General features: G+C 61.3%; 136 protein-coding genes, 2 tRNA genes, 1 pseudogene and 1 riboswitch (1 of these 140 only partly in view). Of the genes and pseudogenes, 83 read left to right on the plus strand and 56 right to left on the minus strand.

Annotated elements, in window-relative coordinates:
• A protein-coding gene (locus BFW87_RS13645; RefSeq protein ID WP_439848382.1) for an MFS transporter crosses the window boundary here: on the minus strand, window positions 1-746 show its 5' portion. 481 nt of this gene lie to the left of the window's left edge; 746 of the gene's 1,227 nt are visible here — the first part of the coding sequence; it begins with the start codon at window positions 744-746; its stop codon lies beyond the left edge, outside the window.
• A 171-nt stretch (window positions 747-917) separates the two neighbouring features.
• On the opposite strand from BFW87_RS13645, the gene BFW87_RS13650 reads away from it, so the two are divergent.
• Window positions 918-1,853, plus strand: coding sequence for a LysR family transcriptional regulator (locus BFW87_RS13650; RefSeq protein ID WP_078740313.1), 936 nt, complete (start codon window positions 918-920; stop codon window positions 1,851-1,853).
• 100 nt (window positions 1,854-1,953) lie between these two features.
• On the opposite strand, the gene BFW87_RS13655 is transcribed toward BFW87_RS13650, so the two are convergent.
• The 20 genes from BFW87_RS13655 to BFW87_RS13750 form a co-directional block, all read right to left on the minus strand.
• Window positions 1,954-2,358: a hypothetical protein gene (locus tag BFW87_RS13655; protein ID WP_078740314.1), complete on the minus strand. Its 405-nt coding sequence runs from the start codon at window positions 2,356-2,358 to the stop codon at window positions 1,954-1,956.
• Window positions 2,359-2,384: 26 nt separating this feature from the next.
• Window positions 2,385-3,611: a beta-ketoacyl-ACP synthase gene (locus tag BFW87_RS13660; protein WP_078740315.1), complete on the minus strand. Its 1,227-nt coding sequence runs from the start codon at window positions 3,609-3,611 to the stop codon at window positions 2,385-2,387.
• Complete coding sequence (fabG, locus tag BFW87_RS13665; RefSeq protein ID WP_078740316.1) at window positions 3,611-4,339, minus strand: 3-oxoacyl-ACP reductase FabG; 729 nt, start codon at window positions 4,337-4,339, stop codon at window positions 3,611-3,613. Before fabG ends, BFW87_RS13660 begins: the two co-directional genes overlap by 1 nt.
• Window positions 4,336-4,797, minus strand: coding sequence for an ApeP family dehydratase (locus BFW87_RS13670; RefSeq protein ID WP_078740317.1), 462 nt, complete (start codon window positions 4,795-4,797; stop codon window positions 4,336-4,338). The genes fabG and BFW87_RS13670 overlap by 4 nt, the downstream gene beginning before the upstream one ends.
• Window positions 4,794-5,960, minus strand: a complete 1,167-nt coding sequence (locus tag BFW87_RS13675; RefSeq protein ID WP_078740318.1) for a beta-ketoacyl-[acyl-carrier-protein] synthase family protein — start codon at window positions 5,958-5,960, stop codon at window positions 4,794-4,796. Before BFW87_RS13675 ends, BFW87_RS13670 begins: the two co-directional genes overlap by 4 nt.
• The gene (locus BFW87_RS13680) at window positions 5,957-6,439 is read right to left on the minus strand and encodes a hypothetical protein (protein ID WP_078740319.1); all 483 of its coding nucleotides are present in this window, start codon (window positions 6,437-6,439) and stop codon (window positions 5,957-5,959) included. The genes BFW87_RS13675 and BFW87_RS13680 overlap by 4 nt, the downstream gene beginning before the upstream one ends.
• Window positions 6,436-7,170 (minus strand): class I SAM-dependent methyltransferase, encoded by a 735-nt coding sequence (locus BFW87_RS13685; protein WP_078740320.1) that lies wholly within the window; start codon window positions 7,168-7,170, stop codon window positions 6,436-6,438. Before BFW87_RS13685 ends, BFW87_RS13680 begins: the two co-directional genes overlap by 4 nt.
• Window positions 7,167-8,414: an NAD(P)/FAD-dependent oxidoreductase gene (locus BFW87_RS13690; protein WP_078740321.1), complete on the minus strand. Its 1,248-nt coding sequence runs from the start codon at window positions 8,412-8,414 to the stop codon at window positions 7,167-7,169. Before BFW87_RS13690 ends, BFW87_RS13685 begins: the two co-directional genes overlap by 4 nt.
• Window positions 8,415-8,447: 33 nt before the next feature.
• Complete coding sequence (locus tag BFW87_RS13695) at window positions 8,448-10,760, minus strand: MMPL family transporter (protein ID WP_078740322.1); 2,313 nt, start codon at window positions 10,758-10,760, stop codon at window positions 8,448-8,450.
• The gene (locus BFW87_RS13700) at window positions 10,750-11,403 is read right to left on the minus strand and encodes an outer membrane lipoprotein carrier protein LolA (RefSeq protein WP_078740323.1); all 654 of its coding nucleotides are present in this window, start codon (window positions 11,401-11,403) and stop codon (window positions 10,750-10,752) included. The genes BFW87_RS13695 and BFW87_RS13700 overlap by 11 nt, the downstream gene beginning before the upstream one ends.
• 29 nt (window positions 11,404-11,432) lie before the next feature.
• Window positions 11,433-11,858, minus strand: coding sequence for an acyl-CoA thioesterase (locus BFW87_RS13705; protein WP_078740324.1), 426 nt, complete (start codon window positions 11,856-11,858; stop codon window positions 11,433-11,435).
• Window positions 11,851-13,392, minus strand: a complete 1,542-nt coding sequence (locus BFW87_RS13710) for an HAL/PAL/TAL family ammonia-lyase (protein WP_078740325.1) — start codon at window positions 13,390-13,392, stop codon at window positions 11,851-11,853. The genes BFW87_RS13705 and BFW87_RS13710 overlap by 8 nt, the downstream gene beginning before the upstream one ends.
• Window positions 13,376-14,311, minus strand: coding sequence for an LpxL/LpxP family acyltransferase (locus BFW87_RS13715; protein WP_078740326.1), 936 nt, complete (start codon window positions 14,309-14,311; stop codon window positions 13,376-13,378). Before BFW87_RS13715 ends, BFW87_RS13710 begins: the two co-directional genes overlap by 17 nt.
• Entirely contained in the window at window positions 14,308-15,042 is a 735-nt protein-coding gene (locus BFW87_RS13720) for a glycosyltransferase family 2 protein (RefSeq protein WP_078740327.1), read from the minus strand. The genes BFW87_RS13715 and BFW87_RS13720 overlap by 4 nt, the downstream gene beginning before the upstream one ends.
• Before the next feature lie 239 nt (window positions 15,043-15,281).
• Window positions 15,282-16,952, minus strand: a complete 1,671-nt coding sequence (locus tag BFW87_RS13725; RefSeq protein ID WP_078740328.1) for an acyl-CoA synthetase family protein — start codon at window positions 16,950-16,952, stop codon at window positions 15,282-15,284.
• On the minus strand, window positions 16,949-17,494 hold the full coding sequence (locus tag BFW87_RS13730; protein WP_078740329.1) for a hypothetical protein: 546 nt from the start codon (window positions 17,492-17,494) through the stop codon (window positions 16,949-16,951). Before BFW87_RS13730 ends, BFW87_RS13725 begins: the two co-directional genes overlap by 4 nt.
• Window positions 17,491-17,745: an acyl carrier protein gene (locus tag BFW87_RS13735; protein WP_003187949.1), complete on the minus strand. Its 255-nt coding sequence runs from the start codon at window positions 17,743-17,745 to the stop codon at window positions 17,491-17,493. The genes BFW87_RS13730 and BFW87_RS13735 overlap by 4 nt, the downstream gene beginning before the upstream one ends.
• 9 nt (window positions 17,746-17,754) lie before the next feature.
• Window positions 17,755-18,024 (minus strand): phosphopantetheine-binding protein, encoded by a 270-nt coding sequence (locus BFW87_RS13740; protein ID WP_016972688.1) that lies wholly within the window; start codon window positions 18,022-18,024, stop codon window positions 17,755-17,757.
• Complete coding sequence (locus BFW87_RS13745) at window positions 18,002-18,814, minus strand: lysophospholipid acyltransferase family protein (RefSeq protein WP_078740330.1); 813 nt, start codon at window positions 18,812-18,814, stop codon at window positions 18,002-18,004. Before BFW87_RS13745 ends, BFW87_RS13740 begins: the two co-directional genes overlap by 23 nt.
• Window positions 18,790-19,509 carry a beta-ketoacyl synthase chain length factor gene (locus BFW87_RS13750; protein WP_078740331.1) on the minus strand — a complete coding sequence of 240 codons (720 nt, stop codon included), beginning with the start codon at window positions 19,507-19,509 and terminating at the stop codon, window positions 18,790-18,792. The genes BFW87_RS13745 and BFW87_RS13750 overlap by 25 nt, the downstream gene beginning before the upstream one ends.
• A 350-nt stretch (window positions 19,510-19,859) precedes the next feature.
• Between BFW87_RS13750 and BFW87_RS13755 the strand changes: the two genes are divergently transcribed.
• Window positions 19,860-20,630, plus strand: a complete 771-nt coding sequence (locus tag BFW87_RS13755) for a ParA family protein (protein WP_078740332.1) — start codon at window positions 19,860-19,862, stop codon at window positions 20,628-20,630.
• Window positions 20,631-21,115: 485 nt separating this feature from the next.
• The gene (locus BFW87_RS13760; protein WP_078740333.1) at window positions 21,116-21,325 is read left to right on the plus strand and encodes a DUF6124 family protein; all 210 of its coding nucleotides are present in this window, start codon (window positions 21,116-21,118) and stop codon (window positions 21,323-21,325) included.
• A 114-nt stretch (window positions 21,326-21,439) separates the two neighbouring features.
• Here the strand turns inward: BFW87_RS13760 and trxC are convergent, their stop codons facing one another.
• Window positions 21,440-21,874 (minus strand): thioredoxin TrxC, encoded by a 435-nt coding sequence (gene trxC, locus BFW87_RS13765; protein WP_078740334.1) that lies wholly within the window; start codon window positions 21,872-21,874, stop codon window positions 21,440-21,442.
• Window positions 21,875-21,957: 83 nt separating this feature from the next.
• Here trxC and BFW87_RS13770 point away from each other — a divergent pair, with 83 nt between their 5' ends.
• Window positions 21,958-22,188, plus strand: coding sequence for a hypothetical protein (locus tag BFW87_RS13770; RefSeq protein ID WP_078740335.1), 231 nt, complete (start codon window positions 21,958-21,960; stop codon window positions 22,186-22,188).
• A gap of 74 nt (window positions 22,189-22,262) precedes the next feature.
• Here BFW87_RS13770 and selO read toward each other — a convergent pair whose 3' ends face one another.
• The 5 genes and pseudogenes from selO to BFW87_RS32600 all read right to left on the minus strand — a co-directional run.
• Complete coding sequence (gene selO, locus BFW87_RS13775; RefSeq protein ID WP_078740336.1) at window positions 22,263-23,726, minus strand: protein adenylyltransferase SelO; 1,464 nt, start codon at window positions 23,724-23,726, stop codon at window positions 22,263-22,265.
• A 48-nt stretch (window positions 23,727-23,774) separates the two neighbouring features.
• Window positions 23,775-27,158 (minus strand): mechanosensitive channel MscK, encoded by a 3,384-nt coding sequence (gene mscK, locus BFW87_RS13780; RefSeq protein WP_078740337.1) that lies wholly within the window; start codon window positions 27,156-27,158, stop codon window positions 23,775-23,777.
• Window positions 27,159-27,214: 56 nt separating this feature from the next.
• Complete coding sequence (locus BFW87_RS13785) at window positions 27,215-28,957, minus strand: potassium/proton antiporter (RefSeq protein ID WP_078740338.1); 1,743 nt, start codon at window positions 28,955-28,957, stop codon at window positions 27,215-27,217.
• A gap of 227 nt (window positions 28,958-29,184) precedes the next feature.
• Window positions 29,185-30,057: a methyl-accepting chemotaxis protein gene (locus tag BFW87_RS32595; RefSeq protein WP_370589143.1), complete on the minus strand. Its 873-nt coding sequence runs from the start codon at window positions 30,055-30,057 to the stop codon at window positions 29,185-29,187.
• 30 nt (window positions 30,058-30,087) lie between these two features.
• Window positions 30,088-30,810, minus strand: a pseudogene (locus BFW87_RS32600) (MCP four helix bundle domain-containing protein); the annotation flags it as partial.
• A 277-nt stretch (window positions 30,811-31,087) separates the two neighbouring features.
• Between BFW87_RS32600 and BFW87_RS13795 the strand changes: the two are divergent.
• Both BFW87_RS13795 and BFW87_RS13800 read left to right on the plus strand, forming a co-directional pair.
• Window positions 31,088-31,318 carry a hypothetical protein gene (locus tag BFW87_RS13795; RefSeq protein ID WP_078740340.1) on the plus strand — a complete coding sequence of 77 codons (231 nt, stop codon included), beginning with the start codon at window positions 31,088-31,090 and terminating at the stop codon, window positions 31,316-31,318.
• Window positions 31,315-31,608 (plus strand): cell division protein ZapA, encoded by a 294-nt coding sequence (locus tag BFW87_RS13800; RefSeq protein ID WP_078740341.1) that lies wholly within the window; start codon window positions 31,315-31,317, stop codon window positions 31,606-31,608. The genes BFW87_RS13795 and BFW87_RS13800 overlap by 4 nt, the downstream gene beginning before the upstream one ends.
• A gap of 3 nt (window positions 31,609-31,611) precedes the next feature.
• On the opposite strand, the gene BFW87_RS13805 is transcribed toward BFW87_RS13800, so the two are convergent.
• Window positions 31,612-33,414, minus strand: a complete 1,803-nt coding sequence (locus BFW87_RS13805) for an acyl-CoA dehydrogenase (RefSeq protein WP_078740342.1) — start codon at window positions 33,412-33,414, stop codon at window positions 31,612-31,614.
• A 233-nt stretch (window positions 33,415-33,647) separates the two neighbouring features.
• Window positions 33,648-37,601 carry a trifunctional transcriptional regulator/proline dehydrogenase/L-glutamate gamma-semialdehyde dehydrogenase gene (gene putA / locus BFW87_RS13810; protein WP_078740343.1) on the minus strand — a complete coding sequence of 1,318 codons (3,954 nt, stop codon included), beginning with the start codon at window positions 37,599-37,601 and terminating at the stop codon, window positions 33,648-33,650.
• 459 nt (window positions 37,602-38,060) lie between these two features.
• Between putA and putP the strand changes: the two genes are divergently transcribed.
• The 4 genes from putP to BFW87_RS13830 all read left to right on the plus strand — a co-directional run bounded on the left by putP (window position 38,061) and on the right by BFW87_RS13830 (window position 43,452).
• Window positions 38,061-39,545 (plus strand): sodium/proline symporter PutP, encoded by a 1,485-nt coding sequence (putP, locus tag BFW87_RS13815; RefSeq protein ID WP_078740344.1) that lies wholly within the window; start codon window positions 38,061-38,063, stop codon window positions 39,543-39,545.
• A 204-nt stretch (window positions 39,546-39,749) separates the two neighbouring features.
• Window positions 39,750-41,750 carry a type VI secretion system Vgr family protein gene (locus BFW87_RS13820; RefSeq protein ID WP_078740345.1) on the plus strand — a complete coding sequence of 667 codons (2,001 nt, stop codon included), beginning with the start codon at window positions 39,750-39,752 and terminating at the stop codon, window positions 41,748-41,750.
• A 40-nt stretch (window positions 41,751-41,790) separates the two neighbouring features.
• The gene (locus tag BFW87_RS13825) at window positions 41,791-42,516 is read left to right on the plus strand and encodes a DUF4123 domain-containing protein (RefSeq protein WP_078740346.1); all 726 of its coding nucleotides are present in this window, start codon (window positions 41,791-41,793) and stop codon (window positions 42,514-42,516) included.
• Window positions 42,517-42,615: 99 nt separating this feature from the next.
• A complete protein-coding gene (locus tag BFW87_RS13830) occupies window positions 42,616-43,452 on the plus strand; it encodes a 23S rRNA (adenine(2030)-N(6))-methyltransferase RlmJ (RefSeq protein WP_078740347.1) in 837 nt (278 codons plus the stop codon).
• Window positions 43,453-43,631: 179 nt separating this feature from the next.
• Here BFW87_RS13830 and msrA read toward each other — a convergent pair whose 3' ends face one another.
• The 4 genes from msrA to aceE form a co-directional block, all read right to left on the minus strand.
• The gene (msrA, locus tag BFW87_RS13835) at window positions 43,632-44,279 is read right to left on the minus strand and encodes a peptide-methionine (S)-S-oxide reductase MsrA (RefSeq protein WP_078740348.1); all 648 of its coding nucleotides are present in this window, start codon (window positions 44,277-44,279) and stop codon (window positions 43,632-43,634) included.
• 72 nt (window positions 44,280-44,351) lie between these two features.
• Window positions 44,352-47,045 (minus strand): putative bifunctional diguanylate cyclase/phosphodiesterase, encoded by a 2,694-nt coding sequence (locus BFW87_RS13840; RefSeq protein WP_078740349.1) that lies wholly within the window; start codon window positions 47,043-47,045, stop codon window positions 44,352-44,354.
• Between the two features lie 305 nt (window positions 47,046-47,350).
• Entirely contained in the window at window positions 47,351-48,997 is a 1,647-nt protein-coding gene (aceF, locus tag BFW87_RS13845) for a dihydrolipoyllysine-residue acetyltransferase (RefSeq protein WP_078740350.1), read from the minus strand.
• Between the two features lie 11 nt (window positions 48,998-49,008).
• The gene (aceE, locus tag BFW87_RS13850; RefSeq protein WP_078740351.1) at window positions 49,009-51,654 is read right to left on the minus strand and encodes a pyruvate dehydrogenase (acetyl-transferring), homodimeric type; all 2,646 of its coding nucleotides are present in this window, start codon (window positions 51,652-51,654) and stop codon (window positions 49,009-49,011) included.
• 383 nt (window positions 51,655-52,037) lie between these two features.
• On the opposite strand from aceE, the gene glnE reads away from it, so the two are divergent.
• The 12 genes from glnE (at window position 52,038) to BFW87_RS13910 (ending at window position 66,826) form a co-directional block, all read left to right on the plus strand.
• A complete protein-coding gene (gene glnE, locus BFW87_RS13855) occupies window positions 52,038-54,977 on the plus strand; it encodes a bifunctional [glutamate--ammonia ligase]-adenylyl-L-tyrosine phosphorylase/[glutamate--ammonia-ligase] adenylyltransferase (protein ID WP_078740352.1) in 2,940 nt (979 codons plus the stop codon).
• A gap of 217 nt (window positions 54,978-55,194) precedes the next feature.
• Window positions 55,195-56,229: a lipopolysaccharide heptosyltransferase II gene (gene waaF, locus BFW87_RS13860; protein WP_078740353.1), complete on the plus strand. Its 1,035-nt coding sequence runs from the start codon at window positions 55,195-55,197 to the stop codon at window positions 56,227-56,229.
• A gap of 1 nt (window position 56,230) precedes the next feature.
• Window positions 56,231-57,292, plus strand: coding sequence for a lipopolysaccharide heptosyltransferase I (gene waaC, locus BFW87_RS13865; RefSeq protein ID WP_078740354.1), 1,062 nt, complete (start codon window positions 56,231-56,233; stop codon window positions 57,290-57,292).
• The gene (locus BFW87_RS13870) at window positions 57,292-58,416 is read left to right on the plus strand and encodes a glycosyltransferase family 4 protein (protein WP_078740355.1); all 1,125 of its coding nucleotides are present in this window, start codon (window positions 57,292-57,294) and stop codon (window positions 58,414-58,416) included. The genes waaC and BFW87_RS13870 overlap by 1 nt, the downstream gene beginning before the upstream one ends.
• Entirely contained in the window at window positions 58,413-59,219 is an 807-nt protein-coding gene (gene rfaP, locus BFW87_RS13875; protein ID WP_078740356.1) for a lipopolysaccharide core heptose(I) kinase RfaP, read from the plus strand. Before BFW87_RS13870 ends, rfaP begins: the two co-directional genes overlap by 4 nt.
• The gene (locus BFW87_RS13880; protein WP_078740357.1) at window positions 59,219-59,953 is read left to right on the plus strand and encodes a lipopolysaccharide kinase InaA family protein; all 735 of its coding nucleotides are present in this window, start codon (window positions 59,219-59,221) and stop codon (window positions 59,951-59,953) included. Before rfaP ends, BFW87_RS13880 begins: the two co-directional genes overlap by 1 nt.
• Entirely contained in the window at window positions 59,950-60,702 is a 753-nt protein-coding gene (locus BFW87_RS13885; RefSeq protein ID WP_078740358.1) for a lipopolysaccharide kinase InaA family protein, read from the plus strand. Before BFW87_RS13880 ends, BFW87_RS13885 begins: the two co-directional genes overlap by 4 nt.
• Window positions 60,702-62,141, plus strand: coding sequence for a lipopolysaccharide kinase InaA family protein (locus BFW87_RS13890; RefSeq protein WP_078740359.1), 1,440 nt, complete (start codon window positions 60,702-60,704; stop codon window positions 62,139-62,141). Before BFW87_RS13885 ends, BFW87_RS13890 begins: the two co-directional genes overlap by 1 nt.
• Window positions 62,142-62,417: 276 nt before the next feature.
• Window positions 62,418-63,401, plus strand: a complete 984-nt coding sequence (locus BFW87_RS13895) for a sugar ABC transporter substrate-binding protein (protein WP_078740360.1) — start codon at window positions 62,418-62,420, stop codon at window positions 63,399-63,401.
• Window positions 63,401-64,924: a sugar ABC transporter ATP-binding protein gene (locus BFW87_RS13900; protein ID WP_078740361.1), complete on the plus strand. Its 1,524-nt coding sequence runs from the start codon at window positions 63,401-63,403 to the stop codon at window positions 64,922-64,924. The genes BFW87_RS13895 and BFW87_RS13900 overlap by 1 nt, the downstream gene beginning before the upstream one ends.
• The gene (locus BFW87_RS13905; RefSeq protein WP_176159743.1) at window positions 64,911-65,903 is read left to right on the plus strand and encodes an ABC transporter permease; all 993 of its coding nucleotides are present in this window, start codon (window positions 64,911-64,913) and stop codon (window positions 65,901-65,903) included. Before BFW87_RS13900 ends, BFW87_RS13905 begins: the two co-directional genes overlap by 14 nt.
• The gene (locus tag BFW87_RS13910) at window positions 65,900-66,826 is read left to right on the plus strand and encodes an ABC transporter permease (RefSeq protein WP_078740363.1); all 927 of its coding nucleotides are present in this window, start codon (window positions 65,900-65,902) and stop codon (window positions 66,824-66,826) included. Before BFW87_RS13905 ends, BFW87_RS13910 begins: the two co-directional genes overlap by 4 nt.
• A gap of 162 nt (window positions 66,827-66,988) precedes the next feature.
• On the opposite strand, the gene BFW87_RS13915 is transcribed toward BFW87_RS13910, so the two are convergent.
• On the minus strand, window positions 66,989-69,085 hold the full coding sequence (locus tag BFW87_RS13915; protein WP_078740364.1) for a TonB-dependent receptor family protein: 2,097 nt from the start codon (window positions 69,083-69,085) through the stop codon (window positions 66,989-66,991).
• A gap of 189 nt (window positions 69,086-69,274) precedes the next feature.
• On the opposite strand from BFW87_RS13915, the gene BFW87_RS13920 reads away from it, so the two are divergent.
• The 7 genes from BFW87_RS13920 to BFW87_RS13950 all read left to right on the plus strand — a co-directional run bounded on the left by BFW87_RS13920 (window position 69,275) and on the right by BFW87_RS13950 (window position 76,288).
• A complete protein-coding gene (locus BFW87_RS13920; RefSeq protein ID WP_078740365.1) occupies window positions 69,275-69,595 on the plus strand; it encodes a YceK/YidQ family lipoprotein in 321 nt (106 codons plus the stop codon).
• A 66-nt stretch (window positions 69,596-69,661) separates the two neighbouring features.
• The gene (locus BFW87_RS13925; protein ID WP_078740366.1) at window positions 69,662-70,018 is read left to right on the plus strand and encodes a YceK/YidQ family lipoprotein; all 357 of its coding nucleotides are present in this window, start codon (window positions 69,662-69,664) and stop codon (window positions 70,016-70,018) included.
• Window positions 70,019-70,152: 134 nt separating this feature from the next.
• Entirely contained in the window at window positions 70,153-71,910 is a 1,758-nt protein-coding gene (locus BFW87_RS13930) for a carbamoyltransferase family protein (RefSeq protein ID WP_078740367.1), read from the plus strand.
• Window positions 71,911-72,807 carry an antimicrobial resistance protein Mig-14 gene (locus BFW87_RS13935; protein ID WP_078740368.1) on the plus strand — a complete coding sequence of 299 codons (897 nt, stop codon included), beginning with the start codon at window positions 71,911-71,913 and terminating at the stop codon, window positions 72,805-72,807. It abuts the gene before it with no gap.
• Window positions 72,804-74,204, plus strand: coding sequence for a PIG-L deacetylase family protein (locus BFW87_RS13940; protein WP_078740369.1), 1,401 nt, complete (start codon window positions 72,804-72,806; stop codon window positions 74,202-74,204). The genes BFW87_RS13935 and BFW87_RS13940 overlap by 4 nt, the downstream gene beginning before the upstream one ends.
• 57 nt (window positions 74,205-74,261) lie before the next feature.
• A complete protein-coding gene (locus BFW87_RS13945; protein ID WP_078740370.1) occupies window positions 74,262-75,410 on the plus strand; it encodes a glycosyltransferase in 1,149 nt (382 codons plus the stop codon).
• On the plus strand, window positions 75,407-76,288 hold the full coding sequence (locus BFW87_RS13950; protein WP_078740371.1) for a glycosyltransferase: 882 nt from the start codon (window positions 75,407-75,409) through the stop codon (window positions 76,286-76,288). Before BFW87_RS13945 ends, BFW87_RS13950 begins: the two co-directional genes overlap by 4 nt.
• 54 nt (window positions 76,289-76,342) lie before the next feature.
• Here the strand turns inward: BFW87_RS13950 and BFW87_RS13955 are convergent, their stop codons facing one another.
• Entirely contained in the window at window positions 76,343-78,196 is a 1,854-nt protein-coding gene (locus tag BFW87_RS13955) for a bifunctional O-antigen ligase/aminoglycoside phosphotransferase family protein (protein ID WP_078740372.1), read from the minus strand.
• 159 nt (window positions 78,197-78,355) lie between these two features.
• On the opposite strand from BFW87_RS13955, the gene msbA reads away from it, so the two are divergent.
• From msbA to BFW87_RS13970, 3 genes are all read left to right on the plus strand, one after another.
• Entirely contained in the window at window positions 78,356-80,161 is a 1,806-nt protein-coding gene (msbA, locus tag BFW87_RS13960) for a lipid A export permease/ATP-binding protein MsbA (protein ID WP_078740373.1), read from the plus strand.
• A gap of 215 nt (window positions 80,162-80,376) precedes the next feature.
• A complete protein-coding gene (gene hldE, locus BFW87_RS13965; protein ID WP_078740374.1) occupies window positions 80,377-81,801 on the plus strand; it encodes a bifunctional D-glycero-beta-D-manno-heptose-7-phosphate kinase/D-glycero-beta-D-manno-heptose 1-phosphate adenylyltransferase HldE in 1,425 nt (474 codons plus the stop codon).
• Window positions 81,794-82,729, plus strand: a complete 936-nt coding sequence (locus tag BFW87_RS13970; protein ID WP_078740375.1) for an NAD-dependent epimerase/dehydratase family protein — start codon at window positions 81,794-81,796, stop codon at window positions 82,727-82,729. The genes hldE and BFW87_RS13970 overlap by 8 nt, the downstream gene beginning before the upstream one ends.
• A gap of 125 nt (window positions 82,730-82,854) precedes the next feature.
• Here BFW87_RS13970 and BFW87_RS13975 read toward each other — a convergent pair whose 3' ends face one another.
• From BFW87_RS13975 to BFW87_RS13990, 4 genes are read right to left on the minus strand one after another with little or no spacing between them, the layout of a single operon-like run.
• The gene (locus BFW87_RS13975; RefSeq protein ID WP_078740376.1) at window positions 82,855-83,823 is read right to left on the minus strand and encodes a metal ABC transporter ATPase; all 969 of its coding nucleotides are present in this window, start codon (window positions 83,821-83,823) and stop codon (window positions 82,855-82,857) included.
• Between the two features lie 41 nt (window positions 83,824-83,864).
• Complete coding sequence (locus BFW87_RS13980; protein ID WP_078740377.1) at window positions 83,865-84,677, minus strand: aldo/keto reductase; 813 nt, start codon at window positions 84,675-84,677, stop codon at window positions 83,865-83,867.
• Window positions 84,674-85,849: an NAD(P)/FAD-dependent oxidoreductase gene (locus BFW87_RS13985; RefSeq protein WP_078740378.1), complete on the minus strand. Its 1,176-nt coding sequence runs from the start codon at window positions 85,847-85,849 to the stop codon at window positions 84,674-84,676. Before BFW87_RS13985 ends, BFW87_RS13980 begins: the two co-directional genes overlap by 4 nt.
• Window positions 85,850-85,904: 55 nt before the next feature.
• Window positions 85,905-86,240, minus strand: a complete 336-nt coding sequence (locus tag BFW87_RS13990; protein WP_078740379.1) for a DMT family transporter — start codon at window positions 86,238-86,240, stop codon at window positions 85,905-85,907.
• A gap of 104 nt (window positions 86,241-86,344) precedes the next feature.
• On the opposite strand from BFW87_RS13990, the gene BFW87_RS13995 reads away from it, so the two are divergent.
• Together BFW87_RS13995 and waaA are read left to right on the plus strand one after the other, a co-directional pair.
• Window positions 86,345-87,235, plus strand: coding sequence for a LysR family transcriptional regulator (locus tag BFW87_RS13995; protein ID WP_078740380.1), 891 nt, complete (start codon window positions 86,345-86,347; stop codon window positions 87,233-87,235).
• A gap of 23 nt (window positions 87,236-87,258) precedes the next feature.
• Window positions 87,259-88,533, plus strand: a complete 1,275-nt coding sequence (gene waaA, locus BFW87_RS14000; protein WP_078740381.1) for a lipid IV(A) 3-deoxy-D-manno-octulosonic acid transferase — start codon at window positions 87,259-87,261, stop codon at window positions 88,531-88,533.
• Window positions 88,534-88,649: 116 nt separating this feature from the next.
• On the opposite strand, the gene BFW87_RS14005 is transcribed toward waaA, so the two are convergent.
• The gene (locus tag BFW87_RS14005; RefSeq protein ID WP_078740382.1) at window positions 88,650-90,089 is read right to left on the minus strand and encodes a TolC family outer membrane protein; all 1,440 of its coding nucleotides are present in this window, start codon (window positions 90,087-90,089) and stop codon (window positions 88,650-88,652) included.
• 195 nt (window positions 90,090-90,284) lie between these two features.
• A riboswitch (TPP riboswitch) is annotated at window positions 90,285-90,390 on the plus strand.
• A 146-nt stretch (window positions 90,391-90,536) separates the two neighbouring features.
• Here BFW87_RS14005 and thiC point away from each other — a divergent pair.
• Both thiC and cytX read left to right on the plus strand, forming a co-directional pair.
• On the plus strand, window positions 90,537-92,426 hold the full coding sequence (gene thiC, locus BFW87_RS14010; RefSeq protein WP_078740383.1) for a phosphomethylpyrimidine synthase ThiC: 1,890 nt from the start codon (window positions 90,537-90,539) through the stop codon (window positions 92,424-92,426).
• A gap of 138 nt (window positions 92,427-92,564) precedes the next feature.
• The gene (gene cytX / locus BFW87_RS14015; RefSeq protein ID WP_078740384.1) at window positions 92,565-93,854 is read left to right on the plus strand and encodes a putative hydroxymethylpyrimidine transporter CytX; all 1,290 of its coding nucleotides are present in this window, start codon (window positions 92,565-92,567) and stop codon (window positions 93,852-93,854) included.
• Here the strand turns inward: cytX and BFW87_RS14020 are convergent.
• The gene (locus BFW87_RS14020) at window positions 93,823-94,569 is read right to left on the minus strand and encodes an RsiV family protein (protein ID WP_078740385.1); all 747 of its coding nucleotides are present in this window, start codon (window positions 94,567-94,569) and stop codon (window positions 93,823-93,825) included. The genes cytX and BFW87_RS14020 overlap by 32 nt on opposite strands.
• A gap of 193 nt (window positions 94,570-94,762) precedes the next feature.
• Between BFW87_RS14020 and BFW87_RS14025 the strand changes: the two genes are divergently transcribed.
• The 9 genes from BFW87_RS14025 (at window position 94,763) to BFW87_RS14065 (ending at window position 104,168) form a co-directional block, all read left to right on the plus strand.
• Complete coding sequence (locus tag BFW87_RS14025) at window positions 94,763-95,380, plus strand: NUDIX domain-containing protein (protein ID WP_078740386.1); 618 nt, start codon at window positions 94,763-94,765, stop codon at window positions 95,378-95,380.
• Window positions 95,371-95,820: a DUF1249 domain-containing protein gene (locus BFW87_RS14030; RefSeq protein WP_003209507.1), complete on the plus strand. Its 450-nt coding sequence runs from the start codon at window positions 95,371-95,373 to the stop codon at window positions 95,818-95,820. The genes BFW87_RS14025 and BFW87_RS14030 overlap by 10 nt, the downstream gene beginning before the upstream one ends.
• Before the next feature lie 97 nt (window positions 95,821-95,917).
• The gene (gene cpdA / locus BFW87_RS14035) at window positions 95,918-96,733 is read left to right on the plus strand and encodes a 3',5'-cyclic-AMP phosphodiesterase (protein ID WP_078740387.1); all 816 of its coding nucleotides are present in this window, start codon (window positions 95,918-95,920) and stop codon (window positions 96,731-96,733) included.
• Between the two features lie 204 nt (window positions 96,734-96,937).
• A complete protein-coding gene (locus tag BFW87_RS14040) occupies window positions 96,938-97,546 on the plus strand; it encodes a YqiA/YcfP family alpha/beta fold hydrolase (protein WP_078740388.1) in 609 nt (202 codons plus the stop codon).
• 45 nt (window positions 97,547-97,591) lie between these two features.
• Window positions 97,592-99,496, plus strand: coding sequence for a DNA topoisomerase IV subunit B (gene parE / locus BFW87_RS14045; RefSeq protein ID WP_078740389.1), 1,905 nt, complete (start codon window positions 97,592-97,594; stop codon window positions 99,494-99,496).
• Window positions 99,496-100,491 carry an esterase-like activity of phytase family protein gene (locus tag BFW87_RS14050; protein WP_078740390.1) on the plus strand — a complete coding sequence of 332 codons (996 nt, stop codon included), beginning with the start codon at window positions 99,496-99,498 and terminating at the stop codon, window positions 100,489-100,491. The genes parE and BFW87_RS14050 overlap by 1 nt, the downstream gene beginning before the upstream one ends.
• Window positions 100,488-101,009, plus strand: a complete 522-nt coding sequence (locus BFW87_RS14055; RefSeq protein ID WP_078740391.1) for a retropepsin-like aspartic protease family protein — start codon at window positions 100,488-100,490, stop codon at window positions 101,007-101,009. Before BFW87_RS14050 ends, BFW87_RS14055 begins: the two co-directional genes overlap by 4 nt.
• Window positions 101,010-101,019: 10 nt before the next feature.
• Window positions 101,020-103,284 (plus strand): DNA topoisomerase IV subunit A, encoded by a 2,265-nt coding sequence (gene parC, locus BFW87_RS14060; protein ID WP_078740392.1) that lies wholly within the window; start codon window positions 101,020-101,022, stop codon window positions 103,282-103,284.
• A gap of 176 nt (window positions 103,285-103,460) precedes the next feature.
• Complete coding sequence (locus BFW87_RS14065; protein WP_176159744.1) at window positions 103,461-104,168, plus strand: PqiC family protein; 708 nt, start codon at window positions 103,461-103,463, stop codon at window positions 104,166-104,168.
• A gap of 206 nt (window positions 104,169-104,374) precedes the next feature.
• Here BFW87_RS14065 and BFW87_RS14070 read toward each other — a convergent pair whose 3' ends face one another.
• On the minus strand, window positions 104,375-105,913 hold the full coding sequence (locus tag BFW87_RS14070) for an AhpA/YtjB family protein (protein ID WP_078740394.1): 1,539 nt from the start codon (window positions 105,911-105,913) through the stop codon (window positions 104,375-104,377).
• 133 nt (window positions 105,914-106,046) lie between these two features.
• Here BFW87_RS14070 and serB point away from each other — a divergent pair, with 133 nt between their 5' ends.
• A complete protein-coding gene (serB, locus tag BFW87_RS14075; protein ID WP_078740395.1) occupies window positions 106,047-107,261 on the plus strand; it encodes a phosphoserine phosphatase SerB in 1,215 nt (404 codons plus the stop codon).
• A 128-nt stretch (window positions 107,262-107,389) separates the two neighbouring features.
• Here the strand turns inward: serB and asd are convergent, their stop codons facing one another.
• From asd to BFW87_RS14090, 3 genes are read right to left on the minus strand one after another with little or no spacing between them, the layout of a single operon-like run.
• Window positions 107,390-108,250, minus strand: coding sequence for an archaetidylserine decarboxylase (gene asd, locus BFW87_RS14080; protein ID WP_078740396.1), 861 nt, complete (start codon window positions 108,248-108,250; stop codon window positions 107,390-107,392).
• 16 nt (window positions 108,251-108,266) lie between these two features.
• On the minus strand, window positions 108,267-109,082 hold the full coding sequence (locus BFW87_RS14085; protein WP_078740397.1) for a rhodanese-like domain-containing protein: 816 nt from the start codon (window positions 109,080-109,082) through the stop codon (window positions 108,267-108,269).
• Between the two features lie 57 nt (window positions 109,083-109,139).
• Complete coding sequence (locus BFW87_RS14090; RefSeq protein ID WP_078740398.1) at window positions 109,140-110,675, minus strand: HDOD domain-containing protein; 1,536 nt, start codon at window positions 110,673-110,675, stop codon at window positions 109,140-109,142.
• Window positions 110,676-110,841: 166 nt separating this feature from the next.
• Here BFW87_RS14090 and motA point away from each other — a divergent pair, with 166 nt between their 5' ends.
• On the plus strand, window positions 110,842-111,693 hold the full coding sequence (gene motA / locus BFW87_RS14095; RefSeq protein ID WP_078740399.1) for a flagellar motor stator protein MotA: 852 nt from the start codon (window positions 110,842-110,844) through the stop codon (window positions 111,691-111,693).
• 3 nt (window positions 111,694-111,696) lie between these two features.
• Entirely contained in the window at window positions 111,697-112,722 is a 1,026-nt protein-coding gene (motB, locus tag BFW87_RS14100) for a flagellar motor protein MotB (RefSeq protein ID WP_078740400.1), read from the plus strand.
• A 63-nt stretch (window positions 112,723-112,785) separates the two neighbouring features.
• Here motB and BFW87_RS14105 read toward each other — a convergent pair whose 3' ends face one another.
• Window positions 112,786-113,181 carry a type II toxin-antitoxin system PemK/MazF family toxin gene (locus BFW87_RS14105; protein WP_078740401.1) on the minus strand — a complete coding sequence of 132 codons (396 nt, stop codon included), beginning with the start codon at window positions 113,179-113,181 and terminating at the stop codon, window positions 112,786-112,788.
• Between the two features lie 286 nt (window positions 113,182-113,467).
• On the minus strand, window positions 113,468-114,499 hold the full coding sequence (gene rsgA / locus BFW87_RS14110) for a small ribosomal subunit biogenesis GTPase RsgA (protein ID WP_017734951.1): 1,032 nt from the start codon (window positions 114,497-114,499) through the stop codon (window positions 113,468-113,470).
• Between the two features lie 108 nt (window positions 114,500-114,607).
• Here rsgA and orn point away from each other — a divergent pair, with 108 nt between their 5' ends.
• Entirely contained in the window at window positions 114,608-115,150 is a 543-nt protein-coding gene (orn, locus tag BFW87_RS14115; RefSeq protein ID WP_078740402.1) for an oligoribonuclease, read from the plus strand.
• A gap of 181 nt (window positions 115,151-115,331) precedes the next feature.
• Complete coding sequence (locus BFW87_RS14120) at window positions 115,332-115,949, plus strand: trimeric intracellular cation channel family protein (protein ID WP_176159752.1); 618 nt, start codon at window positions 115,332-115,334, stop codon at window positions 115,947-115,949.
• Here the strand turns inward: BFW87_RS14120 and queG are convergent.
• Window positions 115,946-117,010, minus strand: a complete 1,065-nt coding sequence (gene queG, locus BFW87_RS14125) for a tRNA epoxyqueuosine(34) reductase QueG (protein WP_078740403.1) — start codon at window positions 117,008-117,010, stop codon at window positions 115,946-115,948. The genes BFW87_RS14120 and queG overlap by 4 nt on opposite strands.
• 63 nt (window positions 117,011-117,073) lie before the next feature.
• Between queG and BFW87_RS14130 the strand changes: the two genes are divergently transcribed.
• The 12 genes from BFW87_RS14130 to BFW87_RS14185 all read left to right on the plus strand — a co-directional run bounded on the left by BFW87_RS14130 (window position 117,074) and on the right by BFW87_RS14185 (window position 131,432).
• Window positions 117,074-117,934 carry an NAD(P)H-hydrate dehydratase gene (locus tag BFW87_RS14130; protein ID WP_078740404.1) on the plus strand — a complete coding sequence of 287 codons (861 nt, stop codon included), beginning with the start codon at window positions 117,074-117,076 and terminating at the stop codon, window positions 117,932-117,934.
• Window positions 117,922-118,392, plus strand: a complete 471-nt coding sequence (gene tsaE / locus BFW87_RS14135) for a tRNA (adenosine(37)-N6)-threonylcarbamoyltransferase complex ATPase subunit type 1 TsaE (RefSeq protein WP_078740405.1) — start codon at window positions 117,922-117,924, stop codon at window positions 118,390-118,392. The genes BFW87_RS14130 and tsaE overlap by 13 nt, the downstream gene beginning before the upstream one ends.
• Before the next feature lie 15 nt (window positions 118,393-118,407).
• Entirely contained in the window at window positions 118,408-119,829 is a 1,422-nt protein-coding gene (locus BFW87_RS14140; RefSeq protein WP_078740406.1) for an N-acetylmuramoyl-L-alanine amidase, read from the plus strand.
• A complete protein-coding gene (gene mutL, locus BFW87_RS14145; protein WP_078740407.1) occupies window positions 119,829-121,745 on the plus strand; it encodes a DNA mismatch repair endonuclease MutL in 1,917 nt (638 codons plus the stop codon). Before BFW87_RS14140 ends, mutL begins: the two co-directional genes overlap by 1 nt.
• A complete protein-coding gene (gene miaA, locus BFW87_RS14150) occupies window positions 121,745-122,716 on the plus strand; it encodes a tRNA (adenosine(37)-N6)-dimethylallyltransferase MiaA (RefSeq protein ID WP_078740408.1) in 972 nt (323 codons plus the stop codon). Before mutL ends, miaA begins: the two co-directional genes overlap by 1 nt.
• 93 nt (window positions 122,717-122,809) lie before the next feature.
• The gene (gene hfq, locus BFW87_RS14155; RefSeq protein ID WP_071482778.1) at window positions 122,810-123,070 is read left to right on the plus strand and encodes an RNA chaperone Hfq; all 261 of its coding nucleotides are present in this window, start codon (window positions 122,810-122,812) and stop codon (window positions 123,068-123,070) included.
• Between the two features lie 12 nt (window positions 123,071-123,082).
• Entirely contained in the window at window positions 123,083-124,384 is a 1,302-nt protein-coding gene (gene hflX / locus BFW87_RS14160; RefSeq protein WP_078740409.1) for a ribosome rescue GTPase HflX, read from the plus strand.
• Between the two features lie 96 nt (window positions 124,385-124,480).
• The gene (hflK, locus tag BFW87_RS14165; protein WP_078740410.1) at window positions 124,481-125,659 is read left to right on the plus strand and encodes an FtsH protease activity modulator HflK; all 1,179 of its coding nucleotides are present in this window, start codon (window positions 124,481-124,483) and stop codon (window positions 125,657-125,659) included.
• A complete protein-coding gene (gene hflC / locus BFW87_RS14170) occupies window positions 125,659-126,525 on the plus strand; it encodes a protease modulator HflC (RefSeq protein ID WP_078740411.1) in 867 nt (288 codons plus the stop codon). The genes hflK and hflC overlap by 1 nt, the downstream gene beginning before the upstream one ends.
• A 301-nt stretch (window positions 126,526-126,826) precedes the next feature.
• Window positions 126,827-128,014 carry an ATP phosphoribosyltransferase regulatory subunit gene (locus BFW87_RS14175; RefSeq protein ID WP_078740412.1) on the plus strand — a complete coding sequence of 396 codons (1,188 nt, stop codon included), beginning with the start codon at window positions 126,827-126,829 and terminating at the stop codon, window positions 128,012-128,014.
• Window positions 128,015-128,068: 54 nt separating this feature from the next.
• Window positions 128,069-129,358, plus strand: a complete 1,290-nt coding sequence (locus tag BFW87_RS14180) for an adenylosuccinate synthase (protein ID WP_078740413.1) — start codon at window positions 128,069-128,071, stop codon at window positions 129,356-129,358.
• A gap of 139 nt (window positions 129,359-129,497) precedes the next feature.
• On the plus strand, window positions 129,498-131,432 hold the full coding sequence (locus tag BFW87_RS14185) for a methyl-accepting chemotaxis protein (RefSeq protein WP_078740414.1): 1,935 nt from the start codon (window positions 129,498-129,500) through the stop codon (window positions 131,430-131,432).
• Window positions 131,433-131,530: 98 nt separating this feature from the next.
• On the opposite strand, the gene BFW87_RS14190 is transcribed toward BFW87_RS14185, so the two are convergent.
• The 4 genes from BFW87_RS14190 to BFW87_RS14205 all read right to left on the minus strand — a co-directional run bounded on the left by BFW87_RS14190 (window position 131,531) and on the right by BFW87_RS14205 (window position 134,591).
• Window positions 131,531-133,096: an ABC transporter permease gene (locus BFW87_RS14190; protein ID WP_078740415.1), complete on the minus strand. Its 1,566-nt coding sequence runs from the start codon at window positions 133,094-133,096 to the stop codon at window positions 131,531-131,533.
• Window positions 133,096-134,121 carry an extracellular solute-binding protein gene (locus BFW87_RS14195; RefSeq protein ID WP_078740416.1) on the minus strand — a complete coding sequence of 342 codons (1,026 nt, stop codon included), beginning with the start codon at window positions 134,119-134,121 and terminating at the stop codon, window positions 133,096-133,098. The genes BFW87_RS14190 and BFW87_RS14195 overlap by 1 nt, the downstream gene beginning before the upstream one ends.
• Window positions 134,122-134,265: 144 nt before the next feature.
• Window positions 134,266-134,352, minus strand: a tRNA-Leu gene (locus BFW87_RS14200).
• A 152-nt stretch (window positions 134,353-134,504) separates the two neighbouring features.
• Window positions 134,505-134,591: transfer RNA gene (locus tag BFW87_RS14205), tRNA-Leu, on the minus strand.
• A 224-nt stretch (window positions 134,592-134,815) separates the two neighbouring features.
• Here BFW87_RS14205 and rnr point away from each other — a divergent pair.
• From rnr to BFW87_RS14270, 13 genes are all read left to right on the plus strand, one after another.
• Complete coding sequence (rnr, locus tag BFW87_RS14210) at window positions 134,816-137,452, plus strand: ribonuclease R (RefSeq protein ID WP_078740417.1); 2,637 nt, start codon at window positions 134,816-134,818, stop codon at window positions 137,450-137,452.
• On the plus strand, window positions 137,449-138,204 hold the full coding sequence (rlmB, locus tag BFW87_RS14215; RefSeq protein WP_078740418.1) for a 23S rRNA (guanosine(2251)-2'-O)-methyltransferase RlmB: 756 nt from the start codon (window positions 137,449-137,451) through the stop codon (window positions 138,202-138,204). Before rnr ends, rlmB begins: the two co-directional genes overlap by 4 nt.
• Before the next feature lie 303 nt (window positions 138,205-138,507).
• The gene (rpsF, locus tag BFW87_RS14220; protein ID WP_078740419.1) at window positions 138,508-138,927 is read left to right on the plus strand and encodes a 30S ribosomal protein S6; all 420 of its coding nucleotides are present in this window, start codon (window positions 138,508-138,510) and stop codon (window positions 138,925-138,927) included.
• A gap of 28 nt (window positions 138,928-138,955) precedes the next feature.
• Window positions 138,956-139,186 (plus strand): 30S ribosomal protein S18, encoded by a 231-nt coding sequence (rpsR, locus tag BFW87_RS14225; RefSeq protein WP_002551829.1) that lies wholly within the window; start codon window positions 138,956-138,958, stop codon window positions 139,184-139,186.
• A 36-nt stretch (window positions 139,187-139,222) separates the two neighbouring features.
• Window positions 139,223-140,116, plus strand: a complete 894-nt coding sequence (locus BFW87_RS14230) for a hypothetical protein (RefSeq protein ID WP_078740420.1) — start codon at window positions 139,223-139,225, stop codon at window positions 140,114-140,116.
• Between the two features lie 18 nt (window positions 140,117-140,134).
• A complete protein-coding gene (gene rplI, locus BFW87_RS14235) occupies window positions 140,135-140,581 on the plus strand; it encodes a 50S ribosomal protein L9 (RefSeq protein WP_010563337.1) in 447 nt (148 codons plus the stop codon).
• Between the two features lie 110 nt (window positions 140,582-140,691).
• Entirely contained in the window at window positions 140,692-142,086 is a 1,395-nt protein-coding gene (gene dnaB / locus BFW87_RS14240; RefSeq protein WP_078740421.1) for a replicative DNA helicase, read from the plus strand.
• 192 nt (window positions 142,087-142,278) lie between these two features.
• Entirely contained in the window at window positions 142,279-144,579 is a 2,301-nt protein-coding gene (locus tag BFW87_RS14245; protein ID WP_078740422.1) for a YgiQ family radical SAM protein, read from the plus strand.
• Window positions 144,580-144,783: 204 nt separating this feature from the next.
• The gene (locus BFW87_RS14250; protein ID WP_078740423.1) at window positions 144,784-145,701 is read left to right on the plus strand and encodes an NAD synthetase; all 918 of its coding nucleotides are present in this window, start codon (window positions 144,784-144,786) and stop codon (window positions 145,699-145,701) included.
• Window positions 145,701-146,138: a hypothetical protein gene (locus BFW87_RS14255; RefSeq protein WP_078740424.1), complete on the plus strand. Its 438-nt coding sequence runs from the start codon at window positions 145,701-145,703 to the stop codon at window positions 146,136-146,138. The genes BFW87_RS14250 and BFW87_RS14255 overlap by 1 nt, the downstream gene beginning before the upstream one ends.
• A gap of 188 nt (window positions 146,139-146,326) precedes the next feature.
• The gene (locus BFW87_RS14260) at window positions 146,327-149,617 is read left to right on the plus strand and encodes a DUF2126 domain-containing protein (protein ID WP_078740425.1); all 3,291 of its coding nucleotides are present in this window, start codon (window positions 146,327-146,329) and stop codon (window positions 149,615-149,617) included.
• A gap of 147 nt (window positions 149,618-149,764) precedes the next feature.
• Entirely contained in the window at window positions 149,765-152,251 is a 2,487-nt protein-coding gene (locus BFW87_RS14265; protein WP_078740426.1) for a circularly permuted type 2 ATP-grasp protein, read from the plus strand.
• Window positions 152,251-153,141 (plus strand): transglutaminase family protein, encoded by an 891-nt coding sequence (locus BFW87_RS14270; RefSeq protein ID WP_078740427.1) that lies wholly within the window; start codon window positions 152,251-152,253, stop codon window positions 153,139-153,141. Before BFW87_RS14265 ends, BFW87_RS14270 begins: the two co-directional genes overlap by 1 nt.
• Window positions 153,142-153,281: 140 nt before the next feature.
• Here the strand turns inward: BFW87_RS14270 and BFW87_RS31980 are convergent, their stop codons facing one another.
• Entirely contained in the window at window positions 153,282-153,458 is a 177-nt protein-coding gene (locus BFW87_RS31980) for a hypothetical protein (RefSeq protein WP_176159745.1), read from the minus strand.
• A 333-nt stretch (window positions 153,459-153,791) separates the two neighbouring features.
• On the opposite strand from BFW87_RS31980, the gene azu reads away from it, so the two are divergent.
• Complete coding sequence (gene azu / locus BFW87_RS14275; RefSeq protein ID WP_078740428.1) at window positions 153,792-154,238, plus strand: azurin; 447 nt, start codon at window positions 153,792-153,794, stop codon at window positions 154,236-154,238.
• Window positions 154,239-154,406: 168 nt separating this feature from the next.
• On the opposite strand, the gene nadE is transcribed toward azu, so the two are convergent.
• From nadE to BFW87_RS14290, 3 genes are all read right to left on the minus strand, one after another.
• Window positions 154,407-155,234: an ammonia-dependent NAD(+) synthetase gene (nadE, locus tag BFW87_RS14280; RefSeq protein ID WP_078740429.1), complete on the minus strand. Its 828-nt coding sequence runs from the start codon at window positions 155,232-155,234 to the stop codon at window positions 154,407-154,409.
• Window positions 155,235-155,237: 3 nt separating this feature from the next.
• Window positions 155,238-156,452 carry a nicotinate phosphoribosyltransferase gene (gene pncB / locus BFW87_RS14285; RefSeq protein ID WP_078740430.1) on the minus strand — a complete coding sequence of 405 codons (1,215 nt, stop codon included), beginning with the start codon at window positions 156,450-156,452 and terminating at the stop codon, window positions 155,238-155,240.
• Window positions 156,453-156,658: 206 nt separating this feature from the next.
• On the minus strand, window positions 156,659-157,549 hold the full coding sequence (locus tag BFW87_RS14290) for a LysR family transcriptional regulator (protein WP_078740431.1): 891 nt from the start codon (window positions 157,547-157,549) through the stop codon (window positions 156,659-156,661).
• Window positions 157,550-157,702: 153 nt separating this feature from the next.
• Here BFW87_RS14290 and amaB point away from each other — a divergent pair, with 153 nt between their 5' ends.
• The 7 genes from amaB (at window position 157,703) to BFW87_RS14325 (ending at window position 166,138) form a co-directional block, all read left to right on the plus strand.
• Window positions 157,703-159,193 carry an L-piperidine-6-carboxylate dehydrogenase gene (gene amaB / locus BFW87_RS14295; protein ID WP_078740432.1) on the plus strand — a complete coding sequence of 497 codons (1,491 nt, stop codon included), beginning with the start codon at window positions 157,703-157,705 and terminating at the stop codon, window positions 159,191-159,193.
• Between the two features lie 157 nt (window positions 159,194-159,350).
• On the plus strand, window positions 159,351-160,634 hold the full coding sequence (gene amaA, locus BFW87_RS14300; protein ID WP_078740433.1) for an L-pipecolate oxidase: 1,284 nt from the start codon (window positions 159,351-159,353) through the stop codon (window positions 160,632-160,634).
• A 386-nt stretch (window positions 160,635-161,020) separates the two neighbouring features.
• Window positions 161,021-162,157 (plus strand): branched-chain amino acid ABC transporter substrate-binding protein, encoded by a 1,137-nt coding sequence (locus BFW87_RS14305; protein WP_078740434.1) that lies wholly within the window; start codon window positions 161,021-161,023, stop codon window positions 162,155-162,157.
• 201 nt (window positions 162,158-162,358) lie between these two features.
• Entirely contained in the window at window positions 162,359-163,273 is a 915-nt protein-coding gene (locus BFW87_RS14310; RefSeq protein ID WP_003188099.1) for an ABC transporter permease subunit, read from the plus strand.
• Between the two features lie 2 nt (window positions 163,274-163,275).
• Window positions 163,276-164,553, plus strand: a complete 1,278-nt coding sequence (gene livM, locus BFW87_RS14315) for a high-affinity branched-chain amino acid ABC transporter permease LivM (RefSeq protein WP_078740435.1) — start codon at window positions 163,276-163,278, stop codon at window positions 164,551-164,553.
• The gene (locus BFW87_RS14320) at window positions 164,550-165,425 is read left to right on the plus strand and encodes an ABC transporter ATP-binding protein (protein WP_078740436.1); all 876 of its coding nucleotides are present in this window, start codon (window positions 164,550-164,552) and stop codon (window positions 165,423-165,425) included. Before livM ends, BFW87_RS14320 begins: the two co-directional genes overlap by 4 nt.
• Window positions 165,422-166,138 (plus strand): ABC transporter ATP-binding protein, encoded by a 717-nt coding sequence (locus tag BFW87_RS14325; RefSeq protein ID WP_078740437.1) that lies wholly within the window; start codon window positions 165,422-165,424, stop codon window positions 166,136-166,138. The genes BFW87_RS14320 and BFW87_RS14325 overlap by 4 nt, the downstream gene beginning before the upstream one ends.
• Window positions 166,139-166,172: the final 34 nt, after the last annotated feature.

Raw genomic sequence — 166,172 nt, forward strand, 5'->3', positions numbered from 1 at the left:
TAGCCGATGTAGTTGAACATCGTGACGAACGCGCCCATCAACAGGAAAGCTTCGAGGAATAACCACGGCAAGCCCGCGTCCTTGAAGTGCATGACAAAGCCGTTTAACAGGTTGCGCGGATTGAGGCTCGAGGTGCGGAAGTTGCGCGATTCGGGCAGGACTTTCCAGAACACCGTGGCCGCGATCAAGGCCAGGGCGCCGATGATCAGCATTGCGGTGTGCCAGCTCACAAAGTCGATCAACACGCCGATGATCAAGCGCCCGCTCATGCCGCCGATTGCGTTGCCGCCGATGTAGAGGCCCATGGCCAGGCCGATGTGTTGCGGGTGGATCTCTTCGCTCAGGTAAGTCATCGCTACAGCGGCCAGCCCGCTCAACGACAGGCCCACCAGCGCACGCATCAACAGGATGCCTTCCCACGTTGGCATCAAGCCGCTGGCGATGGTTGCGAGCGCCGCACAGAACAGCGCGGCGACCATCACCGGCTTGCGCCCCAGGCGGTCGGAGATCGGCCCGGTGACCAGCAAGCCCAGCGCCAGCATCGCCGTGGCGACCGACAAAATCAGGCTGCTCTGTGCCGCATTGATGGAAAACTCTTGGGACAGCGCGGGCATCATCGGCTGCACGCAATACAACAAGGCAAAGGTGGCAAAACCGCCGGAGAACAGCGCCAGCACCGTGCGCATGAACATTGGCGTGCCTTTTTCGATGTACTCGTCATTGAGCTGGGCCACTACCTCATCCAAAGCGGTGGGCGGGACGTCTTGAGCAAATGGCGCGACAGCAGATTTCACGGGGACCTCGGGGAGGAAAGCCGGCCAGGACTGGCACTGCAAAAAAGAATATAGCTGGCTAATGATTCTTTCCAATATATTGTTCGACCTGTTTGATAGGTTTTACGACCTAATGAGGTTTGCATGGAATTACGTCACTTGCGGTACTTCATCGCCGTTGCCGAAGAACTGCATTTTGGCCGTGCCGCGCAGGTGCTGGGCATCTCGCAACCGCCGCTGAGCCAGCAGATTCAGGCGCTGGAGCAGGAAGTGGGCGCGCGGTTATTTGAGCGGACCAATCGTCGGGTTGAGCTGAGTGAGGCGGGGCGGCTGTTCCTCAATGAGGCGCGATTGGTATTGGCTCAAGTCGACAAGGCGGCAGATGTCGCGCGGCGGGCGCAATTGGGAGAGTTGGGCGAATTGAAGATCGGCTTCACGTCCTCGGCGCCGTTCAATGCGAGCATTCCCAAAGCGATTTTTGCCTTTCGCCAGGCCTTTCCGGCAGTTCACCTGAATTTGCAGGAAATGAGCAGCACCGAAGTGGCGGAGTCGCTGGTAAATGAGTCGATCCAGGTGGGGTTGATTCGCCCCTTACCCTTGCCGGATTCGCTGAGTGTTATTGAGCTGATGCGCGAACCCTTGGTTGCCGTATTGAACGCAGGGCACCCTTTGGTCGAGGGCACCGAACGCGGTCTGCACCTGGCGCAACTGGCTGATGAGCCGTTTGTATTTTTCCCGCGCACCTACGGCAGTGGCCTCTATGCCCAATTGATCAACCTGGCCCGCGACGCCGGCTTCAGCCCGCGCTTCGCCCAGGAAGCCGGGGAGGCGATGACCATCATCGGTTTGGTGGCGGCGGGCTTGGGCGTGTCGGTGCTACCGGCGTCTTACCAGCGCATCCGCATCGATGGCGTGGCGTACCGCACCTTGCTCGATCAGGAGGCGGTGACGTCGGTGTGGCTGGTGCAGCGCAAGGGCGCGCAAACGCCGATGGCGCAGGCGTTTGTGGAGTTGTTGGTAGCGAGCGGGCTTGTTGTGGCGAGCGGGCTTGCCCCGCGTTGGGCTGCGCAGCAGCCCTAACAGGATCTCTGCGTTCTTCCAGACCGTTTACGATGTAAGGATTCTGGGGCTGTTTCGCAGCCCAACGCGGGGCAAGCCCGCTCGCCACAGAGGCCGCGCTTCAGTTCTGCGCCGCCGAGCCATTACTGCGCAGTGCCGCCAAAATATCCCGATCCAGCATACTCACCCAACGGTTGTAATTACGATGGATCTTGCCGTCCTTGTAGCCCAGGTCGCGGCTGTCGCGGTAGGTGATGGCGTAGCTGTTGCGGGTGTAGCGGATGTCGATGGCCGCATAGAACTGGCCGCGCACGGTGATTTCCGCCTGCACCAGTTGCGGGCTCAGGCGCTGCACGCTCCACTCGCGTTTTTGCAGGGCGGTGACGATCACCTGCTTCATTGTTTCTTCGCTGGCCTGAGTGTTTGCCGCCAGCTCGTGCTGGGTGTTGAGCACCGGTTTGTTGGTGCACCCGGCGGTGGTCAGCAGGGCCAGGGTGATCAGGGTGGCGCGTAGCAAGGAAGACATTCCGTTTTCTCCAATCGATTAAAAATTCAGGACCAGCGGCGGAAGATCAGCGACGTGTTGACGCCGCCAAACGCAAAATTGTTGTTCATCACGTAGTCGTGGTGCATCTCGCGAAAGCCGCCTTGCAGGTAATCCAGCTCGCCGCACTGCGGGTCGACTGAATCAAGGTTGAAGGTGTGCACGTAGCTGTCGCGGTTCATCATTTCGATGCTGAACCACGACTCCAGTGCGCCGCATGCACCCAGGGTGTGGCCGAGGAAGCTTTTCTGCGAGCTGATCGGCATGCGGCTGCCGAACAGGCTGCTGGTCGCCAGGGTTTCGGCGATATCGCCCTGGTCGGTGGCGGTGCCGTGACCATTCACGTAGCCGATGGCAGAAGGCTCAAGCCCGGCGTCTTCCAGGGCCAGTTCCATCGCGCGGCGCATGGTTTTCTGCTCCGGGCGAGTGGTGTGCTGGCCGTCGGCGTTGCTGCCAAAACCGACCAGCTCGGCGTGGATGTGCGCACCGCGTGCCAGCGCATGTTCGAGTTCTTCAAGCACCAGCATGCCGCCGCCTTCGCCGATCACCAGGCCGTCGCGGCCGCTATCGTAGGGGCGTGGGCTGGTTTGCGGCGCGTCGTTTTTCAGGCTGGTGGCGTAGAGCGCGTCAAACACCATGGCTTCGGTGGGGCACAGCTCTTCGGCGCCGCCGGCAAGCATCAACGGCAGGCGGCCGAACTTGATGGCCTCGTAGGCGTAGCCGATACCCTGGCTGCCGCTGGTGCAGGCGCTGGACGTCGGGATCAGCCGCCCGGTAAGGCCAAAAAAGATGCTGATATTCGCCGCCGTGGTGTGCGGCATCATGCGCACATAGGAGTTGGCATTCAGCCCCTCGGCCACCGAGTTCAGCAACATGTTGCCGAACGCCTTGATCTCGTCGGTGCTGCCGGTGGACGAGCCACAGGCCACGCCCATGCGCCCGTCCTTGATCGACTCATCGCCGAGCAAGCCGGCGTCCCGCAACGCCTGCTCCGCCGCCCACACCGCCAGGCGCGAGACGCGGCCCATGCTGCGCAATTGCTTGCGCGTCCAGTGTGCGGGCACCACGAAATCATCGATCGGCCCGGCCAGGCGCGTGTTCAATTCGGTAAAGCGGTCCCATTCGTCCATGCGCCGAATGCCGCTGCGGTTGGCGCGAAAGTTGGCGGCGATGGTTTCCCAGTCGCTGCCCAGGGAGGTCATGCCGGCCATGCCGGTGACGACGACACGTTTCATCAGCACAGGCCCCCGTTCACGGCCAATACCTGGCGGGTGATATAGCCCGCTTCGGCCGACATCAGGAAACTCACTGCCCCGGCGACTTCTTCCGGGGTGCCCATGCGTTGCGCGGGGATCATCTTCATCAGTTCTTCCACCGGCACGTTTTCATCGAGCATGGCGGTGTCGATCAAGCCCGGCGCGACGCAGTTGACGGTGATCTTGCGCTTGCCCAGCTCAATGGCCAGCGCCTTGGCGGCGCCGATCAAACCGGCTTTCGAGGCGCTGTAATTGACCTGCCCACGGTTGCCGATCAACCCGGAAACCGACGTGATACAGACGATGCGCCCGGCAGCGCGGCGGCGAATCATCGGCATCATCACCGGGTGCAGCACGTTGTAGAAACCGTCGAGGTTGGTGCGCATCACCACGTCCCAATCATCTTCCGACAAGGCCGGGAACGCGCCGTCACGGGTCAACCCCGCGTTGAGCACCACGCCGTAGTAGGCGCCATGCTGCTCCACATCGGCTTCCAGGATTTGCTTGCACACTGCGCGATCCGCCACGTCGAATTGCAGCACTCGCGCCTTGCGGCCCAAAGCCTCGATCTCGACCTGCACCGCGTCCGCTTCGGCACGCCCACTGCGGCAATGCAGCACGATGTCATGCCCGGCCTGGGCCAGGCGCAGGGCAATGGCGCGGCCGATGCCACGGCTGGAGCCGGTGACCAGTACGGATTCAGTCATGGCGTTTCGTCCTTCGATTCATCTAAATAGTTGGCCGCCTGCGGCGGTCGAAATACATTCAAGCGCGCGCTGGCCTGGATACCGTCGCCAGTCAGGTGGCATTCGAACACACCCATGCCGTTGTCGTCTTCCAGGGAGCGCAGGCCGTGGATAGTCAGTTCGGTACCGGCCGGGAAGTGGTCCACGTTGCACTCGAACTTGCGTGTGCCCAACAGGAAACCCAGCTCCACGGCTTCGCCTTTCTGGCGTGCGCGGCAACCGGCGTAGGCAGCGACGGTTTGCGCCATCAGCTCGATGCCGACCCACGCCGGCAGGCTGCCGTCGGCGCGGTTGAACAGGCCGCCGGGCTTGACGAGGGTGCGGGTATGAACCCGCTCTTCATCAAACGACAGCACCTGATCAATCAGGATCATGTCGCCCGCGTGGGGCAGGAGTTCGGCGAGTGGCCAAGGGATCATGGGGCCTCTCCAATAATCAGGCTGACGTTATTGCCGCCGAAGGCAAACGAGTTGCTCATCAGGCAGGTTTTTTTCAAGGTGTCCGCGGCCTGTGCCCATTGCAGAGTCGGCAGCGCTGGGTCGGCTTCACCGTCCCACACATGGGGCGGCACCAGGCCGTGGGTCAGGCTCAACCAGCAGAACGCCGCTTCCAGCGCACCGGCGGCGCCGAGGGTGTGGCCGCTCATGGGCTTGGTCGACGAGCAGGCCACGCCGTGGGGAAACAGGTCCGCGACGGCGAGGCTTTCCATGGCGTCGTTGTGTTGCGTGGCGGTGCCGTGCAGGTTCAGGTAGCCGATCTGCTCGGGCGCAAGTTTGGCGCTGGCCAATGCTTTGCGCATCGCCAGCAACGCCCCTTTGCCCGTGGGCTCCGGCGCGGAGATATGGTGTGCATCGCAGCTGGCGCCGCTGCCCAGCAAGGCAATCGGCGCAGGTGTTCGGGTCATCAGAAACAGCACCGCCGCTTCACCGATGTTGATGCCATTGCGGTTCACCGAAAACGGGTTGCAGCGCTCGTTCGACACCGCTTCCAGCGAGGTAAACCCGTTGAGGGTGAGCTTGCACAGGCTGTCCACACCGCCACAGATCACGGCATCGCACACGCCCAAGTCGAGCAGACGCTGGGCACTCATCAGCGCACGGGCGCTGGAGGTGCAGGCGGTGGAAATCACATAGGCCGGGCCGCTCAGTTGCAGCCAGTCGGCGAGGAAGTTCGCCGGGGCGCTGAGCTCCTGTTGCTGGTAGTTGTAGTCTGCCGGGAACTGCTGGTCGCGCAGGTAATGCGCAATGCCCCGGCTGGCTTCATCGATGCCTGACGTGCTGGTGCCCAGCACAACCCCCACCCGTGATGCGCCGTAGGTATGAATTGCCTGGCGCAGCTCATCTTCAATCTGCAACGCGGCTTCCAGCAGCAACTGGTTGTTGCGGCTGCTTTGCGAGCTCAACGCCAAGGGCATCGCCGCCAGCTCGCCGTGCACGCCGGCCACCGGCACTACGCGTTCCGGCACCCAGCCACTTTCTGCGCGCATGCCGGAGCAATCGCCGGCAAACAGGCTGCGGCTGACCTCGGCCTGGCCCCGGCCGAGGGCGCAAATCACGCCGAGCGCATTCAGGTAAGCCGTCATCGTGTGGCCCCAAGCGGTGTGATGCGGTAGCTCAACGGCTGCCCGGTCATGTTCACGCTGAACACTTCGGAGGACTGATACACGATCTGCCAATGCCCCGGCAGCGTGCGCGTCAGGTCCCTGGCCTGGGCACTCGGATACAACGTGGGTACGTCATCCGCCGAGGTCAGGGCAAACAGCAGTGCGGCAAACAGCTCCCTTGCCTGGGGGTTGGGCGGCAACAAGCCGTCGGCTTGCCACTGGCCGTTGACCAGCTTCTGCCTGGCTTGGGGAATGCCCAGCGGGTCCATCATCGACCAGCGAATGCCGCCGCCTTCGCGCTGGATCACCAGCAGCCAGTCCTGGCTCTGGCCGTCTGCGCGTCGCTGTATATGCAGCTGCAGCGGCAGGGCCAGGTTCGGGGTTTTTTCGGGCAGCGGTGGCCCGCTGGCGCAGGCGCTCAGCAGCAACAGGCAACCGATCAGCAGCAAGCGGATCATGGCGCGGCGCTCGTCAAAGGTTTACGGGCCACGCAGTTCACCAGGGTTTCTTCGCGCTGGCCCACTGGCGGCGGGTTGCGCAGGCCCCAGCGCTCCAGCAGGCCGAAATCGCTGGAACGGCTCCACCACAAATACGGGTACGAGACGTTCTGCGGGCCAAACTCAAAGCCCTGCTCGCGGAGCATCTCCAGATACTCCTCGGCACTTTTCTGCACGTGCATCGGGTGGCGGAACAGCCAGCGAATCACCCAGGTGTCGATATAGGCTTCGGTGGATTCGGCAAACAGCAAATAGCCGCCCGGTTTGAGCACGCGGTAGAACTCCTTGAGCGCGCGATGCTGTTCAACCAGATGGTGAAACGTCTGGTGGCAGAACAGGATATCGACGCTGGCGTCGGGCACGTCGAGGGTGGCGCAGTCGCTGCCGATCAGCTCGATGGCCAGGCCCTGGCGCGCGGCTTCGGCTTTGCTCAGTGTCAGGCTGTGAGGGTCGGCGTCGAGGCCGATCAGGCGCGCGGGGGCGAACACCTGCTGCAAATACTGGAACGATTTGCCCTGGCCGCAGCCAGCGTCCAGCAGTACCGGCGCCGTCGGCAGCGGATCAGTAAACAAGCTGCGCAGGTCGTTGATTGCCACGCGCAACACGTGGTGCTGCCAGGTGTGGCTGCGCAGGAACCAGAAACCGAAGCGGGTTTCTTCGACGTAGTTTTTGCTTAAATACTGAGTGCTCACGCTGCATCCCCTGCACAAATTTCCGACAACATCCTTAACCGTCGTTTGGGTTCACTCACAAACGGGTTGCGCTCATCCCACGCGTAACCAGCGAGGATCGAACTGATCATGCGGCGGATCTCCGGCGAGCTGCCCGGATGGAAAATCACATCCTGGAACGTGCCCGCGTACCAGCCCTCGACGTAGCAGCGGAAGGTATCGACGCCACGCTTCAGCGGTTCGGCAAACTCGGTTTGCCAGTCCACGGTTTCGCCCTTGAGCTGACGATGCAGCACGGCGGCCGCCATGCTTGCCGAACGCATGGCGATGGTCACGCCAGAAGAGAACACCGGGTCGAGAAATTCCGCGGCGTTGCCCAGCAACGCAAAGCCCGGACCGTGCAGGGTTTTGACGTTTGCCGCGTAGCCGCCGATGGTGCGCGCCGGCGTATCCCATACGGCGTTTTGCAGCACGCGAGACAGGCTTGGGGTTTGCGCGATAAACCCGCGCAGGCAGGCATCGAGGTCTGCGTCGCGGCCGTCGAAATGTTCTTTGGCCGCGACCACGCCCACCGAGCAGCGCCCGTTGCTGAACGGGATGGTCCAGAACCAGATATCGCGCTTCGTCGGGTGAGTGGTGACGAGGATTTTAGTGCGGTCGAACCCCGGGTCTTCGATGTGATCTTCAACATGAGTGAACACCGCCTGGCGCACCGGGAAGTTCGATGGTACGTCCAGGTCCAGCAAGCGTGGCAATACCCGGCCGTAACCGCTGGCGTCGAGTACGAATTTGGCTTTGAGGTGGTATTCGCTGCCGTTCTTGCGGCGCACGTGCAGGTAACGGCTTTCGCCGCCGAAGTCCACGCCGACGATGGTCTCGCCGTAGCGAATTTCCACGCCTTGCAACGTGGCCTGATCGGCCAGCAATTTGTCGAACTCGCCGCGCTGCACCTGGAAGGTGGTCGGCTTGCCATTGCTGAACGTGTCACCGAAATCAAACGCGCTGTAGCGCTCGCCCCAGGCGAATGCCGCGCCGGTTTTCACCTGGAAACCGGCGGCCTGCACGGCGTCGAGCATGCCGGCTTCTTCGATAAAATCGATGCAGTGCGACAGCAGGCTTTCGCCAATCGAGAAACGTGGGAAATGCTCGCGCTCGATAATCAATACATCATGCCCGTTGCGCTTTAACAGCGCGGCCGCGATGGCGCCGGATGGTCCGGCACCGATCACGACTACCTGGCGACGTTCCATTTCAACTATGGGCACGAGGGCTCCTTGCCACTTTGGCGATAATCACATTCATAAGGCGTGCTTCTGTTGCCCGGCCCAGGGCGCCAGCATAAAGCTGAAAGCCAGGCCCAGGCTGACCGACAGGCCGAAATTGCTCACGGCCGGTGTACTCGACACCGCCAGCAGGCCAAACGACAACCAGGTCGTCAGCGCTGCCAGCAGCGTCCCTAAAAGGCTGACGGCGGGGCCGCCGATTTGCTCGCGCATCAATATCGCGTAATCCACGCTGATCGCCGTGACCAGCAGCAGGCCGAACAGGCTGAACAGCGTGAGTGGCTGGCCCAGCCAACCGAGGCTTGCCAAACTGCACAGCGCGGCGAGCAGCGGCAGGGCGACGATGCGCAACGCGCCGCCGACACCGAACGGCAGGATCAGCAACAGCACGATCAATACGCACGACATCAACTTCAATTCCGCCGCGCTGATCTGCGTGTCGGCGAACACCCGGTTCAAATCGCCAAGGCGATCGACCAATTGCACGCCGGGCAAATCCAGTGCCTGCACCCGCAGCAGCGCCGGGTTGTTCAAGCCTTGCAGGCTGACCATCGCCGCCACGCCGCCGTCCACCGGGCCCAGCCACAGCGTGCGCCAGGGTTCGGCGAGCGGGCCGACCAGCGCCGCGTCGATGTCTTCGGTGGGCAGCGCTTGCAGTTGCGCCACTTCGGCCTGCAGAGCGCTGGCGGGTACGCCGAGGTCCAGCAGCGGTTGCCAGAACTGCGGCAGTTTGTTCAACGCATCACGCAGTTGCTGTTGCTCGGCGGGCAGGCTGACCAACTGATTCAGCGCCAGATAGCCTTGCAGCTTGTTCATGTTCACCAGTTGATCCAGACGCTGGCCCAGTGCGGCCTGACGCTCCAGCAGCTGTTGCTGGTTGTCGGCGCGGACCAGGAAGAACTGGCTGGTGGGCTGGAAGCCGGTGATGCGCGCCACGGCCTGGGCTTCTTGCAGCAACTGCGGCGGCGCGCCGATCCATTGGCGAATATCGTTTTTGCTGCTCAAGTGCCACAGGCCGCCGGCGCAAAACAGCAACAGCAATCCCAGCAGCACCGGGCTCGGCACGCGCTTGAGCAATGCAGCACGCGCTAACCACAGGCACTCGGCGATGCGCAGCGGCCATTGCGCCGGGCGCAGCTCAACGCCCTTGAGCAGCGCGGGCAACAGGCACACGGCGGACAGATAGGCGCCGACTAAACCCGCGGCGGAGAACACCGCGATTTGCGTCAGCGCCGGAAACGGCGTCCAGGCCAGCGCCAGGTAGCCGATGCAACTGGTCGCCAGGCTCAGGCTCAACCCCGGCAGGGTGATGCGCAAGGCCGGCCAACTGCGCCACGGCTGCAGGCTCCAGCTTTTCGACAGGTAGTGCAGCGGGTAATCCACGGCCACGCCGATCAGGCTGGAACCCAGCACCAGGGTCATCACATGCATATGGCCGAACAGCGCCACACAGGCCACCGCGCCAAACAACATACCCACCAGCACCGGCACAAAGGCCAGCAGCACGCGCCAGCGCCGGAAGGCGAGCAACAGCAATAACAGGATGCCCAGCGTGGCGCCGCCGCCGACCCAGGTCATTTCCCGCGTGGCTTGCTGCTGGCCATTGGCGGCGTAGAGCAAACCGCTGGCGGCGAGCAGTTGCGCGCCTTGCAGGCTTGCCTGTTCACGGCTGGCCTTGAGCAAATCCGCCACTTGCAGCGGCAGTTTCATGTCGAAGGCATTGCCGGTGGTGCGCGCGCGTAGCAGCACCCAGCTTTTGCCGTCGGCGTCGGCGATCAACGCGCCGCTGCCGATATCCAGCTGCACCGAGCCGTGCTGCGGCTGGCTGTTCTGAATGCGCCCGGTGAGGCCCAACCAGTCGTCCTGGCTCGGCACCAGGCTGAAGCCGGTGAAGGGGTCGAACAGTGATTGCACACGCTGCTGGATGAAGGCGTCAGGGTGATCGATGAGTTGCTCGCGGTCCTTGGCCGAGAGCATTGCCAAGCGCCCGCGCAGCAGTTGATCACGCAGTGCCGGCAAGTCGGCTTGCAGGTTCCACTGCACTTTTTCGAACAACCCGCTGGCCTGCCAGCGCTCGCCCAATTGCTGCGCCACGGCTACCGCTTGCTGGCGGTCGGTGTGCCCGACCAGCACCAGCATTTCGCGGTTCAGCGGTTCCTGCATGCGCTGTTCGGCTTGCTGCTCCAAGGCGTCTGGCGTGTTACCCGGCACCAGCTCCATCAGGTTCGCCGATAGCGGCGCACCATGGCGCCACTGCCAGCCCGCCAGGGCCAGCACGGCCACCAGCAGGATCAGGAACAGGCGCGGTAACAGGCGCTCACTGGGCAAAGTCGTGCTGCTCCGATTCGCTCAACGGTTGGCTGGCGGTGCTGTCCTGCATGCGCAATACCGTGCTGTCGCCCTGGGTTTCCAGCAGTTCGATTTTCTGTACCAGCTCGCCGCCGTCGATATTGATCTGGGTGAAGACTTGTTTGAGCAACAGCGAGCGCGGGACCAGCGTCAGCTTCCAGCCGTTGGCTTCGCCTTGCAGTTGCAGTTCGAAGTCACGCTGCAAACCGCTGCTGTCGCCCTGGAGCACGGCGAGGAACAGGCGATTCTGCTCGGCGCCGGCGCTCTTGTTGGGCAGCAATTGCCAGCCGTTGGCGTCGCGGCGGGCAATGCCTTGGACGCTGATGCGGTAGTCCTGTTGCAGCGGGGTTTTCAGCAGCCACAGCAGGCCGTGGTCTTTGGCGAGGACGAAGGTGCCTTTGCTGACCAAGGGTTGGGGCAGGGCGCGCAGGTGTTTTTCCTGGGTGAAGGTGCCGTGGATGACGGAGGGTTTGGCGAGCTGGTCGCTGAGTTGCTGCAAATCAAAGGCGTGGGCGCTAAAGCTCAGGAACAACCCGATCAAAAATGTGGGAGCGGGCTTGCCCGCGATGAACCTGAGGGCGCTGCGGAGTGCCAGGCGGATTGCGTTATCGTTGACGACCATCGCGGGCAAGCCCGCTCCCACAGGGGATCTCATTTCAGGGCTCTCTCTACGGCGTCGGTGAATATTTTTGGGGAGGCCAGTTGCATCTCGCGGCTGGCGATTTCCACGGCGACTTGCACGGTGCTGGCGCGGGTCAGGCGTTCGCCGCTGGCAAGATCCGTGATCAGGTAATTCACCTTCAAACGGTTCTCCCACTCCACCAAACTGGCGCGCACATTGATGGTTTGGCCGAACACCGCGCCGCGCACGTAGCGCAGTTGCATATCGATCACCGGCCAGCCGTAGCCGGATTCAAGCATCGCCGTGTAGTTGTGGCCGATCTTGTCGAGCAGCGCGCAGCGCGCCACTTCCAGGTACTTCACGTAATGCCCGTGCCAGACCACGTTCATGGTGTCGACGTCGAAAAACGGCACGAGGATTTCAGTGTCGCTGTGCAGTACGCCCTGGCTACGCATGCAGCCTCCAGTGTTGCTCGGCGATGCGTTTCAGGCACAGGCGCAGTTCGCCTTCCAGCGCGCGGTCTTCGATGACCGGCGGGAAATCTTTGGCCAGTTCAATGTGCATCTCAGCCAACGCCGGTGGCAATTCGCGTGAATCCGAGGCCTGCGCGCGCAGCCACACGCCCTGGTTGGCGGCGAGCAAGGTGGCGGCGGCGACCTGTTCGGTCAGCTCCAGCACACGGATCGCATCGCGGGCGGCGATGGTGCCCATGCTCACCTTGTCCTGGTTGTGGCACTCGGTGGAGCGCGAGAACACGCTGGCCGGCATGGTGTTTTTCAGCGCTTCGGCGGTCCAGGCGCTGGTGCCGATTTGCACCGCTTTGAAGCCGTGGTTGATCATCGCGCGATCTGCCGGCGCGCCGGACAGGTTGCTCGGCAGACCGTGGTTGTAACGCACGTCCACCAGCAGCGCGAGCTGGCGGTCGAGCAGGTCGGCGACGTTGGCCACCAGCGTTTTCAGGCTGTCCATGGCGAAGGCGATGTGGCCGCCGTAGAAGTGGCCGCCATGCAGTACGCGTTCTTCTTCGGCGTCGATGATCGGGTTGTCGTTGGCGCTGTTCAGCTCGATTTCGATAAACGAGCGCAGCCAGTTCAGGCTGTCGGCCAGCACGCCCAGCACGTGGGGCGCGCAGCGCAGCGAATAACGGTCCTGCAGGCGGTGCAGCGGCGCAGTCGGCGCATCAATCGCCAGATCCTTGCGCAACCAGGCGGCCACTTGCATCTGCCCCGGGTGCGGCTTGGCGGCGAACAGGCGCTCGTCGAAGTGCTCCGGGTTGCCCTGCAGCGCCACCACGTTCAGCGCGGTGATGCGCGTGGCCAGTTGCAGCAGGTAGTCGGCGCGGGCGAAGGCCAGGCACGCCAGGCCGGTCATCACGGCGGTGCCGTTCATCAGCGCCAGGGCTTCCTTGGGGCGCAATACCAGCGGCTCCCAGCCCAGTTCGCGATGGACGTCGGCTGCTTCGCGACGTTCGCCACGGAACATCACTTCGCGTTCGCCCGACAGGGTTGCGGCCACGTAAGACAGCGGGGTCAGATCACCGCTGGCGCCCACCGACCCTTCTTCCGGAATCAGCGGCAGCACGTCGTGCTCCAGAAATGCATGCAGACGCTCCAGCAGCTCCACGCGCACGCCAGACACGCCATGGCACAGCGACTGCAAACGCGCGGCCAGCACCGCGCGGGTAGCTTGTGCATCGAGCAACTTGCCCAGGCCGCAGCCGTGGAACGTGTAGAGGTGACGCGGCAACGCCTCGACGTGTTGCAACGGCACCGCCACCACGCAGGAGTCGCCGTAGCCGGTGGTCACACCGTAAATCACGCCTTCCTTGTCCAGCAGCGAGTCGAGGAACTGCGCGCCCTTGGCAATGCGCTGGCGGTACGCGGCGTCGTTTTGCAGCTGCGTGGGCGCCTGACGGTTGGCCAGGGCCAGCACGTCTTCAATGCGCAAAGGGCGTTCGCCAAAGGTTACCGGCTCAAGATGCGTCGTCATCGGTCTTCCAGAAAGGGTAAAAGTTGAACCATTGTCGGGGCGCTTCCAGGCAGAACTGGCCCAGGCGCGCGGCATAGCGCGCGGTCCACTGGGCAATCACCTGCTCGCGGGTGCTGCGCTTCCATTCGATCAAGTCGGCGAACGGCTCGATGGTCAGGCGGTAGCGGCCATTGTGTTTGAGGCACATCAGCAAATTGACCGGGCATTTCAGCAGGCCGGCCAGCAGCCATGGCCCCTGGGGGAACGCCGCGTCGACGCCGAGAAAATCCACGCGCACCTTGCGCCCGCCATGCAGCGGCACGCGGTCGCCGGCGATGGCCAGCCACTCGCCTTCGTCCAGGCGCTGGCTGAGCAGCAGCATGGTGGCCGGGTCCAGCTCGCTGACCTGAATCAGGCGTAAATGCGTGGCCCCGGCTTCGCCGAGCAGGCGGTTGAATTGCTCGGCGTGCTTGGTATGCACCAGCACGTTCATGGTGACTTGCTCACCGATCTCGGCGAGGGCGCGGCACACTTCGAGGTTGCCCAGGTGCGCGCCCACCAGCATCTGCCCGCGCTCGCCGCGCAGTTGGCCGCGCAATTGTGCCGGGTCGTTTATTTCGATCTGTTCGATGCGCAGCTTGCCGTTCCACACGTCGAGCTTGTCGAGCAAGGAATCGGCGAAGGCCATGAACTGGCTGAAGACTGATTTAAGGGTAGGGCGCAGTTCATCGCGGCCACTCCAGTCGGCCAGGCGCTGCTGGTATTCCCAGGCGCTCTGGCGTGCGGTACGGCCGAACAGGAAAAAGTACAAGACGATGCCGTACAGCACCGGGCTCAGCAGGCGACGGCCCAGCACCTTGGCGGCGAAGGCGGTGAGTTTCATCAGCCAGAAACTGCCGCGCTCCTCGCGGTCGGCCCAGTGCTTGGTGCTGTCGTTCATGCTTGCCACCGTCGCCACAGGATCATCGGCGCGCGCACCAGCATGCCGAAGAACAGCCGGGTGTGCATGGCCGAGATGCGCACGTTGTCGCGGAACAGGCGGAAGTGCGACAGGCCGTCCGCCGGGTAATGCACCTGGGTCGGCAGCCAGCGCATCGGCTGGTTGCGCCAGGCCAGGCGCACGAGGATGTCGGAGTCGAAATCCATGCGCGTGCCAATGTAGGCCGAGTTCATCAGGGCCAGGGTCGGCGCCAGCGGGTACACGCGAAAGCCGCACATCGAGTCGCGGATTTGCAGCGAAAGCGTGTTGATCCACACCCACACGTGGGTGAGGTAGCGCGCATAGAGGCGGCCTTTGGGCACGCTGTCGTCGTATTCGGGGTAGCCGCAGATCACCGCATCCGGGTGCCTGCGCGAGGTGTCGATAAAGGTCTCGACTTCGCGCAGGTCGTGCTGGCCGTCGGCGTCGACTTGCAGCGCGTGGGAGTAGCCCAGGCGCGCGGCTTCGCGAAAGCCCGCCATGACGGCGCCGCCTTTGCCTTGATTCGTTGGCAAGGTCAGCAGGGTGACGTGATCGAGTGTCGCCAACTGTGCCAATACCGCAGCGCAGGCCGGGCTACTGCCGTCGTCCACGAGCAAGCACGGCAGGCCGCTGTTCAACAGGCTGTGAACCACGGCGGGCACGGCGGCTTCATGGTTGTAGACCGGGATCAGGGCGCAGGGGTTATGCATGGCGCACGTCTCGGGCTGGAAAACCAACTGTGGCCAGCGGGCTTGTTGTGGCGAGCGGGCTTGCCCCGCGTTGGGCTGCGAAGCAGCCCCAGAAAGGTAGCCCAGGTGTGCCAGACGGAACTCCATTGCAGGTTATGGGGCCGCTTCGCAGCCCAACGCGGGGCAAGCCCGCTCGCCACAACAAGCCCGCTCGCCACAGGAAGCCCGCTTGCCACAACAAACCCGACAGTCTGAAAAACCTACTCACTGGGCTTCTCCAGTTGAATCCGGCCACTGGAGCAGGCCGCGACGCCGTTGCGGTATGCGAAGTACAGCTTTCTGCGTTCGGGGTCGAAGCGCAGGTGCAGTTCGATCGCGTCGCCCGGCCGCACCAGTTGCTGGAACTTGAGTACTTCCATCCCGGCAAAGGTCGCCGGCAGGTCGAGCAGTTGCTGGCCGAGGTTGAACGCCCATTCCACTTGCACTACCCCCGGCAGCACCGGCGTGACCGGGAAGTGGCCGCTGAAATAGGAGAGGTCCGGCGGAATGCTCAGTTGCAGGGTCCATTCGCCGTCGGCCTCGACTTGCTCCAGCACTTCGGGAGCTTTCGGCCGAGGGGCCACCAGTAATGCCTCGACGTGCGCCTGAGGCAGTTTGCCTTGGCTGTTCAGCGGAAGCTGGCGCAGCAAACGCCAGCGGCGCGGCAGGGCCAACGCTTCGCAGTGTTCGCTCAGGTGTTCGCGCAAGGTCTGCGTCACACTGCGGCGACCCTGGTTGCGCAGGGCGTGCAGGCCGTCGGCACTCAACACCACCAGCGCACCGAGCGACGCACGGTTTTCCTGCACCACGCCCAGGCGGGTTTCGGCGACCCACGGATGGGTCATCAGCGCCTGTTCAAGCATGGGCAGGGAGATGCGTTTTTCTTCCAGTTTGACGATGCGGTCCAGGCGCCCGAGCAGCTCAAAACGCCCATCAGAGTGGATACGCGCAGCGTCGGCAGTCTGTTCAATATGCCCTTCGGGCAAATATGGCGAGGCAATGCGCAGGGCGCCGTCGGCGTCCTGGCTCAGCTTCACGTCGGCAAACGGCTGCCAGGGTTGCGCGCCCTGGCGCCAGGCGATGCCGCCGGTTTCGGAGCTGCCGAGGATTTCCGTCGGCCATTGCTGCAAGCGGTCATACAGGTCGCCAGCGGCCTCAACCGGCAGCGTACCGCCGGACGAAAATACCCGCAATACCTGGCTCAGCGCCGGCCAGTCGAGGTTGTCGCCCATGCGCTTGAGCAGCGCCGGGCTGGCGACCCAGGCAAATTGCGGGTGTTCACGGCTGGCCCGTTGCAGGTCTTCGGGAAACGCCAATTGCTTGCGCACAAAGGTGCGACCGGCGCACAACGGCCACAACACGCGAAACAGCAAACCGTATATATGTTGCGTGGCGACGCTGCCGATGATGCAGGCGCCCTTGAGGTCCGCGCCCCACAGGGCTTCCAGGGCCTCCACTTCATTGGCCAGTTGGCGCAGGGATTTGTCGATGCGCTTGGGTTCGCCGCTGGAGCCGGAGGTGCACAGGCTCAATTGGCAGGCGTCCAGATCCAGCGCTGCTGGAGCCAAGGGCGCTTGATACAGCGCGTCGAGGTCAGCCGCTTCGACCAGCCAGGCGTCAACGGCGTTGTCCCAGCGTTGGCGGGTCTGGGGCTGCAAGTCGGCGGGCAGCAACACGCTGACCCCGGCCCGCCAGGCGCCCAGCAGCGCGATCGCCAAAGAGCCGGCGTCTTCCAGGTGCACCGCCAGCCGCTGGACGCCACGCGCGTGCAGCCCGGCTGCCAGGCTCAGGGATTGCTCCCACAACTGGGCATGGTTCATCGCAGGTTCGGTGGTTACCGGACGCTGTTGCAGCGGCTCAAGCAGCAGGTGCTCAAGTTTCAACCCTTTCATACGCGGCCTCGAACCCTTTGTCGTACCAGCCATTCCACGGCAAACAACAGCCCCATCAGCCCGTAGGCGATCAGGCCGTTGTACAACGTCCACCAGCTCAGCGGCGCCCACAACGTGAGGGCGGCGGCGAGCAGGCCATTACACAGAAAAAACACGCTCCACACCACGGTGACCTGGCGGGTATACACAACCGCCTTTGGCGGCAGGTCGGGGTCGGTCATGCGCGCCAGGCGCTCGACCATCGGAGGGCCGTATTTCAGGCTCAAGCCGAACAGTGCCAGCATGAATGCGCTGACCAGGCTCGGGTACCAGCGCAAGAGCTGCGGGCTGTCGAACCAGGCCAGGGCCAGACAAAACACGATCACCGCCACGGCCATCCAGCGGCTGCCGGGGCGCCGCGCGCCGGTAAGTGCGCGTAACAGCCACAGGCTGCCGAGCAGCAAACCGAATTGCCACGGCGCGAAGTGTTCGGTGCCGTAATACACCGCAAAGGGGTACAGCAGCCCCGCCAGCAACAGGCCAAGGCCGATCAACCGGCTCATGCGGCAGGCTGGACCAGACGGTACACCGCCTCAACCACGTCATTGACGGTGCGCACGGCCTTGAATTCTTCGGCGGCGATCTTTTTGCCGGTCTGGCGCTTGATATGGTCGATCAGGTCCACGGCATCGATGCTGTCGATTTCCAGGTCCTGGTACAGGTTGGCGTCAAGGGTGACGCGTTCCGGCGGCAATTCAAACAGTTCCACCAAGGCGTCGCGCAGGGTGTTGAAAATATCGTCACGAGTTTGCATGGTACGGTCTCAAGCTGCCTGTCGGGCCGTGACGAACGCCGCAAGGCTGGCCACGTTAGTGAAGTGATTGCGGGTGTCCTTGGCGTCGGCATCGATCTTGATGCCGTACTTTTTCTGGATCGCCAGGCCCAATTCCAGGGCGTCGACCGAATCCAGGCCCAGGCCTTCGCCGAACAGGGTCTGCTCGCTGCCGATGTCGTCGACGCTGATGTCTTCCAGGCCCAGGGCCTCGATGATCAGCGCCTTTATGTCGTGCTCAAGGCTGTGTCTGTCGCTCATCTTCGGCGAGCTCCTTAATGAAATAGTGGTGCAGGTAATCGTTGAGCTTGCGTGAAGCCTGGGGCGCGGGCCCGAGTGTGGCGAACGCCTGTGGCTCTATATCGGCACCCACGCGCAAACTAAAGTGAAATCGGCGTTTGGGAATGCGATACCAGGGTTCGGCCTTGGTCAGGGTGGTCGGGCTGACTTTGATCACCACGGGGGTGATGATTGTCGCACCGCGCAGCGCAATGGCGGCGCCGCCGCGATGAAAGGCGGGCGCAGCGCCGGGGGTGGTGCGGGTGCCCTCGGGAAAGATGATCAGGGTCTGGCCTTCGCGCAGGGCACTGGCGGCGGCATCAAGCATGTCGGCGCTGCCGTCATTGCTGATGTAGCCGGCGTCGCGCACCGGCCCACGAGTGAACGGGTTCTGGAACAGGCTCTGCTTGACCACGCAATTGGTCTGGCGCATCAGGCCGATCAGGAACACCACGTCGATCAGCGACGGGTGGTTGGCGATGATCATCTGGCCCGGGCGGCCGAGTTTTTCGGCGCCTTCGACGCTGTAAGTCAGCACGCCGCCGCGTTGCATCATGCGGATAAACAGCCAAAACAGTCGGCTGATAGTGTGGCGCGCGCGGCGGCGGTGTTTTTCAGCACTGCCCGGCAGCAGACTCAGCAACGGAAACACCAGCAAACGCAGGCACAGCCCGCCTACACCGAACATAAAGAAGCTCGCGGCGGTGGCGAACAGGCGCCAGTAATAGGCGTCCCGTGGTTTGTCGGTCAGGGCTTGCGTTGCCAGTTCCATACACGGTTCTTCCAGGCATGTTGGCAGGTGGTCTGCTCGGTGAGCAGGGCGCGCAGCAGGTTCAGGGCATGGGGCCACTGGCTGTGACTGAGTTGGACAGCGCCGCTGTTTAGTTCCAGCTGCCACTCGTCGCCGGGTGTCAGCAGCAGGCCGAGGGCGTAGGGGAACGGCACGTCATGGATCCAACCGGCATAGGCTTCAGGCGGCTGTTCTTCGGTAATCACCAGCAACACGGCCGGGGCGCCTTCGTTGAGCAGCGCGGCGGCTTCGAGCATGCCGTGTTCCAGGCCATCGCCGGCGGCGGCGAGGGCGGTCATTTCGCTGGTTTCATTGCGCAGGATCGACCACAGGCCAATCACCGCGTTGTGCACCGACAGGCTGAACTGGGTCGGCGACAAAGGCTCGTTGTTAGCCAGATCGGTCAGGATGTCGAGGGTGCGCGGGGTTTCGCCGTGCCGGGAAATAAACACCAGTGGCAAGTCTTGCAGGCCTTCGGCCAGCGGCCAGCCGACGCTGAAGGCCATCCGTGCCAGGCGGCTCAAGCGGCGGCGTTGCATGGCAGGCAGGAATGACACGTCAGGGGAGGCATCGCTGGCGGGCAGCAACGCGGGAGCCTGGCACCAGGCGTGCCAGTCGTGCGCACTCTCCAGGCCGGGGGCCCAGGCGCGCCATTGGGCGATGTTGAAAGTGATCACTGAGAGGTTATCCCGCCCCTGCGGGCTTCCATGTGCGGCGATTGGCCCCGAATACCGGGACAGGGAGCAATCACCGAGAGGCGCGCATTATCCCGGTGCTGCGGGGTTCTAGCAAACTTTGGTAAAGATTTGTTCACGGCTGATTACAATTTGGTTGGAAAGATTTACAGATTGTCCTTTACCAAGGGGCTGATTGGATCGTCGGCTTTGTCCTGTTCATGTGTGGGGAATGGATGACAGCGAGTGCGCAGAAGGCTTCTGATGCGTCAGTGCATGGATGAACGAGGTAGCTAACAGGCGCTTTTGCCCTCTACACTCGGAGCATCTTTGATACACGGAGGTTTTTCCCCATGCGGCGTGTGGTGTTCAATCAGAAAGGCGGTGTTGGCAAGTCCAGCATTGCCTGCAACCTGGCGGCGGTCAGCGCCAGTGAAGGCTATCGAACCCTGTTGGTGGACCTCGATGCACAGGCCAACTCAACCCAGTACCTCACCGGGCTGACCGGCAACGACATCCCCATGGGGATCGCGGATTTTTTCAAGCAAACCCTGTCTTCCGGACCTTTTTCGAAGAAGAACAAGGTCGATATCTACGAAACGCCCTTCGACAACCTGCACGTGATCACCGCGACTCCGGAACTGGCCGACCTGCAGCCCAAGCTTGAGGCCAAGCACAAGATCAATAAGCTGCGAAAGCTGCTGGATGAACTGAGCGAAGATTACGACCGTATTTACCTGGACACCCCGCCGGCGCTGAATTTCTATGCAGTGTCGGCGCTGATTGCAGCGGATCGTGTGTTGATCCCGTTTGACTGCGACAGCTTCTCGCGCCAGGCGCTGTATGGCCTGTTGGCGGAAATCGAAGAATTGAAGGAAGACCACAACGAAGGCCTGGAAGTGGAAGGTATCGTGGTCAACCAGTTCCAGGCCCGAGCGACGCTGCCGCAGCAGATGCTGGATGAGTTGATTGCAGAGGGTTTGCCGGTATTGCCGGTGTACCTGGCGAGTTCGGTGCGCATGCGTGAGTCGCACCAGGAGAGCAAGCCGCTGATCCACCTGGACCCTCGGCATAAGCTGACGCAGCAGTTTGTGGAATTGCATAACTTGCTGGAAAACAGCTGACACTTGCGAACACTGCATGATCCTGTGGGAGCTGGCTTGCCTGCGATGGCATCACCTCGGTCTACCTGGCAGACCGAGTTGCCTGCATCGCAGGCAAGCCAGCTCCCACATTTGCTTTTGCATTTCTTCAGGGGGATTTGGATTTGTCCCACAGAGGCTGTAGGAAGGGTCTGGCAAGTAGGGTTGTGCCTTGTCTCGTTGCCTACAGATAAGCCAGAATCGCCCGGCTTGTGCGTCTGGATGGGCGTCTCTAAGGTTCTTCGGTCGCTGAATGTTCAGTGATCGGGTTTAGTAGCCCAATCAGACGAAAGTATGTGCTCCGTTCCAAAAGCTTGGCGTTTTATCGCCTATCTGATGGTGGCTGTGCGCAGGGCACCTTCGGGTGCGCCGGTATTGCTTTCGTTCCCGGTCTACTAACCTGCGTATAGCCGCCACCCTTCGTTTAGTAGCGAAATAGGTGGAGGCCCTATCAGAGAACGAAAAGCATGTTATTCACCGTTAGCGCCAACCTCCCTACCGAAACCCTCGTGCTCAACAGCTACGAGACTTTCTCTTCCGTTCGTACCTTATTACTCAACCTGTCCAACGACCTCACCGGCGAACACCGCGACGTGGCGCTAGCCATCCATCAACTAAGCGAGCTCGGCGTAATGCTGGTGGGCCAAATGATGGACCGCGAAGCCCCACTGGCCTAAATCTGGAATACGGTCAATGTGGGAGCTGGCTTGCCTGCGATGGCATCACCTCGGTGTACCTGGCAGACCGAGTTGCCTGCATCGCAGGCAAGCCAGCTCCCACACTTGACCGCGCTACACGCCTTGGCTTCGCAACCAGCTCATCAACTGCGGCAACGGAAACGCTCCACTCTGGCGCGCCACCTCACGGCCATTCTTGAACAGAATCAAACTCGGAATCGAGCGAATCCCCAACTGCGCCGACAACTGCTGATTCGCCTCGCTATCCAGCTTCGCCAGCCGACACTTACCCTCCAACTGCCCAGCCGCCTGCTCAAACACCGGCGCAAACGACTTGCACGGCCCGCACCACTCGGCCCACACATCCACCAGCAACGGCAAATCGCCTTTGATCTGGCTGGCGTAGTCGCCCTGTTTCAGCTCAAAAGGCTTGTTCAACAACACCGGCTGCTTGCAGCGCCCGCATTTCGGCGCATCGCCCAGGCGCTCGCCGGGGATGCGGTTAAGGCTGTTGCAATGCGGGCAGGGGATTACAAAAGGTTCGGACATCGGGGGGCTCCTTGAATGTGGCCAATGGGTTCAATCTGGAGCCGGCAACGTGGTTTATCAAGACTCGATTACAAGGACTACGCATGAACGACGAACTAAAAGTGGCTATTGAGCATTGGCCTTTTGTAGCGCCGCTGCTGCGAAAACCCCAAAACGAAGACGACTACGACTTTCTGGTAGAGGCAGTCGATGAGTTGGTGGATATGACATGGGAAGATGAAACCCATCCACTGAATGGGCTGTTGGACATTATTGTTGACTGGGTCGAGGCATACGATCTGGAGCATCGGCGGATGCCTCAGTCGGACGAATAATTCGATTCAAAGCATTCCCATTGTGGCGAGGGAGCAAGCTCCCTCGCCACAATGTGCGCATCACTCTTTTGATATTACGAGGAACAACTAATCTCCAAATGCTTACCCCAATCCGGTGGCCGCTGGGCGTATTGCTCCATCCCGGCCTGTTCCTCAAACGGCTTGGACAGCACTTCATGCAGCCGCCGCACTTCGCTGTAATCCCCGGACTCGGCGGCGGCGATGGCGTTTTGTGCCAGATAGTTGCGCAGGATGTACAGCGGGTTTACCGCGTGCATCCGCGTGCGGCGTTGTTCTTCGCTGTAGTCGCCATCTCGTGCAACACGGGCCTTGTACAGCTCGGCCCAGGCATCAAACCCGGCGAGGTCGACAAAGTCGTCGCGCAACCGCGCCACGGCGAGCGTCGCCGACTCATCGCCCAGGCGACGGAAGAACAGCGTGTAATCCACTCCGCTGTTCTGCATCAACTTCAACAATTGCTCGACCAGTTTCTGGTCATCCTCTTCGGCCGTGGTCAGCCCCAAGCGCCGACGCATCAGGTCCAGGTAGTGCGCCTGATACAGCGGCAGATACAGCCCCAGCGCTTCTTTCAACGCATCAACGCTGATAAATGGCGTCAGCGCTTGAGCCAAAGCGCTGAGGTTCCACTGCCCGATCGGCACTTGATTGCTGAAGGAGTAACGCCCTTCGTGATCGGAATGGTTGCAGATGAAGTGCGCGTCAAAGTCATCGAGAAACGCAAACGGTCCGAAGTCGAAGGTGATGCCGAGGATCGACATGTTGTCGGTGTTCATCACGCCGTGGCAGAAGCCATACGCCTGCCATTTGGCGATCATTTCGGCGTTGCGCTCGACGATTTCGCGGAACATCGCCAGGTATGGCTCAGGCTGTTCGCGGCATTCGGGGTAGTGCAGGTTCAATACGTGCTCAGCCAAAAGCGCCTGCTGCTCGGGCTTTTTGGTGTAGTAGAAATATTCGAAATGCCCGAAGCGGATATGGCTCGGCGCCAGGCGCAACACCATCGCGCCACGTTCCTGTTTCTCGCGCCACACCGGCGTGCTGGAGCCGATCACGCACAGGGCACGACTGCTGGGGATGCCCAGCGCATGCAGGGCTTCGGAGGCGAGGAATTCACGGATCGAAGAGCGCAGCACGGCGCGGCCATCGCCCATGCGTGAGTATGGCGTCATCCCGGCGCCCTTGAGGTGCAGGTCCCAGTGCTCACCCGCCGTGTTGTAAACCTCGCCGAGCAACAACCCTCGGCCATCGCCGAGTTGTGGGGTGTAGCCGCCGAACTGATGCCCGGAATAGACCATCGCCCGCGGCTCTGCTTCGGCCCACAGCTTGTGCCCGCTGAACAGTTCGGCGAACACCGGCGTTTCGGCCACGGCCGGGTCGAGGTCGAGCAGCGCCATGGCGGCGTTGCTCGCCACCACAAGGCGTGGCTCGTCAAGGGGTTCAGGCAGTACGTGGGTCGAGAACGCGTCGCCCAGGCGTGCGAAGCGGTTGTCGAAGGTCAGTTCGTCGAGGGCTTTCACCGGCCATCTCCAGCAGAATGTCCGAGCATTCTGCTGGGGATAGGCGCGTTAGTCGAGTTTGCTCGGCGGTGGTTCCGGCGCGTCCTCGACTTTACCGGCTGGCGGCTCAGGTGCGTCTTGTTGCGTGGCAGGCCCGACGATGGTCTTGCGATCATCCTCGGCCGGCACCAGTTTGTATTCCTGACCATGCATGTTCTTGAGGTACACCTCCATCTGCCGGAAGGAGATGTTGATGTGCTGTTTCTTGAACTCACGGTTGATATAGCGGTTGACCTCATCCAGCACCGGGTTGCGGTCACCCAGGTCGCGCACGTGCATGCGCAGTTCGTGGTCGAGGGTGCTTTCGCCGAAGTTGAGGAAATACACGTGAGGTTCGGGTTCTTTCAGCACGCGCGGGTTTTCCCGGGCGGCCTTGAGTAACAGATCCTTCACCAGGTCAAGGTCAGAGCCGTAGTCCACGCCGAGTTTCAGCGTGACGCGGGTGATGGTGTCGGTCAGCGACCAGTTGATCAGTTGCCCGGTGATGAACGTCTTGTTCGGGACAATGATGTCCTTGCGGTCAAAGTCGGTGATGGTCGTGGCGCGGATGCGGATCTTGCTCACTGTGCCCGACAGGTTGCCGATGGTGATGGTGTCGCCGATACGCACCGGGCGTTCAAACAGGATCATGATGCCGGAGATGAAGTTCGCAAAGATCTCCTGCATCCCGAAGCCCAACCCCACCGACAGCGCCGCCACCAGCCATTGCAACTTGTCCCAGCTCACGCCGAGTGTGGAAAGCGTCGAGACAAAACCGACACCGGCGATCACGTAGGACAGCAACGTGGTGGTTGCGTAGGCGCTGCCCTGGGCCAGGTCCAGCTTGGACAACACCAGCACTTCCAGCAAACCGGGCAAGTTGCGCGCGAGGGCGAAGGTGATGCCGACGATGATCGACGCGCCGAGCAAGTCGCCGATGCTGATCGGCACCATGCTGATATTGGCGCCAGTGCCGCTGGTGTATTCGTAGAGGGTCACGTTGTCCAGGTAGGAGAACACGGTGATCAGGTCTTTCCACACCCAGTACAGCGCAGCGATAAAGCCGCCGAGCAAGGCCAGGCGGATCAGGCGCATCGACTGTTCATTGACCTGTTCGATGTCCAGCGTCGGCTCTTCGATCACCGCTTCGCCGTCGCCGGCTTCCTTGGCGGCCTGGCGTTTGGCCAGGGCCCGCGCGTAGGCCAGGCGCCGTGCGGCAACGCCCAGGCCGCGCACGAAGGTGGCTTCGATCACCAGCCAGAACATCAGCAGGTACAAGGTATTGATCAAGCGGTCGCTGAGCTTCAGCGCGGTGTAGTAGTAGCCAAAGCACACGGCGATAAACAGCGCGACGGGCAGGGCGGTGAACACCAGCCCCACGAACTTGCGGAACAGCGAAGCTTTTTCATGGGTCGGGCTGTTCAGCAGCAAGCGGCCGAGCAGCCAGGCCATCAGCGCGTAGCAGGTCAGGACAACGCCAATGCCCAGCACGTCGTCGGCTAGCGCCGCGGGTTGGTGCTCGGCTATGGCCACCACGGCCACCAGTGCGAGTACTACGAGGCCCAGTTTGCGAATCCAGCCCTGCAGAAATGCCACCTGAGGCCGTTCCCAGCGGAAATGCAGTTCCGCCACGCCACCCGGCGCGAGAATCCGGTAAGCGGTGTAGAACACCAACCACGCCTGGGCAATCAGCAGCAGCGCCGAGCCCAGGTTGGCGTTCTGCCCACGGGCGTCGATCTGCAGCGCGTAGCCGCAGAGTGCCAAGCCCAGAGAGACCGGCATTGCCAGCAGGATATTGATCAGAATCGCCTGCGGCGTGTGCCATTGGCTGTCGCGCTTGAAATGGCCAATGTCCAGGTGGACTTTGTTCAGGCGCTGATACAAGGCTTTACGCCGCCACAGCAAGGCACCGATCAGCAGCAGCAACGGCAGGAACAGCAGCGGGCGCTGGGTCAGGCCGTCATACAGTTCACTGACGCTGGAGGCCCATGGCAGGGTGGTGACTTGCTTGCTGAAATGCGCCGGGACGGTTTCCAGCCACTCGGTGTCCAGCGGCTTGTTGCTCGGAATCCAGAACATCTGCTCATCCAGCGTCGCGCGCAGGGTGGTGGCGGTGCTGAGCAATTGTTTCTGGTTCAGTTGCAGCGTGATGGATTCGTTGAGCAGCGCGCTGAGCTCACGGCTCAGGCGCTCCAGCAGGTCGCTGCGGGTGATCGCCAGTTCCAGCAGGGTGCGGCGCAGTTGCGGGGTGACGTCTTCCGGCGGCTGGTTGGCCAGCAGGCTATCGACATAAGTGCTGGGGGTGCTGATCAGCTCGCGTTGTTGGTTGACCTCGAACTGGTACAAACGAATGTTGGCGATATCGTCTGCCAGGTTGCGGTCGACCGTCAGGCGCGGCAGCGCTTGCTTTTGTTTGTAGAGAATCTTGGAGAGCAGCAGGCTGCCCTTGAGCACGTTGATTTGCTCGTCCAGCGCAGAGTCGCTCTGGGTGACGGTGTCGAGTTGCTGCTTGGTCTGCAGGTTTTTCTGGGTCAGGTCGTTGAGCCGGTCGGTGCTTTTGAGCAGGTAGTCGGACAGCTTCAGGTTGGCCGCGCTTTCCGTGGCCAGAATGCTGCTGCCACCGGCTTTTTGCGCTTCGATGGACTGCTGGGTAACGGTCTGCTGGGACTGGGCCAGGCGTTTCTGGTTGATCAGGGTTTGCAGGTCCTGGATCTCTTGTTCCAGCCGCGAAGTTTTCTCCAGCACCAGGTCGTGCTGGCTGTTGCCCAAGTCTTGCAGTTGGCTGTTGCCGGCCAGTTCCTGGCGGCGCAGGGGAATCAGGGCATTCAGGGCGGCGAGTTCGGCGTTCAACTGGTTGCGCTGATCGCCGCTGATGGCTTTACCGTTGTCTTTGCCGCCCTTGAGGATCGAGTTGATCTGCTGGATACGCGTCTGGCTGCTGCTGATTTCGGTCTGGGCGCGCTCCGGGCGGGTTTGCGCGGCGATGGTCAGGCTGTTGGCGTCGGCCAGTTCTTTTTGCAGGTCGCCTTGCTGGGTGGTGCGTTGCACCAGCAGTTGCTCAAGCTGCGGCACCGGCAGGGTGGAATAGCGTTGGGCCACCGGGATGACTTTGGTGGCCTTGAGCCGCACCAGATCGCGCTGGTTCTCGGTGGTCTGGCGCGGCGCGTCTTCGAGCTGGCGCTTTAGGTCGGCCAGGCGCTGATCGTAATCCTGCTGGTTGCCCAGGTAAGTGAGGGTCTGTTGCAGGATCGCTTGCAACGCCTTCATGTCGGCGTCGGGCAGCTTGCGGTCGGGCAGCTTGTCCAGGGTTTGCTGGATGGCATCGGCGCTGGGCGGGTCGGCAGCGTAAACGCTGCCGACACAAAGGGTCAGGCCCAGCAGGGCAGTGGCTAAAAAGGTGCGCAGAGTCGTCATGGATACCGGTCGAGCAAGGTAAAGAAGGTGGGGGTGTGACGCCATAGCCCCGCAGTTTAGAGGAAGAGTCCAGGGCCTGGACGACTTCCTTCGGGGAATTTGACGCCGACTTTTCCGATCTTGTTCCCGTCCATGACCGCGACGGTCCACAACGTGTTGTTCCATTCCACCTGGTCGCCCACCACCGGCGCGCCGCCGACCTTCTGGGTGATGAAGCGACTGAGCGGCATATCCGGGTCGATACCCTCGAGTTTGAGCCCGTACAGCGCGGACACCGCGCCCAGCTGGGCGTCGCCTTCAAGTACGAAGTCGCCGAAGAAGCGCAGGTCGAGGCCGCGTTGCGGCGCCTGGCTGAACAGTTTGCCCAGGGCCGGCAGATTGTGTTCATGGCCGATCACGCAGAGCAAATCGTCGACTTCCAGCACCGTACTACCCGACGGATGGAGCAGTTGCTGACCACGAAACAGCGCGGCGATCCGCGTGCCTTCGGGCATTTTCAGCTCACGCAGGGCCGCGCCGATGCACCATTTCTCGGCGCCCAGGCGGTAGACGAACAGCTCCCACTCGCTGGTGACGTGCACTTCCAGGGCGGCGCGCGAGATAGGCGCGGGGTCTGGCGGTACGGTCACTTTGAGCAGCTTGGCCACCCACGGCAGGCTGGTGCCCTGCACCAGCAGCGACACCAGCACGATAAAGAACGCCAGGTTGAAGTACAGCTGCGCGTGAGGCAAACCGGCCATCAGCGGAAACACCGCCAGAATGATCGGCACCGCGCCGCGCAGGCCGACCCAGGCGATAAAGGCTTTTTCGCGGCCGTGGAAGGCCTTGAACGGCAGCAGGCCAACCATCACCGACAGCGGCCGCGCGAACAGAATCATCCACAGCGCCAGGCCCAGCGCCGGCAAGGCAATCGGCAGCAAATCGTGAGGGGTGACCAAGAGTCCCAGCACCAAAAACATGCCGATCTGTGCCAGCCACGCCATGCCGTCGAGCATATGCAAAATGCCATGACGGCTGCGCACCGGGCGGTTGCCGATCACCAGGCCGCACAGGTACACGGCGAGGAAGCCGCTGCCGTGCAGGGCGTTGGTCAGGGCGAAGACGAACAGGCCGCCGGCAATGACCAGGATCGGGTACAGGCCGGTGGCCAGGTTGATGCGGTTGACCAGTTGCAGCATCAGCCAGCCGCCGCCCAGGCCGACGATACCGCCGATGCCGAACTCGCGTATCAGGTGGGTCAGCAGGCTCCAGTGCAGGCCCGTTTGGCCGCTGGCGAGCATGTCGATCAAGGTGACGGTGAGGAACACCGCCATCGGGTCGTTACTGCCGGATTCGATTTCCAGGCTGGCGGTGACCCGTTCGTTCAGGCCCTTGCCGCCGAGCAGCGAGAACACGGCCGCGGCGTCGGTGGAGCCGACGATGGCGCCAATCAACAGGCCTTGAATAATGTTGAGGTTGAACAGCCAGGCCGCCGCCATGCCGGTGAGGCCGGTGGTAATCAGCACCCCCACCGTGGCCAGCGATAACGCCGGCCATAACGCCACGCGAAAACTCGCCACCCGTGTGCGCAGGCCGCCGTCGAGCAGGATCACGGCCAGGGCGAGGTTGCCCACCAGGTAGGCGGTCGGGTAGTTATCGAAGATGATGCCGCCGCCGTCGACGCCGGCGACCATGCCCACGGCCAGGATGATCACCAGAATCGGGATGCCCAGTCGGGACGAAAGGGAGCTCACCAGAATGCTCGCACTCACCAGCAACGCGCCGATCAAGAACAGGCTGTTGATGGTCGTCGCATTCAAAGGCAGTACTCCAGAACTGGGTAGACGAGGCGCAAACTGACCATGCAGTCTGCGTGCCAGCGATTCTAACCTGTTGAATTGCTGCGCTGTCAAAAGATCGTTCCAATCTGGGAGCTGGCTTGTGTGGGAGCCGGGCTTGCCCGCGATGCAGGCACCTCGGTCTTCAGGTGGATCGAGGTGATGCCATCGCAGGCAAGCCAGCTCCCACAGGGGATAGGCGTTGTCAGTTAGAGACGAAACCGCCCCACCATCCCGTTCAAATCCACCGCCAGGCGCGACAACTCACTGCTCGCCGCGCTGGTCTGGCTGGCGCCGGTCGCCGATTGCACCGACAGGTCACGGATATTCACCAGGTTACGGTCCACTTCCCGCGCCACCTGCGCCTGCTCTTCCGCCGCGCTGGCGATGACCAGGTTGCGTTCGTTGATCTCGACGATTGCGCTGTTGATGGTATCAAGCGACATTCCCGCGCCTTTGGCGATATTCAGCGTTGATTCGGCGCGCTCGGTGCTGTTGCGCATCGAATCCACGGCGTGTTCTGTGCCGGCCTGAATGCTGCCGATCATCCGCTCGATCTCGCTGGTCGATTGCTGGGTGCGATGGGCCAGTGCACGCACTTCGTCCGCGACCACCGCAAACCCACGACCCGCTTCACCGGCACGTGCCGCTTCAATCGCTGCGTTCAGGGCCAGCAGGTTGGTCTGGTCGGCGAGGCCGCGAATCACGTCCAGCACTTTGCCGATATCCCGCGATTCATTGGCCAGGTCGCCAATCAAGGTGGCGGTGGCCTGCACGTCGCCGCTCATGCGTTCGATGGCGCTGACGGTTTCCTGCACCAGGTCGCGGCCGTCACCGGCAGAAGTGGTGGCGTTGCGCGAGGCTTCGGAGGTGCTCACCGCGTTGCGCGCGACTTCTTCGACCGCGCTGGTCATCTCGTTGACGGCGGTGGCGGCTTGTTCGATTTCGTTGTTTTGCTGGGTCAGGCCACGGGCGCTTTCGTCGGTGACGGCGTTCAGCTCTTCGGCGGCGGAGGCCAACTGGGTGGCAGAGCCGGCGATGCGTTGCAGGGTGTCGCGCAGCTTGTCCTGCATTTTGGCCATGGCGGCGAGCAAGCGGCCGGCTTCGTCGTTGCCTTCCACCTTGATCGGCCGCGTGAGGTTGCCTTCGGCGACTTCTTCGGCGGCTTCCAGTGCCTGGGAAATCGGCACGGTGATGCTGCGGGTCAGCAGCCAGGCGAACAGCACGGTCAGTGCCGTGGCAACGATCAACAGGCCCACGACCAGGCTGAACGCTGAGTCGTATTGATCCTTGGCGGCCTGGTTGGTGGCCAGCGCCATTTTGCCGTTGATTTCCACCAAGCGGTCCATGGTGGCGTTGATTTTGTCGGAGTTGGCCAACAGTTCGGTATTGAGCAAGGTGCGCAGTTCATCGAGCTGGTTGGCGCTGGACATCGTCATCATGCGCGCTTCGATCTGGTGGTACTGGCTCAGCAGTTGCAGGTATTCGTTGTACGCAGCGCGCTCTTCAGGGCTATCGATCAGCTTCTCGTAAACCCCCTGGGCGGCGCGAATCTGCTGGTTGCGTGTTTCAAACGATTGCAGGGTCTTTTGCTGAACCTCTGGCTCGCGGTTGGTCAGCAGGCGATAAGACAAGACGCGCAAGCGCAGGGTCAACTGGGTGAACTCATCCAGGGCGCGAATGCTTGGCACGCTGCTCAGGGTGATGTCGTCGGTGGCCGCGCGAATTTTGCTCATCTGATTCAAGGCAAACACACCGAGAAACAGCATCAGTGCGCCAATAAAAGCAAAACCGAGGAACGCCCGCGGAGCGATATTCATATTTCGTAGGGACATGCTGAGATCCTGAAAGGACCGCGATCCGTGCGGGCTTGAGACGAGAGTGTGTAAGGCCTATCGGCCATACGACTAAAGTCTTAAGTGGGTGCGCGCTTTTGTCGCATCTGACGAGGGGTTTGACGGATTCAGGAACCAGATGGGGTAAATGCAGTCACTAAGGCTCGAAAGTGCGGCCCGGCCCTTAAAAAACGGGCTGTACGCCAAGGATAACCCTGGCATCCGAGGTGAATTTTCTTTATCGTCACCGCCCTTTGAAAAAGCCCGAGAAATCAAAATGTTAGAAGCATCCCTCAGCCAGCTTGAACAGCTTGTTACTGACCTCGTACAGCACAATCACGACCTGTTGGGCAGCAACGAAGCCCTCAAGGCAGAGCTTGCCCGCGCCAAGGACGAAAACGACAGCCTGCAATTGAACTTGATGGAACAGGAAGAAAAACACGGTGCCACCGCCGCGCGTATTCAAGCGTTGGTTGAGCGCGTGAACGCAGGGCCTGTCAGCGCATGAATGAAGGGATAAAGGTCGTTTCGATTCTCGGTGAGGATTACTCGATCAAGGCGCCGCAAGGGGAGGATCAAACCCTGCTGCACGCCGTGACCATGCTCAAGGCTTCCCTGGCCACCACCAAGAAAAAGTACCCGACCCTGATCGGTGACAAATTATTGGTACTGGCCGCGCTGAACCTGTGCGCCGAGCAGATCGAAATGAAAAAGCACCACCAGCAGGAACTCGACCGTTACCAAGAGCAAGTCAGCGCCACGGTCGATGTGATTTCCAAGGCGATCGGAACGCCTTAGCGGTCAGAACCACTCATCCTGCATGCCGAGGCACGTGTCATCGCGTGCTTCAAGAATCGCCAGTTCATGATGGCAGCCCGGTACTTCCCAGGTCAGGAAGTAGCGGGCGGCCTGGAGCTTGCCTTTATAGAAGGCCACATCGGCCGCATTTCCCTTGGTCAGTCCCTCTTCGGCGCGAATCGCTTGCTCCAGCCAGCGCCAGCCAATCACCGTATGCCCGAACACTTTCAAGTACAGCGCCGAATTCGCCAGGCTGCTGTTGACCTTGCCGTGGGCGAGATCCGTCAGCAGGCCGATCGTCACGCTTTGCACGCGGTTCACCAGGTGTTCCAGTGGCTCTCTTAATGCGGTCAGGCTTGGATATTCCTGAGCCCGCGCGCCGGTTTCGGCGATCAGACGAATCAGCTGTTTCAGCCCGGCGCCGCCGTTTTGCGCGAGCTTGCGCCCCAGCAAATCCAGCGACTGAATACCGTGGGTGCCTTCATGGATCGGGTTCAGACGGTTGTCGCGGTAATACTGCTCCACCGGGTATTCACGGGTGTAGCCGTGGCCGCCGAGAATCTGGATCGCCAGTTCGTTGGCCTTGAGGCAGAACTCCGACGGCCAGGATTTGACGATGGGCGTGAGCAAGTCGAGCAGCTCGTGGGCCTGCTTACGCCCGGCTTCGGTTTCCAGGGTGGTGGTGTCGTCGAACAAGCGCGCGGCGTACAGGCCGAGGTCGAAGGAGCCTTCGACGTAGGCCTTCTGGGTCAGCAACATGCGCTTGATATCGGCGTGCTGAATGATCGAAACCGGCGCGGTGCTTGGGTCTTTGCTGTCGGGCAAGCGACCTTGCGGGCGTTCGCGGGCGTACTCCAGCGAATACAGGTAGCCGGCGTAACCGAGCATGACCGCGCCCATGCCGACGCCGATGCGCGCCTCGTTCATCATCTGGAACATGCAGCTCAAGCCCTGGTGCGGCTTGCCCACCAGATAGCCGACGCAGTGACCGTTATCGCCGAAATTCAGCGCCGTGGACGTAGTGCCACGCCAGCCCATCTTGTGAAACAGGCCCGCCAGCAGCACATCGTTGCGCTCGCCGAGGCTGCCGTCATCGTTAACCAGGAACTTGGGCACGATAAACAGCGAAATGCCCTTCACCCCGGGCGGTGCGTCCGGCAGTTTGGCCAGGACCATGTGCACGATGTTTTCCGACAGCGAGTGGTCGCCGCCGGAAATGAAGATTTTGTTGCCCTTGAGGCGATAAGAACCGTCAGCCGCCGGTTCTGCGCGTGTACGAATATCCGACAAAGACGAGCCGGCATGCGGTTCTGTCAGGGCCATGGTGCCGAAGAAACGGCCGTCGATCATCGGTTGCAGGAAGCGTTGTTTTTGCTCCTCGGTGCCGAAGCTTTCAATCAGGTTGGCGGCGCCCATGGTCAGGAACGGGTAGGACGTGGAGGCGGCGTTGGCGGACTGAAAGTGTGCGAAGCAGGCTTGGGACAGTAAGGTCGGCAATTGCATGCCACCGGCTTCGAAGCTGCGTGCGGCATTGAGGAAGCCGGCTTCGAGGAACGCGTCCACGGCCGGTTTGACTTCCGGGATCAGGATCGCCTTGCCGTCCTCATAGCGCGGTTCGTTTTCGTCGTTTTTGCGGTTGTGCGGCGCGAAGTATTTCTCGGCAATGCTGCGCGCGGTACTGATGGCAGCATCGAAGGTTTCGCGGTTGTGTTCGGCAAACCGCTCGCGCTGAGTCAGGCCTTCGGCATCGAGGACTTCGTAAAGCTCGAAAGCCAGATTGCGGGAACTGAGCAGCGTCTCGGACATGGCGGCTTACCTGTTTGGGGATAGGCCTGAGTCTAAGTGCGCGAATAGAGGCTGGATAGCAAGATTGATTTGCGTGATGGAGGGGCAAAACGCGGGGAGGATGTTGCGAATGCAGTCAATGTGGGAGCTGGCTTGCCTGCGATAGCGGTGGGTCAGCCATAAAGGTGTCGGCTGGCATTGCCCTATCGCAGGCAAGCCAGCTCCCACATTTTTTACCGCGTTGTGTCAGTTAGTTACCCGATGGTCATCAGGCTTGCGTTACCACCCGCCGCAGCCGTGTTAACACTCAACGCCCGCTCAATCACCAACCGCTCCAGCGCAATCGCTGTCTCGCCTTGCGACAAACCATGCACCCCAACAATCGCACCGCCACGCTGCGCCACTTGCTGGCACACCGCACGCAACTGGTCGGAATCGCCGTGATGCAGGACGGCATCGAACACCACCTCGTCCTTGGTCCAGTCAGCCACACGCTTGATCTTCGCCTGAACTTCCTTCGGCAGGCGTGGGAACAAGACCTTGGTCAGGTCGGTTTCCGGCCATACCGCCGAGCCGCCTACGGCCAAGACCGCCGCCAACTGAGTCAGCAGATCGCCTTCGACTTCCGCGAGAGACAGTACATGCTCGCGCGGCAGGATGGCGTAGCTGTTGCGCTCGCCGGTCGGGCCGGCCAGCACGCGGGTGATACCGCTTTGCGATTGCGCTGCAAACTGGCCGCACAGGGCACTCAGGTCGCTGAACTTATTGCTGTCAGCCCAGGTTTTCAGGGCGGTCAGCGGTTGGCTCATGGCATCGCGCAGGCGCACATCCGGCGCAGCCAGCTTGTCGCCACGTACGAAGGATTGTTCGATTGCATCCGTAGGACGCGTCGACAGCAGACGGTACAGGTACAACGGACCACCGGCTTTCGGGCCCGTCCCCGACAGGCCTTCGCCGCCAAACGGCTGCACGCCGACCACGGCTCCCACAATGTTGCGGTTTACGTAGACGTTACCGGCGTTGACGTTGTCGATCACCTTGGCGATGGTCTCATCGATACGCGTATGCACGCCCAGGGTCAGGCCGTAGCCCGACGCATTGATCTGGCCGATCAACTGGTCGATCTCTTTGCGCTTGTAGCGCACCACGTGCAGCACCGGGCCGAAGATCTCGCGTTGCAGTTCGTCGAAGCTTTCCAGTTCGATCAGGGTCGGCATCACGAAGGTGCCGCGTTTGATCTCTTCGCCGTCGGCAATCGCCACCTGATAAACATTGCGGCCTTTGTCGCGCATGGCCTGGATGTGTTTCTCAATGCCGGCTTTGGCTTCGGCGTCGATCACCGGGCCGATGTCGACCGACAGGCGCTCTGGGTTGCCCAGACGGCATTCCGCCATGGCGCCCTTGAGCATTTCGATGACGCGATCTGCCGAATCTTCCTGCAGGCACAGTACGCGCAGGGCCGAGCAACGTTGACCGGCGCTGTCGAAGGCCGACGACACCACGTCGATGACCACTTGTTCGGTCAGTGCCGACGAGTCGACGATCATGGCGTTCTGGCCACCGGTTTCGGCGATCAGCGGAATTGGACGACCCTGGGCATCCAGGCGGCCGGCGACGTTGCGTTGCAGCAAGCGCGCGACTTCGGTGGAGCCGGTGAACATCACGCCTTTGACACGATCATCGCCGACCAAACGTGCGCCGACGCTTTCGCCCTGGCCCGGCAGCAATTGCAGAACGCCTTCCGGAATACCGGCTTCCAGCAGAATGCGCACGGCTTGAGCGGCCACCAGCGGCGTCTGTTCGGCAGGCTTGGCCAGTACCGGGTTACCGGCGGCCAGCGCTGCGGCGACTTGGCCACTGAAAATCGCCAGCGGGAAGTTCCACGGGCTGATGCACACCACCGGGCCCAGTGGGCGGTGGGCGTCGTTGGTGAAATCGTTGCGCGCCTGGACTGCGTAGTAGCGCAGGAAATCCACGGCTTCACGCACTTCGGCGATGGCGTTGGCGAAGGTCTTGCCGGCTTCGCGGGCCAGCAGGCCCATCAGTGGCTGGATTTCGCTTTCCATCAAGTCGGCGGCGCGTTCCAGAATCGCGGCGCGCTCGGCGGGCGGGGTGGCCTGCCAGATCGGGCCAGCATTAATGGCGCACTGAATCGCATTGTCGACGTCTTCGACGGTCGCTTCCTGAACATGGCCGACCACGTCACGCAGGTCGGACGGGTTCAGTACCGGGGCAGCCGCTTCATTGCTGGAGGCGCAACCGAGCATCGGTGCGGCTTTCCAGTGGTTGTGCGCGGTCGCCAGCAGGGCGCAGGACAGTGACGCCAGACGGTGTTCGTTGGCCAGGTCGATACCGGCCGAGTTGGCGCGGTCGCTGCCGTAGAGGTCACGCGGCAGAGGAATACGCGGGTGCGGCAGGCCGAAACCGCCTTCCAGCGTCGCCATCTGCTCAATGCTGGCCACTGGATCGGCCACCAATTCCTGAATCGAAATGGACTGGTCGGCAATCCGGTTGACGAACGAGGTGTTGGCGCCGTTTTCCAGCAAGCGACGCACCAGGTAAGCCAGCAGCGTTTCGTGAGTGCCGACCGGCGCGTACACGCGGCACGGACGGTTCAGCTTGCCTTCGGAAACCTTGCCTACAACCTGCTCGTACAGCGGTTCACCCATGCCGTGCAGGCACTGGAATTCGTACTGGCCGGGGTAATAGTTCTGACCGGCGATATGGTAGATGGCCGACAAGGTGTGGGCGTTGTGCGTAGCGAACTGCGGGTAGATGACTTCCGGCACCGACAGCAGTTTGCGTGCACAGGCGATGTAGGAAACGTCGGTGTACACCTTGCGCGTGTACACCGGGTAGCCTTCCAGGCCTTCAACCTGGGCGCGCTTGATTTCGCTGTCCCAGTACGCGCCTTTTACCAGGCGGATCATCAGGCGGTGACGGCTGCGGCGGGCCAGATCGATTACGTAGTCGATCACATACGGGCAACGCTTCTGGTAAGCCTGAATCACGAAACCGATGCCGTTCCAGCCGGTCAGCTGCGGCTCGAAGCACAGGCGCTCCAGCAGGTCGAGCGACAGCTCCAGGCGGTCGGCTTCTTCGGCGTCGATGTTCAAGCCGATGTCGTAGTGCTTGGCCAGCAGGGTCAGGGACAGCAGGCGCGGGTACAACTCATCCATCACGCGCTCGTACTGCGCACGGCTGTAACGCGGGTGCAGTGCCGAAAGCTTGATGGAAATGCCCGGACCTTCATAAATCCCACGGCCGTGGGAGGCTTTGCCGATGGAGTGAATGGCTTGTTCGTACGAGGCCAGGTACTTCTGGGCGTCGTGTTCGGTGAGTGCGGCTTCACCGAGCATGTCGTAGGAATAACGGAAGCCCTTCGCTTCGAACTTGCTCGCATTGGCGAGGGCTTCGGCGATGGTTTCGCCGGTGACGAACTGCTCGCCCATCAGGCGCATGGCCATGTCGACGCCCTTGCGGATCATCGGCTCGCCGCTCTTGCCGATGATGCGGCTCAGGGACGACGTCAGGCCGGCTTCGTTATGGGTGGCGACCAGTTTGCCGGTCAGCAGCAGGCCCCAGGTGGCGGCGTTGACGAACAGCGACGGGCTGTTGCCCAAGTGCGGCTGCCAGTTGCCGGTGCTGATCTTGTCGCGGATCAGCGCGTCACGGGTGCCTTTGTCCGGGATGCGCAGCAGCGCTTCGGCGAGGCACATCAGCGCTACGCCTTCCTGGGATGACAGCGAAAATTCCTGCAGCAGGCCCTGGACGATGCCTGCACGGCCGCCAGCGCTTTTCTGATTACGCAGTTTTTCGGCGATCGAAGAGGCGAGCTTGTTGGTCGCTTCGGCCATTGCGGCAGGCAAGCGAGCCTGCTCGATCAGCATCGGCACCACTTCCGGCTCCGGGCGACGGTAAGCGGCGGTGATCGAGGCGCGCAGTACGGATTGCGGCAGGATGCTCTCGGCGAACTCCAGGAAGCACTGGTGGGCGTGGTCGTTCTGCACCTCGCCTGCGTCTTCAGCGTCCTTGGTGCTCAAGCCATTGAGCTCGGTCAGGGTTGCACCCCCCTCCAGTTTCTCCAGGTAATTGAAAATCGCCTGCTTGATCAGCCAATGCGGCGTGCGATCAATGGAGGACGCGGCGGCTTTGAGGCGCTCGCGGGTCGGGTCGTCAAGTTTGACCCCAAGGGTGGTGGTTGCCATCTTTTTATCCTCATGGGTGCCACTACCGAGTGGCATCTGCTGGCGGCAAGATTAGCTTTGCGCATGAAGAGGTGCAACCGGGTGCAACCTTTTTATCCATGATAATTTTTGATGGTGATCACGCGGAATGATCAGGGCAACCAAATCGGTCTCACAACGGTGCAATTAGTTCTGAATTTCGCTGGGCTTGCTCCGAAAAGGAGCAAAAACGGCGCATTTTCCGAAATTCGCCTCTGGGTGCAACTTATTCTCAAGAAACTGGTTGCACCTTATTTGCTTTGTTGAATAGCATTCGCGCCAAAGGTGCAACCACCTTAGCGGTTCGGTTCATCGGCTGGCGGCTTTCCTGGGGAAACGTCAGTCATAAATGCGCGGCACGCAGGTTCGTCTTCCACGTAGCAGTGGGTGGCCGTCTGACAGACCGTCGCTACATAAAAACAAAGCCAGGGCGTCACTCTTATGAGCGTTAGTAATCCAACCCTGATCACGTTTGTGATCTACATCGCAGCAATGGTGCTGATCGGCTTCATGGCCTATCGCTCCACCAACAACCTTTCCGATTACATCCTTGGCGGTCGCAGCCTCGGCAGCGTGGTGACAGCTTTGTCCGCCGGCGCATCCGACATGAGCGGCTGGTTGCTGATGGGCCTGCCCGGCGCGATCTACATGTCGGGCCTGTCGGAAAGCTGGATCGCCATCGGCCTGATCGTCGGTGCTTACCTGAACTGGTTGTTCGTGGCCGGTCGCCTGCGCGTGCAGACCGAGCACAACGGCGATGCCCTGACCCTGCCGGATTACTTCTCCAGCCGTTTCGAAGATAAAAGCGGCCTGCTGCGGATCATCTCTGCGGTGGTGATCCTGGTGTTCTTCACCATTTATTGCGCTTCCGGCATCGTTGCCGGCGCCCGTCTGTTTGAAAGCACCTTCGGCATGTCCTACGAGACCGCGCTGTGGGCCGGTGCTGCAGCGACGATTGCCTACACCTTCGTCGGTGGTTTCCTGGCAGTTAGCTGGACAGATACCGTACAAGCCACGCTGATGATTTTCGCGCTGATCCTCACGCCGATCATCGTGCTGCTGGCTACTGGCGGCATCGACACTACCTTCCTGGCGATCGAAGCCAAGAACCCCGACAACTTCAACATGCTGAAAAACACCTCCTTCATCGGCATCATCTCGCTGATGGGCTGGGGCCTGGGTTACTTCGGCCAGCCACATATCCTCGCGCGTTTCATGGCGGCGGATTCGGTGAAGTCGATTGCCAAGGCGCGCCGCATCTCCATGACCTGGATGATCCTGTGCCTGGGCGGCACCGTGGCCGTGGGCTTCTTCGGTATTGCCTACTTCTCGGCGCACCCGGAAGTGGCAGGCCCGGTCACCGAGAACCACGAGCGTGTGTTCATTGAACTGGCCAAGCTGCTGTTCAATCCATGGATCGCCGGTGTACTGCTGTCGGCTATTCTCGCGGCGGTGATGAGCACCCTGAGCTGCCAGTTGCTGGTGTGCTCCAGCGCCCTGACCGAAGACTTCTACAAAACCTTCCTGCGTAAAAACGCCTCCCAGGTTGAACTGGTGTGGGTCGGTCGCCTGATGGTGCTGCTGGTGGCGCTGATCGCCATCGCCATGGCGGCCAACCCGGAAAACCGCGTGCTCGGCCTGGTGAGCTACGCCTGGGCCGGTTTCGGCGCTGCGTTCGGCCCTGTGGTGCTGATCTCGGTGATCTGGAAAGGCATGACCCGCAACGGCGCACTGGCCGGCATCCTGGTCGGCGCGATCACCGTGATCGTGTGGAAGCACTTCTCGCTGCTGGGTTTGTACGAAATCATCCCGGGTTTCATCTTCGCCAGCCTGGCGATCTACGTCGTCAGCAAGCTGGGCGCACCGACTGCCGGTATGGTCGAGCGTTTTGATGCGGCGGAAGCAGACTACAACCTCAACAAGTAATGTCTTCGGGTGCTGAGCGCCCGTCGAGTTGAAAAAAGGCCCGCGTCCTACGGATGGCGGGCCTTTTTTTACGTGCGATTTACGTCGGTCCGAAGAAAGTTCAGACGCTGATTTGTAGGGAATTACTGATTTGTAGTGGGCGTGCTCAGGAGGGTGGAAGAGTGGTGCAGAATCGGCCGCCTACCCCTCGCAGAGAAACACCGGATGTTCGCTCCTGCCAATCAAAGTGCCTTTACCCTGACCCTCGACGGGGAGCCCAGTGAACTCAAGGTATTCAAGTTCAAGGGCACCGAAACCATCAGTCAACCCTATAGCTTTGACCTTGAGCTGGTCAGCGAGCAGCCCGACCTTGACCTGGAAAGCTTGCTGCATCGCCAGGCGTATCTCGGCTTCGATGACAAGGGCCGCGGCGTGCATGGCCTGGTTTATCGGGTGGCGCAAGGCGACGCCGGGCGGCGTTTGACGCGCTATCAGATCAGCGTCGTACCGCAGTTGAAGTATCTGGCTCACAGCAGCCATCAGCGGATTTTCCAGCACAAAACCGTGCCGCAAATTGTGGCGCAGGTACTGGTAGGGCAGGGGATTCAGAGTGACTGTTTCGAGTTTCGCCTGAGCGGCACTTATCCTGTTCGCGAGTATTGCGTGCAGTTCGGTGAGAGCGATCTGGCGTTCATCCAGCGGCTGTGTGCCGAGTTGGGCATTCATTACCACTTCCAGCATTCTCCCGACGGCCACCTAGTGGTGTTTGGCGATGACCAGACGGTATTTGCCCAGCCCGACCAATCCACCCCTTACACGCCTGGCTCCGGAATGGTGGCTGATACGCCCGCCATCAAGCGTTTCACCGTGCAGTTGCAGACCCGCACCACGGCAGTGAGCCTGCGCGATTACGATTTCCGCAAGCCGCGCCTCGGGCTGGAAAGTGCAGTGGCGGGCGAGCAGCTTCCGAAGCTGGAGGCGCAGGATTATCCCGGCCACTTCAGTGACCGGCCCCATGGCAAATACCTCGCGCAGCGCGGCCTGGAGCGACAGCGCAGTGAGTATCGGATTGCCCGTGGCGAAGGCGATGAGCCGGCGCTGGTCAGTGGCCGGTTCCTCAAGCTCAGCGGGCATTCGCGCGCAGACTGGAATGATTTATGGCTGGTGACGAAAGTCACCCACGAAGGCAAGCAGCCCCAAGTGCTGGAGGAGGCTGTTACCGAGGTCTCTGGCGGGGATTTTCGCCAGGGCTATCGCAATGATTTTGTCGCCGCACCGTGGGATGTGATCTTTCGCCCACCATTGCCAGAGCAGCCACGCCCAACCATTCCGGGCTACCAGAACGCGGTCGTCACCGGCCCTGCCAACAGTGAAATTCATTGCGACGAATACGGCCGGGTCAAAGTGCAAATGGCCTGGGACCGCGCCGGCAAGCACGACGACCACTCCAGCTGCTGGCTGCGCGTTGCCAGCGGCTGGGCCCATGACTGTTACGGTTCGGTGCTGATTCCACGGGTCGGCATGGAAGTGCTGGTGGGCTTCGTTAATGGCGACCTGGACATGCCGCTGGTGGTGGGCTGCCTGCCCAACGCCGCTACACCCGTGCCCCTCGACTTGCCAGCCGACATGACCCGCAGCATTTTCCGCAGCCAAAGCAGCCCTGGCGGTGGTGGCTACAACGAACTGCGCATCGAAGACCGCAAGGGCGCCGAAGAAATCTACCTGCGCGCCCAGCGCGACTGGACCCAGCATGTGCTGCATGACCAGCAGGTGCAGGTCGATAACGCGCGACGGGTGAAGGTTGGGGGTGAGTCGCACCATGAGCTGCAGGGCGAAGAAGAGCGCATCACCCATGGCAACCGCCTGACCGAACTCAAGCAGGATGATCACGTGGTGATCGGTGGTTCGCAGCAGATACGCGCGGGGCGGACCATTCAGATTGGCGCGGGGCAGAGCGTGGTCATCGATGCGGGCGCTACCGTCACGATTCAGGCGGGCGGGCAGTCGATCACGCTCTCGGCCGGCGGGATCTTCAGCAGCGTGCCGATCCAGCTCGGCGGCGCGCCCGCTCCGGCAACTTCGCCTTTGATGCCTGGAATCAAGGAAAAACTGCTGGCAGTTATCCCCGCACCGCTAAGCCCCGTGCAAGTCGCCAGCTTGAAACGCAGCGCGCCGTTTTGTGAGGAGTGCGAGCGTTGCAGGAATGGCCAGTGCGACGTCGCCTGAGCCCACTATTACCCCTGAGCCTTAAAAGGAATTTGCCCCTATGCTTCAACCCATGACGCCCATTGCATGGCTGGCCGAAAACCCTCTGCGTCCCGGCGAGCAACTCTTCGCAGTGCTGGGTAACGCCAGTGATGCCAAGCCGCTTGGCGCGTGGCAATCCACCGCCGCCGGAGCATTCCCTCAATCGCTCTGGGCCGGCACGGCTTATGCCGAGTGGAGTGAAGTGATGCCCTATGTTGGCATCATCGAATCCGACAGCCCCTTCCTGGATTGGATAGCCGCGACCGAGGCGACAGACTGGGGCTGGCTGGCGGTGTCGTCGAGCCCGCTGGAAACCGTCGTGGCGCACCTGCAAAGCCTGACCAAGGTGTATTTGCCGGATGATCAGCAGGTGTTTCTGCGTTTTTGGGATGGCACGCAGTTTCTGCCGATGTTGCAAAAGCTGGGCGTCGAGGCGGGAAAGGTATTGCCGGTGTTTGAACGCTATCTGATCAATGGGCAGGCGCTGTCAGTGACGACGGGGGCGGTCACGGCTGCCAAAACCAGCCCATGGTGGCGAGTTCCGGCGCCGTTGCTGGAACACCTGGCTGAGCAATCTCCGCAAACCCTGATCGACAACCTGCTGCAATGGCTTGAGGAGCAACGTCCTGATCTGTACACGGCGTTCAAGCCTGAGACCTTGCAGCACAAGGTCGCCTACTTCGCGCGCAGCCCGGAAGTCAGCCATAAAGCGCTGGTCGATTACCTGGCTTTGGAGTTGAGTTGAGCTCAAGGGCTGTGTCGACGGCATCGGCCCCACCCGACACGCAGCCCTGCACCTTTGCCCGCGTAGAAGGTAAACTTCGCCCCCTGCGCAGGAGCAACCATGAATTATCGTCACGCCTATCACGCCGGCAACCACGCCGATGTCTTCAAACACCTGACCTTGACCCGCCTCATCGCCCTGATGTCGCGCAAGGAGCAGCCGTTCGCCTACCTCGACACCCACGCCGGCATCGGTCTGTACGACCTGCAGGGCGACCAGGCCAACCGCACCGGTGAATACCTGGAAGGCATTGCGCGCCTGTGGGGCGAAAGCGACCTGCCGCCACTGACCGCCGACTACATGCGCGTGCTGCACGAGATGAACCCGGACGGCCAGTTGCGCTATTACCCGGGTTCGCCGGAGCTCGCGCGTCGCCTGACGCGGCCTCAGGACCGTGTTTTGCTCAATGAGAAACACCCGGAAGACGGTGTGCTGCTCAAGGACAACATGAAGGGCGATCGTCGGGTCAAAGTGCACTTGGGCGAAGGCTGGCATGTGCCTCGCGCCATGCTGCCGGTGCCGGAAAAGCGCGCGTTGATGCTGATCGATCCGCCGTTTGAAAAGCTCGACGAGATGCAGCGCTGTGCGGCGTCCCTCAAAGAAGCGGTCAGCCGTATGCGCCAGACCGTTGCGGCGATCTGGTACCCGGTGAAGGACCAGCGCATGCTGCGTCGTTTCTACCAGGACCTGGCCGGCACCGGCGCGCCGAAGCTGCTACGCGTTGAATTGCTGGTGCACCCGCTGGATACGCCAGACACCCTGACGGGTTCGGGCCTGGCGATTGCCAACCCGCCGTGGGGGCTGGAGGAGGAGTTGCGCGAGTTGCTGCCGTGGCTGTCCAAGAAGCTTGGCCAGACCCAGGGTGGGTGGCAGATGGATTGGCTTATCGCGGAATAATCAGCGACGAGCGGGCTGTTGTGGCGAGCGAGCTTGCTCGCGCTGGGCTGCGTAGCAGCCCCAAAACCGGTTAATGCGGTCTATCTGAAAAACCGCAGCGGTCTTGTTGGGGCCGCTTCGCAGCCCAGCGCGAGCAAGCTCGCTCGCCACAGGGGATTTGCATGATCCGCAAGGTGGCCTTAGATCGGGCAGGTCACGCCTGTACCGCCAATCCCGCAATAGCCCTGCGGGTTCTTCGCCAGGTACTGCTGGTGATAGGTCTCGGCAAAGAACACCGTCGGTGCTTCTTCGATTTCCGTGGTAATCACACCCAGGCCAGCCTTGGTCAGTTCACCTTGATACGCCTCGGCACTGGCCTGCGCCGCCGCCAGTTGTTCCGGCGTGGTCGCGTAGATCACCGAGCGGTATTGGCTGCCGATGTCGTTGCCCTGGCGCATGCCCTGAGTCGGGTTGTGCAGTTCCCAGAACATTTTCAACAGGTCTTCGTATTTCACTTTGGCCTGGTCATACACCACCAACACCACTTCGCTGTGGCCGGTCAGGCCCGAGCAGACTTCTTCGTACGTCGGGTTCGGCGTGTAGCCACCGGCATAACCGACCACGGTGCTGACCACGCCATCGCGCTGCCAGAATTTACGCTCGGCGCCCCAGAAGCAACCGAGGCCGAAAATCGCAAAACCAACATCGTCCATGAACGGGCCCAGCAGCGGGTTGCCGTTGACGAAATGCGTCTCCGGCAAGGCCATCGGGGTTTCACGGCCAGGCAAAGCTTGTTCTTGAGTAGGCAACACGTTTTTGTTCACCAGAATTTCCGAGCGCAAGACCATGATCAGTCCTCTCAGTCAGATTGAGTTATGTAATAAGACAGACAACCAGTGTGCCCGAGTGTTACAGCGCTGTCAGGCGATTGGCCCGCGTGGATAGCGTTTAAGCTTCTCCAACAGCTCTGCGCCGGGGATTGGCCGGTCGAACAGGTAGCCCTGGCCGACGTCGCAGCGATGCCTGCGCAGGAACGCCAGCTGCTCGGCGGTCTCGATGCCTTCGGCCACGACCTTGAGTTTGAGGTTGTGGGCCATGGCGATGACCGCCGAGGTGATTTCCATGTCGTCCTGGTTGTCCGGGATTTCGTGGATAAAGCTGCGGTCGATCTTGATGATGTCGATGGGGAATTTTTTCAAATAACTCAACGACGAGTAGCCAGTGCCGAAGTCGTCCATGGCCAGGGTCAAGCCGAAGCTTTTCAGCTGGTCAAGCTGCAGGCGCGTGTCTTCGGTGGCTTCCAGCAACAGGCCTTCGGTCAGCTCCAGTTCCAGCAGGTTGGCGGGCAGCTGTTCTTCCTTGAGGATGGTGGCGATGGAGGCCACCAGGTCCGGGTCGGAGAACTGCTTGGGCGACAGGTTGATCGCCACCTGCAAGTTGCCCATGCCATTGGCGCTCAGTTGCTTGCTCATGCGGCAGGCCTGGCGCGCGATCCATTTGCCGATCGGAATGATCAACCCGGTTTCTTCGGCCACGCTGATGAACTGGTCAGGGCGGATCATGCCCTTTTCCGGATGGTTCCAGCGCAGCAGCGCTTCCATGCCCAGCAAGCGGCCGCTACGCAAGCACAGCTTGGGCTGATAGAACACGTCGAGCTCGTTCTGGGTCAAGGCGCGGCGCAGGTTGTTTTCCACAAACAGCTTGTAGCTGGCCTCGGCGTTCAGCGCTTCGGTGAACACTTGCACCTGATGTTTGCCGTTGGCCTTGGCCTTATGCAGAGCAAGGCCTGCGTTACGCATCAGGGTCTGCGGGTCGCGGCCATGCAGCGGCGCGCAGGCCAGGCCCACGGAGCCGGTGACGCTGATCAACTGGTTGTCGACGAACATCGGCTTGTCGAGGGTGGTCAGCAACTGGCTGGCGATTTGCTGGCCCGTCTCAAGGTCAGTGTCATCCAGCAGCACCGCGAACTCGTTACTGGCAAACCGCGCCAGGCTGCCGCCGGCACTCAGGCTGTTGCGCAGGCGCCGGGCCAGGCTGATCAGCAGTTTGTCGCCGGTCTGGTGGCCGAGGCTGTCGTTGATCCGCTTGAAGTTGTCGATGTCCACCAGCAGCAGGCTGATCGGGCTGTCGCTGTCGCGGGCGAAGCGTTCATCGAGGTTGCGGATAAACGCCGGACGGTTGCCCAGGTTGGTCAGGTTGTCGGTGTAGGCCAGGCGCTCGATGCGCTGCTGCGCGAGCTTGGTCTGGGTGATGTCTTCGTAGATGCCGATGTAGTGGGTCAACTCACGGTTGTCGCCATACACCTTGGAAATCGACAGCTGGCCCCAGTAGGGTTCCAGGTTCTTGCGCCGGCTTTTGAACTCACCTTGCCAACTGTTGCTTTTGGCCAGGGCGGAAGGCGCATCGAAGAGCAATTCGCTGAGGTTCTCCAGCGCCGGCAGTTGTGCCAGGCGGTGGCCGTGGACTTCCTCGGCGCTGTACTGGGTGATCGCAGTAAAGCTCGGGTTGACGTACTCCACCACGCCATCGCAATTGACCAGCAAAAAGGCGTTGGCGCTTTGCTCCACCGCGCGCTGGAACAGGTGCAGGGCGCTGGTCGCGGTGCGGCGGTTGTGGTTGTTGATGACTTGCGCGAACTGGTCCGCCAGCTCACCGGCAAAGGCGATTTCGTCGGATTGCCAAGCGCGCGAGCTGCCGCTTTGCTCCAGGCACAGCACGCCGACCACCTGGCCGTCCACGCGAATACTGGCGTCGAGCATCGCATGAACATCCTTGGCGCGCAGGCTCTCGGCCATTTCCCGGGTGCGCGGGTCGCGCATCGCATGGGTGGCGTCGATAGCGCGGCTGGAGTGCAGGGCTTCGAGGTAGTCGGGGAAGTTGCTGGCGTCGATGGCTTCGGGCAAGTGGTGCTGCTGGTCGTCGCGATGGTAGGCCGAGATCGGCACCAGGCGCTGGCCTTCGAGGTTCCAGATGCTGGCGCAGTCAATCTGGTAGATGTCGCAGGCGCTGCGGGTGATCAGCTCGGCGGCTTCCTGCAGCGAATTGGGCGTGGTGTAGCGCTGGCGGGCGAGCAGCAGGATCAATTCCTGTTGGGCGCGGACGCGTTCCAGGTGCTGCAGCTGTTCCTGCTGGGCGCGCTGGTTGAGCTCCAGAGCAATCTGCAGGCGGCTGTTCTGGTTTTCCAGGTCAGCAGTTGGGGCGGCAGTCGGGATTTCGCTGAACAGCCCGTCAACCACCATCAGGTAGCCGCGCAGCAGGTGACGATTGTGTTGTTTGTAGGCCTCGCCCATTTCCAGCAGGCTCAGCGGGCCGTCGTTGGTGTGCAGGGTGTAGCGCACCAGGTAATGCGGGCTCTGGGTCAGTTGCTGCTGGATCGCGTCGTGCAACTGATAGCGCGCCTGGGGTTCCATCAGGCTGGCGTAGGGCGTGCCGAGCAGGGCACACAGCTCGACCGCCGGCAGGCCGAATTGGCGTTCGCAATTGGGGTCGAGGTACAGCAGGGCCCAGCTTGCCTCATTCAGCCGCTCGAAACGCAGCATACCGAGGCGCGAAGGCACCGGTAACTGCGTCACTACCTCGGCCGCCATACGGGCGACATCGGGTTGGCTTTTCATGGGGGAAACTCGCTTGGGAAGATGCGCACGGCGCCGGGCTCACGCCCTCTTTACTGTCACCTGCGGCAAGGTTGCATCATGCAGCACGCACTGACAAGAGAGGATGAAGGCTAAGTGCTATATGGGTGTTATCGGCCGAGCGGGGGATTTCTGCAATCGGGGTGATGGAAGGTGTACAAGCCTGTTTTGTGTGTCCAATAAACACCCAAAAAAAGCCCCGCCAAGTGGCGGGGTTGAGGTACGAGCGTGGCGCTCGGAAATCGGTGTTGCCAGGCCTCCCTTGCGAAAGGGAGGCCTGTTGAGACTTACAGCAGAATGGTGCGAATGTCGTTCAGCAACTGGCTCAGACGCTGGGTGAAGCGAGCCGCCGCAGCGCCGTTGATCACGCGGTGATCGTAGGACAGCGACAGTGGCAGCATCAGCTTCGGCTGGAACGCTTTACCGTCCCATACAGGCTGAATGGTTGCCTTGGAAACACCCAAAATCGCCACTTCCGGCGCGTTGACGATTGGCGTGAAGCCAGTACCGCCAATGTGACCGAGGCTGGAGATGGTGAAGCAAGCGCCTTGCATGTCGTCGGCAGTCAGCTTCTTGTCGCGGGCCTTGGCAGCCAGCGCAGCGGCTTCGGCAGCCAGTTGCAGCAGGCTCTTCTGGTCAACGTTCTTGATAACCGGTACCAGCAGGCCATCCGGGGTATCGACCGCGAAGCCAACGTTCACGTATTTCTTGCGGATGATCGCTTTGCCGCTTGGTGCCAGCGAACTGTTGAAGTCCGGCAGTTCCTTGAGCAGGTGCGCACAGGCCTTGAGCAGCAGTGGCAACACGGTCAGTTTCACGCCAGCCTTCTCGGCCACGGCTTTCTGCGCAACGCGGAAAGCTTCCAGGTCGGTAATGTCGGCCTGGTCGAACTGAGTCACGTGCGGGATGTTCAGCCAGCTGCGGTGCAGGCTCGACGCGCCGATTTGCATCAGGCGGGTCATCGGCACTTCTTCGGTTTCGCCGAAGCGGCTGAAGTCCACGACCGGGATCGGCGGAATGCCCGAACCACCGGTAGCGCCGCCAGAAGCCGGGGCTTCCTTGGCTTTCTGCATCATGGATTTGACGTAAACCTGTACGTCTTCCTTCAGCACGCGACCGTGAGGGCCGGTGGCCGACACAGCGTTCAGCTCAACGCCGAACTCACGAGCCAGTTGACGCACGGCCGGGCCGGCGTGAACTTTGGCACCGCTTGGCGCAGGTGCAGCCGCCGGAGCCGGTGCGGCCTCGGCTTTTGCAGCAGGTGCCGGGGCAGCGGCGGCGGCGGCGGGTGCAGCTTCAGCCTTGGCAGCCGGAGCGGCCGCGGGTGCTGGAGCAGCAGCAGGCGCAGCGCCTTGTACTTTGAGCTTGAGGATGAAGTCGCCAGTGCCGACTTCGTCTTCCAGCTTGACCGCGATACTTTCCACGACGCCGGCAGCCGGCGAAGGGATTTCCATGGAGGCCTTGTCGGACTCCAGGGTGATCAGCGACTGGTCAGCTTCGACGGTGTCGCCGACCTTGACCAGCAGCTCGATGATCTTGGCCTTGCCTGACGAGCCGATGTCCGGAACATGAATGTCCTGAACACTGGCGGCGGCAGGTGCAGCAGCCGGGGCCGCTGGGGCCTCGGCAGCTTTTTCGGCAGGCTTTTCAGCCGGTGCAGCAGCGGCAGCCGGAGCCGCCGCAGGGGCCGCATCAGCGGCGCCTTCGATTTCCAGCTCAAGCAGTTCGTCGCCTTCTTTCAGGCGGTCGCCCAGCTTCACTTTCAGGCTCTTGACCACACCGGCTTTAGGCGCCGGGATTTCCATGGAGGCCTTGTCGGACTCCAGGGTCAGGATGCTCTGGTCGGCTTCGACGGTGTCGCCGACCTTCACAAACAGCTCGATTACTTCACCTTCACCGCTGCCGATGTCAGGTACGCGAATGAGTTCGCTCACAAAAAATCTCCTCAGCAGTCCAGTGGGTTGCGTTTTTCCGGGTTGATCCCGAACTTGACGATAGCGTCTGCCACTACCTTAGGTTCGATCTCACCACGGTCAGCCAAGGCTTCCAGGGCTGCCAACACCACGAAGTGACGGTCAACTTCGAAGAAGTGACGCAGCTTTTTGCGGCTGTCACTGCGACCGAAACCGTCGGTGCCCAGGACTTTGAATTCCTTGGACGGGACCCACTGGCGAATTTGTTCAGCAAACAGTTTCATGTAGTCGGTAGAAGCGATCACCGGACCTTTGCGGCCGTTCAGGCATTCTTCGACGTAGCTCAGTTGTGGCTTCTGACCCGGGTGCAGACGGTTGTTGCGCTCGACTGCCAGGCCGTCGCGACGCAGTTCGTTGAAGCTGGTAACGCTCCACACGTCAGCGCCGACGTTGAACTCGTCACGCAGGATCTTCGCCGCTTCACGCACTTCACGCAGGATGGTGCCGGAGCCCATCAGTTGCACGTGGTGCGCCGCTTCCTTGGTGTCTTCTTCGAGCAGGTACATGCCCTTGATGATGCCTTCCTCAACACCGGCCGGCATGGCTGGCTGCTGGTAGGACTCGTTCATCACGGTGATGTAGTAGAAAACGTCCTGCTGCTGTTCGGTCATCTTCTTCATGCCGTCCTGGATGATCACCGCCAGCTCATAGCCGTAGGTTGGATCAAAGGTGCGGCAGTTCGGGATGGTGGCCGCCAGGATGTGGCTGTGACCGTCTTCGTGTTGCAGGCCTTCGCCGTTCAGCGTGGTCCGGCCGGCAGTACCGCCGATCAGGAAGCCACGGGTACGGCTGTCGCCGGCTGCCCACGCCAGGTCGCCAATGCGCTGGAAACCGAACATCGAGTAGAAGATGTAGAACGGCAGCATCGGCTGGTTGTGGCTGGAGTACGAAGTACCGGCAGCGATGAAGGAGCTCATGGCGCCCGCTTCGTTGATGCCTTCTTCGAGGATCTGGCCCTTCTTGTCTTCCTTGTAGAACATCACCTGGTCTTTATCGACTGGCTCGTAGAGCTGGCCGACGGAGGAGTAGATGCCCAACTGACGGAACATGCCTTCCATACCGAAGGTACGGGCTTCGTCCGGGATGATCGGGACGATGCGCGAACCGATTTCCTTGTCCTTGACCAGCTGCGCGAGGATCCGCACGAAGGCCATGGTGGTGGAGATTTCACGGTCGCCCGAGCCGTCCAGGATCGCCTTGAGGGTATCCAGCGGTGGCGTCGGGATGTCGAAGCTCTTGGCGCGGCGCTGTGGCACGAAACCGCCCAGGGCAGTGCGGCGCTCGGCCAGGTAACGGGCTTCGGCGCTGTTCGGCTCAGGTTTGAAGAACGGCAGGTTCTCCAGCTCTTCGTCCTTGACCGGGATGTCGAAGCGGTCGCGGAACAACTTCAGGCTGTCGACATCGACTTTCTTGGTGTTGTGCGCAGTGTTCTTCGCTTCGCCGGCACCGGTGCCATAACCCTTGATGGTCTTGGCCAGGATGACGGTCGGTTGTTCTTTGTGGTTGACCGCTTCGTGGTACGCCGCGTAGACCTTGTACGGGTCGTGGCCGCCACGGTTGAGTTTCCAGATCTCGTCGTCGGACAGGTCTGCAACCATTGCCTTGAGTTCAGGCGTGTTGAAGAAGTGTTCACGGACGAACGCGCCGTCTTTGGCTTTGTAGTTCTGGTACTCGCCGTCGATGACTTCGTCCATGCGACGTTGCAGGATGCCGTCGACGTCTTTGGCCAGCAGTGGGTCCCAGAAACGGCCCCAGATGACTTTGGTCACGTTCCACTGAGCACCGCGGAACACACCTTCGAGTTCCTGGATGATCTTGCCGTTGCCGCGAACCGGGCCGTCGAGGCGCTGCAGGTTGCAGTTGATGACGAAGATCAGGTTGTCCAGCTTCTCGCGGCCAGCCAGGGAGATGGCGCCCAGGGATTCCGGCTCGTCACACTCGCCGTCGCCCAGGAAGCACCAGACTTTCTGCTTGCCTTCAGGGATGAAGCCACGCGCTTCCAGGTACTTCATGAAGCGTGCCTGGTAGATCGCCTGGATCGGGCCCAAGCCCATCGATACAGTCGGGAACTGCCAGAAATCAGGCATCAGCCAAGGGTGCGGGTACGACGACAGGCCGTTACCGTCCACTTCCTGGCGGAAGTTGTTCATGTGTTCTTCGGTGATGCGGCCTTCCATGAACGCACGGGCGTAAACGCCTGGGGAGGTGTGGCCCTGGAAGTAGATCAGGTCGCCGCCGTGTTCGTCGGTCGGGGCCTGGAAGAAGTAGTTGAAGCCGATGTCATACAGGGTTGCGCTGGATGCGAAGCTGGAGATGTGACCGCCCAGGTCCGAATCTTTCAAGTTCGTGCGCATTACCATCGCCATGGCGTTCCAGCGTACCAGCGAGCGAATGCGGCGTTCCATGAACAGGTCGCCAGGCATGCGTGCTTCGTGGGTAACGGGGATGGTGTTGCGGTATGGCGTGGTGATGGCGTAAGGCAATTGCGAGCCGCTGCGGGTCGCGAGTTCGCCCATACGGGTCATCAGGTAGTGAGCACGGTCTTCGCCTTCTTTGTCGAGAACCGATTCCAGGGCGTCCAGCCATTCCTGGGTTTCGACGGGATCGAGGTCTTGCATGGCTTGCTCCAGGGCGGAAAGGCTACCAGAATCGGTTGCCTGAAGTTTGCGACTGGCCTTGTGGGCAGACGACATAAATTCTTGGATGGCCGAAGGTTGCTTCGGCGTCCTGTAGTTTTACTACAAATCGTCGGCCATTTCAGCCTTTCGAATGTATATACGAGTAGTAAAACTACACAAGACTGAGCGTATGGCTCGGTCTGGCTGGTGAGCATAATCGTTATTGTTGATCATTTGCGAACAAGAAAAGGTGAAAGTTTGATGTTGGCTGCCAAGATGAAATTAATTTCAGCTATTTCTCACCTTTGTTCGACAGTCCTTCACCAAGCGTGGTTCTTGCCTTCACGGCAACACGCCCTTTACGCGCCGATCAAGGATAGACCATGAGCCTTCCAACGCTGGCCGAATTACCGGCCATTCTCTTGCCTTTTGCCCAGCGGGCCGAGCAGTCATTTCGTGACGCAGTGGCCGCGCTGGACGACGATCATGGACTTTCTGCGTGGACGCCGCAACGGTGGGCCGACTTCGTGCGCGTGTGCGCCGCCAGTGATTTCGTCATTGAACAGAGCGTTCGTGACCCTTTGATGTTGCTCGAGCTGGTGGCCTGGGGCGAGCTGGACCGTGGCTTTGCGCCCGGCGAGCTGTGCAGCCAGATCGCCGGCGCCGTGCAACAGGCCGAAACAGAAGATGAGATGGGCCGCGTGCTGCGTCGCCAGCGCACCCGCCAGCAAGTGCGCATCATCTGGCGCGACCTGACCCGCCAGGCCGATCTGGTGCAAACCTGCCGTGATCTTTCCGACATGGCCGACGCAAGTATCGACCAGGCCTATCAGTGGCTGTATCAACGTCACTGTGTTCAGTTCGGCACGCCGACCGGCCGGCGCAGCGGCGAAGCCCAGCACATGGTCATCCTCGGCATGGGCAAGCTCGGTGCGGTGGAACTGAACCTGTCATCCGACATCGATCTGATCTTCGCCTACCCCGAAGGCGGTGAGACGGTCGGCGTGAAGCGCGCCCTGGATAACCAGGAGTTTTTCATCCGTCTTGGTCAGAAATTGATCAAGGCCCTCGACCCGATGACCGTTGACGGCTTCGTGTTCCGCGTCGACATGCGCCTGCGGCCGTACGGTTCGGCCGGCGCCTTGGTGCTCAGCTTCAATGCGCTGGAGCAGTACTACCAGGACCAGGGCCGCGACTGGGAACGCTACGCCATGATCAAGGCGCGCGTGGTCGCTGGCGATCAAGTGGCTGGCGCGCAATTGCTGGAGATGCTGCGACCGTTTGTGTACCGCCGCTATCTGGACTTTTCCGCCATCGAAGCGCTGCGCACCATGAAGCAGCTGATCCAGCAGGAAGTGCGGCGCAAGGGCATGGCCGAGAACATCAAGCTGGGCTCGGGCGGCATTCGCGAAGTGGAATTTATCGCCCAGGCCTTCCAGCTGATCCACGGCGGCCGCGATCTCAGCCTGCAACAGCGCCCGTTGCTCAAAGTGCTCGGCACCCTGGAAGGCCAAGGCTATTTGCCGCCCGCGGTGATCGCCGAGTTGCGCAATGGCTACGAATTCCTGCGCTACACCGAGCACGCGATTCAGGCGATTGCCGACCGGCAGACGCAAATGCTCCCCGACAGCCCTGAAGACCAGGCGCGCATTGCCTTTATGTTGGGCTTTGCCGACTGGGCCGCGTTCCACGAACGCTTGATGTACTGGCGTGGCCGGGTCGACTGGCATTTTCGCCAAGTCATCGCCGACCCTGATGAAGAGGAAGGCGAAGAAAGCGAGTTGGTTGTGGGCGGCGAGTGGTTGCCGCTGTGGGAAGAGTCCCAGGACGAAGACGCCGCCTGCCGCCAGTTGGCCGAAGGTGGGTTCACTGACGCGCCAAAGGCGCTCAAGGCCTTGGCCGGCTTGCGCGGCAGCCCGCAATTGCGAGCCATGCAGCGCCTGGGGCGTGAGCGTCTGGATGCGTTTATCCCGCGCCTGCTGGCCCAGGCAGTCGAACACGCCAACCCGGATCTAGTGCTGGAGCGCGTCTTGCCGCTGGTCGAAGCCGTCGCCCGGCGTTCCGCTTATCTAGTGCTGCTCACGGAAAACCCCGACGCCCTGCGTCGGCTGTTAACCCTGTGCGCCGCCAGCCCGTGGATCGCCGAACAGATCACGCGTTTCCCGTTGTTGCTCGACGAATTGCTCAACGAAGGCCGCCTGTTCAAGCCGCCCTTGGCGCCGGAACTCGCCGCCGAACTGCGCGAACGCCTGACGCGCATCCCCGAAGATGACCTTGAGCAGCAAATGGAAGCGCTGCGTCACTTCAAACTGGCGCACCGCCTGCGCGTCGCCGCCTCGGAAATCGCCGGCAGCCTGGCGCTGATGAAAGTCAGCGACTACCTGACCTGGCTCGCCGAAGCCATCCTCGAACAAGTGCTGGCCCTGGCCTGGCGCCAGACCGTGGCGCGTTACGGCTCGCCGCAGCGGCTGGATGGCACCCTGTGCGACCCGGGGTTCATCATTGTCGGTTACGGCAAGGTCGGTGGCATCGAGCTGGGGCACGGTTCGGACCTGGACCTGGTGTTTATCCACGACGGCGACCCTCAGGCCGAAACCGACGGCGCCAAGCCCATCGACGGCGCGCAGTTCTTCACGCGCCTGGGCCAGCGCATCATTCACTTGCTGACCACTCAGACCAACTCCGGCCAGCTCTATGAAGTGGACATGCGCCTGCGGCCCTCGGGCGCTTCCGGCCTGCTGGTGAGTTCGCTCGGCGCGTTTGAGCGCTATCAACAAAATGAAGCCTGGACGTGGGAGCATCAGGCTCTGATTCGCGCGCGGGTGCTGGTGGGCAGCCAGGATGTGGGCCATGCGTTTGAGCAGGTCCGCGCCAGGGTACTCGGCCGCGAGCGGGAGTTGGCCACGCTGCGCCAGGAGGTCAGCGAGATGCGGGCCAAGATGCGCGACAACCTGGGTACCAAGTCCACAGCTGCCGGAACCGGCGCCAATGCCTTCGAGCCCACGGCAGTGTTCGACCTCAAGCAGGACGCCGGAGGTATCGTCGATATTGAATTTATGGTGCAATACGCGGCTTTGGCGTGGTCTGCGCAACATCCATCGTTGCTGCGCTACACCGACAATATCCGCATTCTGGAAGGCCTGGAGCAGGTGGGGTTGATGCCCGCCGCCGAGGCCCATTTGCTGCGTGAGGTGTACAAGGCCTACCGTTCCGCCGCGCACCGCCAGGCCTTGCAAAACGAGGCCGGTACGGTGGCCGGGGACCAGTTTGCCGACGAACGGCGCCAGGTGATGCGAATCTGGAAAGAACTGGGATTAAGCTGAAACTTGATTAAATGTGGGCGCGGGCTTGTGTGGGAGCTGGCTTGCCTGCGATGCAGAGACCTCGGTTTATCAGTGACACCGGGTCGATGCAATCGCAGGCAAGCCAGCTCCCACATCAACCCGCTCCCACACAAAGCGGTTCCCTGGCCAACCGCGACCTACAGTAATTATCGAGGCGGGGAGGCATAAGCCTCCCCGCATCGTTTGTGGAAACTACATGAATATTCTGATCGTTGGGCCCAGTTGGGTCGGTGACATGGTGATGGCGCAGACACTGTTTCAGTGCCTGCGCATGCGCCATCCAGACTGCCAGATCGACGTGCTCGCCCCCGAGTGGAGCCGGCCGATCCTTGAGCGCATGCCCGAAGTGCGCCAGGCCTTGAGCTTTCCGCTCGGCCACGGCGCCCTGGAACTGGCGACCCGCCGTCGCATCGGCAAATCCCTGGCCGGGCAGTACGACCAGGCGATCCTGTTGCCCAACTCGCTCAAGTCGGCGCTGGTGCCGTATTTTGCCAGCATCCCCAAGCGCACCGGCTGGCGCGGCGAGTTTCGTTACATCTTGCTCAACGATGTGCGCACGCTGGACAAGACGCGCTACCCGCTGATGATCGAACGCTTTATGGCACTGGCCTTTGAGCCGGGCGCCGAGCTGCCCACGCCGTACCCGCGCCCCAGCCTGCAAATCGACCCGGTGAGCCGCGACGCGGCCCTGGCCAAGTTCGGTCTGGAGCTGGACCGTCCGGTGTTGGCGCTGTGCCCGGGCGCCGAGTTTGGTGAGTCCAAACGCTGGCCGTCGGAGCATTACGCCAAAGTCGCCGAAGCGAAGATCCGCGAAGGTTGGCAGGTGTGGCTGTTTGGTTCGAAGAAAGACCACCCGGTGGGCGAAGACATCCGCCAACGCCTGATTCCCGGCCTGCGTGAAGAAGCGGTGAACCTCAGTGGCGATACGTCGCTCGCCGAGGCGATTGATTTGCTCTCCTGCGCCGACTCGGTGGTGTCCAACGACTCCGGCCTGATGCACGTGGCCGCCGCGCTGAACCGCCCGTTGGTGGCGGTTTACGGCTCGACTTCGCCGGGCTTTACGCCACCGTTGGCCGACCAGGTTGAAGTGGTACGCCTGGGCCTGGATTGCAGCCCGTGCTTTGAGCGCACCTGCCGTTTCGGCCACTACAACTGCATGCGCCAGTTGCTGCCGCAGCCGGTCAACGAAGCCTTGCAGCGGTTGCAGGGCACTGCGGTCGAGGTCCGATAGTTTGCGCGTACTGGTAATCAAGACCTCATCCCTGGGCGACGTCATCCATGCCTTGCCGGCACTGACCGATGCCGCGCGGGCGATCCCCGGCATTCGTTTTGACTGGGTGGTGGAAGAAGGCTTTGCCGAAATCCCCACCTGGCACCCGGCGGTGGACAAAGTGATCCCGGTGGCCATCCGCCGCTGGCGCAAAAATATCTGGCAGACCCTCAAGAGCGGCGAGTGGCGGCGTTTCAAGCAGCGCATCCAGTCGACCAAATACGACTTGGTGATCGACGCCCAAGGCCTGCTGAAAAGCGCTTGGCTGACGCGCTATGTGCGTGCGCCGGTGGCGGGGTTTGATAAAAATTCGGCCCGTGAGCCGATTGCTGCGCGCTTTTATTCGCGTCGCCTGGCCGTGGCCCGTGGGCAGCACGCGGTGGAGCGTTTGCGCCAGCTGTTCGCCGTGGCCCTCGGTTATGACTTGCCCAAAGCCATGGGCGACTATGGCCTGAGCGTCGACAAACTGCTCGGCCTGCCGCCGAAAAAACCGTTCGTCCTGTTGCTGCACGGCACCACCTGGGACACCAAGCATTGGCCCGAAGCCTATTGGCGCGAGCTGGCCGAGCGCATGGGGCGTCTGGGTGTGGACGTGAAATTGCCGTGGGGCAACGCCGCCGAAAAGGCCCGCGCCGAACGCCTGGCCCAAGGCCTGCCGAACGCCGAAGTGCTGCCCAAACTGAACCTGGCCGGCGTGGCCCGTGTACTCGCCGGCGCGCGTGCCTGTGTGGCGGTGGACACCGGCCTCGGCCACCTCGCCGCGGCACTCGACGTACCGACCATTTCACTGTTTGGCCCCACCAACCCGGGTCTTACCGGCGCCTACGGCAAGGGCCAGATTCATCTGGCCAGCGACTTCCCTTGCGCGCCGTGCCTGCAAAAAACCTGTACCTATCAACCCACGGCCGACGACCTGCGTCGGTTCGACATCAAGCGCGAGTCGCCCCTGTGCTTCACGCGCTTGAACCCTGAGCGTGTGGCAAGCCGGCTGAGCACGTTGTTACTGGCTGAGGAGCTGCACTGATGCAACTGGCTTTTGTTTTGTACAAATATTTCCCCTTCGGTGGCCTGCAGCGCGACTTCATGCGCATCGCCCTGGAGTGCCAGAAGCGCGGCCACCAGATTCGTGTCTATACGCTGATCTGGGAAGGCGATATTCCGCCGGGCTTTGAAGTGCTGGTGGCGCCGGTCAAGGCGTTCTTCAACCATCGACGCAACGAGAAACTCAGCGCCTGGATGGAAGCCGACCTGGCCAAGCGCCCGGTAGACCGCTTGATCGGCTTCAACAAGATGCCCGGCCTGGACGTCTACTACGCCGCCGACGGCTGCTTTGAAGACAAGGCGCAAAACCTGCGCCACTCCCTGTACCGCTATTTTGGCCGCTACAAGCACTTTGCCGAATACGAGCGCGCGGTGTTTGCCAAGAACGCCAAGACCGAAGTCCTGATGATTTCCGAAGTGCAGCAGCCGCTGTTCATCAAGCATTACGACACCCCGCTGGAGCGCTTCCACCTGTTGCCGCCGGGCATTGCCCAGGACCGCCGCGCGCCGCCAGACGCTGCCGAGATTCGTGAAGGGTTCCGCAAGGAATTCAACCTGCGCGACGACGAGCTGTTGCTGGTGCAAATCGGTTCGGGGTTCAAGACCAAGGGCGTCGACCGCAGCCTCAAGGCCGTGGCCGCGCTACCGGCGGAACTGAAAAAACGCACCCGTCTGTTTGTAATTGGCCAGGACGACCCCAAAGTATTCCAGTTGCAGAGCGCCACGTTGGGCTTGGGCGATAACGTGCAGTTCCTCAAGGGCCGCAGCGATATCCCGCGTTTTCTGCTGGGTGCCGACCTGTTGATCCACCCGGCGTACAACGAAAACACCGGCACCGTGTTGCTCGAAGCCGTAGTCGCCGGGTTGCCGGTGCTGGTCTCGGCGGTGTGCGGTTACGCGCACTACATCAGTGAGGCCGACAGCGGTCTGGTGCTGGATGAACCGTTCGAACAGGCGCAACTCAATCAGTACCTGACGCAGATGCTTTCCGACACCTCACAGCGCGCGGCCTGGGGCCGCAACGGGTTGGCCTTCGCCGAGACGGCCGACCTCTACAGCATGCCGCAGCACGCGGCGGATGTGATTCTGGCGGAGCCAAAACGATGAAGTTGATTCTTGCCGAACCGTTCAAGACTTTATGGGCCGGGCGTGACGCCTTCGCCGAAGTCGAAAAACTGCAAGGCCAGGTGTTTCGTGAACTGGCGGCGCGTCGCACGTTGCGCACCGAGGTCGAAGGCCGCCCGTATTTCGTGAAAATCCACCGGGGCATCGGTTGGGCGGAAATCTTCAAGAACCTGATCACCGCCAAGTTGCCCGTGCTGGGCGCCGGCCTGGAATGGGATGCCATTCACCGCTTGCAGGAACTCGGCGTGCCGACCATGACCGGCGTGGCCTTTGGTGAAAGGGGCAGCAACCCGGCGGACCAGCACTCATTCATCATCACCGAAGAGCTGGCGCCGACCCTCAGCCTGGAAGACTTGACCGTGAACTGGGTGGCCGAGCCGCCCACCCCGGCGTTGCGTCATGCGCTGACGGACGAACTGGCGCGCATGGTCGGCGAGATGCACCGTGGCGGCGTAAACCACCGTGATTGCTACCTCTGCCACTTCCTGCTGGACACGTCCAGACCGATCGACGCCCGCGACATCAAGCTCTCGGTGATCGACCTGCATCGCGCCCAGTTGCGTGCGCACTTGCCGCTGCGCTGGCGCGACAAGGACTTATCGGCGCTGTACTACTCGGCGCTGGAAATCGGCCTGACCCAGCGGGACAAGTTCCGCTTCCTCAAGGGCTATTTCCGACAGCCATTGCGCCAGATTCTCGCCGAGCAGTCGGCGTCCTTGAGCCTGCTGCAGCGTAAGGCCGACAAGCTTTACGCGCGCAAACAACGCCTGGGGGATGCGATCTGATGGCGGGTTGGAACCTGGAACCTGCTTACGCCGCCCTCGCGGATGACTTTGGCAGCCTTGAGGCGGTATTCGCCCTGCAAGGCGAGCGCCTGACGCGTGACCCGCTGTCGGAAGTGATTCGTGTGGAGCGTGGCGGGGTCAATTACTACGTCAAACGTTATGTGGGCGCGGGCAAAGGCCTGCGCCGTTATTTGGGCAAGCCGCGGGTCAAGTCCGAGTGGCAGAACCTCAAGCGTTTCGCCAAATGGGGCATTCCCACCGCCGATGTGGTGGCCTGGGGCCTGGAGCGCAAGGGCCTGGCTTACGACCGTGGTGCGATGATTACCCGAGAGTTGCCGAAAACCGAAGACCTGTCGGCGCTGGCCGAGCGTAAAGACGCACGGTTGAAAGACCCCAAGTGGGTCAATGCGATCAGCCGTCAGCTCGCCGAATACACGCGCACGATGCACGATCATCGCTTCACCCATAACGACTTGAAGTGGCGCAACCTGCTGGTCGACGATCAGCAAACGCTGTACCTGATCGATTGCCCCAATGGTGATTTCTGGCGTGGCTTCTGGCTCAAGTACCGGATCACCAAGGACCTGGCCTGCCTGGACAAGGTTGCCAAGTATCACTTGTCAGCCACCCAGCGCCTGCGTTTCTACCTGCAGTATCGCCAACGTCCGCACTTGTCGGCATCAGACAAACAGCGAATTCGCCACGTAGTGAAGTTTTTCGAGGGACGCGAATGAGTGATTTCCTGGCGGCCGAAGACCGCGCTCTGCTTGAGCGCCACGGCCTGGCAACTTTTGACGCCCTGTGGGCCCGGCAACTGGACGCGGTGGACGAGCCGAACACCAGTGGCGGCGGCTGGAGCAGTGTGTTTCGCCTGGAGCTTGAAGGCCAGGGATACTACCTCAAGCGCCAGAGCAACTACCTGACGCGCACCTTGCACAAGCCGTTTGGCGAGCCGACGTTCGCCCGTGAATTTCGCAATATCAGCCGTTACCAGAAGCTCGGCATTCCCGCGTTGCAGGCGGCGTTCTTCGGGGAGCGCAAGGTCAATGGCGAGCGTCGCGCGATGCTGCTGACCCGTGCCCTCGACGGCTGGAATGATCTGGATTCATTGCTGGAGCAGTGGTCGCAGCTGAGCGACGCCCAGCACCGCGCAATCCTGTTGGCCTGCGGTAAGTTGGCCCGCCACCTGCACAGCGTGGGTCAGGTGCATGGTTGTTTCTACCCCAAGCATATTTTCCTGCAGGCGACCGCTGACGGTTACGCCGCGCGGTTGATCGACCTGGAGAAAACCCGCCCGCTGTTGTTTGGCCAGCGCGATCGGGTCAAAGACCTCGAGCCGCTGCTGCGCCGTGCGCCGCAATGGACGGACTCGCACGTTCGCCAGCTGCTGGCGGCCTACGTTGAACAGCCTGAGGACAGCCCGCTGGTGAGCGCCTGGTACCAGCGTCTGACGGCGCGTCGCAGCCATAAGGAGAAGCGCTGATGCGGTTGTCCGTGCTGAAAACTGCCGGGCGCGCGCCCGAGCTGCCCATCACCCTGGAACTCGCAGATGCCGCAGGCCCGGGGCAATTGCAATTGCTCAGCCTGCTGCGCGTGTTGCCGGGCGAGCGCTATGTGGGCGCCGCCGTCTGGCGCGGGCGCCCGGTGCTGGCCAAGTTGTTGGTGGGCGGCAAGGCTGCGCGGCATTTTCAGCGAGAACTCACTGGCGTACGCCTGCTGGCCGAGCAAGGCCTGACCACGCCGCTGTTGTTGGCGGACGGCTTGCAGGAAGGCGAGGGCGGCTGGCTGCTGTTCGACTTTATTGAAGGCGCCGAGAGCCTTGGCGACGCCTGGCAGGCGGTCGAAAGTTTGCCGCCGCTGGCCGACGAACAAACCGCCGTGCTCGCCGAAGCGCTGGGTGCGATTGCGCAGATGCACGCCAAGGGGTTGTGGCAGGAAGACTTGCACCTGGACAACCTGCTGCGCCAGGACGGCAAGCTGTACCTGATTGATGGTGCCGGGATTCGCGTCGAGGAGGCGGGCAAGCCGCTGTCGCGCCAGCGGGTGCTGGAAAACCTTGGGGTGTTTTTCGCGCAATTGCCGAAAAATCTTGAGCCGTTTACCGAAGAGCTGCTGGTGTATTACTTGCTGAGCAACGGCGAACACGCGTTGCCGCTGGAGGCCCTGGAAAAGCAGGTGCGTAAAGTCAGTGCCTGGCGTTTGAAGGATTTTCTGAGCAAGGTCGGCCGCGAATGCACGCTGTTCAGCGTGGTGCGCGGCGCCTTCGGTTTGCGCGCGATTCGTCGTGAAGAAGAGCCTGCGATGTTGCCGGTATTGGCGCAGGCAGATGCGTTGCTGGATCAAGGGCGCCTGTACAAGACCGGTGGCACGGCGACGGTAGGCAAAGTCGAGGTGGCGGGCCGCCCGCTGGTGATTAAACGCTACAACATCAAGAGCTTTGCCCATTGGCTAAAGCGTTTCTGGCGCCCAAGCCGGGCCTGGCATTCGTGGCGTGAAGGCAATCGCCTGGCGTTTTTGGGGATTGCTACGCCCAAGCCGTTGGCGGTGCTGGAGAAGCGGTTTCTGTGGCTGCGCAGCCGGGCTTATCTGGTGACTGAGTATTTGCCGGGGCCGGACATCATCGAGCGGTTTGCGCCCTACGTTGAGCACGGCGATGCGCCTGAAAGTGAACTGCTGGCGCTGGATCAGCTGTTTGCGCAATTGATTCGCGAGCGGATCAGTCATGGGGATTTCAAAGGCCATAACCTGTTTTGGGCGGGGGATCGGTGGTCGTTGATTGACCTGGATGCCATGTGTCAGCACGGGTCTGATGCGAGTTTTGCTTCGGCGTTCGCCAGGGACCGGGCGCGGTTTATGCGCAATTGGCCGCAGGAGAGTGGGTTGTATCAGGTGATTGATCAGCGGTTGCCTATGGCTCATTGAACGCCAGTGTCCGATTTTCTGTGGGAGCTGGCTTGCCTGCGATGGCGTCAACCGGGTCTGCCTGAGATACCGAGGTGTCTGCATCGCAGGCAAGCCAGCTCCCACACAAGCAAGTGTTGCCTGAGCAACAGCAATCAGGCACTTGGCAGCCGATAACGACAATTCGAACACTGCGGAAAAAATTATCTCTTTGATTTAACTGAATAAAGATTCTGGCACGCGCTCTGCAATGCCTCTGGCTGAACCCTTTAATCGGTCGCCCAGCGGAGCACCAGAATGCCTTTCACCCTTTCCTCGCTTTCCCGCCTGCTGTGCCTGGGCGCCGCCCTGCTACTGACCCAGGTGGCCCAAGCCGCCAACGAAGACGACGACAACGTCCCCTCTCTGGCGGGCAAACGCATCGCCGTCAGCATGACCGGTACCAGTCATTACTTCGACATCAAGGCCTTCCAGGCCCAAGTCGACGAAATCAAGCGCCTGGGTGGCACCCCGATCACTCTGGATGCCGGGCGTAACGACAAAAACCTCGTTACCCAACTGCAAACCGTCGTCACCCAAAAGCCTGACGCGGTGATCCAGACCCTCGGCACCCTCAGCGTGATCGACCCCTGGCTCAAGCGCATCAGCAAAGCCGGCATCCCGCTGTTCACCATCGATGCGCCGTCGCAATACAGCCTCAACAACACCACCTCCGACAACGTCGCCACCGGCAAGGCCCTGGCGGATCAGCTGATCAAGGACGCCGGTGGCAAAGGCAAGATCCTCGTGTTCAACGGCTTCTACGGCGTGCCCGTCTGCGCGATTCGCTACGACCAGCTGAAGCTCGCGCTCAAGGACCACCCGCAACTGGAGATCATCCAGCCCGAGCTGCGCGATGTGATTCCCAACACCGTGCAGGACGCCTATTCCCAGGTCTCGGCCCTGCTTAACAAATACCCCAAAGGCAGCGTCTCGGCGATCTGGTCGGCGTGGGATATTCCGCAACTGGGCGCGAGCAAGGCGTTGATCGACGCCAAGCGCACCGAGATCAAAACCTATGGCGTCGACGGCACGCCCGAAGTGCTGGCACTGCTCGGCCAGGCAGACTCGCCAGTAGGTGCGGTGGTGGCTCAGCAGCCGGCGCTGATCGGCAAGACCGCCGTGCAGAACGTCGCGCGCTACCTGGCCGGGCAGCGTGACCTGCCCAAGGAAACTCACGTGGCCACCTTGCTGACCACCGCCGCCAACCTGGCGCAGGTCCAGCAACTGCGGGGTGACTGATGACGGCGTTGCACCTGCAGCATCTGCACAAACGCTTTGGCGCGACACGGGCGCTGGATGACGCGAGCCTCAAGGTCGAGCGCGGCACCATTCACGGGCTGGTCGGTGAGAACGGCGCGGGCAAGTCGACCTTGATCAAGATCCTCGCCGGCATCCACAAGGCTGACGCGGGGCAGGTGAGTATCGATGGCCAGGCGTATGCCTCGCTGTCGCCGCGCCAGGTGGACGGGCTGGGCGTGCAGTTCATCCATCAGGAGCGCTTGCTGCCCGCCAGTTTCACCGTGGGCGAGGCGCTGTTTTTCGGGCATGAGTTACGCCGAGGCCCGTTTGTGGACCGGCGCCGGCAACAGCGTGAAGCCGAGCGCTTGCTGGCGGAATATTTTGACCTTCAGTTACCGACCGGTGCGCTGGTGAGCGAACTCAATAGCGCCGAGCGTCAGGTGCTGCAAATCACCCGGGCGTTGATTCGCAAGCCCAAGATCCTGGTGTTCGATGAGCCCAGCGTGGCACTGGTCAAGCGTGAGGTTGACCAGCTGTTGCGCATCGTCAAACGCCTGCGCAGCGAAGGTCTGTCGATTCTGTACATCTCCCATTACCTGCAGGAAATCGACAGCCTGTGTGATGAAGTGACGGTACTGCGCAATGGTCGCGACGTGGCAGTGGTGGAGCCTCGGCACACCTCCAGCGCCGAAATTGCGCGGCTGATGGTCAACCGCGAAGTGCAGGAGATGTACCCCAAGGCGAAGGTCGAGCCTGGCGAGCCGCTGCTGCAGGTGCGCGGGCTGAGTCTGGCGCGGCGCTATCAGGCTATTGATCTAGAGGTGCGACGCGGCGAAATCGTCGGCCTCACCGGGTTGGTCGGTTCGGGCGCAAAGGAATTGTTCAAAACGCTGTTTGGCGTCGAGAAAGCCGACAGCGGCAGCCTTCATCTGGAAGGGCATTTGCTGCGCCTGCGCTCGCCGGGCCAGGCAATTGCGGCGGGTATTGCGTTGGTGCCCGAGGAGCGCCGCACCCAAGGGATCTCGCCGGTGCTGTCGGTGCTGGAAAACCTCACGCTGGCGGGGCTCGCGCGGTTCTCGCGCTGGGGCCTGTTGAGTCGGCGTCAGGAGCAGGCCGAAAGCCTGCGGCTGATCGACGAATTGGCGATCAAGGCGCCTGGGCCACACGCGGCAGTCAGCCAGCTCAGTGGTGGCAACCAGCAGAAAGTCGCCTTGGGCAAATGGCTGAGCCGACGCTGCGCCGTGTACCTGCTGGATGAGCCCTGTGTGGGTGTGGATGTGGGTGCCAAAGTGGAGATTTACCGGTTGATCGGGCGCTTGGTGGAAGAGGGCGCGGCGGTGCTGGTGTTGTCGTCGGACCTGCCGGAACTGCTGGGCATCAGTGATCGCATTCTGGTGCTGCATCGCGGCGAGATTGCCGGTGAGTTCCGCGCGGGTGAGGCCGACAGCGATCAGTTGCTGGCCTGCGCCACGGGCGCGGTGTCTGTTCCTGCTGCATCGGTGCGGGAGGTTGAACATGCTTGAAGTCGCGACGCCGGGGTTTTCGCAACGCCTGTGGGTGCTGGTGTTGCGCCGAGGTTCGGTGGGCGTATTCCTGGCGATCCAGTTGGGGTTCGCCGTGGCGGCGCCGAACTTTCTGTCGGTGGGCAATCTGGCCAATGTGTTCAGCCAGTCGGCGATTCTTGGCGTGCTCGCCTTCGGGTTGACCTGCGTGATTATCGGTGGCGGTTCGAATGTGGTGGCCGGTGGGCTCGACCTGTCACTCGCCGCCAACCTGGGGCTGTGCGCCGCCGTGTTCAGTCGCCTCAACAATGCCGGTCTGGAGCTCTGGCAAACCTTGCTGCTGACTCTGGCGTGCGGTCTGGCGGTCGGTTTGCTCAATGGGCTGGCCGTGGTGGTGCTGCGTTTGCCACCGTTGCTGGCAACGCTGGCGAGCATGAATGTGCTGGCCGGGTTGGAGCTGGTGTTGACGGAAAATACCGTGGTCTCCACCGATTCGCCGCTGCTGGACCTGCTCAGTGGCGGGGCCTGGCTGGGCGTGCCCGCGCTGGCCTGGGTGTTGCTGGTGACGGCGGGGTTGCTGACTTTGCTGATCCAGCATTCGACCTACGGGCTGCGCCTGCACGCAGTGGGCGAGTATCCCCAGGCTGCCGAGGCGGCGGGTTTGCGCGTCCCGGTTTATGTACTGTCGAGTTACTTGCTGTCGGGCCTGTGCGCTGCGGTGGCCGCGCTGTGTTCGGCGGCGTTTTTCAGCGGCAGCACCACCGGTTCCGGGGACATGTTGCTGTCGGTGGTGGCGATCGCTTTTCTCGGCGTGGTGTTTTCAAGGCGGCTGGTGGCGAGTATTCCGGGTACGTTGCTGGCGGCATTGTTGATCGGTTTTCTGATCAATGGCTTTCAGTTGCTCAACGTGTCGAGTTTCTGGGTGAACGGCGTGCAAGGGGTGTTGATTCTGTTGGTGGTTGCGGCCTCCAGTGCGCTGAATAAAGGAGCCAGCTCATGAATCTGCGCGCATTGCTGCCGCTGACATTGCCTGTGGTCTTTGCCGTTATCGTGGTGGTGTTTGCGTTACAGGCGCCGGGGTTTCTGAGTGGCGGCAACCTCAAAAGCCTGGTGCTGAATAACTTTGTGTTGCTGGCAATCGTCGCTATCGGCATGACCTACGCGGTGGCCGCCGGTGGTATCGATTTGTCGGTGGGCACAGCGCTGGATTTCGCCAGTTTCAGCTTTGTGGTGCTGCTCAACGGCGGGCACGGCTGGGCCTTTGCCGCAACCGGTGCATTGGCGGCCGCGCTGCTGGTGGGCGTGGTGAATGCCGGGTTGATCGCGGGGCTGCGAATCAGTCCATTTCTCGCGACGTTGGGCACATTGTTTATCGGCACCAGCGCGCAGCAATTGCTCTCGGACGGCGGCCAGCCGATCTATATCGCCCAAGGCTTGAAACCCGAACTGACCGGGCTGACGCCCTTGCTGATCGTGTTGGGCCTGGCACTTTTTTACGGCCTGGCCCTGGCGCGCGGGCGCCTGGGGCGCGAGCTGTTGGCCCAAGGCACCCAGCCGTTGCTGGCGTATTACTCGGGGTTATCGGTGCGGCGCATCGTCACCGTCGTTTCGCTGGCGACGGCCTTGGCCTGCGGCGTGGCGGGGGTGTTGCTCAGTTCGACGGTCAGCGCTTACGTGCCACTGTCCGGCAACGCGTTTTTGCTCAATGCGATTGGCGCGGTGTTCATCGGCACGACCTTGAGCCGGCAGGGTCGGGCGAATATTCCCGGGACCCTGCTGGGTGTGTTGTTTATCAACGTGATTGCCAACGGCCTGCTGCTGATCGGCTGGAATTTTTACTGGCAACAGGTGGCGACGGGGGTATTGATCTTTGTGGTGCTGACCTTCAGTTTTGCGTCACGGCGGGTGCTGGAGCGGCATTAAAGGCGAAACACTGTCAATGCCGATCAGTTAGAGCTGGCACAGCCCTTGTGGCGAGCGGGCTTGCCCCGCGTTGGAGTGCGCAGCGCTCCCGCTTTTTTTGGGGCCGCTTCGCAGCCCAACGCGGGACAAGCCCGCTCGCCACAGTGTGGAGGGTGGGTGGCTTTAGAAGGTGTATTCCGCCCCGGCGCCGGCGTACCACGAGCGCCCCGGAGCTGCTTCGTAATAGCGGAAGTTGCCGTCGCCAACGATCACCGAGCCCACGTACTGGCGGTCGAGCAGGTTGTCCAGGCGCAGGGTCTGGTGGAAGGTCCAGTGTTCGACCTTCTGTTCGAAGCGAGCGCGCCAGTTGAACACGCTGTAACCGGGCGCGGCGTGTTGCGTGTTGGTGTCTTCGACGTAGACCTTGCTGCGGTACATGCCTTCCAGCGCAGTGCTGACCCAGTCGCGAGGCTTCCAGTTGAGCTCGGCGAACAGGGTGGTTTGCGGCACGCCGGGGAGGTAGTTGCCCTTGTCGATGGTTTTCCCGCTGTTGGTGAAGTCGCTGTCATAGGTGGCTTGCAGGCGGGTGTAGGCGAGGTTGGTGCTCCACTGTTCGCTGAGCTGGCTCTCCAGGCCCAGTTCGAAGCCGCGGCGCAGCGTGCGGCCGGCGTTTTGATAGGTGGTTCGGCCGCCATCGGACTTCTGCACCACCAACTCGTCGTCGGTGGTGATCTGGAACACGGCGGCGTTGAGGCGCGTGTCTTGGCCGACACGGGCTTTCAAGCCGACTTCCACTTGCTTGCTGACCGAAGGCTTGAGCGCGAAGTTGAAGCCGTTGGCGGTGCTGGAGTACGCCGACTCGGCCTGGGTCGGGGTTTCGAAGCCTTTGCCCGCGCTGACGTAACCGTGCAGGTCCGGGGTGAAGGCGTACATGACACTGACCGAGGGGGTGTTCTTCTGGTAGGTCTTGTTGCCGCTGTCGTTGCCGTCACTGAGGAAGTGGTCGTCCACGTCCATTTTCATGGTGCTGTGGCGCAGTCCGGCCTGCAGGGTCCAGTTGCCGAGCAGCCAGTTGGCTTGTACGAACGGGTCGAGGCTGGTGGCAGTGTCGATTTCATCGCGGCCCAGGGCACCTTTGACGCCGTGTTCGCCGTCGAGGGTGTTGGAATAGCCTTGGCGGTCATCCCTGCTGCGGTCGTAGTCGAGGCCGGTGATCAGGGTCAGGTCGCCGGGGGCGCTGGTGATGGGTTGCAGCCAGTGGACGGAGCCGCCGTAGAAATTGCGGTCGAAGTCCACGACACTGCCGCGCGCGTTGGCCGGGTTGGGCTGTCCCTTGATAATGTCCGGAATCGACAAATACTGAATCACACTGCGCCGACCGGTGTATGCATTCACCTGCAACGTCGCATCGCCGAAATACCGCTCATAATTCATCCCCAATTGCTGATGATCGATGCTTTTTCGCGTGTTGTACGTCAGCGCGGCCGGTGCCACTGAGCGCGGGTCGGCCTTGTAGGCCTCCCAGGTCTGCCCGAGCGGGTCCTGCGTGCCATTCTGCTCCAGGCTGCTGTAGATCAGCGCCAGCTTGCTGTCGTCGTCCGGCTGGAAGTTGAGTTTGGCAAAGGTCTGATCGCGACGCGCGCTGCTGTGGTCGCGGTAGCCGTCGGTGTCCATGCGTGAAGCGTCGAGCACAAAGCCTGCGCCGTTCGCCGAGCCTTCGGCGGTCAGGTGGTTTTTATTCAGGCCGTCGCTGCCCACCAGTGTCTCAGCGCCAATGCGCGGCGGGCCTTCGCCGTCGCGGGAAAACATCTGGATCACGCCACCGGCGTTGCTGCCATACAGCGTCGCCGCTGGGCCGCGCAGCACTTCGATGCGCTCGGCGGTGTCGAGGTTGAAGGTGGCCGCCTGGCCCTGGCCGTCCGGGGTGCTGGCGGGGATGCCGTCGGCTATCAGCTTGATGCCGCGCACGCCGAATGCCGAGCGGGCGCCGAAGCCTCGCGAGGAAATCTGCAGGTCCTGGGCATAGTTCTGACGGTTCTGCACCACCAGGCCCGGCACGCGGGATAGGGCTTCGGAGGCATTGATGCCAAGTTGGCCGTCGCTGATTTGCTCATGGCTGATGCTGTCGACCGAGTAGGGCAGGTCGAAGGTGGGGCTGGCGCTGCGCGAACCGGTGACGACGCTGGGGTCGAGAACCAGGGCGCTGCCTTCGGCCCGGGCGCTGTCGCACAGGGTAAGCAGGCCGGGCAGCAGCAGGGTGAAGCGGGTAAGGGTTTTCATCTATCAGCCGGAATCCGTGGCGTTTCTTAACGTGTAAACGCGCAAAAGGGCGCGAGTTTAGTGAAAGGGTGGTTTTTTAGCATTTCGGATTTTCCCCACGCAATTTGAAGGCGCCGCGCAGGAAGTGGGTGTGAGTTGGGTGATAGCGTTGCTGACCAATTTCGAGGTCAGGTAATGACAATAAAAATAATGGCTGTACTGGGCTTTGCTGCGCTGCTGTTGAGTGGCTGCGGAACCTTTAACAGCGTCGTGCGCAAGGATGGCGAAACGGCTCGTGAACTCAGGCTGATCAAAACCTATTGCCAGTCCATACCCCGTGTTTACAGTGGAGTGGCCTTTGATTTTTGCGCCCTGCATGCGGCTCCGGACCTCACTGGAATACTCATGCCTTTGGTACTGGTGGACATCGCAGTATCCGGCGTAGCCGACACAGTGGTGCTGCCATACACGATTTACCGGCAAGTAAATGATGGCAATATCAGTATCTACTGGCGCCCCGGCCGTTCTTGAACGGGGCTAGTATAGAGGGCATCGGCGCTGGCCGCGTTTCGCCGCTCAAACCAAAAGGAGTTGCCCATGAGCCCTCAATCCAAAGCCTTGCTGGTTCTAGCCCTGTCATTGGTGTCCGCTTGCGGCACGATCAACACGGTCTTTCGCCCGGATGCCGTCGCCAGTCAGGGCCTCAAGGATTCACGCAGCCACTGCGACAACGTGCCGCGCATCTACAGCGGCGTGATGTATGGGTTTTGTTACCTGAACAGTGAGCCCAAGCCTGCAAAGAGCCCGGAGGATCAAGACTTTGCAGATCGCGGGGCCAATATCTTCCCGATCATCGCCATTGAAGCGCTCGCCTCTGGCGTGGCGGACACGTTGGTGTTGCCCTACACGATCTACCGCCAGGGCAAGGACGGCAGTATCGAGATCTACCAGTGACCCGCCAGCCGCTAACAGCTTCCCCCTGCTTTTAAGTTATAATCCCGCCCTTTAGCTGTTTCCTGCCCAGGCGGGAAGCACACTTTTTCGCGGCGTAACCCGCCTGCATGCAGACTAAAAGAGGCTAGACCCCTGTGGCATTGACGATTCTTGGCCTGTCCGGCGCCCTTAGCCATGATCCTTCCGCAGCCTTGTATATCGACGGCAAGCTGATCGCGGCCGCCGAAGAAGAGCGCTTCGTACGCGACAAACATGCAAAGAACCGCATGCCCTACGAATCGGCGAAATTCTGCCTGGAACAGGCCGGCATCAAGCCTTCCGACGTTGACGTGGTGGCGATCCCGTTCGCCCCGATCAGCCTGTTCGGCGAGGCGCGCTGGCACTATGCCAAGCGTTACTGGTACGCCCCGGACCGCGCGCTCGACGCGATCCTGATGGGTAACCGTCGCTACAAACGCTATCGCAACAAGATCGTCTGGTGCCTTGAGCAACTGGGCTTTGATCCGAAGAAAATCAAGATCGAACCGGTTGAACACCACCTGGCACACGCCTCCAGCGCTTACCACTGCTCGGGCTTCCAGGAAAAAACCGCGATCCTCGGCATCGACGGTAAAGGCGAGTACGCCACCACATTCTTCGGCTACGGCGAAAACGGCAAGATCCACAAGATCAAGGAATTCTACGACCCGGACTCCCTCGGCGGCCTGTACGGCGCGATCACCGAGTTCCTCGGTTTCGAGATGCTCGACGGCGAGTTCAAGGTCATGGGCATGGCGCCGTATGGCGATGCCAGCAAATATGATTTCTCGCGTTTGGCGTCCTTTGAAAACGGCGAGCTGGTGATCAACACCGACTACGCCAACGTCATCGGCCTGCGCCGTTACAAAGAGAAGGGCAAGGGTTTCTATTTTTCGCCAAAACTGATCGAGTGGCTGGGGCCGAAGCGCGAAGGCGATATTGCCGACGAGCCGTATATCCACTACGCGGCCAGCATGCAGGCACTGTTCGAGAAGCTGGCCCTGCAGATGATCGACCACTACCTGGGCGACATCCTCAAAGACACCGGCAAGCTGGCTTTTGCGGGCGGCTGCGCGCTGAACGTCAAGCTGAACCAGAAAATCATCGCCCGTGACGACGTCAAAGAGCTGTTCGTACAACCGGCGTCCGGCGATGCCGGCACCGCCGTTGGCGCGGCGGCCTATGTGTCCCATGCCCGTGGTGTACCGGTCGAGAAGATGGAACACGTCTACCTCGGCCCGTCCTACAGCAACGAAGACGTGATTGCCGCGTGCGCCAAGCATGCGAGCAAACCCAAGTGGCGCCAGATCGAAAACATGCCCAAGCGCATCGCCAAGATAATGGTCGACGGCAACCCGGTGGCCTGGTTCCAGGGCCGCATGGAGTTTGGCCCGCGTGCGTTGGGCGGTCGTTCGATCATCGGTTGCCCAAGCGCTACCGGTGTGGCTGACCGCATCAACCACCAGATCAAGTTCCGCGAGCGCTGGAGGCCTTTCTGCCCGTCGATGCTCGACACCGTGGCCCCGCTGATGATCAAGGTCGATCACCCGGCGCCGTTCATGACCTTCACCTTTGAAGTGTCGGAAGAGTGGAAAACCCGCGTGCCGGAAGTGGTCCATGAAGATGGCACCTCCCGCGCCCAGGTGCTCAAACGCGAATACAACCCGCGCTACTACGACATGATGAAAGAGCTCGAAGTGCTGACCGGTAACGGCGTGTCGCTGAACACCTCGCTCAACCGTCGTGGTGAAGCGATGATCTGTTCGCCGACCGACGCGCTGAACATGTTCTTCGGCTCGGACCTCGAGTACCTGATCATGGAAGACATTCTGGTCGTCAAAGACGGCGTTGACCCTTATGACGCTGTGGTCTGAATGCTGAACCGCTTCCAGGGTTGGCGTGAACGAGGCTGGACGCCTGTTGATGCCGAGGTTTACGCCCAGGCCTGGCAGCGTTTTGGCGGCAGCGTGGCGACCCATCCGCTCATCGTCGAGCGGCTGGCCGAACTGGCGCAGATTCCGGTGCGCTACCTGGCCATCAAGCCAGACGGCGAGCTGAAGGGCGCAGTTGCTACCTGGGGGCGCGACCTGGCGTTGTCCAAGGACGTGCTCAAGCGCAGCGGCAAGAAAGGCCTGTTTGATCTGGGCAATGCCGAGATCATCCTGCCGATTGCCGCCGATGCGCAGGCGCCGCTGCGCCATCGCGGGCGCTACCTGTCGGCGTTGAACGAGGGGCGCGTCAGCACCCTCAAGCCACAGGCCGAACAGTTGGCCATGGCACGCACCCCCGAAGACCTGTCGAAGAAGTTTCGCTACAACCAGCGCCGCGAATTGCGCTTGCTGGAAGAGGCGGGCGGCGTGGTGCGGGCGGTCAGTGAATTCTCCAGCGTTGAGCTGGCGGCGATTTACTGCGACCTGTTCCAGCGCCGCTGGGGGTTCCCGGCCACCGGTGCCGGGCGCTTGGCCGAGGTGCTGGAACTGCTCAAGGAATTCCTGATCGGCTCCGTGCTGTTTCTCAATGGCGCGCCGATTGCCGTGCAGCTGGTGTACCGCGTCGAGGCGCCCGAGTGGGTCAGCATCGAGTACGTCAACGGCGGTGTCGACCCCGAAACCCGCGCGTTCAGCCCCGGCAGTGTGTTGAGCTTCCTCAACACGCAAAGCGCCTGGGAACAGGCCCGCGCACTGAACAAGCCTCTGCGCTTTTCGTTCGGGCGCGCCGACCGTGAATATAAAGAGCGCTGGTGCAACCCGGTGCCGGTGTTCAGCGTATGAATCGCAAACAACAATTGCTCAAGCGCCACCGGCGCAACAAGCGCGTTGCGCTATTGATCGGCTTGCTCGTGCTGCTGGTGGCCGGTGTGCTGGTGGCCTGGTGGCTGCCGCTGATACTGGCGGTGCTGTTGTGGGTCGTGCATGAAGCCTGGTTTGCCGACCATTTGTTCTATTCGCCCAAAGACGACTACCGGTACAACTTTGCGCCGGGTACCCAGCGCGCCGGCCTGCACCTTGCGGCTGGCCGGCTGGTGCCGGATGCGCCGTTGAGCCTGGCGGGCGATGAAACCCTGATCGTCGAAGTGCAGCTTAAAAGCCGTTGGCTGGGGCGCTTTCTTGACCCGGCGGTTGAGCTGTCGGGCGACCGCCAAGCGTTTGAACGTGGCGTGGCGGGCAAGCGCTATCTCAACCTCACAGGGTCGGCGCAAGCGTTGGCCGCAGGTGAGCTTGGGTTGCGTGGCCGATATTGCCGTATCGTCGGCCGGCCGGTGTTGTGGGTGTTTCCTCATCCGGACTACGCCCGTCAGCGGCTGATGGTGATTGCTCCCCATGCCGACGATGCCGAACTGGCTGCCTTCGGTCTGTATGCCCAGGCGGATGAAAGCTGGATCGTGACGCTGACTGCCGGCGAAATCGAGGCTGAGCATTATCAGCAGATGGGCCTGGCACAAGCCGACGCGGCGCAGCTCAAAGGCCGCTTGCGCGCGTGGGACAGCATCGCGGTGCCGCGTTGGGCCGGGGTTCCTGAGGCGCAGTGCGTGCAGTTGGGCTATTTCTGCCTGCAACTGCCTGCCATGCGCGCGGCACCCGACCAGCCTCAGGCATCCCGCGAGGCGGACCTGGACGATACGCGGCTGTTCCGCCAGTTCAATGCGTTCACCTTGCCGGGTGATGTGGACGGTTCGCCGACCTGGCGCAATTTGATTGCCGACCTGCGTGCGGTGCTGCTCAAGGCGCGCCCCGAGGTCATCGTACTGCCCACGCCGGTGCTGGACCCGCACCCCGATCACATCTGCGCCCATGATGCGCTGATCGAGGCCCTGCAAGGGCTTGAGTGGCAGCCGACAACGTTGCTCGGTTATGCCAATCACCTGCATGATAACGACCGCTGGCCCATGGGTGATGCCGGTGCCGGTGTGGCCTTGCCGCCGCAGTTTGAGGCGGATGAAGTCGTTGAGCCTTACTGCCGGGTTGTATCGTTGAGCCATCAGCGAGACAAAGCCATGGCGCTGGGCATGATGCATGATTTGCAGCCACGCGCACCGTTCAAGCGCCGTGTGCGCAGGCTGTTGCAGCAACTGCTGGCGGGCCGGGCCCCGTCGCCCTATGGGGAGAATGAATTCTTCCGCAAGGCGGTGCGGCGTCACGAGCTGCTGTGGGTTTTGAAACAGGACTGAGTCTTTATCTTTTTCGTTGGGCTGCCCGCTCGCAGCCCGATTGCCTCATGGAGTGATATGAAACCTCGTTTCAAGGTTTTGCAGTTACAGCCGGACTACAACGTCAAGGCCAATGACTTCGCCGACCTCGGTGAGCAGATCGTCAAGTCGTTACCGGCGGAACGGTTTGAGGTGACGTCGGCGTTTCTCAGCGGGCGCCCGCAACCGGGCCAGCCCTTGAGCGTGGCGGACCACTCCAAGTATTTCGAATTCCCCGAGAAAGCCCTCAAGGGCATCCGCCTGGGCGCCATGTGGGAAATCTATAAATACTGCCGTGAGCAGAAGTTCGATGTGGTCATCTGTAACCGCTTCAAGTCGGTGAACATGATGTTGTCGCTCAACCGCTGGTTGAAGATCCCGCTGTGCATTGGCATCTCCCATGGTTTTGGCGAGTACGAACGCGCCTATCGTCGGCGCCAGACGCGCCGGCTGGTCAGCCCTGCGTGGCGGTTTGTCGGGGTGTCGGCGGCGGTCAGGGATTATCTGGTCGGTCTCAATTGCGGGTTTACCCGCGAGAACAGCACCTTCGTCACCAACGCCATCGATATCCCTCAGGCCGAAGCGTTGCAATTGCCGCGCGAGCAAGCGCGACAAGCCTTGGGGCTGCCACTGGATGCCCGCATCATCGGCGCCTTGGGGCGGTTGGTGCCGATCAAGGGCCATACCCACTTGTTGCAGGCATTTGCCCGCCTCAAAGACAAATACCCCAATGCCCAGGTCGGCATCATCGGCTCCGGCCGCGCCGAGGCGGACTTGCGTGCGGATATCGAGCGCCTGGGCTTGACCGGTCGCGCGCACCTGCTGGGGTTTCGTGAAGATGGCCTCCAATACGTGCGCGCCTTTGATATCTGGACCATGCCGTCTTTGCTCGAAGGCCTGGGGCTGGCATTGCTGGAGGGTATGAGTGGACGCTTGCCAGTGATCGCCTCCAACGGCCCGGCCATGTTGCCGCTGGTGGAAGGGGCGGGTGGTTTGTCCCATGAGCCTGGCGATGTCGACGGGTTGACGTCCGCCCTGGACACCTACCTGGCCATGACGGATGAGCAGCTGCGGGCCAAGGGCGAACAAGTGTTTCGTTACCTGGAGCACAACCACGCGTTGGCCGAGTTCCAGCACAAGTACCTGAACCTGATCGAAACCGGTTTGAAAGAAGTAGGTAGAGCATGACAACGCAGCAACCCCTGGTCTCGGTGATCATCGCCTCCTATAACCACGGCCGTTACATTGAGGAGAGCATCCTCAGCGTACTGGGCCAGACCTACCCCAACATTGAGTTGCTGGTGGTCGACGATGGCTCCAAAGACGACAGCGTCGAACGTATCCAGCGCCTGCAGGCCGTGCACGGGTTTGATTTTCAGGTGCAGCAGAATCAGGGCCTGACCGCGACGCTCAACGGCGCCTTAGCCCGCGCGAAGGGCAGTTTGATCGCGCCGTTCGGTTCCGACGACATCATGTTGGCGGACCGGATCGCCACTCAGGTCGCGTACATGGAAGGCAAGCCGAAGGTCGGCATCTGCGCCGGCAACATCGAGCTGATCGATGGCGACGGCAACCTGCATCCGGAGAAAAAGCAGCGCCGCAACGTGCCGTTTCGCAGTCTGGACTTCGACGACATGTTCATGGACCTTAAACCCTTCCCGCCTGCGCCGACCATGTTGATTCGCCGCGAAGCGCTGGACGAGGTGGGAGGCTTTGATCCGCTGATCCCGCTGGAAGACTTGTTGATTCAGCTCAAGATCACAGCCGCCGGGTACACCATCGATGCCCTTGGCGTGGTGATGGCGCGCTACCGGCAGCATGCGAGCAACACCTACAAAAACCACCGGTACATGATTCAGAACATCCTCAAGACCTATGCAAAGTTCAGCGAGCACCCGGCGTACGACGCCGTGCGTTACGGTTTCCTGAACTCGATGTTTCTCAAGACTGCCGACCGCGACCGGCCGCTGGCGCGCGAGATCCTCAAGCAGATCCCGTTGAAGTTCTGGGGGCGCAAGACCTTGCGCGGGCTGGTGCGATTGTATTTGGCACCGCTCAGAAAGTGAGGTGTTGCAGCCCGTGAAAAAGGCGACTATCAGTGGGTGATAGTCGCCTTTTTTTTAGCTGACAGGTTTGGCCAGGCTCAGTACGTGCTCGCGGATTTTTGCCGTGGCCTGCGGGCTGGCAACCGAGGCATACCCCTTGGCGAATTGCTCGAAATGGGCATCGAACAGCCAACTGCGATCCTGTGGGTAGCGCTGCATGTGGTTCAGGTTGCGCTGGCGCAATGCGTTGCGCAGGGAGGAGGGGAAGATGCGCAGGTCAGCCACGTCAATCAAGCCAAACTCGCCGTCGTCCATCAGCAGCACGTTGCCCAGGTGCAGCGAGCGAAAGTACACGCCGCGCTCGTGAAGCAGGGCGACAAAGCGGCCGAAACGTTCGATCAGCGATTCACGCAAGCTGCTGTCCAGGCTTTGCAACGCTTGGCGCAGGGTCAGGCCCGGCAGCGGCGTGTAAACGACTGCGCTGTTGCCATGGTGCACGCCATAGAGCGTGAGAATGTGCGGAGCGGGGATGCCCAGGGTGCGCAGTTGTTCGCTGTTGCTGGCGAAGCGCTCGGAGTAAGGGTTGAAGCTGCCCGAGGTGTACCAGCGGCGTGGGCGGAACACCTTGAGGAAGCTGCCGTTTTCCAGGCGTAAGACTTTCGGGCCAAGGCCGTCGGCTTCGATCACGTGAGCGTTGTGGCTCAGTTGATCGAACGCCTGCGGCTTGAGGTTTTGCACCGGCATGCGCAGCATGCTGCTGCGGCGCTGGGCGATGCTCAGTCCGGCCAGGATTGCCAGAGGAATCCACAGCAGGAACCAATGTTCCTTGGGTCGCGACATAATGCCACCGCCTTCGGTCAGGCCTGCGCCGATGCCGTAGGTCAGGAGCGACGATGCCAGGATGAACAGCGGCTTCGCCCGTTCCTCGAAGCCTTTATACAGGCCCCAGCAAAGCATGAAGGCCCATGGGATAAAGCCGATGATGCCGACGTAATAGAGTACGCCGAGCGCAAAGCTGTGGGGCTCGACCAGTTCCATTCCCCCCACTTTCAACAGGAGGTCGGAATTGAAACTGTGGCCGATCCAGGGGTAATCAGCGATGCGCTGCAACGTCATACCCCACAATTCAAGGCGGAACGAACTGCCGCGTTCAGTGATCGCTTCGGGATAAAACATGAGAAGCGCTGCCACCCCCACGATCAACGAGGCGATCAATAGCGCAGAGCGGCGGTTACGGCTGACGAAGGTGATCCAGAGGGCGGCCATTGTCAGTGCAACCAATGGCGTGCGGGAACCGGTGGCCAGCACCGCAAGCGTCATGATCGCCAGCGCTGGCACGCTGAACCACAGCACCTTGTGGCGCTGCGTGGTGATGCACACATAGAGCCAGTAGACGGTGAAAAAGCCGAAGATGTGGGAACTGAGCAGCGGGTTGTCGAGGGCGCCCCGGCCTCCGATCATGCGCATGGTCGGCTCGAAGCCTTTGCCGAAGGCCACCAGGTTACACGCGCACACCACCAGGGCGACCATGGCGGCGCTGAAAAAAATCGGTTTGAACAGATCGTTACGGTAATGCAGCAACAAGCCGCAGCCGGCAAACAGCATGAAGGTGTGCAGGGGACGCTTGAACAGGTCGGAGTCGGCGCTGGGTTCCGGGCTCCACAGCAGGCTGAGTATGGCCCAGGCAGAGAACGCAAGAAAGGCGACAGCCAATGGCTCACGCAGCAACTCCTTGAATTCCCTGGGGCGTATGAGCAACAACAATAAGGTCGGTGCGCTGAAAAAACCGTAGTAGAACTTGTGCAGCACATTGCGGTTGGTTACGAAGAACAGCGAACTCAGAAGCAACAACAAGCCGATGGGCAAAATCCACAGGACCAGGAAGTCGAAAACTCGATTTAAGCCATAGGTGAGGCGCTTGGAGTGCATACAGTAAAGCCATTCCAGAATTGAGAAAGCCGACCATCTTAAAGTGGTGGCTATTTGATATCGTCGGTTGAATCCAACCGGCCCGAGGGTCATGCCGGGTGCAAGTACAACAGAGAAGCTGTGCTAAAGTCAGCCTCCTTTTTCAAAACGCCGCGTGATATGACCGACTCCAGTCCTAGCGCAAGCCCTTCGAGCTTGAAAATATACTTCCGCCTGCTCAGTTACGTTAAGCCCTACATGGGCTTGTTTGCGTTGAGTATTGTCGGATTTCTGATTTTCGCGTCGACCCAGCCCATGCTGGGGTACATCCTCAAGTACTTCGTCGACGGCCTATCCAATCCGGAGGCGGTGCTGTTCCCGAGCGTACCGCTCCTGCGTGACCTGCAATTGCTCCAAGCCGTGCCGTTGTTGATCATTCTGATCGCCGCCTGGCAGGGCCTGGGCTCGTTCCTGGGCAACTACCTGTTGGCCAAGGTTTCTCTGGGCCTGGTCCACGACCTGCGCGTGCAGCTGTTCAACAACCTGCTGACACTGCCCAACCGCTACTTCGACAACCACAACTCCGGGCATCTGATTTCCCGCATCACCTTCAACGTGACCATGGTCACGGGTGCTGCCACCGATGCCATCAAGGTGGTGATCCGCGAAGGCATGACGGTGATCTTCCTGTTTGCCTCGCTGCTGTTCATGAACTGGCGCCTGACGCTGGTGATGGTTGCCATCCTGCCGCTGATCGCGGTGATGGTCAGAACGGCCAGCAAGAAATTCCGCAAGCAGAGCAAGAAAATCCAGGTGGCCATGGGCGACGTGACGCACGTCGCGTCCGAAACCATCCAGGGCTATCGCGTCGTGCGCAGCTTTGGTGGCGAAGTCTACGAGGAGAAGCGTTTCCTCAAGGCCAGCCTGAGCAACACCAACAAACAGTTGAGCATGACCCGCACGGGTGCGATCTACACACCGGCCCTGCAACTGGTGATCTACACCGCCATGGCGGTATTGATGTTCCTCGTGCTTTACCTTCGCGGCGACGCGTCGGCGGGTGACATGGTGGCCTACATCACGCTGGCCGGCCTGCTGCCCAAGCCGATCCGTCAATTGTCGGAAGTCAGCTCGACCATCCAGAAAGGCGTGGCCGGCGCTGAAAGCATCTTCGAACAACTCGACGAAGAACAGGAAGTCGACCGTGGCACCGTTGAGCGCGACGAGGTCAGCGGCCGTCTGGAAGTGCGGAACCTGAACTTCACGTACCCAGGCACCGAACGTCATGTGCTCAAGGACATCAGCTTTACTGCCGAACCTGGGCAGATGATCGCTCTGGTGGGCCGTTCCGGCAGTGGCAAGTCGACCCTGGCCAGCCTGATTCCGCGCTTCTATCACCATGAAAGCGGCGAAATCCTGCTCGATGGCGTTGAGATCGAAGACTACAAGCTGCTCAACCTGCGCAAACACATTGCCCAGGTGACCCAGCACGTGACCCTGTTCAGTGACACCGTGACCAACAACATCGCGTATGGCGACCTGGCCGGTGCGCCACGGGCGGACGTTGAAGCGGCGGCGGCGGATGCCTATGCCAAGGACTTCATCGACCAGTTGCCAAAAGGCTTCGACACCCCGGTCGGCGAAAACGGCGTGCTCTTGTCCGGCGGCCAGCGCCAGCGCCTGGCGATTGCCCGTGCCTTGCTCAAGAACGCGCCACTGCTGATTCTCGACGAGGCCACCTCAGCCCTCGACACCGAGTCCGAGCGGCACATTCAGGCAGCTCTGGACAAGGTCATGCAAGGCCGCACGACGCTGGTGATCGCGCACCGCCTGTCCACTATCGAGAAAGCCGACCTGATCCTGGTGATGGATGATGGCCGGATCGTGGAGCGTGGCTCCCACGGCGAACTGTTGGCGCAGAACGGCTACTACGCGCGCCTGCATGCCATGGGCCTGGATGCCCCCGTGCCCGCCGACATCACCTAAAACCCTGTGGGAGCGGGCTTGCCCGCGATTGCGGAGTGTCAGTCACCGGAAATGTTGACAGGTACACCGCCATCGCGGGCAAGCCCGCTCCCACATTTGCTCTTCATTGTTGCCAGCGCTGTTGCACGGCAACATCTTCCGTCACGCCCCCCACAAGCCTTTGACAACCCTGTGCTAATATCGCGCCCCTGTTCATTTTGTATGTGGGTTGCTCCATGAAGTTGTCCATGCCGCGATTCGATCAAGCCCCTGTCTTGGTGGTCGGCGATGTCATGCTCGACCGTTACTGGCATGGCGGTACCTCACGGATTTCCCCTGAGGCACCGGTACCGGTAGTCAAGGTCGAGCAAATCGAAGACCGTCCAGGTGGCGCTGCCAACGTTGCCCTCAATATTGCCGCTCTCGGCGCTCCGGCCTCTCTGGTGGGTGTGACCGGCGACGACGAAGCCGCCAACAGCCTGGCCAACAGCCTGCGCGGTGCCGGCGTGCGCGCGCTGTTCCAGCGCATCGCCCATCAGCCGACCATCGTCAAGCTGCGGGTCATGAGCCGTCACCAGCAATTGCTCCGTATCGATTTCGAAGAACCCTTCGCCACCGACGCCCTGGCCCTGAGTGGCCAGGTCGACGCATTGCTCGAAGGTATCAAGGTGCTGGTGTTGTCCGACTACGGCAAAGGCGCCTTGAAGAATCACCAGGAATTGATCCAGGCCGCGAAGGCCAGGGGCATTCCTGTACTCGCCGATCCCAAGGGCAAGGACTTCTCGATTTATCGGGGCGCCAGCCTGATCACGCCAAACCTGAGCGAGTTCGAAGCCATCGTCGGCGGTTGCGCCGATGAGCACGAACTCGTGACGAAAGGCGCCACGCTGATGGCCGACCTCGACCTCGGCGCCTTGCTGGTCACCCGTGGCGAACACGGCATGACCCTGCTGCGCCCGGGCCACCCGGCGATGCACCTGCCGGCGCGCGCGCGTGAAGTGTTCGACGTCACTGGCGCTGGTGATACCGTTATTTCCACCCTGGCGGCCTCCATTGCGGCCGGTGAAGAATTGCCCCACGCCGTGGCGCTGGCCAATCTGGCGGCGGGCATTGTGGTTGGCAAATTGGGTACGGCTGCTATCAGCGCCCCCGAGTTGCGCCGCGCGATCCAGCGTTCCGAAGGCTCGGAGCGTGGCGTGTTGACCATTGAGCAATTGCTGCTGGCCATCGACGACGCGCGTGCCCACAACGAAAGCATTGTGTTCACCAACGGCTGCTTCGACATCCTCCACGCAGGCCACGTGACCTACCTGGAGCAGGCTCGCGCGCAAGGCGATCGTCTGATCGTCGCGGTTAACGATGACGCATCGGTCAGCCGCCTCAAAGGCCCGGGCCGTCCGATCAACAGTGTCGACCGGCGCATGGCGGTATTGGCCGGTTTGGGCGCCGTGGACTGGGTGATCAGCTTCCCTGAAGGCACCCCGGAAAACTTGCTGGCCCAGGTCAAGCCGGACGTGCTGGTCAAGGGCGGCGACTATTCCGTCGACCAGGTGGTGGGTGCCGATATCGTCAGCGCCTACGGCGGCAAGGTCAAAGTGTTGGGCCTGGTCGAGAACAGCTCGACCACGGCCATTGTCGAGAAGATCCGAAACAATGAGTAAGTCTGATAATCGGGTTCTGATCACGGGCGGCGCCGGGTTCATCGGTTCGCACCTGGTTGATGCATTGCTCGCCAAGGGCTATGCCGTGCGGGTGCTGGATGACCTGTCCACCGGCAAACGCAGCAACCTGCCGTTGGATAACCCGCGCGTCGAACTGATTGAGGGCGATGTGGCCGATGCCGAGCTCGTGGCGCACGCCGCTATCGGCGCGACGGCGGTGGTGCACCTGGCCGCCGTGGCGTCGGTGCAAGCCTCAGTGGATGACCCGGTCAGCACGCACCAGAGCAATTTTGTCGGCACCCTGAATGTCTGCGAAGCCATGCGCAAAGCCGGTGTGAAGCGCGTGGTATTTGCCTCCAGCGCGGCGGTGTACGGCAACAACGGCGAAGGGGCTTCGATCGACGAAGAGACCACCAAAGCGCCATTGACGCCTTATGCCTCGGACAAGCTGGCCGGTGAGCACTACTTCGACTTCTACCGTCGCCAGCATGGCCTGGAGCCGGTGATCTTCCGCTTCTTCAATATCTTCGGCCCGCGTCAGGATCCGTCATCGCCGTACTCCGGCGTGATCAGCATCTTCAGCGAACGCGTGCAGCAAGGCGTGCCGATCACCGTGTTCGGCGATGGCGAGCAAACCCGCGATTTCATGTACGTGGAAGACCTCGTGGATTTGCTGGTACAAGCCATCGAAGTGCCGCATGCGCCGCTGGGTGCGATCAACGTCGGCTGGAACCGCACCACTACGCTCAAGCAGGTGTTGCAGGCGCTGGAAGAGATTGTTGGCAAGTTGCCAGCTGTGACCTACGGGCCAGCGCGCTCGGGCGACATCCGGCATTCGCGGGCGAATAATCAGCGGTTGCTGGCCAGTTTCACGCTGCCTGAGCCGACGCCGCTGAAGGTCGGCCTTGAGCGCCTGCTTAACGTCTGACTGCGGTCGCCTGTGGGAGCTGGCTTGCCTGCGATAGCATCACCTCGGTATATCAGTTAGACCGAGGTGGCTGAATCGCAGGCAAGCCAGCTCCCACACAAGCCATATTCCACAACAGGTTTGATTTAGCCTTTGGCTTTTTTCTTCGGCACGATCTTGCGCAGCATCTGCTTGGCCTTCCCGGTCAGGCGCTTGAGCTTCGATTCTTTCTCAGGCTGTGCCAACCCTTGCTGACGAAGCCAATCCTTCCAGCGAATCCGCTCGTCCCGCACCAGCCAGCCTTCCTGCAATGCGAAGCTTTCCGCCAGGTATAAACCGCGGGTGCTGGCCGGGATCAACTGGTCTTTCTTGACGGTGTACAGCTCGGCGATAGGCTGGCCGTCCTTCAATGGCATCAGGTACAGATCCGGGCGCTGGCGGTCGAGGCGCGCCACCAGTTGGTCGCCCTCCAGTCGCTCATCGACATGGAACAGGCTGAGGGATTTGGCTTCCTTGGGCACTTCCAGGCGCAGGTCGTAAATCAGCTGCAGCGACGCCGTGGGCAGGTGCACGTAGGCCCGCGGGCGTTCGATCAGTTGGGTGGTGGCGCAGCGCACCGGGCGGGCGGCGCCGGACAGCGGGCTCAGGCGAAACGGCAGGGCTTCGCGGTAATGCAGGGCGGCGGAGTAGGGCGCCGGCAGCCAGGTGTCATTGAAGCGCCCGCCGAGCCAGCCTTCGGGCGTCTCCAGTAAACATTCTTCGGCAATTTCCTGGATCGCAGTGTGCAGCGGCAGGTTCAGTTCATGGGCGGGCACGTAGCCGGAGATGAGCTTGAGCACCACGTCACCCCGGTCCTGACGGCGCTGGCGCACCAGCACCCAGTAATCCTTGTTTTGCCAGTGAAGGGTCAGGCGTACTGACACGCCCAGGTTGGCCAGTTCCAGGGCGAAACGTTCAGGGTCTGCCACCTCCACCGGCTTGCGCCTTTGCAGGGTCTGGGCGAAGTTGAGCGGCATGCCCACGCTTTGGTAACTCAGGCCTTCGGGTGTGGCTTCGACGTGCAGCGGCAGTGTTTTGAAGTTACTCGGGTTTTTTCTTATGAGCGTTCGCGGCATGTCGGCTCCTTCTTGCGACGGGGTCGGCCGCGTGGGCGGCATCAGAGTTGACGAATGACCTGGGCAGCGGTCGCCACGTTATGGGCCAGGTGCAGCGGATTAATGGTCCCGACAATAGCACTGGCGACGCCCGTTTGCGCAAACAACAACATGAAACTGGCGTGAATTGGATCCATTCCAGGTTCCAGGCATACGTGGCCGCTGGCCAAAGCCTTTTTCACCAGAATTCCCTTGCCATGCGCCGCCGCGTAATCAATCACGGCTTTCTCGGTCTGTTCGTTGAGATTGTAGGTGACCATCGCGCAATCGCCCCTTTCCAGAGCCTTCACGCCGCCTTCAACGGTTTTGCCGGAGAAGCCGAAACCGCGAATCTTGCCTTCTTTTTTCAACGCTTCCAGGGTCTCGTAGACTTCACAGTCGTTGAGGATGTGCAGGTCATTGCCGTCAGAATGCACCAGCACCAGGTCGATGAAATCCGTTTCAAGGCGTTGCAAGCTGCGCTCCACCGACATTCGCGTGTGAGCCGCGCTGAAGTCGTGACGGGACTGGCCCGCTTCGAACTCTTCACCGACCTTGCTGACAATCACCCAGTCCTTGCGCTGGCCACGCAGCAGCGGGCCCAAGCGCTCTTCACTGCGCCCATAAGCGGGGGCGGTGTCGATCAGGTTGATGCCCAATTGTTGGGCCTGGCGCAATAACATCCGCGCTTCGTCATCGTCCGGAATCTGGAAGCCGCTGGGGTATTTCACCCCTTGGTCGCGACCCAATTTGACGGTGCCCAGGCCCAGAGGCGAGACCAGCAGGCCGGTGCTGCCCAAGGGGCGATGCAGGTCGTGCAGGGTTGGCAGGCTCATGGCAACAATTGCTCCCAGGCAGGTTGGCCGAGGGCCGGTTTCGGCAGATCAGGCAGGGCTTCGTTGGCAGTCGGGCGTATGCCGTCGCGTTCCAGTGCGCTGAGCACGCGGTCTGCGAAGTCCGGCGCCAGCGCCAGCTTGGTCGGCCAGCCGACGAGCAGGCGGCCCTGTTCGGCGAGGAAGGCGTTGTCCGGGCGCGTCAGGCCCGATTGCAGCGGCTCGGCGCGGTCGACGCGCAGGGTCGCCCAGCGGGTCTGGCTCATGTCGATCCACGGCAGCAGTTGCGCCAGCTCTTTTTGCGCCGTGGAGATCTGTTCTTCAGGCGTACGCGCCACACCATCGGCCTCGGCAATGTCGCCGCCCATGTACCACACCCAATTGCCATCGGCGGCCGGGTGGGTGGTGACGGTGATGCGCGGTTTGGTGCCGCCGCCCAGGCAGTGGGCGTACAGCGGTTTGAGGCCGGGCCCCTTGGCGATGATCATGTGCAGCGGGCGGGTCTGCATGGCCGGTTGGCTGAGGCCCAGGGCGCTGAGTAAATCCGCCGTGCCGCCGCCTGCGCTCAAGACGATGCGTTGGGCGCGGATCTCGCGCCCGTCCACCTTCAAACCCACCAGCGTGTCGCCTTCCAGCAGCGGTTCGATGTGTTGCCCGGCGAGCACGCCGTCACCGGCCAGTTGCGCCAAGCGTTCGACCAGGCTGGGGACGTCGACCACCAGTTCCGCCAGGCGATAGACCTTGCCCTTGAAGCGGCGGTCTTGCAGGGCCGGGGGCAATTCGTCGCCCTTGACCTGATCGACCCGCCCGCGCACGGCTTTGCTGGCGAAGAAACTGGTGAGGTTGCCGGCGATCGTGCCCGGGGACCACAGGTAATGGGCTTCGGACAGCAAACGCACGCCGGACAGGTCCAGCTCGCCGTTCCCCGCCAGCGCTTCACGCCAGCGGCGCGGCATGTCGGCAATCGCTTCGGAAGCGCCGGTGAGGGCGCCGTGCAGGGCGTATTTCGCACCGCCGTGAATGATCCCCTGGGACTTCACGGTTTGCCCGCCGCCCAAGGTGGCGTTTTCCACCACCACCGTGGAAAACCCCTGGCTGCGCAGGCGCGCATTCAGCCAGAGGCCGGCAACCCCGGCGCCGACAATCAGAACGTCGGTGGAAATAACGGATGGCATCGGCGACCTCAGTGTTCAAGACAAGAGGCGCAGTATACAGGCTGTTGAGGAGTGGTCAGTGCCCGGCGGTTTTCGAGAACAGCTGAATCACCACCACGCCCAGCACAATCAGGCCCATGCCCAGCATCGCCGGTACATCCAGCTTCTGCCCGTAGATAAACAGCGCGGCGACGCTGACCATCACAATTCCGAGGCCGGCCCACACTGCGTACGCCACGCCCACCGGCACGGTGCGCACCACCAGCGTGAGCATCCAGAACGCCACGCCGTAGCCGACGATAACCAGCAGTAACGGAATGGGGGTGCTCCAGCCCTTGATCGCTTTCATGGAAACGGTCGCAATCACTTCCGAGCAAATGGCGATGGCCAAATAAACGTAGGCAGCATTCATGGGGGTTTCCTCGGTGTGCAGCGTGCTTGAATAAGGTCGCCATTCTAACGCTTAACAAGATGGGATAAAGTCATTACCTATCCGATATAAAGATGGGTTGAGCCATGAGCGTGCAGTGGAATCTGGAACAGATGCGCCTGTTTGTCAGCGTCGCCGAGCAGCGTTCGTTTTCGGCAGTAGCGCGTCACCAGCGCAAGGCACAATCGGCGGTGAGCAACGGTATTGCCTTGCTCGAAGCGGATCTGGGCCTGAGCCTGTTCGAGCGTAGCAGCGGTCGCCAGCCGGTCTTGACCGAAGCCGGCAGCGTTTTGCTGGAGGAGGCGCGCGAAGTATTGCGCCAATGCGAGCGCCTCAATGGCCGCGCGCTGTCGCTGACACGTGGCGAAGAAGCCCTGCTGCGTCTGGCCCAGGATGAAGCCATGTTGTTCCAGCCGGTACTCGACAGCCTTGAAGCGTTGGCTGCGCAATACCCGCATCTGGAAGTGCAGCTGTCCAGCGCCGCCCAGGGCGACGTGGCGCGCAAGCTGGTTGAGCGCAAGGCGGACCTGGGCCTGTTGTTCTATCACGACCAGATCCCCGAAGCCCTTGAACGGCGCGTGGTGGGCAGTGTGGAAATGGTCACGGTGTGCGGCGTGAATCACCCGCTGGCACAGGATAAGTACGTAACGTGCCAGCGCCTGGCGCAGTTTCGCCAGTTGCTGATGTCGACCCAGACCAGCGTCTACCCCGGCAGCGAAGCCGCCAGCCCGCTGGTGTGGCGCGCCGACAGTTTTTACGTGCTCGCCGAATGGCTGATGAGCGGCTTGGGCTGGGCGTGGCTGCCCCGGCATATCGTGCAGTACCCGACCTACCAACAGCAGATGGTCGAACTGGACAGCGAATGGACCCCGCCGGCGCTGGTGGTCGAGCTGGTCTGGCGCCGCGACGAACACCTTGGCCCCGCCGCGCGCTTTCTGGCTGAACGATTTGCCGAGTGCTTGCAGGCGATTGACTGAAAAAGCCGATAAACTCCGCCGCCATGAATAGAACTCTCTACAGCTGTCTGTTTTACCTGGCGCTGCCGTTGGTGGCTTTACGTCTGTGGCTGCGCGCGCGCAAGGCCCCGGCCTACGCCAAGCGCGTCGGCGAACGGTTTTCCTATGGCTTGCCGGTGATGAAACCGGGCGGGATCTGGGTGCATGCGGTATCGGTCGGCGAAAGCATCGCCGCCGCACCGATGATTCGCGGGTTGATGGCGCGTCATCCCACGCTGCCCATCACGGTCACCTGCATGACGCCCACCGGTTCCGAGCGCATTCAGGCGCTGTTCGCCAATGAGCCGCGCATTCAGCACTGCTATTTACCCTATGACGTGCCGTGTGCGGCCAAGCGGTTTCTTGATCGCGTGCAGCCGAAACTGGCGGTGATCATGGAGACCGAGCTGTGGCCCAACCATATCCACGCCTGCGCCCAGCGCGGGATTCCGGTGGCGTTAGCCAATGCGCGGTTATCGGCGCGTTCGGCCAAGGGTTACGGGCGTTTCGCCAAACTGACCGCGCCGATGCTGGCTGAAATGAGCCTGTTTGCCGTGCAGACGCACACCGAAGCGCAGCGTTATCTAAACCTGGGCGCGCGCCCGGAAACGGTTGAGGTCACCGGATCGATCAAGTTCGACCTGACCATCGACCCGCAACTGCCCGTGCGCGCCGCCGCCCTGCGTGAACAATGGGGCGCCAGCGAGCGCCCGGTGTGGATCGCCGCCAGCACCCATGAAGGTGAAGACGAGGTAGTCCTTGCTGCGCACCGCCAGCTGCTCGAAAGCTACCCCAATGCACTGCTGATTCTGGTGCCGCGCCATCAGGAGCGCTTCGGCCCGATGTTCGAGCTGTGCACGCAACAGGGGTTTGCCACGGTGCGCCGGTCCAGCGGCGAGCCAGTGACTGCGCAAACCGCGGTGTTGCTGGGCGACACCATGGGCGAACTGCTGTTTCTGTATGCGCTGGCTGATAGCGCTTTCGTCGGTGGCAGCCTGGTGGCGACTGGCGGTCACAACCCGCTGGAACCGGCCGCGCTGGGTAAGCCGGTGATCATGGGGCCGCACGTGTTTAACTTCCTTGAGATCACCGCGATGATGCGCGAGGCCGGGGCGTTGCGAGCGGTGGATGATGCCGAAGGGTTGGCCGAAGCCGTGCGGCAGTTGTTCGAGCTGCCGCAGGACGCGCGCAAGATGGCTGCAGCGGGATCGAAGGTGATGCAGGCCAATCAAGGTGCGCTCAAGCGCTTGCTTGATGGTTTGGACAGATTGCTGAATTAACGCGGAGCAAAATGTGGGAGCTGGCTTGCCTGCGATGCAGACACCTCGGTCTATCAGTTACACCCGGGTGATGCTATCGCAGGCAAGCCAGCTCCCACATGGGGTCTGTGGTGAATTCAGGAACCGGGGCGGGCCTTGAGCTGCTCGGCAGCCGCCTTGGCCAGATCCGGCGGCAGGAAGTCTTTGTCCGGGTTGTAGTCAGCCTTGAGGTAACGCGCCAAATCCTGCAAGTCCCCCGGGTTCAGCGTGCCCGCTGCCTGCTTCAAACGCAGGTTGTCGAGGATGTAGTCATAGCGGCTGTTGTTGTAGTTGCGCACCGACGCGTAAAGCTGGCGTTGTGAATCCAGCACATCAACGATGTTGCGCGTACCCACCTGATAGCCGATTTCTGTAGCTTCCACCGCGCTCTGATTGGAGATGATCGACTGGCGGCGCGCCTGCACCTGTTCCACATCGGTGTTCACCGCGCGATGCAGGTTGCGCGTGTTTTCCACCACCTGACGGCGCAGGCCTTCGCGCTGCTGCTCGCTCTGGTCCAGACGTGAATAGGATTCGCGCACTTGCGAGCTGGTCAGGCCGCCGCTGTAGATCGGGATGCTCAGGCGCAGGCCGATGGTGCGTTGGGACACATCGCCACCGTACGGCACTGGCAGTTGGTTCGGGTTGCTGAAGCCGAGTGCGTCGTTGTCGCCTTTTTCGTATTGCGCCACGGCGTCCAGCGTCGGCAAGTGGCCGGCCTTGCGCTGCCGCAGGGTTTCTTCAGCAGCGGTGACAGCGTAGTTGCTGGCGAGCAGGTTGAGGTTCTGGCGACCGGCCGTTTCAACCCAGGCCTTGGCGTCGTTTGGCGCCGGCGGCAACACCGGCAGCGTGTGCACGATGCCCTGAATCGAATTGTACTGGCGGTTGGTCAGGGTGATCAGCGCTTCGAAGGCGTCGTCGACCTGGCGCTGCGCAACGATGCGGTTGGCGCGTGCGGTGTCGTAGCTGGCCTGGGATTGCAGCACGTCGGTCTTGTCGGAAAGGCCGACGTCGAAGCGCTCGTTGGACTGGTCGAGCTGGCGCTTGAAGGCGTTTTCTTCAGCTTTGGTCGAGGCCAGGTTGTCCTGGGCGCGCAGCACGGCGAAGTAGTTTTCGGCGCTTTGCAGGATCAGGTTCTGTTCGGTGGCCGAGAGTTGCAGCGAGGCTTGCTCGTTGACGGCCTCGGCGGCTTGCAGCTGGAACCAGCGATCGGCGCGGAACAGCGGCTGACTCAAGGTGGCGCGCCAGGAGTGGGCGTCACGGTTGACGGTGGCGGCCGGTTGGTCGATCTGGGTGCGCACGTTATTGCTGTCGGCGCCGGCTGACAGATTGGGCAGCAAGCCGGCGCGGGCCTGGGGTACCACTTCTTTTTGCGCGCCGTACTGGGCGCGGGCTGCGGCCAGGTCGGCGTTGTTGTTGGCCGCCTCCTGGTAGACGCTGACCAGGTCGGTTTGGACGGACAAGGGCGCTTCAGCTGCCCAGACCATTCCGTTGGTCGCACAAGACACGGCGAGAGCCAGTGAGAGTTTGCGCAGCATGTGGCGATCCCTAGATTGAATATTACGGCTGTAATTTAGCGCCCAAGGCTAAGGCTGGCCGTTCCCGGCGTCAAGCGTTGAGGCAACGCCCGAGTGTAGTGGCGAGATCACGGCACAACAATCCCGCAATCACGCCATTCATCACGCTGAATGCGTAGCTCATTGGCAATTTGCCCGCGGCGGTCTAGACTGGCCGCGTTCTTGTCGGGGTGCCTTGTTGGAAGGCTGAGATCGGTAAATACCGGATCCCGTTGAACCTGATCAGGTTAGCGCCTGCGTAGGGAACAAGATTTCTCGTCACCCGGCGAGTCCTCTTGTGCTTCGTCCGGGATGTTGTTCGACAATCGAACAGCCCTCGTGCCTTGCACAGCACTGGTTTCAGTGCGTCCATCCGTCCCAGGTTCGCTCCGACAAAAATCCACCGCCTGGATAGTTGGAGAGCCTGTGATGACTACAAAACTAAAAAATACCGTGCACCTGAGTGAATCGGCAAAAGTCGACTCCGGCTCCGTGCAGCCGTTTACCCGCTCGCAAAAAATCTACGTACAAGGCACTCGCCCGGACATTCTCGTGCCGATGCGCGAAGTCAGCCTGGACGTGACCCCCACCGATTTCGGCGGTGAAATCAACGCGCCCGTGGTGGTCTATGACACCTCCGGCCCGTACACCGACCCCAACGTGATCATCGATGTGCGCAAAGGCCTGGGCGATGTGCGCTCGCCGTGGATAGAGGTGCGTGGCGACACCGAACGCCTGCCGGGCCTCAGCTCGCACTTCGGCCAACAGCGCCTGAGCGATGCCGAACTGACCGCCCTGCGTTTCGCCCACGTGAAAAACCCGCGCCGCGCCAAAGCCGGGGCCAACGTCACGCAGATGCACTACGCGCGCAAAGGCATCATTACCGCCGAGATGGAATACGTCGCCATCCGCGAGAACATGAAGCTCGAAGAAGCCCGTGCCACCGGCCTGCTCGACCAGCAGCACGCCGGCCACAGCTTCGGCGCCAGCGTGCCGAAAATCATCACGCCTGAATTCGTGCGCGAAGAAATCGCCCGTGGCCGCGCGATCATTCCGGCCAACATCAATCACACCGAACTGGAACCGATGATCATCGGCCGTAACTTTCTGGTGAAGATCAACGGCAATATCGGCAACAGCGCTTTGGGTTCGTCCATCGAAGAAGAAGTGGCGAAATTGACCTGGGGCATTCGCTGGGGTTCGGACACCGTGATGGACTTGTCCACCGGCAAACACATCCACGAAACCCGCGAGTGGATTATCCGCAACTCGCCAGTGCCGATCGGCACTGTGCCGATTTACCAGGCGCTGGAAAAAGTCGGCGGCGCCGCCGAAGACCTGACCTGGGAGCTGTTCCGCGACACGCTGATCGAGCAAGCCGAGCAAGGCGTCGACTACTTCACCATCCACGCAGGCGTTTTGCTGCGCTACGTGCCGCTGACCGCCAAGCGCGTCACCGGTATCGTCTCCCGTGGCGGCTCGATCATGGCCAAGTGGTGCCTGGCGCACCACAAAGAGAACTTCACCTACACGCATTTCGACGAAATCTGCGAAATCATGAAGGCCTACGACGTCAGCTTCTCCCTCGGCGATGGCCTGCGCCCAGGCTCGATTGCCGACGCCAACGACGCCGCCCAATTCGGCGAGCTGGAAACCCTTGGCGAGCTGACCAAGACCGCGTGGAAGCACGATGTGCAAACCATGATCGAAGGCCCTGGCCACGTGCCGATGCAGTTGATCAAGGAGAACATGGACAAGCAACTGGAGTGCTGCGACGAGGCGCCGTTCTACACCCTCGGCCCGCTGACCACCGACATTGCGCCGGGTTACGACCACATCACTTCCGGTATCGGTGCGGCGATGATCGGCTGGTTCGGTTGCGCCATGCTTTGCTACGTCACGCCGAAGGAGCACTTGGGCTTGCCGAACAAGGATGACGTGAAGACCGGGATCATCACCTACAAGATCGCGGCGCATGCGGCTGACCTTGCCAAGGGCCACCCGGGCGCGCAGATCCGCGACAACGCCTTGAGCAAGGCGCGCTTCGAATTCCGTTGGGAAGACCAGTTCAACCTCGGCCTGGACCCGGACACCGCGCGGTCCTATCACGACGAAACCCTGCCGAAGGACTCGGCCAAGGTCGCGCATTTCTGCTCGATGTGCGGGCCGAAGTTCTGCTCGATGAAGATTACCCAGGAAGTGCGTGAGTACGCGGCCAACCAGCGCATTGAAGCGGTGGATGTGGACGTGGCCAAGGGCTTGGCCGAGCAGGCGGAGCGGTTTAAGCAGGAAGGTAGCCAGCTGTACAAAAAGGTCTGATCCGGAGGCGGCGGCGACTCTGCCGCCGTCATCGCGGGCAAGCCCGGCTCCCACACTGGAATGCGATCTTCTGTGGGAGCCGGGCTTGCCCGCGATAGCGATCCCACAAACAACAAATGCCCCTCAGAGATTCCACCCTTGAGCATTCAACCCAGTACTTATTCCCCGGACATCGCAGTCCCCGCTGACAAACGCGTGTTCGGCGCCCGCGACCTGTTCTCCCTGTGGTTCTCCCTCGGCATCGGCCTGATGGTCCTGCAAACCGGCGCACTCCTCGCGCCGGGCCTGGGCTTGTCCGGCTCGTTGCTGGCGATTTTCCTCGGCACGCTGGTGGGTGTGTTGCTGCTGGCCGCTGTCGGCGTGATCGGCAGCGACACCGGCCTGTCGGCCATGGCCGCGCTTAAACTCAGCCTCGGCGCCAAAGGCGCGAGCCTGCCCGCATTGCTGAACCTGCTGCAGCTGATCGGCTGGGGTTCGTTCGAAATCATCGTGATGCGTGACGCCGCCAGCCTGCTCGGCACGCGGGCTTTCAGCGAAGGCAGTGTGCTCGCCAGCCCGTTGCTGTGGACACTGTTTTTCGGCGGCTTGGCGACCTTGCTGGCCGTCAGCGGTCCGCTGACCTTCGTGCGGCAAATCCTGCGCAAGTGGGGCATCTGGCTGCTGCTGGCCGCCTGCCTGTGGCTGACCTGGAACCTGTTCGCCAAGGCTGACCTGGCCGCACTGTGGGCCAAGTCCGGCGACGGTTCGATGCCGTTTGCCGTGGGCTTTGATATTGCCATCGCCATGCCCTTGTCGTGGCTGCCGCTGATTGCCGATTACTCACGCTTCGGCAAGCGCGCTAAAAGCGTGTTCGGCGGCACTGCGCTCGGGTTCTTTATCGGTAATTTCTGGCTGATGAGCCTGGGCGTGGCCTACACCCTGGCGTTTGCGCCAAGCGGTGAAGTGAACGCGCTGTTGCTCGCACTGGCCGGGGCAGGGCTGGGCATTCCGCTGTTGCTGATTCTGCTGGACGAGTCGGAAAACGCCTTTGCCGATATTCACTCGGCGGCGGTCTCCAGCGGGATTCTGTTGCGCTTGAAGGTCGAGCACCTGGCCTTGGCCATCGGTGTGATCTGCACCTTGATCGCCTGTTTTGCGCCTTTGGCGCAGTACCAGAACTTCCTGCTGCTGATCGGCTCGGTGTTCGCGCCGCTGTTCGGCGTGGTGCTGGTGGATCACTTTATCCTGCGCCGCCGAGGCCAGGGCCGCGTCGCCAGCCTGCATTGGCCGGCGCTGGTGGCGTGGCTGGGCGGCATCGCCATCTACCACGTGCTGGCCAACCTGTATCCGGATGTTGGCGCGACCCTGCCGGCGCTGGTGCTGGCAGGGCTGTTGCAACTGATGCTGGGCCGAGCGTTTAGCGGCGCGCGGGCATCAGTTCAGGCTTGAGCACACCGGTGAGGCGCGCATAGGGGATGGTCATTTCGATCAGCCCCAATGCGTAAGGGCCGATGGTCGCCACGTTGTACTTGAGCACCACGCCGGCGCTTGTCAGGGCCACGTTCGGGGTTTTCTGGAACGGCCAGCTCTTCACGAACTCCGGGTCGCGGTCCATCTGCGAGTTGATCAGCCAGCTGTTGTGGGCGACCTTCGCGGTGTTCCAGAACGCCTGTTCCTGGCCCGGCAGCAGCATGTCGGTCAGGCTCAGCTCTTTGTGCAGCACGCGCGAATAGTTGATGAAGCCACGGCCAGGCTCGCCATGGGCGGCGCCGGTGTCCAGGTAGCTGGACACTTCAACGATCACCAGTCCGTCATGCTGCTCGCGTACCTTGGCTTGCAAATACATGCTGTTGCGGTCGGGCGACTCGCGCAGGAATTTGTCGCGGTAGGCATTCAAGGTCGGTGGCACGCTGGCGCCCGGCGTGGTGCGGGTCATTTGCAGCAGGCGCTGCTCCACCAGGCTGTCGAGCTGCGGCTCGCTTGGGAAATGCACGGTGTCGATGTTCACCAGCGGGCAGTCAGGGCTGTCGCAGCCGGGCTTGATCTGTTCCGAGGCGTCTTGCTTGGTGTCCAGCGGCTTGAGGTAGCTGGGTTGAAACAGGCTTTGGCAAGCCCCCAGGGTCAAGGCGATACAGGCCACGGAGGCGATTTTCAAAAGCGACATGGGTGTCCTTCACAAATCGATGGAAAGCGAAAAGAGTGGACCTTCGACTACCCACAAGGCAGTCAGTTCGCCACTAAGCTGATTAGAGTGAGTTTGACGCCCGCCGTCTATCCCGGCAACTGTAAAGGGGCTGCACCGAGGGGCGTGAGCGCGTTAGGATGGCGCGAATCTGACGGGCATAACGAGGATGGATATGACGGACATCGCCAAATCGACGCCGAACAAAATTGAAATCGTTCAGCGCGACAATGCCTACAAAGGCTTCTACAAGCTTGATCGCGTGCAGCTGCGCCACGAGAAATTCGACGGCGGCATGAGCCGGGTGATCAACCGCGAAGTCTTCGTTCGTCATGACGCCGTGTGCGTGCTGCCGTACGACCCGCAGCGCGATGAAGTGGTGCTGATCGAGCAATTCCGTGTGGGCGCCATGGGCCGTACCGACAACCCGTGGCTGGTGGAAATGGTCGCCGGCCTGATCGACAAGGACGAAGAGCCGGAGGAGGTTGCACACCGCGAAGCCGAGGAGGAAGCTGGGCTGACGTTCTCCGCGTTGTGGCCGATCACTAAATATTTCCCTTCGCCCGGCGGCAGTACCGAATTTGTTCACTTGTACCTGGGCCGTTGCGACAGCACAGGCGCCGGTGGCGTCCATGGACTGGAAGAAGAGGCAGAAGATATCCGCGTCACCCCTTGGGCGTTTGAAGATGCCCTGCAAGCGGTGCGTGACGGCAAAATTTCCAACGCAGCTAGCATTATCGCCCTGCAATGGCTTGCGCTTAATCGCGCGGAAGTGAGGGGGTTATGGCAGTAAAGGCACGGGAACGTTATCGAGTCGACCTGATCGGGCTGCAAGCCGCCTGCGAGGCCAACTATGCGCGGCTGATGCGCTTGCTCCCCGACATGCGCCACACCCCAGAGGCGCGGCGCATTGCCGTGACCCATGGCGACCAGATGCTGGGCGTGCTGACCCTTGAGGTTATCGTCAACTGCCCGTACACCACCACGCTGCGGGTGCGCCAGGAACACAGCCTGCCGTGGCTGCCGGTGCCGCAACTGGAAGTGCAGGTGTACCACGACGCGCGCATGGCCGAAGTCATCAGCGCCGAACATGCGCGGCGCTTTCGCAGCATCTATCCTTATCCGAACGTGTTCATGCACCAGCCCGATGAGAAAGCACAGCTCAATGTGTTCCTCGGCGAGTGGTTGAGCCATTGCCTGGCCCTGGGCCATGAGTTCGAAGTTGTGCGGTAGATGTGAACTGCATCTGCTTCCTTAGGTTTCCTCTTGTGTCCTGCCCCAGCATAATCGCGCCAACTGTCTATTTTCTGTGATTGCCTGGGAGAGCGCCTTGTCGAGCGTATCCACCGTGAACCCTGATGCGCCGGCGCTGCTGGTGCAGCTGTCCGACAGCCACCTGTTTGCCGAGGCCGACGGTGCGCTGCTGGGCATGAACACCCGCGAGAGCCTGCAGCGGGTGATCGCCTTGGTGCGCGAGCAGCAGCCGCAGATTGATCTGGTGCTGGCGACGGGGGACCTGTCTCAGGACGGCACGCTGGAGTCGTATCAACAGTTTCGCGATATGACGGCGGCGATTTCTGCTCCGGCGCGCTGGATTCCCGGCAACCACGATGAGCCGCAGATCATGGCGCATGCCGCCGTACAGAGTGATTTTCTGGAGCCGGTGGTCGATATCGGTCACTGGCGTGTCACCCTGCTGGACTCTGCGGTGCCCGGCTCCGTGCCCGGTTATCTGCAGGATCAGCAGCTGCAACTCCTCGCCCAGGCGTTGAGTGAAGCGCCGAATCGTCACCATCTGGTGTGTTTTCACCATCACCCGGTGCCGATTGGTTGTGCGTGGATGGAGCCGATTGGGCTACGTAATCCCGAGGCGTTGTTTGCTGTGCTTGACCGGTTTCCGCAGGTCAGGGCAGTGCTATGGGGCCACGTGCACCAGGAAATTGACCGCGAGCGTAATGGCGTGCGGCTGCTGGCCTCGCCGTCCACGTGCATTCAATTCGCGCCGGGCAGTGAAGACTTCAAGGTCAGCGAGCAGGCGCCGGGGTATCGCTGGTTGCGGTTGCATGCTGACGGACGGTTGGAGACCGGGGTGGAGCGGGTTCAAGGCTTCGCGTTTACCGTCGATTACGGCAGCAACGGCTATTAAAGGCTGCAAACACTGATCAAAAATGTGGGAGCTGGCTTGCCTGCGATAGCGGTGTGTCAGTCACACATTTATGGGTAGGCAGACCACTATCGCAGGCAAGCCAGCTCCCACAGGGGTTCTTCAGTGGTTTGAGGGGGAGGGCCTCACATGCCGCCCCGATCCCTGTAAACTGCGCCTCTTTGGCTGACGCACGGAGAGCCCGGCATGTCCGCTTCGATCTTGTATATCCACGGTTTCAACAGCGCGCCTGCGTCCAACAAGGCCAGCCAGTTGATCACCGTAATGGACAGCCTCGGCCTGGCCGACAGCCTGCGCGTGCCGGCCTTGCATCACCATCCGCGTCAGGCCATTCCTCAATTGGAGGAAGCCATTGCGCAGCTCGGTCGGCCGCTGCTGGTCGGAAGCTCACTCGGCGGCTACTATGCAACCCATCTTGCCGAACGCCATGGCCTCAAGGCGCTGCTGGTCAACCCGGCGGTCAGCCCTCATCGGATGTTCGACGGTTACCTGGGCCCCCAGAAGAATCTCTACACCGATGAAACCTGGGAACTGACCCATGACCACGTCACGGCCCTGGCGGAGCTGGAAGTTCCGGCACCCCAGGACGCTGCGCGTTACCAAGTGTGGTTGCAGACCGGCGATGAAACACTGGATTATCGCCTCGCCCAGCAGTATTACCGGGCCTGTGCCTTGCGCATCCAGGCCGGCGGCGATCATGGTTACCAGGGGTTTGCCCGGCAATTGCCGGCAATGTTGAGTTTTGCCGGCATTGGCCCTGATCAGTATCAATCCTTCGATTTTTCGTCACTGTGAAAATCGCAGGTCACTTTTTAATCGAACGACTCACGACGAGACCCCATGGCCACTCCCAGCGCTAGCTCTTATAACGCCGACGCCATCGAAGTCCTCTCGGGCCTCGACCCGGTGCGCAAACGCCCCGGCATGTACACCGACACCAGTCGGCCGAACCACCTCGCCCAGGAAGTCATCGACAACAGCGTCGACGAAGCCTTGGCCGGGCATGCCAAATCGGTACAGGTCATCCTTCACGCCGACCATTCCCTGGAAGTGTCCGACGATGGTCGTGGCATGCCGGTGGACATTCACCCCGAAGAGGGTGTGTCGGGCGTCGAGCTGATCCTCACCAAGCTCCACGCGGGTGGCAAGTTCTCCAACAAGAACTACCAGTTTTCCGGTGGCTTGCACGGTGTGGGTATTTCCGTGGTCAACGCCTTGTCGAACCACGTGCGAGTCAAGGTCAAGCGTGACGGCAACGAGTACGAGATGACTTTCGCCGATGGCTACAAAGCCACCGACCTGCAAGTCATCGGCACCGTTGGCAAGCGCAACACCGGCACCAGCGTGTACTTCGCGCCGGACCCGAAATATTTTGATTCGCCGAAGTTCTCCATCAGCCGCCTCAAGCACGTGCTCAAGGCCAAGGCCGTGTTGTGCCCGGGCTTGCTCGTCAGCTTTGAAGACAAAGGCACCGGCGAGAAGGTCGAGTGGCACTACGAAGACGGCCTGCGCTCCTACCTGGAAGATTCCGTCAGCGATTTCGAACGCCTGCCCAACGAGCCATTCTGCGGCAGCCTGGCCGGTAATAAAGAAGCCGTCGACTGGGCCTTGCTGTGGTTGCCCGAAGGTGGCGACAGCGTGCAGGAAAGCTACGTCAACCTGATCCCGACGGCCCAGGGCGGCACCCACGTCAACGGCCTGCGCCAAGGCTTGCTGGACGCCATGCGCGAATTCTGCGAATACCGCAGCCTGTTGCCGCGCGGTGTGAAGCTGGCGCCGGAAGACGTGTGGGAGCGCATCGCGTTCGTGCTGTCGATGAAAATGCAGGAGCCACAATTCTCCGGCCAGACCAAAGAGCGTCTGTCGTCCCGTGAAGCGGCGGCGTTTGTCTCGGGTGTGGTCAAGGACGCGTTCAGCCTGTGGCTCAACGAGCACCCGGAACTGGGCCTGGCCCTGGCGGAACTGGCGATCAACAACGCCGGCCGTCGTTTGAAGGCCAGCAAGAAGGTCGAACGTAAACGCATCACCCAGGGCCCGGCACTGCCTGGCAAGCTGGCCGACTGCGCCGGGCAAGACCCGATGCGTTCCGAGCTGTTCCTGGTGGAAGGTGACTCCGCCGGCGGATCCGCCAAGCAAGCGCGGGACAAGGAATTTCAGGCGATCCTGCCGTTGCGCGGCAAGATCCTCAACACCTGGGAAGTCGATGGCAGCGAAGTGTTGGCCAGCCAGGAAGTACACAATATCGCGGTGGCCATCGGTGTTGATCCGGGTTCGGCGGATATCGCCCAACTGCGCTACGGCAAGATCTGCATCCTCGCCGACGCCGACTCCGACGGCCTGCACATCGCTACTTTGCTCTGCGCGTTGTTCGTGCAGCATTTCCGCCCATTGGTGGATGCCGGTCACGTCTACGTCGCCATGCCGCCGCTGTACCGCATCGACCTGGGCAAAGAGATTTTCTACGCCCTCGACGAAGCCGAGCGTGATGGCATTCTCGACCGCCTGGTCGCCGAGAAGAAGCGCGGCAAACCACAGGTCACGCGATTCAAAGGCCTGGGTGAAATGAACCCGCCGCAATTGCGCGAAACCACCATGGACCCGAACACCCGGCGCCTGGTGCAGTTGACCCTGGAAGACTACGCCGCGACCTCGGAAATGATGGACATGCTGCTGGCGAAGAAACGCGCGCCGGACCGCAAGTCCTGGCTGGAATCCAAAGGCAACCTGGCCGAGGTTTTGGGCTGATGCGCACAGGCTTCGCCCTGGCGATCCTGATGTTAAGCGGGTTGGCGGCCACTCAAGTGGTTGCCGCACCCGTGGCTGAGCTCAAGCTGGTGTCGGAACACCCGGTGGACGGCATGCGCGGCGGTAACCTGTCGGGCCTGGCGTTGTGCGGCAAGGATTTGTGGACGGTGTCTGATCGCGATGACGATCAGATTTACCGCCTGGATATCAGCGCGCCAACCTGGCAGGCCGAAGCGGTGAAAATCGACGTGCCGCCAGTGCCTGAGTCCGGCTTGCCTTGGGGTTTGCGCTCGCGCACCAAGGCCGCTTCGTTCATTCGCGGTGGCGACCTCGATTTTGAAGGCATTACCTGCGACGGTGCCGGCAACCGCTACATTGTCAGCGAAGCCCACGCGGCGGTGCTGCAAGTGCCGGTGACGGGCGCGCCCGAGTGGTTGAAAATCGCCCCGAGCATGGTCCGTGAGGCCCGCGCCAGTGGCATGTTGCTGCACTTTAATGCGTTGTTCGAAGGCTTGGCGATAAACCCTGAAGGCAATCAGATCTGGTTGGCGGCCGAGCGTGAGCGGCGTGGATTGATCTCCATCAAGCGTCCGCAAAGCCTGTGGGATTGCGACGGGCCTTGCGTATTGTTGAGCGAGGCCGGCCAGGAAGTGCAGCCGGCGCAGTTCACCAACGCCAAGGCGGTGTCCAAGGATTTTGCCGACCTGGCGCTGTTCAACGGCAAGCTGTTTACCCTGGAACGCAATGCGTTTCAGATTTGTCGGCGTGACGCGGTGACTGCCAAAGTCGAGCTGTGCTGGTCGTTTGCCGACGAGACCCTGACGCCGAACCGGCGCTACGCACAGCCCTATGGCCTGGCCGAAGCGCTGGTGATAGAGGCTGACGGTGCCTGGCTGGGCATCGACAACAATTTTGGCCCGCGCGCCGATGGTGAAAAGCGCCCGGTGGTCTATCGTTTCGCCGCCCCTGCGGGTGGCTGGAGCGCCAAACCATGAGTGCACAGCCGCCCGGCAAACGTGCCGGACGTGTGCTGATGTTCGTGGCGTGGGGCGCGGGACTGTTTTTGGCAACACGGTTTTTCGGGCAGTGGGAAGCGCGTCAGGAAAACCCCAATGCCGTGGTGGCCTCAGAGAGGCACGCGGGTTATATCGAAGTAAAACTGCTCGGCAATAACCAGGGGCATTTTGTTGCCAGTGGCCAGATCAACGGCCAGCCGGTGACGTTCATGCTCGATACCGGGGCCACCGATGTGGCGGTTCCGGCTAAGTTGGCCGATCGCCTGGGGCTTAAACGCGGCATGCCGGTCACCTTGAGTACCGCCAATGGCCTGAGCCAAGGGTTTCGTACCCGGCTCGACCGCCTGCAATTGGGCGACATCGTCCTGCAGGACGTGCGTGCCCTGGTGGCACCGGGGTTGGATGGCGACCAGATATTGCTGGGCATGAGTGCACTGAAACAACTTGAATTTACCCAGCGCAGCGGCACTTTGCTGCTGCGCCAGACCAAACAATGATGAGGCCCGCATGAGTGACATCCTCGCAGACAGCTTAGATGGCGTAGAACGCCGGTCGCTGGCTGACTTCACCGAAAATGCCTACCTCAACTACTCCATGTACGTGATCATGGACCGTGCTTTGCCGCATATCGGCGACGGCCTGAAGCCCGTGCAACGGCGCATCATCTACGCGATGAGTGAGTTGGGCCTGGACGCTGACTCCAAGCACAAGAAGTCGGCGCGTACCGTCGGTGACGTGCTCGGCAAGTTCCACCCCCACGGCGATTCGGCGTGCTACGAAGCCATGGTGCTGATGGCGCAGCCGTTCAGCTACCGCTACACGCTGGTGGACGGCCAGGGCAACTGGGGTGCGCCGGATGATCCCAAGTCCTTCGCCGCGATGCGGTACACCGAGGCGCGGCTGTCGCGTTACTCCGAAGTGCTGCTCAGCGAGCTGGGGCAGGGCACCGCCGATTGGGGGCCGAACTTCGACGGTACCCTCGACGAACCGCTGGTGTTGCCGGCACGTTTGCCGAATATCCTGCTCAATGGCACCACCGGCATCGCTGTCGGTATGGCCACCGACGTGCCGCCGCACAACCTGCGCGAAGTCGCCACGGCGTGCGTGCGCTTGTTGGATGAGCCGAAGGCCACCGTCGAGCAGCTCTGCGAACACATCCAGGGCCCGGATTACCCGACTGAAGCGGAAATCATCACGCCGCGTGCCGACTTGTTGAAGATGTACGAAACCGGCAAGGGCTCGGTGCGCATGCGCGCCGTGTATCACATTGAAGACGGCGACATTATTGTCACCGCGCTGCCGCACCAGGTGTCCGGTGCCAAGGTGCTGGAGCAGATCGCCGCGTTAATGCAGGCCAAACCGTCGAAGTTGCCGCAGGTTGCCGACCTGCGTGACGAATCCGACCACGAAAACCCGTGCCGCATCGTGATCATCCCGACCAACAGCCGGGTCGATCACGAAGTGCTGATGCAGCATCTGTTTGCCAGCACCGACCTTGAGTCGAGCTACCGGGTCAACGTCAACATCATCGGCCTGGACGGCAAGCCGCAGCTGAAAAACCTGCGCAACCTGCTGGTAGAGTGGCTGGAGTTCCGAGTCAACACCGTACGCCGCCGCCTGCAATTCCGCCTGGACAAGGTCGAGCGCCGCCTGCACCTGTTGGACGGTTTGTTGATCGCCTACCTCAACCTGGATGAAGTTATCCACATCATCCGTACCGCCGAGCACCCGAAAGCCGAGCTGATCGCGCGTTTCGAGTTGAGCGAGATTCAGGCGGACTACATCCTCGACACCCGTTTGCGTCAGTTGGCGCGACTGGAAGAAATGAAGCTGCGCGACGAGCAAGACGCGCTGCTCAAGGAACAAGCCAAGCTGCAAGCCCTGCTGGGCAGCGAAGCCAAGCTCAAGAAATTGGTACGCAGTGAGCTGATCAAAGACGCCGAAACCTACGGCGACGACCGTCGTTCGCCTATCGTGCAGCGTGCTGAAGCGAAAGCGCTGACAGAAACCGAGCTGTTGCCTAACGAGAAAATTACCGTCGTTCTGTCGGAAAAGGGTTGGGTTCGCTCCGCCAAGGGGCATGATATTGACGCCACTGGCTTGTCGTACAAAGCTGGCGACGGTTTCAAAACCGCTGCCGCCGGGCGCTCCAACCAGTTTGCGGTGTTTATCGACTCCACCGGGCGCAGTTATTCTGTGCCCGCTCACACCTTGCCATCGGCCCGAGGCCAGGGCGAGCCGCTGACCGGGCGGCTTACACCGCCGCCAGGGGCGAATTTTGAGTGTGTGCTGCTGCCGGACGACGATTCGCTGTACGTGATCGCTTCCGACGCGGGTTATGGTTTTGTGGTCAAGGGTGAAGACCTGCAGGCCAAGAACAAGGCGGGCAAGGCGTTGTTGAGCCTGCCGAACAACGCCAAAGTGATCCTGCCACGCACGGTGGAAGACCGTGAGAGCAACTGGCTGGCGTCGGTGACCACCGAAGGGCGTTTGTTGGTGTTCAAGATCAGCGACCTGCCGCAGTTGGGCAAAGGCAAGGGCAACAAGATTATCGGGATTCCAGGGGAGCGCGTGGCCAGTCGCGAAGAGTACGTGACCGACATCGCGGTGATCCCGGAAGGCTCTACCCTGGTGCTTCAGGCCGGCAAGCGTACGTTGTCGCTGCGCCCTGACGACCTTGAACACTACAAGGGTGAGCGCGGCCGACGCGGCAATAAACTGCCTCGGGGCTTCCAGCGGGTAGATGCTTTATTGGTGGAAACACCCGTTTAAGGCACTTTAGAGCCCCCGATCTACGATTTAACGCGTAGATCGGCACTATGACGCTGGAGTCACGGCGCATATTCACGGATGATATGGCCTTTCCAGCGCCGGCGTGGCCGAGCGTGTTTAGGTTATTTTTAGTATTACATTGTGGTTCGCCTTGTGGCAGCCACCTGGATGGGATGATGACTGCTCCACGCCTTCCTTTATTTTTGATGCTCGCTGGCCTTTTGGGGCTGGCGGGTTGCAGCACGCACCAACCGGTGTCGCTGTACCAGCTGGACAGTGGAAGTCCGGCTCAGCCAGCACAAACCGCTGGCATGGCTGTATTGCTTGGCCCGGTAGTCGTTGCCGACTACCTGCAACGCGAAACCCTGCTGCAACGTCAGAACGATGGCAGCCTGCAAGGTTCCGCAGACGGTCGTTGGGCAGGCAGTTTGTCGTCTGACATTAACCAGCTGATGTTGCGCCAGGTGGCTGGTCATCTCGACAGCCAGCGAGTGGTGCTGGCGCCTGCACCTGCCGGCTTCACGCCGGATGTGCAGGTGTTGCTGACCATTACCCGGCTCGACTCGGGGGCTACGCAGCCGGCGATCCTCGATGCGCAGTGGCGCTTGATCGACCGCCGTGGCCAGGTGCGGGATAACCGCATCGTGCACCTGCAGGAAGAACACACCGGTACCACCGCGTCTCAGGTCCAGGCCCAGGGCGTGTTGTTGCAGCATCTGGCGCAGCAGTTGTCGGTGGCCCTCAAGCCATTGGCCAACCAGCCGCCGGTTGCCGAGGCGCCGCGCAAGCAGGCTCCCGCGCAAGCCAAACCGGCAGCGCCGGACAAGCCGAAGATGCCGATGGCTACGCCGATTCGTACGGACATGGAAGTGTTCAGGTTCTGATCTGAATCGCGCCCAAACAAAAGGCCCGCTTACTCAGCGGGCCTTTTTGTTTGTCTGCGATTTGAGCCTTGTTGAAGATCCAATGTGGGAGCGGGCTCGCTCGCGAATGCGGTGGTTCAGTCACTGATATGTCAACTGATACACCGCCTTCGCGAGCAAGCCCGCTCCCACACAAGCCCATTCCACAGTGGGCTTGGTGGTGTTATTCAGGGTTTGCTACGGGTCTCGTGCATCCGCGCCAACTGCCGCTCCAGCATCGACGGATAGGGCTCCATCAACCGTTCCACACAGCTCGCGCCCTCAGGGCTGGCGATCGGGCGGATACGTGCACGCTGGCGGATCAGTGCATCTTCGCTGATCTTGCGCTCCACCAGCAGCAGGTTGCGGCTGTGTTGCGACAAGGCCAGTGCATCCTGGGCGATCTCGGTGAGCAGCAGATCAATCTGGCTCATGCCAAACAGATCATCCCCCACGGTCAGGCCCAACTGCAGCTGCAAGGTGATGCCGCTGTCTGCCACTTCAATCTGCAGGGCGTGGCCCAGGGCGCGCAACAACTCGCCGCAGCAGATGGCGTTGGTCAGGTAGTCTTCGCCACTGTCTTCGCTGTGGAACAGCATCAGCGTGCTGCCGTCGTTCAGGGTGTGCAGCTCGCTCTGATACAGCGAGGCGGCCTGATCGAGGCAATCACGGTAGCGTTCGAGCAACTCCGTCAGGCGGGCGCGGGGCAGGCGGCGCAGTTGGTCCTGGGCACCCAGTTGCACGGCCAATACGGCGCTGTGCTGGGGCTCGGTGCTCTTCACCGGTGCGGGTACCGGTTTGGGCGTTGCGGCTGGGGCGGCGGCTGACGTGTCGCGCAGGTCGGCGAACGGGTCTTCGTCGTCCAGTTCGTCTTCTTCTGCCCTGACCACCTGGCGTGGTGCGGGTTTCGGGCTCGCCACTGGAGCGTCTTCGTCAAAGCCTGGTTCGCGCAGGTCGCGCGTTTCAAACTCGGGCTCGTCGTCGTAATCGGTGTCGTCGTACTCAGGTTCGGCCTCGGGCTCGGGCACTACCGGCTCAGGGGCGAAACTGGCGTGCAGCTGACGGGCGAGGTCGCCGATTTCATCCTGACGGTCGGTAGCCGGAGTGTGCTCGTCAATATCCCGCAGCCAGATGCGCAGCTGCATCAGCGGCGTGGAGATATGACGGCCCAGGCGCAGGCTCAACGCCAATGCCAATGCCAGCAGGATCGCGCTCAAGATACCCATGCTTTGCAGGCTGATGGTCATCGGCTGCTGGAATTGCTGCATGTCGAGGCTGATGCGCAGCTGGCCGGCCTTCACGTCCTGAAACGTAATGTTGCTCTGGTACAGGCCTTCGGCTTCACCCAACAGGCCGTTTTTCGGGCGCTGCCCGGCTTCGGCCATGATCCGGTTGTCCACGCTGTAGATCGCCGCGTGGGCCACCAGCGGGTTCTTGGTCAGGTTATTGAGCAGCACGTTGAGGCTTAAGATGTCGTTGGACACCAACAACTCAGTCGCCGAGGTGGCGGTCTGGGTCGTCAAGCTCTCGCCCAGGGCGTCGGCTTGCTCGTGCATGGCCTGCTTGAACTGCAAACCCATCACGCAGGCGTAGATCACCAGGGCCAGAGCGACCAGGATCACGTTATGGCTGGCGATGCGTAATGCGATCGGTACACGGCGGTGGCGCAGTGCCCGGAAGATCAGCAGGAAGAAGTTATCGGTTTTTACTGGCGTGGGCCGGTTCACTTGCGCTCGGCTCTTGGTCCGTGAAGTTGACGCGCAGTATAGCGACAGCCCTAGAACCGGCAAAGCGCTGGCTGTGCCCGATGGTCACTGAAAGTGGGTAGAATGCGATTTTTTTCCAGCCTGGGGGTGCGCCTTGCGCGAAATTGTCCTGATAAACATCACCGGTGTTGACCGTCCGGGTCTCACCGCCGCCATTACCGGTGTACTGGCCCAGGGTGGTGTGAACATTCTCGACATCGGTCAGGCGGTGATCCACGACACGTTGTCGTTCGGCATCCTGGTGGAAATCCCGAGCACCGAGCAGGCGTCATCGGTACTCAAAGACATCCTGTTTACTGCTTATAAGCTGGATCAGCAGGTGCGTTTCACCCCGGTGTCCGAAGCCGATTACCAACACTGGGTAGAGGGGCAGGGCAAAAAACGCCACATCGTCACGCTGTTGACCCGCAAGGTCACCGCCGAACAATTGCAGCGCGTCAGTTCGATTACTGCGCAATACGGTTTGAATATCGACCATATTGACCGTCTGTCGGGTCGCATGCCGCTGGACACGCCAGCCGACAAGGGCAAGGGCTGTATCGAGTTCTCCGTGCGCGGTGAGCCGGCCGATCCGCAAGCCCTGCGCGCCGAATTCCTGAGCGTGGCCCAGGAGCTGAATGTCGATATTGCCTTCCAGGAAGATTCGCTGTTCCGTCGCAATCGCCGCCTGGCAGTGTTCGACATGGACTCGACACTGATCGAAGCTGAGGTGATCGACGAACTGGCCAAAGCTGCCGGTGTGGGCGAGCAAGTGTCAGAAATCACCGAGCGCGCCATGGCGGGCGAGCTGGATTTTCGTGCCAGTTTCAAGGAGCGCTTGGCGCTGCTCAAAGGCTTGGACGTGAGTGTGCTGGACTCCATCGGCGCGTCCTTGCGCTTGACCGAAGGCGCCGAAACCCTGTTCGCCGAACTCAAGCGCCTGGGCTACAAGACGGCGATTCTGTCTGGCGGCTTTACCTACTTCGCCAAGCAATTGCAGGCCAAGCTGGGCATCGACTACGTGTTCGCCAACGAGCTGGAAGTGGTGGATGGCAAGGTGACAGGCGTGGCGGTCGAGCCGATCGTTGATGCTCAGCGCAAGGCGGATCTGCTGAAGGAATTGGCCCACAAGGAAGGTTTGCGTCTGGAGCAGACCATTGCGGTCGGCGACGGGGCGAATGACTTGCCGATGCTGGCGATTGCCGGGCTGGGTGTGGCGTTTCGCGCCAAACCGCTGGTGAAGCAGTCGGCGAAGCAGGCGATTTCGACGTTGGGGCTGGATGGTGTGTTGTACCTGCTGGGCTTTCGCGACCGCGACGGGCAGCTGTAATCACTGAAGAAACGCGAAAAAAATGTGGGAGCTGGCTTGCCTGCGATAGCGATGGTGGATCCAACACCGCTATCGCAGGCAAGCCAGCTCCCACATTGATCGAGTTCCAGCTTTAAATCTATTGCGAATCAGGCTTTCGGCAGTGCCATGCCCTGACCCATCTGCACCGGCGTACCCGCTACCAACTCTTCAGCCCACTTCACCTGATCCGGCCCGAACAGCACGATTGCGGTCGAACCCAGTTTAAAGCGGCCCAGCTCCGCACCCTTCTCCAGGTGAATCGGCGCACGCGCCGCTTCGTCGTAGCGGAAGGTTTTCAGCTCGCGTTTCGGCGGTGTCACCAGCCCGGCCCACACGGTTTCAATCGACGCCACAATCATCGCACCCACCAACACCACAGCCATCGGGCCGCGTTCGGTGTCGAAAATGCAGGCAACGCGCTCGTTACGTGCAAACAGCTCCGGCACGTTTTCGGCGGTGGTCTGGTTTACCGAGAAGATACGCCCGGGAATGTAGACCATCTCACGCAAGGTGCCGGCGAGTGGCATGTGCACACGGTGGTAGTCCTTCGGCGACAGGTAAACGGTCGCGAAATCACCGCCCATAAACGGCGCGGACAACGCGGCGTCGCCACCCAGCAACTCCAGCACGCTGAAGCTGTGGCCTTTGGCCTGGAACACGCGGCCGTGCTCGATCGGGCCAAGCTGGCTGATCGCGCCGTCGGCCGGGCTCAGCACCGCGCCCGGGGTTTGATCCAGCGGGCGTGCGCCGTCTTTGAGGGCGCGGGTGAAGAAGGCGTTGAAGTGCTCGTAAGCGGTCACGTCTTCAACCAGTGCCTGGGACATGTCCACTTGATAGCGCTTGGCGAACCAACTGGTGAAGGCGTTCTTGAACCAGCGCACGCGGCACTCGGCGATGCAACCGGCCAGGCGCGACAGCAAGTGGTGCGGCAGCAAATATTGGCTGAGGATAAACAACTGCTTTTTCATGAAGTGTCCTTAAACCTTAAATCTCAACGGGGGTGTCGGGGTGGTTGCCCCATTCGCCCCAGGAACCGGCATAACCTTTGACTCGCGGATAACCGAGCGCCTTGGCCACCAGGTAGGTGAAGCCAGAGCGGTGGTGAGTCTGGCAGTGGGTGATGATTTCTTTGTCGCGGGTCAGCCCGAGGTCGTCGAGGATCTGCGGCATGTCGCGGCGGATGCGCAGGTTGCGCGCCTTGTCCATGCCGGCGGTCCATTCGAAGTTCACCGCGCCGGGAATATGCCCGCCCTTGGCGGCGAGGACTTTCTCGCCGGAATACTCCAGCGGGCCACGCGCGTCCCAGATGCCCAGGTCGGCGGCGCCGAGACGGCTTTGCAGGTATTCACGGGTGGCGGTCGGGCCGTCGTGCAAGGTCAGGCTGACCGGGCCGCCGACCGGGGCGGGCATCTCGGTGGACAGCGGGTGCTGGCCTTCCAGCCACGCCAGCAGGCCGCCGTCGAGGTAGTGGTATTTCTGGTGGCCGATCACGTCGAGCATCCAGATAAACCGTCCGGCCCAGCCGCCGCCTTCGTCGTCGTAAACCACGTAGGTCGCGTCCGGTGTGTGGCCCAGTTCGCCGAAGAGTTTTTCCAGATCAGCCTTGTGGGGCAGCAGGCCGGGTGCCGGCGGCTGGCCCAGTTGGGTGCGCTTGGGGTCAACGAAATGCGCGCCGGGGATATGCCCTTCGGCGTAGCGGGCGGCACTGGTGAGGTCCACCAGAATCAGGTGTTCGGCATCGAGGCGACCTTGCAGGTCGCCTGATTCGATCACCAGCGGCAAGCCAGAGAAGTCAGGCATGTGAGGTCTCCTGGGCACAAATGTTGGCGATAAAGGACGGCGATTGTAGCGCAAGCATCAGGCGCTGCGGTTGGTAAAGCTGTGCAGGGCTTTTTCAATGCACTGGGCGGTTTTGCCGAAGGCTTGCACGGTGGTTTCCGAGAAGGGGCCGCCGCCTTGATCCGCCACCATCAGCATCACCACGCGCCCATTGCAGCTCAACGAGCGCAACAGCAGGTGTTCGCCAGGGAACAGGCGGCGCAACGTCGGTGGTAACAGTGCGAAGAACTGCGCGTGATTGTCCGGCGTCAGGCGCACTTGGGCGGACTTTTCGAGCAACCGTTGCAGCAGGGTGCTGTTGACCACATCCAGGCTCAGGTTTGCGGCGTCTTTGGGCAAACCGTCGGCCTGATGTACGCGCAAGGTACTCAAGGCGCGGTCTGCCATAAACAGTAAAACGCGCTGCATGCCGCTGGCGACCAGCGCTTCCCGGGCACAGGTAGTCAGGTGCATGGCGTTGGCAAAGCGGCTCGGCTCAACCAGCAACTCGGTGCAGCGCTTGCGCCAGAGGGCCAGTGATTCGGCGGTAGGCGGTGGCGCCGGTAACAGGCCGCGGTGGACCTTTTGCACATGCCACGGCCAGATCAGCGACAGCGCCGGGTGCCACAGATCAGGCATCAAGGTGGTGCGGGCGCTGGTCACAGCTTGCTGGTGAACCTGCTGCTGCACATCGCCCAGCGGCGCTTGCAGGTACAGCGCCGTAAGGTATTGCCAGCGCTCGGTGTGTGGGCAGGTCCAGGACTCTTGCGCCGACATCGCCAGGCCGTTGGCCAGCAGCACGGTATTGGCCGGCTGGTTCAGCCAGCGCCGCAGGTTGGGCTCGGCGTCGAGCAATTGCTGGTGGCGCAGCGCGTCGTCTTCACGGGCGATGTGCAAGGCCTTGACCAGCAAGCGCTGCTCGTTCAGCAGCAGGGTGTAGCCCTGGGACACCCAGATCGGCAGGTGCCAGGCTTCGGTCAAGCCGAGGCACAGGTCGAGCAGGCGTACGCCGAATAATTCCTGCTCGACCTTGCGAGCCGACTGGCCTTTGTGGATGACCCGCAGTTCCCATTCTTCCAGGAGCTTGGGGTAGGCCACGGCCATTGGCCACAGCGGCGACAGAAACAGCAGGCTGCCCCAGTGGATGTCTTGCCACAACCGCGCCAGGCGGCTGGCGAACAAGCCGCTGGCTTGCTGCGACGCGTGCTGGCTGACCAGCAGCAGTTGGCGCAATGCCACCGGAATGTCTTTTTCCGGCACGGAGGGCAGGCGCGCCAATAACTCTTCGGCGCGTTTGAGGCCGAGGCGGTTGAGCGCCACTTCCAGATTTTCCGCCGGCTCGGCCATGCTGCCGTGGGTGTGACTGTTGGCTTCGCGCATCACGCTGAGTACCAGCGCGGGGCTGTTTTGCATCAGCTCGGCAATGTCCCGCAATGAACTGCGGCTGTCGCGAATGGCTTTGCACACCCGCTCGTGGCTGGCCTGAGGGACGGGCAGCAGCACATCGTCCAGACGCTTGATCCAGGCGGCGAGGGTGGTGGGTTTTGCAGTTGGGACTGTCGTTTCATTGGCCATGATTGGTGCGCGATCATCACTTGCGTTCAACACGCCCGGATCGGGCCGAATTGGCTTTTCGCCTTAACGGGCTATAGTCTGGCGCAGTTTTGCCGATAAGTAGAACAAGAGTTTTCAGCTACACCCAATATGTCCATGAACCCGACGGCGCAAGTACAAATCCCCTATGGCTAAAATTATCGGCATCATCGTCGTCATCGCAAGCGTGCTGGGTGGGTACGTCCTGTCTCACGGTAAAATTGCTGCGCTGATCCAGCCCTTCGAAGTGTTGATTATTGGCGGTGCCGCGTTTGGTGCATTCTTGCAAGCCAACCCCGGCTACATGACCCTGCACGTGATCAAGAAGTCGCTGGGCATGTTCAGCTCGCGCTTCTCCCACACCTTCTATCTGGATGTGCTGGGGCTGATCTACGAGATCCTCAACAAGAGCCGCCGCGAAGGCATGATGGCCATCGAAGGCGACATTGAAGACGCCGCCGCCAGCCCGATTTTCGCCAAATACCCGGCCGTGCTCAAAGACGAGCGCATGACCGCTTACATCTGTGATTACCTGCGCATCATGTCCTCCGGCAACATGGCGCCCCACGAGCTGGAAGGCTTGTTCGACATGGAGCTGTTCAGCCTTAAAGAAGAGCTGGAACACCCGTCTCACGCCGTGACCGGCATCGCCGACGGCATGCCCGGTTTCGGTATTGTTGCGGCGGTACTCGGTATTGTGGTGACCATGGCATCCCTGGGCGAAGGCGACCAAAAGGCTATCGGCATGCACGTGGGTGCGGCCCTTGTGGGTACCTTCTTCGGTATTCTCGCGGCCTACGGTTTCTTCGGCCCACTGGCCACCTCCCTGGCGCATGATGCCAAGGAAGAGGTCAACCTCTACGAGGCGATCAAGGCCTGCCTGGTGGCTTCGGCGTCGGGCATGCCGCCATCGCTGGCGGTGGAGTTCGGGCGCAAGGTGCTGTACCCGAAACATCGCCCAAGTTTTGCCGAGCTGGAACAAGCGGTTCGCGGTCGCTAAGTCATGGAAAACAACCAGCCGATAATCATCAAGCGCGTCAAGCGCTTCGCTGCGGGGCACCATGGCGGCGCCTGGAAAATCGCCTTCGCCGACTTTGCGACGGCGATGATGGCGTTCTTCCTGGTGCTGTGGCTGATGTCTACCGCCACGCCTGAACAGAAGATCGCCATCGCCGGTTACTTCAAGGACCCGATTGGCTTCTCCGAAAGCGGCACGCCGTTTGTGATCGACCTCGGCGGTTCGCCGCAGCTGGCGCCCGAGCGCACCATCAACCCGGAGATCAAGACCGAATCGCCGCAGGAAAACATTCCGATCGAGCGCGAAAAAGTTGAAACCATGGCCGAGCAGGTCGAGAAGGAGCGCTTGGAGTTGCTGTTGCAGGAGTTGCAGACCAAGGTCGAGGAAAACCCGCAACTGCTGAAATTCAAGGATCAGATTTCCTTCGAAATCACGCCTGAAGGCTTGCGCATCCAGATCACCGACGCCGCCAACCGGCCGATGTTCGACTCCGGCAGCGCGCGCCTGAAACCTTACTTTGAAGACATCTTGCTGGCCATGGCCGACACCATCAAGGCGGTGCCGAACAAGATCAGCGTCAGTGGTCACACCGATGCCAAGCCGTATGCGGGCCAAGGCGATTTCGGCAACTGGGAACTGTCGGCCAACCGCGCCAACGCTGCGCGTCGTGCGCTGGTGGCGGGCAGCTACCCGGACCCGCAAGTGGCGCGGGTGGTGGGGTTTGCGTCCTCGCAGCTGTTTGATCCGAAAGACCCGTTCAACCCGATCAACCGCCGTATCGATATCGTGGTGCTGACCAAAAAGGCCCAGCGTGCGATCGAAGGTGATCAAGGTCCAGTGCCTGTCCCGACGCCGGGCGAGGGCGCGCCGGGTGAAGTGCCGGTGGATCCGAACGCCATTCCGCCAGGGCAGGAGCCGTTGCCGGCGCATGAGCTGCGCCAGAAGCTGAACCTGTTTGATGATGGTGGGGTGAAAGATCCTACGGCGCCTGCGCCTGCGCCCGGGTCGTAATAGACCTGCGATATTCTTTATCAATGAAAACGCCCCGAATAGTCGGGGCGTTTTCATTTCGGGTCACAACGGAAGGTAGGCTTTCACGCCGCTGATGACACCTCGCATATCATCGGTACCCAGGCGCGGCACGAAATACTGTCGCCCCGTGGTACGAGTCTTTCTGTGCAGCTTGTCGAGGCGCTCGAAGCTGACGGTATAAATCATGTCGCACTTCACCCACAGTTCTTTGTAACCATCGGTTTGAAGGGGGTTGGTACGTAGCAAGTGATGCCAGTCGTGCTGGATCTCGGGAGCGGTAGAGGAGATCGGCACTACGGTGCAGAGTGTGCGATGGTGAGTAGCGGTAGGGGATATCACTACGACTTTGCGGATCTTCAACATTTCCGGGGCTACAAAGCCTCGGGTGAAGTCGCAGAGCAGCACATCGCCTTGTTTGGGGTGATAGTAGAGAGCCAATGGTTAATTCCCCACAAAAAGCAAAGCCGCCCGAAGGCGGCTTCATTCGACGCGCAGTGGAGCTTGCTTCGCCCCTTCTGCGCCGCTGGATCAACCCCGAAAAGGATCCAGACTCCTGCCAGCTTTCGCTGGTGACGGAGCGATTATGGGCATCGAAAAAACCGAATACAAGCTGGCTTGCGTGTACTCGCCACCCAGTTGGTCCGGATTCTTGATGCCAGCCCCTATTAAATCAATGGATCGGGAGGCTGCTTGCCTTGTTTTATATGTATCAGGAAATGGATCTTCAGTAGCTGCTCTCAGGCAAGCTCGCAATAATCGACCGGTAGCTGTTCATCCGCTGCTGTTGCACGCGGCCATCTTCCAGCGCCTTGAGCAACGCGCAACCCGGCTCGCGGTCGTGTTTGCAGTCGCGGAAGCGGCAGGTGCCGATCAGGTCGTTGAACTCGATGAAACCTGCTTCTACATCGCTGCGGCTGACGTGGCCGAGGCCGAATTCGCGGATACCCGGCGAGTCGATCAACTCACCGCCGCCGGGGAAGTGGAACAGCCGCGCGGTAGTGGTGGTGTGGGTGCCCTGGCCGGAGAGTTCCGACAGCGGGCCGACACGGGTGTCGACCTCCGGCAGCAGGCTGTTGACCAGCGATGACTTGCCCACGCCTGACTGGCCGACGAACACGCTGATGCGCCCGTCCAGCTGCTGCTGGAGTTGTTCCATGCCATTGCCGTGATGCGCCGAGACTTCCAGCACCGGGTAGCCGAGGGTGCGGTAGACCGCCAGCAGTGCGTTGAGCGCCGGGGCGTTCTGTTCGTCGATCAGGTCGAATTTGTTCAGCAGCAACAGCGGGCGGATACCGGCATGTTCGGCGGCTACGAGGTAGCGGTCGATCAGGTTGGCATGGGGCTCGGGCAGTGGCGCGAACACGATCACGATCATGTCGACGTTGGCGGCCACGGGCTTGAGCTGGCCACGGCTGTCGGGGCGACGCAGTTCGGTGGTGCGCGGCAACTGGGCGACGATCACGCCGATACCCTGATTGCCGGCGCGCCACACTACCTTGTCGCCGGTCACCAGCGCAGGCAGGTTGGCCCGCAAGTGGCAACGGAACACCTGGCCCGCGAGTTCGCCTTCCAGCGCCTCGACTTCGACCTGCACGCCAAAGTGCGCGATCACCAGGCCCGTTTGTTCGGGGCCCAGGTCGCCGCCCTCAAGCGCTTCCACGGCGGAGGATTCACGTTTGGCGGCGCGAGCGGCGCGTTCACCCTGAATCTTTTCGATGCGCCAGTTTTGGCGACGATTGAGCTGGCGTTTGGCCATTGGTGTTCCGTGTCGATAATGCAAAGGTTGGGTAAAACGGTCGCGAGTCTAGCACGCCCCTGCCTGCTAAACTGCGCAGCTACGCCAAGGTGCCAAGAGAATAGAGCCATGCAAAACCCACAGAACCTGATTTGGATCGATCTGGAAATGACCGGTCTGAACCCAGACACCGACGTCATCATCGAGATGGCGACCATTGTCACCGACAGCAACCTCAACACCTTGGCCGAAGGTCCGGTGATCGCGATCCACCACAGCGACGCCGTGCTCGCCACCATGGACGAGTGGAATACCCGCACCCACGGCAACTCCGGCCTGACCCAGCGCGTGCGCGACAGCCGCATCAGCATGGCCGAAGCCGAAGCCGAGACCATCAAGTTTCTGGAACAGTGGGTGCCCAAGGGCAAGTCGCCGATCTGCGGCAACAGCATCTGCCAGGACCGTCGCTTCCTTTATACCCACATGAAAGGGCTGGAAAGCTACTTCCACTACCGCAACCTGGACGTATCTACGTTGAAAGAGCTGGCCGCGCGCTGGGCGCCGGAAGTCAAAGACAGCTTCCATAAAGGCAGCACGCATTTGGCGCTGGACGATATTCGCGAGTCGATTGCCGAGTTGCAGCATTACCGCAAGCATTTCATCAAGGCCTGATAAGCGGCGCCTGTTCTGGCCCTATCGCAGGCAAGCCAGCTCCCACACTTTGATTTGTGAACCCATTCAAAATGTGGGAGCTGGCTTGCCTGCGATAGGGGCAACGGGGTCTTTCACCAAGCGCCCCCTTTTGGTGCCACTGCCAAATGATTAGACTGCCGGCCTAATCGCAAGGATCGCCATCATGCTGTTGATGCTCTACCTCATCGCCATCACCGCCGAAGCCATGACCGGTGCCTTGTCGGCCGGGCGCCGTGGCATGGATTGGTTTGGTGTGGTGCTGATCGCCTGCGTCACCGCCCTGGGCGGTGGTTCGGTACGTGACGTGCTGCTGGGGCATTACCCGCTGACGTGGGTCAAACACCCGGAATACCTGGTGCTGACTTCCATCGCGGCGTTGGTGACGATCTTCATTGCACCGCTGATGCGCCACCTGCGCTCGCTGTTTCTGGCGCTGGACGCCGTCGGCCTGGTGGCCTTCACCCTGATCGGCTGCATGACCGCCCTGGAAATGGGCCACGGCATGTTGGTGGCCTCAGTCAGCGGCGTGATCACCGGCGTCTTCGGCGGCATCCTGCGCGACATTTTCTGTAACGACATTCCGCTGATCTTCCGCCGTGAGCTGTACGCCAGCGTGTCGTTTCTCGCGGCCTGGTTCTACATGCTCTGCCTGTACCTGGAACTGCCCAGCGAACAGTCGATTCTGCTGACCCTGTTCAGCGGCTTTCTATTGCGCCTGCTGGCGATCCGTTTTCACTGGGAAATGCCCAAGTTCGTCTACAACGACGACGTGCACTAGCGCTCGGCGTGTTGCTTCAGCGCCCACTCAACGTGTTCGCGCACCAGCTCTGACGGGTAATCACGCCGCGCTTTCAAGGCTTCCAGCACCGGAATGCTCGACGGTGCATTGCCAAGACCCACCGCCAGGTTGCGCAACCAGCGCTCATAACCGGCGCGGCGCAGCGGCGAACCTTCGGTGCTGCTGAGGAATTTATCCTCGTCCCACATAAACAGTTCGGCCAGTTCTGCGTTATCCAGGTTATGCCGTGGCTTGAAATCACTTTCGCCGGTAGCGCGGGCGAAACGATTCCACGGGCAAACGATCTGACAGTCATCGCAGCCAAACACGCGGTTGCCTATCAGCGGGCGCAAGTCTTCGGGGATGGCGCTTTTGAGCTCGATGGTCAGGTAGGAAATGCAGCGCCGGGCGTCGAGTACGTAAGGGCCGACGAAGGCATTGGTGGGGCAGATATCCAGGCAGGCGGTGCAGCGGCCGCAGTGTTCGGTGGAGTGGGGCGGATCTACCGGCAACGGCAAATCGACAAACAGTTCGCTCAGGAAGAAATAACTGCCGGCCTTGCGGTTGAGTACCAGCGTGTTTTTGCCGATCCAGCCTAGCCCGGCTTGTTCCGCGATGGCTTTTTCCAGCACCGGCGCGCTGTCGACGAACGCGCGAAAGCCAAACGGGCCGATCTGCGCCTGAATGCGGTCAGCCAGTTGCTGCACGCGCTTGCGGATCAGTTTGTGGTAGTCGCGGCCCAGGGCGTAGCGCGAGATGTAGGCTTTTTCCGGCTTTGCCAGCAGTTGCGCCATTTGCGTGTCGCCTGGCAGATAATCCATGCGCAGCGAGACCACGCGCAAGGTGCCCGGCACCAGCTCATCGGGGTGCGAGCGTTTGCTGCCATGGGCGCCCATGTACTCCATCTCGCCGTGGTAGCCCGCGTCGAGCCAGCGTTGCAGGTGCTGCTCATGCTCGGCCAGGTCCAGGCCGCTGATGCCGACTTGTTGAAAGCCCAGCTCGCGGCCCCAGTCTTTGATCGATTGGGCGAGGGCGGGCAGATCGGAGGTAATAGCGGGCATGAGACACGGGAAACCACAGGTTAGATGCGTATAATTCTGCCAGACATCGGAGCTTGAAGACGCATGCCGCAGACAAAACACGAAATAACCGACGTTCAGCCCCTGTTGCACGGCCATTTGCCGCAACTGGCTGCGCGTTCCCCGGACGCCCATAAAGGCCAGTTCGGCCACCTGCTGGTCATCGGCGGCGACCGTGGCTTTGGCGGCGCAGCGCTGCTGAGCGCCGAAAGCGCCTTGCGCAGTGGCGCGGGCATGGTGTCGCTGGCGACCCGGCCCGAGCACGTGCCCGCCGCGTTGGCGCGTTTGCCGGAAGTCATGACCGTTGGCGTCAGTTCGGCTAACCAGTTAATGGGGCTGCTGGAAAAGATCTCGGTGATCGTTATCGGCCCGGGGCTGGGCGATGCTGCCTGGGGTAAAAGCCTGCTGTCCGTCGCCGCCAATGCCAAACAGCCACAGGTCTGGGACGCCGACGCCTTGAATCAACTGGCGAAGGGCGGCGTGAGCTTGCCCGCCAACTCAGTGATTACGCCGCACCCAGGTGAAGCTGCGCGTTTGATGGGCATCACGACAGCCGAAGTTCAGGCCGACCGCCTTAAGGTGGCGCGCGCTTTAAGTCAGAAATTCAATGCAGTGGCTATCCTCAAGGGGGCTGGCAGTTTGATAGCCAGCCCGGACGGACGTGTTTCTCGATGTGACCAGGGTCACCCGGCGATGGCCACGGCGGGGCTCGGCGATGTCCTCGCTGGCCTGACCGGCGCGTTGCTCGCCCAAGGCATGCCGGCCTTCGACGCCAGCTGCCTGGCGGTGTGGTTACACGCCACGGCGGGGGATCGCCAAGGCACCTTTGGCCGCGGCTTGGCTGCCAGCGACTTGATACCCGCCATTCGACAATTGCTGGAGGAGCAGTCGCCGTGTCTGAAATAACCCTTTTCCTGGCCGATGAAGACGCGATGGTCGCATTCGGTCATCGCATCGCCCAGGTGACGGCCGGCGCCGGGCTGATCTTCCTCGAGGGCGACCTTGGCGCGGGCAAGACCACACTGTCACGCGGGATTATTCGCGGTCTGGGCCATGCCGGGGCAGTTAAAAGCCCTACGTTCACACTGGTTGAGCCCTACGAGATCGGTGCAATACGCGCCTTTCACTTCGACCTCTATCGCCTGGTCGATCCCGAAGAGCTTGAGTACATGGGCATCCGCGATTACTTCGACGAAGATGCGCTGTGTCTGATCGAGTGGCCAGATAAAGGCACAGGCTTTTTGCCAAAGCCGGACCTGACCATTACCATTACGCCCCAAGAGCAAGGACGTCAGCTGAAGTTGTTGCCCCAGAGCGTGCGCGGCCAGTCGTGGTGCGCCGCTTTGGCATTGGAATTCAAATAATTGGTGGGGTTAGGTATGCGCTTTCGCGCGTTGGTTGCTGTCGTAGGGGTGTTGCTTGCGGCAATGACTGTCAATGCTCTGGCTGCTTCACAGGTGAAAAGTGTTCGCCTGTGGCGAGCGCCGGATAACACGCGGCTGGTGTTCGACCTGTCTGGCCCGGTCCAGCACAGCGTTTTTACCCTGTCGTCGCCTGATCGCCTGGTGATCGATATCAACGGTGCGACCCTGGCCGCGCCGTTGAAAGTGTCCACCGCCAACACCCCGATTACCGCCATGCGCTCGGCCCAACGCACGCCGACCGATTTACGCGTGGTCATCGATCTGAAAAAGGCCGTGACCCCGAAAAGCTTTGTGCTGGCGCCAAACGCCCAGTACGGCAACCGCTTGGTGGTCGACCTGTTCGACAACGCCGCCGATGCCAACCCGCCTCCCGCACCGCCGCCAAGCGTGGCGACCGTGCCCGCTGTGCCCGTCAACCCGTCGCAACCGCAGGTCAAGTTGCCGCCTCCGCCGCCAGCCCCGGCGGGCAAGCGCGACATTATCGTGGTGATCGACGCCGGTCATGGTGGCGAAGACCCGGGCGCTTCCGGCTCGCGCGGCCAGCATGAGAAAGACGTGGTTCTGGCTATCGCCCGTGAACTGCAACGCCAGGTCAACGGCATGAAAGGCTACCGCGCCGAGCTGACGCGCACGGGCGACTATTTCATCCCGTTGCGTGGCCGTACGGAAATCGCGCGCAAGAAAGGCGCTGACCTGTTTGTGTCGATCCACGCCGACGCCGCACCGTCGTCTGCCGCCTTTGGCGCCTCGGTGTTTGCCCTGTCGGATCGCGGCGCCACGTCCGAGACCGCGCGTTGGCTGGCCGACAGTGAAAACCGTTCCGACTTGATCGGCGGGGCGGGCAATGTGTCCCTCGATGACAAGGACAAAATGCTCGCTGGCGTACTGCTCGACCTGTCGATGACGGCCTCGTTGACCTCCAGCCTGAACGTCGGCCAGAAAGTCCTGAGCAATATCGGCCGTGTGACCTCGTTGCACAAACAGCGTGTGGAACAGGCCGGGTTCATGGTGTTGAAGTCGCCGGACATTCCGTCGATCCTGGTGGAAACCGGGTTTATCTCCAACTCCAATGAGGCCTCGAAACTGGCCAGCTCCAGCCACCAGCAGGCGCTGGCGCGTTCGATCAGCGCCGGTATTCGCCAGTTCTTCCAGCAGAACCCGCCGCCGGGCACCTATATCGCCTGGTTGCGTGACTCCGGGAAAATCGCCCAGGGCCCGCGTGATCATCGCGTTCAGCCCGGTGACACGCTGGCCATGCTGGCCGTGCGTTTCCAGGTGTCGCCCGCCACTTTGCGCAGCGCGAATAACCTGAAGACCGATGAGTTGAAAGTCGGCCAGGTGTTGACCATCCCCGGCACTGAATTGGCGGCGCAGTAATGAGCGAATCAGTCTTGAACAGCGGCTCGCGTATCGAGCTGCTCAGCCCGCGCCTTGCCAACCAGATTGCCGCGGGTGAAGTGGTTGAGCGCCCGGCCTCGGTGATCAAGGAGCTGCTGGAAAACAGCATCGACTCCGGCGCCAAGCGCATTGATGTGGACGTGGAACAGGGCGGCGTCAAGCTGCTGCGCGTTCGCGACGATGGCAGCGGCATCTCCTCCGATGACCTGCCGTTGGCACTGGCGCGTCACGCCACCAGCAAGATTCGTGACCTTGAAGACCTGGAACGGGTAATGAGCCTGGGCTTTCGCGGTGAAGCCCTGGCTTCCATCAGCTCCGTGGCTCGCCTGACCCTGACTTCGCGCACCCGCAACGCCGAGCAAGCCTGGCAAGTGGAAACAGAAGGCCGCGACATGGCGCCCCGTGTCCAGCCAGCCGCGCACCCAGTGGGTACGTCGGTGGAAGTGCGCGACCTGTTTTTCAATACCCCGGCGCGCCGCAAATTCCTCAAGGCTGAAAAAACCGAATTCGATCACCTGCAAGAAGTGATCAAGCGCCTGGCACTGGCGCGTTTCGATGTGGCCTTCCACCTGCGCCACAACGGCAAAACCATCCTTAGCCTGCACGAAGCCCATGACGATGCCGCGCGCGCTCGGCGTGTCTCGGCGATTTGCGGTTCGGGCTTCCTGGAGCAGGCGCTGCCGATTGAAATCGAGCGCAATGGCTTGCGGCTATGGGGTTGGGTCGGTCTGCCGACCTTCTCGCGCAGCCAGGCAGATTTGCAGTATTTCTTTGTGAATGGCCGTGCGGTGCGCGACAAGCTGGTAGCGCACGCGGTGCGTCAGGCGTATCGCGATGTGCTGTTCAACGGACGGCACCCGACGTTTGTACTGTTTTTTGAGGTCGACCCGTCGGTGGTTGACGTCAACGTGCACCCGACCAAGCACGAAGTGCGCTTCCGTGACGGGCGCATGGTGCATGACTTCCTTTATGGCACCTTGCACCGCGCGTTGGGTGATGTGCGCCCGGATGATCAGCTGTCTGCGCCGATTGTGACGGCTGTTGTTCGTCCCAGTGGCCCTGAGGCGGGTGAATTTGGCCCGCAAGGCGAAATGAGTCTGGCCGCCAACCTGCTGCAATCGCCGCAGCCTCAACCTTCGTACACCGCACCAGGTTCCGGTTCCGGGGCGGGTTATCAGTACCAGTACACGCCGCGCCCGCAATCTGCCGTGCCGGTGGCCGAGGCGCAGGCGGCGTATCGCGAGTTTTTCGCGCCGCTGCCGGGGGCTGAACCGGGTGCTCCTGTGGCCTTGCCGGAAGGTGGCGGGGATATTCCGCCGTTGGGTTACGCGTTGGCGCAACTCAAGGGCATCTACATCCTTGCGGAAAACGCCCATGGCCTGGTGCTGGTGGACATGCACGCCGCCCACGAGCGGATCATGTACGAGCGCCTGAAGATCGCCATGGCCAGTGAAGGCCTCAGTGGGCAGCCGTTGTTGGTGCCGGAATCCCTGGCCGTCAGCCAGCGCGAAGCCGATTGCGCCGAAGAACACCACAGCGTTTTCCAGAAACTCGGCTTTGAATTGCAGCGCCTGGGCCCGGAAACCCTGGCAATCCGCCAGATTCCTGCGCTGCTCAAGCAGGCCGAAGCCAACCGTCTGGTCGCCGATGTACTGGCCGACCTGATGGAATATGGCACCAGCGACCGTATCCAGGCGCATATCAACGAACTGCTCGGCACCATGGCCTGCCACGGTGCAATCCGCGCCAACCGCCGCCTGGCCTTGCCGGAAATGAACGGTTTGTTGCGCGACATGGAAAACACCGAGCGCAGCGGGCAATGCAACCATGGCCGACCGACCTGGACCCAGATGGGCCTGGACGATCTGGACAAACTGTTCTTGCGCGGCCGCTGATGAGTGCCTTGCCCCCCGCGATTTTCCTGATGGGCCCCACAGCCGCCGGCAAAACCGACTTGGCCATCGAGCTGACCAAAGTGCTGCCGTGCGAGCTCATCAGCGTCGACTCTGCCCTGGTTTACCGGGACATGGACATCGGTACCGCCAAGCCTTCGAAAGCGTTGCTGGCCCGGCATCCGCATCAATTGATCGACATCATTGACCCGTCGCAGAGCTATTCAGCCGCTGATTTTCGCACCGATGCCCTTGCCGCCATGGCCGAGATCACTGCGCGGGGCAATATTCCGCTGCTGGTGGGCGGCACGATGCTTTACTACAAGGCGTTGCAGGAAGGGCTGGCCGATATGCCGCCTGCCGACGCCCAGGTGCGCGCTGAGCTTGAAGAAGAGGCTGCACGCCTTGGCTGGCAAGCCTTGCACGATCAGTTGGCGGCGGTGGATCCAGTTTCAGCGGCGCGCATCCACCCCAATGACCCCCAGCGACTGACGCGCGCGCTGGAAGTCTGGCGGGTCAGCGGCCAGACCATGACTGAACACAGGCTGAAACAAACTGCGCAAAGTGCTGATGCAGGCGCATCTGGTGGGTCACAATTACCCTATACTGTGGCGAATCTGGCCATCGCTCCGGCAAATCGTCAGGTGCTGCATGAACGAATTGCACAAAGATTCACAATTATGTTGGAACAGGGGTTTGTGGACGAGGTCGTAGCACTGCGTTCCAGAGGTGACCTGCATCCCGGGTTGCCTTCGATACGTGCTGTAGGCTACCGCCAAGTCTGGGATCATCTGGATGGCAAGCTGACGTCAGCCGAAATGCAGGAGCGCGGCATCATCGCCACGCGCCAATTGGCGAAGCGCCAGTTCACCTGGTTGCGCAGCTGGAGCGATTTGCACTGGCTGGACAGCCTGGACAGCGACAATCTGTCACGCGCCTTGAAATACTTGGGAACGGTCTCCATATTGAGCTGAGTCCTTGCAATTGCCGTCTATCCTTGGGGGTGTGACGGCCATGAGCTATCTATTTTCCGAATTTTATTATTGATCCTTAAAGGAGTGCGGCACATGTCAAAAGGGCATTCGCTACAAGACCCTTACTTGAATACTTTACGTAAAGAGAAAGTTGGGGTTTCCATCTACCTGGTTAACGGTATCAAGCTGCAAGGCACGATCGAGTCCTTCGACCAGTTCGTGATCCTGCTGAAAAACACCGTCAGCCAGATGGTTTACAAGCACGCTATCTCGACAGTCGTTCCAGTTCGTCCAATTCGTCTGCCTAGCGCAGCCGGTGACGAAGTGGGTGACGCTGAGCCAGGTAACGCCTGATAGGAGTCTCCTTTGTTCTTTGAGCGCCACGGTGGTGGTGAACGGGTAATCCTCGTTCACTTGGATGGACAGGACCCTGAGGCGCGCGAAGATCCGCAGGAGTTTCAGGAGTTGGCAAATTCGGCCGGCGCCGAGACCGTTGCGTTTTTTAACGTACCGCGTCATCGGCCAACCGCCAAATTCCTGATTGGCAGCGGCAAGGTCGAGGAACTGCGCGACCTGGTGCATGCCGAAGAAGCCGATCTGGTGATCTTCAACCACGTCCTCACGCCGAGTCAGGAACGTAACCTCGAACGTGTTTTCGAGTGTCGCGTGATCGACCGTACCGGCCTGATTCTCGATATTTTCGCCCAACGCGCGCGTACCCATGAAGGCAAGCTCCAGGTAGAACTGGCTCAGCTTGACCACATGAGCACCCGGCTGGTTCGCGGCTGGACTCACCTTGAGCGTCAGGGTGGCGGTATCGGTATGCGTGGCCCGGGTGAAACCCAGCTCGAAACCGACCGCCGTCTGCTGCGGGTTCGCCTGCGCCAGATCAAGGGCCGGCTTGAGAAAGTGCGCAGCCAGCGCGAGCAATCGCGACGTGGCCGCATGCGGGCGGATATCCCGACCGTTTCACTGGTGGGCTATACCAACGCCGGTAAATCCACGCTGTTCAACAACGTGACCAAATCCGACGTGTACGCCGCCGACCAACTGTTCGCCACCCTCGACCCGACCTTGCGCCGTCTTGAACTGGACGACCTGGGGCCGATTGTCCTGGCCGACACTGTGGGTTTCATTCGTCACTTGCCCCACAAGCTGGTCGAGGCATTTCGGTCTACGCTCGAAGAGTCGAGCAATTCCGACCTGCTGTTGCACGTGATCGATGCGGCCGAACCGGATCGCATGTTGCAGATCGAGCAGGTGATGGTGGTGCTGGGCGAGATTGGCGCCCAGGACTTGCCGATCCTTGAGGTCTATAACAAACTCGATTTGCTTGAGGGCGTAGAGCCACAGATCCAGCGCGACGAAGACGGCAAGCCCCAGCGGGTCTGGTTGTCGGCGCGTGATGGCAGTGGTCTGGAATTACTTGAACAAGCCATTGCCGAGCTGTTGGGCAGCGATTTGTTTATCGGCACCTTGCGCTTGCCTCAGCGTTTTGCTCGACTGCGTGCACAGTTTTTCGAGCTGGGCGCGGTACAGAAAGAAGAATACGACGAAGAAGGTGTCAGCTTGCTGGCCGTTCGATTGCCGCGCTCGGAGCTGAATCGGCTGGTCAGTCGTGAAGGCGTGGTACCGACAGAGTTCATCGAACAACACACTTTGCAATAAAAGCCTCCGAAAGCGGTTGTGCCGCAGTAGCAGGCATTCTGTAGCATTGGTCGGCGCGCCGTGGGTGCGTCTTTGCTTTATCAGATGGAGAGCGCTATGGCTTGGAATGAGCCGGGTGGCAACTCGAATAATCAGGATCCTTGGGGTGGTAAGCGCCGCAATAATGGCGACCGCAAGGGGCCACCGGATCTCGACGAGGCCTTCCGAAAGCTGCAGGAAAGCCTGAATGGGTTGTTCGGTGGTGGGAAAAAACGTGGTGGTGGTGACGACGGCGGTCGTACCAGCAAGGGCGGCGGCTATGGCCTGTTGGGCCTGGGCCTTGTCGTGCTCGCAGCCGTTTGGCTGTACAGCGCCGTGTATGTCGTGGACGAGCAGGAACAAGCCGTGGTGCTGCGCTTCGGCAAGTACTACGAGACTGTCGGCCCGGGCCTGAACATCTACTTCCCGCCGATCGACAAGAAGTACATGGAGAACGTCACGCGTGAGCGTGCCTACACCAAGCAGGGCCAGATGCTGACCGAAGACGAGAATATCGTCGAAGTGCCGCTGACCGTGCAGTACAAGATCAGCAACCTGCAGGACTTCGTGCTGAACGTTGACCAGCCGGAAATCAGCCTGCAACAAGCGACTGAAAGTGCGCTCCGCCATGTGGTGGGTTCCACCGCCATGGATCAGGTGCTGACCGAAGGTCGTGAATTGATGGCCAGTGAGATCAAGGAGCGCCTGCAACGGTTCCTCGACACCTATCGCACCGGTATTACTGTCACTCAGGTCAACATACAAAGCGCAGCGGCACCGCGTGAAGTACAGGAAGCCTTTGATGACGTGATCCGCGCCCGTGAAGACGAGCAGCGTTCGCGCAACCAGGCTGAAACCTACGCCAACGGCGTCGTGCCGGAAGCCCGTGGTCAGGCCCAGCGCATCCTTGAGGATGCCAACGGTTACCGTGACGAAGTGGTCTCTCGCGCCAAGGGTGAGGCGGATCGCTTCACCAAGCTGGTTGCCGAGTACCGCAAGGCACCTGAAGTGACCCGCGAGCGTCTGTACCTGGACACCATGCAGGAAGTCTTCAGCAACACCAGCAAGGTTCTCGTGACTGGCAGCAAAGGTGGGCAGAACAACCTGCTGTACCTGCCGCTGGACAAGATGATCGAAGGGGGTCGTAGCGGCACCAGCGCGCCGTCCACCAGTTCGAATGCCGCTGCCAATGAAGCGAGCGCCCGTGCGGCCGCTGACTTGCTGCAACAGCAAACACGTACCAGGGAGAGTCGTTGATGAACAATAAATCGCTGACAGCCCTGATTGTGGGTGTCGTCGTGGTCATCGCTGCCTGGAACTGCTTCTACATCGTGTCTCAGACCGAGCGCGCGGTGTTGCTGCAATTCGGTCGTGTGGTCCAGGCGGATGTCCAGCCGGGCCTGCATGTGAAGGTCCCCTACGTGAACCAGGTGCGCAAGTTCGACGGCCGCCTGATGACCCTGGATGCACCGACACAGCGCTTCCTGACCCTGGAAAAGAAAGCCGTGATGGTTGACGCCTACGCCAAGTGGCGCGTCAAGGATGCCGAGCGCTTCTACACCGCGACCTCCGGCCTCAAGCAGATTGCTGACGAGCGTTTGTCGCGCCGTCTGGAGTCGGGCCTGCGTGACCAGTTCGGTAAGCGCACCCTGCACGAGGTGGTATCCGGTGAACGTGATGCGCTGATGGCTGACATCACGCGTTCGTTGAACACAATGGCGGAAAAAGAGCTGGGCATCGAAGTGATTGATGTTCGGGTCAAGGCCATTGACCTGCCGAAAGAAGTGAACCGCAGCGTGTTCGAGCGCATGAGCACCGAGCGTGAGCGTGAAGCCCGTGAGCACCGCGCCAAGGGTAACGAGTTGGCTGAAGGTATCCGTGCGGATGCTGACCGTCAGCGCCGTGTACTGTTGGCCGAAGCCTATCGCGAGTCTGAAGAGGCCCGTGGTGATGGCGACGCTCAAGCCGCGTCGATTTACTCCAAGGCTTACGGCCAGGACCAGGAGTTCTACGCGTTCTACCGTAGCCTGCGTGCTTACCGTGAAAGCTTCGCGAACAAAACCGACGTCATGGTGCTGGACCCAAGCAGCGAGTTCTTCCGCTACCTGGAAAAGTCCAAGTAACAGCCTGTGACCTTGGGGCGCACTCCGTCGGGCGGCTAAAACGCCTGGCGGGGTGATCCTTTCAGAAAACGGGTGTATGATGCGGCAGCCGGGAAATTCCCGGCTTTTTTGCGTCTGCATGTTTGATTGTTGTTGTGCGCTGCAGACGCCACAGGTTTTTCGAGGAAAGTGCCCGACGAGGCCGCTGGCAGGCCATTCGTCACGTCGTTCTTGCGCGTTGTTTATGCGGGGGCCGGGTATTTTCTGCTTCACTCAAGGCTCGGCCGAGGGCTGGCCGCCCGGATCATAGGGGATTGGCGTAATGGCAACGGTAGACCGCTGGCTGCTGCCAGATGGCATCGAAGAAGTACTGCCACCGGAAGCTGCGCGCATTGAAGTAGCGCGTCGCCAGGTGTTGGATCTGTTCCAGAGCTGGGGTTACGAGTTTGTCGTGACCCCCCATATCGAGTACCTGGAATCCCTGCTGACCGGCGCGGGCCAGGACCTGGATCTGCGCACCTTCAAGGTCATCGACCCGCAATCGGGCCGGCAAATGGGTTTCCGTGCCGACATCACGCCGCAAGTGGCGCGCATTGATGCGCACACCCTGCGTCGCGAAGGCCCGAGCCGCTTGTGCTACGCCGGCAGCGTGCTGCATGCGCAACCACGCGCCTTGTCGTCTTCGCGTAGCCCGATCCAGTTGGGCGCCGAGTTGTACGGCGATGCCAGCCCGAGCAGCGACGTTGAAGTGATCAGCTTGATGCTGGCCATGCTGCAATTGGCCGACGTGCCGGATGTGCACATGGACCTCGGTCACGTGGGTATCTACCGTGGCCTGGCCCGTGCGGCCGGTTTGTCCGGTGAAGTGGAACAACAGTTGTTCGATGCCCTGCAACGCAAGGCTATCGATGAAGTGATCGCTCTCACCGAGGGTGTGCCTGCGGATTTGGCTGGCATGCTGCGTGCGTTGGTGAACCTGTGCGGCGGCCCTGAAGTGCTGGTGGCTGCGCGTGAGCGTCTGGCCAATGCGCCAGCGCCGGTATTGGCTGCACTGAATGATGTACTGGCGATTGCCGAGCAGTTGTCGGCCCGGTTCCCGCAGCTGCCGCTGTATTTTGACCTGGGCGAGTTGCGCGGTTACCACTACCACACCGGTGTGGTGTTCGCGGTGTTTGTACCGGGTGTTGGCCAGGCCATCGCCCAGGGCGGTCGTTACGACGATATCGGCGCCGACTTCGGTCGTGCGCGTCCGGCGACCGGCTTTTCCACCGATTTGAAAACCCTGGTGACCCTGGGGCGTGCTGAGGTCGAGCTGCCGTCTGGTGGCATCTGGATGCCCGACAGTACGGACGCAGCACTCTGGCAGCAGGTTTGCCAGTTGCGCAGTGAGGGTCAGCGTGTTGTCCAGGCCTTGCCTGGGCAGCCATTGGCCGTCGCCCGTGATGCGGACTGCGACCGGCAATTGATTCTGCAGAACGGGCTTTGGCAAGTATCGCCACTGGCTTCTTGAGTTTTCCTGCCGGCCATCGCCGGCACCAAGTTTGCGCGAATGAGGACAAGTGTTATGGGTAAGAATGTCGTAGTCCTGGGCACCCAATGGGGTGATGAGGGCAAAGGCAAGATCGTTGATCTGCTGACCGAACATGCTGCCGCCGTAGTGCGCTACCAAGGTGGCCACAACGCTGGCCACACCCTGGTCATCGATGGCGAAAAAACCGTTTTGCACCTGATCCCGTCGGGCGTACTGCGCGAAGGCGTGCGGTGCCTGATCGGCAACGGCGTGGTCGTTGCACCTGACGCCCTGCTGCGCGAGATCATCAAGCTGGAAGAGAAAGGCGTACCGGTGCGCAAGCGTCTGCGTATCAGCCCGTCCTGCCCGCTGATCCTGTCCTTCCACGTGGCGCTGGACCAGGCCCGTGAAAAGGCCCGTGGCGAGCTGAAGATCGGTACGACCGGTCGCGGCATCGGCCCGGCATACGAAGACAAGGTTGCACGTCGTGGCCTGCGTGTGGGCGACCTGCTCAACATGCCGCGCTTTGAAGACAAACTGCGTGAACTGGTGGATTACCACAACTTCATGCTGGTGGGTTACTACAAAGAGCCGGCCATCGAGTTCGAAAAGACCCTGGCCGAGTGCAAGGAATACGCTGAGCTGCTCAAGCCGCTGATGCTGGACGTGACCGCCGAGCTGCACGACCTGCGTCGCGCTGGCAAAGACATCATGTTCGAAGGCGCTCAAGGCTCGCTGCTGGACATCGACCACGGCACCTACCCGTACGTGACCAGCTCCAACACCACCGCTGGCGGCGTTGCCACCGGTTCCGGCGTGGGCCCGATGTTCCTGGACTACATCCTGGGCATCACCAAGGCTTACACCACCCGCGTAGGTTCGGGGCCGTTCCCGACTGAGCTGTTCGACGAAGTCGGCGCACACCTGGCCAAGCAAGGTCACGAGTTCGGTGCCACCACTGGCCGTGCGCGTCGTTGCGGCTGGTTCGACGCCGTTATCCTGCGTCGCGCTATCGATGTGAACAGCATCTCGGGCATCTGCCTGACCAAGCTGGACGTACTCGACGGTCTGGAAACCATCAACATCTGCGTCGGCTACAAAGATGCAGATGGCAAGGACGTTGCTCCGACTGACGCCGACAGCTACGTAGGCCTGCAGCCTGTGTACGAAGAAGTGCCAGGCTGGACCGAATCGACCGTGGGTGCCAAAACCCTGGAAGAGCTGCCTGCCAACGCACGTGCTTACATCAAACGCGTTGAAGCGCTGATCGGGGCGCCAATCGACATTATTTCGACGGGCCCGGACCGCAACGAGACCATCGTTCTGCGTCACCCGTTCGCTTAATAAGCTGTTGATGTAGAAAGCAAAGGGCTCCTTCGGGAGCCCTTTGTCGTTTCTGCCTGGCAAACGGCACGACCCTTGCTATGGTTCTTTCTTTCGCGGTGCTATCAATTTAATGGCACCCGTGGTGGAGGGATTCACAGTGTCTGCCGTTCTCTCATTGTTACAAAGCCGGCTGTTGCGGCCGGTATTCGTTACCCTCGGTATCGCCCTTTTGGTGCAAGTGCTGGTAGCCGTCGCTCTGACGCGGAGCACTGTCACGGCATTGGAAGCTGATTTGGGCAATCGCCTGGGTATCGACAGCCAGAAACTGTCTGGCGAGCTGGCGCAAGCCGGCAAGGAAGTCACCTCCAGCCTGGACAGCCTGTCGTCCAGCACTCGTCAGCGTCTCACCAGCGGTTTGTCCTCGCGCTTGCAGGACGAGCAGAAGCAACTGCGTGCGACCCTGGAAAAAGACCTGCAAGACTCCGCCAATGACATGGCGCAACTGCTGGCCTCGGTGGCGCCACGCGCCATGTGGGACAGCGACGTGCCGACATTGTCGGAGTTTGCCCGGCGTGCCCAGCGTAATCCCAATGTGCTGTTCGTGGTCTACGACGACGCGGCGGGTGAACATTTGACCCGTTACCTGAACCGTGAAAACCCGATCAACCAGGCATTGCTGGCGAAAGGGGCGGGTGATCGTGCTTTGGACAAAGTGTTGAATGCGGCCAAGGACGACCCATCGGTGTACTACGTTGAAGCATCCATCAGCCCCAACGGGGTGGAAATCGGCAAGGTCCGCATGGGCGTTTCGACGGCCTCGGTTGAAACGGACCTCGCGGCGCTGGATAAGCGCTTTGCCGCGTTGATTGCCAGCAGTGATCAGTTGGTCGGCGACAGCCTGCAAGGCGCTGCGGCGGACAGTGCAGCCGCCATGGGCGCGCGTCTGCAATCGGCGCAAGCCACCGCCACCCAGATGACGGCGAACACCACCGGCGCCGTGCAGGAGGCCGCCGGCACCCTGCGCTGGCGCATCGGCATGGGGCTCGCCATTGTCGGGTTCGGCGTGTTGCTGCTGATCGCCATCGTACTGGGGCGCCGCGTGGTCAATCGTCTGAAGCTGTTGATTGCGGCCATGGATGACCTGGCGGCGGGCGAGGGCGACCTCACCAAGCGTGTGCAGATCAACAGCAAAGATGAGATTGGCGACATGGCGTCGGCGGTCAACCGCTTTGTGGATAAGTTGCAGCCTATCGTGCGCGAGGCGGGGGATGTGGCCCAGCGAACCGGCGTGGAAATCGGCGCGATGACCTTGCGCAATGCCGGGGCTGACGCGGCGGCGGGCTTGCAGCGTGACGAGGTGGCCGAGAGCTTGCGCGCGCTGTCGCAAATGGCTGATGAGGCCCAGGCCGAAAGCCATGCGATGCAGGCAGCACTGCAGCAGGTCGTGGATATTCGTCAGGCCACGGATGAGAACTCGCGGACTTCAGCCGAGGTCGGCAGCTTGATCGAAGCGTTGGCGGGGCAGGTGCAGTCCGGCTCCAAAGTGATTGAGCGACTGGCGCAGCAAAGTCAGCAAATCGAAGTGGTGCTGACGGTGATCCACGGGATTGCCGAGCAGACCAACCTGCTGGCGCTCAACGCTGCGATTGAAGCGGCGCGCGCGGGTGAGACGGGGCGTGGTTTTGCCGTGGTGGCGGACGAAGTGCGTGCGCTGGCGAGTAAAACCCAAAGCTCTACCGGGGATATTCAGGCGCACATCGTGGCGTTGCAGCAGGGTGCGCGCGAAGCGGTGGAGACCATCAGCAAGGCGGGTCGCCAGGCAAACGAAGGCTTACTGGTGTTGCGCGACAGCGTGCGCTTGCAGCAGACGGTGCAGGCGTCGGTGGAGCAGGTGCATGCGGCCATTGGCTTGGCAACGCGTGCGGCTGAGCATCAGGCGCAAGGCGCGCATGCAGTGCGTGGACGGGTCGAGGTGATTCATGCTCAGGCTGAGCGTGCGGCGCAGGCGGTAGTGGAAACGACTGCCAGTGGCAAGGTGCTGGATGGGTTGGCGGCGCAGTTGAAGGCGAGCCTCGGGCAGTTCAGGGCTTAGTGTTGTTTGCACTGGCCCCATCGCAGGCAAGCCAGCTCCCACCTTTGAATGGGTTCGCAATTCAAAATGTGGGAGCTGGCTTGCCTGCGATGGCTATTTCAGCGGCTCAGATACATCCGGGTCGTAAGTAAATAGACCGGTAATCCGGAAACCAGAATCAACAACGCCGCATAAGGCGCCGCCGCCGCGAACTCCACATTCGCGGTATGCGCCCACACGGCGGTCGCCAAGGTATTCAGCCCGGTCGGGCTCAGCAGCAACGTCGCCGTCAGCTCCTTCATCGCATCCAGAAACACCAGCGCAAACGCCGCACCCAATGCCGGGAAAATAATCGGCAGCGTCACCCGGCAAAACGCGCTGAACGACGATGCACCCAATGTGCGCGCCGCCTCTTCCAACTGCGGCGCAGCCTTGTTCAGCGCGGTACGAATCGGCGCCTGTGCCAGCGGCAGAAACAACAACGCATAAGCGATCAGCAACAACGCCGACGTCTGATACAGCGCCGGCACGTAATGCAGCGCGAAATACACCAGCGTCAGCGCAATCACCAGGCCAGGCAGGGCGTGCAGCAAATACGGCAGGCGCTCGGCCCAGATCGCCAGCTGGCCTTTATAGCGAACCACCAACAGTCCAACCGGCACGGCCAGCACCAGGCAAAGCGCCGCGCCACCCAGAGACAGTGCCAGGGAGGACAGCAACGCTTCACCAATCTCGGCCACCGGAAACGCCGCCGACGAACCCACCGCCAGCCAGTAACCCAGCATCCCCAGTGGAATGCCGCTGCCAATAATCGCCAGCGCCAGGCAATAGACTTGCCCCAGCGGCGCCCACTTGCCCAGTCGAACCTGCTCGGCATGCCGCGCCGCGCCTTGGCCGATGCGCACATGCCGGCCCTTGCCTCGCACACGCAACTCCAGCCACAGCAGCGTCAAGCACATCACCAGCAATACCGCCGACAGCATTGCGGCGTTGGCATTGCTGAATTCCAGTTCGAACTGTTGATAGATCGCGGTGGTGAAGGTCTGCAGTCCAATGATCGACAGCGCGCCGAATTCCACCAGCATATGCAAAGCGATCAGCAGCGCGCCGGCCAGTAGCGAAGGCCATAGCAAGGGCAGGGTGATGCGCCAAAACACGCCCCAGCGGTTCAGCCCGAGGGTGCGTGCCGACTCTTCAAGGGACGGATCAAGATTGCGCAAGGTCGCCGCCACCGGCAAAAACACTAAGGGGTATTTGGACAGGCTCATCACCAGAATCGCCCCGCCCAGCCCTTCAAAATTGGCGCTCAGCGACACCCAGGTAAAGCTGCTGACAAACGCCGGCACTGCAAACGGCAGGCACAGGATCACGCCCCAGATGCGCCGACCCGGCAAGTTGCTGCGCTCCAGCAGCCACGCCAGGGACAAACCGATCACACCGCACGCCACTGTCACCCCGACCATCAGCGCCAGGGTGTTGCGCAGCAATCCAAAAACGTAGGGGCGCCAGAGCAGATGCACGGCCTCTGACCAGCCCGCTTGCCAGGCTTTGGTGGCGACATACACCAGCGGCAGCAGGCTCAATCCCACCAGAAACAGCACGGGCAGCAACAGCCAGATCGATGGGCGCTTGCGGCGCGGGCTGAAGCCCCCGCGCAGGGCGGGGGCAGGTAGCGATGGGTTCATCAGTTCAAGCCAACGTCACGTTCCAGGTCCAGCGCTTCTTCGGCATTGCCCAAGTCCGCAGGGGTGACCTTTGGCGGTTGCAGCTCGCTGAAAGGCTTGAGGCCGCGGCTGGATTCCATGCCCTTGCGCAGCGGGTATTCAGCCGAGGTGTTGGTGATGACGCGCTGGCCTTCTTCACTGGCCATGAATGCCAGCAGTTGCTGGGCCTCTTTAGGGTGTTTGCTGGATTTCAGCGCGGCAGCCGAGGACACGGTAATCAGGCCGCCGACGTCGCCGTCGGTGAAGTAATGCAGCTGGGAATCGAGGTTGGTTTTTTCTTTTTTGAGGGCGAACCAGTAGTAATTGTTCACCAGTACGGTGGCTACTTCGCCGTTCTCTACGGCTTTTAGGGCGACCATGTTGTTGCTGTAGACCTTGCCGAACGCGCGCAGGCCGGTCAGCCATTCTTCGGCGGCTTCGCGACCGTGCAGCTTGATGATCGCCACGGCTTGTTCCTGGAACGCGCCGCTGGTGGGCACGAAGCCAACTTTGCCCTGCCACTCGGGGCCGGCGAAATCCAGTACGGATTTGGGCAGGTCTTTTTCTGCGATCAGTTTCGGGTTAAATGCCACGACGCGGGTGCGTGCAGTCACGCCCATCCAGTCGCCGTTGGCGCCGACATAATCCTTGGGCAATACGTCGAGGGTGCTGGCGTCGATTTTGGCCAGCAGGCCTTGCTCGCCAAGTTTGTTCAGCGGCGGCGATTCTTCGGTGTAGATCACGTCGGCAGGCGAGCGGGCGCCTTCTTCGACGATCTGGCTGGCCAGTTGGTTGCTGCTGCCTTTGCGCACGTTGACGTGAATGCCGGTTTTGGCTTCGAAGGCCTTGGCGAGTTCATCGCCAACTTCTTTGTGTTGGCCGTTGTACAGGGTCAAAGAAACCTTGTCGGCGGAGTAGGCGGCGGGCGTGAGCAGGGTCAGGCCGAGCAGGGTGAGGGTCAGGCCACGCAGAAGGGACGTCTTGAGACGGGTATCGCGGATGGTCATCCGAAGGTTTCCTCGCTTGTATGCAACAAATCGTTGCAAGGATAAACGATAAAACTTCTCAAGTGCGAACGAGGGGCAAATCGGCGGGAGGGTTTTCAAACCCCGGAAACGAAAAAACCCGCTTTCGCGGGTTTAATCTGAATTTGGTGCCCAGGAGAAGACTCGAACTTCCACGACCTTGCGATCACCAGCACCTGAAGCTGGCGTGTCTACCAATTTCACCACCTGGGCATTATCAGCAACGCTTGCGCTGTTGATGGAGCGAACTATACGGAGGGCTTTTTGATCTGTAAACCCCTGATTCAAAAATATAAATCAAGAATCCCTTTAAAAATCAAAGGCCTGAAACGAAAAAACCCGCTTTCGCGGGTTTGATCTGAATTTGGTGCCCAGGAGAAGACTCGAACTTCCACGACCTTGCGATCACCAGCACCTGAAGCTGGCGTGTCTACCAATTTCACCACCTGGGCAACATCAACAACGTTGCCGTCGTCGATGGCGCGCACTATACGGAGGGGGATTTGAGCTGTAAAGCCCTGCCATGAAAAAAGCCTGGAAAATTTCGCCAATGGTCGTGCAAGGTGCTCGCTGGGGGCTGCAAAGGGCTTTTAAACACTTGTTGATGCCTGAAATTTCCCGTTTCAATACGCGTATGCCAAACTAACCCGCATATAGACAAGGTGAAAACTCTCTAATGGCCGATTGGCAGTCCCTCGATCCCGAGGCCGCTCGTGAAGCGGAAAAATATGAAAACCCTATTCCTAGCCGCGAACTGATCCTGGCGCACCTCGCCGATCGGGGTTCGCCTGCTAGCCGTGAGCAGCTGGTTGAAGAGTTCGGTCTGACCACCGAAGACCAGCTCGAAGCCCTGCGCCGCCGTTTGCGTGCCATGGAGCGCGACGCTCAACTGATCTACACCCGCCGTGGCACTTACGCGCCTGTGGATAAGCTCGACCTGATCCTGGGCCGCATCGCCGGTCACCGTGACGGCTTCGGCTTCCTGATCCCGGACGACGGCAGCGACGATCTGTTCATGAGCCCGGCGCAAATGCGCCTGGTGTTCGATGGCGACCGTGCCCTGGCACGCGTTTCCGGCCTGGACCGTCGTGGTCGCCGTGAAGGCGTGATCGTCGAAGTGGTGTCGCGTGCTCACGAATCGATCGTTGGCCGTTACTTCGAAGAAGGCGGCATCGGTTTTGTGGTGCCGGATAACCCGAAGGTCCAGCAGGAAGTGCTGATTACCCCGGGCCGCAATGGCGCCGCCAAGGTCGGCCAGTTTGTCGAGGTGAAAATCACCCACTGGCCGACTGCGCGCTTCCAGCCTCAGGGCGATATCGTTGAAGTGGTCGGCAACTACATGGCGCCGGGCATGGAAATCGATGTTGCGCTGCGCACCTACGATATTCCTCACGTGTGGCCTGATGCGGTGCTCAAAGAAGCCGCCAAGCTCAAGCCGCAAGTGGAAGAGAAAGACAAAGAAAAACGCATCGACCTGCGTCATCTGCCGTTCGTCACCATCGACGGCGAAGACGCTCGCGACTTCGACGATGCGGTCTACTGCGAAGCCAAGCCTGGCAAGCTGCGCCTGTTCTCCGGCGGCTGGAAGTTGTTCGTCGCGATTGCCGACGTGTCCAGCTACGTGAAGATTGGTTCGGCGCTGGATAACGAAGCTCAGGTGCGCGGCAACTCCGTGTACTTCCCGGAGCGCGTGATCCCGATGCTGCCTGAGCAGCTGTCCAACGGTCTGTGCTCCCTGAACCCGAAAGTCGACCGTTTGGCCATGGTGTGCGAGATGACCATCTCGAAAACCGGTGAAATGACCGACTACCAGTTCTACGAAGCGGTGATCCACTCCCAGGCGCGCCTGACCTACAACAAGGTCAGCACCATTCTGGAAACGCCAAAAACCAGCGAAGCCAAGGCCCTGCGTACTGAATACGCGGGCGTGGTTCCACACCTCAAGCAGCTGTATTCGCTGTACAAGGTGTTGCTGGGCGCTCGTCACGTGCGTGGCGCGATCGATTTTGAAACCCAGGAAACCCGAATTGTCTTCGGTTCCGAGCGCAAGATCGCCGCGATCACCCCGACTACACGTAACGATGCTCACAAGCTGATCGAGGAATGCATGCTGGCGGCCAACGTGGCCACCGCTGAGTTCCTGAAGAAGCACGAGATTCCGGCGTTGTACCGGGTGCATGACGGCCCGCCGCCGGAGCGTCTGGAAAAACTGCGCGCGTTCCTCGGTGAACTCGGCCTGTCCCTGCACAAAGGCAAGGACGGCCCGTCGCCGAAGGATTACCAGGCACTGCTCGCGAGCATCAAGGACCGTCCGGATTACCACGTGATCCAGACCGTGATGCTGCGCTCCCTGAGCCAGGCGGTGTACAGCGCAGATAACCAGGGCCACTTCGGCTTGAATTATGAAGCGTATACACACTTCACCTCGCCGATTCGCCGTTACCCGGACCTGCTCACGCACCGCGCGATCCGCAGCGTAATTCACTCGAAGCAGAACACCCCGCACGTTCAGCGCGCCGGTGCCATGACCATTCCGAAGGCGCGGATCTATCCGTACGACGAAGCGGCCCTGGAACAGCTGGGCGAGCAGTGCTCCATGAGCGAGCGTCGTGCCGACGAAGCGACCCGCGACGTGGTGAACTGGCTCAAGTGCGAGTTCATGAAAGATCGCGTTGGCGAGACGTTCCCGGGCGTGATCACGGCCGTGACCGGCTTTGGTCTGTTTGTGGAGCTGACCGATATTTACGTCGAAGGCCTGGTACACGTCACCGCCTTGCCGGGTGACTACTACCACTTTGACCCTGTGCATCACCGCTTGGCGGGCGAGCGCACCGGTCGCAGCTTCCGTTTGGGCGACACCGTGGAAGTGCAGGTCATGCGCGTCGATCTCGACGAGCGCAAGATCGACTTCGGTATGCCTGACAAACCTGCCGAAGCACCGGGCAGCCGTAAAAAACGCGGCAGCGAGACTGCTGCGCCAGCCAGCAAAGGCAAAGGGGCTCCCGCGAAAGCGGCGGTCGCCGAGCCTGCGCCAGCCAAGGCGGGCCGTCGCTCGTCGACCAAGGAAAAGGCCCCCGAAGCCTACCGCCCTAGCGACGCTGCGGCGAAAAACGCCGAGCTGCGCAAGAGCCGCGAGTTGAAGCAGCAGTTGCTTAACGAAGCCAAAAGCGGTGGTAAAGCGGCGTCTGGGGGAAAGTCTCGCGGGGCGGAAAATCCGTCGAGCAAGCCAAGTAAACACCGTAAAGGCCCGCCAAAAGCGGGTTCGGCCCCCGCGAAAAGCGGCGGGTCGCGCAAACCTAAGGCCAAGTCATGAGTCTGGAAAAAATCTACGGCGTACACGCCGTAGAAGCCCTGCTGCGTCACCATCCCAAACGCGTCAAGCAAGTGTGGCTGGCGGAAGGTCGCAGTGAGCCGCGCGTACAAGCGCTGGTCGAGCTGGCTACCCAAAACAAGGTTGCCATCGGCCAGGCCGAGCGTCGTGAAATGGACGTGTGGGTAGAGGGCGTTCACCAGGGCGTGGTCGCCGACGTCAGCCCGAGCCAGGTCTGGGGCGAAGCGATGCTCGATGAGCTGCTCGACCGTACCGAAGGTGCTCCGCTGTTGCTGGTGCTGGACGGTGTGACCGACCCGCACAACCTCGGCGCCTGCCTGCGTTCGGCAGATGCTGCCGGTGCGCTGGCGGTGATCGTGCCTAAAGACAAGTCGGCCACCCTGACGCCAGTCGTGCGTAAAGTGGCGTGCGGTGCGGCGGAAGTGATTCCGCTGGTCGCCGTGACTAACCTGGCGCGTACCCTGGAGAAACTCCAGCAGCGTGGCCTGTGGGTTGTGGGCACGGCAGGCGAGGCTGAAGTCAGTATTTATGACCAGGACCTCACCGGCCCGACCATCCTGATCATGGGCGCCGAAGGCAAAGGCATGCGTCGCCTGACCCGTGAGCACTGCGACTATTTGGTGAAACTGCCGATGGCCGGTAGCGTCAGCAGCCTGAACGTGTCGGTTGCGACGGGCGTGTGCCTGTTTGAAGCCCAGCGCCAGCGTGGCGTGAAGGCCAAGACGAAGAAGTAACCAAGCCTCACGCAGTTCCAAATGTGGGAGCTGGCTTGCCTGCGATAGCATCACCTCAGTATCACTGATACACCGAGGTGACTGCATCGCAGGCAAGCCAGCTCCCACAGTTGTTTGGGGTGTTTGGAAGATTGTTCAAATAATCACCAATCACCTTGCGCCGTTTCTCCCCCTTCTCTACAATTGCGCCCCTTGCCTTCCTGGCAGGCACCGATGTGCCTCCCTGCGGCAAGATCCATAAGTGTCATTCACTCCTTGTCTGACCGTTTTTGAGCGGCAGGCTACAACCCGTAAGGAGCATTCATGCGTCATTACGAAATCATCTTTTTGGTCCACCCGGATCAAAGCGAGCAAGTCGGCGGCATGGTAGAGCGTTACACCAAGCTGATCGAAGAAGACGGCGGCAAAATCCACCGTCTGGAAGATTGGGGCCGTCGTCAACTGGCCTACGCAATCAACAATGTTCACAAGGCTCACTACGTGATGCTGAACGTTGAATGCACTGGCAAGGCCCTGGCCGAGCTGGAAGACAACTTCCGCTACAACGATGCAGTGATCCGTAACCTGGTCATCCGTCGCGAAGAAGCCGTTACCGGCCAATCCGAGATGCTCAAGGCTGAAGAAAACCGCAGTGAGCGCCGTGAGCGTCGCGACCGTCCTGAGCACGATGACGCTGATAGCGTTAGCGATGACAGCGACAACAGCGATAACGCTGACGAGTAATCCACGGACCTTTTAAGGAGCCTATCAAATGGCACGTTTCTTCCGTCGTCGTAAATTTTGCCGCTTCACCGCTGAAGACGTCAAAGAGATCGATTACAAAGATCTCAACACTCTGAAAGCCTACGTATCCGAGACCGGCAAAATCGTTCCAAGCCGTATCACCGGTACCAAAGCACGTTATCAGCGTCAGCTGGCCACCGCTATCAAGCGCGCCCGCTTCCTGGCCCTGCTGGCCTACACCGACAGCCACGGCCGCTGAGACCGGGCAGTCGACACGTAGTAAGGGATTGAATGCATGCGCGCCTTAGCTGAGTTCATCATGCGCGGTCGCGTGCAGGCCACTCTGGTAGTGGCTGGATGTGCGGCATTGCCGTTGCTTTATTGGTTGGGTGCTGCTGCAGGTTGCCTTGTGCTCCTGCGGCGCGGTTTGAAGGACGCCCTTGGCGTTCTTGCCCTGGGATTGTTGCCGGCCTTGATCTGGTGGCTGCAATTCGGTGATCCACGGGTACTTCTGGTACTGCTGGGGTCATCGAGCCTTGCGTTGGTTTTACGCGCAAGTGAGTCCTGGGTCCGCACGCTGCTGGTCAGCGTGGCATTGGGGTTGGTGTACTCAGTGATGCTTGGCGCGGCTTTCCGCCCGCAAATCGAAGCGCTGTCGCAAGAGATCGTCAAGATCCTGCCGATGGCGCTCGGGGATCTCTACCAGCAATTGTCGGTAGATGAGCGAGCGCGGTTTGTGTCACTGATTGCACCGGTCCTGACCGGCCTGATTGCGGCTTTGTTGCAGGTTGTCAGCGTGCTGAGCCTGATTCTTGGGCGTTATTGGCAGGCGTTGTTGTACAACCCGGGTGGTTTTGGTCGCGAATTTCGCAGTATCAGAATCCCTGCGGGGCCGGCGATGTTGCTGCTGGCGTGCATGGTTGTCGGACCGAACTTCGGTCCACAGATGGCCTTGCTGGCGCCGATTTGCAGCGTACCGCTGGTGTTTGCCGGGCTGGCCCTGATTCATGGGCTGGTTGCGCGAAAGCGCCTGGCCAGGTTCTGGCTGGTGGGGTTGTACGTCACGCTGTTGCTGTTCATGCAGCTGATCTATCCGTTACTCGTGGTTTTGGCCATTGTCGACGGCCTGATTGATTTTCGCGGTCGTCTCGCATCGAAAGATGCCGATAACGCGAACGGTGAAGGTTAAAAGTTAGAGGATTTTCACATGCAACTGATCCTTCTGGAAAAAGTCGCCAACCTGGGCAACCTGGGCGACAAAGTGAACGTTAAGGCCGGTTACGGTCGTAACTACCTGCTGCCATACGGCAAAGCCACCGCTGCAACCGCTGCCAACCTGGCTGCGTTTGAAGAGCGTCGTGCTGAGCTGGAAAAAGCAGCAGCAGACAAAAAAGCTTCGGCCGAAACTCGCGCTGCCCAACTGGCTGAGCTGGAAGTGACTATCACTGCCACCGCCGGTGACGAAGGCAAGCTGTTCGGTTCGATCGGCACCCACGACATCGCTGATGCACTGACCGCCTCCGGCGTTGAAGTTGCGAAAAGCGAAGTTCGTCTGCCGAACGGCACCATCCGCAACGTAGGCGAATTCGACGTAGCCGTGCACCTGCACGCCGAAGTTGAAGCCACCGTACGCGTTGTAGTGGTAGCAGCTTAAGTCGCACCTAACTGACTGGCACCTCGCGTGTCAGGCGGTTAACATCGGGCACGATCCTGTTTACAGGTCGTGCCTTTTGTTTTTCTACAATCCCCTAATTCCAAGTGGCCATGAACGATATTTCAGCTCCCGAGCAATACGATCTGCAAACCGCTGCCCTGAAGGTGCCGCCGCATTCTATCGAGGCCGAACAGGCTGTACTCGGTGGTTTGATGCTGGACAACAACGCCTGGGAACGCGTGCTGGATCAAGTCTCGGACGGTGACTTCTATCGCCATGACCACCGCCTGATCTTCCGTGCCATCGCCAAGCTGGCCGACCTGAACTCCCCGATCGACGTCGTGACCCTTGCCGAGCAATTGGACAAGGAAGGTCAGACCTCGCAGGTGGGTGGTCTCGGTTACCTCGGTGAGTTGGCCAAAAACACCCCGTCGGTCGCCAACATCAAGGCCTATGCGCAGATCGTCCGCGCGCGGGCTACCTTGCGCCAGTTGATCGGCATTGCCACTGAAATCGCCGACAGCGCGTTTAACCCGGAAGGGCGTACCGCCGAAGAAATTCTCGACGAAGCCGAACGGCAGATCTTCCAGATCGCCGAAGCGCGCCCGAAAACCGGCGGCCCGGTCAGCGTCAACGATCTGTTGACCAAGGCCATCGACCGTATCGACACGCTGTTCAACACCGACAACGCCATCACCGGCCTGTCTACCGGCTACACCGACCTCGATGGCATGACCAGTGGCCTGCAACCGGCCGACTTGATCATCGTCGCGGGCCGTCCGTCGATGGGTAAAACCACCTTCGCCATGAACCTGGTGGAAAACGCGGTGTTACGCAGCGAAAAAGCCGTACTGGTGTACTCCCTCGAGATGCCAGGCGAATCGCTGATCATGCGGATGCTTTCCTCGCTCGGCCGTATCGACCAGACCAAAGTACGGGCGGGTCGCCTGGAAGACGACGATTGGCCGCGGCTGACCTCGGCGGTCAACCTGCTCAATGATCGCAAGCTGTTCATCGATGACACCGCCGGTATCAGCCCCTCGGAAATGCGCGCGCGTACCCGACGGCTGGTGCGTGAGCACGGCGAAATCGGCCTGATCATGATCGACTACCTGCAATTGATGCAGATCGCGGGCTCCAGCGGCGACAACCGGACCAACGAGATTTCCGAGATTTCCCGCTCGTTGAAAGCCCTGGCCAAGGAATTCAACTGCCCGGTGGTGGCGCTCTCGCAGCTCAACCGCTCCCTGGAGCAGCGACCGAACAAACGCCCGATCAACTCCGACTTGCGGGAATCCGGAGCGATCGAGCAGGATGCCGACGTCATCATGTTCGTGTACCGGGACGAGGTGTACCACCCGGAAACCGAGCACAAAGGTATCGCCGAGATCATCATCGGCAAGCAGCGTAACGGCCCGATCGGCACCACGCGCCTGGCGTTTATCGGCAAATACACCCGTTTCGAAAACCTTGCGCCGGGTAGTTACAACTTCGACGACGAGTAACTCCCCCAGAGTCTGTAAGGGCCTCATCGCAGGCAAGCCAGCTCCCACATTTGAAGGTATTAACAATTCAAGTGTGGTAGCTGGCTTGCCTGCGATGGCGTCACCACAATTCCGACTGTTGCCGTCGGAATTGGTCAAAATTTGTGCTATATTCCGCGCCCGCGATTTTTCATCTCAACACCGGTCATCGTCATGCAAACAGCCAAGCCGTTATTTGACTATCCCAAGTACTGGGCCGAATGTTTCGGCCCAGCGCCATTCCTGCCGATGAGCAGGGAGGAGATGGATCAGCTTGGCTGGGATTCCTGCGACATCATCATCGTCACCGGTGATGCCTACGTTGACCATCCGTCGTTCGGCATGGCGATCATCGGCCGGCTGCTGGAGTCTCAGGGCTTCCGCGTCGGGATCATTGCGCAGCCGAACTGGCAGTCCAAAGACGACTTCATGAAGCTCGGCGAGCCGAACCTGTTCTTCGGCGTCGCGGCCGGCAACATGGATTCGATGATCAACCGCTACACCGCTGACAAGAAAATCCGCTCCGACGACGCCTACACCCCGGGCGGCATGGCCGGCAAACGTCCGGACCGCGCGAGCCTGGTGTACAGCCAGCGCTGCAAGGAAGCCTACAAAAACGTGCCGATCGTACTCGGCGGCATCGAAGCCTCCCTGCGCCGCATCGCCCACTACGACTACTGGCAGGATCGTGTGCGCAACTCGATCCTGATCGACGCCACCGCCGATATCCTGCTGTACGGCAACGCCGAACGTGCGATTGTCGAGGTTGCCCAGCGCCTGTCGTGGGGCCATAAGATCGAAGACATTACCGACGTGCGCGGCACCGCGTTCATTCGCCGTGACACGCCGGCGGGCTGGTACGAAGTGGACTCCACGCGTATCGACCGCCCGGGCAAGATCGACAAGATCATCAACCCGTACGTGAACACTCAGGACACCCAGGCCTGCGCCATCGAGCAGGAAAAGGGCCCGGTGGATGATCCGGAAGAAGCCAAGGTCGTGCAGATCCTGGCCAGCCCGCGCATGACCCGCGACAAAACCGTGATCCGCCTGCCGTCGGTAGAAAAAGTCCGTGGCGACGCCGTGCTCTATGCCCACGCCAACCGCGTGTTGCACCTGGAAACCAACCCGGGCAACGCCCGCGCGCTGGTGCAGAAGCACGGCGAAGTGGACGTATGGTTCAACCCGCCGCCCATCCCGATGACCACCGAAGAAATGGACTACGTGTTTGGCATGCCTTACGCACGTATCCCGCACCCGGCGTACGGCAAGGAAAAGATCCCGGCCTACGACATGATCCGCTTCTCGGTGAACATCATGCGTGGCTGCTTCGGCGGCTGCACTTTCTGCTCGATCACCGAGCACGAAGGCCGCATCATCCAGAACCGTTCTGAAGAGTCGATCATTCGCGAGATCGAAGAGATTCGCGACAAGGTCCCGGGCTTTACCGGTGTGATCTCCGACCTCGGCGGACCGACCGCGAACATGTACCGCATCGCTTGCAAGAGCCCGGAAATCGAATCCGCGTGCCGCAAGCCGTCCTGCGTGTTCCCCGGCATCTGCCCGAACCTGAACACCGACCACTCCTCGCTGATCCAGCTGTACCGCAGCGCCCGTGCATTGCCCGGTGTGAAGAAGATTCTGATCGCTTCCGGCCTGCGCTACGACCTGGCCGTAGAGTCGCCGGAATACGTCAAAGAGCTGGTCACCCACCACGTCGGTGGTTACCTCAAGATCGCCCCGGAACACACCGAGGAAGGTCCGCTCAACCAGATGATGAAACCGGGCATTGGCAGCTATGACAAGTTCAAGCGCATGTTCGAGAAGTACACCAAGGAAGCGGGCAAGGAGCAGTACCTGATTCCTTACTTCATCGCCGCCCACCCGGGCACCACCGATGAAGACATGATGAACCTGGCCCTGTGGCTCAAGCGCAATGACTTCCGCGCTGACCAGGTGCAGGCGTTCTACCCGTCGCCAATGGCCACCGCCACCGCGATGTACCACTCGGGCAAGAACCCGTTGCGCAAGGTCACCTACAAGAGCGACGCCGTGGCCATCGTCAAGAGCGAAGACCAGCGCCGTCTGCACAAGGCGTTCCTGCGCTACCACGACCCGAAAGGTTGGCCGATTTTGCGTGAAGCGCTGACCCGCATGGGCCGCGCCGACCTGATCGGGCCGGGCAAGGAGCAGTTGATCCCGCTGCACCAGCCGTCCACCGACAGCTACCAGAGCGCGCGTCGCAAAAACTCGACGCCGGCCGGCAGCCACAAGGTCGCCAAGGAAACCACCAAAATCCTCACCCAGCACACCGGTTTGCCACCGCGCGGCAGCGACGGCAGCAACCCGTGGGACAAGCGTGAGCAAGCCAAGGCTGCGGCCCAGGCCCGCAACAAGCAGGCAGCCAAAGAGCGCAGTGATGCGGCGAAGGGCAAGGGCGGCAAGCCTGCGCGCAAGCCGGTAGTGCCGCGTTGATCGTGATCTGAATACGCAAAACGCCAGCCTCGTGCTGGCGTTTTGCTTTCTAGGCGCTGGGTGGCCTGTTTGTTATGGTGGCGCCCATTAGATTGCTATCGCAGGCAAGCCAGCTCCCACAGTTGGAATGCATTCCCCTGTGGGAGCTGGCTTGCCTGCGATGAGGCCGGTGTGGCCACATCACCTTCAAGGAAGAACACCCCCATGAGCAGCCCCCTGGCCGGCATCGGCATGGACTCCAACCGCTCCCAATTCATGGCGCGCCAGCGCCTCGAAAGCCAGATCAACCTGCGGCGCCTGTTCGCGGCCATCGACGCCGACCCTGCCATCGTGGGTGCCGGCGTCGTCTACATCGACGCCGACTTCAACGTCATCACCCTGCGCGAATTCCAGCCCATCTGCAGCATCGCACCCAAACGCGTCATCCTGCGCGAGGCCCAGAAATACATCGCCCCGGCGCAGTTTGCGCAGCACGTCCAGGACAACCCTCGAGAGTCGCGTGTGGTGGGGGAGGCGCTCAACACCACGTTGTCCTGCGCCGGGGCGGTCATCGGCTGGATCGTGGTACTCAGCGGCTCCGTTGCGGTGCCCTTTACGGCGGGCGCCAGCAGCGTGGTTGCCGCGATTGGCTACACGGCCGCCACGGCCAGCACGTTGCAGTGCGTGGCCAGTGGTTATCGCACGGTCAATGAAATCAGCAACCCGGCCAAAAATGACGAACTCGACAGTGCGCAGTGGTACCAGTACACAATGATCGCGCTGGATGCCGCCTCGCTGGTCGGCGTAGGTGCCTCGGCGCTGACTACGATAAAACTGGTACGCATGAATCAAGCGGCCACCGGCAAAAGCGTGCGGGAAGTCCTCAAGGGTTTGAACCGTCAGGAGCGCGCCAAGTTGACCAAGGAGTTGCTCAGTATCAAGGACCCGCGCATGAGCTCGAAAATGCTCAAGTTGAAGCAGTTGTCAGGCGAGGCGACCAAACGGTTCACGCCCACCCAGGTGAAGCATGCAACGGTGACACAGATAAAAGATGCCTTGGGCGCCGCGATCGGCTTAACCGGCAGTGCTGTTTCAGGGAATGTGCGCACACTTGCCGTCGGCCTGTATGAGGAGATCGAGTGATGCATGAGATGCCCGGTATTCGCAGTTTTCTCTCGCAGTATTTTCCGGTGTTCATGGGCGCGATTTTTGCGGCTGTGTTTACGTTGGTGCTCGCCGTCCCACTGGTGTTCGACAGCTATTTCCCGGACCTGCCATTGGCGCAAAACGCCCAGTATTCTTTTCTGGGCGGCCTGGCACTGGCCTGGCTCGTGGTGCACTGCAATTTCATGATCGCGCGTGGCCGCCCGCAATGGGTTTGGCCGCTGGCAACCCTGTTGGGGCTTTGCCTTCTGGCGGTATTGCCGACAGTCGCGTACCGGCCGCATTTCCTGTTGTATGGCTTGAGCGTGCTGCTACCGCTGCTTGGATTGTTGCTGCTGAACAGCAAACGCCACCGCGAAATGCGCCGGAAGCTGCTTGAGGTGCGCCACCTGCGAGAGGCCGCCAAAGCCGGCTGATTGGGTAGATTCACCACCCACCCCTCACACATCCGCCACAAATATGTGCAAGCCTCGCACCACGGCACCCGCGTTGGCGCCGTTTTGGTGCTGTACTGCACCGGGTCCCACGATAAAGCGCAATGACGACTGCTCTGGCATAAGTCTTGCGCGCTTTGTTTTCATGCCCTGGCTCGCAGGAGGCCGCCGTGTCGATTCATGTCGCGTTGCACCACGTTACGCATTACCGCTACGACCGTGCTGTCGAACTTGGCCCGCAGATTGTGCGTTTGCGTCCGGCGGCCCATAGCCGCACACGGATATTGTCCTACGCACTCAAAGTGCTGCCTGAGCAGCACTTCATCAATTGGCAGCAAGACCCACAGGGCAATTACCTGGCGCGGTTGGTGTTCCCGGAAAAGACTGAAGAACTGCGCATCGAAGTTGACCTGGTCGCCGAGATGGCGGTGTTCAATCCCTTCGACTTTTTCCTTGAGCCCTACGCCGAAAAAATCCCGTTCAGCTACGCCGCCGATGAGCAGCGTGAGCTGGCGCCGTACCTGGAAACCTTGCCGCTGACGCCGAAATTTGCCGCCTACCTGGCCGGCATCGACCGTACGCCGTTGCCTGCGGTGGATTTTCTGGTGGGCCTCAACCAGCGTTTGGCCGCCGATATTGGTTACCTGATTCGCATGGAACCGGGCGTGCAAACCCCGGAGTTCACCCTGGAAAACGCCTCCGGCTCCTGCCGTGATTCGGCGTGGCTGCTGGTGCAGTTGTTGCGTAACCTGGGGTTGGCGGCGCGCTTTGTGTCCGGCTACCTGATTCAGCTCACCGCCGATGTCAAAGCCCTCGACGGCCCGTCCGGCACCGAAGTCGACTTCACCGACCTGCACGCCTGGTGTGAGGTGTATTTGCCCGGCGCGGGCTGGATCGGTCTGGACGCCACGTCCGGGCTGTTCGCCGGTGAAGGGCATATCCCATTGGCCTGTAGTCCCGATCCTTCTTCTGCCGCGCCGATCAGTGGCTTAGTGGAACCGTGCGAGTGCGAATTTACCCACGAAATGTCGGTCGAGCGGATTTGGGAAGCGCCGCGCGTCACCAAGCCCTACACCGAAGAGCAATGGCTGGCGATCCAGGCCCTGGGCCGACAGATCGACGGCGACCTGCTCAAGGACGATGTGCGCCTGACCATGGGCGGCGAACCGACCTTTGTGTCCATCGATGACCCCGACGGTGCCGAGTGGAACACCGCCGCATTGGGGCCGGACAAACGCCGCTTGTCCGCCGAACTGTTTCAGCGCATGCGCAACCACTACGCGCCCAAAGGCCTTGTGCATTTCGGCCAGGGCAAGTGGTACCCGGGCGAGCAACTGCCGCGCTGGTCGCTCAACTGCTATTGGCGCCGCGATGGGGTGCCGATCTGGCACAACAGCGCGCTGATCGCCGATGAGCAGGAGGATTACGGCGCTGATGGCGTGATGGCTGGGCGTTTTCTGGCCAGCGTCGCCGAGCGCCTCAAGCTGCCCGCGCGCTTCGTGTTCCCGGCTTTCGAAGACAATTTCTACTATCTGTGGCGCGAAGGTGCTTTGCCGCAAAACGTCACCGCCCAGGACCCGCGCCTGAGCGACGACCTGGAGCGCGAGCGCCTGCGCAAAGTGTTCAGTCAGGGCCTGGATAAAGTCATCGGCCAAGTGCTGCCGCTGGCGCGCACCGCTGCCAATGACCGTTGGCAGAGCGGGCGCTGGTACCTGCGCGATAACCACTGTCGCTTGGTGCCGGGCGACTCGCCGCTGGGTTATCGCCTGCCGCTGGCCTCGCAGCCTTGGGTGACGGCGGCGGAGTATCCGTTTGTGCACCCGGTTGATCCCAATCAGGATCTGCCTGACTTGCCGACGACGGCGCAACTGCAAAGCCACGCCGACGCTGCGCCGAGTGATGAGCGGGTGCCAGAGGTGGATCAGTCCGCCGACTGGCTGACGCGCACCGCACTGTGCGCCGAAGCGCGGGAAGGGCGGCTGTACCTGTTCATGCCGCCACTGGAACGCGTCGAGGATTACCTGGAGCTGGTGGCCGCCATCGAGGCCACTGCCGAGGAGCTGCATTGCCCCGTATTGCTGGAGGGCTACGAGCCACCGGCCGACACACGCCTGAGCAACTTCCGCGTCACCCCGGACCCGGGTGTGATCGAGGTTAACGTGCAGCCGTCCGCTACGTGGGACGAGCTGGTGGAGCGCACCGAATTCCTCTACGAAGAGGCGCGGCAGACTCGCCTGACCACTGAAAAATTCATGATCGACGGGCGCCACACCGGCACCGGCGGCGGTAACCATTTTGTACTCGGCGGCGCGACGCCCAAAGACTCACCGTTCCTGCGCCGCCCTGATTTGCTGCGCAGCCTGATCAGCTATTGGCACAACCATCCGTCGTTGTCCTACCTGTTTTCCGGCTTATTCATCGGCCCGACTTCCCAGGCACCACGGGTAGACGAAGCCCGCAACGACGCGCTGTACGAGCTGGAAATTGCCTTCGCACAAATGCCTGAACCGGGCGAAGACTGCCCGCCATGGTTGGTAGATCGCTTGCTGCGCAACCTGTTGATCGATGTGACGGGCAACACCCACCGCGCCGAATTCTGTGTCGACAAACTCTACTCGCCCGACGGCGCCACTGGCCGTTTGGGCCTGCTGGAACTGCGCGCGTTTGAAATGCCGCCCCATGCGCGCATGAGCCTCACCCAGCAATTGCTGTTGCGCGCTCTGGTTGCGCGCTTCTGGCGTGAGCCCTACGCGCCGCCGAAACTGGCGCGCTGGGGTACCGAGCTGCACGACCGTTTCCTGCTGCCGCACTTTATCGAGCAGGACTTCGCCGACGTGATCGTCGAACTCAACGCCGCCGGTTACCCGCTGCGCGCCGAATGGTTTGCGGCGCACCTGGAGTTCCGTTTCCCCAAGGTCGGCGACTACGCCGTCAGCGGTATCGAACTGGAACTGCGCCAGGCCCTGGAGCCCTGGCACGTGCTGGGCGAGGAGGGCGCGGTGGGCGGCACGGTGCGCTACGTGGATTCGTCCCTGGAGCGTTTGCAGGTGAAGTTGAGCGGGCTGGCGCCGCAGCGTTATCTGCTGACCTGCAATGGCATCCCGGTGCCGCTGCAAGCCACCGGGCGCGTGGGCGAATTCGTCGCGGGCGTGCGTTATCGCGCCTGGCAACCGGCCAACTGTTTGCAGCCGACAATCCCGGTGCATGCGCCGTTGGTGTTCGATTTACTGGATACGTGGATGCAGCGCTCGCTGGGCGGTTGCCAGTATCATGTCGCCCATCCGGGCGGGCGCAATTACGACAGCTTGCCGGTGAATGCCAATGAAGCTGAAAGCCGGCGCATGGCGCGGTTTTTCCGGTTGGGGCATACCCCAGGGAAACTCCCGGTGCCGACTGTGGTGGTGAACGACGAGTTGCCCATGACCCTGGATTTACGGCGTTTCCCGAATAAAAATGACTAAATGCGGTTAAAATGTGGGAGCGGGCTTGCTCGCGAATGCGGTGGATCAGCCGATACAGGTATTGACTGATCCACCGCATTCGCGAGCAAGCCCGCTCCCACATTAGACTGTGGTGAATTTGAATTCCTTGCCCCTGCCGAGCGTTCCATGTCCGACTTGCTCGACCGTTACCCGCTGACCGCGGGCACTTATCATGAATTGCTGGATGACAGTGGCGCCGTGCGTGCCCACTGGCAGCGCTTGCTCGATCACCTGCAACGCAGTACACCAGCGCAACTGGCCCAGCGTCAGGCGCTGTTGACCCGCCAGATTCAGGAAAACGGCGTGACCTACAACGTCTACGCCGACCCCAAGGGCGCCGATCGCCCGTGGGAGCTGGATTTGCTGCCCCACGTGCTGGCCGCTGATGAGTGGCAGCAGCTGTCCGCCGGCATCGCCCAGCGTGCACGCCTGCTCAATGCCGTGCTGGCTGACCTGTATGGCCCGCAGCGCCTGATCAAGGAAGGCCTGCTGCCCGCGGAGCTGGTGTTTGGTCACAACAATTTCCTGTGGCCGTGCCAGGGCATTCAGCCGCCCGACGGCGCTTTCCTGCATCTGTACGCCGTGGACCTGGCGCGCACCCCGGATGGCCGCTGGTGGGTCACGGCCGACCGTACCCAGGCGCCCTCGGGCGCGGGTTATGCGCTGGAAAACCGCACCATCGTGTCCCGTGCGTTCCCGGACCTGTACCGCGATCTGCAGGTGCAGCACCTCACCGGCTTCTTCCGCACCTTGCAGGAAACCCTGGCCCGCCAGGCGCCCGGCGATGACCAGCCGCCGTTGATCGTGCTGCTCACGCCGGGGCGGTTCAACGAGAGCTATTTCGAACACCTCTACCTCGCACGCCAGCTCGGCTACCCGCTGGTGGAAGGTGGCGACCTCACCGTGCGCGACAGCACCGTGTTCCTGAAAACCCTCAGCGGCCTGCGTCGGGTGAACGCGATCATGCGTCGCCTGGACGATGACTTCTGCGACCCGCTGGAGCTGCGCACCGACTCCGCCCTCGGCGTGCCCGGCCTGCTCGATGCGGTGCGCCAGGGCAATGTGCTGGTGGCCAACGCCTTGGGCAGCGGCGTGCTGGAGTCCCCGGGTTTGCTCGGCTTTCTGCCGAAGATCAACGAGTTTCTGTTTGGCGAAGAATTGATTCTGCCGTCGATCGCCACCTGGTGGTGCGGTGAGGCGCCGGTGCTGGCGGAGGCGCTGGAGAAGTTGCCGGAGCTGCTGATCAAACCGGCGTTCCCGTCGCAAAGTTTCAGCCCGGTATTCGGCCGCGACTTGAATGATGAACAACGTCAGGCCCTGGCTGAACGCATGCGCGCGCGGCCTTATGCCTACGTCGCCCAAGAGCTGGCGCAGTTGTCCCAGGCACCGGTGTGGCACACGGTGGATGACCACTTGCAGCACCGCGCCATCGGCATGCGTGTGTACGCCGTGGCCAGCGATGAAGGCTATCGCGTGCTGCCCGGCGGGCTGACTCGAGTCGCCGCAGAGGCCGATGCCGAAGTGGTGTCGATGCAGCGTGGCGGCGCGAGCAAGGACACTTGGGTGCTTGGCGAGCGTGCCATCGGCGGCGAGCACTGGCGGGCGCAGCGGGCGATTGGTGCCCATGATTTGGTGCGTCGCGACCCTTATTTGCCGTCGCGGGTGGTGGAAAACCTGTTCTGGTTCGGCCGCTATTGCGAGCGTTGCGATGACAGCGCGCGTTGGTTGCGCATCGTGCTGGCGCGTTATGTCGACGGCGATGATCCGCTGGCCTTGCAGGCGGCGGTCGAGCTGGGCGAGAACCTGCGCCTGCTACCGGAAGAGGGCGAGTTGCCCGAGCGTCTGCTCGCGGCCTTGCTCGGTGATGACTGGCCTTCGAGCCTGCGGGCCAACCTGCAGCGCTTGCAGTGGGCGGCCTCCCAGGTGCGCGGCAAGTTGTCCCGGGAAAACTGGCAGGCCTTGGTGGAGCTGCAACGCGAAGCCATGGAGCTGGAAAGCGAAACGCCGGACTTCGGCGAGTTGCTGGATTTCCTCAACCGCTTGGTGATGTCGCTCGCGGCGCTGTCCGGGTTTGCGCTGGACGACATGACCCGCGACGAAGGTTGGCGCTTTTTGATGATGGGCCGGCGCATTGAGCGTCTGCAGTTTCTCAGCAGCAGTCTGGCGGCGTTCCTGCGTGGCGTGGCGGTGTTTGATCAGGCGGGGCTTGAGTGGTTGCTGGAGTTGGGCAACAGCAGCATCACGTATCGCTCGCGTTACCTGGCGGTGCCGCAGTTGATCCCGGTGCTCGACCTGCTGTTGCTGGATGAGCAAAACCCGCATGCCGTGTTGTTCCAGTTAAAACTGGTGAACCGCACGTTGCGTCGCCTCAACGATGACTTTGCCGTGCCACGGGAAACCGGGCTGGCGCCCCTGGTGGAACGCCTGTCGCGTTTTGACCTGGGTTGCCTGGAGAACCCGTTGTTTGGTGAGTCCAGCGTGCGAGCCGCGCTGGATGGCCTGGCCGACCTGCTGCAAGCGGTGGCCGATGAGAGTGGGCAAGTGTCGGATCGCCTCGCGTTGCGTCACTTTGCCCACGTGGATGATGTCAGCCAGCAGACGGTGTCGGTGTGATGAGTGCGCGTTATCAGATTTTCCACGACACCCATTACCACTACGACAGCCCGGTGTCCCTGGCCCAGCAACTGGCGCATTTGTGGCCACGGCCGTGCGCCTGGCAGCGTTGCACCTGGCAGCAGCTGGATATCAGCCCGCAGCCGTCTTCGCGCCGCGATGAGCTGGACGTGTTCGGCAACCCGATCACGCGGCTGGCGTTCGAGCGGCCCCACGATGAATTACTGGTGAATGCCGGGCTGACCGTGGAGGTGTTGGCACGGCCGGCACTGGACTTCCAGTTGTCGCCGCCGTGGGATCAGACCTGCGACAGCCTCACCTACAGCAGCCAGGCGCTGTCGCCGGAGCGGCTGGAAGCCTGTCGGTATCGCTTCGAGTCGCCTTATGTGCACCTGAAAAACACCTTTGTCGAGTTCTCCGAAAGCTGCTTCCCGCCCGGCAAGCCGTTGTTACTTGGTGTGCAGGCCTTGATGGAAAAGATCTTCAGTGAGTTCACCTTCGATGCCGAGGCCACGCAGGTCGCCACGCCGCTGGTGGAAGTGCTGGAGCGCCGGCGCGGCGTGTGCCAGGACTTCGCTCACCTGATGCTCGCTTGTTTGCGCTCACGGGGGCTGGCGGCGCGCTATATCAGCGGCTACCTGCTGACCCAGCCACCGCCCGGCCAGCCACGGCTGATCGGCGCCGATGCGTCCCATGCGTGGGTCTCGGTGTATTGCCCGGTGTCGGGCTGGGTGGATTTTGATCCGACGAACAATGTGCAGCCGGCACTGGAGCACATCACCCTGGCCTGGGGCCGGGACTTTTCCGATGTGTCGCCGTTGCGGGGGGTGATTCTGGGGGGAGGGAGCCATGACCCGGAGGTGCGGGTGACGGTGATGCCGCTGGAATAGACGCTTGCGGGCTAGCTTGTGTGGGAGCTGGCTTGCCTGCGATGGCAGCCACTCGATTTGACGGATACACCGAGTCGCCTGCATCGCGGGCAAGCCCGGCTCCCACATTAAGCCGGTTACAGCCTTTGCTGCGCTGCTGTTCAGGCCTGAGGCGGTGTTTCGGTGTCGTCTGCTGCCACTTCACCTTCGGCATCCGGGTTCAGTGCACCGGCTTCTTCGTCTGCAGCGGCTTTCTTGCGTTGCAGTTTTTCCTCTTTCTTCTGTTCCTTGGCCAAGTCTCTCTGACGTTTGGCGAAGGAGTAATTAGGTTTGGCCATGGGCGATCCTCTAGGGTCGAAGGTGAGGGTGGGCGGCGCGCAGCTGCCTTGGGTCGCTATGGTAGCAGCTTAGCAGCGCGCTTGGGCCTCACTTACCGCAGGCGTAAGCGGCCAGCAGGCCGTTGAAGAGTTGGTTGAGGTGCATGGCGATGGCTCCAGTGGTTGATGGGCCGATCATAGGCGGGTGGTGCTGCTTTGGCTGGTAGATTGTGTTGATCACGCTGATAGCCTAAAGTTGTATACAATCTGTTGATGCAGATCATAAGAATCTTTGCCAGCCTGATGCACCCTTGTCGCAATAAGCGTTTTTTAAACCCTGCCTTGGAGATTCACATGTTTGCCAAACTCGTTGCTGTTTCCCTGCTGACTCTGGCGAGCGGCCAGTTGCTTGCCGCAGAGTGCAAGGTCACCGTCGACTCTACCGACCAGATGTCTTTCAACACCAAAGCCGTTGAAATCGACAAAAGCTGCAAGACCTTCACCGTTGAACTGACCCACTCCGGCAGCTTGCCGAAAAACGTCATGGGTCATAACTGGGTGCTCACCTCTGCCGCCGACATGCCTGGCGTGGCCAGCGACGGCATGGCTGCCGGTATCGACAAGAACTATCTGAAAGACGGCGACACGCGCATCATCGCCCACACCAAGATCATCGGTGCCGGCGAGAAAGATTCGGTGACCTTCGATGTGTCGAAGCTGGCGGCCGGGACGGATTACGCGTTCTTCTGCTCGTTCCCGGGGCACATTTCGATGATGAAAGGCACTGTGACCCTGAAGTAACAGGGTTTCAGCGGCAAAAAAAGCGCCTTGCGGGGCGCTTTTTTGTGGGCGGTCAGTAGTACCGTGTCATCGTTCATCGCAGGCAAGCCAGCTCCCACATTTGATCGCATTCTCAGGCTGGAACTCGGTCAAGTGTGGGAGCTGGCTTGCCTGCGATAGCGATCTACCTCACGGCGCGAACGGCATAACCCGCTTGTGCTCAGTCTTGCGGTAGGTCTCGCAAATAATCCTGAACGCTTCCTCACGCACCGGCTCGCCGTGCAGGAACGCATCGATCTCGGCGTAAGTCACGCCATGTGACGCTTCATCCGGCTTGCCTGGCGACAGGTCTTCCAGGTCCGCCGTCGGCACTTTCTCGACCAACGACTCCGGCGCACCAAAATGCCGTGCAATCGCACGCACCTGGTTTTTCACCAGCCCGCTCAACGGCGCGAGATCACAGGCGCCATCTCCGAATTTGGTGAAAAAGCCCATCACCGCTTCCGCTGCATGGTCGGTACCAATTACCAGGCCACCGGCCGCACCGGCGATGGTGTACTGCGCCACCATGCGCATGCGCGCCTTGGTGTTGCCCAGCACGAAATCACGGGACACCGCCGCCTTGCCTTCAAACGCCGCGACTTCATTGGCCAGGGATTTCACGGCCGGGCCGATGTTCACAGTGTGGCGCTCGTCCGGGTCGATAAAATCCACCGAGGCGGTGGCATCGAGTTCGTCGAACTGGGTTTCGTAGGGCAGGCGCACCGCAATAAACCGGTAAGCCTCATCACCCGTGCTGGCGCGCAGTTCTTTCATCGCGCGTTGGGCCAGCAGGCCTGCGGTGAGCGAGTCGACGCCACCGCTGATGCCCAGCACCAAGGTTTTGAGCCCGGAATTGCGCAGGCAATCCTGGATAAAGGCCACGCGGCGGGCGACTTCTGCTTCAAGGGCAGCCTGGTCGTTGAACGGCGCCTGGACCTTGAGCTGCTGCGCAATCTCACGCTGTACGGCTTGCATGATTCACTCCTTGCTGGAAAGGGCAGGTACTTTGAAAACGTGACGCAAATAGGCGACAAAATTCGGGTCGGTGCAGTGGGTCTTGCCCGCTTCATCGGAAATCTTCGCGACGGGCTGGCCATTGCAGGCCGTCATTTTAAGCACGATGCTCATCGGCTCAACACCTGGAATGTCACAGGTCAGGTTGGTGCCGATGCCGAAGCTCACATTAATGCGACCACGCAGCGCTCGGAAAATCTCCAGCGCCTTGGGCAGCGACAGGCTGTCGGAGAACACCAGGGTCTTGCTCATCGGCTCGATGCCGAGCTTGTGGTAGTGAGCGATGGCCTTTTCGGCCCACTGCACCGGGTCGCCGGAGTCGTGGCGCAGGCCGTCGAACAGCTTGGCGAAGTACAAATCGAAGTCGCCGAGGAACGCGTCAGTGGTGATGCAATCGGTCAGGGCGATGCCGAGCAGGCCACGGTATTCGCGAACCCAGCAATCGAGCGCGGCGATCTGACTGTCGATCAGGCGCGGCCCCAGTTGTTGGTGCGCCATGATCCACTCATGGGCCATGGTGCCGAGCGGCTTCATGCCGAATTCGCGGGCCAGGTGCACGTTGCTGGTGCCGACGAAGCGCCCGGGGAAGTCATGCTTGAGCACGCTGACCACTTCTTCCTGCACGCGGTACGAGAAGCGCCGGCGTGTGCCGAAATCCGCCACTTGCAGCTCGGATAATTCTTCGACGCTGGCGTTTGCCGTCAGCCAGTCAAACTTGCGGTACAGCTGCTCCCGGGCCTGTTCCAGGATCACGGTCTGGTAGCGGTAGCGGTTGCGTACTTCGCTGACGATGGCCAGCATCGGCACTTCAAACAGGATCACATGCAGCCACGGCCCGCGCAGGCGGATAAACAACTCGCCGTTTTCGATACCGGTTTGCACATAACGCAGGTTGAAGCGGAACAGCCCGAGGAAGCGCAAAAAGTCCGGTTTCATGAAACTGATGCGTTCCAGGAAACCCAACTGGTCAGGGCTCAGACTCAGCTCGGCAAGGCGCTCGATCTGGTAGCGGATCTCCGCCAGGTACGGGCGCAGGTCTTCGCTGTTACGGCAACGAAACTCCCATTCAACTTCCACGTTCGGGTAGTTGTGCAGCACCGCCTGCATCATGGTCAGCTTGTAGAAGTCGGTGTCGAGCAAGTTCTGCACGATGCGATCGGCAAACACACTCTCGCTCATAACGGGAATCTCCAGACGGGTCGGCGATGGGCGCCGGCCTTTACGCACAATTAAGGAATGGCGCTAGTGGCGCATAGACGTGGGTGGGTATGCCAGTGATTTTTTCAGTGCGGCCACCGGCCTTATCGCAGGCAAGCCAGCTCCCACCCTTGAAATGCGTTCCAAATGTGGGAGCTGGCTTGCCTGCGATAGCATTCTTACAGGCGCTAAAGCACTTGCTCCATCATCCACTTCACAAAATCCCTGACCTTCGGCACCTCCGCCGAATGCTCCGGATACGCCAGGTAATACGCATCCTCGCTCGGCATTGCATGCTGCCAGGGAATCACCAGCTTGCCTTCCGCCAGCTCTTCTTCCACCAGAAACCGTGGCAACAACGCCACACCACAGCCCACCTGCGCCGCACGAATGCACATATAAAAGGTGTCAAAACGCGGCCCGTGGTAGCTGTGTTCAGTCTGGTAGCCCTGGCTTGCGAACCAGTCATGCCAGCCCTGCGGCCGCGAGGCGTTTTGCAGCAGTACCAGGTTGCTCAGTTGCGTGGGGTCGGTAAACGGCTGCACTGGCAGGCTCTCGGGCGAGCAAACGGGCACCAGCTCTTCGCTGAACAACTTCAGGCTTTCGGTGCCGGGCCGTGAGCCCTGGCCGAAGTAAAAGGCCATGTCGGCCTTGCCTTGCAGCAGTTCGTCCGGCTCCTGCTCGTTGCACAGGTCCAGATGGATGTGCGGGTGCCGCAGCCGCCAACCCTTGAGGCGCGGGACCAGCCAGCGCGCGCCAAAGGTGTAGGGCGTGGACACGCGCAGCACTTCGGTCTCGCCGCCGTAGGAGCGCAAGTAGTGGGTGGACATCTCCACTTGCGTGAGAATTTTTCGTACTTCCACCAGGTACAAGTCGCCTGCCGGGGTCATCTGCAAGCGTCGGCGTACCCGGCGGAACAGCAGATGTTGCAGCAGCTCTTCCAACTGCGCCACCTGCTTGCTCACCGCGCTTTGCGTGAGGTTCAGCTCCTCGGCGGCGCGGGTGAAGCTCAAATGGCGGGTGGCCGCTTCGAAACACTGCAGGGCGGTGATCGAGGGCAAATGTCTTCTGTTCAGCACGGCACGCCTCTTTTTATTCTTTGCATGAATAAACGGAATGATATCTCGCCTAATCGTCGTTTGTTGGCAAGTCTTCAGCCAGCTACAAATAAGGTCTGGATCGCCGTGTCTGCAACGGCGCGAATTTTCTGTTTGAGATTGAAGGAGTGACCCATGGTTGCCGCATTGCTTGATCGTCTCGGGGTAAACCCGGCGCTGTACCAGTCGGGTAAACAACCCGTGCACTCGCCGATTGATGGCAGCCGTATCGGCAGCGTGCATTGGGAAGGTGCCGCCGAGGTGGAGCAGCAGGTCAGTCGCGCCGAGCATGCATTCGAGGCCTGGCGCAAGGTGCCTGCACCACGTCGTGGCGAGCTGGTGCGCCAGTTCGGCGACGTGTTGCGCGAATACAAGGCCGACCTCGGCGAGCTGGTGTCGTGGGAAGCCGGCAAGATCACTCAGGAAGGCTTGGGTGAAGTGCAGGAGATGATCGACATCTGCGACTTCGCCATTGGTCTGTCCCGCCAACTGTACGGTTTGACCATCGCCTCCGAGCGCCCGGGCCACCACATGCGTGAAACCTGGCACCCGCTGGGCGTGGTCGGCGTGATCAGCGCCTTCAACTTCCCGGTCGCCGTGTGGGCGTGGAACACCACGCTGGCGCTGGTGTGCGGCAACGCCGTGATCTGGAAACCGTCGGAAAAAACCCCGCTCACCGCCCTGGCCTGCCAGGCGCTGTTCGAGCGCGTGCTGAAAAAATTCACTGACGCCCCCGAGTACCTCAGCCAAGTGGTCATCGGTGGCCGCGACGCCGGCGCCGCACTGGTGGATGACCCGCGCGTGGCCCTGATCAGCGCCACCGGCAGCACCCGTATGGGCCGCGAAGTGGCGCCGAAAGTCGCGGCACGCTTCGCCCGCAGCATTCTGGAGCTGGGCGGCAACAACGCGATGATCCTCGGCCCAAGCGCCGACCTGGACATGGCCGTGCGCGCCATCCTGTTCAGCGCGGTCGGCACCGCTGGCCAGCGGTGCACCAGCCTGCGCCGCCTGATCGCCCACGAGTCGGTCAAGGAAGAAATCGTCACCCGCCTCAAGGCTGCGTACTCCAAAGTGCGCATCGGCCACCCGCTGGAAGGCAACCTGATCGGCCCGCTGATCGACAAGCACGGCTTCGAGAACATGCAGGACGCGCTGGAGCAGGCCTTGAGCGAAGGTGGCAAAGTGTTCGGTGGCAAGCGCCAACTGGAAGATAAATTCCCGAATGCCTACTACGTGGCACCGGCGATTGTGGAAATGCCTGAGCAAAGCGAAGTGGTGTGCACCGAGACCTTCGCGCCGATTCTGTATGTGATCGGCTATAAGGATTTCACCGAAGCGCTGCGCCTGAACAATGCCGTGCCTCAGGGCCTGTCGTCGTGCATCTTCACCACCGATGTGCGTGAAGCCGAGCAGTTCATGTCGGCGGTCGGCAGTGACTGCGGCATCGCCAACGTCAACATCGGCCCGAGCGGCGCAGAAATCGGCGGCGCGTTTGGCGGTGAGAAAGAGACCGGCGGCGGGCGTGAGTCGGGTTCGGATGCATGGCGCGGGTATATGCGTCGTCAGACCAATACCGTGAACTACTCGCTGGAATTGCCGCTGGCGCAGGGCATTACCTTCGACTGATCCCTCGAGTCGAAGTGAGGTCAATGTGGGAGCTGGCTAGCCTGCGATAGCGGTGGTGACTGACACACCGCTATCGCAGGCAAGCCAGCTCCCACAGTTGATTGGGTTCGCAAAGAAAAATAATAGTGGTTTGTTAGGTTTCATTCGGAGTCTGGCAATGGCATTACGCGAAGCATGTTTGTGGGAACACCTCACCCCTGGCCGGCCGGATCGTGCGGCGCTCAAGGGCGAGGTCAAGGTGGATGTGTGCGTGATCGGCGCCGGGATCACCGGTTTGTCCGCCGCCATTCACCTGCTGGAGCAGGGCAAGAGCGTGGTTGTGCTGGAGGCTCATCGCACAGGCCATGGCGGTTCAGGTCGCAACGTCGGGTTGGTTAACGCCGGCATGTGGATCCCGCCGGACGAGATCGAAGCCGGTTTCGGCGAAGCGGTGGGCAGTCAGCTCAACCGCATGTTGGGCGCGGCACCCTCGCTGGTGTTCAGCCTGATCGACAAATACAACATCGATTGCCAATTACGCCGCGAAGGCACCTTGCACATGGCGCATAACGCCCGGGGCGAGGCGGATTTGCGCAGTCGTGAAGAACAATGGAAGCGCCGTGGCGCGCCGGTCGAACTGTTGACCGGCCAGGCCTGTGAGCAGGCCACGGGCACCAAAAAGATCGCCGCGGCTTTGCTGGACAGGCGCGCCGGCACCCTGAACCCGATGGCGTACACCAGTGGTTTGGCCAACGCGGTTGCCGGGCTGGGCGGGCAGTTGTTCGATCATTCCCCGGTCACTCAGCTTGAGCGTCAGGGTTCACACTGGTCGGTGCAGACCGCCCAGGGCTCCGTGCAGGCGGCACAGGTGGTGATCGCCTCCAACGCCTACACCGAAGGCGAATGGACCGAGCTGCGTCGCAACTTCTTCCCCGGTTATTACTACCAGGTTGCCTCGGCCCCACTGACGGACGACGCCGCCCGACAAATCCTCCCGGGTGGTCAGGGCTCGTGGGACACGCGTCAGGTGTTGAGCAGCATTCGTCGCGATGCCAACGGCCGTCTGCTGCTGGGCAGCCTGGGCAATGGCAATCAGAAACCTGCGTGGTTCCTCAAAGCGTGGGCCGATCGGGTGCAGCAGCATTATTTCCCGTACCTCAAATCGGTGCAGTGGGAGTGCACCTGGACCGGCTGCATCGCTTTCACTCCGGACCACTTGATGCGGCTGTTCGAGCCGGCACCGGGCCTCGTGGCAGTTACGGGCTATAACGGGCGCGGCGTGACCACCGGCAGTGTGGTCGGCAAGGCGTTCGCCGATTATTTGTGTCACCAGAATCCCCAGGCGCTGCCGATTCCGTTCGCGCCGATGCAGCCGTTGGCCGGGGTGGGCCTGCGCAGTTGCTTATATGAAGCCGGGTTCTCGCTGTATCACGCGGGGCAATGCCTGAGGATCGTGATCTGATCAGCGAAATACCCCTCAAAAGCCTGCATTTTCTTAGCAGGCTACTAATCTGTATTGGTGCAAGTCGTAGCAATCGCGCACTGTAAATGTGCAGTTCCGTTACGCACGTTGTTACAGGTGTAGAAACTGTCGTTTATTCGTCTGGTTGCAGGTACGACCTGCTCGGGTTGTACTTTTTCGGTCCATTGGTTGCACCTCTCGGCGCTAGAGGGTTGCACGTGCTGGAGTGATGAGCCGAAACGCCTGTAATAACAATGACACGGTGTCTTTTCTGTTAATAAAAACGTAATGGCACGCGCTTTGCTCTGGGCTTTCCTTGAAAGTTTCAATCGGAAGTTCGTAGTGATTTCGTAGTGCCAATAAACAAAAACCTCGGAGCACCACTCATGTCCCAGACGTTTTACAAGAAAGGTTTTCTAGCCCTCGCCGTAGCAGCGGCGCTGGGTGTTTCTGCGTTTGTTCAAGCTGATGTGAAGATTGGCGTGGCAGGCCCGATGACCGGCGCCAACGCAGCTTTCGGTGAGCAGTACATGAAGGGTGCCCAAGCGGCAGCCGATGTGATCAACAAGGCCGGTGGCATCAACGGTGAGCAGATCAAGCTGGTAGCCGGCGACGACGCCTGCGAGCCCAAGCAAGCTGTGGCCGTGGCCAACCGCCTGGCAGACCAGGACAAAGTGATTGGCGTGGTCGGGCACTTCTGCTCCTCCAACACCATCCCGGCGTCCGAGGTGTACGACGAAGCGGGCATCATCATGATCACCCCGGGTTCTACCAACCCACAGGTGACCGAGCGTGGCCTGGGCGCCGTGTTCCGTATGTGCGGGCGTGATGACCAGCAAGGTATCGTCGCCGGCGACTACATCGTCGACGTGCTCAAGGGCAAGAAAGTCGCGGTCATCAACGACAAAGACACCTACGGCAAAGGCCTGGCCGATGCCACCGCTGCCCAGCTGACCAAGCGTGGCGTCAAGCCAGTGCTGGAAGAAGGCCTGACCCGTGGCGAGAAAGATTTCAGCGCCCTGGTCACCAAAATCCGCTCCACCGGTGCTGACGTTGTTTACTTCGGCGGCCTGCACCCGGAAGCCGGTCCTCTGGTTCGCCAGATTCGTGAAGCCGGCCTCAAAGACGTCAAGTTCATGTCCGATGACGGCGTAGTAACCGACGAACTGGTAGCAACCGCCGGTGGCAAACAATACGTGGATGGCGTGTACATGACCTTCGGCGCTGACCCGCGCCTGCTGCCAGACAGCAAGACCGTCGTTGAAGAGTTCCGCAAAAATGGCACCGAGCCAGAAGGCTACACCCTGTACGCCTACGCCTCGATCCAGGCCCTGGCTGCCGGTTTCAACGGTTCCAAGTCCAACAAAGGTGAAGATGCGGCCAAGTGGCTGAAATCCCACCCAGTGAAAACCGTGATGGGCGAAAAAGCCTGGGATTCGAAGGGCGACCTGAAAATCTCCGACTACGTGGTTTACCAGTGGGACAAAGACGGCAAATACCACCAGTTGGAAAAACAGAAGTAAGCCTGAGCGCCACAGATCCAATGTGGGAGGGGGCTTGCTCCCGATGGCGGTGTGTCAGTCACCAGATGTACAGCTGATCCACCGCAATCGGGAGCAAGCCCCCTCCCACAAGGAAGTGATGTCGTGATCGAGATCTGTCTTTTCCTCCAGAAGCGCCGCACACCCACCGGTGTGCAGGTGCTCACCGCGTGAGATTGCGTTATGGATGGTATTTTCCTGCAGCAACTGGTCAACGGCCTGACCCTCGGGTCGGTCTATGGCCTGATCGCCATCGGCTACACAATGGTCTATGGCATCATTGGCATGATCAACTTCGCCCACGGCGAGGTTTATATGATTTCCGCTTACCTCGCGGCGATCAGTCTGGCACTGCTGGCTTACTTCGGCATCGAGTCCTTCCCGCTGCTCATTCTCGGCACCCTGATCTTTACCGTGGTCGTCACTGGCGTTTACGGATGGGTTATTGAGCGTGTCGCCTACAAACCACTGCGCAACTCCACCCGACTGGCACCGCTGATCAGCGCCATCGGTATCTCGCTGATCCTGCAGAACTACGCCCAGATCGCACAGGGCGCCAAGCAACAAGGTATTCCCACTCTGCTGGCCGGGGCCTGGCGTGTCGACATCGGCACCGGCTTTGTTCAGTTGACGTACACCAAGGTGTTCATCCTGGTCGCAGCCTTCGCGGGCATGGCCTTGCTGACCTACATCATCAAATACACCAAACTCGGCCGCATGTGCCGCGCAACCCAGCAAGACCGCAAGATGGCCTCCATTCTCGGCATCAACACCGACCGTGTGATCTCCTACGTGTTTGTCATCGGTGCCGCCATGGCCGCCCTGGCCGGTGTGTTGATCACGCTCAACTACGGCACCTTCGACTTCTATGCCGGCTTTATCATCGGCATCAAGGCGTTCACCGCAGCGGTACTCGGCGGCATCGGTTCCCTGCCTGGGGCCATGCTCGGCGGGATCATCCTGGGTATCTCCGAGTCGCTGTTCTCCGGGTTGATCAATTCCGACTACAAAGACGTGTTCAGTTTCTCCCTGCTGGTGGTGATTCTGATCTTCCGTCCCCAGGGCCTGCTGGGTCGCCCACTCGTGGCTAAGGTGTAAACATGTCTGCTGCCAAACCCATCGATATCAAGAAAAGTCTGGTCGATACGGTCCTCGCCGGGTTGATTTCCCTGATCGTGTTCGGTCCGATCGTCGGCGTGGTCCTCGACGGCTACAGCTTCAACCTGGAACCTGCGCGTGTCGGGCTGCTGGTCGCCATTGTGATGGCCGGTCGCTTTGCCTTGAGCCTGTTCCTGCAAACCCCCAGGGGCCTGAAGATTCTGCAAGGCTTCGAAAGCAGCGGCTCGGGCGTGCACGTGCTGCCGCCGGACTACAAATCCCGCCTGCGCTGGATCATTCCGGCATTGATCGTGATTGCCATCGTGTTCCCGATCTTTGCCAACAAGTACCTGCTCACCGTGGTGATTCTCGGGCTGATCTACGTGCTGCTCGGGCTTGGCCTGAACATCGTGGTCGGCCTGGCGGGCCTGCTCGACCTGGGTTACGTGGCGTTCTACGCCATCGGTGCCTACGGCTTGGCATTGGGCTATCAATACCTGGGCCTGGGTTTCTGGAGTGTGCTGCCTTTGGCCGCCATCGCGGCGGCGCTAGCGGGGTGCATACTCGGGTTCCCGGTGCTGCGAATGCACGGTGACTATTTGGCCATCGTGACCCTGGGCTTTGGTGAAATCATCCGACTGGTGCTGAATAACTGGCTGTCGTTTACCGGTGGCCCGAACGGCATGCCGGTGCCTTCGCCAACGTTCCTCGGCCTGGAGTTCGGGCGCAAAGCGAAGGATGGCGGGATTCCGTTCCACGAGTTCTTTGGTCTCGATTACAACCCCAACATCAAGTTCATCTTCATCTATATCGTGCTGTTCCTGGTGGTGCTGGCCGTGCTCTACATCAAGCACCGTCTGACCCGTATGCCGGTGGGCCGCGCCTGGGAAGCCTTGCGCGAAGATGAAATCGCCTGTCGCTCCATGGGCCTGAACCACGTGCTGGTCAAACTCTCGGCATTCACCATTGGCGCCTCCACTGCCGGTCTGGCCGGGGTGTTTTTTGCCAGCTATCAGGGCTTCGTCAACCCGTCGTCGTTTACCTTCTTCGAATCGGCACTGATCCTGGCGATCGTGGTGTTGGGCGGCATGGGCTCGACGGTGGGCGTGGTGATCGCGGCGTTCGTATTGACCGTCGCGCCTGAATTGCTGCGCGGGTTCTCTGAATACCGCGTGCTGCTGTTCGGCGTGTTGATGGTGGTGATGATGATCTGGCGCCCACGCGGCCTGATCCGGATCAGCCGAACCGGTGTTACGCCACGCAAGGGGGTAGCGCCATGAGCAAGGAAGTCGTCCTCTCCGTGGAACACTTGATGATGCACTTCGGTGGCATCAAGGCCTTGAGCGATGTGAGCCTCAAGGTCGAACGCAATTCGATCTTCGCCCTGATCGGCCCCAACGGCGCCGGTAAAACCACCGTGTTCAACTGCCTCACGGGTTTCTACAAGGCCAGTGGTGGCAAGATCCAATTGAACATTCGCGGCAAGCAGACCAACGTCATCCAGTTGCTCGGCGAACGCTTCAAGGCCGCCGACTTTGTCTCGCCGAAAAGCTTCTTCAGCCGTGTGTACTACAAGATGTTCGGCGGTACCCACCTGGTGAATCGTGCAGGTTTGGCGCGGACGTTCCAGAACATTCGCCTGTTCAAGGAAATGTCGGTGCTGGAAAACCTGCTGGTGGCCCAGCACATGTGGGTCAACCGCAACATGCTCGCGGGCATCCTCAACACCAAGGGTTACCGCAAGGCTGAAAGCGATGCGCTCGACCACGCCTTCTACTGGCTGGAAGTGGTGGACCTGGTGGACTGCGCCAACCGCCTGGCGGGTGAGCTTTCCTACGGCCAACAGCGCCGCCTGGAAATTGCCCGCGCCATGTGCACCCGGCCGCAGATCATCTGTCTGGACGAACCGGCAGCGGGCCTCAACCCGCAGGAAACCGAAGCCCTCAGCGCGATGATTCGCCTGCTGCGCGACGAACACGACCTTACGGTGGTGCTGATCGAACACGACATGGGCATGGTGATGAGTATTTCCGACCACATCGTGGTGCTCGACCACGGCAACGTGATCGCCGAAGGCGGGCCGGACGCGATCCGCAACGACCCGAAAGTGATTGCCGCCTACCTGGGCGCTGACGAAGAGGAGCTGGTATGAGCGGGCCTATCCTCGAAATGAAGGACCTGGACGTGTTTTACGGCCCGATCCAGGCCCTGAAAAAAGTCTCGCTGCACATCAACGAAGGCGAAACCGTGAGCCTCATCGGCTCCAACGGCGCGGGCAAGTCCACGCTGCTGATGTCGATCTTCGGCCAGCCGCGTGCCGAGTCGGGGCAGATCCTCTACAACGGCGTCGACATCACCCACAAGTCGTCCCACTACATTGCCTCCAACGGCATTGCGCAGTCGCCGGAAGGGCGGCGGGTATTCCCCGACATGACTGTCGAGGAAAACCTGCTGATGGGCACCATCCCGATTGGCGACAAGTACGCCCAGGAAGACATGCAGCGCATGTTCGAGTTGTTCCCGCGGCTCAAGGAACGGCGCACCCAACGTGCCATGACCATGTCCGGTGGCGAGCAGCAAATGCTCGCCATCGCCCGCGCACTGATGAGCCGGCCCAAGCTGTTGCTGCTGGACGAACCGAGCCTGGGCCTGGCGCCGATTGTGGTGAAGCAGATCTTCGCCACCCTGCGCGAACTGGCGGCTACCGGCATGACCATCTTCCTGGTGGAGCAGAACGCCAACCACGCGCTGCGCTTGTCGGACAGGGCGTATGTGATGGTCAACGGCGAGATTCGCCTGACGGGCACCGGCAAGGAATTGCTGGTGAATGAGGAAGTGCGCAACGCCTACCTCGGCGGGCACTGATTTAAATAACACTGCAGAACCCACTGTGGGAGCC

The organism is Pseudomonas fluorescens (genome assembly GCF_002022275.1).
Classification (GTDB): Bacteria; Pseudomonadota; Gammaproteobacteria; order Pseudomonadales; family Pseudomonadaceae; genus Aquipseudomonas; species Aquipseudomonas fluorescens_AJ.

Bases quoted from the DNA above. Each gene is read 5' to 3' on its own strand.
- BFW87_RS13840 (WP_078740349.1), bottom strand. From the start codon at position 47,045: ATGAAAAGCCAACCCGATGTCGCCCGTATGGCGGCCGAGGTAGTGACG.
- BFW87_RS13885 (WP_078740358.1), top strand. From the start codon at position 59,950: ATGAGTGATTTCCTGGCGGCCGAAGACCGCGCTCTGCTTGAGCGCCAC.
- BFW87_RS13730 (WP_078740329.1), bottom strand. From the start codon at position 17,494: ATGAGCCGGTTGATCGGCCTTGGCCTGTTGCTGGCGGGGCTGCTGTAC.
- rfaP (WP_078740356.1), top strand. From the start codon at position 58,413: ATGAAGTTGATTCTTGCCGAACCGTTCAAGACTTTATGGGCCGGGCGT.
- BFW87_RS13920 (WP_078740365.1), top strand. From the start codon at position 69,275: ATGGCTGTACTGGGCTTTGCTGCGCTGCTGTTGAGTGGCTGCGGAACC.
- orn (WP_078740402.1), top strand. From the start codon at position 114,608: ATGCAAAACCCACAGAACCTGATTTGGATCGATCTGGAAATGACCGGT.
- BFW87_RS13660 (WP_078740315.1), bottom strand. From the start codon at position 3,611: ATGAAACGTGTCGTCGTCACCGGCATGGCCGGCATGACCTCCCTGGGC.
- BFW87_RS13880 (WP_078740357.1), top strand. From the start codon at position 59,219: ATGGCGGGTTGGAACCTGGAACCTGCTTACGCCGCCCTCGCGGATGAC.
- BFW87_RS13735 (WP_003187949.1), bottom strand. From the start codon at position 17,745: ATGCAAACTCGTGACGATATTTTCAACACCCTGCGCGACGCCTTGGTG.
- BFW87_RS13985 (WP_078740378.1), bottom strand. From the start codon at position 85,849: ATGCCATCCGTTATTTCCACCGACGTTCTGATTGTCGGCGCCGGGGTT.
- azu (WP_078740428.1), top strand. From the start codon at position 153,792: ATGTTTGCCAAACTCGTTGCTGTTTCCCTGCTGACTCTGGCGAGCGGC.
- BFW87_RS14040 (WP_078740388.1), top strand. From the start codon at position 96,938: ATGTCCGCTTCGATCTTGTATATCCACGGTTTCAACAGCGCGCCTGCG.
- BFW87_RS13760 (WP_078740333.1), top strand. From the start codon at position 21,116: ATGTTATTCACCGTTAGCGCCAACCTCCCTACCGAAACCCTCGTGCTC.
- mutL (WP_078740407.1), top strand. From the start codon at position 119,829: ATGAGCGAATCAGTCTTGAACAGCGGCTCGCGTATCGAGCTGCTCAGC.
- BFW87_RS13940 (WP_078740369.1), top strand. From the start codon at position 72,804: ATGAATCGCAAACAACAATTGCTCAAGCGCCACCGGCGCAACAAGCGC.
- BFW87_RS13925 (WP_078740366.1), top strand. From the start codon at position 69,662: ATGAGCCCTCAATCCAAAGCCTTGCTGGTTCTAGCCCTGTCATTGGTG.
- BFW87_RS13915 (WP_078740364.1), bottom strand. From the start codon at position 69,085: ATGAAAACCCTTACCCGCTTCACCCTGCTGCTGCCCGGCCTGCTTACC.
- BFW87_RS32595 (WP_370589143.1), bottom strand. From the start codon at position 30,057: ATGGCCAAAATGCAGGACAAGCTGCGCGACACCCTGCAACGCATCGCC.
- BFW87_RS14065 (WP_176159744.1), top strand. From the start codon at position 103,461: ATGACTGCTCCACGCCTTCCTTTATTTTTGATGCTCGCTGGCCTTTTG.
- BFW87_RS13900 (WP_078740361.1), top strand. From the start codon at position 63,401: ATGACGGCGTTGCACCTGCAGCATCTGCACAAACGCTTTGGCGCGACA.
- putA (WP_078740343.1), bottom strand. From the start codon at position 37,601: ATGGCAACCACCACCCTTGGGGTCAAACTTGACGACCCGACCCGCGAG.
- BFW87_RS14305 (WP_078740434.1), top strand. From the start codon at position 161,021: ATGTCCCAGACGTTTTACAAGAAAGGTTTTCTAGCCCTCGCCGTAGCA.
- BFW87_RS13650 (WP_078740313.1), top strand. From the start codon at position 918: ATGGAATTACGTCACTTGCGGTACTTCATCGCCGTTGCCGAAGAACTG.
- asd (WP_078740396.1), bottom strand. From the start codon at position 108,250: ATGAAAAAGCAGTTGTTTATCCTCAGCCAATATTTGCTGCCGCACCAC.
- BFW87_RS14195 (WP_078740416.1), bottom strand. From the start codon at position 134,121: ATGACCATCCGCGATACCCGTCTCAAGACGTCCCTTCTGCGTGGCCTG.
- glnE (WP_078740352.1), top strand. From the start codon at position 52,038: ATGAGCCTTCCAACGCTGGCCGAATTACCGGCCATTCTCTTGCCTTTT.
- trxC (WP_078740334.1), bottom strand. From the start codon at position 21,874: ATGTCCGAACCTTTTGTAATCCCCTGCCCGCATTGCAACAGCCTTAAC.
- BFW87_RS31980 (WP_176159745.1), bottom strand. From the start codon at position 153,458: ATGGCCAAACCTAATTACTCCTTCGCCAAACGTCAGAGAGACTTGGCC.
- motB (WP_078740400.1), top strand. From the start codon at position 111,697: ATGGAAAACAACCAGCCGATAATCATCAAGCGCGTCAAGCGCTTCGCT.
- rlmB (WP_078740418.1), top strand. From the start codon at position 137,449: ATGAGTCTGGAAAAAATCTACGGCGTACACGCCGTAGAAGCCCTGCTG.
- BFW87_RS14310 (WP_003188099.1), top strand. From the start codon at position 162,359: ATGGATGGTATTTTCCTGCAGCAACTGGTCAACGGCCTGACCCTCGGG.
- nadE (WP_078740429.1), bottom strand. From the start codon at position 155,234: ATGCAAGCCGTACAGCGTGAGATTGCGCAGCAGCTCAAGGTCCAGGCG.
- BFW87_RS14020 (WP_078740385.1), bottom strand. From the start codon at position 94,569: ATGTCGCTTTTGAAAATCGCCTCCGTGGCCTGTATCGCCTTGACCCTG.
- dnaB (WP_078740421.1), top strand. From the start codon at position 140,692: ATGAACGATATTTCAGCTCCCGAGCAATACGATCTGCAAACCGCTGCC.
- BFW87_RS13725 (WP_078740328.1), bottom strand. From the start codon at position 16,952: ATGAAAGGGTTGAAACTTGAGCACCTGCTGCTTGAGCCGCTGCAACAG.
- BFW87_RS14230 (WP_078740420.1), top strand. From the start codon at position 139,223: ATGCGCGCCTTAGCTGAGTTCATCATGCGCGGTCGCGTGCAGGCCACT.
- rpsF (WP_078740419.1), top strand. From the start codon at position 138,508: ATGCGTCATTACGAAATCATCTTTTTGGTCCACCCGGATCAAAGCGAG.
- waaA (WP_078740381.1), top strand. From the start codon at position 87,259: ATGAATAGAACTCTCTACAGCTGTCTGTTTTACCTGGCGCTGCCGTTG.
- pncB (WP_078740430.1), bottom strand. From the start codon at position 156,452: ATGAGCGAGAGTGTGTTTGCCGATCGCATCGTGCAGAACTTGCTCGAC.
- msrA (WP_078740348.1), bottom strand. From the start codon at position 44,279: ATGGTCTTGCGCTCGGAAATTCTGGTGAACAAAAACGTGTTGCCTACT.
- BFW87_RS14025 (WP_078740386.1), top strand. From the start codon at position 94,763: ATGACGGACATCGCCAAATCGACGCCGAACAAAATTGAAATCGTTCAG.
- BFW87_RS14245 (WP_078740422.1), top strand. From the start codon at position 142,279: ATGCAAACAGCCAAGCCGTTATTTGACTATCCCAAGTACTGGGCCGAA.
- fabG (WP_078740316.1), bottom strand. From the start codon at position 4,339: ATGACTGAATCCGTACTGGTCACCGGCTCCAGCCGTGGCATCGGCCGC.
- BFW87_RS13895 (WP_078740360.1), top strand. From the start codon at position 62,418: ATGCCTTTCACCCTTTCCTCGCTTTCCCGCCTGCTGTGCCTGGGCGCC.
- rplI (WP_010563337.1), top strand. From the start codon at position 140,135: ATGCAACTGATCCTTCTGGAAAAAGTCGCCAACCTGGGCAACCTGGGC.
- BFW87_RS13705 (WP_078740324.1), bottom strand. From the start codon at position 11,858: ATGCGTAGCCAGGGCGTACTGCACAGCGACACTGAAATCCTCGTGCCG.
- queG (WP_078740403.1), bottom strand. From the start codon at position 117,010: ATGCCCGCTATTACCTCCGATCTGCCCGCCCTCGCCCAATCGATCAAA.
- BFW87_RS13745 (WP_078740330.1), bottom strand. From the start codon at position 18,814: ATGGAACTGGCAACGCAAGCCCTGACCGACAAACCACGGGACGCCTAT.
- BFW87_RS13795 (WP_078740340.1), top strand. From the start codon at position 31,088: ATGTTAGAAGCATCCCTCAGCCAGCTTGAACAGCTTGTTACTGACCTC.
- BFW87_RS14090 (WP_078740398.1), bottom strand. From the start codon at position 110,675: ATGGCCAATGAAACGACAGTCCCAACTGCAAAACCCACCACCCTCGCC.
- parC (WP_078740392.1), top strand. From the start codon at position 101,020: ATGAGTGACATCCTCGCAGACAGCTTAGATGGCGTAGAACGCCGGTCG.
- BFW87_RS13710 (WP_078740325.1), bottom strand. From the start codon at position 13,392: ATGACGACGCATCTTGAGCCGGTAACCTTTGGCGAACGCCCTTTGCGC.
- hflK (WP_078740410.1), top strand. From the start codon at position 124,481: ATGGCTTGGAATGAGCCGGGTGGCAACTCGAATAATCAGGATCCTTGG.
- BFW87_RS13995 (WP_078740380.1), top strand. From the start codon at position 86,345: ATGAGCGTGCAGTGGAATCTGGAACAGATGCGCCTGTTTGTCAGCGTC.
- BFW87_RS13935 (WP_078740368.1), top strand. From the start codon at position 71,911: ATGCTGAACCGCTTCCAGGGTTGGCGTGAACGAGGCTGGACGCCTGTT.
- rpsR (WP_002551829.1), top strand. From the start codon at position 138,956: ATGGCACGTTTCTTCCGTCGTCGTAAATTTTGCCGCTTCACCGCTGAA.
- BFW87_RS13805 (WP_078740342.1), bottom strand. From the start codon at position 33,414: ATGTCCGAGACGCTGCTCAGTTCCCGCAATCTGGCTTTCGAGCTTTAC.
- BFW87_RS13970 (WP_078740375.1), top strand. From the start codon at position 81,794: ATGAGTAAGTCTGATAATCGGGTTCTGATCACGGGCGGCGCCGGGTTC.
- BFW87_RS13770 (WP_078740335.1), top strand. From the start codon at position 21,958: ATGAACGACGAACTAAAAGTGGCTATTGAGCATTGGCCTTTTGTAGCG.
- BFW87_RS13800 (WP_078740341.1), top strand. From the start codon at position 31,315: ATGAATGAAGGGATAAAGGTCGTTTCGATTCTCGGTGAGGATTACTCG.
- BFW87_RS13980 (WP_078740377.1), bottom strand. From the start codon at position 84,677: ATGAGCCTGCCAACCCTGCACGACCTGCATCGCCCCTTGGGCAGCACC.
- mscK (WP_078740337.1), bottom strand. From the start codon at position 27,158: ATGACGACTCTGCGCACCTTTTTAGCCACTGCCCTGCTGGGCCTGACC.
- hldE (WP_078740374.1), top strand. From the start codon at position 80,377: ATGAAGTTGTCCATGCCGCGATTCGATCAAGCCCCTGTCTTGGTGGTC.
- msbA (WP_078740373.1), top strand. From the start codon at position 78,356: ATGACCGACTCCAGTCCTAGCGCAAGCCCTTCGAGCTTGAAAATATAC.
- BFW87_RS14180 (WP_078740413.1), top strand. From the start codon at position 128,069: ATGGGTAAGAATGTCGTAGTCCTGGGCACCCAATGGGGTGATGAGGGC.
- BFW87_RS13950 (WP_078740371.1), top strand. From the start codon at position 75,407: ATGACAACGCAGCAACCCCTGGTCTCGGTGATCATCGCCTCCTATAAC.
- BFW87_RS13715 (WP_078740326.1), bottom strand. From the start codon at position 14,311: ATGAACGACAGCACCAAGCACTGGGCCGACCGCGAGGAGCGCGGCAGT.
- BFW87_RS13680 (WP_078740319.1), bottom strand. From the start codon at position 6,439: ATGATCCGCTTGCTGCTGATCGGTTGCCTGTTGCTGCTGAGCGCCTGC.
- BFW87_RS13720 (WP_078740327.1), bottom strand. From the start codon at position 15,042: ATGCATAACCCCTGCGCCCTGATCCCGGTCTACAACCATGAAGCCGCC.
- BFW87_RS14255 (WP_078740424.1), top strand. From the start codon at position 145,701: ATGCATGAGATGCCCGGTATTCGCAGTTTTCTCTCGCAGTATTTTCCG.
- thiC (WP_078740383.1), top strand. From the start codon at position 90,537: ATGACTACAAAACTAAAAAATACCGTGCACCTGAGTGAATCGGCAAAA.
- BFW87_RS13975 (WP_078740376.1), bottom strand. From the start codon at position 83,823: ATGCCGCGAACGCTCATAAGAAAAAACCCGAGTAACTTCAAAACACTG.
- livM (WP_078740435.1), top strand. From the start codon at position 163,276: ATGTCTGCTGCCAAACCCATCGATATCAAGAAAAGTCTGGTCGATACG.
- miaA (WP_078740408.1), top strand. From the start codon at position 121,745: ATGAGTGCCTTGCCCCCCGCGATTTTCCTGATGGGCCCCACAGCCGCC.
- BFW87_RS13825 (WP_078740346.1), top strand. From the start codon at position 41,791: ATGCTTCAACCCATGACGCCCATTGCATGGCTGGCCGAAAACCCTCTG.
- BFW87_RS13670 (WP_078740317.1), bottom strand. From the start codon at position 4,797: ATGATCCCTTGGCCACTCGCCGAACTCCTGCCCCACGCGGGCGACATG.
- BFW87_RS13890 (WP_078740359.1), top strand. From the start codon at position 60,702: ATGCGGTTGTCCGTGCTGAAAACTGCCGGGCGCGCGCCCGAGCTGCCC.
- putP (WP_078740344.1), top strand. From the start codon at position 38,061: ATGAGCGTTAGTAATCCAACCCTGATCACGTTTGTGATCTACATCGCA.
- BFW87_RS13955 (WP_078740372.1), bottom strand. From the start codon at position 78,196: ATGCACTCCAAGCGCCTCACCTATGGCTTAAATCGAGTTTTCGACTTC.
- parE (WP_078740389.1), top strand. From the start codon at position 97,592: ATGGCCACTCCCAGCGCTAGCTCTTATAACGCCGACGCCATCGAAGTC.
- aceE (WP_078740351.1), bottom strand. From the start codon at position 51,654: ATGCAAGACCTCGATCCCGTCGAAACCCAGGAATGGCTGGACGCCCTG.
- BFW87_RS13910 (WP_078740363.1), top strand. From the start codon at position 65,900: ATGAATCTGCGCGCATTGCTGCCGCTGACATTGCCTGTGGTCTTTGCC.
- BFW87_RS14250 (WP_078740423.1), top strand. From the start codon at position 144,784: ATGAGCAGCCCCCTGGCCGGCATCGGCATGGACTCCAACCGCTCCCAA.
- BFW87_RS13990 (WP_078740379.1), bottom strand. From the start codon at position 86,240: ATGAATGCTGCCTACGTTTATTTGGCCATCGCCATTTGCTCGGAAGTG.
- waaF (WP_078740353.1), top strand. From the start codon at position 55,195: ATGAATATTCTGATCGTTGGGCCCAGTTGGGTCGGTGACATGGTGATG.
- BFW87_RS14140 (WP_078740406.1), top strand. From the start codon at position 118,408: ATGCGCTTTCGCGCGTTGGTTGCTGTCGTAGGGGTGTTGCTTGCGGCA.
- rnr (WP_078740417.1), top strand. From the start codon at position 134,816: ATGGCCGATTGGCAGTCCCTCGATCCCGAGGCCGCTCGTGAAGCGGAA.
- amaA (WP_078740433.1), top strand. From the start codon at position 159,351: ATGGCATTACGCGAAGCATGTTTGTGGGAACACCTCACCCCTGGCCGG.
- BFW87_RS14005 (WP_078740382.1), bottom strand. From the start codon at position 90,089: ATGCTGCGCAAACTCTCACTGGCTCTCGCCGTGTCTTGTGCGACCAAC.
- BFW87_RS14320 (WP_078740436.1), top strand. From the start codon at position 164,550: ATGAGCAAGGAAGTCGTCCTCTCCGTGGAACACTTGATGATGCACTTC.
- BFW87_RS13820 (WP_078740345.1), top strand. From the start codon at position 39,750: ATGTTCGCTCCTGCCAATCAAAGTGCCTTTACCCTGACCCTCGACGGG.
- BFW87_RS14055 (WP_078740391.1), top strand. From the start codon at position 100,488: ATGAGTGCACAGCCGCCCGGCAAACGTGCCGGACGTGTGCTGATGTTC.
- BFW87_RS13870 (WP_078740355.1), top strand. From the start codon at position 57,292: ATGCAACTGGCTTTTGTTTTGTACAAATATTTCCCCTTCGGTGGCCTG.
- BFW87_RS14325 (WP_078740437.1), top strand. From the start codon at position 165,422: ATGAGCGGGCCTATCCTCGAAATGAAGGACCTGGACGTGTTTTACGGC.
- BFW87_RS14050 (WP_078740390.1), top strand. From the start codon at position 99,496: ATGCGCACAGGCTTCGCCCTGGCGATCCTGATGTTAAGCGGGTTGGCG.
- BFW87_RS13700 (WP_078740323.1), bottom strand. From the start codon at position 11,403: ATGGTCGTCAACGATAACGCAATCCGCCTGGCACTCCGCAGCGCCCTC.
- BFW87_RS13655 (WP_078740314.1), bottom strand. From the start codon at position 2,358: ATGTCTTCCTTGCTACGCGCCACCCTGATCACCCTGGCCCTGCTGACC.
- BFW87_RS13755 (WP_078740332.1), top strand. From the start codon at position 19,860: ATGCGGCGTGTGGTGTTCAATCAGAAAGGCGGTGTTGGCAAGTCCAGC.
- BFW87_RS14190 (WP_078740415.1), bottom strand. From the start codon at position 133,096: ATGAACCCATCGCTACCTGCCCCCGCCCTGCGCGGGGGCTTCAGCCCG.
- BFW87_RS13740 (WP_016972688.1), bottom strand. From the start codon at position 18,024: ATGAGCGACAGACACAGCCTTGAGCACGACATAAAGGCGCTGATCATC.
- BFW87_RS13945 (WP_078740370.1), top strand. From the start codon at position 74,262: ATGAAACCTCGTTTCAAGGTTTTGCAGTTACAGCCGGACTACAACGTC.
- BFW87_RS14265 (WP_078740426.1), top strand. From the start codon at position 149,765: ATGTCCGACTTGCTCGACCGTTACCCGCTGACCGCGGGCACTTATCAT.
- BFW87_RS14030 (WP_003209507.1), top strand. From the start codon at position 95,371: ATGGCAGTAAAGGCACGGGAACGTTATCGAGTCGACCTGATCGGGCTG.
- motA (WP_078740399.1), top strand. From the start codon at position 110,842: ATGGCTAAAATTATCGGCATCATCGTCGTCATCGCAAGCGTGCTGGGT.
- BFW87_RS14270 (WP_078740427.1), top strand. From the start codon at position 152,251: ATGAGTGCGCGTTATCAGATTTTCCACGACACCCATTACCACTACGAC.
- BFW87_RS14130 (WP_078740404.1), top strand. From the start codon at position 117,074: ATGCCGCAGACAAAACACGAAATAACCGACGTTCAGCCCCTGTTGCAC.
- rsgA (WP_017734951.1), bottom strand. From the start codon at position 114,499: ATGGCCAAACGCCAGCTCAATCGTCGCCAAAACTGGCGCATCGAAAAG.
- BFW87_RS13830 (WP_078740347.1), top strand. From the start codon at position 42,616: ATGAATTATCGTCACGCCTATCACGCCGGCAACCACGCCGATGTCTTC.
- BFW87_RS14085 (WP_078740397.1), bottom strand. From the start codon at position 109,082: ATGCCTGACTTCTCTGGCTTGCCGCTGGTGATCGAATCAGGCGACCTG.
- amaB (WP_078740432.1), top strand. From the start codon at position 157,703: ATGGTTGCCGCATTGCTTGATCGTCTCGGGGTAAACCCGGCGCTGTAC.
- hfq (WP_071482778.1), top strand. From the start codon at position 122,810: ATGTCAAAAGGGCATTCGCTACAAGACCCTTACTTGAATACTTTACGT.
- BFW87_RS13675 (WP_078740318.1), bottom strand. From the start codon at position 5,960: ATGACGGCTTACCTGAATGCGCTCGGCGTGATTTGCGCCCTCGGCCGG.
- BFW87_RS14175 (WP_078740412.1), top strand. From the start codon at position 126,827: ATGGCAACGGTAGACCGCTGGCTGCTGCCAGATGGCATCGAAGAAGTA.
- hflC (WP_078740411.1), top strand. From the start codon at position 125,659: ATGAACAATAAATCGCTGACAGCCCTGATTGTGGGTGTCGTCGTGGTC.